The sequence below is a fragment of the Mucilaginibacter sp. OAE612 genome, assembly GCF_041806395.1.
Classification (GTDB): Bacteria; Bacteroidota; Bacteroidia; order Sphingobacteriales; family Sphingobacteriaceae; genus Mucilaginibacter; species Mucilaginibacter rubeus.
In genome coordinates this window covers 1,787,236-2,017,921 of the sequence record NZ_JBGMUW010000001.1, presented here as the reverse complement: position 1 = coordinate 2,017,921, position 230,686 = coordinate 1,787,236, and the positions used below count along the sequence as shown (strand labels likewise).

192 protein-coding genes and 1 other RNA gene (2 of these 193 running past the window's edge) are annotated in these 230,686 nt (G+C 42.5%); 100 read left to right on the top strand and 93 right to left on the bottom strand.

Annotated features, from left to right (window positions below; translation table 11 throughout):
- The 4 genes from ABID99_RS08565 to ABID99_RS08550 form a co-directional block, all read left to right on the top strand.
- Positions 1-2,785: the 3' portion of an efflux RND transporter permease subunit gene (locus ABID99_RS08565; protein ID WP_091162712.1), read on the top strand. 380 nt of this gene lie to the left of the window's left edge; the window shows 2,785 of its 3,165 coding nt (coding positions 381-3,165); its start codon lies off the left edge, out of view; the stop codon is at positions 2,783-2,785.
- A 12-nt stretch (positions 2,786-2,797) separates the two neighbouring features.
- Positions 2,798-4,243 (top strand): TolC family protein, encoded by a 1,446-nt coding sequence (locus ABID99_RS08560; RefSeq protein ID WP_373613438.1) that lies wholly within the window; start codon positions 2,798-2,800, stop codon positions 4,241-4,243.
- A 360-nt stretch (positions 4,244-4,603) separates the two neighbouring features.
- A complete protein-coding gene (locus ABID99_RS08555) occupies positions 4,604-7,462 on the top strand; it encodes a M16 family metallopeptidase (RefSeq protein ID WP_373613437.1) in 2,859 nt (952 codons plus the stop codon).
- Positions 7,463-7,901: 439 nt separating this feature from the next.
- Positions 7,902-9,344, top strand: coding sequence for a DNA/RNA non-specific endonuclease (locus tag ABID99_RS08550; protein ID WP_373613436.1), 1,443 nt, complete (start codon positions 7,902-7,904; stop codon positions 9,342-9,344).
- 305 nt (positions 9,345-9,649) lie between these two features.
- Here the strand turns inward: ABID99_RS08550 and ABID99_RS08545 are convergent, their stop codons facing one another.
- Entirely contained in the window at positions 9,650-10,543 is an 894-nt protein-coding gene (locus ABID99_RS08545; protein WP_373613435.1) for an SMP-30/gluconolactonase/LRE family protein, read from the bottom strand.
- Between the two features lie 205 nt (positions 10,544-10,748).
- On the opposite strand from ABID99_RS08545, the gene lysS reads away from it, so the two are divergent.
- Both lysS and ABID99_RS08535 read left to right on the top strand, forming a co-directional pair.
- Entirely contained in the window at positions 10,749-12,470 is a 1,722-nt protein-coding gene (gene lysS / locus ABID99_RS08540; RefSeq protein ID WP_188832554.1) for a lysine--tRNA ligase, read from the top strand.
- Between the two features lie 234 nt (positions 12,471-12,704).
- The gene (locus tag ABID99_RS08535) at positions 12,705-12,923 is read left to right on the top strand and encodes a hypothetical protein (protein ID WP_090527160.1); all 219 of its coding nucleotides are present in this window, start codon (positions 12,705-12,707) and stop codon (positions 12,921-12,923) included.
- A gap of 60 nt (positions 12,924-12,983) precedes the next feature.
- On the opposite strand, the gene ABID99_RS08530 is transcribed toward ABID99_RS08535, so the two are convergent.
- Positions 12,984-13,532, bottom strand: a complete 549-nt coding sequence (locus tag ABID99_RS08530) for a hypothetical protein (RefSeq protein WP_090527157.1) — start codon at positions 13,530-13,532, stop codon at positions 12,984-12,986.
- A 72-nt stretch (positions 13,533-13,604) separates the two neighbouring features.
- Between ABID99_RS08530 and ung the strand changes: the two genes are divergently transcribed.
- A complete protein-coding gene (ung, locus tag ABID99_RS08525; RefSeq protein ID WP_373613434.1) occupies positions 13,605-14,282 on the top strand; it encodes a uracil-DNA glycosylase in 678 nt (225 codons plus the stop codon).
- Between the two features lie 128 nt (positions 14,283-14,410).
- Here ung and ABID99_RS08520 read toward each other — a convergent pair whose 3' ends face one another.
- On the bottom strand, positions 14,411-14,881 hold the full coding sequence (locus ABID99_RS08520) for an Lrp/AsnC family transcriptional regulator (protein WP_022832833.1): 471 nt from the start codon (positions 14,879-14,881) through the stop codon (positions 14,411-14,413).
- 130 nt (positions 14,882-15,011) lie between these two features.
- On the opposite strand from ABID99_RS08520, the gene ABID99_RS08515 reads away from it, so the two are divergent.
- Genes ABID99_RS08515 through smpB form a run of 3 tightly spaced genes read left to right on the top strand, consistent with a single transcriptional unit; the run spans position 15,012 to position 18,045 of the window.
- On the top strand, positions 15,012-15,668 hold the full coding sequence (locus tag ABID99_RS08515) for a metal-dependent transcriptional regulator (RefSeq protein WP_373613433.1): 657 nt from the start codon (positions 15,012-15,014) through the stop codon (positions 15,666-15,668).
- Positions 15,665-17,566 carry an Nramp family divalent metal transporter gene (locus ABID99_RS08510; protein WP_188832555.1) on the top strand — a complete coding sequence of 634 codons (1,902 nt, stop codon included), beginning with the start codon at positions 15,665-15,667 and terminating at the stop codon, positions 17,564-17,566. Before ABID99_RS08515 ends, ABID99_RS08510 begins: the two co-directional genes overlap by 4 nt.
- A 26-nt stretch (positions 17,567-17,592) precedes the next feature.
- The gene (gene smpB, locus ABID99_RS08505; RefSeq protein ID WP_090527145.1) at positions 17,593-18,045 is read left to right on the top strand and encodes an SsrA-binding protein SmpB; all 453 of its coding nucleotides are present in this window, start codon (positions 17,593-17,595) and stop codon (positions 18,043-18,045) included.
- A 147-nt stretch (positions 18,046-18,192) separates the two neighbouring features.
- On the opposite strand, the gene ABID99_RS08500 is transcribed toward smpB, so the two are convergent.
- From ABID99_RS08500 to ABID99_RS08485, 4 genes are all read right to left on the bottom strand, one after another.
- Positions 18,193-18,852, bottom strand: a complete 660-nt coding sequence (locus tag ABID99_RS08500) for a protein-L-isoaspartate(D-aspartate) O-methyltransferase (protein WP_373613432.1) — start codon at positions 18,850-18,852, stop codon at positions 18,193-18,195.
- Positions 18,853-19,054: 202 nt separating this feature from the next.
- Positions 19,055-20,575, bottom strand: coding sequence for a 2-oxo acid dehydrogenase subunit E2 (locus ABID99_RS08495; RefSeq protein WP_373613430.1), 1,521 nt, complete (start codon positions 20,573-20,575; stop codon positions 19,055-19,057).
- Positions 20,576-20,618: 43 nt separating this feature from the next.
- The gene (locus ABID99_RS08490) at positions 20,619-21,866 is read right to left on the bottom strand and encodes a competence/damage-inducible protein A (RefSeq protein WP_373613429.1); all 1,248 of its coding nucleotides are present in this window, start codon (positions 21,864-21,866) and stop codon (positions 20,619-20,621) included.
- A gap of 7 nt (positions 21,867-21,873) precedes the next feature.
- Positions 21,874-24,615, bottom strand: a complete 2,742-nt coding sequence (locus ABID99_RS08485; RefSeq protein WP_090527137.1) for a putative LPS assembly protein LptD — start codon at positions 24,613-24,615, stop codon at positions 21,874-21,876.
- A 52-nt stretch (positions 24,616-24,667) separates the two neighbouring features.
- Here ABID99_RS08485 and ABID99_RS08480 point away from each other — a divergent pair, with 52 nt between their 5' ends.
- Both ABID99_RS08480 and ABID99_RS08475 read left to right on the top strand, forming a co-directional pair.
- On the top strand, positions 24,668-25,600 hold the full coding sequence (locus tag ABID99_RS08480; protein WP_090527135.1) for an N-acetylmuramoyl-L-alanine amidase: 933 nt from the start codon (positions 24,668-24,670) through the stop codon (positions 25,598-25,600).
- 112 nt (positions 25,601-25,712) lie between these two features.
- Positions 25,713-26,657, top strand: coding sequence for an MlaD family protein (locus ABID99_RS08475; RefSeq protein ID WP_373613428.1), 945 nt, complete (start codon positions 25,713-25,715; stop codon positions 26,655-26,657).
- Positions 26,658-26,776: 119 nt separating this feature from the next.
- On the opposite strand, the gene ABID99_RS08470 is transcribed toward ABID99_RS08475, so the two are convergent.
- The 4 genes from ABID99_RS08470 to ABID99_RS08455 all read right to left on the bottom strand — a co-directional run bounded on the left by ABID99_RS08470 (position 26,777) and on the right by ABID99_RS08455 (position 30,205).
- Positions 26,777-27,691 (bottom strand): ribonuclease Z, encoded by a 915-nt coding sequence (locus tag ABID99_RS08470; RefSeq protein WP_373613427.1) that lies wholly within the window; start codon positions 27,689-27,691, stop codon positions 26,777-26,779.
- Between the two features lie 22 nt (positions 27,692-27,713).
- Complete coding sequence (locus ABID99_RS08465) at positions 27,714-28,091, bottom strand: STAS domain-containing protein (RefSeq protein WP_090527130.1); 378 nt, start codon at positions 28,089-28,091, stop codon at positions 27,714-27,716.
- A 50-nt stretch (positions 28,092-28,141) separates the two neighbouring features.
- Positions 28,142-29,086 (bottom strand): phosphoribosylaminoimidazolesuccinocarboxamide synthase, encoded by a 945-nt coding sequence (locus ABID99_RS08460; protein WP_373613426.1) that lies wholly within the window; start codon positions 29,084-29,086, stop codon positions 28,142-28,144.
- Positions 29,087-29,242: 156 nt separating this feature from the next.
- Positions 29,243-30,205, bottom strand: coding sequence for a PhoH family protein (locus ABID99_RS08455; protein WP_090527126.1), 963 nt, complete (start codon positions 30,203-30,205; stop codon positions 29,243-29,245).
- A gap of 102 nt (positions 30,206-30,307) precedes the next feature.
- On the opposite strand from ABID99_RS08455, the gene ABID99_RS08450 reads away from it, so the two are divergent.
- The 4 genes from ABID99_RS08450 (at position 30,308) to ABID99_RS08435 (ending at position 35,054) form a co-directional block, all read left to right on the top strand.
- Entirely contained in the window at positions 30,308-31,084 is a 777-nt protein-coding gene (locus ABID99_RS08450; protein WP_090527124.1) for an S-adenosyl-l-methionine hydroxide adenosyltransferase family protein, read from the top strand.
- 14 nt (positions 31,085-31,098) lie between these two features.
- The gene (locus ABID99_RS08445; RefSeq protein ID WP_254780094.1) at positions 31,099-31,626 is read left to right on the top strand and encodes a hypothetical protein; all 528 of its coding nucleotides are present in this window, start codon (positions 31,099-31,101) and stop codon (positions 31,624-31,626) included.
- A gap of 30 nt (positions 31,627-31,656) precedes the next feature.
- Positions 31,657-33,489 carry an ABC transporter ATP-binding protein gene (locus tag ABID99_RS08440; protein WP_373613425.1) on the top strand — a complete coding sequence of 611 codons (1,833 nt, stop codon included), beginning with the start codon at positions 31,657-31,659 and terminating at the stop codon, positions 33,487-33,489.
- Positions 33,490-33,653: 164 nt separating this feature from the next.
- The gene (locus tag ABID99_RS08435; RefSeq protein WP_373613424.1) at positions 33,654-35,054 is read left to right on the top strand and encodes an MBL fold metallo-hydrolase; all 1,401 of its coding nucleotides are present in this window, start codon (positions 33,654-33,656) and stop codon (positions 35,052-35,054) included.
- 139 nt (positions 35,055-35,193) lie between these two features.
- Here the strand turns inward: ABID99_RS08435 and ABID99_RS08430 are convergent, their stop codons facing one another.
- From ABID99_RS08430 to dinB, 8 genes are all read right to left on the bottom strand, one after another.
- A complete protein-coding gene (locus ABID99_RS08430; protein WP_373615899.1) occupies positions 35,194-36,147 on the bottom strand; it encodes a D-2-hydroxyacid dehydrogenase in 954 nt (317 codons plus the stop codon).
- Positions 36,148-36,246: 99 nt separating this feature from the next.
- On the bottom strand, positions 36,247-37,314 hold the full coding sequence (gene serC, locus ABID99_RS08425; RefSeq protein WP_188832563.1) for a 3-phosphoserine/phosphohydroxythreonine transaminase: 1,068 nt from the start codon (positions 37,312-37,314) through the stop codon (positions 36,247-36,249).
- A gap of 202 nt (positions 37,315-37,516) precedes the next feature.
- Positions 37,517-38,167: a ribulose-phosphate 3-epimerase gene (rpe, locus tag ABID99_RS08420; protein ID WP_373613423.1), complete on the bottom strand. Its 651-nt coding sequence runs from the start codon at positions 38,165-38,167 to the stop codon at positions 37,517-37,519.
- A 478-nt stretch (positions 38,168-38,645) separates the two neighbouring features.
- The gene (locus ABID99_RS08415) at positions 38,646-41,231 is read right to left on the bottom strand and encodes a hypothetical protein (RefSeq protein WP_373613422.1); all 2,586 of its coding nucleotides are present in this window, start codon (positions 41,229-41,231) and stop codon (positions 38,646-38,648) included.
- A gap of 463 nt (positions 41,232-41,694) precedes the next feature.
- The gene (locus tag ABID99_RS08410) at positions 41,695-42,393 is read right to left on the bottom strand and encodes a LytTR family DNA-binding domain-containing protein (RefSeq protein ID WP_090527111.1); all 699 of its coding nucleotides are present in this window, start codon (positions 42,391-42,393) and stop codon (positions 41,695-41,697) included.
- 3 nt (positions 42,394-42,396) lie between these two features.
- On the bottom strand, positions 42,397-43,440 hold the full coding sequence (locus ABID99_RS08405) for a sensor histidine kinase (RefSeq protein WP_373613421.1): 1,044 nt from the start codon (positions 43,438-43,440) through the stop codon (positions 42,397-42,399).
- Between the two features lie 9 nt (positions 43,441-43,449).
- On the bottom strand, positions 43,450-44,673 hold the full coding sequence (locus ABID99_RS08400) for an acyltransferase family protein (RefSeq protein ID WP_176627434.1): 1,224 nt from the start codon (positions 44,671-44,673) through the stop codon (positions 43,450-43,452).
- Positions 44,674-45,019: 346 nt separating this feature from the next.
- Complete coding sequence (gene dinB / locus ABID99_RS08395) at positions 45,020-46,204, bottom strand: DNA polymerase IV (RefSeq protein ID WP_373613420.1); 1,185 nt, start codon at positions 46,202-46,204, stop codon at positions 45,020-45,022.
- A 75-nt stretch (positions 46,205-46,279) separates the two neighbouring features.
- On the opposite strand from dinB, the gene ABID99_RS08390 reads away from it, so the two are divergent.
- The 12 genes from ABID99_RS08390 to ABID99_RS08335 all read left to right on the top strand — a co-directional run bounded on the left by ABID99_RS08390 (position 46,280) and on the right by ABID99_RS08335 (position 55,884).
- Entirely contained in the window at positions 46,280-46,900 is a 621-nt protein-coding gene (locus tag ABID99_RS08390; RefSeq protein ID WP_373613419.1) for a 2'-5' RNA ligase family protein, read from the top strand.
- Positions 46,901-46,912: 12 nt separating this feature from the next.
- Positions 46,913-47,542: a hypothetical protein gene (locus ABID99_RS08385; protein WP_373613418.1), complete on the top strand. Its 630-nt coding sequence runs from the start codon at positions 46,913-46,915 to the stop codon at positions 47,540-47,542.
- A 44-nt stretch (positions 47,543-47,586) separates the two neighbouring features.
- Positions 47,587-47,685, top strand: an RNA gene (gene ffs, locus ABID99_RS08380) — signal recognition particle sRNA small type.
- A gap of 86 nt (positions 47,686-47,771) precedes the next feature.
- On the top strand, positions 47,772-48,728 hold the full coding sequence (locus ABID99_RS08375) for a YpdA family putative bacillithiol disulfide reductase (protein WP_373613417.1): 957 nt from the start codon (positions 47,772-47,774) through the stop codon (positions 48,726-48,728).
- A gap of 432 nt (positions 48,729-49,160) precedes the next feature.
- Positions 49,161-49,805, top strand: a complete 645-nt coding sequence (locus ABID99_RS08370; protein WP_090527097.1) for an N-acetyltransferase — start codon at positions 49,161-49,163, stop codon at positions 49,803-49,805.
- 42 nt (positions 49,806-49,847) lie between these two features.
- Positions 49,848-50,210 (top strand): four helix bundle protein, encoded by a 363-nt coding sequence (locus ABID99_RS08365; RefSeq protein ID WP_090527095.1) that lies wholly within the window; start codon positions 49,848-49,850, stop codon positions 50,208-50,210.
- Positions 50,211-50,268: 58 nt separating this feature from the next.
- Positions 50,269-51,489: an argininosuccinate synthase gene (gene argG, locus ABID99_RS08360; RefSeq protein ID WP_176627440.1), complete on the top strand. Its 1,221-nt coding sequence runs from the start codon at positions 50,269-50,271 to the stop codon at positions 51,487-51,489.
- A gap of 7 nt (positions 51,490-51,496) precedes the next feature.
- A complete protein-coding gene (locus ABID99_RS08355) occupies positions 51,497-51,901 on the top strand; it encodes a cupin domain-containing protein (protein WP_090527651.1) in 405 nt (134 codons plus the stop codon).
- A 29-nt stretch (positions 51,902-51,930) separates the two neighbouring features.
- A complete protein-coding gene (gene argC, locus ABID99_RS08350; protein WP_373613416.1) occupies positions 51,931-52,968 on the top strand; it encodes an N-acetyl-gamma-glutamyl-phosphate reductase in 1,038 nt (345 codons plus the stop codon).
- Between the two features lie 69 nt (positions 52,969-53,037).
- Positions 53,038-54,165, top strand: coding sequence for an aspartate aminotransferase family protein (locus ABID99_RS08345; protein WP_373613415.1), 1,128 nt, complete (start codon positions 53,038-53,040; stop codon positions 54,163-54,165).
- A 79-nt stretch (positions 54,166-54,244) separates the two neighbouring features.
- Positions 54,245-55,192 (top strand): N-acetylornithine carbamoyltransferase, encoded by a 948-nt coding sequence (locus ABID99_RS08340; protein ID WP_373613414.1) that lies wholly within the window; start codon positions 54,245-54,247, stop codon positions 55,190-55,192.
- 83 nt (positions 55,193-55,275) lie between these two features.
- Positions 55,276-55,884: an FMN-binding negative transcriptional regulator gene (locus ABID99_RS08335; RefSeq protein ID WP_373613413.1), complete on the top strand. Its 609-nt coding sequence runs from the start codon at positions 55,276-55,278 to the stop codon at positions 55,882-55,884.
- 45 nt (positions 55,885-55,929) lie between these two features.
- On the opposite strand, the gene ABID99_RS08330 is transcribed toward ABID99_RS08335, so the two are convergent.
- Both ABID99_RS08330 and ABID99_RS08325 read right to left on the bottom strand, forming a co-directional pair.
- The gene (locus tag ABID99_RS08330) at positions 55,930-57,177 is read right to left on the bottom strand and encodes a cation:proton antiporter (protein ID WP_373613412.1); all 1,248 of its coding nucleotides are present in this window, start codon (positions 57,175-57,177) and stop codon (positions 55,930-55,932) included.
- A gap of 42 nt (positions 57,178-57,219) precedes the next feature.
- Complete coding sequence (locus tag ABID99_RS08325) at positions 57,220-58,518, bottom strand: NAD(P)/FAD-dependent oxidoreductase (protein ID WP_373613411.1); 1,299 nt, start codon at positions 58,516-58,518, stop codon at positions 57,220-57,222.
- Between the two features lie 204 nt (positions 58,519-58,722).
- On the opposite strand from ABID99_RS08325, the gene argB reads away from it, so the two are divergent.
- From argB to ABID99_RS08305, 4 genes are all read left to right on the top strand, one after another.
- The gene (gene argB, locus ABID99_RS08320; RefSeq protein ID WP_176627448.1) at positions 58,723-59,568 is read left to right on the top strand and encodes an acetylglutamate kinase; all 846 of its coding nucleotides are present in this window, start codon (positions 58,723-58,725) and stop codon (positions 59,566-59,568) included.
- Positions 59,565-60,383: a pyrroline-5-carboxylate reductase gene (gene proC, locus ABID99_RS08315; RefSeq protein ID WP_090527080.1), complete on the top strand. Its 819-nt coding sequence runs from the start codon at positions 59,565-59,567 to the stop codon at positions 60,381-60,383. Before argB ends, proC begins: the two co-directional genes overlap by 4 nt.
- Positions 60,384-60,576: 193 nt before the next feature.
- The gene (locus ABID99_RS08310) at positions 60,577-61,953 is read left to right on the top strand and encodes an aspartate kinase (RefSeq protein ID WP_090527078.1); all 1,377 of its coding nucleotides are present in this window, start codon (positions 60,577-60,579) and stop codon (positions 61,951-61,953) included.
- A 152-nt stretch (positions 61,954-62,105) separates the two neighbouring features.
- Complete coding sequence (locus ABID99_RS08305; protein WP_373613410.1) at positions 62,106-64,916, top strand: prolyl oligopeptidase family serine peptidase; 2,811 nt, start codon at positions 62,106-62,108, stop codon at positions 64,914-64,916.
- A gap of 47 nt (positions 64,917-64,963) precedes the next feature.
- On the opposite strand, the gene ABID99_RS08300 is transcribed toward ABID99_RS08305, so the two are convergent.
- Together ABID99_RS08300 and ABID99_RS08295 are read right to left on the bottom strand one after the other, a co-directional pair.
- Positions 64,964-65,680, bottom strand: a complete 717-nt coding sequence (locus tag ABID99_RS08300; protein WP_373613409.1) for a ZIP family metal transporter — start codon at positions 65,678-65,680, stop codon at positions 64,964-64,966.
- Positions 65,680-66,243 (bottom strand): phosphatase PAP2 family protein, encoded by a 564-nt coding sequence (locus ABID99_RS08295; RefSeq protein ID WP_373613408.1) that lies wholly within the window; start codon positions 66,241-66,243, stop codon positions 65,680-65,682. The genes ABID99_RS08300 and ABID99_RS08295 overlap by 1 nt, the downstream gene beginning before the upstream one ends.
- Before the next feature lie 265 nt (positions 66,244-66,508).
- Between ABID99_RS08295 and glmM the strand changes: the two genes are divergently transcribed.
- Both glmM and ABID99_RS08285 read left to right on the top strand, forming a co-directional pair.
- Positions 66,509-67,900, top strand: a complete 1,392-nt coding sequence (gene glmM / locus ABID99_RS08290; RefSeq protein WP_354483758.1) for a phosphoglucosamine mutase — start codon at positions 66,509-66,511, stop codon at positions 67,898-67,900.
- 122 nt (positions 67,901-68,022) lie between these two features.
- Positions 68,023-69,159 (top strand): cysteine desulfurase family protein, encoded by a 1,137-nt coding sequence (locus tag ABID99_RS08285; RefSeq protein WP_373613407.1) that lies wholly within the window; start codon positions 68,023-68,025, stop codon positions 69,157-69,159.
- A gap of 379 nt (positions 69,160-69,538) precedes the next feature.
- Here the strand turns inward: ABID99_RS08285 and rpoN are convergent, their stop codons facing one another.
- Positions 69,539-71,014 (bottom strand): RNA polymerase factor sigma-54, encoded by a 1,476-nt coding sequence (gene rpoN / locus ABID99_RS08280; RefSeq protein ID WP_090527066.1) that lies wholly within the window; start codon positions 71,012-71,014, stop codon positions 69,539-69,541.
- A gap of 176 nt (positions 71,015-71,190) precedes the next feature.
- Here rpoN and mscL point away from each other — a divergent pair, with 176 nt between their 5' ends.
- Positions 71,191-71,595 (top strand): large-conductance mechanosensitive channel protein MscL, encoded by a 405-nt coding sequence (gene mscL / locus ABID99_RS08275; RefSeq protein WP_229701561.1) that lies wholly within the window; start codon positions 71,191-71,193, stop codon positions 71,593-71,595.
- A 190-nt stretch (positions 71,596-71,785) separates the two neighbouring features.
- On the opposite strand, the gene ABID99_RS08270 is transcribed toward mscL, so the two are convergent.
- Positions 71,786-72,664, bottom strand: coding sequence for a ChaN family lipoprotein (locus ABID99_RS08270; RefSeq protein ID WP_373613406.1), 879 nt, complete (start codon positions 72,662-72,664; stop codon positions 71,786-71,788).
- Between the two features lie 389 nt (positions 72,665-73,053).
- Between ABID99_RS08270 and rpmH the strand changes: the two genes are divergently transcribed.
- The 4 genes from rpmH (at position 73,054) to tsaB (ending at position 74,651) form a co-directional block, all read left to right on the top strand.
- Positions 73,054-73,212: a 50S ribosomal protein L34 gene (gene rpmH / locus ABID99_RS08265; protein ID WP_083878950.1), complete on the top strand. Its 159-nt coding sequence runs from the start codon at positions 73,054-73,056 to the stop codon at positions 73,210-73,212.
- 76 nt (positions 73,213-73,288) lie between these two features.
- Complete coding sequence (locus ABID99_RS08260; RefSeq protein ID WP_373613405.1) at positions 73,289-73,693, top strand: ribonuclease P protein component; 405 nt, start codon at positions 73,289-73,291, stop codon at positions 73,691-73,693.
- Positions 73,694-73,706: 13 nt separating this feature from the next.
- Positions 73,707-73,949, top strand: coding sequence for a membrane protein insertion efficiency factor YidD (yidD, locus tag ABID99_RS08255; RefSeq protein WP_354483764.1), 243 nt, complete (start codon positions 73,707-73,709; stop codon positions 73,947-73,949).
- Between the two features lie 9 nt (positions 73,950-73,958).
- A complete protein-coding gene (gene tsaB, locus ABID99_RS08250) occupies positions 73,959-74,651 on the top strand; it encodes a tRNA (adenosine(37)-N6)-threonylcarbamoyltransferase complex dimerization subunit type 1 TsaB (RefSeq protein WP_354483766.1) in 693 nt (230 codons plus the stop codon).
- Here tsaB and ABID99_RS08245 read toward each other — a convergent pair.
- Both ABID99_RS08245 and ABID99_RS08240 read right to left on the bottom strand, forming a co-directional pair.
- Positions 74,648-76,099 carry a DUF5723 family protein gene (locus ABID99_RS08245; RefSeq protein ID WP_373613404.1) on the bottom strand — a complete coding sequence of 484 codons (1,452 nt, stop codon included), beginning with the start codon at positions 76,097-76,099 and terminating at the stop codon, positions 74,648-74,650. The genes tsaB and ABID99_RS08245 overlap by 4 nt on opposite strands.
- A gap of 133 nt (positions 76,100-76,232) precedes the next feature.
- Positions 76,233-77,822, bottom strand: coding sequence for a hypothetical protein (locus ABID99_RS08240; protein WP_373613403.1), 1,590 nt, complete (start codon positions 77,820-77,822; stop codon positions 76,233-76,235).
- Between the two features lie 85 nt (positions 77,823-77,907).
- Here ABID99_RS08240 and ABID99_RS08235 point away from each other — a divergent pair, with 85 nt between their 5' ends.
- From ABID99_RS08235 to ctlX, 4 genes are all read left to right on the top strand, one after another.
- On the top strand, positions 77,908-78,297 hold the full coding sequence (locus tag ABID99_RS08235; protein ID WP_090527050.1) for a DUF423 domain-containing protein: 390 nt from the start codon (positions 77,908-77,910) through the stop codon (positions 78,295-78,297).
- A gap of 6 nt (positions 78,298-78,303) precedes the next feature.
- Complete coding sequence (priA, locus tag ABID99_RS08230) at positions 78,304-80,790, top strand: primosomal protein N' (RefSeq protein ID WP_373613402.1); 2,487 nt, start codon at positions 78,304-78,306, stop codon at positions 80,788-80,790.
- 314 nt (positions 80,791-81,104) lie between these two features.
- Positions 81,105-82,550 (top strand): arginine deiminase family protein, encoded by a 1,446-nt coding sequence (locus tag ABID99_RS08225; protein WP_373613401.1) that lies wholly within the window; start codon positions 81,105-81,107, stop codon positions 82,548-82,550.
- A gap of 90 nt (positions 82,551-82,640) precedes the next feature.
- Positions 82,641-83,558, top strand: coding sequence for a citrulline utilization hydrolase CtlX (ctlX, locus tag ABID99_RS08220; RefSeq protein WP_090527648.1), 918 nt, complete (start codon positions 82,641-82,643; stop codon positions 83,556-83,558).
- A 174-nt stretch (positions 83,559-83,732) separates the two neighbouring features.
- On the opposite strand, the gene ABID99_RS08215 is transcribed toward ctlX, so the two are convergent.
- The 8 genes from ABID99_RS08215 to ABID99_RS08180 all read right to left on the bottom strand — a co-directional run bounded on the left by ABID99_RS08215 (position 83,733) and on the right by ABID99_RS08180 (position 89,494).
- The gene (locus ABID99_RS08215) at positions 83,733-84,254 is read right to left on the bottom strand and encodes a hypothetical protein (protein ID WP_090527040.1); all 522 of its coding nucleotides are present in this window, start codon (positions 84,252-84,254) and stop codon (positions 83,733-83,735) included.
- A 341-nt stretch (positions 84,255-84,595) separates the two neighbouring features.
- A complete protein-coding gene (locus tag ABID99_RS08210; protein ID WP_139159969.1) occupies positions 84,596-84,841 on the bottom strand; it encodes a hypothetical protein in 246 nt (81 codons plus the stop codon).
- A 34-nt stretch (positions 84,842-84,875) separates the two neighbouring features.
- Positions 84,876-85,625, bottom strand: coding sequence for an ABC transporter ATP-binding protein (locus ABID99_RS08205; protein WP_090527037.1), 750 nt, complete (start codon positions 85,623-85,625; stop codon positions 84,876-84,878).
- Positions 85,622-86,491: an ABC transporter permease gene (locus ABID99_RS08200; RefSeq protein WP_090527035.1), complete on the bottom strand. Its 870-nt coding sequence runs from the start codon at positions 86,489-86,491 to the stop codon at positions 85,622-85,624. The genes ABID99_RS08205 and ABID99_RS08200 overlap by 4 nt, the downstream gene beginning before the upstream one ends.
- Positions 86,492-87,466 carry an ABC transporter substrate-binding protein gene (locus tag ABID99_RS08195; protein ID WP_090527033.1) on the bottom strand — a complete coding sequence of 325 codons (975 nt, stop codon included), beginning with the start codon at positions 87,464-87,466 and terminating at the stop codon, positions 86,492-86,494. It lies immediately after the preceding gene.
- Between the two features lie 229 nt (positions 87,467-87,695).
- Positions 87,696-88,340, bottom strand: coding sequence for an HAD family hydrolase (locus ABID99_RS08190; protein ID WP_090527031.1), 645 nt, complete (start codon positions 88,338-88,340; stop codon positions 87,696-87,698).
- A gap of 79 nt (positions 88,341-88,419) precedes the next feature.
- A complete protein-coding gene (locus ABID99_RS08185; protein ID WP_373613400.1) occupies positions 88,420-88,764 on the bottom strand; it encodes a hypothetical protein in 345 nt (114 codons plus the stop codon).
- Between the two features lie 28 nt (positions 88,765-88,792).
- A complete protein-coding gene (locus ABID99_RS08180; protein WP_373613399.1) occupies positions 88,793-89,494 on the bottom strand; it encodes a hypothetical protein in 702 nt (233 codons plus the stop codon).
- Positions 89,495-89,878: 384 nt separating this feature from the next.
- On the opposite strand from ABID99_RS08180, the gene ABID99_RS08175 reads away from it, so the two are divergent.
- The gene (locus ABID99_RS08175; protein ID WP_139159968.1) at positions 89,879-90,181 is read left to right on the top strand and encodes a hypothetical protein; all 303 of its coding nucleotides are present in this window, start codon (positions 89,879-89,881) and stop codon (positions 90,179-90,181) included.
- A 78-nt stretch (positions 90,182-90,259) separates the two neighbouring features.
- On the opposite strand, the gene ABID99_RS08170 is transcribed toward ABID99_RS08175, so the two are convergent.
- From ABID99_RS08170 to ABID99_RS08150, 5 genes are all read right to left on the bottom strand, one after another.
- Complete coding sequence (locus tag ABID99_RS08170) at positions 90,260-90,412, bottom strand: hypothetical protein (protein WP_167516102.1); 153 nt, start codon at positions 90,410-90,412, stop codon at positions 90,260-90,262.
- Positions 90,413-90,577: 165 nt separating this feature from the next.
- Positions 90,578-90,985, bottom strand: coding sequence for a DUF983 domain-containing protein (locus ABID99_RS08165; protein ID WP_090527025.1), 408 nt, complete (start codon positions 90,983-90,985; stop codon positions 90,578-90,580).
- Between the two features lie 4 nt (positions 90,986-90,989).
- Positions 90,990-91,874 carry a helix-turn-helix domain-containing protein gene (locus ABID99_RS08160; RefSeq protein ID WP_090527023.1) on the bottom strand — a complete coding sequence of 295 codons (885 nt, stop codon included), beginning with the start codon at positions 91,872-91,874 and terminating at the stop codon, positions 90,990-90,992.
- A 90-nt stretch (positions 91,875-91,964) separates the two neighbouring features.
- Entirely contained in the window at positions 91,965-93,722 is a 1,758-nt protein-coding gene (locus tag ABID99_RS08155) for an ATP-binding protein (protein ID WP_090527021.1), read from the bottom strand.
- A 275-nt stretch (positions 93,723-93,997) separates the two neighbouring features.
- A complete protein-coding gene (locus tag ABID99_RS08150; RefSeq protein WP_090527019.1) occupies positions 93,998-94,948 on the bottom strand; it encodes an aldo/keto reductase in 951 nt (316 codons plus the stop codon).
- Positions 94,949-95,131: 183 nt separating this feature from the next.
- Here ABID99_RS08150 and hscA point away from each other — a divergent pair, with 183 nt between their 5' ends.
- From hscA to ABID99_RS08135, 3 genes are all read left to right on the top strand, one after another.
- Positions 95,132-96,988 (top strand): Fe-S protein assembly chaperone HscA, encoded by a 1,857-nt coding sequence (gene hscA / locus ABID99_RS08145; protein WP_090527017.1) that lies wholly within the window; start codon positions 95,132-95,134, stop codon positions 96,986-96,988.
- 37 nt (positions 96,989-97,025) lie between these two features.
- Positions 97,026-98,018, top strand: coding sequence for a hypothetical protein (locus tag ABID99_RS08140; RefSeq protein ID WP_090527015.1), 993 nt, complete (start codon positions 97,026-97,028; stop codon positions 98,016-98,018).
- Between the two features lie 122 nt (positions 98,019-98,140).
- Complete coding sequence (locus ABID99_RS08135) at positions 98,141-98,842, top strand: hypothetical protein (RefSeq protein WP_373613398.1); 702 nt, start codon at positions 98,141-98,143, stop codon at positions 98,840-98,842.
- 67 nt (positions 98,843-98,909) lie between these two features.
- Here ABID99_RS08135 and ABID99_RS08130 read toward each other — a convergent pair whose 3' ends face one another.
- Entirely contained in the window at positions 98,910-99,197 is a 288-nt protein-coding gene (locus tag ABID99_RS08130; protein WP_090527010.1) for a hypothetical protein, read from the bottom strand.
- A 111-nt stretch (positions 99,198-99,308) separates the two neighbouring features.
- On the opposite strand from ABID99_RS08130, the gene ABID99_RS08125 reads away from it, so the two are divergent.
- Positions 99,309-100,451 (top strand): tetratricopeptide repeat protein, encoded by a 1,143-nt coding sequence (locus ABID99_RS08125; protein ID WP_373613397.1) that lies wholly within the window; start codon positions 99,309-99,311, stop codon positions 100,449-100,451.
- Here the strand turns inward: ABID99_RS08125 and ABID99_RS08120 are convergent.
- Both ABID99_RS08120 and ABID99_RS08115 read right to left on the bottom strand, forming a co-directional pair.
- Entirely contained in the window at positions 100,448-101,032 is a 585-nt protein-coding gene (locus ABID99_RS08120; protein ID WP_373613396.1) for a riboflavin synthase, read from the bottom strand. The two genes, ABID99_RS08125 and ABID99_RS08120, sit on opposite strands and share 4 nt — an antisense overlap.
- Before the next feature lie 86 nt (positions 101,033-101,118).
- Entirely contained in the window at positions 101,119-101,616 is a 498-nt protein-coding gene (locus tag ABID99_RS08115; RefSeq protein ID WP_175489979.1) for an SRPBCC domain-containing protein, read from the bottom strand.
- A gap of 86 nt (positions 101,617-101,702) precedes the next feature.
- On the opposite strand from ABID99_RS08115, the gene ABID99_RS08110 reads away from it, so the two are divergent.
- A complete protein-coding gene (locus ABID99_RS08110; protein WP_176627477.1) occupies positions 101,703-102,164 on the top strand; it encodes an NUDIX domain-containing protein in 462 nt (153 codons plus the stop codon).
- On the opposite strand, the gene accC is transcribed toward ABID99_RS08110, so the two are convergent.
- The 5 genes from accC to ABID99_RS08085 form a co-directional block, all read right to left on the bottom strand.
- Positions 102,161-103,645 (bottom strand): acetyl-CoA carboxylase biotin carboxylase subunit, encoded by a 1,485-nt coding sequence (gene accC, locus ABID99_RS08105; RefSeq protein WP_373613395.1) that lies wholly within the window; start codon positions 103,643-103,645, stop codon positions 102,161-102,163. The genes ABID99_RS08110 and accC overlap by 4 nt on opposite strands.
- Positions 103,646-104,240: 595 nt before the next feature.
- Positions 104,241-104,726, bottom strand: coding sequence for a c-type cytochrome (locus ABID99_RS08100; protein ID WP_090527645.1), 486 nt, complete (start codon positions 104,724-104,726; stop codon positions 104,241-104,243).
- Between the two features lie 422 nt (positions 104,727-105,148).
- Complete coding sequence (locus ABID99_RS08095) at positions 105,149-106,141, bottom strand: Hint domain-containing protein (RefSeq protein ID WP_373613394.1); 993 nt, start codon at positions 106,139-106,141, stop codon at positions 105,149-105,151.
- 120 nt (positions 106,142-106,261) lie between these two features.
- Positions 106,262-107,431: a histidinol-phosphate transaminase gene (locus tag ABID99_RS08090; RefSeq protein WP_112654333.1), complete on the bottom strand. Its 1,170-nt coding sequence runs from the start codon at positions 107,429-107,431 to the stop codon at positions 106,262-106,264.
- Between the two features lie 32 nt (positions 107,432-107,463).
- Positions 107,464-109,047, bottom strand: a complete 1,584-nt coding sequence (locus tag ABID99_RS08085; protein ID WP_354483800.1) for an FAD-dependent oxidoreductase — start codon at positions 109,045-109,047, stop codon at positions 107,464-107,466.
- A 681-nt stretch (positions 109,048-109,728) separates the two neighbouring features.
- Here ABID99_RS08085 and ABID99_RS08080 point away from each other — a divergent pair.
- Together ABID99_RS08080 and ABID99_RS08075 are read left to right on the top strand one after the other, a co-directional pair.
- Positions 109,729-110,085: a BlaI/MecI/CopY family transcriptional regulator gene (locus tag ABID99_RS08080; RefSeq protein ID WP_090526995.1), complete on the top strand. Its 357-nt coding sequence runs from the start codon at positions 109,729-109,731 to the stop codon at positions 110,083-110,085.
- A gap of 11 nt (positions 110,086-110,096) precedes the next feature.
- Positions 110,097-111,947 carry a M56 family metallopeptidase gene (locus tag ABID99_RS08075; protein WP_373613393.1) on the top strand — a complete coding sequence of 617 codons (1,851 nt, stop codon included), beginning with the start codon at positions 110,097-110,099 and terminating at the stop codon, positions 111,945-111,947.
- Positions 111,948-112,057: 110 nt separating this feature from the next.
- On the opposite strand, the gene ABID99_RS08070 is transcribed toward ABID99_RS08075, so the two are convergent.
- From ABID99_RS08070 to ABID99_RS08045, 6 genes are all read right to left on the bottom strand, one after another.
- A complete protein-coding gene (locus ABID99_RS08070; protein WP_373613392.1) occupies positions 112,058-113,143 on the bottom strand; it encodes a DNA topoisomerase IB in 1,086 nt (361 codons plus the stop codon).
- Between the two features lie 457 nt (positions 113,144-113,600).
- On the bottom strand, positions 113,601-115,877 hold the full coding sequence (locus ABID99_RS08065; protein ID WP_373613391.1) for a GH92 family glycosyl hydrolase: 2,277 nt from the start codon (positions 115,875-115,877) through the stop codon (positions 113,601-113,603).
- 67 nt (positions 115,878-115,944) lie between these two features.
- The gene (locus tag ABID99_RS08060) at positions 115,945-118,062 is read right to left on the bottom strand and encodes an alpha-L-fucosidase (RefSeq protein ID WP_373613390.1); all 2,118 of its coding nucleotides are present in this window, start codon (positions 118,060-118,062) and stop codon (positions 115,945-115,947) included.
- A gap of 16 nt (positions 118,063-118,078) precedes the next feature.
- Complete coding sequence (locus tag ABID99_RS08055; protein ID WP_373613389.1) at positions 118,079-120,373, bottom strand: family 20 glycosylhydrolase; 2,295 nt, start codon at positions 120,371-120,373, stop codon at positions 118,079-118,081.
- Between the two features lie 13 nt (positions 120,374-120,386).
- Complete coding sequence (locus ABID99_RS08050; protein WP_373613388.1) at positions 120,387-123,059, bottom strand: glycoside hydrolase family 2 TIM barrel-domain containing protein; 2,673 nt, start codon at positions 123,057-123,059, stop codon at positions 120,387-120,389.
- Between the two features lie 257 nt (positions 123,060-123,316).
- Positions 123,317-124,756 (bottom strand): alpha-L-fucosidase, encoded by a 1,440-nt coding sequence (locus tag ABID99_RS08045; RefSeq protein ID WP_373613387.1) that lies wholly within the window; start codon positions 124,754-124,756, stop codon positions 123,317-123,319.
- A 181-nt stretch (positions 124,757-124,937) separates the two neighbouring features.
- Between ABID99_RS08045 and ABID99_RS08040 the strand changes: the two genes are divergently transcribed.
- From ABID99_RS08040 to ABID99_RS08025, 4 genes are all read left to right on the top strand, one after another.
- Positions 124,938-125,537, top strand: a complete 600-nt coding sequence (locus ABID99_RS08040; RefSeq protein WP_176627486.1) for an RNA polymerase sigma-70 factor — start codon at positions 124,938-124,940, stop codon at positions 125,535-125,537.
- 94 nt (positions 125,538-125,631) lie between these two features.
- Positions 125,632-126,729, top strand: a complete 1,098-nt coding sequence (locus ABID99_RS08035; protein WP_373613386.1) for a FecR family protein — start codon at positions 125,632-125,634, stop codon at positions 126,727-126,729.
- 188 nt (positions 126,730-126,917) lie between these two features.
- Positions 126,918-130,238 carry a SusC/RagA family TonB-linked outer membrane protein gene (locus ABID99_RS08030; protein ID WP_373613385.1) on the top strand — a complete coding sequence of 1,107 codons (3,321 nt, stop codon included), beginning with the start codon at positions 126,918-126,920 and terminating at the stop codon, positions 130,236-130,238.
- Between the two features lie 11 nt (positions 130,239-130,249).
- The gene (locus ABID99_RS08025) at positions 130,250-132,427 is read left to right on the top strand and encodes a glycoside hydrolase family 3 N-terminal domain-containing protein (protein ID WP_373613384.1); all 2,178 of its coding nucleotides are present in this window, start codon (positions 130,250-130,252) and stop codon (positions 132,425-132,427) included.
- Positions 132,428-132,583: 156 nt separating this feature from the next.
- Here ABID99_RS08025 and ABID99_RS08020 read toward each other — a convergent pair whose 3' ends face one another.
- Together ABID99_RS08020 and ABID99_RS08015 are read right to left on the bottom strand one after the other, a co-directional pair.
- Positions 132,584-133,807, bottom strand: a complete 1,224-nt coding sequence (locus ABID99_RS08020) for an RNA polymerase sigma factor (RefSeq protein ID WP_373613383.1) — start codon at positions 133,805-133,807, stop codon at positions 132,584-132,586.
- A gap of 40 nt (positions 133,808-133,847) precedes the next feature.
- Positions 133,848-134,198: a YciI family protein gene (locus ABID99_RS08015; protein ID WP_091162621.1), complete on the bottom strand. Its 351-nt coding sequence runs from the start codon at positions 134,196-134,198 to the stop codon at positions 133,848-133,850.
- 191 nt (positions 134,199-134,389) lie between these two features.
- On the opposite strand from ABID99_RS08015, the gene ABID99_RS08010 reads away from it, so the two are divergent.
- Positions 134,390-135,376 (top strand): aldo/keto reductase, encoded by a 987-nt coding sequence (locus ABID99_RS08010; RefSeq protein ID WP_373613382.1) that lies wholly within the window; start codon positions 134,390-134,392, stop codon positions 135,374-135,376.
- Between the two features lie 83 nt (positions 135,377-135,459).
- Positions 135,460-135,813 (top strand): TfoX/Sxy family protein, encoded by a 354-nt coding sequence (locus ABID99_RS08005; protein WP_090526967.1) that lies wholly within the window; start codon positions 135,460-135,462, stop codon positions 135,811-135,813.
- Positions 135,814-136,061: 248 nt separating this feature from the next.
- Here ABID99_RS08005 and ABID99_RS08000 read toward each other — a convergent pair whose 3' ends face one another.
- The 3 genes from ABID99_RS08000 to fbaA all read right to left on the bottom strand — a co-directional run bounded on the left by ABID99_RS08000 (position 136,062) and on the right by fbaA (position 138,144).
- The gene (locus ABID99_RS08000) at positions 136,062-136,487 is read right to left on the bottom strand and encodes a GNAT family N-acetyltransferase (protein ID WP_090526965.1); all 426 of its coding nucleotides are present in this window, start codon (positions 136,485-136,487) and stop codon (positions 136,062-136,064) included.
- Positions 136,444-136,962 (bottom strand): low affinity iron permease family protein, encoded by a 519-nt coding sequence (locus tag ABID99_RS07995; RefSeq protein WP_373613381.1) that lies wholly within the window; start codon positions 136,960-136,962, stop codon positions 136,444-136,446. The genes ABID99_RS08000 and ABID99_RS07995 overlap by 44 nt, the downstream gene beginning before the upstream one ends.
- Positions 136,963-137,064: 102 nt before the next feature.
- Positions 137,065-138,144 carry a class II fructose-bisphosphate aldolase gene (gene fbaA, locus ABID99_RS07990; protein ID WP_090526963.1) on the bottom strand — a complete coding sequence of 360 codons (1,080 nt, stop codon included), beginning with the start codon at positions 138,142-138,144 and terminating at the stop codon, positions 137,065-137,067.
- A gap of 269 nt (positions 138,145-138,413) precedes the next feature.
- Here fbaA and accD point away from each other — a divergent pair, with 269 nt between their 5' ends.
- The gene (accD, locus tag ABID99_RS07985) at positions 138,414-139,259 is read left to right on the top strand and encodes an acetyl-CoA carboxylase, carboxyltransferase subunit beta (protein ID WP_112654351.1); all 846 of its coding nucleotides are present in this window, start codon (positions 138,414-138,416) and stop codon (positions 139,257-139,259) included.
- 312 nt (positions 139,260-139,571) lie between these two features.
- On the top strand, positions 139,572-141,455 hold the full coding sequence (gene htpG, locus ABID99_RS07980; protein ID WP_373613380.1) for a molecular chaperone HtpG: 1,884 nt from the start codon (positions 139,572-139,574) through the stop codon (positions 141,453-141,455).
- Positions 141,456-141,519: 64 nt separating this feature from the next.
- Here htpG and ABID99_RS07975 read toward each other — a convergent pair whose 3' ends face one another.
- Complete coding sequence (locus ABID99_RS07975; RefSeq protein ID WP_090526957.1) at positions 141,520-142,164, bottom strand: hypothetical protein; 645 nt, start codon at positions 142,162-142,164, stop codon at positions 141,520-141,522.
- Positions 142,165-142,296: 132 nt separating this feature from the next.
- On the opposite strand from ABID99_RS07975, the gene ABID99_RS07970 reads away from it, so the two are divergent.
- Positions 142,297-142,809 carry a DUF4251 domain-containing protein gene (locus ABID99_RS07970; RefSeq protein WP_373613379.1) on the top strand — a complete coding sequence of 171 codons (513 nt, stop codon included), beginning with the start codon at positions 142,297-142,299 and terminating at the stop codon, positions 142,807-142,809.
- Between the two features lie 106 nt (positions 142,810-142,915).
- Here ABID99_RS07970 and eutC read toward each other — a convergent pair whose 3' ends face one another.
- The 15 genes from eutC to ABID99_RS07895 all read right to left on the bottom strand — a co-directional run bounded on the left by eutC (position 142,916) and on the right by ABID99_RS07895 (position 160,564).
- Entirely contained in the window at positions 142,916-143,671 is a 756-nt protein-coding gene (gene eutC / locus ABID99_RS07965; protein ID WP_373613378.1) for an ethanolamine ammonia-lyase subunit EutC, read from the bottom strand.
- Between the two features lie 244 nt (positions 143,672-143,915).
- Positions 143,916-145,283, bottom strand: a complete 1,368-nt coding sequence (locus tag ABID99_RS07960) for an ethanolamine ammonia-lyase subunit EutB (RefSeq protein ID WP_373613377.1) — start codon at positions 145,281-145,283, stop codon at positions 143,916-143,918.
- A 97-nt stretch (positions 145,284-145,380) separates the two neighbouring features.
- Positions 145,381-146,733, bottom strand: a complete 1,353-nt coding sequence (eat, locus tag ABID99_RS07955) for an ethanolamine permease (RefSeq protein WP_373613376.1) — start codon at positions 146,731-146,733, stop codon at positions 145,381-145,383.
- A 271-nt stretch (positions 146,734-147,004) separates the two neighbouring features.
- Complete coding sequence (locus ABID99_RS07950) at positions 147,005-147,361, bottom strand: sugar phosphate isomerase/epimerase family protein (RefSeq protein WP_373613375.1); 357 nt, start codon at positions 147,359-147,361, stop codon at positions 147,005-147,007.
- 7 nt (positions 147,362-147,368) lie between these two features.
- Complete coding sequence (locus tag ABID99_RS07945) at positions 147,369-147,935, bottom strand: hypothetical protein (protein ID WP_373613374.1); 567 nt, start codon at positions 147,933-147,935, stop codon at positions 147,369-147,371.
- A gap of 588 nt (positions 147,936-148,523) precedes the next feature.
- Entirely contained in the window at positions 148,524-151,124 is a 2,601-nt protein-coding gene (locus ABID99_RS07940) for a glucosidase (protein ID WP_373613373.1), read from the bottom strand.
- A gap of 180 nt (positions 151,125-151,304) precedes the next feature.
- A complete protein-coding gene (locus ABID99_RS07935; protein WP_139159966.1) occupies positions 151,305-151,805 on the bottom strand; it encodes a hypothetical protein in 501 nt (166 codons plus the stop codon).
- Between the two features lie 61 nt (positions 151,806-151,866).
- A complete protein-coding gene (locus ABID99_RS07930) occupies positions 151,867-152,937 on the bottom strand; it encodes a dipeptidase (protein WP_176627500.1) in 1,071 nt (356 codons plus the stop codon).
- Between the two features lie 14 nt (positions 152,938-152,951).
- Complete coding sequence (locus ABID99_RS07925) at positions 152,952-154,064, bottom strand: D-TA family PLP-dependent enzyme (RefSeq protein ID WP_176627501.1); 1,113 nt, start codon at positions 154,062-154,064, stop codon at positions 152,952-152,954.
- Between the two features lie 124 nt (positions 154,065-154,188).
- The gene (locus ABID99_RS07920) at positions 154,189-154,692 is read right to left on the bottom strand and encodes a RidA family protein (RefSeq protein WP_223266270.1); all 504 of its coding nucleotides are present in this window, start codon (positions 154,690-154,692) and stop codon (positions 154,189-154,191) included.
- Between the two features lie 125 nt (positions 154,693-154,817).
- The gene (locus ABID99_RS07915) at positions 154,818-155,894 is read right to left on the bottom strand and encodes a hypothetical protein (RefSeq protein WP_188832624.1); all 1,077 of its coding nucleotides are present in this window, start codon (positions 155,892-155,894) and stop codon (positions 154,818-154,820) included.
- Between the two features lie 91 nt (positions 155,895-155,985).
- Positions 155,986-157,092, bottom strand: a complete 1,107-nt coding sequence (locus ABID99_RS07910; protein ID WP_188832625.1) for a hypothetical protein — start codon at positions 157,090-157,092, stop codon at positions 155,986-155,988.
- A gap of 107 nt (positions 157,093-157,199) precedes the next feature.
- On the bottom strand, positions 157,200-158,015 hold the full coding sequence (locus tag ABID99_RS07905) for a hypothetical protein (RefSeq protein ID WP_373613372.1): 816 nt from the start codon (positions 158,013-158,015) through the stop codon (positions 157,200-157,202).
- Between the two features lie 29 nt (positions 158,016-158,044).
- Complete coding sequence (locus tag ABID99_RS07900) at positions 158,045-159,601, bottom strand: phosphatase PAP2 family protein (RefSeq protein WP_188832627.1); 1,557 nt, start codon at positions 159,599-159,601, stop codon at positions 158,045-158,047.
- Between the two features lie 30 nt (positions 159,602-159,631).
- Positions 159,632-160,564: a transporter gene (locus ABID99_RS07895; protein WP_373613371.1), complete on the bottom strand. Its 933-nt coding sequence runs from the start codon at positions 160,562-160,564 to the stop codon at positions 159,632-159,634.
- 26 nt (positions 160,565-160,590) lie between these two features.
- Here ABID99_RS07895 and ABID99_RS07890 point away from each other — a divergent pair, with 26 nt between their 5' ends.
- Positions 160,591-160,752, top strand: a complete 162-nt coding sequence (locus ABID99_RS07890) for a hypothetical protein (RefSeq protein ID WP_373613370.1) — start codon at positions 160,591-160,593, stop codon at positions 160,750-160,752.
- Positions 160,753-160,820: 68 nt separating this feature from the next.
- Here ABID99_RS07890 and ABID99_RS07885 read toward each other — a convergent pair whose 3' ends face one another.
- Entirely contained in the window at positions 160,821-161,372 is a 552-nt protein-coding gene (locus ABID99_RS07885) for a hypothetical protein (protein WP_373613369.1), read from the bottom strand.
- A gap of 162 nt (positions 161,373-161,534) precedes the next feature.
- Here ABID99_RS07885 and ABID99_RS07880 point away from each other — a divergent pair, with 162 nt between their 5' ends.
- The 4 genes from ABID99_RS07880 to ABID99_RS07865 all read left to right on the top strand — a co-directional run bounded on the left by ABID99_RS07880 (position 161,535) and on the right by ABID99_RS07865 (position 164,889).
- The gene (locus ABID99_RS07880) at positions 161,535-162,095 is read left to right on the top strand and encodes a YeeE/YedE family protein (protein ID WP_373613368.1); all 561 of its coding nucleotides are present in this window, start codon (positions 161,535-161,537) and stop codon (positions 162,093-162,095) included.
- Between the two features lies 1 nt (position 162,096).
- Positions 162,097-162,507 carry a DUF6691 family protein gene (locus ABID99_RS07875; protein ID WP_373613367.1) on the top strand — a complete coding sequence of 137 codons (411 nt, stop codon included), beginning with the start codon at positions 162,097-162,099 and terminating at the stop codon, positions 162,505-162,507.
- A gap of 60 nt (positions 162,508-162,567) precedes the next feature.
- Positions 162,568-163,152: a TlpA family protein disulfide reductase gene (locus ABID99_RS07870; protein ID WP_373613366.1), complete on the top strand. Its 585-nt coding sequence runs from the start codon at positions 162,568-162,570 to the stop codon at positions 163,150-163,152.
- A gap of 189 nt (positions 163,153-163,341) precedes the next feature.
- A complete protein-coding gene (locus tag ABID99_RS07865) occupies positions 163,342-164,889 on the top strand; it encodes an alpha-N-arabinofuranosidase (RefSeq protein ID WP_373613365.1) in 1,548 nt (515 codons plus the stop codon).
- Positions 164,890-165,199: 310 nt separating this feature from the next.
- On the opposite strand, the gene ABID99_RS07860 is transcribed toward ABID99_RS07865, so the two are convergent.
- Positions 165,200-167,776, bottom strand: a complete 2,577-nt coding sequence (locus tag ABID99_RS07860; RefSeq protein ID WP_373613364.1) for a phosphoenolpyruvate carboxylase — start codon at positions 167,774-167,776, stop codon at positions 165,200-165,202.
- Between the two features lie 273 nt (positions 167,777-168,049).
- Between ABID99_RS07860 and ABID99_RS07855 the strand changes: the two genes are divergently transcribed.
- The 8 genes from ABID99_RS07855 (at position 168,050) to ABID99_RS07820 (ending at position 182,076) form a co-directional block, all read left to right on the top strand.
- Entirely contained in the window at positions 168,050-170,206 is a 2,157-nt protein-coding gene (locus ABID99_RS07855) for an FUSC family membrane protein (protein ID WP_373613363.1), read from the top strand.
- Between the two features lie 207 nt (positions 170,207-170,413).
- On the top strand, positions 170,414-171,559 hold the full coding sequence (locus tag ABID99_RS07850) for a methionine aminotransferase (RefSeq protein ID WP_373613362.1): 1,146 nt from the start codon (positions 170,414-170,416) through the stop codon (positions 171,557-171,559).
- 176 nt (positions 171,560-171,735) lie between these two features.
- A complete protein-coding gene (locus ABID99_RS07845; RefSeq protein ID WP_354483842.1) occupies positions 171,736-172,521 on the top strand; it encodes an amidohydrolase in 786 nt (261 codons plus the stop codon).
- 216 nt (positions 172,522-172,737) lie between these two features.
- Positions 172,738-174,012, top strand: a complete 1,275-nt coding sequence (locus tag ABID99_RS07840; protein ID WP_373613361.1) for a TolC family protein — start codon at positions 172,738-172,740, stop codon at positions 174,010-174,012.
- Between the two features lie 20 nt (positions 174,013-174,032).
- On the top strand, positions 174,033-175,136 hold the full coding sequence (locus ABID99_RS07835; RefSeq protein ID WP_229701564.1) for an efflux RND transporter periplasmic adaptor subunit: 1,104 nt from the start codon (positions 174,033-174,035) through the stop codon (positions 175,134-175,136).
- A 70-nt stretch (positions 175,137-175,206) separates the two neighbouring features.
- The gene (locus ABID99_RS07830) at positions 175,207-178,344 is read left to right on the top strand and encodes an efflux RND transporter permease subunit (protein ID WP_188832634.1); all 3,138 of its coding nucleotides are present in this window, start codon (positions 175,207-175,209) and stop codon (positions 178,342-178,344) included.
- Positions 178,345-178,552: 208 nt separating this feature from the next.
- A complete protein-coding gene (locus ABID99_RS07825) occupies positions 178,553-181,600 on the top strand; it encodes a GH92 family glycosyl hydrolase (RefSeq protein WP_373613360.1) in 3,048 nt (1,015 codons plus the stop codon).
- Between the two features lie 107 nt (positions 181,601-181,707).
- Positions 181,708-182,076, top strand: coding sequence for a DUF4870 domain-containing protein (locus ABID99_RS07820; RefSeq protein ID WP_373613359.1), 369 nt, complete (start codon positions 181,708-181,710; stop codon positions 182,074-182,076).
- A 62-nt stretch (positions 182,077-182,138) separates the two neighbouring features.
- Here ABID99_RS07820 and ABID99_RS07815 read toward each other — a convergent pair whose 3' ends face one another.
- Complete coding sequence (locus tag ABID99_RS07815) at positions 182,139-183,017, bottom strand: polyphosphate kinase 2 family protein (protein ID WP_373613358.1); 879 nt, start codon at positions 183,015-183,017, stop codon at positions 182,139-182,141.
- Between the two features lie 251 nt (positions 183,018-183,268).
- On the opposite strand from ABID99_RS07815, the gene ABID99_RS07810 reads away from it, so the two are divergent.
- Together ABID99_RS07810 and ABID99_RS07805 are read left to right on the top strand one after the other, a co-directional pair.
- Positions 183,269-185,599 carry a penicillin-binding protein 1A gene (locus tag ABID99_RS07810; RefSeq protein ID WP_373613357.1) on the top strand — a complete coding sequence of 777 codons (2,331 nt, stop codon included), beginning with the start codon at positions 183,269-183,271 and terminating at the stop codon, positions 185,597-185,599.
- Positions 185,600-185,713: 114 nt separating this feature from the next.
- On the top strand, positions 185,714-188,929 hold the full coding sequence (locus tag ABID99_RS07805) for a DPP IV N-terminal domain-containing protein (RefSeq protein ID WP_373613356.1): 3,216 nt from the start codon (positions 185,714-185,716) through the stop codon (positions 188,927-188,929).
- Between the two features lie 82 nt (positions 188,930-189,011).
- Here the strand turns inward: ABID99_RS07805 and ABID99_RS07800 are convergent, their stop codons facing one another.
- Entirely contained in the window at positions 189,012-190,013 is a 1,002-nt protein-coding gene (locus tag ABID99_RS07800; RefSeq protein ID WP_373613355.1) for a phosphotransferase enzyme family protein, read from the bottom strand.
- A 91-nt stretch (positions 190,014-190,104) separates the two neighbouring features.
- Here ABID99_RS07800 and ABID99_RS07795 point away from each other — a divergent pair, with 91 nt between their 5' ends.
- Both ABID99_RS07795 and msrB read left to right on the top strand, forming a co-directional pair.
- Positions 190,105-190,665 (top strand): fasciclin domain-containing protein, encoded by a 561-nt coding sequence (locus ABID99_RS07795; RefSeq protein ID WP_354483856.1) that lies wholly within the window; start codon positions 190,105-190,107, stop codon positions 190,663-190,665.
- Between the two features lie 122 nt (positions 190,666-190,787).
- Positions 190,788-191,267, top strand: a complete 480-nt coding sequence (gene msrB / locus ABID99_RS07790) for a peptide-methionine (R)-S-oxide reductase MsrB (protein WP_373613354.1) — start codon at positions 190,788-190,790, stop codon at positions 191,265-191,267.
- Here the strand turns inward: msrB and ABID99_RS07785 are convergent.
- Positions 191,254-191,610: a nuclease gene (locus ABID99_RS07785; RefSeq protein ID WP_090526890.1), complete on the bottom strand. Its 357-nt coding sequence runs from the start codon at positions 191,608-191,610 to the stop codon at positions 191,254-191,256. The two genes, msrB and ABID99_RS07785, sit on opposite strands and share 14 nt — an antisense overlap.
- An 86-nt stretch (positions 191,611-191,696) precedes the next feature.
- Here ABID99_RS07785 and ABID99_RS07780 point away from each other — a divergent pair, with 86 nt between their 5' ends.
- From ABID99_RS07780 to ABID99_RS07755, 6 genes are all read left to right on the top strand, one after another.
- Positions 191,697-192,473 carry an XRE family transcriptional regulator gene (locus ABID99_RS07780; protein WP_090527624.1) on the top strand — a complete coding sequence of 259 codons (777 nt, stop codon included), beginning with the start codon at positions 191,697-191,699 and terminating at the stop codon, positions 192,471-192,473.
- Positions 192,474-192,548: 75 nt separating this feature from the next.
- Entirely contained in the window at positions 192,549-192,908 is a 360-nt protein-coding gene (locus ABID99_RS07775; protein ID WP_188832639.1) for a hypothetical protein, read from the top strand.
- Between the two features lie 65 nt (positions 192,909-192,973).
- A complete protein-coding gene (locus ABID99_RS07770; protein ID WP_188832640.1) occupies positions 192,974-194,107 on the top strand; it encodes a pyridoxal phosphate-dependent aminotransferase family protein in 1,134 nt (377 codons plus the stop codon).
- Positions 194,100-194,717 carry a dethiobiotin synthase gene (gene bioD, locus ABID99_RS07765; protein ID WP_188832641.1) on the top strand — a complete coding sequence of 206 codons (618 nt, stop codon included), beginning with the start codon at positions 194,100-194,102 and terminating at the stop codon, positions 194,715-194,717. Before ABID99_RS07770 ends, bioD begins: the two co-directional genes overlap by 8 nt.
- 51 nt (positions 194,718-194,768) lie before the next feature.
- A complete protein-coding gene (locus ABID99_RS07760; RefSeq protein WP_373613353.1) occupies positions 194,769-195,659 on the top strand; it encodes a 3-hydroxybutyryl-CoA dehydrogenase in 891 nt (296 codons plus the stop codon).
- 68 nt (positions 195,660-195,727) lie between these two features.
- On the top strand, positions 195,728-196,018 hold the full coding sequence (locus tag ABID99_RS07755) for a YXWGXW repeat-containing protein (RefSeq protein WP_175489978.1): 291 nt from the start codon (positions 195,728-195,730) through the stop codon (positions 196,016-196,018).
- Between the two features lie 113 nt (positions 196,019-196,131).
- Here ABID99_RS07755 and argS read toward each other — a convergent pair whose 3' ends face one another.
- From argS to ABID99_RS07740, 3 genes are all read right to left on the bottom strand, one after another.
- Positions 196,132-198,060 (bottom strand): arginine--tRNA ligase, encoded by a 1,929-nt coding sequence (gene argS, locus ABID99_RS07750; RefSeq protein ID WP_373613352.1) that lies wholly within the window; start codon positions 198,058-198,060, stop codon positions 196,132-196,134.
- Between the two features lie 261 nt (positions 198,061-198,321).
- Positions 198,322-199,017 (bottom strand): ankyrin repeat domain-containing protein, encoded by a 696-nt coding sequence (locus tag ABID99_RS07745; protein WP_373613351.1) that lies wholly within the window; start codon positions 199,015-199,017, stop codon positions 198,322-198,324.
- 12 nt (positions 199,018-199,029) lie between these two features.
- A complete protein-coding gene (locus ABID99_RS07740) occupies positions 199,030-199,458 on the bottom strand; it encodes a DUF1801 domain-containing protein (protein ID WP_373613350.1) in 429 nt (142 codons plus the stop codon).
- A gap of 141 nt (positions 199,459-199,599) precedes the next feature.
- Here ABID99_RS07740 and ABID99_RS07735 point away from each other — a divergent pair, with 141 nt between their 5' ends.
- Positions 199,600-200,010: a nuclear transport factor 2 family protein gene (locus ABID99_RS07735; protein ID WP_090526872.1), complete on the top strand. Its 411-nt coding sequence runs from the start codon at positions 199,600-199,602 to the stop codon at positions 200,008-200,010.
- A gap of 356 nt (positions 200,011-200,366) precedes the next feature.
- Positions 200,367-201,032 carry a response regulator transcription factor gene (locus tag ABID99_RS07730; protein WP_090526870.1) on the top strand — a complete coding sequence of 222 codons (666 nt, stop codon included), beginning with the start codon at positions 200,367-200,369 and terminating at the stop codon, positions 201,030-201,032.
- 26 nt (positions 201,033-201,058) lie between these two features.
- Here ABID99_RS07730 and ABID99_RS07725 read toward each other — a convergent pair whose 3' ends face one another.
- Positions 201,059-201,481: a hypothetical protein gene (locus ABID99_RS07725; RefSeq protein ID WP_354483872.1), complete on the bottom strand. Its 423-nt coding sequence runs from the start codon at positions 201,479-201,481 to the stop codon at positions 201,059-201,061.
- A gap of 239 nt (positions 201,482-201,720) precedes the next feature.
- Between ABID99_RS07725 and ABID99_RS07720 the strand changes: the two genes are divergently transcribed.
- A complete protein-coding gene (locus ABID99_RS07720; protein ID WP_354483874.1) occupies positions 201,721-202,227 on the top strand; it encodes a hypothetical protein in 507 nt (168 codons plus the stop codon).
- 141 nt (positions 202,228-202,368) lie between these two features.
- On the opposite strand, the gene ABID99_RS07715 is transcribed toward ABID99_RS07720, so the two are convergent.
- The 3 genes from ABID99_RS07715 to ABID99_RS07705 form a co-directional block, all read right to left on the bottom strand.
- Positions 202,369-202,842, bottom strand: coding sequence for a hypothetical protein (locus ABID99_RS07715; RefSeq protein ID WP_129567630.1), 474 nt, complete (start codon positions 202,840-202,842; stop codon positions 202,369-202,371).
- A gap of 112 nt (positions 202,843-202,954) precedes the next feature.
- Entirely contained in the window at positions 202,955-203,653 is a 699-nt protein-coding gene (locus tag ABID99_RS07710; RefSeq protein ID WP_090526860.1) for a head GIN domain-containing protein, read from the bottom strand.
- 90 nt (positions 203,654-203,743) lie between these two features.
- A complete protein-coding gene (locus ABID99_RS07705) occupies positions 203,744-206,317 on the bottom strand; it encodes a BamA/TamA family outer membrane protein (RefSeq protein ID WP_354483876.1) in 2,574 nt (857 codons plus the stop codon).
- Positions 206,318-206,660: 343 nt separating this feature from the next.
- Here ABID99_RS07705 and ABID99_RS07700 point away from each other — a divergent pair, with 343 nt between their 5' ends.
- The 10 genes from ABID99_RS07700 to ABID99_RS07655 all read left to right on the top strand — a co-directional run bounded on the left by ABID99_RS07700 (position 206,661) and on the right by ABID99_RS07655 (position 216,260).
- Entirely contained in the window at positions 206,661-206,816 is a 156-nt protein-coding gene (locus ABID99_RS07700; protein ID WP_373613349.1) for a hypothetical protein, read from the top strand.
- A 767-nt stretch (positions 206,817-207,583) separates the two neighbouring features.
- Entirely contained in the window at positions 207,584-208,648 is a 1,065-nt protein-coding gene (locus ABID99_RS07695) for a hypothetical protein (protein ID WP_188832644.1), read from the top strand.
- Positions 208,649-208,657: 9 nt separating this feature from the next.
- Entirely contained in the window at positions 208,658-209,485 is an 828-nt protein-coding gene (locus ABID99_RS07690) for a cytidylyltransferase domain-containing protein (RefSeq protein ID WP_229701565.1), read from the top strand.
- A gap of 7 nt (positions 209,486-209,492) precedes the next feature.
- Positions 209,493-210,359 carry a transketolase gene (locus tag ABID99_RS07685; RefSeq protein ID WP_188832645.1) on the top strand — a complete coding sequence of 289 codons (867 nt, stop codon included), beginning with the start codon at positions 209,493-209,495 and terminating at the stop codon, positions 210,357-210,359.
- Position 210,360: 1 nt separating this feature from the next.
- On the top strand, positions 210,361-211,299 hold the full coding sequence (locus tag ABID99_RS07680; RefSeq protein WP_090526851.1) for a transketolase family protein: 939 nt from the start codon (positions 210,361-210,363) through the stop codon (positions 211,297-211,299).
- An 11-nt stretch (positions 211,300-211,310) separates the two neighbouring features.
- Entirely contained in the window at positions 211,311-212,651 is a 1,341-nt protein-coding gene (locus tag ABID99_RS07675) for an aminotransferase class III-fold pyridoxal phosphate-dependent enzyme (protein ID WP_373613348.1), read from the top strand.
- Positions 212,652-212,654: 3 nt separating this feature from the next.
- On the top strand, positions 212,655-213,458 hold the full coding sequence (locus tag ABID99_RS07670; RefSeq protein ID WP_090526847.1) for an SDR family oxidoreductase: 804 nt from the start codon (positions 212,655-212,657) through the stop codon (positions 213,456-213,458).
- Positions 213,459-213,473: 15 nt separating this feature from the next.
- A complete protein-coding gene (locus ABID99_RS07665) occupies positions 213,474-214,916 on the top strand; it encodes an N-acetylneuraminate synthase family protein (protein WP_373613347.1) in 1,443 nt (480 codons plus the stop codon).
- A complete protein-coding gene (locus ABID99_RS07660) occupies positions 214,916-215,875 on the top strand; it encodes a sterol desaturase family protein (protein ID WP_373613346.1) in 960 nt (319 codons plus the stop codon). Before ABID99_RS07665 ends, ABID99_RS07660 begins: the two co-directional genes overlap by 1 nt.
- Positions 215,876-215,882: 7 nt before the next feature.
- Complete coding sequence (locus ABID99_RS07655) at positions 215,883-216,260, top strand: multidrug efflux SMR transporter (protein ID WP_208102497.1); 378 nt, start codon at positions 215,883-215,885, stop codon at positions 216,258-216,260.
- Positions 216,261-216,270: 10 nt separating this feature from the next.
- Here the strand turns inward: ABID99_RS07655 and ABID99_RS07650 are convergent, their stop codons facing one another.
- Positions 216,271-217,188 (bottom strand): hypothetical protein, encoded by a 918-nt coding sequence (locus tag ABID99_RS07650; RefSeq protein ID WP_373613345.1) that lies wholly within the window; start codon positions 217,186-217,188, stop codon positions 216,271-216,273.
- Between the two features lie 183 nt (positions 217,189-217,371).
- On the opposite strand from ABID99_RS07650, the gene ABID99_RS07645 reads away from it, so the two are divergent.
- Both ABID99_RS07645 and ABID99_RS07640 read left to right on the top strand, forming a co-directional pair.
- On the top strand, positions 217,372-217,800 hold the full coding sequence (locus ABID99_RS07645) for a PepSY-like domain-containing protein (RefSeq protein WP_373613344.1): 429 nt from the start codon (positions 217,372-217,374) through the stop codon (positions 217,798-217,800).
- A 246-nt stretch (positions 217,801-218,046) separates the two neighbouring features.
- A complete protein-coding gene (locus ABID99_RS07640; protein ID WP_090526837.1) occupies positions 218,047-220,587 on the top strand; it encodes a DUF5686 and carboxypeptidase-like regulatory domain-containing protein in 2,541 nt (846 codons plus the stop codon).
- Positions 220,588-220,660: 73 nt separating this feature from the next.
- On the opposite strand, the gene ABID99_RS07635 is transcribed toward ABID99_RS07640, so the two are convergent.
- The 3 genes from ABID99_RS07635 to ABID99_RS07625 form a co-directional block, all read right to left on the bottom strand.
- Positions 220,661-221,215: a histidine phosphatase family protein gene (locus ABID99_RS07635; RefSeq protein ID WP_188832652.1), complete on the bottom strand. Its 555-nt coding sequence runs from the start codon at positions 221,213-221,215 to the stop codon at positions 220,661-220,663.
- A gap of 402 nt (positions 221,216-221,617) precedes the next feature.
- Entirely contained in the window at positions 221,618-223,045 is a 1,428-nt protein-coding gene (locus ABID99_RS07630) for a hypothetical protein (protein WP_188832653.1), read from the bottom strand.
- An 11-nt stretch (positions 223,046-223,056) separates the two neighbouring features.
- The gene (locus ABID99_RS07625; RefSeq protein WP_373613343.1) at positions 223,057-225,885 is read right to left on the bottom strand and encodes a TonB-dependent receptor domain-containing protein; all 2,829 of its coding nucleotides are present in this window, start codon (positions 225,883-225,885) and stop codon (positions 223,057-223,059) included.
- A gap of 501 nt (positions 225,886-226,386) precedes the next feature.
- Here ABID99_RS07625 and fbp point away from each other — a divergent pair.
- On the top strand, positions 226,387-227,439 hold the full coding sequence (gene fbp / locus ABID99_RS07620; RefSeq protein WP_090526829.1) for a class 1 fructose-bisphosphatase: 1,053 nt from the start codon (positions 226,387-226,389) through the stop codon (positions 227,437-227,439).
- 359 nt (positions 227,440-227,798) lie between these two features.
- Positions 227,799-229,211, top strand: coding sequence for a pectate lyase (locus ABID99_RS07615; protein WP_354483896.1), 1,413 nt, complete (start codon positions 227,799-227,801; stop codon positions 229,209-229,211).
- 97 nt (positions 229,212-229,308) lie between these two features.
- Here ABID99_RS07615 and ABID99_RS07610 read toward each other — a convergent pair whose 3' ends face one another.
- The gene (locus tag ABID99_RS07610) at positions 229,309-230,292 is read right to left on the bottom strand and encodes a hypothetical protein (RefSeq protein WP_373613342.1); all 984 of its coding nucleotides are present in this window, start codon (positions 230,290-230,292) and stop codon (positions 229,309-229,311) included.
- A gap of 3 nt (positions 230,293-230,295) precedes the next feature.
- Positions 230,296-230,686, bottom strand: the 3' portion of a protein-coding gene (locus ABID99_RS07605) for an MBOAT family protein (RefSeq protein ID WP_373613341.1). The gene runs 1,040 nt beyond the window's last position; the window shows 391 of its 1,431 coding nt (coding positions 1,041-1,431); the start codon falls outside the window, past its right edge — the gene reads right to left on this strand; the stop codon is at positions 230,296-230,298.

Below are 230,686 nucleotides of genomic sequence, written 5' to 3'. Positions count from 1 at the left end.
TACTACAGAAAAAGAAGTAAACAGTATGCTGATGTACCTGAACATCATGAGCCAGGACACCAGCATGGACGAAAAATTTATTTATAACTTCACCGATATCAACGTTTTACAGGAACTTAAACGAATTGATGGTGTAGGCCGTGCCGAGATCATGGGCGCTAAAGAATACTCTATGCGCGTATGGCTTAAACCCGACAGAATGATGGCCTACAAGGTATCAACCGATGAGGTGATAGATGCCATCCGTGCCCAGAACGTAGAGGCCGCGCCGGGCAAAACCGGCCAAAGCTCGGATAAAACCCCGCAAATGCTGCAATATGTATTGCGCTACCCGGGCAAATTTTTTGAGCCTAAACAATATGAAAATATTGTGATCCGCGCCGAGGAAGACGGTTCGGTATTAAGATTGAAAGAAATTGCTGATGTTGAATTCGGTTCCCTAACCTACAGTATGGTTTCCAATACTGACGGCAAGCCTTCGGCATCAATCATGATAAAACAACGCCCCGGTTCTAATGCCCGCGAGGTGATCAATAACATTAAAACCCGCATGGCCGAGCTTAAGGAAAGCTCATTTCCGGCCGGGATGACCTTCAACGTAAACTATGATGTATCGCGCTTTTTGGATGCATCAATACATGAAGTATTACGTACGCTGGTTGAGGCTTTCATCCTGGTTTTCATTGTAGTATTCATTTTCCTGCAGGATTTCCGGTCGACACTGATCCCGGCTTTGGCGGTCCCGGTAGCCCTCATCGGTTCGCTGTTTTTTATGCAGATGCTGGGGTTCTCCATCAACCTGCTCACGCTCTTCGCATTGGTGTTAGCCATCGGTATTGTGGTGGATAACGCAATTGTAGTAGTGGAAGCCGTACACGTAAAAATGACCGAAAACCACATGAACGCCATGGATGCCACCGTAAGCGCCATGCGCGAGATCAGCGGTGCTATTGTGGCTATTACGCTGGTCATGTCGGCGGTGTTTGTGCCGGTTGCCTTTATGTCGGGGCCTGTTGGGGTATTTTACCGGCAGTTTTCGCTTACGCTGGCTATTTCCATTGTGATATCGGGCGTCAATGCTTTGACGCTTACCCCCGCCCTTTGTGCTATCATGCTGAAACATAGCCCTGCTTCAAAAAAGAAAAGTTTGATGCAGCGCTTTTTTGGCGGTTTCAATAAACGGTATGATGGATTACAGAACAGGTATTCAACCTTCATGACCTATCTGTCGCCGCGCAAGGGTATTACTTTGATATTGCTGGCGGGTTTCTTTATCCTCACCTGGGGAACCAGCGCTATTTTGCCAACGGGCTTTATCCCAACTGAAGACCAGGGTATGCTTTACGTGAACGTAACCACCCCGGCAGGTGCTACAGTTGAGCGTACCGAACAGGTGCTGAAAGAGATCGAAGCCAAAACCAAATCGATGAAATCTATAGAATCGGTTTCAACCCTTTCGGGTTACAGTTTGGTGAATGAGATTGCCGGTGCGTCGTACGGCATGGCCATGATCAACCTAAAACCATGGGATGAGCGCAGTGAATCATTGGATGATATTATTGCCGAGCTGACCGCAAAAACCAAGAATATCGGCGATGCTTCTATCCAGTTCTTCCCCCCGCCTACCGTGCCGGGCTTTGGTAACGCCAGCGGTTTCGAGATAAGGGTACTTGATAAAAGCGGCCAGGGCGATTTGCAGAAAGCTGCCGATGTAACCAAAAACTTTGTAAATGCGCTTAACGCTTCGCCGGAGATTGCCGGAGCATTCACCAGCTTTGACCCCAACTTCCCGCAGTATATGATCTCTGTCGATCAGCAAACAGCGGCCCAAAAGGGCATTACGATTGATAAAGCCATGTCGACCCTGCAAACATTGATGGGGAGTTTCTATGCTTCCAATTTTATCCGTTTCGGGCAGATGTATAAAGTGATGGTACAGGCCTCGCCCGAATACAGGTCGCGCCCCGAGGATGTTTTAAACCTGCAGGTTAAGAACGATAAAGGCGAAATGGTGCCGTTCTCCACATTCATTAAAATGGAGAAGGTTTTCGGCCCCGAACAGCTCACCCGCTATAATATGTATACATCGGCCATGGTTACCGGCGATGCAGACAAAGGCTTCAGCAGCGGCGATGCCATTAAAGCCATTGAACGTATTGCTGCCGAAAAACTGCCGAAAGGCTATGCCTTTGAATGGTCGGGTATGACGCGTGAGCAGATCCTATCCGGTAACCAGGCTATTTACATTTTTGTGATCTGTTTGATCTTTGTTTACCTGTTGCTGGCTGCCCAGTATGAAAGCTTTTTGCTGCCGCTTCCGGTTATCCTTTCATTGCCTACCGGTATTTTCGGCGCGTTTTTCTTTCTGAAAATCACGGGACTCGAAAACAACATTTATGCCCAGGTGGCACTGGTAATGCTTATCGGCTTGTTAGGTAAAAACGCCATCCTGATAGTTGAGTTTGCTATCCAGCGGCAAAAAGAAGGATTGAGCGTGCTAAAAGCCGCTATTGAAGGTGCAGTATCCCGTTTACGGCCAATCCTCATGACCTCGCTGGCATTCATTGCCGGTTTGATACCGCTTTGCGTAGCAAGTGGCGCCGGTGCAATGGGTAACCGGTCGATAGGTACCGCTGCTGCCGGAGGTATGCTGATGGGAACTATTTTCGGATTGATCCTTATTCCGGGTTTATATGTCATCTTCGCGGGTTTGGCCGAACGCAATAAAAAGCAAAAACCAGCCACAGAAGTAGCTCACCATGAGCTCGATATCGTTAATAATTAATCAAGATTTGCAATGCTAAAAAAAGCAATTTTCTATATACTCCATACAGCACTTTTGATGGTAATCATGACCGGCTGTAAAAGCTACAAACCGGTCACGGGACAGGAAGTGGCCGCTAATTTGCCATTATCATTCAATAACAGTACTGATACGGCAACAATTGCAGCCTTACCAATAGGCCAGTTTTTTGCCGATCAGAGGCTCGTTAACCTGATTGACACAGCCCTTAAAGCAAACCCTGATTTGTTAAGCGCCCTGCAAAGGGTTGAAGCCGCGCGGGCCAATCTACGGTTCAACGCCTCAAAGCTTTTACCTACCATAAACCTGGCCGCCAACGCAGGGGTTGAAAAATATGGTGATTATACCCAAAACGGCGTAGGTAATTACGACACCAATTTTTCAAATAACATCAATAGCGATCAGCATATCCCCAATCCTGTACCTAACTATTTCATGGGTTTTCAAAGCTCATGGGAGGTTGACCTTTGGGGTAAGCTAAACAACCAAAAAAAGGCCGCTTTTGCCCGTTTCATGGCCAGTCAAAGCGGATATCGCCTGGTAACAACCGCACTTACAGCCCAAATTGCAGGGCTCTATTACCAGTTACTGGCTTACGATACCGAATTAGGCATCATCAAAAAAAATATCAGGTTACAGGAACACGCCCTGGAGATCGTTAAAATCCAAAAACTGGGTGGCCGCGCTACGGAGTTGGCTGTTCAACAATTTGAGGCGCAGTTGGCCCGAACCAAAGGTTTGGAGTTTACCACCCGCCAGCAGATCACCGAAACCGAAAATCAGCTCCGCTTTTTAACCGGAAGTTATACCGGAACGGTAACACGGGATACTTCTATCATGAAAACGAAACTACCAGTGGTTGTTGGTACAGGAGTTCCATCGCAAATGCTGTTAAACAGGCCGGATATCCGCTCTGCCGAACTGGAGCTTACCGCCATGAACGCGGATATCAAAGCGGCAAGGGCAAACTTTTTCCCCACTTTAACTTTAACTCCGTATGTTGGCTATAATAGCTTCAGAGCAAACCTGTTATTCGATCCCGCTTCATTTACTTATGGTATTTTAGGAGGTATCACCGCCCCTATTTTTAACCGCAAGGCTATCAAAGCAGAATATGAGCGGACTATAGCCGAGCAGAAAATAGCGGTTTACAATTATCAAAAAAGTATCCTGTCCGGTTTCCAGGAAGTGAAAAATAATTTGAGCGGGATAGAGAATTTTAACCGCGCTTTTGAATTTAAACAACAGGAGCTGCAATCGCTAAACAATGCCTTGTCTGTAGCCAACGATCTATACCTTGTTGGCCGGGCCAATTATTTAGAGATCATCACAGCCCAGCGCAGCGTACTTGACGCCGAGCTTGAACTGGCCGGTATTAAGCGGGATATTTTCTTAAGCTCGGTTAATTTATACCAGGCTGTGGGCGGTGGTTGGAGATAAATAGATTTTTATCAAACAAAAACAGGCGCTTGCAAGCGCCTGTTTTTGTTTGGAAGGAACTTTCTGAAACTTTTTAAAGCGAGAGAATGCGCGATTCCCCTCTTGAGAGGGGTGTATGGGTGTGTTTCGCCATGCGTAAAAATAAACGCTGCATAAACACACCCCTGCCAACGCTCTTTTCTTCGCGCCCCCTCTCAAGAGGGGAATTTTAAACACACCACACCCGTCACAAATCCGTTACACAAGTCAAATTACATCGCAATAATATTAACCAGTAGTATAAATTGCTTAATATAGTGGTTCCGGTGTTTACCAAACGAAGCACCGGTTGACTGACTAATACTTAAACAATTAACACAAATGATCAAACTTTTAAAGCATGCATTGATCACTCCATCAATTGCTGTACTGGCGTTTAACGCGGTTGCCCAAACCGCCGCGCAACCAAAGCTTATTGAAAAGGTTACCCGTAAGGGAACCGAGCTGGTGATCCCCTATGAAAAATATGTATTACCTAATGGCCTTACGGTTATTTTGGCCGAAGACCACTCCGATCCGCTGGTTCATGTGGATATCACCTATCACGTAGGTTCGGCACGTGAGGAGATCGGTAAATCGGGCTTCGCCCACTTTTTTGAGCACATGATGTTTCAGGGGTCAGATCATGTAGCCAATGGCGATCATTTTAAGATCATCACCGAAGCCGGCGGTACCCTAAACGGTTCAACTAACCGCGACCGTACCAACTATTATGAAACCGTACCCGCCAATCAGCTGGAAAAAATGCTTTGGCTGGAGTCGGACAGGATGGGCTTCCTGCTCGATGCTGTCACCCAACAAAAATTTGAGGTGCAGCGCGCAACCGTAAAAAACGAACGCGGGCAAAACTACGATAACCGCCCATATGGTTTAGTTAGCCAGTATGCATCAAAAACACTTTATCCATACGGCCACCCCTATTCATGGCTTACCATTGGCTATATTGAGGAGTTGAATAAAGTAGGCGTAAACGATCTTAAAAACTTTTTCCTGAGATGGTACGGCCCTAATAATGCCACGCTAACCATTGGCGGCGATCTTAACCCAAAACAAACCTTAGCCTGGGTGAGCAAATATTTCGGCGGGATCCCAAGAGGGCCTCTGGTAAAGAATATGTCTTTACCCGCACCTGTGTTAAAGGCCGACAGGTATGTATCCTACACGGATAATTACGCCAAGTTCCCCTTGTTATCTGTAAGCTATCCGGGCGTAAAGATCTATGATAAAGACATGTCGCCTCTTGATGCTTTATCAGCCATCATCGGCCAGGGCCGTAACTCTATCTTTTACAAAAACTTTGTAAAAACCCGTAAGGCGGCACAGGCCACCATGAGTTCATCCAATACCGAACTGGCCGGTGAGATCAGCATGCGGGTTATACCTTTTCCGGGGCAAACTTTAGCTGACGCCAAGAAACTGATAGATGAATCCTTAGCCGAGTTTGAGAAAAAAGGCGTAAGTGACGATGACCTGGCCCGCTTTAAAGCCACTGCCGAAGCCGATTATATAAACAGTTTATCGAGCGTAAGCGGTAAAGTATCAGAACTGGCACAGGCGCAAACTTTCACCGGTAACCCTAACCAGATCGGCCGCGAACTGGCTGCTATCCGGGCGGTAACCAAAGAGGATGTGATGCGCGTTTATAACCAGTACATTAAAGGTAAACTGGCGGTAATATTAAGCGTGTTGCCTAAAGGCGGTAACCTGCAACCTGTAGCACCCGATAATTTTACTGTTGATACCACAGGTTACAAAGCACCGGATTATGGCTATAATGGTTTAACCTATCACAAGCCTAAAGATAGTTTTGATCGTGCTGCAAAACCGGGCGTTGGCCCTAACCCGGCCATTAAAGTTCCGGCTATATGGTCGGCCAATACACCAAATGGCATCAATATCATCGGTACTCAAAATAACGAGATCCCATCGGTATCTATGTCGATCTCTATTAAAGGCGGTGGTTTGTTTGCCATCAACAACCCATCAAAAGCGGGTTTGGCAGGTATTGTCGGCCGTATGATGAATGAAGAAACCCAGAAATACACTGCCGAAGATTTCAACTCCGAACTGGATAAACTGGGCAGCAGTATCACTTTTTATGCCAGTTTAGATCAGATTGATGCTGAGGTATCGTCGCTTACCAAAAACCTGGGCAAGACAATGTCCCTGCTCGAAGAAAGGTTATATCACCCGAAATTTACCCAGGACGCGCTCGACAGGATCAAGAAGCAAACTTTGGAAGGCTTTAAACAAGCTAAAACCCAACCTGCAGGCGTAGCCAGCACAGTTTACAGCAAAATCCTTTATGGTACCGATAACGTACGCACTTACGCCGCGGGCGGTAATGAAGAAACTGTTGCAGGTATAACATTGCAGGATGTTCAGGACTATTACGATAAAAACTTTTCGCCATCGTTAACCAAAATTGTTGTGGTAGGCGATGTTAGCGAGGCATCTGCAAAAAGCGCGCTCGCTTTCCTCAATACCTGGAAGGATAAAAAGGTGACCATCCCGGCTCCTGCTGAGGGTAAAACATTTGATAAAACCACTTTATACCTGGTTGATATCCCGGGCGCGGCACAATCTGAAATCCGTATCGGATATTTGGATAAACTAAACTATGATGCAACAGGCGATTATTATAAGCTGAACATAGCCAACTACATTTTAGGAGGCGCTTTCAATAGTCACATCAATCTTAACCTGCGTGAGAAAAAAGGCTGGACATATGGTGCCCGTTCATCTTTCAGTTCGGGTAAATATGGCGGCGACTTCACCGCTTCGGCCGGCGTATTGGCTACGGCTACCGATAGCTCGGTGGTTGAGTTTATGAAGGAGATCACCAACTACCAAAAAACCGGGATTACACCCGAAGAATTGAAGTTCACCCAAACTTCTATCGGCCAGAGTGATGCCCGTCGTTATGAAACCAACGCGCAAAAAGCGGCGTTTTTATCGCGCATCCAGGAGTACAGCCTTAAACCTACTTTTGTTGACGAGCAAAGCAAGATACTATCGACCATTACTCCCGCCGAGATCAATGGGCTTGCTTCCAAATACCTCAATCCCGACAACATGATCATTTTGGTTGTTGGGGATAAGGCAAGGATCTATCCGGGCCTGCAAAAACTGGGCTACCCGATTGTTGAACTTGATGCCGATGGCAAGCCAAAACAATAAATTAACATAACAACTGGCGGATAAAACCCTTATACCTTAACCGGTATAAGGGTTTTTATTTTAAAAATCAATCATTTATAATAAAGCTACAACCCTACGGGTGTTGTTTACACCATTGCTTTGCAACTGAAAAGTTACTATTCAAAACCTATTTACTAACATTGATTTAACCTAAATTGAATACATAAAGTTCAATTTTGAAAGGTTGATATGGTGCTTATGGCAACTGCCAAAGCCGGTGGTGTTAATATTTTAAGTTTTAACTATTTGAGTGCAAGCAGTGCACCGGCCTTGTAATGGCACAATAATATCCCAACAGGAGCATGTGAATGCGTATTCCTGTTTCTTTTAGTTCCCCTAAATCTTTCCGGTTTTAAAATTTAAGCAGCGTAAACGCATTTGCTATGCATTGTATCTATCTATCATAAAAAACAACATTATGAAAATTAACAACTTACTTATCGGCCTGGGCTTAGCTTTAACCTTTGCCGGATGTTCCAAAGACCTTAAAAACTCGCCTACTCCACCAAAAACCGGCGATACTACAGCAAGCCCACCTGCCCCGGTTCCTTATTCCATTACCGAAGGTTTTGAACAGGGAAGCAAAACCGCCTATGCAGCAGCCGATGTAACCCTAAGCACCGGAAGCTGGAATTTTAGCGACGCCCTGATAGGCAATCTCGCTGCCGACCTTAAAGATGGCAGTAAATCTGTACGGCTCCGTACCGGGGATATCGCGATGAATTTTGATATCAAAGGTCTTACTACTTTATACATTAAACACGGTAAATATGGCAGCGATGCCACATCGACCTGGCAGTTGCTAATGTCGACAGACGGCGGGGCGAATTACACGCAGGTAGGTACCGATATTACTGAAACCAATACCACCCTGGTAACCGACTCATTTAAAGTGAGCGTTACGGGTAAAGTTAGGTTTGAGATCAAAAAAGCAGGCACAACCCGCATCAATATTGATGATATTACCTTTAAGGGTACCGGCGATCCGGGCATTACCGTTGGCATACCAGATACGGGCGGCAGCGATACTACCGGCACATCAAATTCAGCAACACCGAGGGATGTTACTGCCGGCGCCGATGCGCCTCCTGTAAGCGGCGATAACAGCAACCTGCTTTTCGGTAACCCATCAAATGCCCTTTCAACACTGGCATCTAAGGATAACTACCTGATAGACCAGAAGTATTATGTAGAATCATACAACGCTACCAAAGGCGAACCAAACTGGGTAAGCTGGCACCTTGACGCGACCAATACCACCAATGCGACTGGCCGTTTGGATAATTTTGCCGGCTGGAGCGGGATCCCTGCCGGCTGGTACCAGGTTGAGAGCAACAGCTATTCGGGCAGCGGGTTCGACAGGGGGCATAACTGTCCCTCGGCCGATCGCGCCAGTTCAACCAACGCTAACTCATCAACCTTCCTGATGACCAATATGATACCGCAGGCGCCTCAAAATAACCAGCAAACCTGGGCCAATCTTGAAAATTACCTGCGCGAACAAGTGGCGGCCGGTAACGAGGTTTACATAATTATGGGCAGCTATGGTACAGGGGGTACGGGTTCAAACGGAACTGCCAGTACCATCAATAATGGCCACGTGAATGTACCGAGTAATGTCTGGAAAGTCGCCCTGATCATCCCCAAAGGTGACGGCGACGTTGCGAGGGTTACCGCTTCAACCAGGGTTATCGCGATAAACACCCCTAATGTTAACACCATCAACTCCGACTGGACCAAGTACATAACAACTATCAAGGATATTGAAACAGCAACAGGTTATACCCTGCTCTCAAGCCTGCCAACTGCGGTTAGAACAGCGCTTGAAGTTAAGGTAGATACCGGAGCCTCGGGAACATAAGAAATTGGTAATTGAAAAAGGAAGCCGGGGGTATATAATATTTCCGGCTTTTTTATTGGCTTTTTCGCGGGTGTTCAATTTTTGAAAAAAGGGGTGTTCAACTTTTTGCTATCAATTTTCACAACTAACTGATTATCAATATAAAGATGTTCAATTTATGCTATTAGGGATTTCTCGACATTTATAACACATTGATTATCAATGGATAAAATTTAGACAAAAACAACAAGTGTTCACACTTTTAAAAATTGAACACCTGGTGTTTGTGTGAGTTTTGTTAATTCTGAAGCTATCGGGAAACAGGATCAATCCACTCCTTTTACATTCATTTTAAAGGTGTAAACTGCCTTTGATGCTGTTATAAATAATACATCCTTGTTTTTTCCGCCAAAACAGATGTTGGCAGTCCACGGTTCATCGATATCTATGTGCCCAATCTTTTCGCCTTTAGGGTTAACTATGGTAACTCCTTTACCGCACATATAAATATTGCCATGCTCGTCAATCGTCATGCCATCGCAACCCATAGCGATAAACAGGGTGCGGTTGGTTAATGTACCATCCTTATTAATATCATAACGATAGGTTTTGTTATCGCCGATATCAGCCACATACAAAGTCTTACCATCAGGCGTACCGATGATACCGTTAGGCCGTACAAACTTATCATCAACCATTACCGCAGGTGCTTTTCCTTTGGCCAGGAAGTATAATTTTTGTCCGTCGAGGTCGGGTTGCTTGCGGGTCCAGTAATCACGCTGATAGTATGGATCGGTTATATAGATGCCTCCGTCCGGGCGTACCCAAACATCATTAGGGCCGTTAAACTTATGCCCCTCATAGTCTTTCAGCAAAACGGTAACCTTTCCTTTGGGGCTGATAGACCAAAGCTGATCATTGGCATCGGCACAGCTAATGAGGTTGCCTTTCTTATCAAAATACATTCCGTTTGAGCGGCCCGCGCTATCCAGGAAAACAGAAAGCTTACCATCGGTATCATACTTCCAGATCTTGTTGTTGGGCTGATCGGTAAAAAACACATTGCCTTTTTTGTCAACAGCTGGCCCCTCGGTAAATGAGAATTGTTTGGCAACCAATTGGGCTTTGGTATTGGGATCGTAAAGGCTTGCATCCGTTTGGGCAAATGCCTTAACCGACAGGGCCGATATCAACAGAATAAGAGCAGGTAGTTTCTTCATCGCTTTTGGAGTGTTATAATGGTTTTGCTAAAGTAACACGTTTTTAAGACCGATTATTTTAAAGGGGTAAAATATTTGATACAAGTAGCGGTTTTGTAGGATTGAAGAGTTGACTTAACTTTCATTTACCACTATTCAAAATCTCTTTAAAAAGAACTCATTAAAAACCTTACTTTTGCACCTTTATTAAAATACCGTACATCACATGAGTATTGCATTATCCGAACAGGAGATCATTCGCCGCAAATCTTTACAGGAGCTACGTGCACTGGGAATTAACCCTTACCCTGCCGAAGCTTTTAATGTTAACGCCTGGGCACAGGATATAGCCGATAATTTTAAGGATAAACCCGAGGCCTACCAGGATGTTGTAATTGCCGGCCGCATCATGACCCGTCGTATTATGGGCAGCGCTTCTTTTGCCGAACTGCAGGATTCAACCGGTCGTGTGCAGATCTACCTGAAACGCGATGATATTTGCCCTGGCGAGGATAAGACCTTATATAATACTGTATTCAAAAAACTGCTGGACATTGGTGACTACGTTGGCGTAAAAGGCTATGTGTTCCTCACTCAAACGGGCGAGATCTCGGTTCACGTACGTGAGCTCGTTGTGCTTTCAAAATCTCTGAAACCGCTGCCAGTTGTTAAGCGCGAAGAGGACGGAACTATCCATGATGGTTTTACCGACCCTGAACTGCGTTACCGCCAGCGTTACGTGGATTTAACCGTTAACCCGGATTACAAACAGATCTTTATCAATCGCTCGAAAGTGATCAGCGCTATGCGCGGTTACTTTAATACCCAGGGATGGATGGAAGTGGAAACCCCTATTCTGCAGCCTGTGCATGGTGGTGCAGCGGCCCGTCCGTTTGCTACGCACCATAACACGCTGGATATGCCCTTGTTTTTACGTATTGCCAACGAGCTTTACTTAAAAAGGCTTATCGTTGCCGGCTTTGACGGTGTTTATGAGTTTGGCAAAATGTTCCGCAATGAGGGCATGGACCGCACCCACAACCCGGAGTTTACTGCCATGGAAATTTATGTAGCTTATAAAGACTATATATGGATGATGGCTATGGTTGAGGAATGCCTGGAAACTGTTGCCAAAGCAGTTCACGGAATCCCGGTTGTGCAGGTTGGCAGCAATGAGATCAACTTTGCAGGCCCGTACGAAAAATTATCGATGTATGACTCGATCCTGAAATACACCGGTATTGACGTATCTGCAATGGACGAAGCAGGCTTACGCGAGGTTTGCGAAGAACTAAAAATAGAAGTAAACCCAAGCATGGGCAAAGGCAAACTGATCGACGAGATTTTCAGCGCTAAAGTTGAGCATCACCTGATCCAGCCTACTTATATTACCGACTACCCTATCGAAATGACCCCTCTTGCCAAAAAGCACCGTACTAAAGAAGGTTTGGTTGAGCGTTTTGAGTTATTCGTAAATGGTAAAGAGATAGCAAATGCTTACTCGGAGCTGAATGACCCTATCGACCAGCGTGAGCGTTTGGAAGAGCAGCTGATCCTGGCCGGTCGCGGTGATGACGAAGCTATGGCCATGGATGACGATTTTTTACGTGCGCTTGAATATGGCATGCCGCCAACATCTGGTTTAGGTATCGGTATCGACAGGCTGGTAATGCTGATGACCAATCAAAGCACCATCCAGGAAGTATTGTTCTTCCCGCAAATGCGCCCGGAGAAAAAAGCTAAAGTAGCTACCGCCGATGATTTTATAAATATTGGCGTACGAGCCGAATGGGTACCGGTATTGAATAAAATGGGCTTTAATACCGTTGAAGAATTAAAAGCAGCTAACCCCAACAAGGTATTTAATGATCTTGGCGGGATGCGTAAAAAACTAAAACTCGATATTACCATGCCAACCAAAGAAGAGGTAATGGCTTGGTTTGAATAATTGAACCTTGATTTGTAGGATTTTCGGATTACCCTGATATTTAATAATGGCCTGCTTCGTGCAGGCCATTTTAGTTTATAATCAATCGTAAAATCTTTCAATCAAGAAAATCAACGCAATCAGCGTAATCCCTCCATTCAGCGGTTATAATTTCTTAACAAAAGCTTAAAAAAAATAATACTTTCATTTAAAAAGAGTTAGCTATTATTGTAATAAACATATATTACAAATATCATGACCAACTCAATATTAGAGATCACCGAAAACGAATACCTGATCAAACTTAACAGGAGCAATTTTAACCTGTCGTTCATCAGGAGTTTATTGAAACTTGTTGAAGTGGCCAATCCGTCTGAAGAATCTGAATATTCATCATACACAGACAGCTACGTTCAGCCTTATCAAAACCATTCAGCAACGCCTGATTATTTCAGCGCCATTGAAGAAAAATAAAAGGGACGCGGTTTTCGCGTCCCTTTTATTTTTATCCCTTTTTCTTACCTGTTCTTTTTCTTAGAACTGACGATATCCACCTCTTACTACTTGCTTATCCATTTGAGCTAATTGGCCTTTCATCATTTTAATTTGTTCGGTAAGCAATTTGTTCTTATCATCTTTTGAAGCTTCTGACAAATACATTTGCGCCTCGCGCTTGTTACGCTTAGCCATTGAAATGCCGGCCAGGCTCAACTTCGCCAAAGCTATATTGTGCGACATTTTCATACCCAGCGACAGAGCTTTCTTAAAGTATTTCTCTGATTTCATTGGCGCCTTGCGTGATTCGATCAAACCGATCAGCAAGTTGTAGTAACCGTGCTGGTTTTTGTGAAGCTGTTTTTCGTAATCGGTAATTTTCAACAACCATACTTCCGACTTTTCAGAATTTTCCTTACGTAAAAAATACTGGGCGATGATCATATTCTCGTTAAAGAAGAAGCTAAGCAGTATAACACCGCCCATTAACAGAACAAAAATACCCCATCCCCAAAAACCGAATGCACATAGCGCAACCGCCGCACCCATCACTACACAAGCAATAACTAACCGAACAATATTTGACATAATTTTGTGATACTAATATTAGCGCAAATATCTGTTTATTTGTACGCTTAATCAACTTCTATCTAAATATTTATGGCGATTGCATTACCACCATCATGGCTTGAGGTTTTACAACAGGAATTTGACAAACCTTACATGATAAAACTTAAACAATTTTTAAAAGAAGAGCAGCAATCAGGGCAAGTTGTTTATCCCAAAAACGGCGAAATTTTCAATGCTTTCAATACTACACCTTTTGATGATGTTAAAGTTGTTATATTAGGGCAGGACCCTTATCATGGCGCTCACCAGGCCCATGGTCTTTCCTTTTCAGTACAAAAGGGCATTGCTATTCCCCGATCATTGATAAACATTTACAAAGAGCTGCAAAACGATATTCCCGGATTTAAAATCCCCGCACATGGCAACCTTGAAGAGTGGGCCCAACAGGGTGTATTACTGCTTAATGCCACCCTTACTGTTAGAGCAAGCAGCCCTGGTTCGCACCAAAAAAGGGGCTGGGAAGAATTTACAGACGAAGTGATCAAAACCATCTCAGATAAAAAAGAAGGCATCGTATTTATATTGTGGGGAGCCTTCGCCCAATCAAAAGCAGTTTTGATAGACGAAAAGAAACATTTTATTATCCGCTCCCCACACCCTTCACCATTCTCCGCTGACCGCGGTTTTTTCGGCAGCAAACCGTTTTCAAAAACTAACGAGATATTGAGAAAAGAAGGTAAAAAAGAGATTGACTGGCAAATACATTGAGCGAGAGACAAGACGCCAAGAGTCAAGAAACAAGGTTTAAAAAAGTCTGAAAATAAAAAGAGTCAAGAAATAAAAGATATTTAACCCTTCTTCTTGACTCTTGATTCTTATAGTCTTACCTCTTATGTCTAATACTCCAGCGGCACTATAGGCTCTTTTTTACTGGTAGACATGATCATCATTGTTTGGAAGGTTTTCACCACGGTAATGCGGCTGATCTTTTCCATAATGAGTTGCTCATATGATTTGATATCACGAACGTATACCTTCAGCAAAAAATCACACTGGCCGGTTACGTGATGGCACTCGGTTACCTCTTTAATGTTCTTGATCTCATCTAAAAAAGTTTGAATGGTATTTTTCTGATGAAAATCAAGCGAGATCTGGATAAAGGTTTTGATACCTAATCCTAATTTCTCTTCATCTACCAGGGCATGGTAGCTTTTAATGTATTCGGCGTTCTCAAGTTTACGCACGCGTTCAAGAGTAGGTGCAGGTGAAAGCCCTATCTCGTTAGACAGCTGGAGGTTGGTTATCCTTCCGTTTTCCTGTAAAATCTTGAGTATCTGTAGGTCTATTTTATCTAATTCGGCGGCCATAGTTGTATGCAAATATAGTATTTTCCTCGCTTCGCAAAATTTAATTTTTCTTTAAAGTACTTCAACGAAAACATATTTCCTAACGTTTATTTTTTTAGATTAATCTAAATTTTTTATTAGATTTGTTTAAATGAATACTTTAGCCGAGGAAAATTACTTGAAATCCATCTATCATCTTACTGAAAATGATGGAAATGGGAATGCAAGTACAAATCAAATCGCATCCTCCCTAAATACCAAAGCATCTTCAGTTACCGACATGCTAAAAAAGCTTGCCGAAAAAGCGCTCATCAACTACGTCCCTTATCAGGGCGTAAGCCTAACCCCCTCCGGCGAAAAAATAGCCATAGGCATTATTCGCAAACACCGGCTGTGGGAGTATTTTTTGGTTGAGAAGCTTAATTTTAAATGGGACCAGGTACACGACCTTGCCGAGGAGATGGAACATATTTCATCCCAGGAGCTTATTGACCGCCTTGACCAGTTTATGGGTTATCCCAAACATGACCCGCACGGCGACCCGATACCGGATTGTAATGGCCGTTTTGACACACACGAGTTAAAACCGGTTTCGGCCGTAACAGTAAACCAATGTGGTATAATCTCAGGCGTTCGTGACCATAGTTCATCTTTTTTACAATACCTCGATAAAAAACAGCTTACCATCGGCTGCAAAATAATGATCACTGATATTATTGAATATGACCATTCGGTAGTGGTACAAACCGGCAATAAAGAAGTGCATATCAGCCGCGAAGTAGCCAACAACTTGCTTATAGCCCTATGAACAATACACACAACGAATCTTTAGGCAATGTACACGGATCAGTAACCACCGAAAACAAAAACGGCTGGCGTAAGCTGATGGCTTTCCTGGGCCCGGCTTACCTGGTGAGCGTAGGGTATATGGATCCTGGAAATTGGGCAACGGATATCGCAGGCGGCAGTGCTTTTGGATATAAGCTGATCTGGGTATTGTTTATATCCAACATGATTGCCCTTCTGCTGCAGTCACTGGCAGCCCGGTTGGGGATAGTGCGCGGGCTCGACCTTGCACAGGCTTCCAAAAATGCCTATCCTCGTTTTGTAAACCTTTGCCTGTATATACTGGCACAAATAGCCATTATAGCATGTGACCTGGCCGAAATTATCGGCATGGCGATTGGGTTAAAGCTGCTGTTTCACCTGCCGTTAATCTGGGGTGTATCGCTTACCATTACCGATACCGTGCTAATGCTCTACCTCATGAATAAGGGTATGCGCAAACTCGAGGGCTTTATCATTTCGATGATCTTTATAGTCGGTCTCTCCTTTTTAGTCGAAATGTTTATCGTTAAACCCGATGTAATAGAGGTAGCAAAAGGTTTCATTCCCGGCAACCTATTTAAAGGTGATAAAATAAGCCAGCAAATGCTTTATATAGCTATAGGCATTATTGGCGCTACGGTAATGCCACACAACCTGTATCTGCATTCATCACTGGTGCAAACCCGCCAAATAACACGTACCGAAGAAGGCTTCAGGGCGGCGATTAAGTTTAACCTTTTTGATACGGTTATAGCCCTTAACCTTGCTTTTTTTGTAAATGCGGCTATTTTGATATTAGCAGCAAGCGCCTTTTTCAGGAATGGTTATTTTGAAGTAGCGGAGATCCAGGATGCATTCAAGCTGCTGGAGCATATTTTCGGTGCAATAGCGCCTACTTTATTTGCAATAGCGCTCATTGCCTCGGGGCAAAGCTCAACCATTACCGGTACACTTGCCGGGCAAATCATTATGGAAGGGCATATTAACCTGCGAATAGAGCCCTGGTTACGCCGCCTGCTTACCCGTGTATTGGCTATTGTACCAGCAGTGTTCACCATACTTTTTTATGGCGAGGAAGGTTTAGGAAAACTCCTGATCTTAAGCCAGGTTGTATTAAGCCTTCAGTTGGGTTTTGCGGTAATCCCACTCATCCATTTCACCTCCGACCGGAAAAGAATGGGCAAGTTTACTATCAATTTCCAAACAAGGGCATTGGCCTGGGCAAGCGCCGTGTTAATCGTTGCCTTAAACGCCAAACTGGTATACGAACAAATTGGCGATTGGGTAAATACCACATCCTCACCGGTTTGGATCTATGCTATTGTGGTTCCGAGTGTTATCGGAATTGGAATTTTGTTAATCTATGTTTTTATACGTCCGTTGCTGTTTAAACATTATGACCGACCTACTTTTGTACCACATGGTATAGCGAATGCCATCACCGAGCTGGATGCCATAACTTACAGCCGCATCGCCGTAACAATTGACTTTTCAAAAAATGACACCGAATGCCTGCGCCATGCCATTATGCAGGGTGGAAAAAAGGCAGGTTATACATTGATACACGTTGTTGAAACTGCCGGCGCCCGTTACTATGGCGGCCAGGTGCTGGATAATGAAACCCAGATTGACTTTGATAATCTTGACAAATACGTGTGCACCCTAAAAAACCTTGGCTACAGCGCACAAGGCCAGATTGGCTACGGCAACCCGGCCAGTGCTATTGCCGAAATTGTGAAAGACGAGAATGTTGATTTCATTGTCATGGGCTCGCATGGGCACAAAGCTTTGAAAGACCTCATATTTGGCACCACTGTAAACTCTGTAAGGCACAAGGTTAATGTGCCAGTACTGGTGGTAAAGCCACAGTCAAACTAATTTTGTAAGTTTGCGGCTGAATAATTATGAGCCAGGATAACATCTATATAAAAAATAAAAAAGCCTACTTTGAGTATCATATACTTGATAAGTATGTGGCAGGCATACAGTTGCTCGGTACCGAGATCAAGTCGATAAGGCAGGGGAAGGCTAACATTAATGACGCTTTTTGTACATTTATTAATAATCAGTTATATGTACGCAACCTGCATATCTCTGAATATTCATTCGGCTCGTTCTATAACCATGAAGCCAAGCGCGACCGTATCCTGCTGCTAAATAAAAAAGAACTCAAGAAACTCCAGACCCGTGGCGAAGAACGTGGATTAACTATAGTTCCGCTGGCACTATTTATCAGCGAGCGCGGCTTTGCCAAACTTGAAATTGGCCTTGCACAAGGCAAAAAGACATATGATAAACGCGAAACCATGAAGGAGCGCGATACCAAAATTGAACTGGACAGGGTGATGAAAAGATAGTCGCCCCCCCAGCCCCCTAAAGGGGGAGGTTAAGTGCATAATTGATCAAATATTGAAATAATAACAAGGCCCGGGTTTAAAAATCCGGGCCTTGTTGCTAACATGCTGCTAATCAAAAGTTCCCCCTTTAGGGGGTTAGGGGGCGATTTACCAGGCTTTATCCCCTACCAAAGGCACAAACCTGAAGGTATCCAGCACAATCTTTTCATAATCGTTTTCACCTACCTTTAAAATTGTAACCATTTTTTGGGTTTCCTCATCACCAACCGGGATAACCAGGATACCGCCTATTTTTAATTGCTTTAACAGCACGTCGGGTACGGTAGGCGCTCCGGCAGTTACAATGATCTTATCATAAGGTGCGTGTTCGGATATCCCAACAGAGCCATCTCCCAGGAAAAAACGGGCATTGTAACCCATTTCATTGGGCAGCACATATTTGGTGCGGTGATAGAGCTTTTCCTGGCGTTCAATAGTGTAAACATTAGCTCCCAGTTCAAGCAGGATACAGGTTTGATACCCCGAGCCTGTGCCTATTTCAAGAACTTTATCCCCTTTACGGATATGCAGTAATTCGGTTTGATAGGCCACAGTATAGGGTTGCGATATCGTTTGCCCTTCGCCTATCGGGAACGCAATATCCCTGTAAGCCTGGTTCCAGAAAGTTTCATCAAAAAAACAATGACGTTTTACCTTACCAATAGCCTCTAAAACGTGTTCGTCGCCAATTCCCTTCTTTCTCAAAACATCCACCAGCCTTTTACGGGCACCCTGTTCGCGGTAATTATCAGTATACTTGTAAGCCATTTTCAAAGGCAAAGTTAATACGAATTTTCACACAATTTACCCAACAAGCATCATTTACGGGGTTTTGGACCCTGGTAGTTATTTATGTGCTTCATTAGTACAAATTTAAAATTCAATTTTATCAATAATGAAACGCATGGTCTAAAAACACGACACGCCGAACAGTTTGCCCGGCGTGTCATGTTTTTATGTAATTAAGAATTTATACCTCCCTGTTACTATCCCACTTCTCTAAATAATCGGCCACACGCCTTACAAACGAGCCACCCAAAGCTCCATCTACTACGCGGTGATCATATGATAATGAAAGGAACATCATGTGGCGTATAGCGATCATATCGCCTTCTTTTGTTTCAATAACAGCCGGTTTTTTCTTGATAGCGCCAACAGCTAAAATGGCAACCTGTGGCTGGTTGATTATCGGTGTACCCATTACGTTACCAAATGAGCCAACGTTGGTAATGGTAAATGTGCCGTCTTTTACATCATCGGGCAATAACTTGCCGCTGCGTGCACGGTTCGCGAGGTCATTAACGGCTTTTGTTAAACCAACAAGGTTAAGCTCATCTGCTTTTTTAATTACCGGTACAATCAGGTTACCGTTTGGTAAAGCCGTAGCCATGCTGATGTTGATAGCCGCTTTTTTAATGATCTGAGTACCGTTAACAGATACATTGATCATTGGAAAATCCTTGATCGCTTTCGCTACTGCCTCAATAAATATAGGCGTAAAGGTTATTTTTTCGCCTTCACGTTTTTCAAAGCTGTTCTTTACTTTTTCGCGCCATAACACCAGGTTAGTGACATCGGCTTCGACAAATGAGGTAACATGCGGCGATGTTTGTTTGCTCATCACCATGTGATCGGCAATCAAACGGCGCATCCTATCCATCTCTATGATCTCATCACTGCCGGATACAGAAACAGCCGGAGCAGGCTGCTGCTCAACAGGGGCAGCTTTTGGCGTTTCCGTTTTTGCAGGTTCTGGAGCCGCAGTAATTATTGGTTGCGGCGCCGGTTCATCAGCCGGTCGTGCTTCTTTAGCAGGCTCAGCAGTTTTTATAGGTTGCCCGGCAGTTTGAGTAGTAAACGACTCAACATGAGCTGACGGATGCGTATTTGGAACTGATGAAGTTTTTGCCTGCAGATAGTTCAGCAGGTCGTCTTTGGTTAAACGGCCATCCGACCCCGTCCCGGGGATGCTGTCCAACTCCCCGATACTGATACCTTCCTGTGTGGCAATATTTCTTACAAGGGGCGAATAAAAACGCCCTTCGGATTTAAATACCGGAGCAGCAGGCGAACTTTTTTTCTCAAGCTGATCAATACCAGGGATATTGGATAAATTTTCGGGCTCAGGAGCTTTTACAGTTTCGGTAAACGGAACGGTTTCGTGATAAGTTGAGTTTGCTATTTTCGGTTCTTCGGGAGGTTGTGGCGCAACCTCTTCAGACTGGGCAACTATCGGTGCAGTTTCAGGCTCATCAGTTTCAATTATAGCTATAACCGCGCCTACCTGTACAACATCATTTTCTTTATACAGTTGTTCAACTAACTTACCTGCTACAGGCGAAGGTACATCAGAATCGACTTTATCGGTAGCGATTTCCATTACCGCGTCATCGGCATTTACCTTATCACCCGGATTTTTAACCCATTTGATAACGGTTGCCTCAGCAACGCTCTCCCCCATTTTTGGCAATAACAGCTGGTATCTGGCCATACAGTAGAATATAGTTTAACCCCAAAATTATGTATTTAAATCTTTACTTTTTAATTTCAGTAAGCAAAGTATTCAACATTGACAGCGCTATCACAGCACTTCGCTCAATATTTTGCCTGCGTTTACTGCCAAATGTATATTTCTTTATGATTGATTTCTCCTTTGCGGCAACTGCAATCCACACAGTACCAACGGGTTTATCCTCTGTGCCGCCGCCCGGACCAGCTACACCGGTAATAGCGACAGCCAAATCCGACTTGAAATTTAACAGTGCGCCTTCTACCATTTCCGTTACCGTTTCTTCACTAACGGCTCCGTGTTGCCACAAAGTTTCGTTCTTTACTCCTAAAATACTCTCCTTTAACTCATATGAGTAGGATACAGCGCCTCCTAAAAACACCTGTGATGAACCAGGATGCTGGGTAAACAAATGGGACAGATAGCCTCCGGTACAGCTCTCGGCTACTGATAAAGTGAGGCCGTTTGCTTCCATCCTGTCAAGTATGGCCTTTTCAAGCGGGATGTCCTGATCAATAACAAACGGTGAACCTATGCGTTCAATTAAACGGGAGGCAAATGCATCCACCTCTTTTTGCAAAGCAGTTTCATCATTGCCAAAAGCGCTTAAGCGTAAACGCACCTGGCCTAACTTGGGCAGATAGGCCAGTTTAATATGTGATGGCAAATCATCTTCGATATCCGCAATGCGTTCGGCCAAAAATGATTCACCTTCGCCAACGGTAAGCAGTGTTTTATGTATAATTGACGGAAGGTTGAAGGTAGCCTTAATTTTAGGCAATACCTGCTCTTCCATCATATACATCATTTCAAAGGGAACACCCGGCATAGACATATAGATGACACCGTTGTGGTCAAACCACATACCCGGGGCAGTGCCATTTTCATTCAATACAACCTCGCAATTAGCCGGAACAAGCGCCTGCTGTTTGTTGATCTCCAATAACGGGCGGTTATATTTGGCAAAAATGCGTTCTACATTAGCAAATGCATCCTCGTTTTCAACAAGTTCAACCCTAAAGTATTCAGCTAATGTTTTTTTAGTGATATCATCTTTGGTAGGGCCAAGTCCACCGGTAATAAAAATGATACTGGCCCGGCTTGCTGCTTCGGCTAATGCCTTCAGGATATGTTCTTTATCGTCGCTTATTGATGAGATCTGCTTTACCCTTATCCCTATCTTGTTAAGTTCGGTAGCCATCCAGGCCGAATTGGTATCAACAATTTGTCCGATAAGTATCTCGTCGCCGATGGTAATTATTTCTGCCAGCATTATTATATTAATAAAAAGATGATTGTGGATTGTAATCGCTTTTCTTGCTTAGTTTCAAATCCTGCAAAATGGAAGCTTTAACCTTTAAAGTTACGTTATACATTTTGTATACACCGAAAGGAATCCATTGAAAGGCCAAATCCCAGCAATGCAAATCGCGGTATATTGAAAACGAGGTAGCACTTGCAAATTTCGCCGCCTTGATATCATACGTAGTAGAATATTGGATCTTCCACTTTTGCGTAAGGTTCACATCGCCCGAGATCTGGAGTGTATTACTGGTTGTTTTGTTGTTTAAGTAGTTTTGATAGCTAAAACTGTAATTGAGCGAGATATTCCACGGCACGTTAAAGTCAACGTATGCATTCGGATCGCTATTTACCAGGGCCAGTCTCTGAGCTTGGGTGGGATTCATGGTTGCGATAGTATTCAGGGCGGCATTTCCCGGAGTTGCTTTAGTTGAATTCAAACTCCCACCCATAGAGATGTTTAAACCTGATAAAGTTGGGAATTTGCCGTCCTGCCAGGCATACCTGTTTATATAACGGCTTGTTCTTACAATCTGATTATTAGAGATTGAATCGCTTACCTTGGTTACGTATGGGCTAAACACTCCCGAAAAACTGATACTTAATTTTTGATTGAAAATAGCGGTATGTCCCGAAAATGAAATATCAGAAAGTTTCATTGAGTCGGCTGCAAAATTATAAAAGGTGGAGAACGACAAACCTTGTAAAATCATGATTTTTCGGTCGGTGCCGGATGTGTCCGTGCTTTTAGCTTTTACCTTAGCTTCTATCGTGTTATCTACCGAAAAGTTTAAACCCGCCTGCTTACCTGCTGAGGGGCCGCCGTAAACTCCGTTCTGGAAAATAGAATATTTTTGATAGGTATACGGATAAGGAACCGTGGCTGTACTAACAGCTGTTTTGTAATAGCCAAAGCTTGGGTCGCTGAAGTCGGGACGATAGCTAAAACTTATTGACGGAGTTGCCACGTGCCTAATTGCTTTCAGGTTACCATGTTTAAAGTTTATGGTACCGTACAATTTAGTTGATATACCTGTACTGATGCTATACTCCCCGGCACGCTTAAACCCAGGTATAGTATCAATAATTAACTGATTTGAACCGGCAATGCTTCCCCTTTCAAATCTTTCATTAATGCTTTGAAAATACCAGCGTTCGGTATAGTTAACACTGTTATTAAACTGAAAGTACTTTAATACGTTTAAGCCCAAACTAACCGGGATGGTATGCTGAAAACCATTTTGTAACCGTTTTGATAAAGTTTCGCCTTTAAATAATTGGGACTCGGGTATATCGTTAAGCTTGTTGGTACCTACTAAATTATAGCTCACGGTAATTTTCTGATACCATTTTTGTTCGCCAACCCTGTTTTTAGAGTCGAATGGGTTTATCGACGACATACCGAAGGCAATAGTGGGCAACTCGATATTCACCGTTTTACGGGCTATATCCTGGCTATGCGAAATGCCTACACTTAAGTTAAACGGTGTACCTGCCCAGGTTTTACCATAAGCGATACTTGAGCGTAAACTACTTTGAGCAATGGAGTTAACATTATAGTTACTTGCCGATGGCGTGTTCCTAAAAAAACCGGAAGTACCTGCATCAACCGAAGCACTGAAAGTTGAACCGGGATTAGCATTGGCATCCTGCACGTGCGACCAATAAATATGCGCGTCTTTAGTGGCCGGGTCGCCCTCAAGGCCATAGTTATGCGAGCCGAAGCTTAGCGTAACGTTGCCTGTATATTTATAACGTTTAAGATATCGTGCCGTGCTGCTTAGTTCATACGAGCCTTTTGAGTAGATAGACCCGGTTGTAGTCAAATCTACATAATCACTTATGCCAATATAGTATCCAAGCCCTTTTAAATAGAAACCCAGGGTGTTGTCCTCACCAAAAGTTGGCAAAATAACACCTGATGTCCTGGTGTCCGGCTTAGGGAAAAAACCAAAAGGAATGGCAAGCGGTAAGGGGACCCCTTCAATCTCAAGGTAGGCGGGCCCGGATATAATGCGTTTCTTTTCGCCGATGCCACGTGTAATCACTATACCAAAGTGTGTATCTGGGTAAGGCAAATCGCAGGTACTGAAAATAACGTTACGGTATGCAACCTCATCGTCATTGAGTTTTTTTGCCTGCCCGCCCGAAATAAAGTTGCCTTCCTGCTCGGATGCAGGATTATATATCTTTACTTTTTTTGTTTGATAATTAAAAATCAGCGAATCGGATGCTACGGGCTTATCCGTTTTTTGCTTCATAATAGGCCTGCGGACATATTGGTGTGTACGCGGGTCAATGCTTCCCCGTGCAAATATGAGGTGGTTTTTATCATCAACCCTGATATAGTCTGCGTCAAGCTCAAAATCTTCATAGGTTACACGGGCCTTGCCGTAAAAATAGGTAACCTGGTGCTCCCGGTCTGAGTGGGTCGAGTCCTCGGCAGTTGCCTTTACTTCTGATTGCAGACCGCCTTTATTCTTTTTAGTGGTATCATTTGCAGGTAAAGAATTTACCGGCTTACCGTTTCTCAACGGCGTTATTGAGCCGGATTGTTTACCTTTAAGAAGTTTCTTATCACGAAGCGAATCAAGTTTGATAATAGTATCAGTTAAAGGCCTCCTGCCATGGCTGTTATTTAAAACAGTGCCGGCATTAGCAGCAAGTCCGTTTACTATTAATATAATTGCAAGCAGAAAAAAAAAGGTTATGAATTTCAAAATTGATTATGAATAGTATTTTTGCAGATATAGTTAACAGCGTTCAAAAATAATGAAAAATAAGGCATTGAAAAGATTGATTTATAGTTTGTGGGTGTTGCTGGTTCTCCTTTCATTTTTTCCCTTTAAATCATACAGTTCTATTTTAACCAATAGTCGTCCTCGTCAAACAGACACTGTTGTCAACAGTACCGGTTTTAAGATTAAAACCATTATTATCGACCCCGGGCATGGTGGTAAACCATCAGCCTCTACAGGTCATTATTCACACGGTGCATCGGGCTCTTATTCGTCAGAAAGGAATGTAACGCTGGCTATCGGCTTTAAATTGCAAGCCGCTATAGAAAAAGAATTAAGCGGTGTTAAAGCTGTAATGACCCGTACTACCGAAGATGATGTTTCGTTTGAACGCAGGGCTGAAATAGCCAATGAAAACAAAGGGCAGCTCTTCATTTCCCTGCATTGCAATTCGCTATCCGACAGAACAATTCGCGAAAAAGTTGGCACCAAACGTCATAAAGCGGTATACCGTACCGTTAGGGTTCCGGACAGGTCGGGCAAAGGCGTACTGATTTTAGTTTATGGTTTACATCGTACCCGCGAAGAGGAAAACGCCATTCAAAAAAATCAGGTTGGCGAAGAGACCGAACTTGACGGCGGCGCACTGGACCCGAACGACCCCATGACCATTATTTTAACAAACGAGTATAAGAGAAAGTTCAGACAGCAGAGTATCAAGCTGGCTACTTTAATTAACGGCGAGTTTGTTGATACCGATGGAAGGCGTAGCGAAGGGATCAGGGAGCAGGGCATTTACGTACTTTGCCACAGCGCAATGCCATCAGTATTGGTTGAAACCGGCTATATCAATAACCCCGACGATGAAAAGTACCTTAATTCAGAAGAAGGACAAAATGAGATTGTAGCTTCAATTATCCGTGCATTAACAACCTATAAAAAAGAGATGGAACAGATTTCGCAATAATTATAAAAGGCAAACTGTTACCTTCCTTGTAAATAAAACGTACATCATAAAACATATAAGCCTGGTTGCAGGTTTATAGCCTTAAACACAATTAACGCATAAACTCTACTTAATGAAAATCTCTAACGAAACCAAAATTGGTGCACTTACGGCAATAGCAATTACCATACTCATATTAGGTTACAGTTATTTACGCGGTAATGATGTTTTTTCAGGATCAAATAAATACTATGCTATTTATAACAGCGTTGAAGGTTTAACCGTTTCAAAACCAGTATTGGTAAACGGTTACCAGATAGGCCGCATCTCTAAAATGAAGCTTCAGCCAGACGGGCGTACCGTGGTTGAATTTAAAATTGAGCCAGATGTGGTTGTGCCTAAAAACACCCTCGCCAAGCTTGAAAGTACCGATCTGCTGGGCAGTAAAGCCATTGTTTTTGAGTTAGGTAACAGCAATGTGCCCGCCGAAGACCAGGATACACTTAAAGCCGATATCCAGGGCAGCCTTGCGGAAAGCCTGCAGCCCATACAAAAAAAGGCAGAGATGCTGATGTCTAAACTCGATTCGTCACTGAGCGCTGTTAACAAGATCCTGAATCCTAACTTTCAGAAAAACATTGACCGCAGTTTCATGAGCATTGCGAACTCATTGCAAACGCTTGAAGGCACTACCAAAAAAATAGACCACCTGGTAGGTTCACAAACCAGACATATCGACGCCATACTTACCAATGCCGAGGAAGTATCAGGCAGCTTAAAGACAAGCACAGCACACCTAAACGGAATGACAGCTAACTTTGAAAAAGTAAGTAATGACGTTGCTGCTGCTAACCTGAAACAAACACTTGATAATGCAAATAAAGCTATGGCCGATTTGCAGGCAACTATTGCCAAAATCAACTCCGGTCAGGGTTCTTTGGGCCTTTTGCTTAATGACGATAAAATGTACAAAAACCTTACAGATGCATCAAACAACCTCAATAACCTGTTTATTGATCTGAAGGCACATCCAAAACGTTATGTGAGCTTCTCGGTATTTGGCGGTAAAAAGGATTAAGGAAAAGCCGAAAGCAAAACGCATAAAGCCTAAAGCTATATGCTGGAGTTACTGGAGTTAATCAATAAACTTTAGATAATTTAGAAGCTTTCAGCCTTCGGCTTTAAGCTTTAAGCTCCCTACTCTATAAAAAAGGTTTTCCCCTCAATTGCAAGTTCAGTTGAGGGGAAATTTATTTTAGCCTCATCCAGTAACTCATTCAGGGTTTTATAACGGGCCGAAAAATGGCCTATGAGCAGTTTTTTAGCATTGGTTTTCAGGGCTATCTCTCCGGCTTGCAACGCGGTAGTGTGATGGGTTATAACTGCCCTGTCAAGCATATCATTTAAAAAAGTAGCCTCGTGATAAAGCAATGTGGCGTTGGCGATTTGGCCGAAATAGTTTTCATTATACATCGTATCGGAGCAGTAAGCATAGGTTTTAGGCTCGGCCGAATCGGTAGTTAGCTCTTCATTTTTGTAAACTTTGCCTTTTTCATCAGTATAATCCCCCCCTTTTTTCAATACCGAATAATAAGCAACCGGGATGTCGAGACTTTCTATTTTCTCCTTAATAAGTTTACGAAGTCTTTTCTTTTCCTTAAACAAAAAGCCGGTACAGGCAATGCGGTGATCAAGTGGTATCGTTTCAACTACAACATCACTATTATTGATCACCACTTCACTTTGTTGGGCATTGGTAAATATATATTCAACAGGGAATTGCAGTTCGGTATCTGAATATCTTAATTGCAGATCAATTATTTCTTTCAACTGCACAGGGCATACCAGTTTAAGCGCCTTTTTACGACCGTTAAGGTGCATGGATGATAATAAACCAACCAGGCCTAAATAATGATCGCCGTGAAGATGACTTATAAAAATATGATCAATGCGACTGGCTTTGATATCAAAACGGAGCATTTGTTGCTGAGTGCCTTCGCCGCAGTCTATTAAATACAGGCGCTCATTGATATTGAGCACCTGTGAAGTAGGATTTCTGTTAAAGATGGGGGTTGCGGAGCTGCTGCCAAGTATTGTTACCTCAAATTTCATAATAGGTAAACAATCAAATGGTTTATCTTGCTTCCTTTTTTAATTCCTTTTCAATCTCTTCCATAAAAATAAGATCGACACCCTCTTCGGCGGTTGGGACAATGGTTAATACGTTATCCAATTGTGATATGGTTATTAAACGCGCAACTGCGTCATTTAAACCCGCCAAAATAAATGAACCCGTAGCATTTTTACACAAGCGGTGACCAACCAACAAACTGCTTAAGCCTGATGAATCGGCATATTTCACCTGCGACAAGTCGAGAATGATGTTGCGCTGCCCCTCTGTATTGATCAAAATCAGTTCTGATTTTAACTGAGGCGTTACTATTGAATTTAATTTTGATTCATTAAGTTTCAATAATATATATTTCTCATGTTTATCTACAGTAAATTTCATTCTTATTAAATTTAATAAGCTAAGATAAATATTTTATGGATATTTTAAAATTACATAACGCTCAATGCGTTATTAATTGCCGCTTCAACGCGGGCTAATACATTCCCTTCGGCAGGCTTAACAAATGGCTCGCCGATAATCTTTTCGTAAAGCTCTATATAACGCTCAGATATCGAATTAACAATATCTTCGGTCATAACCGGCACTACTTGCCCCTCTTTACCCTGGAAGCCATTTTCGATAAGCCATTTGCGTACAAACTCTTTAGAAAGCTGTTTCTGCGGCTCACCTTTTTGCTGACGTTCCTCGTACCCTTCTTTATAAAAATATCTTGAAGAATCAGGCGTGTGGATCTCGTCGATCAGGTAAATCTGACCATCAACTTTACCAAACTCATATTTGGTATCTACCAATATTAAGCCTTGTTTCGCTGCAATCTCGGTACCACGTTTAAATAGCGCCTGGGTATAGGCCTCAAGCTTTACATAATCTTCTTCCGATACAATGCCTCTTGACAGGATCTCCTCGCGTGAAATATCTTCGTCATGCCCTACTGATGCTTTAGTGGTAGGCGTAATGATAGGTTGAGGCAGTATGTCATTCTCCTTTAAGCCTTCAGGCAAAGCCACTCCACATACATGATGCCTGCCTGCAGCGTACTCGCGGGCAGCATGACCGGCCAGGTAACCACGGATCACCATCTCTACCTTAAACGGCTCGCAAATACGACCAATGGTAACACTTGGGTCCGGAACAGAAATAACCCAGTTCGGAACAATATCGGCTGTAGCCTTTAAAAAACGGGCTGCTATTTGGTTAAGCACCTGTCCTTTAAACGGAATAGCTTCAGGTAATACAACATCAAAGGCCGAAATCCGGTCGGTAACAACCATGGCCAGGTATTTATTATCTATCGTATAAACATCGCGTACTTTCCCTTTGTAAAAAGCCGTTTGCCCCGGAAAGCTGAAATGTGTTTCTTTTATTGAGTTCATTGTTTTTAGTGATTAGAGATTGGAGGTTAGAGATTAGGATTTGCAAGTTTGCTTCCCTTTCAATAGCCTCAAATCACTTTATATTGAAGACTAAAGGTTGTTAGTTAGAAATGAGCTTTGCAACTAATCTCTAACCACCAACCTCTAATCAACTAATTACTGTATATCCCCGTAAGCTTCTAATATCTTACGTACTAATTTATGCCTTACTACGTCTTCGCCGCTCAAGTATACTATCTCGATACCTTTGATATCGGTCAGGATCCTTAAAGCAGTGTGCAGGCCGGATTGTTGTTTTTTTGGCAAATCAATCTGTGTTACGTCGCCGGTTACAATAAATTTAGCTGATGGCCCCATACGTGTCAGGAACATCTTAAGCTGCATATCGGTGGCATTCTGGGCTTCGTCCAAAATAACAAAACAGTTATCAAGGGTACGGCCGCGCATAAAGGCCAGCGGTGCAATCTCAATGGTGCGGTTCTCCAGGTAAACCTTCAGTTTTTCGGCCGGGATCATATCATCAAGCGCATCATATAAAGGCCTCAGGTATGGGTCTATCTTTTCTTTAAGGTCGCCCGGTAAAAAACCAAGGTTCTCCCCTGCTTCAACCGCCGGGCGGGTTAGTATAATGCGTTTAATCTCTTTGTTTTTAAGTGCCCTTACGGCCAATGCCACCGCAGTATACGTTTTACCGGTACCCGCAGGCCCGATTGCAAAAAGGATATCGCTTTTGTTAATACTATCAACCATGCGGCGCTGATTGGTGGTACGCGCCTTAACCATTACGCCGTTAGGCCCAAACACAATCACTTCGCCACTCGCAAATTTATCGGCAGTAACAGGTTCAGATGTAGCTGCATTATTAACCTTCGAACCAAGGATCCGCTCGAGATCAGTTATGTTGAGATTTTCAAATTTCTCAACGTGATTTATCAGATGGGAAAATTTTTCCTGGAAAATATTCAGTTCGTTATCATCGCCCAAAACCTTCACTTCACTGCCGCGAGCAACTATTTTAAGCTTGGGGTATTGTTTCTTAATGATCTCAAAATGATCATTATTAGGCCCCCACAGTACTGCAGGGTTTACGTTTTCAATTGATAGCTTAAGTTCGTTCAATACTAATTTGATTTTTTAGTTACGGATTTTTATGAATTAAAAATTGAATATTTGTAGCTTCAAATGCTACTACAAGATTAGCAATAAATATTTATAAAATTAATGGCAATTATAACATTAACTACTGATTTAGGCGATAAAGATATTTACCAGGCTGCGTTAAAAGGCAGTATCTACAAATTGTTGCCTACAGTAAATATTGTTGATATTACCAACAGTGTTGCGGCCTTTAATGTACAGCAGGCCGCTTTTATACTTAAAAACAGCTTTCATTATTTCCCGGAAGATACCGTACACCTTATCGGTATTGATACCGTTTATAATGACCATACCAAATACCTCGCTGTCCGCTACAAAAAGCACTACTTTGTGGGGGCTGATAACGGTATTTTTTCGCTGATGTTTGACCAGGAACCCGAAGAGATAGTTGAGATCAACATTATGCAGGACCTTAAATTTCTTCACTTCCCCCTGGCCGATATCTTTGTTAAAACGGCCTGCCATTTAGCAAAAGGCGGCAAACTGGATGAAATAGGCCTGCCGGTGAGCGATATTGAAAACAAAATGAATTTGCAGCCTGTTATCGAAAAAAACATGATCAAAGGTGTTGTAATTTATATCGATTCATTTCAGAATGTGATAACCAATATAACTAAGGAGTTTTTTAACAGTGTGCAGCAAGGCAGGCGTTTTGTGCTCAATTTTAAGCGCAACGAAACCATAAACCATTTAAGCTGGCATTATAATGAAGTACCCGTTGGCGAAAAACTTTGTTTGTTTGGTATCAGCGACCATTTGGAAATTGCCATAAATAAAGGCAATGCAAGTGGCCTTCTAGGCCTGAACCTGAATGATAAGGTGATTATTGAATTTCAATAAGGCAATTTATATAAATGAAAAAAAAAGTACTGCTTTTTTTATTTTGCTTGATAACAACCGGTTGGGCATCGGCCCAAAGCCCTGTTAACTCCGATTCGGTAGCTTACCAGCTTCAGCGTAAAAAAATAAATAATATGCTGGCTGCCCGTAAACAAAAATTCGGGCAATATGAACAAAGCCTGGGTCAGCATACCGGCATTTTCGGCTTTCAAACCAAAGGTGATGTCCGACGTTCGGCCGGCATCCTGATGGATATCGCCAAAACAGACGATGCTATTTTTAAAGAGCTCAAGATCCTGCTTGAATATCGTGATTTTCAGCAACGGCAGATCCAAAGTCACAGCAAGGAGGCAGAAACTACAGCTGCCGGTTATATACAGGTAATTAACAGGTTAAGGCAACAAAATGCGCGTCTTAAACAACAGTTAAACAATTCAGAAGAACACTTCAAAACCCGGCAAAACATATTTGTATTAGTGATACTTTTCATGATTGCGTCAATTTTATTTCTGCTTGTTAAAAAGAACCGTGTTAAAGCGTAAATTCGCGGCTTATAACATTCAAACGCATACATGGCAAGAGGACGACTGAACAGTGGCAGCAAGGCCGAAGCAGAATTACCTAAAGCAAAAATAAACCGGAGCAGCCTGCGCAACGTAGCTAAACTGCTCACTTACTTAAAACCTTACCGGGTTAAATTCATAGCCGGATTAGTTTTCCTGTTTTTGTCAAGCCTGGTAGGCCTGGCATTCCCCGCCATTCTGGGCGCATTGATTGATGCAGCACAAGGCATTTATAAATACAAGTACCTGCCGCATGGCTTAAATGCCATTGCCATCATGGGTTTTATTATATTATTTGCACAGGCTTTTGTGTCGTTTTTTAGGGTGGTTTGGTTTGTGCAGGTGGCCGAAAAATCTTTAGCCGACATCAGGCGTGATACCTATTTTAAGCTCATTACCCTACCCATGAACTTTTTTGCCAACCGCAGGGTTGGTGAATTGAACAGCCGTATCTCTGCCGATCTTTCCCAAATCCAGGATACGTTGACCACCACTTTTGCCGAAATGATCCGCCAGTTGGTGATCATGATAGGCAGCACTACCTTACTGGCAATAGTGTCTATCAAACTTACACTTGCGCTATTAGCTATATTGCCATTCCTGGTTGCATTCGCTGTATTCTTCGGAAGGTATATCCGTAAGCTGTCTCGCGAGGCTCAGGACAAATTAGCCGAATCAAATACCATAGTTGAAGAAACGCTGCAAGGTATTGCTAATGTAAAGGCATTTGTTAACGAGGCCTACGAAGCTAATCGGTACGACAAGATTTTACGCAAAGTGGTGAACATCGCCGTTCGCGGTGCAAAGTTCAGGGGTACCTTTGCTTCGTTTATCGTATTTTGCTTGTTTGGCACATTTGTAGGCGTAATTTGGTATGGCTCGGTGCTGGTAGCTAATCATGAAATATATGTAGGCGACCTAACTACTTTTATCATGTACTCGATATTTGTAGGCGCCGCCATGGGTAGCTTTCCTGATCTGTATGCCAATCTGCAAAAAGCGGTTGGCGCAAGTGAGCGTGTACTTGAGATCCTTCACGAACAGGGTGAAGATATTTCCATTATTGAAAGTAAAAACGGCATTAAACAGCCTATTAAAGGTGATCTTGCTTTTGATAATGTATTGTTCGCATATCCCTCTCGCCCTGAAATCACCGTATTAAAAGGTATTTCTTTTAATGCTGATGCAGGGCAGCGTGTTGCTATTGTTGGGCCAAGCGGTTCGGGAAAATCAACCATGGCTTCATTAATCCTGCAGTTTTATCACCCACAAAACGGCAACATCTTATTTGATGGCAAGCCAGCAGATAACTATTCTCTTACCGATATCCGTAACCAGGTAGCCATTGTTCCGCAGGATGTATTGTTGTTTGGGGGCACCATTATGGAAAACATTGCCTACGGTCGTTTAAATGCCTCAAAAGAAGATATCATCCAGGCTGCCAAACGCGCTAACGCTCATCAATTTATATCTTCCTTCCCAGAAGGCTATGAAACCGTTGTGGGTGAGCGTGGTGTTAAACTTTCAGGCGGACAAAGGCAACGGATTGCCATTGCGAGAGCATTGCTAAAAAACCCTTCGATATTGATACTTGACGAAGCTACATCATCGTTAGACTCTGAGTCGGAACGCCTTGTACAGGAGGCGCTTGAGGAATTAATGAAAGATCGTACGTCGATCATCATAGCTCACCGTCTGTCAACTATTCGCGAAGCAGATAAGATCATCGTACTTGAAAAAGGCCATATAGTAGAAAGCGGCAGCCACGTCGAACTCATTGGCAATGAACAAGGTCTTTATAAATACTTAAGCCAGCTTCAGTTTGAAAGCAACCAGGCTTAGTAACACTCCTTAAAACTTATTGGTTTCTAACTAAACTTATAAAGCATTAATACGTTTACACTCGCAATAAAGCGGGTGTAAACCGTTATATTCACAAACTGAAGATTACTTACAACGTAATATAATTATCGATACCCGCTTTAGCACAGGTATCACTTATAAAAATGAAACTAACTATACACGGGGCGGCCCGGCAGGTAACCGGGAGCATGCATTTGCTTGAGGTTGGCCAATATAAAATTTTAGTGGATTGCGGACTGGACTATGAAAAGGACCGCAGCATTATATCTAACGAAAACTTTCCTTTTCGCCCGGAAGATATTGATGTGGTAGTGCTCACCCATGCCCATATTGACCATTCGGGCAACCTCCCTACCCTGATCCGTTTAGGTTTTGAGGGGCAGATCCTTTGCACCCCTCCTACGGCAGATTTAACGGAATTACTTCTACTCGATTCTGTAAACATTTTTATGCGTAAAGCCGCCACTAAAGGAGGCCATCACAAACGCGGCAGGGGCAAATTTAACACCCACGCACAGCCGCTGTACATGCAAAAGCATGTTATGGACACAGTGGAGCGCTTTGTTACTATAGGTTTCAACAAACCGTTTAGGATCACCGGCGACATCGAGCTAACTTTTGTACCGGTGGGCCACCTGTTAGGTGCTGCTGCAGCCGTATTTAAACTAAATGATAAAGGCGAAGAAAAATCAATAGCCTTTACCGGCGATATCGGCAGGAAGAATTACCCCGTACTAAATGACCCGCAGCCCCTCCCTCCTGTTGATTTCCTGGTTTCGGAAGCAACTTATGGCGGCCGCTATCATAGTAAGGACAAAACAGTTGAACAAACCCTGATAGAGGTTATTGAAAAGGCCTGTATTAAAGAGCAAGGCCGTTTGATCATCCCTGCGTTCAGTATAGGGCGTACACAATCACTGGTATATACATTAAACAAGATCTTCAGCACCCGCTTACTACCGCCTGTTAAGGTTTTTGTTGACAGCCCGATGGCTACGCAGGCTACCGAGGTATTCCGGAAATACCATAACCACGTTAACCAGGAAGCCCAGGAATTTTACCAAAAACGTGGCGACGAATTTGAGTTTGATAACCTCACCTATGTAGAAACACTGAAAGATAGCAGGCAGATCTCCAATTATTGGGAGCCTTGCATCATTATCTCATCTGCAGGGATGCTTGAAGGCGGCCGCATCCAGGACCACCTTTTTTATAACATCCAAAATTACTACGCCACTATCCTGTTCATAGGCTATTGCGCCAAGGGCACATTAGGCCATCGTTTGTTGCGGGGAGATTCCATAGTCCACATCAAAGATCGCGAACTGTCCGTTTATGCGACTATCAAACAAACCGATGTACTCAGCGCCCACGGTGATCATGACGACCTTATGAATACGGTAAAAGCCATTGATAAGGAAAAATTAAAACACGTATTCCTGGTACATGGCGAAGGTGAAAGCATGCAACTATTAGCCGATGATCTTGAGAAAGAAGGTTATGGCGTAACTTTGCCGGAGAAGGGTGTTTCGTATATAATCTAACACGAATATTCTCGAATTAAGTCTAATTACACAAATTCGCTTGTATACAACAAGAGGCACTAATCTTACCGATTAGTGCCTCTTATAATATAATATGATTTGTATTCGTGTAATTCGCCCTAATTAGAGCAAATCAGTGTTAAGCGTTTTTAAAATGCTCAATGATCAAGCTTGCAAGTTCAACACCAATTCTTTCCTGCGCCTCGTTGGTAGCAGCACCAATATGTGGGGTCAGAGAAATTTTTGGATGGGTTAAGATCTCGGCACGTGGGGTTGGCTCATTGTCGAATACGTCAAGTGCTGCAAATGAAACCTGACCGCTGTTTAGAGCGTCAACTAAAGCAAGCTCATCAATTAAACCACCGCGTGAGATGTTTACCAGGCCAACGCCTTTTTTAGTTTTAGCCAATTCCTCGGCACCAAAAAGGGCTTTGTCGATAAATGGAGTATGCAGGGTAATGAAATCAGCAGTGGTGATGATCTCGTCAAGTGTAGATTTTTTAACAGATGCTTTAACGGTGATACCACCGCCTAAAACAAGATCCAACTCAGGGTTGAAATCAAAAAGATCGTAAGCTAAAACATCCATGCCAACACCAATAGCTATTTTAGCTACTTCCCTGCCGATACGGCCAAAACCTACAATACCTAAAGTTTTACCACGAAGCTCAACACCTTTAGCATAAGCTTTTTTCAGGTCGTTAAATTTGGTACCGCCTTCAACAGGCATTTTACGGTTACTATCCGGTAAAAAGCGTACAGCGCCAAATAAGCTGGCGAATACAAGCTCAGCTACTGATAATGAAGATGAAGCCGGAGTGTTGTAAACACCAATACCTTTTTCTTTGGCATAATCAACATCTATATTATCAACACCTACACCACCGCGACCGATCAATTTCAGGTTAGGAGTAGCGTCAATTAATGCCTTACGTACTTTAGTTGCACTGCGCACAGTGATGGCATCATAGTTTTTCAATTTTTCAGGAAGCTCTTCCTGCGGAATATTGTTGGTATCTACAAAAAAGCCGGCATCTTCCAGCATTTTTTTTCCTATCGGGTCGATACCGTCATTAGCTAATATTTTGATCATCTTATTTATGTTCATTGGTTCATTAGTTCAATGGTTCATTGGTCTGCTTCATTAAATACTAATGAACTAATGAACCAGTAAACTAATGATACTTACAAATTATTTATTCTTTTCAGCAAATTCCTGCATTACGTCAATCAGCACGTAGATGCTGCTTATTGGCAATGCGTTGTAAATAGAGGCGCGGAAACCACCTACGCTCCTATGGCCTTTAATACCTACTATACCGCGTTCTTCGGCAAGTTTCAGGAATGGTTTCTCCAACTCTGGATTTTCCATTACGAAGCAAACGTTCATTTTTGAACGGTCTTCAACAGCGGCCACTGCTTTAAACAACGGGTTGCGGTCAATTTCTTCGTAAAGCACACGTGCTTTGGTAATGTTTTCCTGCTCAATTGCCGGTACACCGCCTTTTGCTTTTAACCATTTAAGGGTAAGCATTGATACGTAGATAGCAAATACCGGCGGGGTATTGTACATTGAACCACCTTCAATTTGAGTTTGGTAGTTGAACATCGCAGGAATTTTGCGACCGGTTTTACCCAGCAGATCGTCCTTAACAATAACCAAAGTAACACCTGCAGGGCCCATATTTTTCTGAGCACCGGCATAGATCAAACCAAAATCGGCAACATTAACCACGCGGCTGAAAATATCTGACGACATATCGCAAACCACTGGAATTGGCGATTTAAAGAACTCCTGTAACTGCGTACCGTAAATGGTATTGTTAGAAGTAATGTGGATATAAGCGGCATCGGCCGGAATTTCGAAATCCTTAGGGATGTAAGTAAAGTTGGCCTCTTTTGATGAAGCTACAATTTGTACTTCGCCAAAATATTTGGCTTCTTTCAAAGCTTTATTGGCCCAAACACCGGTTTCAACATAAGCAGCTTTGCCGCCTTCCGGTAACAGGTTGTAAGGAGCTAAAGCAAACTGAGTGCTGGCGCCACCTTGCAGAAACAATACCGAATAACCTTCAGGAACGTTGAACAATTCTTTTACCAGGCTTACAGCTTCGTCTAAAACGGCTTCAAACTCTTTTGATCGGTGCGAAATTTCAAGCAAAGAGAGTCCAGTACCATTAAAATCAATAACTGCTTCTGAAGCTTGCTTTAAAACTTCATGTGGTAGAATGCCAGGTCCGGCACCAAAATTATGTTTCATAATATTAACGAATTGTAGGTTCTAAATACACTATTAGGAAGTTTGTATTTTGCTGGGCCGAAGTTAATTAATTTGACAAAATATATAGACATTATTTACATTTTTTGAAAAAATATACAATTAATCAACAAACGGGCCTTTGATTGCAAATAATTAAACTAACCCTACAGGGCTGGTTTAATTATTATCATTATAATAACTTTTAGGGATGTTTGAGTTTTGAAATTGCGGCCGCCTGGTTGGCCGACGAGAACACTGAAGTGCCCGCAACAAACACATTTGCTCCGGCTTCTATCAGTTTTGCGATATTGTTAGCATCTACCCCACCGTCAATCTCAATTAACAGACCGGGATTTATTTCGGCGCTTAGTGTCCTGAGTTCTTTGATCTTTTTATAGGTATTTTCAATAAAATGCTGTCCGCCAAAACCGGGGTTAACCGACATGATCAAAACCATATCCAGATCGGCAACAATATCCTCCAATAAAAAAACAGGCGTTGCCGGGTTAATAGCAACTGCGGCTTTGCAACCCAATTGTTTAATTACCTGAACAGTACGGTGCAAATGCGGACAAGCTTCCTGGTGAACAGTGATACTATCAGCACCCGCGTCTTTAAACGCTTTCAGGTAACGATCCGGGTCGACTATCATCAGGTGAACATCGAGTGGTTTAGTTGCGTGTTTTTTTACCGCACTAATAACCGGGAAGCCAAAAGAGATATTTGGAACAAACATGCCATCCATAATATCAACGTGGATCCAGTCGGCTTCGCTGTTATTGATCATTTCAATATCGCGTTGCAGGTTGGCAAAATCGGCCGCTAAGATAGATGGTGCTATGAGGTGATTCATATGCAAATATATAAAAGCAGGTAATCTATGGGACTGATAGTGTAATTATTTTTATGGGAGAATTGTAAAAAAGAGCCTGTCCCAAAATCGCCGTTCTCCATAAAAAAATGAAATCATGCAGACACCGTTTTTTAACTGTTCCATTTTTTGAGTGTAAAAACACGAAACGCCTTAAAAATGAAACAAACTGAAAATCAATGATTTAATATATCGCCCGAAACGACACTAATAACTGATAATCAATGAATAAAACTCTTAAGAATAAAAATATGCGTTTCCAAAAGCACTTTATTTACCCTTGTTTTTTGGTGATTTTTGGGTTGTTTTTTTGATTTTTTCGCTCAAATCTAAAATTGACAGGAAGGTACTGACAGAACAGAGCCACCAAAAAATGCGGTTAATTTAGTTAAAGCCGAAAACTTTAACCATGCTTACCACGGTTATGCTGCGCTAAACCCGCGGCTATTATGCAGCTATTTTAAAATCTAAACCCAATAGATATATAAGGCAACGATCCTTCTTTTGAAAAGCCCATTACGGCTTCAATCAGCACCAATTGCGCTGGAATAATATACAAACCGCCGCCATATCCATCGTGCCACCTGTCAGATAATTCGCCGGGGACCCATACCCTGCCTACATCATTAAAACCGATTAAACCCAATGAGCCCGGCAACAGGTATGAAGTAAAATCCAATACTTTTAACCGCATCTCCAGGTTGTTATAGGCTACCGTACGTCCGGTAAACCTGTTGGTATGAAAGCCCCGGAAATTTTGTGCCCCGCCTAATTTCATCTGTTGAAAATATGCTGCATTACCTATCGTAGTACCTAATCCCGTGCGGTTAGCTATTACCAATATCGAGTCCCTGTCGGGATTTAGATAGAAACTAAACTCAGATAATACCTGTCCGTAAGTATTATGACTACCTGAACCACCGCCGCTAAAGCCGCTCACGGTGGTTGTCCATAAAATGCCTTGTGTAGGGATGATCAGTTTATTCCGTGTATCAACCGTTGCGTTGGCTGTTAAGCCGCCGTAGACCTTAGTGCCAAATACCTTCTCATCCGGAAACGTCGCATTGTAGCCATTCAAAAATCTTTCAGTATTGTTTGATGCCTTGCTGTTATAAAACTGCCCTGTAACGCCGGCGCTTACGTGCAGGTTTCCAAAACTGCGGTGCAGGGAAACGTCGCCGGTAACATAATCATAGCGGTTACGATAGTACGAGATCTTCCTGTCGTCCTTATTTTCAAAAATGGTGTTATTCCCAATTCCGAAAAAATTGCTCAGGTTACTTGGCCCGCGCGAAAGCAGGTTGATCTTCAGGTCGTTTTCACCGATGGCTTTTTTCCAGTCGGCGGTATAGGTAAACAAAAATGATTTACGCCCCAGTGAATAATTGGTCAAAAATTCTTCGCGGAAAGCATATGGTTCCTTACGAAACCCGTGCCGCTCGTATGAGAAACCTCCAATCAACAAAATGCCAATATCATTACTGTAATTAGCCAGGATAATAGGCTCAAACCTGTCGAACTTAAAGGCAGTTTTATCATAACTATTTACCGCCGTGTCTGTTGATGTACGGTTTTTAGCCAGCGATGAGGAAGGCAGTACATTTTTCTCATCCGAACGGTCGTATATATAAGTTCTGCCCCTGTTATTTAAACTGCTGTCAACCGCAAAGGTGTCCATCCCCTCCCCACCTATCATCCGCACGGTTATGGGCGATGGCGTTGAACCTGTTACAGCAAAAAAGTCATCACCAGCAAAACCATACATCCTGATCTCTTTGGTTACATCAGGTTTAAAAGTACGCTGGTAGGTAACCTTATCAACGTTGCCGTCTTTCTTTATCTTATTTATAGTAAGGGTGATATCGCCATTACTTTCGTGGGCAACAGTAAACTTATCCGTTTTATCGCTCGCCGGTACATCTACGTATATGGAGATAAATTTATAATACTCAAGCGCCTGTTTCTGCAGGATGTTACGCCTCGCTATCATTTTGCTGATGATCTCAGGTCCCGAAAGTTTGTAGATGGTATCGGGCATTAAATGCACCGCTTTTTTGATCAGGTCATCGGTAAGCTTGCTTTGCACATAGGCTATCTGCTCTTTCCAGTCACCTTCACTCAACTGGTTCAGGAAATAGCGGTCGAAATAGCGGGCATTGAAATTCCATCCATTGATATCCCTGATCTCGTCGCTGTAACCCTGAAATTTTGATTTAAGCCATTGGTGCGCTACTATCCAGGGCAATACACCCGAAGTTTTATAATACACCTGGTCACGATCGCGCGGAACGGGTTCGTAAACAGTTTCATGTTTGCCGTCGATCTTTTCCCAGCGCCATTGGTCTTCATGCCTGTCCCAATCGCCTAAAAGCATATCCAACAGACGGGCGCGCAGCACAGTCTTCTGATCAACCCGGTTATCGTTGTCATCCTGTAGTTTGCGCTGTACCTTTTCGGTATTATCCGTTTTTTCGGCATCAAGCGGCTCACGCTCTTCAAATAAAAATACCTGGTTAGCAAAATCCTTTTGATACTCGCCAAAAGCAGGATCATCAGGAATATAAACAATTTTAGGGTTTGAATGCGGAACGCCTAATGCTTCGGCCAGCGGGGGTACCGTAAGCGCCGAAAAGGGATGAGCGGCCGATACCTGGTCTTGCAGAATATCTTTAGCCACCGTAGGCCTTAAATCAACAGACAGACCTTTTTCGGGATATTTTTGAATAGTACGCAATACCCATTGCTGCCCCGTAGGATCCTGCAATCGCAATGATTTGGTTTGCTTGCCCCCGCCCCTTTGCAATATTTTCAGACCGCCTTTTTCTGTAGTAAGATGAAATATAGGCAGTGTGACAGGTGTAGCCCAAAGTTTACGGTAATTATCGCCCAGAAAAAACTGGTGGGTACCGCTTACCTTATTATAAGAGGGCTCGATGGCCAGTTTAATACTATCGGCATGGGTTTGAGCATATGAAATATTGCCGGCTAAACACAAGCCAGCCGTTAAAAAAAGAGATAAAGCATTGAACAGTTTTTTGCCGCTCATGAGGTTTTGTAAGTAATGCAACGTAGAATAAATGCATATTACAAAATAGTTTTAATTATACACAGGGAAATTACTTTAAAAAGCATGGTGAGCGGCTGTTTAAAAAACAGAATATTCATTGCCGTTGGTTTTAACCAACGGAATAAAAAGCTAAAAAGTCTTGGCTTTAGCCTAATTATGCAAGCGAATTTGGGCTGAAGCCCTCATATTGCTGCTCATTATTCCGTTGGTTAAAACCAACGGCAATGAAGTTTTATCTATCTGTAAACGATATTCTTCAGGCTTTGATAGTTTCTAAGAAGAATCGAACAAATAAAAATTTCCGCACTATTTTTCCGAATTAACCTAATAACACCAATTTCAAATTTACGCTATTGAAAAATCCGTGTAATTCGATTAATTGGGACAGGTATGAAAAGCAATTCGCATAGAAATTTCTGATCCTACTATTAAAACTTGATTACTATCTGCCCTGATTAATCAACGCATGCATTACCTGGTCTTTGAGCTGCCTGCTGATCGGCACCTCAAATGTGCCTATATGCAGCATATTTCCTTCTATCGATGTGATCTTATTATTTGCAACTATGTATGATTTATGCGTTTGCATGAATTTACGCGGAGGTAGTTTTTCGGCAAAGGCCCGCAGGGTACTGTGGGTTATGATCTTACGCGCCGGGGTATAAACCTCTACATAGTTTTCCATGCCTTTAATGAACAACACTTCGTCAAAAATTATCTTTTCGAGCTTACCATTACTTTTAACAAACAGATAATCAGAAACTTCCGAGCTACTTCTTAAATCAAAATAATCTTTAGCCTTAAAAGCTGCCTTCATAAAACGCTCAAACGAGATAGGTTTAAGGAGATAGTCGAGCACATCCAGGTCAAAACCATCTGTAGCATATTCTTTAAAAGCAGTAGTGAAAATCACTTTTGGCGGATTGGGCAGCGAACGAATAAATTCAACGCCGGTTAAATGCGGCATCTGGATATCCAGGAACAGCAGGTCTATAGGTTGCTGCGCTAACAAGGCGCCTAATTCCATAGCATCCTCACATTGAGCTTTCAAGTCGAAAAAGCCTGCTTTGGTAACATAGCCTTCCAGCCCCTTGCGCGCAAAGGGTTCATCATCGGTAATAATGCAGCTAATTAATGCCATCTTTTATATATTCAATTCAAGTATTGCTGTATAATGATCTTCTACGCGGCCAGCGGTTAGTGTATGTTTATCCGGATAAAGCAATTGTAATCTGCGGCTTAAGTTTTCCAAACCAATACCGCTGTAATTATCGGGGGCTTTCATATTTGCGGGTACATCGTTATAAACTTTAAAAACAAATTTATGGTCAATAATGCGCCCTTCAATGGCTATTTTATATTCACCGCCTATATACTTAAAAGCGTTTTCAACCAGTGGCAGCAAAAGCAGCGGATAGATGAGCTGATCCGTTAAACATCCTTCAAAATTAACATTGAGCTGCATTTTGCTGCTCGCCCTGATCTGCTGCAGCCGGATATAATTTTCAAGATACTCCAGCTCCTGCTTAACGGGCACTTGCTGGTGTTGGTCATAAAGCTGATAGCGCAACAGGCTCGATAATAACTCGGTACTCCTTTTGGCACCGGGCACATCTTCATCCATCTGGAAATAAATAGTATTCAGGGCATTAAATAAAAAATGCGGATGGTATTGGGCTTTTAGAAACTTCAGCTCAGTTTCCAGCTGATCGTTGGTGAGCTTTTCCAGTTGCATCTTATTATTTACATAAGCCTTCAGCCAGGTACTGCTGCGGGCGATGCCATAATAAACAATAGCGTACAAAGTGGGGATCATATTAATATCGGCCACGTCTGCCCAGGGCATCAGCTCATCTATGCCCTGGCTTACGTGCAGGGCCATGACCATCGGAACAAATACAACGTTCACTAATATCAAATTTGCTCCCACCAATATGGCCAACTCGCGCACTACGGCCCGGTAGGATAACTGTACAGTCTGGTGCCTGTCATAGTAAGTAAAAAGCCGTTCAAAAATATAGATTGCCAAATAGCCCACCAATATTGAACAGGCCATTTCAATGCCATTAACATAAAAATCCCTTTCCCAAAAATGCTGACCAATGTCAGTATCATGTAACAGCCTTATGGTAAAATATACCAATAAGCCATACAATGCCGGAAAAATGTACTTCCTGAAAAATTTCATATCAGCAAATTACAAATTTAAGGCAGAAAGGACAGGTTCGGGTTTTGTCTCTACTATCTCCGGGATCGGCACAGTTTTGAGTTTTTCCTTTGGTTTCATACCAAATAAAAACCGGGTTAAAGCGTAAGGGCGTACTAACAAATGATAGGTAAGCACCGTTACAAAAAAGGTAATGCCTACAGTATAAATATATTTTGATAGGATGCTTTCATTTTGCGTTTGCACAATATAATAGGCAATTAATACAATAACGGTTTGGTGCAATATGTAAAACGGATATACCGCCTGGTTTAAATAATTAAGCGCGTTATGAGGCTTATTTAAATAATGTTTGCCATAGCCAACCAGCGCCAACACCCATCCCCAGGCAATGATTGGGCGCAATGCGGTAAAAGCATAGGAGAATGCGATATTTTGAAAAGGCCAGTGAGGATGCAAAGGTTCGATGCCGTTCCAGCGCATTACCTCCCACATCATCAGGCTTAAAAAACCGATGGTTAAGGCAAAACGGCGATTGCGCTCAAGGCTGTCCATCAGTTTAGGCTGCAGGATGCAGATAAAACCTGCCAGGAGGAACAATAGCCAGTAAACAAAGTAACTGCCATCATGGATCAGGTCATTGGTTTCGGGGAGGTCCCAGCTGGTGAAGGTAAACCACAGGATTCCGGGCAGCATCAATAAATAAACCCATTTTCCCCGGGCCAAAATAGCAAGCTTTTGTTTAAAACCATTGCTTTTGGGCGAGATCATCCAGGCAAATAAAGGCGCGAAGATGAGGTCATAAAGAAACAGATAGGCAATAAACCAAAGATGGTGCCAGCTGAAATTGCCTTTGGGATATGGCTGAAAGTTAAATGTACTGGGATAAAAATCCAGGAATGAGCCTTTGTAACCATTGGCCAATCGTTCCATGTAGATCTGCGGCGGCACTATGATGAACATCCCCACCAACAGCGGAATAAAAAGACGGCGGAAACGCAAACCGATGAAATTGAGTGTAGAACGCCGCTGCATCATGTAGTAACTCACGGTACCTGAAATAAAAAAGAGCAGCGGCATGCGAAAAAGGTGCAAAAAATGATTCGATTCCATCATCAGGTTGCTGGTTTCGTGGTTTTTGATGTGCCAGCCATCCTCGGCAACAAAAGGCATTGCCGAATGAAAAAATAACACCCCCAATATGGATAAGATCCTCAGCCAATCGAGGTAGGTTTGACGTTGTGTGGTTTCCATGATTTCTTTTTTTATCAAAAGAAGTCACAACCCATCGCCCCATAAAATTACTTTGACCAATGGTAAAAAACCTTTGACCATTGGTAGAAAACAAGAACATTCCCCACGGCGGCCAGAGGCCGTTTGATAGTTGCCACCCGGCTGGAGCCGAGCGGCGTTCGGAAGATTTTTAATTCCCTCCCTTGGGAGGGGTGTGGCTGGAATGTGTAGTGGCAGGGAGGGGTTTATCCGCCATTTCAAAGGAATAGGCAAAACGATGAAACCCCTCCCTACACCCTCCCAGGGGAGGGAATCGCACAATCCTGCGCTTTTTTAAACAATTAACTCGTCACAAAACAATCAACGGTCAGCCGCGCATAAACGGATTAAAATTCCTTGTACCAATTTCCATTCCGGCAGCCCGGCAGATGGTTTTATCGCCGAACTTGAAATTGATCTGATCCATGGCCTGGTAAAGTTTGATGCGTTCTTCATTATCCTCAAACAGGTTGATCTGGTAACTTCCTGTGCAAAGATCACTCAGCCGTACCCCTATCAACCTGATGGGCCGGTGCTGGTCCCAGGCCATTTTAAGCAGGTTCTTTACACCGGGGATCAGGATATGTTCTGCCGCGGTAAGTGCTATCTTTTGCTGTTGGGTATGGGTTTCAAAATTACCGTATCGCAACTTAATAGCCAGGCATGATGAAAGCTTGTTTTCCCGACGTAATTTGGACGATAGCTCTTCCGTCATGGATACTAAAATAGTTTCAAGTGTGCGGTGATCAGACACATTAGTATGGAAAGTATGCTCGGTGCTGATGGATTTTCTGTCGGAATGCGGAACGATTTCGCTATGATCGATACCATTGGCTTTTTCCCAAAGCGAATGCCCGTATTTACCAAAAACAGTTTCCAGGAAACGGATATTGGTACGTTGCAGATCACCTATTTTTTCGATGCCGTATTGATATAACTTATTGCGGGTACTTTCGCCCAGGCCGGGTATCTTACCAATGTTAAGCGGCGCCAGGAACTTAAGTTCATCTCCATGCTTTACAAACATTTGTCCGTTAGGCTTGGCCTGGTTAGTGGCCATTTTGGCTATCGTTTTGCCCGATGCCATACCGAAGGATATAGGCAGGCCCGTTTCTTTAATCACCTTCTGCCTAAGCTTGGTGGCTTCATGGTAGCAATCAAAAAAGCGGTCCATACCGGTGTAATCAATGTAAAACTCATCAACCGATGTTTTTTGATACAGGGGCACTGTGTCGTGAATGATCTGCGTAACCTCGCGTGAGGCCTCCCCATAGCGTCCGTGCGAACCGCGAATAAGAATGGCATGCGGACAAAGCTTTAAAGCTTGCCGGGTAGGCATAGCCGAATGCACACCAAAAGCCCTCGCCTCATAACTGCAGGAAGCCACAACTCCTCTTTCGGCCGAGCCCCCTATGATCACAGGCTTACCGATCAGTTCAGGATGAAACTTCCGCTCTACCGAAACGAAAAACGAATCAAGATCAATGTGTACAATATGACGTTTAGCTTCCACATAACAAAAATGCTAATATTTTTTGTATTTTGCTAATTTTATTAGCATATTTGACATGTAGAAATTGTGAAGCAAATGAGTATATATGAAGACTACCTGCTGTTATTATCGCCTCCCGACACGGTGAAGCATGAGATTGCGCGTTACAAAAAGGCATCGGCGAGGCTTATTGGCAGTTACAAAAGCATGGATTCGCCTGCTCATATCTCTATACAACACCTGGAGAGACAAAAGCCCTTTATGGCCGATAAAAACCTGGAATTGATGGAACAGGCCCTGAATACCATGCCACCGGTGTTGCTGCATATGGATGGTTTTTATCATTTTACCCACTTGCACAGCCGCATGACCATTTATGCCAACATCCGCGCAACACCCGCTACCGACGAATGGTTTAACACCTTAAAAAAGAAGCTGCGCATTAAAAAGAATCTTATCCCACATATAACGGTTGTGCGTGATATTGCCGAAAAAGATTTCGATACACTTTGGCCGCATTTTAAGCATAAAAAATTGGTGGAGCCATTTTGGGTTAAAGAACTTACCATATTAAAACGGGATACCCTTGATACCTTTGCCAAATGGGATAAGTTTAAGGTTTTTGAATTTAAAAACATGACCGGCCCGGGTTATACCCGTGATGAACTGGAGCTGCTCAAAACCGGCGATCCCGATCAGATCAATTTATTCATTTAAAAAATAATAATCATGGACTACGCATTTTATCATTTTATCCTCCCGATACCTGATCATGTAGATGTTATGATCCGGAAATTAAAAAACGAGGCAAAACGCGTTATCGGCAATTATCCCAGCATGCATGCACGGGCACATATTACTATAAACAATTATCCGCGCAAACCGCTTGATGTGGACGTTCAGGGCTTCTCGTTTTTGAGCCGTAAACTTAGTTTGCTGCCTCCCGTTGTTTTTGAAACAGATGGATTTGATTGCTTTAATGAGAGTAATGACTATAACAAAACCATTTTTGCCAGGCTTAAGCTCACCGAACAAAATAAATATTGGATTAAACTATTGAAGGGTATTGTTGGCGATAGCAGTACCATACCTCATATTACCATAGCAAGGGCCATAACGCCCGAACAATTTAACCTGCTTTGGCCCTATTTTCAAAAAAGGGAAATGAAGGTAAAATTTGTTGTGAACCGGCTTACTATTTTGAAAAATCTGCTGCTGGATCTTGATCAACATGCCAAAACTTATCGCGAATTTGAATTTCGGGGAGATGAAAACGTGTTAACGAAGTACGATAACCTGGCTATAGCAAGGCAAATTAAAAATTATCCATCTAGAAATCAACAGATAAGCCTTTTTTAACATTTTCTTAACCATAAACGCTACCTTTTTCTATATTTGCGCCGGGGTAAGTCTTTTACGGCCAGCTCCTCTTGAACTCCCCCAGGGTGGGAACGCAGCAAGGGTAGAGAGTTGAGCGGCGCGATAAAAGTAGCTTACCCTTTTTTATTTTCTTATTTTTGCCGTACCGGCAAACATGCCCCGAACCTGCGCAGGTTCACAATTTCTTTAATTTCTTAACTGTATATAAATGCTCGATATATTCATTATTGGTGGTGGCCCGATAGGTTTAGCTTGCGGACTTGCCGCACAAAAAGCTGGTTTAAGTTTTGTAATTGTTGAAAAAGGCACACTTGTAAATTCATTATACAACTACCCTGCTACCATGACTTTCTTTTCTACATCCGAGAAGCTGGAAATTGGTGGCGTTCCCTTTGTTACCGTACATAACAAACCTACCCGCAATGATGCTTTGGAGTATTATCGCCGGGTAGCACTTTCAAATAACCTGCCTATTCACCTTTTTGAAGAGGTTACCGAAGTAAAGCCTGAAGATGGCTTCTATACTATCACCACAAAAAAGGCGACATACCAGGCTAAAAAAGTGATCCTTTCAACCGGGTTTTATGATATCGCGGTTAACCTCAATATCCCCGGCGAAAACCTCCCCAAAGTAAAACACTACTACCAGGACCCTCATTATTATACCCTGCAAAAAGTAGTGGTAGTTGGCTCAAGCAATTCGGCTATTGATGTGGCCTTGGAAACCTACCGTAAAGGGGCCGAGGTAACACTGGTGATCCGCGGCAGCGAAGTGAGCAACCGGGTTAAATACTGGGTACGGCCCGACATTATTAACCGAATTAAAGAAGGCAGCATTAAAGCTTACTTTAATTCTAATCTCGAGGCCATTCGTGAAAACGAAGTGGATATCCAGACGCCCGATGGACTGATAACTATCCCTAATGATTTTGTAATGGCAATGACAGGCTATAAACCCAATTTTGAGTTCCTGAAAAGGCTCGGGATTATCCTTTCCGAAGATAAATTCATCCCCCAATACAATCCCGAAACCATGGAAACAAACATGCCAGGTTTATACCTTGCAGGCGTGGTTTGCGGCGGCCTTGATACCCATCTTTGGTTCATCGAAAACTCGCGCATTCACGCTGATATGATCATCAATGATATTGTTGAAAAGAAGTGAATGGTTGATTGGGTTGATTAGGTGAATAGTTATTGCTGTAAATCTGCGAGTTACAACAACAAACCAAACACTCACTCAATAAACTTAATCAACCATTCACCAACCAACAAATAATCACATTTTTTTCTTGTATAAATAAAATTTTATAGCCTAATTTGCAGCAAATTAAAAACACAGTAATTCAACAAAAAAATGAATACACCAAGCTTAAATAAGCCCGCTACAAGAGCAAGTTTTGCTCCGGTTGCTGCTGTCTTGGGTTCAACTGTTTTTTTAAATTGCCCTCTCCGACGAAGGACCTACATGCCACGGGTTTGAATTAATTTTTCTCCTGTCCACACAAAAAGAGTTTTTTAAACGTCTTTTTAAAAAAACCATCTAATTATTTAAGGCTTATAAAGCCAATTAATTTCACGGTAATTATCTATTTAAATGACAATACAAGATTTTGATATTCAGGTTGCTACTGCACAGCATGTAGATTATGCCACTATGATTTGCGATGAGATGGCCGAATCGGCCAAGGCGCGCGGAACTGGTATAGCTACACGCTCGCCCGAATACGTTGCTAATAAAATGCTGGAAGGCAAGGCTGTTATAGCCCTGCATAAAGACGGTACCTGGGCCGGTTTTTGCTATATTGAAACCTGGAGCCATGGCGACTTTGTTGCTAACTCGGGACTTATTGTTAATCCGCAATTCCGCAAGGCGGGATTGGCAAAAGCTATTAAACACCGCATTTTCCAGTTATCGCGTACCAAATACCCTAATGCCAAAATATTTGGGTTAACAACAGGTTTGGCGGTAATGAAGATCAACTCGGAGCTTGGTTACGAGCCGGTTACCTATTCAGAACTAACCCAGGACGAAAACTTTTGGGCCGGCTGCAAAAGCTGCGTAAACTTTGACATTTTAACCAGCAAAAACCGCAAAAACTGCATGTGCACAGCGATGCTGTTCGATCCTGCCGAAAAACAAAAGGAATACGAGGAGAAAATGCAGCGCATTACGCACAAAGCGACTTTGCTTGAGCGTATCGAGAACGCCATAAAGAAACGTATAAAACATGATGTTTAAGGATTAGGTTAAAGGCGAAAGGTTAAAGGTAGCTGCAACATAATGAGAGATTACAAAAAACTTGATGTTTGGAAAAAGGCGCATTTGCTTACAAAGCAAGTGTATGCGGATATACTGCCCATAATGCCCCGTGAAGAACAATTTGCCTTAACTAATCAACTACGTAGATCCACTTATTCTATCCCGTTAAATATAGTTGAGGGATGTGGTAAAAATACAGATAAAGATTTCACTCATTATCTGGATAACGCGTTAGGATCTGCGCATGAAGTAGAATATACCGTTTATCTGATTTATGATCTGGGATTTATTCCAACTGAAATTTACGACAAAACAAACACCTCGATTAACGAAGTGAAAGCGATGTTAATTGGGTTTATTAAATTTTTGAGAAGCGATAATTAATATAAAACGTACAAGGCGAAACCTTTTAGCTTTAACCTTTCGCCTTTAACCTTAAAAAATGAAAAAAGTAGTATTAGCTTATAGCGGAGGTTTAGATACCTCTTTTTGCTGTATTTATTTAACACAGGACCTTGGTTATGAGGTTCACTCGGTTATTGTAAATACCGGCGGTTTTAGCGAGGAAGAGTTAAAAGGCGTCGAGGAACGCGCTTATAAAATGGGCGTTACATCACACCATGTGGTTGATGAAACCGAAAACTTTTACAACACCTGCGTACGCTTTTTAATTTATGGTAACGTATTAAAAAACAACACCTACCCGCTATCTGTAAGCGCCGAGCGCGTAAGCCAGGCTACTGCTATTGCTAACTACGCTAAAGAAATTGGTGCCGAGTTTGTTGCTCACGGCAGCACCGGCGCCGGTAACGACCAGGTGCGTTTTGATATGATCTTCAACATCCTTGTACCTGAAGTAAAGATCATCACCCCTATCCGCGACCTGAAACTAAGCCGCGAAGAAGAGATCGAATACCTGAAAAAACATGGTGTTGATATGAACTTCGAGAAAGCCAAATACTCTATCAACAAAGGGATCTGGGGTACATCAGTAGGTGGTAAAGAAACTTTGACTTCAAATCTTGGCCTGCCAGAAGAAGCATGGCCTACACAGGTAACTGCATCTGAAGTAAAAGACCTTGTACTTACTTTTGAAAAAGGTGAATTGGTAGCTATAGGTGATGAAAAATATGATCACCCAACCAAGGCTATCCAGGCATTACAGGCTATTGCTCAGCCTTATGGCATTGGCAGGGATATTCACGTTGGTGATACCATTATCGGCATTAAAGGCCGTGTAGGTTTTGAGGCCGCCGCTCCTATGGTGATTATCAAAGCTCACCATACTTTAGAGAAACATGTGCTAACCAAATGGCAGCTTTCATGGAAAGATCAGTTATCATCTTTCTATGGCAACTGGCTGCATGAAGGTCAGTTCCATGACCCTATCATGCGCAATATCGAGGCCTTTTTAACCGATACTCAGAAAAACGTTACAGGTAAAGTATTTGTTCAGTTGCACCCATATCGTTTCCAGGTAGTAGGCATTGAATCACCATACGATCTGATGTCGAACAAGTTTGGCAGCTATGGAGAAATGAACAACGCCTGGAGCGGCGAAGACGTTAAAGGGTTCTCCAAAATATTTGGTAACCAGGTAATGATCTATCATAAAGTAAATGCCGCCCCCCAGCCCCCTGAAGGGGGAGCAAATGCTCAATAAAGAAAGAATGGCTAATCCAATCAATGAATCCAACGTTCCGGTTCCCCCTTTAGGGGGCGGAGGGGGCGTATTTTCAAAAGGTGACTGCATAAAGCATTATAACTGGGGCGATGATTGCCACGGATGGACCTTCATTGATACTGAAGCCCTGTCCGTTAAGCAGGAGCTGATGCCGCCAGATACTGCAGAGCAATTGCATTACCACGAAAAAGCCACACAGGTGTTTTTTATTTTGAAAGGAAGGGCTACATTTTCGATAGACGGCGAGGTTACGGTATTGAAGCCCGAACAGGGTATCGAGATCCATCCGGGTCAAAAGCATTTCATCAGCAATAACGACCGGAGCGACCTCGAGTTTATTTTATATTCATATCCATCTACAAATAATGATCGGATAAATTTAGCCCCCTAACCCCCTAAAGGGGAATAATTGTTAAAATTATGACTGAATTTAAAGATAATAATGACGCTACTCTTGCTCCCCCTTCAGGGGGCCGGGGGGCGATACGTGCAGGCATAATTGGCGGAGCAGGGTACACCGGTGGCGAAATGCTCCGAATCCTGATCAACCATCCTAACGTGGAGATTGCTTTTGTTCATAGCAACAGCAACGCGGGTAACTATGTTTACCAGGTACATACCGACCTGTTTGGTGATACCGATCTGAAATTTGCGGCCGAATTATCTACAGATATTGATGTGTTATTCCTTTGCGTTGGTCACGGTGATGCCAAAAAGTTCCTGGAAGCAAACGCTATTCCTGATTCGGTTAAGATCATTGATTTAAGCCAGGATTTCAGGCTTAATCAAAACTCAACTTTAAACGGCAAAAGCTTTGTTTATGGCTTACCAGAATTAAATCGTGAAGCCATAAAAACAGCCTCTAATATTGCTAACCCCGGATGCTTTGCTACCTGTTTGCAATTGGGCCTGCTTCCCTTGGCTTCAAAAGGTTTGCTAAACAACGAAGTACACGTTACTGCTACAACAGGTTCAACTGGTGCAGGTCAAAGCTTGTCACCTACCTCGCATTTTACATGGCGTAATGATAACCTTTCTGTTTACAAAGCATTTAGTCACCAGCATTTAAACGAGATCGGTCAGTCATTGAGGCAGCTACAAGCCGGTTTTGATAAGGCTATCAACTTTATTCCTTACCGTGGCGATTTTACCCGTGGCATTATCGCTTCAATTTATACTGAGAGCGATCTGAGCGAGGAAGAAGCATTAGCACTTTACCAAAGCTACTACGATGGTCATCCGTTTACGCATGTAACCAATCGAAATATTGATTTAAAGCAGATTGTGAATACTAATAAATGCTTTGTGCAGGTAAAAAAACACGACAACAAAATATTCATTATCAGCATAATGGACAATTTACTTAAGGGCGCTTCCGGTCAGGCAGTACAGAACATGAACTTATTGTTCGGGCTGGACGAGCGCGCAGGCTTACGACTTAAGGCGATCGGCTTTTAACGGAGCTGCTCGCCGAATTCTGAAAGTTCTGTTACTAATTAAGTACTAAATTTTTATACCATTTAAGAAATGAAATTATTTGACGTTTATCCTATAAACCCTATTAATATAGTTAGAGGTCAGGGCAGTTTAGTTTATGACGCTCACGATACTGAATACCTTGACATGTATGGTGGCCACGCTGTAATCTCAATTGGTCATACCCATCCGCATTACGTAAAACGTTTAGAAGATCAATTGCATAAACTTGGCTTTTACTCTAACTCTATCGAGATCCCTATTCAAAAAGAGTTAGCGCAAAAGTTAGGTAAAGTTTCGGGTAAGGAAGATTACCAATTATTTCTGTGCAACTCCGGTGCCGAGGCTAATGAGAATGCTTTAAAACTGGCTTCTTTTTATAATGGTAAAAAGAAGGTTATCGCGTTCCGCAAAGCGTTTCACGGCCGCACCTCATTGGCGGTTGCCGTTACGGATAATCCTAAGATCGTTGCGCCTATCAATGAAACTGATAACGTGATCTTTTTGCCATGGGCCGATGAGGCAGCGCTGGAAGAAGCATTCAAAAACAACGAAATCTCTTCAGTAATTATCGAAGGTATTCAGGGTGTTGGTGGTATCCAGGTTGCTCCTGAGGGCTTCCTGCAAAAGATCCGTTCATTGTGCGATGAATATAATGCCGTATTCATTGCCGATTCTGTACAATGCGGTTACGGCCGTACAGGTAAATTCTTCTCGCATGATTTTGCCGGTGTTAATGCTGATATCTACAGCATGGCTAAAGGCATGGGTAATGGTTTCCCTGTGGGAGGTATCATTATTTCGCCTAAAATACAGCCGGCATATGGCATGTTAGGTACTACTTTTGGCGGCAACCACTTAGCTTGCGCCGCAGGTTTAGCCGTTCTTGAAACTATCGAACAGGATAATCTTTTGCAAAATGCCGCCGAGGTTGGCGGCTACTTAATAAAGGAGCTTAACAAGCTGGAGCAGGTTAAGGAGGTTCGTGGTCGTGGTTTAATGATCGGCATTGAATTGCCTGAGGAATTGGCCCATGCGCGTAAAGAATTGCTGAACAAGCACCATATATTTACCGGTGAAGCTAAACCAAATGTGATCAGGTTATTACCTGCTTTGAACTTAACTAAAGCTCATGCCGATAGGTTCCTGGAAGCTTTTGTAAATGTATTGAATCAATAGACGCCCCTCTAAATCTCCCCTAAAGGGGAGACTTAAAAAAAATAGATAACAGAAAACACACCAATTAATTGTAAAGTTCATGAAACTATTCTCTTCTGTTAATGATGTTGCTGATGTTAACGCACTTGTAAAAGAGGCATTGGCGCTTAAGCAGGATCCCTTTGCCCATCAGCAACTTGGTAAAAATAAAACGCTTGCCCTGGTGTTTTTAAACCCAAGTCTGCGTACCCGCATGAGTACGCAAAAAGCTGCTATCAATCTGGGCATGAATGTAATGGTGCTTAATATCGATAAAGAAGGCTGGGCACTTGAACTGCGCGACGGCGTGATCATGGACGGCACCACTGTTGAGCATATCCGTGAAGCCGCAGGCGTTATGGGCCAATACGCTGATATTATTGGCGTTCGTTCGTTCCCTGGCTTAAGGAACCGTGAGGAAGATTATAGTGAGATGATTTTCAACAAGTTTGTTGAATTTTGCAAAGTGCCGGTTGTGAGCCTGGAATCAGCTACCCGCCACCCGCTGCAAAGTTTGGCCGACTTGATCACTATTGAAGAGCTGAAAACAACAGTACGCCCAAAAGTGGTTTTAACCTGGGCGCCGCATATCAAACCTTTGCCGCAGGCTGTTCCTAACTCATTCTCGGAGTGGATGTGCAAGGCGGATGTCGACTTTACTATCGTGCAGCCTAAAGGATATGAGCTTTGTACCGATTTTACCCAGGGTGCAAATATCTCTTATGATCAGGATGAGGCTTTAGCCGGCGCGGATTTCATCTACGTAAAAAACTGGTCGGCGTATGAGCCTTATGGCAATATATTAGGTAAACACGAAGAGTGGATGCTTACTAACAAAAAGCTGGAGCAAACCAACAATGCCAAAGTAATGCATTGCTTACCGGTACGCCGTAACCTGGAGCTCTCTGACGAAATATTAGACGGGCCAAACTCAATTGTGGTACACGAAGCCGGCAACCGTGTTTGGGCCGCGCAAGCTGTGCTCAAACAGATGCTGGAACGTATGTAAGTAATTGTTGTTCATATAAAAGCAAGAATCAAAGCAAATCTGTCTTGGTTCTTGCTTCTTCTCGTCTTAAATCTTTCCTTCCCATGTATACGCCAAAACATTTTCAGTTAACGAATGAGCAGGAAGCAATCAGCTTTATGCAGCGCTATAGCTTTGCAACGATTATAACAGCTACTGATAACGTTCCGTTTGCTACCCATCTTCCCTTCCTGGTAAGCAAACGCGATGACAAAATTGTTTTGTCATCTCATTTCGCTAAAGCAAACCCACAAGCTACGGAGATCATCGGGAAAGATATATTGGTGATATTTACCGAACCACATGCCTATATCTCGCCCAAACATTACGAAAAGGAAACCAACGTACCTACCTGGAATTATATCGCCATACATGCATACGGTAAAGCTACAATCTTACCTGAACGTGGACAAACTGCCGGTTTGTTAGCACAGATGATCAGTAACTACGAGGCTGACTATCTCACGCAATGGAATAACCTGCCTGATGAATACAAGCAACGAATGATGAAAGGGATTGTGGCTTTTGAGATCATCGTTGATGATTTACAGGGCAAACAAAAGCTTAGTCAAAACCGTAGCGAAACGGAGCGGGAAAACATCATCACAGCCTTAAGTGATAGTGGAGATACTATTGAAGCTGAGATTGGTAAATATATGTCGCGCCTAAAATAATCGTTTACCAGGGGTTACGCTACGCTAAACCCCGCGGCAGGGTATTTATTCTTCTATCTTTTTAGAAGCGCTATTAATCATCCTGTTCAATGTTAAACCCTGAACTATTACCGAAAATATTACAATAAAATAGCTTCCCGACAAAATAAGGTGCCTGTATGGCGTATTAGGTAACGACAAAGCCAAAGCTATGGAAATCCCCCCGCGTAAGCCCGCCCAGGTCATGACATTGATATTGTTATAATTTATCTTGAGCGTATGTCTCAAAAACGTAAGTGGCAACATGATACTCAACCAGCGGGCTATTAAAACAGTAACGATAGAGATGCTCCCGGTTATCCAGTAATTATTTACAAAGGGCAGATTGACCAGCTGCAGGCCTATCATCACAAACAAAATCGTATTCAGGATCTCATCAACCAGCTTCCAAAACTTTTCCAGTGCCTCATGCGATTTTTCTTTGTTATCCTGGTTGATGGATTGTCCCCCTGCAAATAAGCCGGCAATGACAACCGATAACGGAAGGGAGAAACCAAGTAATACGGCCAAAACTGATAAGCCCATCACCAGGGCCAGAGAGATCAGCACAATGGTCTGAAAATCTTTAACTGAATGCATCAACCTGTGGGCTATGTAACCCAAAACAGCACCGGCCGCCATCCCGCCGATAATCTCCTTGATGATGAGCATCACCACTTTCGCAAGTTCAATTTTCTCTTCGCCTACCCGGGCTATTTCTAAAATAATCACAAACAGGATCAGCCCAATTCCATCATTAAAAAGGGATTCGCCCGAAATAATGGTTTCAAGATTGGCAGGTAACTTTGAATTACGGATAATGGCTGCAACCGCCACCGGATCGGTGGGTGAAATCAAAGCGCCGAACAACAGACAATAGATCAGCGGCATATGGATATGAAAAAATGGGGCTACATAAAACAACAGGCATCCAAACACCGCAGTCGAAATGATAACCCCCAATGTGCTCAACACAAATACCGGTCGCATTTCTCTCTTCAACTTCCGGCCATCCAGGTTAAATGAGCTTGAAAAAAGCAGAAAACCAAGCAGCACATTCAATACCGCTTTTGAAAAGTTGATATTTTTGGCAAGTGTACCCAGGTAATCCGCTATCGACGAATCAATCTTATCTACAATAAGTATGGTGATAGAAGTAATGGTTGCCAGCAGCACAATGCCGATAGTGCCCGGCAATTTAATAAACCGCGCATTAAGGTACGAGAAAACCGCGCTGACAATAACCAATAAAGCAATTACAACAAACAGATCCATAAATACTTACAAGTAAGGATTCAAAAGGATTATTGTTTGTTTTTATCTCGATTCGGGATCCGTCATTCGGGTTTCGGTATCAAAATAGCGTACGATGAGTCGGTTGTCGCTATTTTTGGTAAAATAGTTGATGGCCCAGCTAAAAAATATGATACCCTTATTGGTAAAGCCTGCCAGCGACATGATGTGTACAAATCCCCACACCAGCCAGGCAAAAAATCCCTGGAAATGAATTTCCCCCAAGTCGGCCACCGCTTTATTTCGGCCTATGGTTGCAAGCGAACCTTTATCCCTGTATTTAAAGGGGACCAACGGTTTACGGTCGAACATTCGGTAAACGTTCTCACCCAGATTTTGTCCCTGCTGGATAGCTACCGGGGCAACACCCGGATGCCCGTTTGGATATTCATCGGTGATCATAGCGGCAACATCACCTATAGCATAAATATTTTCGTAGCCCTTTACCTTGTTAAATTCATCAACCAGGATGCGGTTACCCCGGGCTATATTATCGGCAGAAATACCTTCAGGAAATTCCCCCTTTACTCCTGCCGCCCAAAGTACATTACGGGTTAACAGCGATGTGCCATTATCTATCTTCAGTTCATAGCCATTATAGCTTTCCACGTGTGCGCTGTTATAAATGGTTACGTCCATATCCTGCAAAAACTTTTTGGCCTTGGCCCTCGCCCCCGACGAAAACGCGGCCAGCAGCTCCGCTTTACCCTCAACAAGGTAAACACTCATGCTGTGTTTACGCAAACCATGATAATCCTTCATTAATATCAACTCGCGCATTTCGGCAAGTGCACCGGATAGTTCCACACCGGTTGGCCCTCCTCCTACAACCACAAAGGTCATTAGCGCCGCTTTTTCTTCCGGGTCTTTAGATACGAGCGACATTTCGAGGTTTTGCAGGATCAGGCTTCTTAAATTTAAGGCCTCCGGGATATTCTTCATCGGCATAGCAAAATGCTCTATCTCTTTGTTACCAAAAAAGTTGGTATTGGAGCCGGTAGCTATAGCAAGGTAATCGTAATAAATGGTACCGATGTCAGTATCAAGCGTATTAGTTTCGGGATTGATCTTTTGCACCTCAGCAAGCGCGAAGCGAAAATTCTTTTGCCGCGTAAAGATCCGTCGCAATGGAAAGCCAATTGAATCGGCAGCTATGGAGCCCCCTGCCACCTGGTACAACAAAGGCTGAAACGTGTGATAATTATGCTTATCAATCATCAGTACATCAACGGGCGCATCTTTTAGTTTTTTAGCTAAATGGATCCCGCCAAATCCTCCTCCTATTATTGCCACCCGCGGCCTGGTATTCTTTTTTTGCTCCATAGATAGTTATAAGCAAGGATAATGCCTTAAAGTTTTCCAATATTACTAATTCTTTCATAATCAAATTGTAAACTTAAACTGCAGATCCAATTATTCATTTTTAAATCAATTTTTGAAAAAACACACTATATTTTCGTAATTTTAACAGTTTTCCGCTTAAAAAAGTGGAAATTTGGCACTAAAAGAGTTATATTAACAGCTGGAATGAATAAAATTGATACAGATCATATCAAAACGGGTAAATTACCATCAAATAAGAGCCTTTATATAATCAAAATAGGTGGAAACGTTATTGATAACTCTGAAAACCTATATCATTTTTTAAAGGACTTTGAAGCGCTCGACGGCCTGAAGATCCTGGTACATGGCGGTGGAAAAGTGGCCACACAAATGGCCGAAGATTTAGGTATTGAATCGAAAATGGTTGATGGCAGGCGCATCACCGATATTGAAACGCTGAGAGTGGTCACCATGGTTTACGGAGGCCTCATCAATAAAAATATTGTAGCCCAGTTGCAGCGTTTTGGCAACAACGCCATAGGCCTCACCGGTGCCGATGGCAACTTTATTAAAGCGGTTAAACGGCCGGTAAAAACTATTGACTATGGTTTTGTGGGCGATATTGTTGAAGACTCTATCAACCCCGAAAATATAAGCCGGTTGATGGAAGCAGGCTTTACCCCCGTTTTCTGTGCTATAACGCATGATGGCGAAGGGCAGCTGCTAAATACCAATGCAGATACCATTGCTTCGGCACTGGCGGTATCGTTATCGGGATTATATGAAACCACCCTCATATATTGCTTTGAAAAAAAGGGCGTGCTAAAGGATATTAATGACGAAGAATCGCTGATTAGGGAAATTAACCCGCAGCACTACGAGGAACTAAAAGTGGAAAGGATAATACACAGTGGTATGCTACCTAAACTTGACAACGCTTTTACCGCAATTGCTTGTGGTGTAAAGGCAGTAATTATTGGCAAATCAGATGATTTGGGCCAATTGAAAGATAACAAACCATTTGGAACACGTTTAACAAAAAGCGCATGAACGCACAACAGCACATTTCAATATTAGGCTCCGGTAACATAGGGCTGTCATTAGCCAAAGGTTTAGTTAAAAAGGGTATTTGCAAACCCCAGCAAATATCATTAACCCGTCGTAACGTAGCTGCGCTGGCCCAATATGCCGAGCAGGGGTACCATGTGTCAGACAATAACCTGCGTGCCGTGCGCAAAGCCGATATTATTGTGCTGGCCGTACTGCCGCAACAACTCAATAAACTGTTAGACGAGATCAAACCTTCGTTAAAGCCGGATAAGCAATTATTGATCTCAGTTATCTCGGGCGTTAGCTGTGCCGATATCCGCCAGCACCTTGACCTCAATGTACAGGTGATCAGGGCAATGCCGAACACCGCGATTGCGATAGGCCACTCCATGACCTGTATCGCTACAGATAACGGCACCAATAAAAATATCAACATGACCAAATCATTGTTTGATACGGTTGGTGTAACTATCCAGATCAATGAAGAATTGATGACCTCAGCCACAGCGCTTTGTGCCTGTGGTATCGCTTTCTTTTTAAGGTCGATCCGCGCTGCTTCACAAGGCGGAACGGAGATTGGTTTTCACGCGCATGACGCTTTAAAGATGGCAGCCCAAACCGCTAAAGGTGCGGCCGACCTGCTATTACAACTGGCATCGCACCCTGAACAGGAAATAGATAAGGTAACTTCGCCAAGCGGCTGTACCATTGCCGGCTTAAATGAAATGGAGCACCACGGTTTCAGCTCAGCCATGATCAAGGGCATTCGTTTATCTGCCGAAAAAGCAGGTGATTTGTATAAAAAGGATAGTTAATTAAGCGAAAAGCTTAAGGCCGAAGGCTCAAAGCTTTTAATCATTATATTTCAATCGTTTTGATAGCGTATATCAAAATGAGTTATTTTTAAAAAAGCAGTTCAGATACAAGCTATTTACATTCAACCAATTAATAAATAGCTACAACAATTGGTATGGTTATGGTATTTGACTGTCGATCTTTCAATATAAAATGTTAACAGTAGAAAAAATTGGCGGTACATCCATGACCGCTTTGGGTGATGTTATTAAAAACATTATCCTGTTTGAACGCAGCGGGGAACAACTTTACAACCGCATATTTGTAGTATCGGCATTTTCAGGGGTAACCAACCTCCTGCTCGAAAACAAAAAGACAGGCGCGCCGGGCGTATATCACAAGCTTGCCAATTATAAGGACTTCCATACGCCGTTAAAACAATTAATTACGCGTTTAAAGCAGATCAATAAAACTTATGAAGGCCTTGGTTTGAACATAGCCGAAGCCGATAGGTACATTGAAACAAGGATCAACGATGCTCAAACCTATCTGGAGAACCTGGCTAATATTCTGGCATCAGGGTATGTAGGTAAAGAAGGCATTTTACAGGCCGCGAGAGAGATCCTGGCCTCAATAGGTGAAAGCCACTCGGCTTTTAACTTTACCAATATCCTGCAAAATATGGGTATCAATGCTACTTTGGTGGACCTGAGCGGTTTTCATGACCACCGTGCATTAACCATTGATCAACGCATTAAGAAAGACCTTGCCCATATTGATTTTTCAAAAACCATTACCGTTGTTACCGGCTACGCCAAAGGCACGGAAGGTATTATGCGCGAGTTCGACCGCGGCTATTCGGAAGTTACCTTCAGTAAAATTGCCGTTGCTGTACAGCCACAGGAAGCCATCATCCACAAAGAATACCACCTTTGTACCGCCGATCCTCAATTGGTTGGCGTTGAAAACTGTTTCCCGGTGGGTAATACCAACTATGATGTTGCCGATCAGTTAGCCGACGTGGGCATGGAAGCTATCCACCCAAAAGCATCAAAACCGCTGGAAATAAATGATATCGACCTGCGGATCAAAAACACCTTTCAACCGGAACACCCGGGTACGCTTATCACCCGCGAATATATTTGCGATAAAAAGCGTGTTGAGGTTATCACCGGCACCGATAAGGTGATCATGATCGATATTTATGACCCATCAATGGTTGGTAATGTAGGTACCGATTTTCATATCATGCAGTTGTTTTACAAGTTTGGCGTTAGCTATAGCTTCAAGGCCACCAGCGCTAACAGCATTTCTATAGTGATATGGGAGAAGGACTACAATAAAAAACTGATTGGCGAACTGGAAGACAATTACGAAAAAGTTGCTGTTGAAAAAATGGCGATGGTTTGCCTGATAGGTTCCAACATGGATCAGCCGGGCTTACTGGCCAAATCCGCAACAGCACTGGCCCAAAAAGGGATCAATATCAAAAGCTGTGGCTTTGCACTAAGAATGGTCAATATCCAGTTTTTGATAGCCCGCGAAGATTTCGATGAGGCGATCCGCGCTTTGAATAAAGCAATGTGCTAAGGGAGGCAAAAGGCGAAAGGTAAAAGGATAAAGGTTTTTTGTTTTCTACTTAACCTAATGCCTTTCACCTTTTACATCAATTGTAACTTTACAGTAACTAATTTCTTTTAACCATAAGTTTTCAGCATATTTAGGTTTGACATCTTTCCTGTATGCGTAAACTTTTACTATCAGCCTGCCTGTTATTAGCTATTGGGTTTCATGTATCTGCTCAAAAAAAAGCTAAAAAACCTTTAGATCATACTGTGTTTGATGGATGGCAAAGTATAACAGGCCAACGCATCAGCAATGATGGTAAATGGATAGGTTACGTCATAAAGCCGCAGCAGGGCGATGCCGAACTGATTATAAAAGACGCCAAGAACGCTACTTTGGTAAAAATTCCAAGAGCTGACACAATTAAGATAAGCAGCGATTCAAAATTTGCTGTATGCCTTATCCGGCCGTTTTATAAGGATACCAGGCAGGCCAAAATAAAGAAGAAAAAGCAGGCGGATTTCCCTAAAGATACTTTAGGCATAATTACTTTAGGATCATCATCCGTAAGCAAAGTCCCGGCCATCCGTTCATTTAAAATAGCCGAAGATGCAGCTGTTATAGCCTACCTGGCAACAGCCGATACGCTTAAAAAACCAGCATCAAACGATACCTCAAAAAAAGCGGTAGCTGCAACTGTTGCCCCGCCTACGCATGAAGGTGCAGACTTAACAGTTAGAAAGTTAAAAACCGCCGCCGAACGCTCTTTTAAATATGTTACAGAATACCAGGTCAGTAAAAATGGAAAATGGATTGCGTTTGCTGTAACAGCGCCGGCCAAACAAAAAGAGACTGTATCTGGTCTATATCTATTTGATTTGGAAAAAAACGCGGTTAAACAATTAAGCACCGGCAGGGGTAATTACCGTAACATCAGCATTGATGATGCCGGACGTCAGGTAGCTTTTACTGCCGAAAAAAATCCGGAAAAGGCATTGGTAAAACCATTTAAGCTTTATTACTACAACACTGCAAAAGATAGCGCGGAAGTTATTGCCGCTGTCGGATCTGCAGGCATACCCAATAACTGGGCGGTAAGCGGCGATGGCAAAGTAAGCTTTAGCAAAAGCGGCAATAGCCTTTTCTTTGGCACTGCACCTATCCCCAAACCTGCCGATACCACCCTTGCTGATTTTGAGGTAGCCAAGCTGGATATCTGGAACTACAAAGATGATTACCTGCAGCCCCAGCAGCTCAAAAACCTGCAAACCGAGTTGAAGCGTAGCTATCCTGCAGTGATAAAACCTGAAGAAACGAATGCCAAAATTATTCAATTAGGTAGCAAGGCCATTCCCGAAATATTAACTGCCGAAAATAGAGATGCCCGCTATGTTTTAGGGCTTACAGATACCGGCGCCCGCGTATCGGCCCAGTGGGAAGGCAGTACCAGGCAACAAGCCATTTTAATTGATACCCGGAGCGGCAATCACAGGTTTATTAATGCCTCTTTGGGCCGTTATTATATCTCTCCGCAGGGCAATTATGTACTATGGTTTGATGCTAAAGATCAGGCATGGTACTGCTATACCATAGCAACGGGGCAAAAAATAAACCTGAGCAAAGCAACCGGCACCAAAACGGGCGACGAACTGAACGATGTGCCCGGCTATCCTTCAGCTTACGGTGTGGCAGGCTGGACGGCTGGCGACAAGGCCGTATTTATTTACGACAGGTATGATATTTGGCGTTTTGACCCGGCAACGGGCGACGCGTTTAACTTCACCAAAGGCATCGGGCGCAAAAACAAACTGATCATGAGGTATGATCAAACCGATCCGGAGCAAAAATTCATCCCCCTGAAAGAGCCAATGTGGCTGTTAACTCAAAACGAAGACACCAGGCAATGGGGATATTTCAGGAAGTTTCCTGAGACTAACAATCTGCCCGAAAAAGTGGTCATGGCCCCCATGAGTTATGATAACCTGCTGAAAGCTAAAAATGCCGATGCTTACATCTACACCAAGGCAAGCTATAAACAGTCGCCTGATTTGTACTTTTCATCTGATTTGAAGAAAGAGATCAAGCTGAGCAACATCAACATACAACAAAATGAATATAACTGGGGCACTGCCGAGCTTGTGAGGTGGACGACACCTAAAGGCTATCAGTCGCAAGGGATCCTGTATAAACCGGAAGATTTTGACCCGGCCAAAAAGTACCCGATGATAGTTTATTTTTATGAGAAACTTTCTGACGGGCTTTATAATTACATTGCTCCGGCTCCCACTCCTTCCCGCCTGCCTATCTCATTTTTTGCGAGCAACGGCTATCTTGTGTTCGCACCTGATATCAGCTATCAAACCGGTCATCCGGGGGCATCAGCGGTCGAGTTTGTAAATTCGGGTGTTGAAGCCTTAAAGAAAAACACATGGGTTGATGCTGCACATATTGGCTTACAGGGCCAAAGCTGGGGCGGTTACCAGGTGGCTTACCTCATTACCCAAACCAATATGTACGCGGCAGCCTGGGCGGGGGCGCCGGTAGCTAACATGACTTCCGCCTATGGCGGTATCCGCTGGGAATCTGGCCTGAACAGGCAATTTCAATACGAAAAATCACAAAGCCGCATTGGTGCCACGCTTTGGGAAAAGCCCGAGCTGTATATCGAAAACTCGCCCTTGTTCCAGTTGCCCAAAGTAAAAACACCGGTAACGATCATGAGCAATGACGCCGACGGCGCTGTGCCATGGTACCAGGGGATTGAAATGTTTACAGCTTTACGCCGTTTAGGTAAACCTGTTTGGTTACTGCAATACAATGGCGAGGCTCATAACCTGGTACTGCGCCAAAACCGCAAAGATATTACTATACGTGAGCAGCAATTCTTCGATCACTTTTTAAAAGGCGCGCCAATGCCGGTTTGGATGGATAAGGGAGTACCTGCGGTTGATAAAGGGAAAGACTGGGGCCTGGAGCTGGAAAAATAAAAGTTTATATAGAAATTAATTTCACATAAAGTAACAGCATGAATAATCTATAGCTCTTTCAAAAAGCCCAGCAGCGCAATGGCCACACCGGCTAATATCGCCATCATTTTACGCATATTGAAACGGTGATCAGCACTCGATTCAAAGAGGATGGTAGTGGAGATATGCAGGAAGATGCCGATGACAACGCCCATGATCCTGTTAAAATAATGCTGCAGGTTACCGATGTTTCCGCTGCTTAACGCATCGCTGAAAAAATAACCTGCCGGTGCCATTACCGCGAATACAGCCACAAAAAGTATGGTTTTGTTTTTGCCTTGTTTGTTTGTGAGCAACACTGTAGCCAGTGCGAAGGCCGCCGGGATATGGTGCAAGGCAATCCCGTAAACTAATTGATCCTGGTTGCCCTGGGCAAGCGGCATCCCCTCCAAAAAAGCATGCAGGCAAAGGCTTGCCATGATGCCAATCGGGAAAACTGCCATATCATGCGGGTGTTTGTGCATGTGGCCGTGCTCAATCCCGTCCGAAAATTGTTCAAGCACAATCTGGAACAGGAAACCGACCAATATGAATACGCCAACGTAGTTATCATTACCGTGGTAAGCATCGGGAATCAGGTGCAAAACGGTAATACCAAACAGGTAAGCCCCACTGAACGACAGTACCAGCTTCAGCGTTTTGTGGTTATCGCCCTTAAATAAAAACACAGAAGTACCGCCAAAAAAGGCAGCAAAAAAAAGCAGCAGAATTTTCCAATATCCCATTAAAAGGCAGGTTGTAATTTTTTAAATAATAATGAAAACAGCCATCCAACAAAGGCCCCATATAAAGCGCCGCACAATACATCTACCGGGAAATGCACCCCCACATATACCTGTGCAAAGCAAATGCTGCCTGCCCAAAGTATCGCCCAAAGCCATACCCACCTCCATTTTCTGAAAAACATAAAGCTAAGGAATATCGCCATGGCAAAATGATCGGTGGCGTGGGTTGATGGAAAACTATACCCGCTACCACAGGGCACGCGGCTGATATCGGTTGCAGATACAACCGGATCACGGCAAGGGCGAAGCCGCTGAATATTGTGCTTAATAATAACTCCACTGGTGAAATCAGCAACGCCTGCCGATGCCGCCAGCAGCATTATAATAATAGCGCCTGTTTTTTTATATCGCCATAAACAAAAAATAATGATGAAAATATACAGCGGGATCCAGAATTTGGGGTTACGCAACAAGGGCATGATCCAGTCGAAAAACGAATTGGACAGGTCATGATTAATGAAATAAAATAAATGCCGGTCGAGGTTTAAAAGATAGTCGGGCATTGTTTTTTACTATAGGTGTTTGTTTGCTGTAATTTCCAAAGTTATCAAATAGCTTAAAAAATCCTTTAAATTTTAATACTTAGCAGCAGCATTATCCCGTTAAGCATAAAATAATGCGCAGGGATGACAATTGAAACCACCCTGCACCGTATTAAAAAACAGTAAATTAGCCGTAACCTTATATGCAAGCGTTTGCGTAAATCCTTAAAACAATATCATTTGTAGCTTATATTTTTTACTTTTACCACACCAAAAACTTCGCATTTTGACATTAATAAAATCTATTTCAGGAATACGCGGCACCATAGGCGGTGCTGTTGGCGATGGTTTAACACCGCTTGATATTGTAAAATTCACTTCGGCCTACGGATCATGGGCTGTAAAAAAATCAGGGATTAAAAAGATTGTGGTAGGCCGTGATGCCCGTTTATCGGGTGCTATGGTGAACAATCTTGTTATTGGCACACTGCAGGGTTTGGGGATTGATGTTATTGATCTTGGTTTGTCAACTACACCGACTGTTGAGGTTGCCGTTACCGGTGAGCAGGCAGCGGGTGGTATTATCCTTACCGCAAGCCATAACCCAAAACAATGGAACGCCCTTAAACTGCTCAATGCAAATGGCGAGTTCATCAGTGATGCCGATGGCAAGGAAGTGCTAACAATTGCCGAATACAGCGACTTTAATTATGCTGATGTAAACGATCTGGGTAAAGTTACTCATGATGATACCTGGCTTCAAAAACACATCGACCTTGTATTGGCCTTGCCGCTGGTTGATGTTGAGGCTATAAAAAAAGCCAACTTTAAAGTAGTAATAGATTGTGTTAACTCAACAGGCGGTATTTTTGTACCGGCCTTGCTGAAAGCTTTAGGCGTTGAAACCGTTCACGAACTGTATTGTGAGCCGGATGGCAATTTTCCGCATAATCCTGAGCCGCTTCCCGAAAACCTGATAGCTTTATCAAAAGAGGTTGTGGGTAAACGTGCCGATTTGGGTATTGCTGTTGATCCGGATGTAGACCGCCTTTGCTTTGTTTGCGAAGATGGTAACATGTTTGGCGAAGAATATACGCTGGTTGCCGTAGCCGACTATGTTTTGAAAAACAATGTGGGCAACACGGTATCTAACCTGTCATCAACCCGTGCGCTGCGCGACGTAACTGAAAAAGTAGGCGGCGAATACCATGCGGCTGCGGTTGGGGAGGTTAACGTGGTTAACAAAATGAAAGAAGTTAACGCTGTTATTGGCGGCGAAGGTAATGGCGGGGTTATCTACCCTGAGTTACATTACGGCCGTGACGCTTTAGTTGGTATCGCGTTGTTTTTAACTCATCTGGCTAAATATGGTAAGTCGGTTTCAAGTTTGCGTGCGTCATATCCGGGTTATTTTATTTCAAAAAACAAGATCACTTTAACACCCGAAATGGACATAGACGCCCTTTTGGCGAAAGTTGAAGAAAAATACATCAAGCAGCCCCACTCAACAATTGATGGCCTGAAAATAGAATTTGATAAAGAATGGGTACATTTGCGGAGGTCAAACACCGAGCCCATTATCAGGATTTACTCTGAAGGCAATTCTGAAACCGTGGCAAACGGTTTGGCCAATAAGATCATCATCGATATTAAGGAGATCTTACAACTGAAAGGTTAATTTTACTGGTATTAAAAATAGCAGGCAACCGGCGGTAAATACCGTTGGTTGCTTGCTTATATATAATTACCGGGCATGTGTTTTTGAAGTTACTGATCCATTAATTTATAATTTTTAAAAAAATGCGCGTTTATTTTGATAATGCCGCCACTACGCCGCTTGATCCGGATGTGATGAAGGAGATGTATAAGGTGATGGAAAGCCAGTTTGGTAATCCGTCGTCAATACATGCCCACGGCAGGGAAGCCCGTACTTTAATTGAGCGTTCGCGGAAAACGATTGCCGGTTTACTGCACACCTCGCCCGCCGAAATCTTTTTTACATCAAGCGGTACGGAGGCCGATAATACGGCTATCAGGTGCGGTATCATTGATCACAAAATTACCCATGCTATCACCAGCCCCACCGAGCATCACGCAGTGCTCCACACGCTGGAAGCAATGGAAAAATCGGGCATTATTAAATTGAGCCTGGTAAATATAGACAGTAAGGGTGTTATTGATTATGATCACCTGGAAACATTATTGAAAGAAAATGAACGCAGTTTTGTTTCATTAATGCATGCCAATAACGAAATAGGCACCCTATCGGACATGGAACGTATTGGTGACCTGTGCGAAGCATACAATGCCATTTATCATTGCGATACTGTGCAAACTATGGGCCATTACCAGCATGATTTGAGCAAGCTTAAAGCTCACTTTGTGGTATGTGCCGGTCATAAATTGCATGGCCCTAAGGGAGTGGGTTTCCTGCATATCAATCATAAAATTAAAATAAAACCATTTATTTACGGTGGCGCCCAAGAACGCAACATGCGCGGCGGTACCGAAAATATTTATGGTATAGTTGGCTTGGCCAAAGCGCTTGAACTTGCTTACGGCGAAATGGAACAGCACCAAAACCACATTCAGGGCTTAAAATCATACATGATGGAGCAACTGGTTGCAAACGTACCCGGTGTAAGCTTTAACGGCGAAACCGACCCCGAAAAAAGTTTATATACAGTATTGAACGTGGCTTTCCCCGAGATGGAAATGAGCGATATGCTGCTGTTTAATCTTGATATTGCCGGTATTTCTGCTTCGGGCGGCAGTGCCTGCAGTTCGGGCAGCGACATTGGTTCTCACGTGTTAACTGCTATCGGGGCCAGCTCTTCAAGGCCATCGGTTAGGTTCTCGTTCTCAAAGTATAATACAAAAGAAGAAGTTGATTTTGTAGTAGCTAAAGTTCGTGAGCTTTGTGCTGTGAATGTGTAAACTTTGAAAAGTACTGATATTATAAACGCCTTAAGGACTGGTTCTTAAGGCGTTTTACTTTGATAGGGGCATGCTGAGTAAATTAAATCCGGGGCCTCTGAAGGTGAAATGACAAAGAGGGCTTGTCAGTCTGAGCCCGTCGAAGACTCGTGCGCAGAGGCCTGCCCGCCATACTTCGACGGGCTCAGTATGACACCTCTCTTTTTAAGTTGTCATGGGTAACTTGTTTCAGCACCTCATATGCTAAGCACACTGCCAAGCAAATCGCCCACCCGTCCAGTGGGGTGCTGAAACAAGTTCAGCATGACGGTATGGGGGATTTTTCGTTAAGGATCGTGATTTGCAACTAATCTCTAATCTCCGGCCTCTAATCTCTAATCTACAGTTCCTTCCTTAACCTTGCCACCGGGATGTTCATTTGTTCGCGGTATTTGGCTACGGTACGGCGGGCTATGTTGTAGCCGGCATCTTTAAGAATCTCGGTCAATTTTTCATCAGCAAGCGGATGACGCTTATCTTCTTTGCCGATATGCTCTTCCAAAATCTTTTTAACCTCTTTATTGGATACTTCCTCACCGCTCTCGGTTTGGATGGCTTCAGAGAAGAAAGATTTCAGCAGGAAGGTACCAAACTCGGTTTGTACATACTTGGAGTTGGCTACACGGGATACCGTTGAAATATCCATGCCAATCCTGTCGGCAATGTCTTTCAGGATCATCGGCTTCAGATTTTTATCATCACCGGTAAGGAAAAACTCATACTGGTACTGCATAATGGCATTCATGGTTTTGAGCAGCGTTTGCTGGCGCTGTTTAATGGCATCAATAAACCATTTGGCCGAATCAAGCTTTTGCTTTACAAATTGCACTGCTTCCTTCAGTTTTTTATCCTTTTGGGAAGCCTTGTCATAATGCTGAAACATTTCCTGGTATGAGCGGCTTACTCTAAGTTCGGGGGCGTTTTTTGAATTGAGGGTAAGGATGAGCACACCATCATTGTTAGTGATATGAAAATCAGGGATCACCTGCATTTGCTTGGTGTTGATCTCGTTTGAATCGCCGGGTTTGGGATTGAGTTTCAAGATCTCATTGACCACCGCACGCAACTCAACGGAGTTCATATTCAATGATTTTTCAAGCTTATCGTAATGTTTGCGGGTAAACTCATCCAAATAATGTTCAACAACCTGTATCGCTTTTTTGATGATAGGGTCGTTTGCATCTTTTTTGCGAAGCTGGATCAGCAGGCATTCCTGTAAGCTGCGCGCGCCCACACCGGGAGGGTCAAAGCCCTGGATCACCCTGAGCATCTCTTCTACTTCGTCATCCTCAGCCAATACATTTTGTGAAAATGCAAGGTCGTCGGTTAGCGACATGATGGGGCGGCGCAGATAGCCGTCGTCATCAAGGCTGCCTATGATCTGCTTGCCGATCATGAAATCTTTATCACTCAAAGGAAGCAGGTCTAACTGGGCTTGCAGGCTTTCAAAAAATGAGCTTTGCACAGCAATGGGGATCTCTTTACGCTCATCCTCATCGTCACCATTTTGATCATAGCGCGATCCGTAATCATTTACGTTGTCTTCCTGCAGATAGTCGTCAATATTAAATTCATCCATCTCGCCCTTTTCCTCGTCATTGTTATAATTATCTTCGTCGGGGTCGCGGTCAGGATATTGTTCTTCGGGTTCGTTTAGGTTGGTAAGGCTCAGATCTTCAAGTGCGGGGTTTTCTTCCAGTTCTTCTTTTATCCGGGTATCAAGCGAAACAGTAGGCACCTGCAGCAATTTTATAAATTGTATTTGCTGGGGCGAAAGTTTTTGTAAAAGTTTTTGTTGAAGGTTCTGTTTAAGCATAATTAAGATGTAGCCAAAAATACATCAAATTAATATTAACTAAAAATTACTTGAGGTATCTGCTTTAAAGTTGTTAAATGTTTTAGGCATGCCAATTGTTTTAGCACTATCAAAAAAACTATATGAATTGATAGTTTATGTAATATTATTAACTTTAAGTAACCAAACTTTAATTTATGGCAATAGTAAAAGAGTTCAAAGAATTTGCAATGCGGGGCAACGTGGTTGACCTTGCTGTAGGTGTTATCATTGGCGCTGCTTTTGGTAAAATTGTTACCTCGCTGGTTGCAGATATTATTATGCCGCCTATTGGCATGGCAACCGGGGGTATTGATTTTAAAGATTTAAAGTATGTACTTAAGCCAGCTGTTGATAAAACACCGGAAACAGCCATCAATTATGGCTTGTTCATCAACAACGTGATCGACTTTCTTATAGTTGCTTTTTGTATCTTTTTAATTGTTAAGGCAATCAACTCGCTGAAGAAAAAAGAAGAAGTCGCTCCAGCAGCAGCGCCAGAACCAACTAAAGAAGAAGTTTTACTTACAGAAATCCGCGATTTACTGGCTAAGAAAGCTTAATGGAATTTAGTTCATAGTCGATGGTTCATAGTTGATGGTTCATAGTTCATAGCTATAAGAAAAACCGCGAACCATAAAATTTGGTAACCATGATTGATAGTTAGGAAATAGTTAATGGTTCATACATAGCCATATAGCACAAAAACCATGAACTATGGTCCATCGACTATGAACTATCAACCATGAACTATCAAAAAGTTTTGGGCAGCTTAGGATCAGTTAAAATGATATAGTCGGCCATGCCGACTAATTTGCTCCAGTCGGGCTTGTCAAAACTATCATCCATATAGGTTGCTATGTTAAGCACACGTAATTTGGGTGCGTATTTTTTAAGCTGAGCTACCGCGCCCAGTTTTTCTTCACTGTGAAAGCCGCCGTTAAGCTGCAATACTTTAAAACCGGAATGGTTTTTCAGGAATTTCGCTATCGACCAGCCCATCGTAGCATCCCAAAGGTTTTGCGATTGGTAAATCTGCATGCCCGGCATTGAGGCATGACCTCCCATTATTTTAGCAAATTTATCATAATAAGCTCCGGTAGCGGTATCAATTGGCAGTGGTGCAAGATAGCTTTTAGCCTGGGCATCAAGCTGCTTTAAAGCGTCAAGTCCACCGCGTGTAACCATGTTAGTATAGCGGGTTGGGGCGTTGGCTGCTATTACCGGCAGATGATTGGATTTGGCAAGTTCAATAAGCGGTTTGTAATCCTTATAATTTGGCCAGGTACGCGCATCTGTTACCAGATTTTTTTCGCGAATAAGCCCCGCGAGATATTCATTCAGCACCAGCTGACAGTCAGTTTGAAACATCTCCATGGAAAGCGCTGTTTTCTGCGGATATTTTTCCGAAAGCTTTTTGAACAAGCTAAATTCCAGGTAGTGCGCTGTTGAATCATTATGCTCTTCGCCAAAGAAAATCACGTCGGCATTGGCCATATCATTAACAATATCGTCGGGCGTGATAGTCTTTTGCGCGGATGTGCCGTAAATTTTATAATGTGTTGCAGGTAGCTCCTGCGCTATGGTAACGGCCGATAGAAATATGAATATTACGGAAAGGATTAATTTCATTTGTTAGGATAAGCTGTTGAATTTACACTTTGTTAAGTTAATGATTCGGACCTGTTTATTCAGCTTTTTTTAATAAATGCACACTTCGCGAGTGCACATTGTTGCAAAATCTGAATCTGTAACAAATAATTAATGTTAAATTTAACTTTTTATTTAATTTGATTTGGAATGATAGCTTGCCGCTGTTATTTAGTTCAGATAATGAACAGGATTTCGAATTTAATTATTGCGCGTACAATTAGTTTTCCGAAAAAAGAGCCGCTGATTTACAGCCGCCGGGCGGCGGTACACATGTTATTATAAATAAGAAAAATAGTGTTTGAATTATTAAATAAAATAACTACATTTGCGCTCTTGTTTTAAAAAGACGAATAGAATAAAATATAGCCATGAAAAGAACGTTTCAGCCTTCTCAAAGAAAAAGAAGAAATAAACACGGTTTCCGTGAACGCATGTCAACTGCTAACGGTAGGAGAGTATTAGCAGCCAGAAGAGCTAAAGGCAGAAAAAGGTTAACTGTTTCTGACGAAGGCAGGCACAAAGCATAATTGAGGTTGCCCTACCCTATTTATAAGGGTTTGGAACCGCTTATCTGCTTTATCCTTCGGTTCAAAAATGGCAACTATGTATACTTTTAAAAAAGAAGAACGGTTATGTAACAAGAGGCTTATTGACAAGCTTTTTCATAACGGTTCTTCTTTTTTATGTTATCCCTTCCGGGTATCCTGGCTTGTCAATCCCGAGCCACAGCCCTATCCTGCGCAAATTCTTTTTTCCGTTCCTAAAAAGCGTTATAAGCACGCTGTCGACCGTAATTTGGTAAAACGTCTGATGCGCGAAGCGTACAGGCTCCACAAACAGCAGCATCTTTATGATATTCTGCAGCAAGCGGATAAAAAGGTAATTGTTTCGGTAGGCTATGTAGGCAAAGAAATTGAACCATACCTTTTCATCGAAAAAAAAATGCTGAGGATGCTCGCCCAGCTTTCCGGTGAGTTAACTGCTGCAATACCCGTCACAGCTAATTAACATGAATGGGCTTATGGATACAATCGCCAGGTTTTTAAAAGCATTAGTTGGGGGAGTTTTCATCATCCTGATCAAATTTTACCAATATTTTATATCGCCGCTTTCGGCTGCATCATGCCGGTATACACCCACCTGCTCGCAGTACGGTGTTGAAGCTATCAGGAAGTATGGTGCTTTTAAAGGTGGTTGGTTAACCATAAAGCGCATTGCCAGCTGTAATCCCTGGGGTGGCCATGGGCATGATCCGGTACCATAAATTTATAATATGAGCCTCATACTTCAAATAGAAACAGCAACAACATCCTGCTCGGTAGCACTTGCCCGCGATGGCAAGGTTTTGGGCTTTAAGCAAATAAATATCCGTAATATCCATGCTGAAGTTATTACTTTATATATCGATGATTTGCTGAATAACTCGGGATTAACTTATAACGAGCTTGATGCTATTGCTGTAAGCAGCGGTCCGGGGTCATACACCGGTTTACGGATAGGTGTATCTACCGCCAAAGGATTGTGCTTCGCCCTTGATAAACCTTTGATAGCGGTTGAAACACTTGAGGCTATGGCTTATGGCGTTATTAACAGCCTGGGGGATGCTACTGATGGTAATATGCTGTTATGCCCGATGATAGATGCCCGCCGAATGGAGGTTTATACAGCATTATTTGATGCTGCCGGCAACAGGGTGCGTGAAACAGCTGCTGATATTATAGAAGGAAACAGCTTTGCCAACTATTTGAAAGACCATCAGATCCTGTTTTTTGGTGATGGTGCCGAAAAATGCAAAGCTGTTTTAAGTGAAAGCCCAAATGCTTTGTTTTTGGATGATTTTGTAAATTCGGCAACATATCTTACTCAAAAAGCAGCTCAAAAATTTGCTGATGGCGCATTTGAAGATGTAGCTTATTACGAACCTTACTACCTTAAAGATTTTATAGCCGGGAAAAAAGCGCTTTAATTATTGGTTTTAAAAATACGGCCAAACAAACGGCCAAAAAACCCTTTTTCGCCCATAGGGATATAGCTGGAATTCATGGGATGTTCAATTACCCGTCCAAATTTCAGTGAAAAGCCCAAGAAGATATCCGCCCCGCTATAATTGCCTACCCTATTTATTTGATTGGTATTATTTAAAGCGGCCAGAGTAAGGCGGCCCGTATTTAGTAAGCGTTCGGAACCTATAAAAAATTCGACATTAGGGGATTTTACCATAATTTGTGCGCCGAGATTAAATAATTTATAATCGTCATAAGTGGCCGTTAAGGTAGCTATCAGGTTGTTTTTCTGTACCGAGTTAACCATTGCTCCGGTGAAACCGGAAAAGAACATTTCTTTTTGGGCTACAACTGTTGGGAAATATCTGTATGTTTTTTCATCATCAAGCCAATAGCTTTTGGATACGCTCAATTCGGCTTTGGCATTGGTTTTTGTGTTAAATGAAGTAACCATTCCGTTGCCCCTGACCAATTCATATACAGCGTTATATATATTCTCATCACGATGCTGGGATGTAATATCTGTTATATTTGTTGTGTTATTAAAATCAGTAATGGTTGAGCGCTTGTTCCAGTGAATAAAGCCAAGATCTTTTATATTACCTTGTATCAGGATCCCATCCTCTGTTCGGTAAGTTGCACCCATTGATATCGCCGCACCTGGGTTGCGAAACGTTGGTAAAAAGTCACGCCCATCCAGTCTGCCGGGCACATAGCTCCTGTAATACCGTCCCCTCATATAAACGTCGGCATTGTCATTGTCAGGATTTGCCGGGTCCCGGTTAATCCGCAGGCTCGACTCCTCCACATCTATTTTGTTATATTGAACACCAGACAGGTAGCTCAGCTTAAAGCCTAAGGAGAGTTGTTTATTAACCTGCTCCCGGTAGATATAACTTAACTGGTCATACATCTGCATCCTATAATGGTTGTTGAATATATTATCATAATTATCACGCGCAAAATTTGACGGTCCATCAAGAAAAGCTATAGACTCATCGGTGACCAGGCCTTTACCTTCTACTTTGGTTTGGGCCGAAAAGCCCATTTCAACATTGCCGTTTAAACTGGTGAAAAGTTTAACCATTACCGCATATGCATTGGCATTTACATTGAAATGATTTAAAGCATTTTGGCCGATGCGCAGTGATGAGGTATTATAATAAGAAGGGCTTGCAAATGCGCGGCTTTTTAGCGGCCGTTGTATATCGCCGGTTATATAGAAATTAGCATTAAAATTCGGGATTAAAAAATTGAAAGCTATTTCCCGGCTCGAATCGGGGATAAAGGCTCTTTGTGAAGGATTTTCAAATGAATCATAAAGGGTGCCGGTGTTATATTGCGAAAACTGTTGAGCCGATACACATAAAGAAGAAAAGATTAAAAAAAGAATAATAAAGATCTTGTTCATATTATAGCTCACATACCTTTACTCTGAAACTATCTGAAAGATAACACAAAGTGATACAGGTAAATTTATTACAAATTTCTGATTGTATTGTTTTACGAAATTGATTGGGTATTGTTTGTAACACACAATAAATTTATTTTTTCACAGTACTTGTATCCGGCATATTCAGGCGCATACAAAAATTGGTATAAAAGTTTTTGTCGGATGCGGTGAGCTGGAAGGCAGCACCATAATAATTTTTCCAACCGGGGTCGCTGTTTTCAAAAGCATCGTAAAAAGGCCTTTTTAAATCGCGCTTTAATACAGGCTGCATGTTTTTAAAGTTAATAAAAAAGGCCACATTGCTCCTTTCGGCCAGCAAATTATCAAACTGGGTATACTGATCGGTTTTGCCGATGAATTTGCGATTGAAGTAAGTATCGTTATAACTTTCTAACTCGGATACCGACGTGGCAAGTATGAGATAATTATCAATGATCATAAAGTAGGGCTTCCGGAAAACGCTGAATGCATCCCCCAATAAAAAGAAAGGCAGTTTTTCATAATTAAACTGGCCTACTTTATCAGTAACCATATTACTGATGTTCATCATCACCGGAAAAAGCTTTGAGCCATCCCTAACAGAAATGATGGCAAATTTTTCAAAGTACCGCGTGGTAACTATCGCGAACTCGTTACCGAGCAGCTTTTCAAACTCAGGTTTTACAAACAGCCCTGCTTCTGATTTTACCTTGTTCAAAAGTTCATTCTTTTCTCTGCCCACTCCCGCTTTATCATGCCATTGTGAAAGGTCGGCCTCAAACTTTTTAGGATCTGAAACGGCGAAGCTTGTGCTGTAGGCAGTTGTAGCCGGGAAAATATCTTTTAAATGATTCTCGACAGGTTGCTGGGCTGAAAAAATGTTTAAATAACTGGTTGCATTATTTCGTTTAGTGGTGAACCCGTTAAACATCAAAGCATCGCTTTTATAATTTAAGTTTAATGCCGCATAGGCCGGCAGCATTCTAAAGCTCTTAAAAAGATCGGTAGTTTTATTAAGGAACAGCTGATCAAAAAACGGGTTTAGCTGGTTGTAATTAATATAAAGATTGGCAAGCGAATTGGCGTTTTGCTGCTCAGGCAACGGTACAAAGCCATTATGGCCTTTATCCTGCTGGTAGATGGCGCTATGATCAACCAAATCTTTTGAAAAACTGCCCGAAAATATATTGTCGCCGGTTTTAATGAGGTAAAAATGTTTGTCGAGCGGCTTGACATATATATTATAACCCTGGCTTGCTGCTATTTGCATTGGCGCTATTTGTAAAGCGCTTTTGGCATTGCCTGTTAAATGATTAAACATAGTTGCCGAAAAAGCTTTTGATGCCGAAGTAGTTACAAGCAAGTCTATATTATCATTATTTGTAGGATGAAGGGAAACGAAAATGTTTTGGCCTGCAAAAAATTGATCAAGCTGCGGAGAGGCAATGAGCAACTTGCGTAAAGTATCAAGTTCATGTAATTTGGCGGGGCCAACAAAAGTGCTCAGGAGCTGGTTGCCGGCAAAAATATCATAAAATCCCTTTTCATTACCAAACTCAAATACGGCCACCGCATTATCAGGAATAGCGCGCATAACCTGCCCGGTACGCACTCCCGGCGGACTTAAATTTTTAAAATATAACACCGTTACCAGCACGGTAGCTATAATCAAAAATATAGTGGTTACTATCAGTCGTTTCATAGCAGGGGCGTGCAGCAAATATAGAATTTTACCCCACGGCGTTAAAGTAATACTTTCAATTGGTTAACTTAGCTTTTTATATCGCATGAACAAACAAATAATTATTACCGCTTCGTTTTTAGGTATGCTGGCCGTTATCACCGGCGCTTTTGGAGCCCACGGTTTAAAAGCATTGCTTGCCCCCGCCCAGCTTGAGGTTTGGCATACTGCTGTACAATACAACTTCTACCATGTATTTGCTTTGCTTTTTTTAGCAGTTTTTGCGCGGGAAAAGAGCGGTGGCTTAATATCAGCAGCTTACTACCTGTTCACTTTCGGCATTATATTCTTTTCAGGTTCGCTGTACCTGTTATCATGTCGCGATCTGCTTGGCTGGAACTGGCTTATAGCCATGGGGCCAATTACACCCATTGGTGGTTTGTTGTTCATTTTGGGCTGGCTGATGCTGGCATTAGCTGCTATCCGCAACAAATAAGAAACAATGTTAGAGTTTGCCGAAATTGAACATACCGACCGTGAAACACTTTTTGCCGAAGTGATTTTGCCATTGGCTATTTCAAAAAACTATACATACCGGGTTCCTTATGATCAAAATGATGCTGTTGCCATTGGCAAAAGAGTGGTAGTGCAGTTCGGCAAAAGCAAACTTTATACAGCTATTGTTAAAGAGATAGGTAAACTGGCCCCCGAAAAGTACGAAGCAAAATATATCGTCGAGATCCTGGATGACCGCCCGGTTGTAACTCCTAAGCAGCTCGAATTTTGGCAGTGGCTGGCAGATTACTATATGTGCAACATAGGCGAAGTTATGAACGCCGCGCTGCCATCGGCATTGAAGCTGGCCAGCGAAACCCGCATCATGCTTAACCGGGAATATGAGATAGATAAAGCCACGCTTCACGATAAAGAGTTTTTAATTGTTGAAGCCCTCGAAATTCAGCCGGAGCTTACCATAAGCGATATTACCAAGCTTTTGGGACAGAAAACTGTAATGCCGATATTGAAGCTGATGTTTGAAAAAAACATCATCAACATATCCGAAGAAGTAAACGAACGTTATAAGCCCCGCAAACGCACTTTTATTACACTTAACCCGGTTTATAACAATCAGGATAATCTGCGGGAGCTATTCCCGATATTGGAAAAGCGCGCGCCTAAACAGGCCGATGCCCTATTAGCTTACATCAAGCTTTCCCGTCATCAAAAAAACATCACCAAAAACGAACTTATTGAAGAAAGCGGTGCAGGTGAATCAAGCATTAAATCGCTCATTGAAAAAGAGATCTTCTTTTCGGAAGACAGGAGCGTTAGCCGCCTGCATTTTGAAGAGGGAGAAGAAGGCAACAACTTTGAATTGAGCGAACAGCAAACGGAGGTACTTCAAAGTATCCGCGGGCAGTTTAAAGAAAAAGATGTAACGCTGTTGCATGGCGTAACCTCGTCAGGCAAAACACAATTATATGTAAGGCTGATAGAAGAGATTGTACGCAGCGGCAGACAGGTACTTTACCTTTTGCCTGAAATAGCCCTAACAACACATATTATTGAAAGGTTGCGGATGTATTTTGGTGCTGATATCGGCGTTTATCATTCGCGTTTTAATGACAATGAGCGGGTTGAGGTTTGGCAGAAAGTTTTAAGCGGAGAGTATAAGATTGTGCTCGGCGCGCGGTCCTCCGTGTTTTTACCTTTTGCCGATCTGGGATTGATCATCGTTGATGAAGAACACGAAACATCATATAAGCAATTTGATCCGGCGCCGCGCTACAACGCACGCGACACCTCGATTTTTTTGGCTAACATGCACCAGGGTAAAGTGCTTTTGGGTTCGGCCACGCCATCCTTTGAAAGCTACTATAATGCCCGCACTCACAAATACGGTTTTGCAGAGCTCACCGAACGCTTTGGCGGCGTTGAGCTGCCCGATGTGCAGGTGGTGAGCATCGCTCACGAAACCAAACAAAAAACTATCCAGTCGCACTTTACCAGCGTACTGATTGAAGGCATCAAGCAGGCGCTTGAAAATAAAGAGCAGGTGATTTTATTCCAAAACCGCCGCGGATATGCCCCCATCCTGATGTGCAAAGTATGTGCTTATACTCCAAAATGTATCAACTGCGATGTAAGCCTTACTTATCATAAAAGCAGCGGCAAACTGCATTGCCACTACTGCGGTTACAAGGAAGATACGCCATCCATTTGCCCCGCCTGCGGATCTACCCATTTAGAATATAAAGGCTTCGGTACCGAAAAAATCGAAGACGAACTGAGCGTTTTATTGCCCGAAGCCCGGATTGCCCGGATGGACCTGGATACTACACGGTCACGGAACTCCCTGCAAACTATCCTCAACGATCTGGAAGAAAAAAGGATAGATATCCTGGTTGGTACCCAGATGGTGGCCAAAGGGCTTGATTTTTCAGATGTAACACTAATCGGTATTATTAATGCTGATAGCCTGCTGAAATTCCCTGACTATAGAGCAAACGAGCGTGGTTATCAGCTACTTGCACAGGTAAGCGGCAGGGCAGGCCGCCGGGGCAAGCAAGGCAAAGTAGTAGTGCAAACTTATGATATTTATCACCGGGTGTTAAAGCAGGTGATTGATAACAACTACGCCGATCTTTATTTTACCGAGATGGAAGAGCGGAAAAGCTTTAAATACCCTCCCTTCTACCGGATCATTAACCTCGATATCAAGCATAAAAATCCCGATGTGCTCCATAACCAGGCCGAATATCTTGGCGCACGGCTCCGGGAGCATTTTGGCGAGCGGGTGATTGGCCCGGAGCAGCCGCTCATCAGCAGGATCCGCAATTATTACATTAAAAGCATTATGCTCAAATTTGAGAAGGATGGGATTTCTATCATAAAAGCAAAAACTGTTTTAAGGGATGTGATCACTCAGTATTATACAACCAAACTTAGCACGGGCAGTATTGTACAGCCCGACGTTGATCCGTATTGATACAATCTTGAGTCGTGCCGGGCGGGAATTTTCTGATTAACAAATTCTGTATCTTAGTTAAATGCATATTGAACGCTTTACGCCCGGCGAAATACTAAAGCCTTTTATACGGCAATACGTTTTTGTTGAAACTAAGAATGATCTGTACCATCCACCAGGACTTTGATATCAAAGTGATGCTGCGGAGGCTAAACACCCGGATAGAAACATACTAGGAGGTCATCCAGTCAAATATCACTCAACCTTAATTTTGCCGGGTAAGCCCGTTTTGTAATTTAATTTCTGATAGATTTGTGTTACGATTATAGTGTTTTATGACAATAACCAACTCCGATTTTAAAATAGATGTAACCTCCGAAATTGGCACACTCCGCACTTTGCTTATTCATAGTCCGGATAGCGGTTTGGGCAAAGTTGTGCCTTCAAAGGCGCAGGACTGGCTTTTTGAAGATATAATTCACCTGGATACGGTACGCAGGAATGAATACGACTACTACGTAAAGCTGTTGCTCTATTTTCTTGACCCGGATAAAATAAAAGGCAAGCTGCATCAAATTGATGATGAAGCAACGCGCCGTTCGTTTTTTAAACCCGATAATGCAAGCTTCCATTCATCAGATAAGGTTATCGAGATCCAAACCCTGTTAGCCGATATTTTACAGCAGTCGGATATCCGTAAAAAACTTGTAGCTTCTGTATGCGCGGTTGAAAGCTGCAATTACCGTTTACAACAGCAGCTTACCGACACCGACCCGGTTGAGCTGGCCAAGATCTTTATTTCGGGCTCGTTAACAACCGAAGAAATGATCTTTGCCCCTATCCCCAACCTTATTTTTTCGAGGGATCTGGGTATAGCAGTGAATAATCATATGCTGCTCAATAAGCCGGCAAAGAAAGCCCGTTTCCGCGAAACTTTGCTGATGCGTTACATATTTTTCAATCATCCGCTGTTTGAGGCTTATCGCGATAATATTTTGGAGATTCCTGAAACCGCGCAGCATTTTTTACGCCCGGGCGAAGACGCAGAAGGCCGCACAACTTTAGAAGGCGGCGATGTGATGATGGTAAGTCCTAATCATTTAGTGATCGGCTGCAGTGAGCGGACATCTGTCAGCGGTGCTAATGAAGCTATCAGGCTGTTGTTTGAACACGATGTACTGAAGAAGGTAACCATCGTAAAAATTCCAAACAAGCGTGATTATATGCATATCGATACTGTTTTTACGCAGGTAAAGCGCGATACCTGGGTACTACTCCGCTCGCTTGCGGTGGCCGAAGCCCCCATTGAGGAACGGGAGCCGATATCATGGTTTGCTGATAAAAAACAAAAAGAACGGGCAGAAATTGTACAGTTTGAAAAAGATAAAAAACCAAGGCTATTTGGTTGTATTGAGGACCTGCTTTCCGACATCAGCGAGAACGATCTCAAAAGCGGTGTAAAAACCAAGTTTATTTACTCGGGCAACAACACCTTCCCCTTTGATGCCCGTGAACAATGGACAGACTCCTGCAACCTGCTTGCCCTAAAAGAAGGCGTTGTTGTTGGATATGATCGGAATGATAAAACTGTAGAGGCTTTTAAAGAAGGCGGTTTTAATGTGATCCGGGTAGCCGAACTGCTTCAAAAATTTGAGAATAATGAACTTGATCCGCAAAGTTTGACTGATACGCTGATATTAATGCCTTCAGCCGAACTTTCCCGTGCCCGCGGTGGTTTCCATTGCATGAGCATGCCGGTATTCAGGGACACTGTAATTTAATTTATCATTGAGTCATCTGGTCATTAAGTCATTGCTTTGCATGATTTAAAAAAAATGACTCAATGACTCAATGAAATAATGACAAAAATCATGAGTCAATCAACATCACATATATTAATGATCCGCCCGGTTAATTTCGGGTTTAACGAAGAAACCGCTGCAAGCAATGCTTTCCAAAACCCTGATGCCGAAAAAAATGGCGTACAGGAAAGAGCCTTGAGTGAGTTTAATAGTATGGTTAACATTTTGCGCCATAATGGCGTAGATGTTAGCGTTGTAGATGACACCCCACAGCCCTATACACCCGATTCAATATTTCCTAACAACTGGGTATCTTTTCACAACGATGGCGGCATTTTCCTTTACCCCATGCAGGCCGAAAACCGCCGGCTTGAGCGCAGGGAAGATATCATAACTGACCTGGAGGATAAATTTAAAGTAGCCCATGTAATTGACCTGAGCCGTTTTGAGCACGAGCACCGCTTTCTGGAAGGCACCGGCAGCATGGTACTTGACAGGGAGAATAAAATAGCATACGCCTGTTTGTCTCCCCGAACAGATAAAGATGTGCTTAATTATTTCTGTGAGCAATCGGGTTATCAGCCCATTAGTTTTGAAGCTGTAGATGAAAAAGGCAAGGCTATTTATCATACCAATGTATTGATGTGCATCGGCAGCCGGTTCGCGGTGATCTGCCTAAACAGTATTCCTAACCCGCATGAAAGAATAACGGTTATCGAATCGTTAAAATCATCGCACAAAGAAATTATTGAAATCACTTTTGAGCAGATGAGCCAGTTTGCAGGCAATATGCTGGAGGTGCAGAACAAAGCCGGTGATACTTTGATCGTGATGTCGCAAAATGCTTTTAGCGCTTTAACTGAGGCGCAGCGTTCCGCTTTACAACAGTATGGCAAATTGGTTCATGCTGATATCAATACAATTGAAACAAACGGCGGCGGCAGCGCAAGGTGTATGATGGCAGAGGTGCATTTACCGACTATTTAACTTAGCAGCTATCGAGCGAAGGCACTGCAGAGATAAAGAATTATCATTATGACGATATGCATAAGCAGGTACTTATCCTTAAACATACGTTATTAATTAGGATTTTTTACTAACGAATAAGCCCCTTCGTCAGGGGCCTATTCGTTAAGTATCCAATTAAACAGCTATTTAAGTTTATTCTGTAATGAAATAGAGGTAAGCCTGTTTTTGCTTCATTTTTGAGCGTACGCGTTTAAAACTATCTTCAATGTCTTTACGCTCGTCTTTTTCGGTCACTTCCATAAAGGCTTCCTGGTAATAGCCTAAGGATTTATTCCAGTCCTTTTGCTTTTCATAAAATAAACCAAGCAGCTCAAAGGTGCGGGCCTTGTTCACTCCCGGTGTGGTTAAAGCCTGGGCCGAAATTGTTGAAACCAGCTTATCCATTCCCAGGAATACTACCAGGTCAAGATAATGGGTGTAATTATCCGGAAAAGATGGCTCCAGCTCCATACAGGTTTTAAAATGATAACCTGCGGTTTGGTAATCCTGGATCTTGTAATAGTAGATCATCCCTAACTGGTAATGCGCCCTTGCAAAAAATGGCTCATCTGTAATGATCTGGTTTAATATGTTTAAGCCCTTAGGTGTCTCTCCGAACGATAGTTCATCAACAGCCTGGAGGTACTTTTCTTCTATTGAATAATAATTGTCCATATAAATTTCAAATTCAGTTAGGCTTACGTTTATGTAAGGCTTAATGTTATACTAATGTGGTAAATGCAGGATCGGTTTGGATGCTTCGAAAGCACTACACCGGAGTAGAGAAGAGAATTATCGACACAAAACCCTTCTGCTGTGACACCATGGGCCACATTATTGTTGAGCAGATTGATTTATTAAACAGCATCGGTTTGTACTTTATGAATACAAACTTACAATTATTGAACGAGAAAAGCAAGAGAAGAAGTGTTCATGCACAGCCCAATACTCTGTGCATGAGGTTTATTGACTTTATATGACTTGAAAAAGCAATGTGAAAAAATAGCAGCCTAAAATCAAGCTGCTATTGCGTTTTGTTTAACTGCCTCAATCAGGAAGTTGTTTTTTAATTCTTTTTCAGAGATCATGACGCTGAAATCATCAAACTTAACGCCGTGTTCAAGCGGGTAAAGTACATAGCCGCGTTTAAGGGCATCATATGCGCCAAGTTCAAATATTTCGTCGTGCTTTTTGCCTTTTATTTTCGCACCGTTTACTAACTGGTAAGCGTCGGATATGGTTTCAAAATTATTATTTTTCATAGTACGGGTAGCTATACAATTACTTTGCCAATTTTTATGCAAACCAGTCGAACAAGTCGCTTTGTTTTAAAGAAGCTTTGCCCGCGCCAGATAAGTCGTTAATAATCAACCCCTCGCCCATTTGTATTATTCGTGTGCCATAATTAAAAGCATCCTTCAAATTATGCGTAATGAATACTGCCGTTAAATTAAAATCGCGGATCAGTGTATCAGCTGTCCGCATAACCACGTCGGCCGAGCGTGGATCGAGGGCCGCGGTAGGTTCGTCCAGCAATAAAACTTTACAACTATCCATTACACTCATCAGCAGGGTAAGCGCCTGCCGCTGCCCGCCCGATAAAGTACCCATCGGCTGTTCTATCTTATCCTGCAAACCCATGCCAAGGACGGCTACTTTTTCCTGCACCTGTTTTTTAAAAGCGTCATTTACCCCAACGGATAAACCTTTTCTTTTTGTGCGGATAGATGCCAGCCGGAAATTATCTAAAATACTAAGATCTGGCGCAGTACCACTCAAAGGGTTTTGGAATACCCTCGCGATCCATTGGCTGCGTTTATAATCAGGCATGTTGGTTACATCGTTACCATCGATGCTTATAGTGCCGTTATCGGGCGATACGCTGCCGGCAATTAAATTAAGCATCGTGGTCTTGCCTGAGCCATTAGAACCAACTATCACCAAAAACTCACCGCTTTGTATCTCCAGCGTAACGCCATTAACCGCGTTTACCTGGTTAGCCTTACCTTTATTAAATATTTTATGTACGTCGGTTATCGTTATCATGATGATCTTAATAAGGATAAACGCGGCAAGCTTACAATTACCAGCACAAAACCGGCGGTAACTATTTTAAGTAATTTAGGGTCGACACCAACTGAGAGTGTAAATGCCAAAACCAGCTGAAATATCACTGCCCCTGCTAATACCAATACCAGACTTAACCATACTGAGGTAAGCTTAAACCAATTAATTAATGTTTCGGCAATGATCACCGATCCTAACCCTACTATCACAATCCCAATACCCATGCTGATATCTGTAAAACCCTGGAACTGGGCTACCAGGTAACCGCTCAAAGCCGTGAGCGCATTGGCCAGTGCCAGCCCGGTAATTTTCATCCTGTCGGTATTTACGCCTAATGAACGGATCATGGATTCACTGTTACCTGTAGCCCGCATGGCTATGCCAAAATCGGTTTTGAGCAGGTAGCCGATCAGAAAAGTGATCACGATAACAAAAATGGCAAGGATCCAGAATGTATTTTGATTAGGGTCGCTCACAACACTTACTATAGTAAATAACGAAGGCAAATTGATAAGCGGTAAATTTGAGCGGCCTAAAATAGTAAGGTTAACTGAGTAAAGCGCCGTCATAACCAGGATGCCGGCCAGCAGTGCATTGATCTTTAATTTGGTATGAATAATGCCGGTAAGTGCCCCCGCTGCTGCGCCTGCCAAAAGCACAGCAGGTAAAATAACATAGGCAGGCTGATGATTGGTCAGCAATACTGCCGTAACCACGCCACCCAGTGTATAACTGCCATCGGTTGTGATATCCGGAATATTGAAGATTTTCATGGATATATAAATCCCCAGCGCTATGGCCGAAAAGCATAGGCCCTGCAGTAAAGCGGTAAGGTAAAAATCCATTTATTTTACAGGCTCAAAATTTGGCGGAATGGTAATATTGTATTTTTTAGCAGCAGCCGGGTTATATACCCTCTTTCTGACCTTTACCATTTCGGGTTGCAGGCCATCGGTTTTATGAGTTTTAAGAAATTGGGCTGCCTGCTCGCCGGCTTGGTACCCCCATTGATAAATATCAGCCCCAAAAGCAGCGACGGCTCCACGCTGTACCAAACCTGCTTCGCTTGTAAAAATCGGGATGTTTTTTTGATTACAATTTTTAAGGATAGTTTCAAAAGATGCAAAAACGGTATTGTCCGGATTAGCAAAAAAGGCGTCGATGTTTTTACTTAGCAGCGACTGCGTAACCAACTGCGCATCGGCAGATGTATTTAACGGAAGCGCAACAATATCAACGTTTAGTCCTGCGGCCAATGATTTAATACGGTTTAAGGCATCGGCCGATTGCGGCTCCGACTGATTATAGATCATCCCGATAACCAGTTTTGCGCCTTTAGGCTTAAGTAGTTTGGGAATAATGCTAAACGAAGTATCGATATAATTTAGCTCTTCTACCGCACCGAAAAGGTTGGCGGGCGCTTTCCCGTTGGCATCAGTTACCTTCATGCGTTCGGCAGTTGGGGATACCATGGCAAAAACCGGGATATATTTTGTTTTTTGAAGCGCTGTTACCGTTGATAGCGTTGTACACGTTGCCAGCAGGTTAACACTATCAGTAACAAAGTGGTTAACTATCTGTGTAAGCGTTGGGATATCGCCCTGGGCATTGCTGTACTCAATCTGCACGGTCTTTTTTTCTTCGCTGAAACCATTTTTGTTCAAGGCATCAGTAAAGCCTTTGCGGGCCTGTGATATGGTGGCATCTTCAAAAGCATCAACAAAACCAACTACAGGCACCTGCATTGATTTGGTTTTGGGCTTACAGGATACAAAAAAAACAAGTAATATAGCTACCGGCAGATATTTGATAAACTTCATTTTACTAAATTAACTTTTTAGCCGTAAAGCTGAAAGTACAATGGCAAAAGCCGAAAATTGTTTTACAATAAGATTATCATTATACGAAAGCTTAAAGCAGAACACACAAAGCCAAGCCGGCAAGCCGATTGTGAAAGTCGGTTAATTATATATAATAATTTACTGCATTACCTTTCCGGGTAATGAGCTAACAACTATTCAACCCTAATATGATTAAAACACAATAATTTTAAAGCAGCTCTTTAAGGCCGGCAAAATTACTGATAGTTGCTACCATGCCATCAGGCACAACGCCAAAACCATAATTTGCAAAAATAAAAGGTACACCGGCTTGTTTGGCGGCATTATAATCGCCCATGGTGTCACCTACGTAAACCGGAGCTTTCAATTGGTGGTCGTTTACTACATCTTTGATATTATCGGCCTTAGGGTTTCCTTTTGTGCCAAAACACTGATGCCCAAGAAAATGGCCATGCAATTGGTTCAGATCCAAAAACAGTTCGATATAACCGTTTTGGCAATTACTCACGATATAAAGTTTATAATTTGCAGCAAGGTATTTAAGCGTTTCTACCAATTGCGGATAAAGCTCCCCTCCTTTGGTATGTAATATTTCCAGTTCGCTGACAGCACAAAGCGATTGTACTTCTTTACGTTGCTCAATATTTAGTTCCGGGAATAATTTATCAAAAATGGCATCGTAGGTCATTCCGGTGATGGAACGCACACGTTCCTGCGTCATTTCCTCTTTAATGTAATCAACCTTGCTTATAGCTGCCTGCCAAGCAAGAGCTACGTTTGCAGTGCTATCCCAAAGTGTACCGTCAAGGTCAAAAATTATGCTGTCGTATTTATTTTTAAGCGAATCATTCATATCGCCGGCAAAAGTAAAGGTTTTTTATTCCTGCCGGCTATCAGATTGATGTTAATTTAGGAAGTAAAGAGATATGAGGTTATTGAGCTGTAAGTACCCTTATCATATTATTAAAAGTATCAGCCACATAAACCTTCCCTACTCCTACAGACAGGCCATAAGGAACTGAGAAACTTGCCTTAGAACCCTCTCCATCGGCCAATCCCGAAAAACCTGTACCCGCAACTGTGGTAACCTGTCCAAAAGTATCAACAGCCCTGATAAAATGGTCTGAATCCCCTACATAAATGTTACCCTGATTGTCGGCGGTTATACTTACAGGTGCGTTAAAAGTAGCAGTATTACCAGCACCATCTGCCGAGCCTTTGATTCCGTTACCGGCCAATGTCGAAACAACGCCATCAGAAGTAATCTTCCTAATCATGTTATTGCCCAAATCTGTTACGTAGAGGTTACCCGACAAACCAATTACAATACCTGTAACCTGTGAAAAACTTGCTGCAGTTCCTGTTCCATTTGCTGAGCCACTTACACCCGAACCTGCAAACGTAGTCACAAACACCGGCCGGAGTTATTTTACGGATCTTATAAACATCGGCAACAAATAAATTTCCACTTCCATCTACCGCTATTCCGGTTGGCGCACTGAAGCCTGCAGCTGTGCCTGCACCATCAACCCCGTTCGCCCCTCCCCCCGCCAATGTAGTAACAGCACCTGCCGAAGTTATTTTCCTGACCACTTTACCTGTACTTTCGGCTACATATAAGTTACCGTTCCCATCCAGTGTTATATCCTGAGGATTGTTAAAACTGGCAGCGGTACCAATACCGTCAGTGTCTCCCTGCGCACCACTCCCGGCAAAAGTAGTAACTACACCAGCCGGGGTTATTTTACGGATCAGGTTATTGCCAGCATCAGCTACATAGATATTGCCTGCTGCATCTGTGATCATACCGCTGGGCCTGTTAAAAGACGCTGTCGTTCCGGTGCCATCAGCTTTGCCCGGATTTATATTGCCTGCAAATGTGCTTACTACAACCTTTAGCGCCTGGGGAGCATTGTCATTATTTTTTTTTGAGCATGCGGAAACAGCAAGTAAAACTATTAGGCATGATATGGTCACTTTAAAAAAGGCTAATTGAGTTTTTTTCATAATGTAGTTTTAGATCGATGACCTCTTAATTGGTTTTATTGTAGATAAATGTAGTGAGCCAAATTAATTAAAATCAGGAAAGGCTAACCTGATTAAACACTAATATCACAACTGAAAATTTATTCATCTTTTAAACAAGATTACGAAGATAAACTGCTGTTTGTAACAGTGTAAAAAGTTTAATTTTTTTTATCGATCTTATAACGTTATATCAAATTTTCTTTCTACATTTAACTATTCATCTGTATCTATTAAAAAATGCGTAAAACTACGTACGCAAAACGGTGAAATCCCTGATTATTTTTTATAAAGCGTTGGTTATTTTTGGAGCATAATATGTTTCTGAACATCCGGAGGCATCTTTTAAAAACTTATACCTTGCTTATGAAATTATTCTACCATTTTCTTGTTTTGGTTGCGGCGTCTCTCATTTTGGTAGCTTGTGCCAATATGTTTTCCTCAACACCCGAAAAAAAAATCGATAAACCTGCGCAACGCAGCGGCATCTACTTAGGCAAAGATTCATTGTATAATTCAGAAATAAACACCCGGCTCACATTCTCGGATTCTTATTACTATGATGTTTTAAACCGGTATACAATCGGCAACCACCAGGCCTGGCACAAAATCAATAACAATTTATTTATTGCTGCAAATTACCTGGGCCTTAATCCAATCGAAAAATAATTTAGTTTAATAGTTAGTTAATTAGTTAGGAACAGTTGTAAACAGTCGCCGCAGAACGCTCCGACTGTTTTTTTATGATCAGAATTTGGGAAATGAACCCAGCCCGAAAAATATGGCGAATAAAGGGATAGCCAGCAAAAAGTATGCTTTTGCCAATTGCCTGTCATCGGCATTCCCTACTACAAATACATTATATAGATCGGCTTTCAGTGATTTAAGTTTCGCTTTCATGATAATAGATTTTAAGTAATTATAAACAGCTTAATTTCAAATACTTATTTAATTTACATAAATTAAGCTTGTTATTATTATGACTGTAGCTGCAGGTTTTGGTTTAAATGAAAATGCCCTTGATTTTTCAATCAAGGGCATCTGCGTGTATCTCAGTCAATTAAATTATTCCGGTTTATCCTCGCTCATCTCCGGATGATAATGCAAGCCCGGTGTAAGCCAGTGCAAAAGCATCACTCTTGAATACCTGAAATTAAACGGCGCTAAAATTACCGCTACCCCTAAAATAATAGTTACATACAACCAGGGGTTACTGCTACCTGTTAAAACGCTGATAGCAACTGCCAGTGTAACCATCTCGGCAACGTTAAGCGCATAACTGGCAAACATTGCTACATAAAAATAACCGGGTTCACGCTCATACACCAGGCCGCAGTGTGAACAGGTTTTATACATCTCCTGTCCTTTAAATTCATACATACCGGTGATAAATAAGTCTCCCCTCCTGCAACGCGGACATTTGGCGTTTACAAAGGCAGACCAGGCGGATAATTTATATTTAGGGGTTTCCATAACGTTATGATTTATTGTTTAAGGTTTTTTTTCTGAACTCTTCGGGGGTAATGCCCTCAATTTTTTTAAAGAACTTGGTAAAATAGGAGTTATCGCTAAAATTAAGGTTAAAAGCTATTTCACTTATATTAAGTCGCGGATTAGTTAATAGCCTTTTTGCTTCAAGCAAAGTACGGTTACGGATCACCTCTCCTGCCGATAGGCCAAGCACATCTTTACATACCGCATTTAAATGATTGGGGGTGATATAAAGCAGTTCTGCATAATCTTTAGGAAGCTTTACATCGATATAATGCTGTTCAATCAGCTTCTGAAAGTTACGGATCAGTGTTTGATTATAGCCCTGTTTGCCAAAGCTATCGCCTTTGCCCTGGCAACGATTTATCAGAATGAAAAGCTGAAGCATAAGCACCCTTACCATATCGCTGCCCAAAACTGCAGGCTTTTCAACTTCAGATACAATCCTTTCAAAAAGGGCAATGATTTCGGGTAACTGGTTGGCAGGTAAGTCAACTACTTCATCCTTTGGATTGCCGTTCAAAAAGTTAAAATTGTCAAAGTAGCCTGAGCGTAATAAAAACGACTGGATAAACGAGCTTGAGAAATTGATGATATAACCGTCAGTAAAACCTTCAAAAGCCCATGAATGCACCTGCCCGGGAATCATAAAGTAAATCTGCCCCGGCCTTACCTCAAAGCTTTCAAAGTCAATGGTATGTGATCCTCCGCCATCAGTAAACAATACCAGGTGGTAAAACGAGTGGCGGTGCGGGAAGAAAAGGTTTTTATGAGCATCCAAATAAGACGCAAACCTGCTGATCAGGATGTCATCCTGTTTAATATCATCGGCAAGTGTGCAAATATCAATTGTTGGAATACTTTGTAACATGACACAAAACTACACACAATAGCTTTGCCCTTAATGGTACTATTTTTATTTTGTATGGTACTAATCAACGATTGACATTTTTTTGATAAATCACGTCCATTTTTGGATGATATCTTCCAGCCGTTCAAAAGTAAAAGGTTTACTTACAAAATCTTTCATACCGGCCTGGGTGCATTCACGCTCATTTTCGCTAAGCACGTTGGCTGTCATGGCAATAATAGGCGGAGCGCCTTTACCATGCTTTGTTAATATATGGCGGGTAGCCTGTAAACCATCCATTTCGGGCATTTGAATGTCCATAAATATCAGATCGTAGTTACACTGCTCAACCATATTTACCGCGGCCAGTCCATTTTCGGCAATATCAATATTATAACCAACCTTTTTAAAAATCTTACTGGCTATTAACTGGTTCATTTTATTATCCTCGGCCAATAAAATGCGTAAAGGCCGGTACTGAAAAGCTTCCTTTTCATCCGGTTGCATCTCCGGTTCAATAATACCATAGGTAACATGTAAAGGCAAGGTAAAGCTAAACAATGAGCCCTGGGCTTCCTTACTTTCTACCCAGATTCTGCCGTGCATCATCTCCACAAGTTTTTTGCAAATGGATAAGCCCAGCCCCGTACCGCCATATTTGCGCAAAGCGGTAGTATTTACCTGTGAAAATGGTTTAAATAACTGTGCTAATGCCTCTTCACTTATGCCAATCCCGTCATCTTTGATGCTAAAGGTTATGTCCTGGACGTTGTTCCTGATCTCAGATGCCGTGACGCGTAAACTTACCGAACCTTCGTCGGTAAACTTAATGGCATTTCCGATCAAATTAACCAGGATTTGCTGAAGCCTGCCCTCATCTGCTATTACATAGTTTGCTACATTAGCATCAACATCATAAGTTAAGCTTAGGGGTTTGTGAAGAGATGTAATGGCCGGTTCGGTAATCTCAATAACTGTTTTTATACAGTTACGCAAATGCGTTGAAACCGGGTGAAGGACCAGTTTATCTGCTTCGATTTTTGAAATATCAAGAATATCACTGATGATGTTAATCAATAAATTACTGCTCGATTGTAAAGTTTGAAGCAGTTCCTGTTGCTCGGGCTGTAAATTGGTGCGGGATAGCAATTGAGCGGTACCGATGATACCATTAAGTGGTGTGCGAATTTCGTGGCTCATATTGGCCAGAAAATTCGATTTGGCAAACGTGGCCGCCTCAGCCTGGTCACGTGAGGCCGAAAGTTCAATTTGAGAAGCTTGTAACTCTTCACTCTTATGAATCAGGTCGCGCTTATCGGTTTCGTGGCTTTTTTTAATAAAACCTACCAGTAGCCCAACAGTCAATATGTTTACTACAGCCGAAGTGATGAGGTCAGATTCTTTTGATGCCGTGCTATCATAAGGCTGTACTAAACCAGGAAAATGTTTTTCAATAAAGTAGCATCCTAAAAATATAGCTATCAGCGCGCCAATAAAAATATAATGATATCGTTTTTTTACAAGCAGGGTTATAAGTACAATAAAAAAGACTCCCGAAAGCGTTGTTGATCCGGAGATACCGCCATTGTAAAACCAGCCCGGAATAATTGCAAACAGCCCTAAGCAAATGTAAATGAGGGTTGCATCCTCTTTATACTTTACGAACCTGCTCCTGTAAAAAGCCCAGCCCGACATCAGTATCACAAAAAGCTCAACAAGCTCAAGCTTATAACTTAAGCCTAAAAACAAATTGCAGATTAGCGAAAAAACGCTGCTGGCACAAATGAATAATGAGAGCGCATTAAACAGCTTATTCTCCAGCGACAAATCAGGCATCCCGTAGCCAATAATCCGCTTCAGCTTTTCCATTTAAAATAAAAAATTAATTAGAGAGAACTCTTTATACTCAAAAACAGGGAGTTCGGTTTAGTAAATAAACTATTTTTTAGGAAATATTTAAAACTTTAGTGTTTAAAAAAGTAAAAAACAGGATATTATTGTTTAATAATTAATTTAAAAAATCAATGTAATTATTAAGTAATCCAAAGTCAGTGATTGAAATGTTAATCAGGCAACTAAAAACAAACAGCGCAGCTTTCATTTAAAAAGCGCGCTGTTATATATAGTGAAATATAAATTAATATTTAATAAACACTGGCGATATTCAGCATTTCAATAGCTTCATTATCTAATTTCAAAGCGGCTGATTCAAAAAGATCAGTAAGTTGCTCCAAACTGGTGGCACTAACAATGGGTGCTGTAATACCAGGCCTTGCAATTAACCAGGCCAGTGCAATTGCCGACTGACTGGTTTGATACTGCCCGGCAAGGTCGTCCAGGACTTTTAATATTCTGTAGCCTCTTGGGTTAAGATATTTTTTGACCATACCGGCGCGGCTGCTTCCCTTCAGGTCGGCTTCCGAACGGTATTTGCCGCTTAAAAAACCGCTGGCCAACGAAAAATAACTGATCACCCCAAGGTTTTGCTCTTTAATGAAAGGCTCGTAAGTAGTTTCATATTTTTCCCTGTCGAACAGGTTATATTCGGGCTGAAGCGTTTGATAAGCTACCAGGCCTTTTTCAATACTCGTTTTGAGCGACTCATGCAACCGTTCGACAGACATATTGGAAGTTCCTATAGCCCTCACCTTACCGTCCTGCATAAGTTGATCATAAGCACGCAGGGTTTCTTCAACCGGGGTTGAGGGGTCATCGTAATGGGTTTGATACAAATCAATATAATCGGTTTGCAAGCGCTTTAATGAAGCCTCGGCCGATTTAATAATGTAATCCTTTTTAAGCCCTTTACTGCCCGAATCCATTTCGGCGCCTACTTTAGTGGCTATAACTACTTTATCGCGTTTGCCGCTTTGCTTAAGCCAGTTACCAATTTCGGTTTCCGATTCGCCGCCTTTATTGCCCTCGACCCAGCGCGAATAAACATCAGCGGTATCGATAGTGTTAAAACCGGCATCTACAAATGCATCCAATAAAAGGGCTGTATCTTTACCTTTAACAGTCCACCCAAACACATTTCCGCCAAAAACCAATGGCGCTGTTGATATGCCGGATGCTCCTAATTCACGATTTTTCATAATAATTTATTTAGGGTATTACAGGGATAAAGCGGCGTTAAGCGTATTTGTTTGTCAGTATAATGAAATAAAGGCTCAACCTGCGATGATGTTACAAAACGCACAAAACTTAACAAATTAGAGATTGAGAAGACATATCCTCAGCCAAAACTAAGTACATTTGCGCTTTGTTAACTTAATATAATGGCTAAAGTTTCTATCAACCTGGCAACAGGCTCATTGCAAAAAGAAGAAATCATTGTAGGAATTGATCTGGGTACCACTAACTCGCTGGTAGCGTTCATCAACCCTGATAAAAACCCGCAGGTAATTAATGATGCAGGCAAAGGTGTATTGGTGCCCTCTGTAGTTCATTTTGGTGATGCAGGCGATGTGCTGGTAGGTAATGAGGCAAAAGAATTCCTGATAACCGATCCGCAAAACACCATATTTTCGGTTAAACGCTTGCTTGGCCGCAGTTACCACGATATTGAAAACTACAAAGACTTTTTTAGCTATAAAGTAATTGACGACGATACCGAAAGCCTGGTTAAGATCAAAGTAGGCGATAAATTTTACACCCCTATCGAGCTATCGGCCCAGATATTGAAAGAACTTAAGGCACGCGCCGAACATGCCCTTAAAACCCCGGTTAACCGTGCTGTGATCACTGTTCCGGCATATTTTAATGATTCGCAGCGCCAGGCCACCCGTGATGCTGGTAAACTTGCAGGGCTTGATGTATTGCGGATAGTTAACGAACCTACCGCGGCAAGTTTGGCTTATGGGATAGGCCTCAACCCCGAAGAAACTAAAACTATAGCGGTTTATGACCTTGGAGGCGGTACGTTTGATGTATCCATACTGCAAATTCAAAACGGCATTTTTGAGGTATTATCTACCAATGGCGATACCTTTTTAGGTGGTGATGATTTTGACCGCATTATAGTTGATTACTGGATTGAGAAAAACCAGCTTAATAAAGCCGAAGTCCTTGCAAATAATGAGCTGGCCCAGCAACTACGCTTAAAGGCCGAAGAAGCTAAAAAAGCCTTCGCGCACCAAAGCCTGGTTAATGATAAAATCGGCGAGATCTGGTGTACGCTTGACCGCACTACTTTTGAAGAACTGATATTACCAAAAGTACAGCAAACCATCACCAGTTGCCGAAACGCACTTAAGGATGCTAAACTAACTATCGATCAGATTGATGAAGTGGTTATGGTTGGCGGCTCAACCCGTACAGCATTAGTTAAACGTATGGTTGCTGAGTTTTTTGGTCGCCCGGTGCATGATGATGTGAACCCTGATGAAGTAGTTGCTTTAGGCGCCGCCATACAGGCCGATATTTTAGCAGGCAACCGTAAAGATATTTTACTATTAGATGTTACCCCCTTATCCTTAGGTATTGAAACTATGGGCGGCCTGATGGATGTGATCATCCCCCGAAATTCTAAAGTGCCAACCAAAGGCGGCAGGCAATATACGACATCAATAGACGGACAGGTAAACATGAAAATTGCCGTTTACCAGGGTGAGCGCGATCTGATCAAAGAAAACCGTAAACTCGCCGAGTTTGATTTAAAAGGCATCCCTTCCATGCCTGCAGGTTTCCCTAAAGTTGATATTAACTTTTTATTAAATGCCGACGGTATCCTAACCATACAGGCCATCGAACTACGTTCGGGCGTAAAGCAGGAGGTTGAAGTAAAACCAACCTATGGCATTACCGACGAACAGGTGGAACAAATGCTGATGGACAGCATTACCCACGCCAAAGATGATGTAAATCAGCGGATGCTTATTGAGGCGCGCACTGAAGGCGAACAAATGGTTTATACCGTTGAACGCTTCCTGCAAAAAAATGCTGATTATGTTTCGGTTACAGAAATTGCCGATACTACCAAACTTGTTCAGAAACTGAAAGAGGCCCTCACCAGCGGCGATAAAGACCTGATTTTAAAAACGATTGATGAGGTTAACGAGTTCACTCGTCCGTTTGCCGAACGCTTAATGGATCAGGCAATAAGTACAGCTATGAAGGGCAAAAGTATAGAATAGGCACAGATATTGCTCATTAAGTCAAAAATCTTAAAATTTGAAAAGGACAATTTCTGCTTTAGCCCTGTTTATTTTTATTGCCGTTGCTAATACGGCCTGTTCTACAACCCGCAAACATTTCCGCGATACGTCGGCAAGGTCATCCATGCTGGATACTTTAAAGTACGATTCGCTGATGAAAAAACTGGCCAATGGCGATAAAAGTGGTCGCTGGCCGGTAAAAACCAAAGAATATCCGCTTCCCGGAGCTATTTTACCATTTAACCGCATTGTAGCGTTTTATGGTAACCTCTATTCAAAAAACATGGGCGTGCTGGGCCAATACCCACGCAAAACCATGCTCAATAAATTAAAGGAAGAGGTAAAGAACTGGGAAAAGGCTGATACAGCTACTAACGTGGTACCGGCCTTACATTATATCTGCGTAACGGCCCAGGCTGATGCCGGCCGTAATGGTCTGCATAACTTACGGATGCCCTTTAGCCAGATTGATACCGTGATTAGCTGGGCAAAAAGCATCAATGCACTTGTGTTTTTAGATATCCAGGTTGGCTTCAGCACAGTACAAACCGAATTGCCTTTATTAGAGAAATACATGAAGATGCCAAACGTTCATTTAGGCATCGACCCGGAATTTTCTATGAAGGAAGGCAGTGTGCCCGGCAAACGCATAGGTACCTTTGATGCCGATGATATTAACTACGTAACCGGCTACCTGGCCAAACTGGCAAAAAAGAATGACCTCCCACCTAAAATATTTGTTGTACACCGCTTTACCAAACGCATGGTAACCAACTACAAGGATATTAAATTACGTCCCGAAGTACAGGTAGTGATGGATATGGATGGCTGGGGTGGTCCGGAACTTAAAAAAGGCACTTACAAATATTTTATTTCAGAAGAGCCTGTACAGTTCACCGGCTTTAAACTTTTTTATAAAAACGACTTAAAAAACGAACCACACAGGATGCTTACGCCTAAGGAAGTGTTAAGTCTGAAGCCTGCCCCTATTTATATTCAGTACCAGTAGTGATGAACTATAAGACTTACGAAGCTTTAAAAGCTTCGTAAGTTATAAGTTATTTAGTATTGGTAAAAGTTAACATTTCGGTTAAACTGGTTTCATATATTTAACCCATCTAAGCTTTATATATGAAACTTTTATTAAAGTATGTTTCTCTTTTTTCCTTTGTTATTTTAGGAAAATGTGCCTCTGCTCAAAACGGATTGCCCGCTGTTAACAATACATTTAACACGCAAAACATGGACTCACAAATGGATCGACAGACGCCTCTCGCTATGTGGGACTTTTGGAGTGATCACAACAAGAGTACCAACAACCCAGAGTATACTTTCCTGGTAACGATGCGCAACGGTTCTAAAAAAGAAGTAAAATCCAGAATTTATGTAGATGCCTATGCACACAAAAGTTATCTGCTGTTTGTTGACCAGTCACTATCTAAAGCGGATACAAACAGGGAACAAGTGATATATCCGGAACAAACTATTGAAATAGCCCGAAACCTTACACCTCCATCAGCTGAAAAAAATGCCAATACTTTGGCCCCCAATTATTATGCAGGTATTGCTAAAGATAGCTGCTGGATGTTCAAGTTTATAAGCGGTCATATCAGTGCATACTCGCTTTTAAGCGAGCCTGAAGGAAAAATGTTCAATCCCAAATCCATCGTTGCCATTCAGCTCAACAATGGGCCAATTGTGCAATACAGCGAAGAAAATCTTAGGGCAATGGTTGGCGACGATCTTGATGCCATTGAAAGCATCCAATGGAAAAATTATCTTCAGGCCATAAAAAGGTATAACCGGAATAGTGGAAAAATCAACAAAAAATAATAGTGCTTTAGTATTAACACAACTATAAAAAGAAAGGCCCCGGTTTCCCGGGGATTTTCTTTTTAACTTATTTTCCTAATGCTTCCTGTTCTTTCAGGGCTGCGATATTATTGCTATTGCTGAAGTTTTCAGTCTGATTAGCAAAATCCTCAAGGATAGCTGCAATAGTATCCAGGTTTTCGGATACGCGCTGGTGCATATCGGGCAGGTCCTTTTCAAGGCGTTTATCACCAAGTTCGATATTATCAACTTCTATTTTAGTTAACTTAGCAATAATAGCCTGCTGGCTGTTTTTCAAGTCTTCCAGTTCATGGACAATTTTTTCCATCAGTCCAAATTTCTTTAACTTATCCATAATGTGTGGTTTTAAGTATCACTTTACATTTTAACCACACCAATAAAAAATTGTTTCAGATTTGGATTTAACACCCATAACTAATAACTTAGTTTAACTAAATAATTAGTTATGAAAAATCTATTTATAACCCTATTCCTTATCCTATCAGTATCGCAATTATGCGCTCAGCAAGCCGCTAATGATTCGCTCCTGCTTGATTATTATCAAAACCAGCGTTTTGCCGACGCAGCAGATTACCTCAAAAAAATATATCCCGAGCCTGTTACCGACATAAAAGTATTGGCTAAACTGGCCTACACCTCCAAAATGGCCTCCCGCCTGCCCGATGCTGAAAACTATTATCAACGTATTTACGCTACTGATACCACCAGCCTAACTAACTTGTATAACATGAGTGAGATCATTAAAAGGCGCGGTAATAATAAAAAAGCGATCGTGTTTGTAAAGAAGATCCTGTTGAAAGATACCACCAACTTTGATGTGTATAAGCAACTGGCAGACCTGTCGCAAAATTTAGGCGATATAGAGGGGAGCATTGTATATCTGCAAAAAGCCAATAAGATCAATCCGCTTAACCCTGATGTAGCATATGACCTGTCGTCCTTCTTCATCAACCTTAAACTATATGGCAATGCTGAAAATATTATCGACAAAGCACTTGTTGCCGATACTGCCAATTTGCTGCTCCTGAAAGGCAAGGCCCAGGCCTCGTACGCATTAAAAAGGTATCCGGTAACTATTGCTATTACTAAAAAACTGATGGATGCAGGTGAGCAGGCCGGCAGCATTGTATCCATGCTGGGCACCTCCTATTACATGACTGCCAATTATCCGGATTGCATCAAAACATTCAAAACACTGGAGGACAACCAAACCGGTACCGAAGCTTCATTTTACTACACGGCAATGAGTTTTAAGGCTTTACATTATAACACTAAAGCTATTGTATATTTAGATAAAGCCATTGAGGAGGCAATATCTACCGGGGTAGGCTCTTACTACAGCGAAAAAGGGGATTCATACGATCGCCTGCATCAGCTTAAAAGCGCGGTTGAAGCATATCAGAAAAGTTTGTTGTATAAACCGGATCCAATCACTTATTACGCGCTTGCCACTTTGTATGATACCGAACTGAAGAATAAGGCAACAGCTATTAAGTACTATAAAAAGTACCTGGCAAGCAAGCCAAAAGAGTCACAAAAAACTTATATCGCTTACTCCAAACAGCGCATTAAATCATTAGGGATTTAGCGTTGCATCAAACGGGCAACGTATTTGCCTATGATATCGAACTCAAGGTTAACCTGGCTGCCAACTTGCACATTATGCAGGTTGGTATGCTCAAATGTATATGGAATAATTGCTACAGAAAAGCTGTTGGCGTGCGAATTAACCACGGTTAGGCTGATACCGTTTACACAAATGGATCCTTTCTCTACGGTTACGTTGCCGCTTGCTGCATCATATTCAAAAGTGTATTCCCAACTGCCGTCAAGTTCTTTAAATGCGGTACAAACAGCCACCTGGTCAACATGGCCCTGAACAATGTGGCCATCGAGCCGGGCATTCATTTGCATGCAGCGTTCCAGGTTTATCGGGTCGCCAACTTTGAGCTGGGAAAGATTGGTTTTATTTAAGGTTTCCTCAATCGCGGTTACCACGTGCAAGCCATCGGCTAAAGCCACCACAGTAAGGCATACACCATTGTGCGCTACCGATTGATCGATCTTGAGCTCGTGCGATATAGCCGATTCTACTGTAATATTAAGGTTGCCTTTTTCCTGCTGCAGATCGGTGATCTTCCCTAAAGTTTCTATAATTCCTGTAAACATATGCTTCCCGGCCCGTTGAAAGGGGCTATTTTGATTGGCTCAAAGCTAAAATATTTTGCACTATGGTTTGTCAGCAGTAAATGAAATTATTTGAAACTTGAGAACAGGTCTTTACGCTTATTGCGAAGATCTTTGCCACCCTCCAATACCGATTTCAGATTGGCCAGATAAAATGTCCAGCCAAGTTGGCATTGCACATAAAGGTTTTTTTCGGGGTCTGCTTCCTCGGGGATGTTTTCCTGCACCAGTTCAACAATAACAACGCCCAGTTTAGCAGTGATAGATACACTCACTATACTACCGCCTGTAAAAGTAAATTTTATGAAATCGGCACCGTTGGCTTCCAGCACCTGCCCGTTTTCGGAAATGGTATCATCAAACCCATGCCAATGCCAGGTATAAGTATCCTCTTTTTTTATAAATTCCTGCGGTTCACGCTGACGGCCTGCTATGGCAAAAAAATCGGCTTTACGCAAAAACCAGGTTTCCAGGCCTTCGGGAGTAGCCCAGGCTTCATACATACTGCGTACGTCCGTATCAACATCAGCAGTTACTTTAAATTTGCTCCATCTGTTGTCTGCCATAATAATTGTATATCGGTTTGGGGCGTTTGTATCAAAAATAACAATTATAATTAAGCCTTTCATTAACTTGCCTTTAAATCTTAAACATGCCAAAGCAAAGCGCAGGGATCTTATTATACCGTAAAGCAGCTCATGGTTTGCAGGTATTTCTTGTACATCCGGGCGGGCCGTTCTTTAAAAACAAAGATGAAGGCTCGTGGTCGGTACCCAAAGGTGAATATCTTCCCGATGAAGATCCCCTCATGGCGGCAAAGCGTGAATTTCAGGAAGAAACCGGGCATGAAATAACCGGGGATTTTATTGCGTTGAACGCTATCAAACAAAAAGGGGGTAAAACGGTACTGGCCTGGGCTGTTGAAGGCAGTATTGATCCGGGAAATATCAAAAGCAATACATTTGAAATAGAATGGCCGCCTCGCTCAGGAAAAAAACAAACTTTTGATGAAATTGATCGTGCCGAATGGTTTGATATGGCGACAGCAAAAATAAAGATCAACCCTGCTCAGGCAGCTTTGATAGATGAACTGGCCGCGATCAACAATTATTAAATCTGCTTCCTGTTCTTGATCCAGTTGCTTGAGTTAGCTACCTCCACCGGGGCTGCAATTGAAACCCTTTTTTTGCTCAAGAGCTGTTCCATTACTATTGCTGCTACTATAGCTTCATCCTCGCGACTTTCGCGCAGCACCTCGGGCGAAAAATATTTTTTTACAAAATGGGTATCAAAATTACCAGAGGTAAAAGCTTCGTGCTGCATTACAAAACGGCCGAAACCGAGGGTGGTAGTAATACCGGTGATCTGATATTCATCTATAGCCCTTATCATCCGCTCAATTGCTTCAGCGCGGGTATCCGCAAAGGTTATCAGCTTGGCTATCATCGGGTCGTAATAAATGGGAATCTCCATGCCTTGCTCAAACCCATCGTCTACCCGTACACCGGGCCCTTTGGGCGTCATATAAGTTTGCAGCGTACCAATATCTGGCAGGAAATTATTAGCCGGATCTTCGGCATAAACACGCAGTTCGACGGCATGACCATGAATTTTCAGATCTTCCTGTTTAAAACAGATAGCCTCCCCCCTTGCAATTTTAATTTGCTCCTTTACCAGGTCAATACCGGTTATCAGTTCCGTAACAGGGTGCTCAACCTGTAAACGGGTATTCATTTCCAGGAAATAAAAATTCAACCCTTCATCCATAATAAACTCAACCGTACCCGCACCTGTATAATTTACAGACCGGGCTACATCAACCGCACAACGCCCCATCTTTTCCCTGATTTCAGGCGTTAATATTGCCGATGGAGCCTCTTCAACTACTTTTTGATGGCGGCGCTGTACCGAGCAGTCACGCTCAAACAGGTGCACGATATTACCATGCGTATCGCCAAGTACCTGAATCTCGATGTGTTTGGGGGATGATACATAGCGCTCAATGAAAACAGAGCCGTCGCCAAAAGCTGATGTAGCTTCAGATACCGCTAACTGCATCTGCTCTTCAAAGTCTGCCGGGCTTTCAACAATGCGCATCCCTTTACCCCCGCCCCCCGCAGCCGCTTTGATCAATATTGGAAAACCTACCTTAATAGCCCGTTTCTTAGCTTCGTTAACATCAGTAATGGCTTCCTCCGTTCCGGGGACCATCGGGATATTATACCTGAGTGCCGCAGCTTTGGCCGATAACTTGTTACCCATTACTTCCATGGCCGCGGGAGAAGGGCCAATAAGAATAAGTCCCGAATCCTTAACCAGCCTGGCAAAACCGGCATTTTCGCTCAAAAAACCATATCCCGGGTGGATACCTTCGGCCCCGGTTTGCTTACATGCAGCTATGATCTTTTCTCCAATAAGATAGGATTGACTGGATGGAGCTTCCCCGATATTTACAGCCTCATCGGCATAGCGCACGTGCAGGGCGTCCCGATCAGCATGTGAGTAAACCGCAACGGTTTTAATACCCATTTCGCGCGCCGAGCGCATAATTCGTAAAGCTATTTCACCACGGTTGGCAACCAGTATTTTCTGCATAAAACAAATGTAATTGATTTACACAAAAAGATACTACATACCCAATGCTTATAAAACGATTGAAATATTATTTGGGTGCCCACCTGTAGGTTTTACGGGAGCACTTATAACAGATATATTTTTTAAAGGGTAAACCCAACAATAAAAATTTGGCAAGGCTGCTCCGTTTGATACGGCTCAACCGGCTTTTGCAATTCCGGCAAAATAAATCGCTGGAATTTGTTGAGACATTAGCTTGCTCCTGTGGCTTAATCCGAAACTCAGCAGTCATTTATTAATTATGATAATATTAAAGGTTACAATAATCAGTCCCCGGTTTCATAAATCAACATTGCAAATTTGATCATAAATCAACCAGCAATTCCTAAATAAAACCAACGAATCTTTATCGTGTATAAAGATCGTTACCAAGCATGAATTTTTCATGAATACAGTTTGAAGCTATCTGTCAAAAAGGATAAATATTCAATAGTTAAATACAAAATCCTTAACCTAATTTTTACTTGCAGGTAAACACAGCTGATAATAACCCCTATAAAACAAAAATGCCCCTGGGATCACCAAAGGCATTTAATTATACTAATACGCTTGTTAATTATGGCTTAGTTGGCGCAGGGTTGCCCGGGGCAGGACCAGCAGGCGGCGGACCAGGCTGACCACCCGGACCTTTTCCGTCAGGTACCATAACCTCAGGATGAGCTGTACCACGGTGACAGGTATTGCAGTTAACACCACTTTGCATAATCATGCCTAAAGAATCCTTTTTGGCATGAAAATACTTCTGATTAATTTTGTTCATCATTTTATACATATCGCGCGCCATTGCTTTTTCAGGCTTGGCATCGCTTGCCCAATCCATCTTTTTAGTTTCTTCATTACGGGCATGGCAAAAGTTGCAATGTACACCTAATGAATGTTCCCAATCTTCCATAACCTTGTGCAGGTTCTCGCCCGAAATGTTTTTAGGCAAAACCTTAAGATTTTTAAAACCTTCGTCCTGTGGTTTAATGTTGGTCATGGCGCCAAACACTACTATGGATAGCAGACCGAGTGTAACTAATAATTTTTTGTTAACAGGCATAATTGTCATGTTTAAGTCATCTAAATTAAATCATTGGTTTTAATGTTGCAACATTTTTAAGCAAATGATTGAATTATTCACGGTAACTTCATTATTACAGAAGCATGTTTCCCGATAGTTAACCTGGCCGGACTACGCATTGCTGCCGACATTGTTAAGAAACTAAGTATTTTAGGAATAACTCAAGGTTCCTCCACGAGTTTAAGTTTGCTCACAAAATTGCTTGTCGTTTAAACAGCAAGTCGTCGTGTTTCGCCCCTCTGGGGGCAAAGGGCATTCTATAACTTTACGAGCTACAAGCCTTTTGCACCTTTGGTGCATCTGTCCTTGGGCAATTAATACATGTTTAATAAATTGTAAAATCCCCCAGAGGGGGAACAGGTTTGTAGAAATTGATTAAAGCAGAGAAAGGGAACACTAAATTACTTTTGCATTACCATTACACCATTCATGAGCAGGGTGCTACCGCCATCGGCAACAATGTTATATACTCTTTGTACACCGCCCGCGTGTTCTGTTTTTTGCAGTACGGTGAAAGTTTCATATTTGCCGGTTAGCTCGTTCAGGCAAAGTACTTCCTGGCCGGTAGCTACCTCTCCTATTTTTATATTGCCCTGTTTGGTTAACATAGGGTGATTAGGTGTTGCCTGTAACACTTTACTATTCAGTTTTACCTGCCTGCCTTCGGCCGTGTTTTTTGTTTGGGCCGATACCAGTACCAGTTGCGTTAAAGCGTAGTTTTTGGCCTCATGTATGGTAAGCTCTTTTACTTTTACAGCTGCACTTTTTTTAGTCAACGGATCAACCGTTATTACCTCATCGCCACTTTTCACAGCTTTCAACATTTTTTTATCGCCATTGGCCATGGTAACCAGTTCTTCGCCAGGGAAACAGATATCATTGCCATAGGTAGCTGCCTCTTCCTTCAGATCCTTACCCGCGTTAAGTGCCTTATATTGTTGAAAGCTAACTTCCTTTGACAGCACGTACGACAGCTTCAGGATAAAGTTCTGCTCCACTTTGTTGATATTATCAATATCCTGAAAATACTGCTCCCAAACTTTAGCATCGGCAGTAAAATCGGGCACGAGGGCTTTGTAAAGCTTGCCTTTTTCGTTGGTATAAAACACCATCAGACCTATTTCCTGCATACCTTCTTTGGCAACCAGTTTATACAGGTCGATACGTTTTTTCAAGCCGTCGGCCCCGGTTATAAAATAAGGCTTACGGTTTTCATAACGGTCAAGTACGTAGGTATTTTCAAATTTAACGTAGGTGTCATTATCCAAATTAGCAATCGCGAATGATTGCGCCTTTTTATACTCATCCATAGTAAGCGGACGAGGGTTTACTGTTTGCCCCTTGGCAAAATAAAGTGATGAGCTTAGTAGTATTGTTAATGTTAGTTTGTGCATTTTAGAAAAGATTCAAGATATCAGGATTCAAGAGCCAAGAAGTTTGCTGTAATTTTCAGAGCCGGGAGCAAGAAACTTTTCTTCTTGTCTCCTGACTCTTGATTTCATGCTTCTTAAAACTCAGGACAATTGTTTAAACGCATCGGCAAAGGCTTCCATTTCGTCCATGCGGCCAATGCTTACGCGGCACCAGTCTTTGCCGTTAAATTGCCAGTTACGAATGCCTACGCCGCGCTTCATCATTTCGCCGACAAATTTTTTGCCGTCCATTTTCAGCGGGAACATGACAAAGTTTGCCGATGAAGGGATGTATTCATATCCCTCTTTTTTAAGTACTGAGTACAGATACTCCTTAGAAGCATTTGTTTTTTCCAGGGTTTCTTTCAGAAATGCTTCTTCGCGGTAACCCGCTATGGCAGCGGCGAGTGTAGTTGCGCTAATACTCCAGGCCTGGGTAGTGTATTTTTCAAATGTTTTGATGGTATCCGGCTGTGATATAATATACCCGAGCCTTAAGCCGGCAAAGCCATAAAGTTTTGAAAAGGTGCGTGCAACTATCACATTATTACCCGCTTTAACAGAACTGATCATACTTGCAGCCTTCGGATCAGGCAGGTAATCTATGTAAGCTTCGTCAACAAAAACAGTTGTTTTTTTTGATACCCGCTCGCAAAAGGCCTTTAACTTTTCGGTATCAACCACAGTAGCGGTTGGGTTATTGGGATTGCATATATAAACCAAACCGGTATTGTCATCAACCTTTGCTTCCATGGCGTCCAGGTCGAGTTTATAATCGGCGGTCAGGGGCACTTTTACCCATTTTCCCTCAAGCGCCTGTGCCCTGCCTGGCAGGTCATCATATGAAGGGTCGCCGGTGATTACGCTTTTACCACCTTTGGTAAAATGCATAGCAGCGGCAAGTAAAAGCGGAGTTGAACCCGCATCCATCAGTATATTATTTGAGTTTACGCCTTCGTACGCAGCAATTTTCCCATAAATCTGGGACAGCTGCATAAAAGGGTACTGATAACTTTTATCAATAGCATCCTGAATGGCTTTTTTAACAGTAGCCGATGGGCCAAACGGATTCTCGTTAGCAAGGAGCCTTGCTTTTAATTCAAAGCCTGCATTGGTAATAGCTTCCTGGTCGGTTAGGCCGCGGGTTAAGGGTTTAAATACACGGGCCGGCATGGCTGCCAGCTTACCAATTGTTCCTGAAAAAAGGGCCAGTCCCCCGGCCATAAATGCACTGGATTTGATCCAGTTTCTGCGGTTAATTGTACTTGACATGGTGGTGGTATTTAATGTTTTTTAACGTCGTTTTATTTTTGAACCGGGTATTGGGTACGCTGGTTGGTAACCCTTGCATGTACAGCGGCAACCGTGCTCCTGGCCGATTCAAAGGCACCGGCCATCCAGGCATTCAGGTATGTCAAATGCTCACCTGCAAAATATACCTGCTTATCGGGCTTTAACAGTACCGGGTATTGTGTTTTGCGGGTTTCTGTGGTATAAACCGCCCATCCGCCTAAATTATATTTTGTTTTATGCCAGCTTACCGAAAACGAGCTTTCAAACTCCTTGTCATATTGCGGGTGAATCAGCCTGCCTTTTTCCAGCGCGAACTTCTCCCTTTCGGCGTAGCCTAAAGCGCCGATCTTTTGCGCTTTTTCGTTAAAGTTGTAATATCCAATCAAGATACCCTTTTTTCCTAAATAATCATAGGATGGATAAAAAATCTGCGTTAAATCATTGTTAGTGTGCGTTATACCCCCGTATATATGTTCATCCTCCTCCCAAAACCTGCGTTTAAACTGCAGGCCAATCTTCCCGGTTTGGTTATAGCTGATATAATCAATAGCACGGCTAACATCACCGCTGAAATTATTGCTGATATTGCTTAGTACCGGCAGCGGAATAGTGCAAATACACAGGTCGCCGTTTAAGGTATGCTCTCCTGTAGCGTCTTTATAAGTTATCTTAACACCATCAGGTACATTATTAATGGCAGTAACCTCCGCACCCGTTTTTATTGACGGCGCCACTTTCTTTTCCAATGCTTTAGCTATCTGATCCATACCCCCCACGGCCTGAAACATGGTCATCTGCAGTTCGTAGGTATATTCGGCCACATTATAAAAATCGGGATCCATCAAACCGGAATGCAGCAGATCGGCCAATTTATGCGGATCAGCAACTTTACCGGGCTTGTCGCCGGCTCCCGGCGTTTCGGCATAACCCCGGCGTGCCGAAGCTTTGTACAGTTTATCAACATCCAATCCACCTTCGGCTTGCAGGTATTCGATGATCTTTTCGCCGTCCTCTTTGGTAAAGCTGCTATCGAGACTACCGTGGTCAATGCTTTTAGCCAGCATTTCGGTCATGTATCCACGGATATCATTATGCACCTCCCTAACCTTTATCTTTTTGTTGGATAAAGGGCCTTTGCCTTCGGCAAAGTAATAAGCGCCTTCATTTACATTGTTATAAACCTGAATAGGCACCCCCAGCTCTTTACAGTAATGCAGCGTAAGCTCATGGTTGTGTGGTATGCGCGATGGGCCGGCATTGAAATATTGGCCGGCATCAAAACGGGCTGTAGCCGCAGGCTTATCAATTTCGGTATTGGTACTGCCGTTACGAATACTAAAGCAGCGACCGCCGGTGCGTTGCCGCGCCTCCAAAATGGTACATTGATAGCCGAGCTTACCAAGCTCATAGGCACAGGTCATGCCGGCTAACCCGGCCCCTAAAATAATAATGTGTTTGCCTTTGCCGCTGCCCTCAAGATTGAAAGCATGTGCTGGCGATGGTTTCAATAAACCAAGGGCAAGCATAGCGGGATAAGCACCGCCAGCCAACATGGCACCTTTACTTAAAAAGTCCCTGCGGGTAATAGTTTTCAATAAGCGCGTATTTATGTTTTACAATCAACTCTGGTTTAAATATAGTTTTTTGTTTGCTTTTATGTTAAGCGTAAAACAACTTTTGTTACAGCTTTTATAAAATTAACAACGTTGTTTTGATGACCGGGGAATTTATGTTAAGATATGGTTGATGTTTTTGTCTGAACTCGAATTTTAGTCTGAATCAGAATTTTCAGAATTAATGAATTAACAAAATAACAGGCAAATTCAATAAATTATAACAATTGGTCTAACTCGGGTTCAGACAATTTCAAAGTAACATCCTGCCAATCCATTAATCCTAAAAATCATGGTTCAGATTAAGGGCGTTGCCTGCGGCCGGGCTTTCCGCTCATACGCCTGCAGGCCTTACGCTCATTGGCTGGTATCCGCTCCTCTCCCTAACGCATTTGTCTGAATCAGAATTTTCAGAATTATAAAATTTTCAGAATTGGTAATTTTCATGGAAGTAGCATTCAGTTAATTCTTAAATCTGTTAATTCTGATTAAGACAAGATTCTGTAAATTCTAAAATCCTGTTAATTCTGATTCGGACAACCTCCTAATCACTGATCTCCAATCACTAACCTCTCCTCCCAAACGTTAAATTCTGTTAAAAAGTTAAAATAAATTTGCATTACTACGAATAGTTCGTAGATTTACGAAACAATCGTAAAAACAATGGAAAAACTATCGCAACAAGAGGAAGAAGCAATGCAAGCGGTGTGGCAATCGGGCCCGGGATTTATCAAGGATTTTTTAGATCAGCTGGCCGAACCTAAGCCACCCTACACCACCCTTGCCTCAACCATAAAAAACCTGGAACGCAAAGGATTTTTGAAAAGCGAAAAATTAGGCAACTCGTTCCGCTACCTGCCCCTGATACAAGAAGAGGAATATAAAAAGCGCTTTATGAGCGGTTTTGTAAGCGACTATTTTCAAAACTCCTATAAAGACCTGGTGACGTTTTTTGCCAACGAAAAAAAGATCAGCGCTACCGACCTGAAAGAGATCATTAAACTCATTGAAAAACAATAAACCTTACAACCATGCCGGCAACATTTGTTTTTTTACTGAAAGTGAACATAGCCCTGCTATTGTTTTGCGCGGGCTATTACCTGGTGCTAAGGCCCCTTACCTTTTATACACTTAACCGGATCTATTTACTTGCGGCAATCCTGTTTGCCAGTATTTATCCACAGATCAATTTTTCGGCTTTTGTGCAGCGGCACGAAGAACTGGCCAAACCTATGGAGCAAATAGCCCTTAACTGGCAGTCGCCGGCTCAACTGGTGAACCAGCCGGTTCAAACATTTGATTACTGGTACTGGCTGAGCATTATTTTCTGGACGGGTGCCGGTTTGCTGCTCATCCGCCTGGCCTTGCAGCTTTTTTCCCTTTTACGATTGTATAAAAACTCCAAACCTCAATACATAGGCGGCCATTTGGTAAGGGTAATGGATAAAGACGCGGCGCCATTTTCATTTTGGCGAAGCATTTATGTAAACCCCGCCAAACATGAACCCGCCGATCTGAAATCAATCCTGCTGCATGAGCAGGTACACGTAAACCAGTGGCATACTGCCGATATTTTGTTAGCCGAGCTCAGCAGCATTTTCTACTGGTTTAACCCGGGCATCTGGCTTATTAAGCGGGCGGTAAGGGAAAACATCGAGTTTATTACTGATCGAAAGATCCTCAAAAACGGTATCGACAGTAAAGCATACCAATACAGTTTGGTTAATGTAAGCTTTAACAACAACCAACCCGGCATTGTAAACCATTTCAATATTTCAACTATAAAAAAACGGATAATCATGATGAACGCGAAAAGATCGTCGAAACTTAACCTCACCCGCTACGCTTTTGTAGTGCCGGCCGTTATGGCCCTGTTGCTGGTATTCAGCATTTCAAAAGCTGACTTTGCCAAACCGGTGAGGATCACCCTTGCCGCCGCGGTACAACCACTGGCCAGGATCATTAACATCAATGCAGAGGAAATTCCATCTGCAAAACCGGTAAAAGCAGGTAAACCAATCCACAAAACACCTGCTGCAAAACCAATGGTTACACCCGCGGCCGTGCCTCAACCCTCACTTACACCATTAATAGCTATCGCGCCAATGGCCGTCAAACCGGATACTAATAAAGAGCTAAAGATATCTTTTGCATTCATTAAAAAAGATTCTTTGGTATTTGTGATAAATGGCGTGGTATCTACCAGTAAAACCCTCGATCCGACAAAAATCGAGAACATGTATATACTTACCGGCGATAACGCCCGGAAGTTTGTAAAAATTGATGATGACAAACCTGTTAAAGTTGCTTACATAATTACTAAAGACGCTCCTAATAAGGACGAGCTCGAAAAAGATGTACCCAACATTACTTTTAAAAAGGTTAACACCAACCTAAGCGGCTATACTGTGCTAAATGACAATGACAATATTAACGTAGTTGGTCCGGTTAGTAAAAGTGGTGGTAAAACTTACAGCAATGTAAAAACTTACATTTCAAAAAACACTACCAGCTCATCAAGCGGAACTGGCAGTAGCAGCATAACCATAAACGGCGTAAAAGCTAAACCAACGGCCCTTTCATACAGCATAAAATCCGATGATGACGCGATAGTGGCAAATGGAGGCGATGTGGTTGTTACCGGCTACGGCAAAAAAGCAAACGTTAAGGCGTTAAACGTTAACGGAATGAGCATTATGACTAATGGCGATAAAGACCCATTAATTGTAATAGACGGTAAAACCAGTTCCATAGAAGCCTTTAAAAAACTTAATCCCGACAAAATAGAAAGCATTTCGATATTGAAAGGCGATGACAGTACGAAAAAATACGGCGATAAAGCCAAAGACGGTGTAGTAGTGATTACCACCCGTAAAAAGTAAAATAATTGGTTGATTAAGTTGGATTAGGTGAGTAGTTTTATTTCGATAAAATCAGTTAATAGTTAATAGAAATAACCACTCTCTTAAGCAACTTTAAACATAATCAACCTTCAACTGGCCTCGGCCAGTTTTTCCGTTTCCAGCAGGTTGAGTAAGGCTTTCTCAGCAATATTAAGTTCGGCGGCTTTTACCTCTTCGCGTTCATCAAGCTGGCTGATATACTTAAAAATGGTGCCTTCTTCATAACTTTTAATAACCGATGGGTGCACGTAGTACTTTTTACAAACAGTACGCGTGTTCCCAAGGTTTATCGCTACTTCATCCAAAACACTCACAATCTTCTTTTTACATTCTGTTACGCTATTGAACTCCCCGGCTTCTTTAAAGGCGTATAGCGCACTCACACTGCCGGCCCAGGTACGGAAATCCTTGGCTGTAAAATCCTCGCCGGTTATTTCGTGCAGGTAATTATTGATATCGCCTGAACCAACACTGCAACGGGTTCCATCCTCATTATAGTATTGAAAAAGCTCTTTTCCCGGAATATCCCGGCATTGCTTTACTAAACGGGCCAGCTTACGGCTCTGGAGCGATACTTTGTGAAACACCCCTTTTTTACCTTTAAACTCAAATCGTAAATTAGAACCTTCAACCTTTACATGCCTGTTTTGCAAAGTTGTTAAACCAAATGATCCATACAACTTTTTGTACGACTCATTCCCTACCCTGATACTTGTCAATTCCATTAACCTTACCACAAGTGCCACTACCTTTTCATGACCAAGATCACGTCTTGCCAGATCTTTATCTACCTGCTCACGAATAGCAGGCAAATGCGCCGCGAAAGTTTGCATGCGATGATATTTGGATTGGTTGCGGATCTGGTTCCAGTGAGCATGGTAACGATATTGCTTGCGCCCGGCTGCATCGGTACCCGTAAATTGCAGGTGACTGTTATCATACGGCGAGATCCAAACATTAGTGTATGCCGGCGGAATCACCAGCTTATTGAACCTTGTTATCAGCTCTTTGTCTTTTACCAGATTACCATCCGCATCATAATAGCTCCAACCCTTGCCCGATTTTTTGCGGGTATAACCTGGTGATGAATCAGAAACATAACGCAGGCCGACTGCCTTTGCAGTGATCTTAGGATCGCGGCCAATTCTTTCGAGCTTTTTGAGGAGACGGTTCATGCTGGGATAACATACCGAACGGGGATTAAGTTTTAATTAGGAATTTATCATATGGAGATATTTCTGCAAGTTCAAGCGTGCTAACACCGGCCACAAGCTGAATTATTGCAAATCTTTCGCGTAACCCCTACGTCAAATCAAACAACTGATAATCAGTTATTTAATTTAATAATTTTCAAATTATGTTAACCCTGTCAACCCCCTCCTGCTGTCTGTGTTATCATGCTATCGCATAATTTGGTAAATCCTGTTTCATTGGAAAAGGTAAGCAGCCTGTTGGTGCGATGATAACATCGACCATGCGCAAAAATTAAAAAAGGATGCCCGCCGGGCATCCCTTTTTAATTCAATAAACTCATCTCATTGCTGTATGGTACGAAGCAATCGCATGCTGTACATGGCGGCTCTGCTTCCGTGCGATTGCCGCGCTGCGCTCGCAATGACGTATCGATAGGATCTACTTCAACACCGAAACCGCCTTGTTAGCTTCCCCAACGCCCCAAACAGTGCCAGGTTTATCGCCCATAGTAATTACCAGTTCGCCGCCCTGCATAACATCTGTATGTTTGATATAAGCTTTGGTATAATCGGCACCGTTCAATGTCATAGCCTGGATGTACTTGTTTTTAGGGCCGTTATTTTTAACAACTACATGGAATTTCTTATTGCCTTGTAATTGTAGCGTAGCTTCATTTACTACCGGACTGCCGAATACATATAGGCCATTAGCCGGGTTAACCGGGTAAAAACCAACTGCGGATAACACGTACCATGCCGACATCTGGCCAACATCTTCATTACCGATAATACCATCTGGTTTATCAGTATAAAAATCATCAAGGATAAACCTCACTTTTTCGGCTGTTTTCCATGGCTTGCCCGAGTAAGCGTAGTAATAGCTCATCGGGTGGCTCGGCTCGTTACCGTGGGCATATTGACCGATCAAACCAGATACATCCGGCGACTTAAATTTACCCATATCGCCCTGGGCAATAAATAATGAATCCAATTTAGTATTGAACTTATCAACGCCACCCAGCATATCAATCAAACCTTCCACATCCTGCGGAACAAGGAAGGTATATTGCCAGCCGTTGCCTTCGGTAAAGTCGCCGGTTTCATGGATAGAAATGAACGGGCTGTAAGGTGTACGCCATGCATCCTGCGATAAACGCCCACGCATAAAACCAGCTTTGGCATCATAATAGTTTTTGTAGTAGGCACCGCGTTTGCTGAAGTAAGCATAGTCTTCTGTTTTGCCTAATTTTTTGGCTACCTGTGCCAGGCTCCAATCGTCAATGGCATATTCAAGACCCATTGAAACTGATTCCCGGCTGCTATCTGCCGGGATATAGCCATATTTTTTCACATATTTGATACCACGGTCATCGCCCATAGCGGTGGTTTTCATGGCCTCGTAAGCTAAATTGGCATCAAAGCCTTTATAACCTTTTAAGAGAGCATCGGCTACAACAGGTACTGCGCTGTAGCCCACCATACAATTGGTTTCATTAGCCATCAAATGCCAAACCGGCAAACTGCCCTGTTGCTGGTAGATAGCCAGCATAGAGTTGATCATATCATTCACATGCTCCGGGTGGATAATGGTTGACAACGGGTTGTTGGATCGATACGTATCCCATAATGAAAAGGTGGTTACATTATTGAAACCTTCGTTTTTGTGCACCTTTTTATCGGTTCCCCAGTATTCGCCATTTACATCGTTAAAAATAGACGGCGCTATCATAGTGTGATAAAAAGCTGTATAAAACTTCTTCATCTGAGACAATGAATCAGCTTTGATCACAATTTTCTGGAATTGCTTATTCCAGGCTGCATCGGCATCTGTAACAACTTTATTGAAATCCCAGCCCGGGATCTCCGCCTTAATATTAAGTATGGCATTTTCTGCGCTTACCGGCGAGATTCCCACTTTAGCGTAAACCACTTCACCTTTGGTGGTAGTAAAACTGATTACGCCTTTTACCTTTTCCCCTTTTAGCTCAGTACCTTTAACGTTGGCCGTACTGTCATAAACCGCGAAAGTTTTAATGGGCTTTGAAAACACGGCAGTAAAGTAAATACGCTGATCATCTGCCCAGCCTTTGGAAAAGCGGTAGCCGCAAATGGTATTCTTGTCAACCTGTTTAATATAGGTTTCCATTGGCCTGTCCCAGCCGATGCCTTCCTGCAAATCGATGAGGATGTGCGCATCTTTTGACGCCGGGAAAGTGTACTTATGCATACCAACACGGGTACTGGCAGTAAGCTCAACGCCGATATCATATTTTTTAAGCTTTACTTTATAATATCCGGGTTTTACAACCTCATCCTTGTGACTGAACAACGACACATAACCACTTTTTAAATCTTTGTTACTGCCCTTGCATACGTTGATTGGCCCGGTTGTTGGCATAAAAGAAATATCGCCTAAATCACCTATGCCGGTACCGCTCAGGTGGGTATGCTGGAAGCCGATGATGGTAGAATCAGAAATGTGATAACCGGAGCACCAGTCCCAGCCTTCAGAAATGTTGGTTGGGCCTAACTGCACGGCACCAAAGGGAACGTTTGCGCCCACAAAAACGTGACCGTGGAAACCGGTACCGATGTACGGATCGACATATTGCGTTAAACCGCCTGCTTTTTTCATAGGCTGCGATTGATGCCTTTGTGCCTGGGAGCTTAAATTAACCAGGGCCAGTAAACTGGCCAAAACGAGTTGTTTTTTCATTCTTTACTTAAATGATAGTATTGAGGTTTATATTGCTGCCAATTAAACCCCAATACTTAATAGATTATTAATAAACGCTTAATTCGGCTACGGTAATACCATTGCCTGCAATTACATGCGTAGCTTCAAATTTAATATAACGCGCGCTAACCTCCTGCTTTAATGCGACAGGCTGCTCAATTGGGTTCGATTTGATATTAGAAAACTCGCCCGACGCCACCTTTTCCCAGGTTTTGCCGTCGTTGCTGACATAAAACACGTAGCTATCAACAATGCCCTGGGCCTGTTTATCCTGCCTTGGCAAATAGCCAAATGCTTTTATCTTTTGTTCTTTACCCAAATCAACGCATATCTGCTGCGGGAATTGCGCATCTTCTTTTTTCAGTGTGCTGTAAAGACTACCGGTATTTTCATCAAAGGCATTTTCGGCCTTGTTCCATTGGTCATTAGCCGCAGTAGCATCCACTAATTTCCAATCGGTTTTAGCAAAGCCGAATGATGCATAAGCGCTTTCACTTTGTTGATTTTTACCTTCAAAGCTCCGGGCTTTTACTACTCCGCCCTCATTAAGCACAAACGGCTTGGTATAAACCGGAGAGCTCGATGTTGGCTCATGCCCGTCAAGCGTATAGCGTATCGCGCTTACCGGCGCTTCGGTGGTAATACTAATCTCTCCTTTTTTATTGCGTGATACTTTTGGTGCTGTTAAATGCACCGGCTCTTTATATATTCCGAAATCGCTCAAGGCAATAGCCACCGGCGAAGCAGTAACCCTCAGCCGTAATTTACTTGCAGTGATATTTTGCGTTAAACGGATCAGCCTGTTACCTCCAATACTGGTAGCCGAGCCAATCTGCTCCCATTTGCCATTTAAATAAGCATCTACGGCAACGGCTTCAATACGCTGTCCAAGCTTGATATTTTCGCGCAGGCGGATCACATTAAATGTTTTAGGTGAATGCAGATCGATAGTTAATTCAGGAGTAGTCACTTTATCGTCAGTTGCCCAATAGCTGTAACGGTTGTCATCTAACAAAAACTGCGGACCGAATTTGGCTTTGTTGCCACCACGCACATTACTGGCTGTTAGTGTTGCGCCTTTTGCCAAGTTTATCGCGAAGGTTTGTTTAACCAGGTTACCAAACTCGGTTAATGATTTAACATCGATCTCGTTAATAATACCACGCGGATCAGGAGATAAACCCAAATCAAGCGCCGCACCACGGCCTACACTTTTGTAATACAGATCGAGCAAGGTATAAGGCGATTTCACACCTTCATCCTGTGTTTTATGGTAAAACCATCCGGGGCGTAATGAAACATCGCACTCGGCAGGCATCCAGTATTTACCGTTACGGGTGCCTTCGGTGCCTTCGTAATCTTTCACATAACCATTAGCCGGGGTTTTGCCTTCATCAGGAGCATGTGGTGTATAAGTTGCCCAGCAGGTTTCGCCCGCATGACCTTCCTCATTACCTACCCAACGCACATCCGGGCCAACATCGCCAAATAAAACAGCATTCGGTTGTAGTTTGCGGGTTATAGCCCAGGTAGTATCCCAGCCATAATAAGTTGAACGGTCAATTTTTCGCACTTCTCGTTTGCCGCCATAGTAGCCATCGCCCCCGTTAGCACCATCGTGCCATGAAATAAACAGCGGGCCATAATTGGTATACAATTCCTTCAGTTGTTCACGATAGATCTTCACATATTCGGCGGTGCCGTAGTTGGGGTTGTTCCTGTCCCATGGCGAGCAGTATACACCCAGTTTCATGCCGAGTTTATCGCAAGCTTCGCGATATTCTTTCAGCATATCGCCCTTACCATTTTTATATGGGCTTTTGGTGATATTGTGCTCCGTAGTTTTAGTTGGCCAAATACAAAAACCATCGTGGTGTTTGGCAACCACAACTACACCCTTAAAACCGCCGGCTTTTGCGGCTGCCACAATCTGCAGTGCACTAAACTGCGATGGGTTGAAAATCTTTGGGTCTTCATCGCCAAAGCCCCACTCCTTGTTGGTATAAGTATCAACGCCGTAATGGATAATGCAATACATCCCGGTTTCCTGCCAGTTAAGCTGCCCTTGTGTAGGCAATACGCCATAAGGTTTAGGAGCAGTTTGGCCGAAACCGTTTAAACCGGCCGTAAGTAATAATAAGGCAATGCCTGTAAACTTCTTCATAATTGGTATCAGATAATTAGTTTTTGAACCATGATGACGGCACATCCTGTGGGGCCGAGCCATTAACACTATATTTCAGCAACAGCTTAAAGCCGCCACCGCCTTCAATAAAATCAAGCTTAAACGGATGCGCACCCATTTTAAGGGCAACCTGCCCGCTCCGTTCCTGTGCCGAGTGATTGCCATCGTTATCTACAACCGTTTTATCGCCAATGTAAAGTACGCCACCATCATCGCAGGTTAAATAAAAGCTGTAAATACCATCAGCTGGCACATCGATGTAACCTTTGTAAGTGATACCAAATGACGGAGCTTTAACCGTAGCAGGTACTTCTATTTTATCAGTACTAAACGTGCTGTCAACCTTTGCATTTTGCATTAACGCAGTCTTTTTAAAGAAAGCCTTATAATAAGTAGCTGTAAGCCCGGGTTTTGGCGGGGCAATTTTTACCGGGCCAAGCATTTGCTGTTGTGTGTAGTTCAAATTATAAACATCACCACGTGTCCCGGTTGGTGTAAACGCGGCAACCCTTACCAATTCCGACTTTGAAATAGTTAATGGAGATGGCAATACAGGTGATTTAGCATCTGGCAAAGTACCATCGGTAGTATAGCGGATAGTCAAGCTTGGTAATGGAGATGCTATGCTTAGCTTGCCTTCATCTGTGAAAACATATTGGTTAAGCAAATTTGGCAGATCGGGCAAACGATAATTGATCTTCATCGCGTCCATTCTTTTATATTGTTGAGTTAAACGCTGCAGGTATGAATCGTATTCACTTTCCTTATGTGTCCACAGCATTTCGGACAATGCGGTTAAACGTGGCATATACATATAATCGGCACGTTTTTCTGAAGGAATCATTTCTGACCAGAGATTAGCCTGTGCGCCGATAATTGATTTTGCTTCTTCTGCATTCAGCACTTTTGGTACCGGATTAAAATGATATACTTTACTGACGGAATACTGATCTGGCTGATTGTCGAAATAAAGTGGTTCGCCGGGCGTCATGATCACGGTATTGCCATTCTTCACAGCTTTAACCGGTGCATCAGGTACCCAGGTACGCCAGTACATGATAATAGCTGTAGGGCTAATACCACCTTCAATAACCTCATCCCAACCAATCAACTTACGACCTTTGGAATTGAAGAATTTCTCCATACGGTTAATAAAATAACTGTGCAAGCCGGCCAGGTCTTTAATACCTTCTTTAGCCATCAGGGCTTTACAAGCATCTGATTTGCCCCAATTGGTGCGATCAACCTCATCGCCGCCAATGTGGATATATTTTGACGGGAAGATCTGCATGATCTCGGTAAACACATTCTCGGCAAACTCAAAGGTGCTTTCGTTACACGGGCAGATAGGCTTGGTGAACAGCTCGCCCCATTTATTTTCGCCATCACAGGTTAAAAACGGGTATGAGTTAATGGCAGCCATCATGTGACCCGGCATGTCAATTTCCGGAACGATATCAATATGCCTTGCAGCAGCATAAGCAACAACGCCTTTCATTTCCTCCTGCGTATAAAAACCACCGTACATGGTTTTGCCATTTTTTTGAACGATGTGCTCTTTATCGATCACAAAATCGGGATTGTCCTTAGCCTTTTTCATGCAGGCCGAATCCTGGTTATTGAACGTACGCCATGCGCCAGCTTCGGTAAGCAGCGGGTATTTTTTTATTTCGATACGCCAGCCTTGATCATCCGTTAAATGCAGGTGCAGCTTATTCATTTTGTACAAAGCCATCCGGTCGATAAACTTTTTCAGGTAACTTACCGAGAAGAAGTGCCTCGATACATCCACATGCATACCACGCCATTCGTAAACAGGTGCATCCTCTATAGCCACAACCGGCAATGACAATTGCCTTTGCACAACACCAGCTTCTATACCAACGGGCAATAACTGACGAATGGTTTCTATCGCATGAAATACGCCGGCCGGATCTTTCGCGCGGATAACCACCTGCTCTTTAGTAACACTCATGCGATAAGCTTCGGGAGTAGTTATGCTTGCATCATAAACAAGATTTATGGCGTGGGCCTTCTTTATCTTGCTCACTTCAACAGGCGTGCCTAAACCTTTGCGCAACAAATCCTTCAAGGCATAAGCTTCGGTATTAAAAGCGCCGGCATTTACAATAGCCGTTTTAGAGGTGATAGTAAATGAGCCCTCTCCCGCAGTTAATTGGGCAGGATAAGGTATCAACGGAAATTTCGACGCCGTTTCCTGGGCATTAACACCACTTGTACAGGCAAGCAATAATGCTGCAGCCGACAAATATTTTGAAATAGTCTTCATTGTCTTCTTTTTGTTATTTGTCGATAGATATAGTACGTTCTGTTATGTTCCAGCCTCCAATAGTTACTGCAAGGTTTTTATCTGCACCTGGATTATGGTCGATAACAACTTTTTTAGTTTGTCCCGGCAATACCGTTACATAATTATCACTGTAAAAGGCCGGGAGGACGCGTTGTTTCGTATCAGCATTAACTAAAGACAGGCGGTTGAAAAATGCAAGCGCGCCATTACCTTCGTTGGTCAGCGTTACTTCTACTTTGCCATTTTTCAAATACCTGGCTGTAGCTCCTAAAGTACCTTTCGGCATTTTTTGTAAGCCGGAAAAATCGCCGTTACCATCGGGTAACCAATAAATATTTTCGCTGATCACTTCTTTATCTGACTTAAGCAGTTGCAGGCAAAGGAAAACGCCTTTGTCTTTTGCTTCTTTTTCAATCTCTCTTTTAAGCGACAAATAGCGTTTGGTAGTAGTTGGGGTTACATCAGCAAAAACCTTTGTTAACACTTTCTCCTTGCCATCCATATCATAAGTTTTGACTACCAGCAGCATATTACTATGCGTTTTAAATGTATTGTTAGCCACCATTACCATACCATCTGTTTGGTTGTACATGATATGTAAAGGTTCACTGCCATTATGCAAGCCGTAAAGACAAGCATTAGGATCAAGGTAATAATCATACATCTGGCCGCGCATGGCTGTCCATGGGTTTTGGGTTTTCCAGATGATTGTACCGGTATACCAATCCCACATATGAGAGCTGAAGCCCTCCATCAAAGCACGGTATTGATCATAGTTTACCAACTGTGCTTTGGTTGCAAAGTCTTCAACGTTTTTAGCCTTGCCGTATTTATCAATAAAACCGTCGTAGCCGATATATTTATGATACTCCCACACCGGGTCTGTTTTAGTTTTTCCGGTAGATGCATCAAACTCAGGCACAACCATATTTTCGGCAGGAATAAAGCGTTTTAATGATTCATAATCGCTAACACCAACCGACCCTACTTCCGAATTGAACGGATAAGTTTGATGATCCCAGAAAGTTGTAAGGCTTTGGATACCATAAGGGCCATCGCCATTACCGCCCTGTACATTGCGCGACATTTCTTCGGAATTTGAATATGGAATAAACCAGCGCGTATTATCCAGCTTTGGCATAATGGTATCGCGCAGGGCTGCAAAAATGTCTTCAGGCGGAGTGATCTCGTTGCCACCGCACCAGATAGCCAGCGACGGGAAGTTACGTACCAGTTTAACCTGGTCGGCAACTGATTTTAAATATAGGTCATGATCATCAGGATATTTACGCCGGGTCCATTGATCATCAGCCTTCATTGGATCTATCCAGCGGCCGTTACAATCGCCCGATCCCCACATATCCTGAAAAACCAGCATACCGTATTTATCGCAAGCCTCATAAAACTCCGGGCGTTCAATCAGCGCACCACCCCAAACACGGATCAGGTTCAGGTTCATATCACGGTGAAAACGAACTTCGGCATCATAACGGGCATCGCTGAAACGCAACATCTGATCAGAGATGATCCAGTTACCGCCTTTAATAAATACCTTTTGGCCGTTCACATTAACCTGGCGACTTTCGGTTTTATTGTTCCACTCGGTAGTGATCTGGCGTACGCCAACTTCAATGCGTTTTTGGTCGGATAGCTTGCCACCCGCTACAAACTGCAAATTAAGCTTATACAAATTTTGCGGACCGTAGCCATTAGGCCACCAAAGCTTAGGGTTTTTAAGGCTGTAATCCGCCAGTTTAACTTCCTGTTTTGAATTGGCTTTTAGTGTAACCGACTGCAATACCAGCTTGCCATCTAAATTATATTGTAAAGTACCGCTAACTGCAGCACCTGTAGCGTTTTCAACCTCAGCCGAAACTTGGACAATAGCAGGCTGTTGTGCACCTTCCGGCTGACGAACACCCGGAACAAGCGTAACCACATGCGGATCTTTAATAACCACAGCACCCGTATGCTCAATGGTTACTTTATCCCAAATGCCGGTATTGCGGTCGCGGATGGGCTGGATCCAGTCCCAGCCTGCCGTATATTGAATGCCTACGCCACGCGCTATAGTGCCATCACCGCCCTGACCGCCGTTGGGGTTACCAACAACATCAGGAGGGTATACTACAACAGCTAAACGATTATTGCCGTTTTTGCTCAGCCATTTGGTAACATTATAGCTTTGGCGTAAAAACATGCCTTTATGCAGCTTGCTATTAAGTTTATGCCCGTTAAGGAAAACATCGCAGCTATAGTTTACCCCACGAAAATTAAGATAGGTTTGATTACTGCCGGTTGGCGCGGCCTCTTTAAAATCTTTGGCGAACCAGTAGGTATAATAATCGCGGCCAACTTTATAGATATCAGGGATTTTCTCATTATTCATCCCGTAAAATGGATCAGGTACCTGTTTGTTGGCTACCTGGGTTGTAAGCACCGTTCCAGGTACTACTGCAGGATTCCATGCAGCCAGATCATAATTGGCTTGAGATATAATAGTGCCATTATCTTTAACACTATTCATTGACGTACATTTCCAGCCGCTGTTAAGCTCATAACTGGTTTGTGCCCCCGCGTTTTGATAAACGCCAGAAGCGAGGACGGATAACACTAATGAAAATTTAAACAATGCAGATCTGCCTGCCGAACGGGTTGTTGTCATTTATTTGGGTTGGATGGATAATCAAAATTAAAAACTGCAAAATCATTTTAGCTGTAAAAACTTGGCTATATAATATGGGATTTTGTCGGTATAATTGTCATTTAGACGAGTATACAGGGCATTTTTGGTAGTAATCAGGAGAAATCTTGTACCCCCCTGTAAATTTGCCCATCGCTTGTACAAGATTTCGCCTCACCTTTCTTAGCCCTATCCTATTCGTCGAAATGACATTGTGGTTATTTGGTTGTTATGAATTATTAATAAACTATTTTAAAACCAGCCGCTTCATTAAGCCCGCTCGCTTGTTGTAATTTTGCAGGGATACTGATATCAATACCATCAGTCACCTGTTTCCATTTAAGGCTTTGAGTGCTTCCAAGCAGGGTAACTTTCTTTACCTTTTTAATGTCTTTTAATTTTACTGATACGGTAGCAGGCAAAACCACTCTTTCCCGATCGCTCAAAGCAAAGGCATAAATGGTGTTGCTGTTTTTGGCTTTAGTATAATATATATTACCTGTTGAATATGGCGCTACCGACTGGCTGGCATAAATACCTTCACCGTTAATCTTCATCCATTGGCTAATGCCCTGCAGGCGTTCGTACGCTACGGGGTCCCAATCGCCATCAGGACCTGGGCCTATATTCATAAGCAGGTTGCCGCCACGCGATACGATCTTTACCAATAACTGAACTATTTGTTGCACTGATTTATAATGGTCGCCCGGAACATAGCTCCACGAATTGCCCATAGTTATACAGCTCTCCCAGGGATGATCAAGAGGTGCTTCGGGTACCTCCTGCTCAGGGGTAGTGTAATTTTCGTATTTGCCTGCTACGGTACGGTCAACCACTATTAATCCGGGTTGCTTTTGCCTGCCCATAGCGGCTATTCTTGGCATGTCAATATCCTGGTCAAACTTAATTCCTCGCTGCCATTCTATGGTAGTATCAACACTGCTTTTCGGGCGTACCCATCCCCCATCAAGCCATAAAATATCAACCTTGCCATAATCGCTCATGAGCTCGCTGATCTGGTTATAGGTAAAATCTTTAAACTTTTGCCAGCGTTCAGGATATTTTTTCGGATCGTAATTTACGTTACGATCTTTAGGCGGGAAGTATGGCCACCAGTAATTTTCGGTGTGCCAGTCGGGCTTTGAAAAGTAAGCGCCAATCATAAAGTTATCTTTACGGAAAGCGTCGAAGATCTCCTTAGTTACATTGCTCCTTGGATTGCTTGAAAAAGGTGTTTTGCTGCTGGTGATCTTATAATCGGTTTCTTTGGTATCAAACATGCAAAAGCCATCGTGGTGCTTGGTAGTGAAAATCACATATTTCATTCCGGCATCTTTGGCCGCCTTTACCCATTTTTCGGGATTGAATTTGGTTGGGTTAAAAGTTGTTTGGAGATTTTCGTATGCCGCCTTATAACCATTATAGGTAGCGCCGTACGGACCGCGGCGTTGTGTCCAGCCTTCATCCTCGGGGCAAATGCTCCAGCTTTCAACTACCCCCCACTGGCTGTAGGTACCCCAGTGCATAAACAAACCGAACTTAAGATCCTGCCAATTTGCAATTTTTTGCTCAACTGCAGGGTCGCCTGCAGGAACATATTGCTTTGACATATTGTGCTGTTGTCCAAACACTTCAAAGCAGCCGAAAACCAAAAGAAATACTGTAAATAATCGTTTCATCAAGCTATTATTTTATTAATTACTGACAATTTTATATGGTGTATTGCTTACACACTTTTTAAAATTTTTTAAAAAACATTGCAACTTACATCAATTAATTTCATTTTTCGATTTTAATATGTTATTATTGTTACACCATTATTAAGTTTAAATTTAGTTGATTAATTAAAAAATCTTCGGTTTGAGAGACAGAAAAGTTGATACGCTAAAATTATGGAAACTCATTTGCAACAATGATGACGAGAACGCTTTTGAGTTGTTTTTCCATGTCCTTAACAACTCGCTCATTAAATTTTGTGTACTCTACGTACATCAACGGGAGATTGCCGAAGAAATAGTTTCGGACGTGTTTGTAAAATGCTGGCTTAACCGTAAAAACCTTACCGAAATTCAAAACCCTGAAACCTATTTATTTGTAGCGGTAAAAAACCAATCGCTAAACCACATCAAAAAATACTCAACTATTCACGTTGTACAAATTGAAGAAACCAATACGGTAGAATTTGTAAACACCTATAACCCTCAAAAGGAAATTGAAAACAAAGAGCTTATTTTTAGGATGGACCAGGCCATAGCCGGTTTACCCCAACAATGCCGAATTGTTTTCAGACTGATAAAAGAGGATGGTATGAAGTATAAGGAAGTGGCCGAAATTCTTAATATTTCGCCCCGCACGGTACAAACGCAACTTTTCAGAGCGATCAAGAAGCTTAGTGTCGTTTTGACACAATACAATAAACACCACGAAGCTGTGTTAAAACCAATGCAATCAACATTTTAGGGAGCACAATTGTAATTTTCAATTATTTTTTTTAACCTTGTAAGTAATTAACCTAAATAAGTTGTCCTATCATAAATAAGGATGCAATTATACGATGGGCAATGATAAATTTATAGAGTTGGTGGGCAAAAAATTGTCGAATGAAATCAGCTCTGATGAAAATAATGAATTTCAGCGTTGCTTAGCTAATGATGCTTCCCTTCGTGAACAATACGAAGCCCTTTCTGCTTACTGGAAACATAGCGATGCCCAATATGCCGACAATGCCCTCGCCTTTCAAAAAATAAAGTCAAAAATTAAAGCACAGGAAGTTATTGAACCTGCAGCGGCCATTAACCCCGTTAAAAAGGGCACGATGCATTATCTTTGGCGTGCTGCGGCCGCTGTTGTTTTAATAGCAGGTTGCGCGTACCTTTTTTATTCAAAAACAGTTACTTTGGGCCACGGAATTGCAAGCACAACATCCGCCGCCTGGCAAAATAAAAATACGTCTGCCCGCGATAAATCAACCATTGTATTAACCGACGGTACACGTATCACTCTTAATTCGCAAAGTTCGTTAAGATATCCAACAAACTTCACAGGCAAAACCCGCGAAGTTTATTTAAGCGGCGAAGCCTTTTTTGATGTACATAAAGATCATGAACACCCGTTCATTATCCATACCGAAAAAATGAACATTAAGGTGCTGGGTACCGCTTTTAACGTTAAATCATACCCCGATGATCCGTCAAGTGAAACAACCCTGATCAGGGGCGCCATTGAAGTTACCCTTGACGACCGGCCATCGGACAGGATCATTTTAAAACCAAGCGAAAAACTGATTGTTAAAAAGGGCTCGTTTACTACTGTACGTAAAAACCAGGCCAAGCTTTCACCAGCTACCGACAGCAGTGCCGGTACGCAATATGTCTTAACCAGCTTTACCCGCCTTCACCAGGACGACAGTGCCATTTTAGAAACCTCCTGGACACAGAATAAACTCATTTTCAGGGACGAAAGCTTTGCCGACCTCGCCATGCGCATGGAACGCTGGTATGGTGTTGAGATCAAATTTAAAAATGATGAAATGAAAAAGTACCGTTTCAGCGGCACTTATGAAAAAGAATCCATCACCCAGGCTCTTGACGCATTACGCATTACCGAAGATTTTCATTACAAAATTAAAAACGCTGCCATTTATATCTACTAACTAATAATTCTACAGTTAGTTATCAGTACATTTGTTCCCATCAGTTGGCTTGGCTGTGCTTTACAATATTCGTAATTGTTACCTACCAATTCGGTCATTTTACACTATTACCTGTGCTAATTATAAAATTTATGTAAATTTAGGCATCCCCAATGGATGTTGGCGACAGGTTTAGGTTATCAGTATAAATGAAAATACGGTTTAGGTTAATATTATTCTTCAATTTACTGGCTATATTAACTGTATATTCACAAACCCGCGTCACTATCAATTTAAAATCGGCCGATTTTAAAAAGGTGATCTCAGCCATCGAACGTCAAAGCATTTATCATTTTGTTTACAGCGAAAGAAAAATCCCCACTTTAAACAAAGTTGACGTAGACGTTGATAATGAAGATGTTAAAAGCATTTTAGATAAAATTTTGGCCAATTCGGGCTTCGCTTATACCGAGCTTGCCAATCACCTAATAGTAATTGCCCCAATTGATGAAATAGTTAATGTAGTTAAGGTAACGGGCATTGTTGTTGATGAAAATGGCGCACAGCTTGCCGGCGCTACAGTTAGGGTAAGAGGGTCAACCATGGGCTCGCTCACTGACGCGAAGGGCGCGTTTTCGCTTGAAGTACCCTCTGGGTCAACGTTGATAGTGAGTTTTGTAGGTTACATTACAAAAGAGGTAAAACTTAATAACGTTGCAACATTAACTATTCCGCTTACAGTAAGTAATGTGCTAAACGAGGTAGTTGTAACGGCGCTTGGCATTAACAAGGAACAAAAAAGGGTGGGTTATTCAGTAACAACTATTAGTGGTGAAGTACTTGATAAAGCCAAGGAATCAAATGTAGCATACTCATTAGAAGGGCGCGTAGCAGGTTTAAGTATCAATGGCATAAACGGCGGACCAGGATCTTCTGCGCGTATTTTACTAAGAGGCGTTACAAGTTTTGGTGCAAGCGCGCCACTCTTTATTATTAATGGTGTGCCCATGGATAATACTCAAAGGGGCTCAGCCAATGAATGGGGCGGGGCCGACTTTGGCGATGGCATCAGCAATATAAATCCCGACGATGTTGAAAATATGACCGTATTAAAAGGCCAGGCGGCATCGGCACTTTATGGAGCACGCGCGGCCAATGGCGTAATTTTAATAACTACCAAAACAGGAAAAAAAAACACTCCATTTGGTGTTGAGTTTAATACCAATTATCAAACTGATAAAGCAATTAATACCTTTGATTATCAAACGCAATACGGCCAGGGTTTGTATGGGATAAGGCCGACTACCGTAACCAATGCAATATCCTCAGGCAACTATGGCTGGGGCGAAAAACTGGACGGTAAACCCACAATTCAATTTGATGGCGAATATTACCCCTACTCGGCTGTAACAGATAATATCAGTAAATTTTACCGTCGGGGTTATACTTTTACCAACACTGCTGCATTTAGCGGCGGTAACGACAATGGTAATTTCCGGTTGTCATTATCAAACCTTAGCAACGGCTCAATAGTACGAAACAGTGATCTCAACCGCAAAACGTTCAACTTATCGGCAAGTCAAAATGTTACCAAAAAACTGAATATTAATATTGTAGCTAATTTCATCAACGAAACTTCTAACTTAAAACCCAACCTGAGCGATGGGCCTTTTAATGTAAATAACATTCAATATCTGGCAGCCAACGAAGATCAGGCTATCCTTGCGCCTGGTTATGCTTCAGATGGCAGTGAAATAAGATGGAATAGCGACACCTTTACTACAAACCCTTATTTTACCGTTAACCGGTTTATTAATGATGTAAACCGTAACCGCTTAATAGCTGCATTATCAGGCAAATATAATTTCAATAATTGGATGTATGCTCAGTTGAGGTTGGGCAACGACATCCTTTACGATAAACGAAAAACGGTTACCCCAACCGGAACCGCTTATTACGCCGGCGGAACGGGGGGACTTGATGAACAGTCAAACACCCAACGATCTGAACTAAACAGTGACCTGTTAATAGGTGCCAAACATGACATCATTCCTAAGGTGTTGAGTTTTGACATATCTGCCGGGACTAACCTACGCAAAAACACATACGAGTACACGAAGCTTTTTGGAGGCCCATTCATTGTACCATATTTTTATAGCTATAATAATTTGAGCATCAAGAGCAGCAACTACAACTATAAAAGTACCGAAACGCATTCGAGCTATTACGCTGTTGATTTTTCATTCAGAGACTATTTAACCATAACTACTACCGGCCGCTACGATGCCTACTCCACGTTGCCGAGCGATAACCGGAGTATCTTTACGCCTTCGGTATCGGCAAGTCTTTTATTTTCCGATCTTGTTCATATTCCCAGCCTTGATTTCGGAAAATTGAGGTTATCGTATGCGCAAACGAGCGGCGAGCCAACTGATGCATATGTAACAACCCAATATTACACAACAAATTATTCGATAAACGGTATTGCCATCGGCAGTTTCAGCGACAGCCTGCCCAATTTATTTCTTAAGCCTTACACGCTTACCGAAATGGAAGCCGGTACCGAGCTTAAATTTCTAAACGGCAGGCTTGGAATTGATGTAGCCTATTTTCACCGTAAAACAAAAAATGAGATCATTAAAGGCGACCTTGATCTGGCAACCGGTTTTGCACGGCGGTTTATTCCTACGGGCTCAACCCAAAACAACGGCATTGAAATTGAGCTAAGCGGCACTCCAGTTAAAACAACAAGTTTTAACTGGTCGCCATCGTTTAATTTTACCTATGTACAAAACAAGATCCTTCAAACAGACGGCACTCCCGAGTCGGCTAACATAAGCTTCGGTACTTACCGCCCGCTAAATGCTGCTACGGCACTGGTTAAAGGCTTGCCAGGGCCCCAGATTATGGCCAACGATTACCTTAGAAATGATAAAGGACAGATCATTTTTGACGGAAATGGTTTACCCATGGCCGGCCCGCGTGTACCTATGGGCAGCGCGGTGCCTAATATATACGGTGGATTAAACAACAATTTTGCATTTGGCAAACTAAGCCTCTCATTTTTGATCGATTACCGTTTTGGTAATAAGATATTATCGGCTACAAATTATAATAGCATTTACAGGGGCTTTAACCAGCTTACCCTTTCAGGCAGGGAAAACGGCGTTATTGGCAATGGCGTAAACAGCAATGGTGAAAAGAACACGATTGCTGTACCTGCCCAAAACTATTACCAGGCGCTAGCCCAAAATGTATCTGCATTAAATGTGCTTGACGGCAGGTTTATCAAATTACGGCAAGTTACTTTTGGCTATACTTTTTCAAAGGGCTTTCTTAATAAAACACCATTTGAAGGCATAACCTTTTCACTGGTAGGCAGAAACCTCTGGACCATCATGAAGCGCTCGGCCAATATCGATCCGGAATCTGGATTTTCGCCGGATATAAAATATGCCGGAATCGAGGGAGCAAGCCTTCCGCCAACCCATACTTATGGAATAAATATTAACTTTAAACTCAAAAAATAAATCATCTAAAAATGGCTTCCACCATAAAACACAAACTCCTATGTTGTTTGGTAATGCTTACGGCATTACTAAAATTTTCTACCGCAAATGCACAAGCTCCTTTTTATAAAGACGGTTCGCAATCGATTGATTCACGCGTAAAAGATCTTTTATCGAAATTAACCATCGAAGAAAAAATCTCCTTATTAGGCTACCGCAGCCAGGCCGTGCCACGTTTAGGCATCCCTGCCTATAACTGGTGGAACGAGGCTTTGCATGGCGTAGCCCGTGCCGGTGAAGCTACCATATTCCCACAGGCTATCGGGATGTCGGCTACATTTAATGAAGATCTGTTAAAACAGGTATCAACGGCAATATCAACTGAAGCCCGTGCAAAATATAACCTGGCCATTGCACAAGACAGGCACCTGCAATACATGGGACTTACCTTTTGGACGCCCAACATCAATATTTTCCGCGATCCGCGCTGGGGACGCGGGCAGGAAACTTATGGCGAAGACCCTTTCCTGACCGGCCGTATGGGCTCAGCTTTTGTTAAAGGTTTGCAGGGCGATGATCCTAAATACCTGAAAACATCTGCCACGGCCAAACACTTTGCCGTACACAGCGGCCCCGAAGCCACCCGCGATAAATTTGACGCTAAGGTTGATGAAAAAGACCTTCGCGAAACCTACCTGTATGCTTTTCACGAACTGGTTAAAAACCACGTTGAATCGGTAATGAGCGCCTACAACCGTGTTAACGGTGTACCAAACTCTATCAATAAAATGCTACTTACCGACATTCTGCGGAAAGAATGGGGCTTTAACGGCCATGTAGTAACCGACTGTGGTGCCCTGGATGATGTGTACCTTACCCACAAAACACTACCAACTGCGGTTGAAGTAGCTGCTGCTGCCATCAAGGCTGGTGTTGACCTGGATTGCTCATCCATTTTGCAGAACGATGGTATCAAGGCCATTAAACAAGGTTTACTTACCGAAAAAGATGTTGACCAGGCCTTGAGCGCTATCTTACGCACCGAATTTAAACTGGGTTTTTATGACGATCCGGCCGCTAATCCTTATCATGGTTACGGGGCCGACAGTGTTCACAATGAACAACATTTGGCTTTGGCCCGTAAAGTGGCCCAGCAAAGTATGGTATTGTTAAAGAACAACAACAATGTTTTGCCATTCAAAAAAAGCAGCTACTCCAGCATTATGGTGGTTGGGCCAAACGCGGCCTCGCTCGACGCCATGATAGCTAATTACCACGGCACCAGCAGCAAGGTGATCAATTTTGTTGAGGGCATTACCGGCGCTGTTGATAAGGCAACCCGTGTTGAGTATGATTTAGGGTGCGACTATAAAGATACCACCCATTTTGGCGGCACCTGGGCTGCGGGTAATGCTGATGCTACCATTGCTGTGATAGGCCTCTCCCCCGTTTTGGAAGGCGAAGCAGGCGATGCTTTCCTATCTGAAAGCGGCGGCGATAAAAAAAACCTGAGCCTGCCTGCCAGCGAAATTGCATTTATGAAAGAACTGCGCAAAAGTGTAAAAAACAAGCCCCTTGTAGCAGTAATTACCGCAGGCAGCGATGTTGATATATCCGCTATTGAGCCTTATGCCGATGCCATTATATTTGCCTGGTACCCCGGCGAGCAAGGCGGTAACGCTTTAGCTGATATTATTTTTGGCGAAGTTTCGCCATCTGGTCACCTGCCGCTTACTTTTTATAAAGATATGAGCGACCTGCCTGATTACAGCGATTACAATATGAAAAACCGCACCTACCGTTACTATACCGGCCCGGTACAATATCCTTTTGGTTTCGGTTTAAGTTATACGTCGTTCAGCTACACCCTGGGCAGTAAATTAAAAAACACCTACAAAAAAGCCGATACCCTTGCAGTAACAGTAAACGTTAAAAACATCGGTAAATTTAATGGCGATGAAGTAGTGCAGGCGTATATTAAATATCCCAACATCGACAGGATGCCTGTTAAAGAATTAAAAAGCTTTAAACGCATCAGTCTGGAGCAGGATAAAGAAGGTACCGTTACTTTGAAAATCCCTGTTCAGGATTTACAGAAATGGGACCTTGCCACACACAAATGGAAGCTTTATCCCGGCAGCTACAAATTAGTACTGGGCAGCAGCTCGGCCGATGAAAAGTTGGTAGCTGATTTCAAGATATCTAATTAAAAACTAATAAAGACTTACGAAGTTTTAAAAACTTCGTAAGTCTGGTAATACTTAAAGGTGTCATTGCGTGGAACGAAGCAATCCCAAGCTATACAGGGCGAACCTGCTTATCGGGGATTGCTTCGTTCCTCGCAATGACGTTTTTTTATAACTAACTCACAATAAAGCCTCTAAATCCTTCATAATTCTACTTTTATCTGTAGCGGTCTTAGCCAGTTTCAGGGCAGTTTGCAAATGCGATACTGCCTTTTTACGATCTACCCCTGTATACAAGTAACCAAGCAGCACATGGTACAAATGATTAGTATCCAATTTTAACTTTTCGGCCTCAATAATGGCATTCTCCTTCCCTTTTACCTTTGCCAGGGCATAAGCCCGGTTCAACGCAGCCGCGGGCGAATAAGCAGCGATAAGTAACCTATTGTAGAGCATTAATATATTTTCCCACTTTTCGGTAGTATCAGTTTTAACGGTATGCCAATAAGCTATAGCAGCTTCAATATGATATTTACCGGCGCCGTTTCCTTTAGAGGCAAGGTTTAGGTAGTATCGCCCCTTTACTATCAGTTCATCATTCCAAAGCATTCTGTCCTGGTCATCATAGCGGATCATTTCGCCATGTTCATCTACCCGGGCATCAAACCTTGAAGCATGAAAACACATCAATGATAACAAGGCATTCACCTCGGGCAGGTTGGTTTGTTTGTTTTCTATAAGGAGATAGTTAAGCCGCATGGCTTCTAAACACAAATCTTTTCGCAATGTAGTGCTCTGGCAGCTGGAGTAATAGCCCTCATTAAACAGCAGGTATAAAGTTTTCAGTACGATGCCCAGCCGGTTAACAATATCAGCCGGTTCAGGAAAAACGATCTTTACTTTTTGCTCCCTGAGCTTTTCCTTAGCCCTGAACAGACGTTTGTTAATGGTTTCTTTATTTGATAAGAAAGCCTCCGCAATTTCATCAATTCCGAAACCGCAAAGGATACGTAACGCCAGGGCAATCTGCGCCTCGGCCGGCAATACCGGGTGACAAATAGCAAACATCATTTGCAGCTGGCTGTCGCTAATATTTTGGTCAGAAAGATCGATCTCCGCCTCGTAATTATCCTCTGCAACAATCCCTTCAGCTATTTTTTGCTTAAGCCTGGAGCCACGCCTTAAATAATCAGTTGCTTTATTGCGGGCCACAGTATATAACCATGCCTTAGGGTTATCCGGCAACCCCTTGATCCCCCATGTTTCGGCAGCTGTGAGAAAAGTATCACTGGCAATATCTTCGGCGGCTTCTATATGTTCAAAGCCGAAATAATGGCATAATACCGCGATTATCTTTTGATATTCGGAGCGGAACAAATGTGGTAGAAGCTGATCTTGCTGCATAAAACAAGCAGCCTCCCGTATATGGGAGGCTGCAAATCAATTATACTTCCATTGGGATGATAGGACGCACCTCGACACTTCCCCCTACCGACAGGATCGGGCAGCCCTTTGATAACTCCGCGGCTTCCTCCAGCGACGACGCTTTGATAATGCTGTAACCGCCTATAGCTTCCTTAACTTCAACATAAGGGCCGTCTGTTACCACATTGTCGGGTTTTACTACGCTGCCGGAGGTATCCAACCTATTGCCTACGGCCACCAGTTTGTTTTGTGCGGCAATCCCGCCAATCCATTCGCGCCAGTAATTCATCATGGTTTGCATCTGTTCGGGCGACCGCTGCGCTGCAGTGGCTTCTGCGTCTCTTCTGAAGATCAATAAGAACTCGTTCATGTTTTTTGAATTTAATGGTTAAAAACCAAAAGACGATCAGGTTTGGCTGAATTGGACAACCACTCGATTTTTTTTCAAATTAACCAGAAAAAGTTAATCTGCAATGTATAACCTTACATAATACTTATAAATTGAGGTTGATATGCTTTTGTTATTTCACGTACTTTGATAATAAACAATACTACCACATTATGAAATACAGAAAATTAGGAAACACCGGAGTTGAACTTTCGGCCATTGGACTGGGATGTATGGGCATGAATCATGCTTACGGCCAGCCGGATGACGATGAATCAATAGCTACGCTTGAAAAATCAATAGAAATAGGTATTAACTTTTGGGATACGGCCGATGTTTATGCCAATGGCCGAAATGAAGAACTGGTATCAAAGGTATTGGTACCCAATCGTGATAAGATCTTCATCGCCACCAAATTTGGTTTCAGGGCCGGTGCCGATGGCAGATTGACCGAGTTTGACGGCTCGCCGGCTTATCTTAAAACCGCGGTTGAGCAGAGCTTAAAACGCTTAAAAACGGATGTGATTGACTTGTACTACGCCCACCGGATCGACCCAAATGTGCCTGTTGAGGACATGGTTGGCGCCATGGCCGACCTGGTAAAAGAAGGTAAGGTAAAATACCTGGGCCTGTCTGAAGCTTCGGCAAATTCTGTCCGTCGTGCACATGCGGTGCATTCAATCAGCGCATTACAAAGTGAATATTCCTTGCTAACGCGCGATGTAGAGGCTGAGGTATTACCAGTTTGCAAAGAGCTTGGGATTTCATTTGTGCCATTCAGTCCGCTGGTGCGCGGTTTGGTAACAAACACGTTGGATGTAACCAAACTGGCTGATAACGATTTCAGGAAAAGCCTGCCCCGTTATCAGGATGCCAACGCCGAAAATAACATGGGGCTGGCTCATGAGTTTGCAAAGCTTGCCACTCAAAAAAATTGCACACCTGCCCAGTTGGCGCTTGCCTGGGTGCTGGCACAAGGCGATAACATTATCCCTATTCCAGGAACAAAGAGGAGAAAATACCTTTTGGACAATGCAGGTTCGGTTGATGTGGAATTAACAGCCAATGATTTACAGGATATTGAAACCGTTTTAGCTAAATACCCGGATACCGGCGACAGGTATAATGAGGCTAATTACAAATTTGTTGATAAGAATTAATTGTAATTTTATTTCACTAAGGCGCTAAGACGCCGGATTCCGTTGCCGTCTTGGCGCCTCTGCGTGAAAAAATATAAACCCTTATGGCATATAACGAACAAATGGCCGATCGTATTCGCGAAGAATTAATGGACCTTCCGGTGGTGGAAGAAAAGAAAATGTTCCAGGGAGTTTGTTTTATGGTAGATGATAAGTTATGTGTTTGCGTACGCGACAATAGCATTTTGTGCCGCATTGGCGAACAACAAGCCGCTATTGAACTTGAGAAAGGAAACTGTAACCAAATGGTAAGCGGCGAAAGAGTAATGAAAGGCTATGTTTATGTTGAAGACTTCAACCTGCAAACCAACGACCAGCTGAATTACTGGATTAATTTGTGCCTTGAATTTAATCCGCTGGCAGAAGCATCTAAAAAGAGGAAATCCAAAAAGAAATAACCCTCATTTATTCACCGTTGGTTTATCGACCATAGTAGTCAGTCTGAGTGATTAAATCCGATGGCCCCTGAAGGTGTAATGACAAACTTTGAACTGTCAGTCTAAGCCCATCGAAGACTCGCGCGCAGAGGCCCCGCCCACCATGTTTCGAGAGCCTCAACATGACATCCTTTTTAACTTGTCATGGGCAGGTAGGAAGCAACAACGCTTTCTTTACTTTTAAATAGTCGCTGCAAAACGACAACGTTTTACTTCTTCACCATTTTATAATGTTTGATCCCGGCTTCTTCAAACTCCGGCCCTGATGCTTCAAAACCCAGTTTTTCATAAAAAGGTACCGCGTGGGTTTGCGAATTAAGATAAACATAATCCGCATCGGCCGGCAAATCAGTTAACACCGCTTTCACCAGCTCTCCTCCTATCCCAAATCCTCTGAACGTTTTCAATACGGCAAACCGCTCAAGCTTATAACCATTTTCGGTTTTACGCCAGCGGCAGGCACCGGCCGGTTCTCCATCAACGGTAGCTAAAAAATGATGAGATACATCTTCATGTTCATATTCCAGCTCGGGAGGGCAATTTTGTTCAACTACAAATACTTCCCTCCTTATGGCATGCACGATATCAAGATCAGCTTGCTCCGTTACTTTTTTTACTATGATTTTTGCGGGCATTGATGTAATGCGGTTTTGTTTTGAAATGATTGAGTTTTGTGGTGTGGTTTTCTCTTGCCGCATCAATAGAGTGCGTACAGGTGATATCATCTTCCTCTTCGGCAAGTCCGGCCAGTTCCACATAAAATTTATGCAATTGATCGAGCTCCTTTTCGGTAATATCTTCAATATCAACCATCCGGTTACTTGCCCCCTGGTACGAGGCAAGCAGCTCATTCAGTTTCAAATGTATAGCCTTCGAATCTTTATTTTGCGATTTTTGGATCAAAAAAACCATCAGAAAAGTAACCACAGTAGTACCGGTATTGATAACCAACTGCCAGGTATCTGAATAATGGAATAATGGTCCGGTTATTCCCCAAACAATGATGATACCAAAAGCCGTGATAAATGCGCCCGAACTGCCCGTGGCTATAGTGGCCCAATTGGCAAAGCGTTCAAACAAATTCTTTTTCTTTTTATTAATTTCAACCATATAGCAGACTTTATCTTTTTTTAATGGAATCGCCAGCTGCCTGTAAACAACAAAGCGCCTGTACAACAAATGTACAGGCGCTTTGTTAATTTCTGATGAATATTATAATTTGCTGTAAACGTCGATACAGTTAAGGTCTTCAAAGGCAACAGAAAGCCTTTTTACAAAGTTTTCCTCACCTTTGCGTAACCAAACGCGCGGGTCATAATATTTCTTGTTTGGAGAATCCTCACCATCCGGGCTACCGATCTGGCTTTGCAGGTATCCTTCTTTTGATTTATAGTAATCTTTAATGCCTTCCCAGTAAGCCCATTGCATATCGGTATCAATATTCATTTTGATAGCACCATATGAAATAGCTTCGCGGATTTCTTCCTGGCTTGAACCAGAACCACCATGGAATACAAAGTTGATCGGTTTTTCGGCAGTTAAACCAAATTTTTGTTTAACATACTCCTGTGAGTTATGCAGGATAACCGGTTGTAACTTAACATTACCTGGTTTGTACACACCATGAACGTTACCAAAAGCAGCAGCTACAGTAAAACGGGGGCTTACTTTTAAAAGGTGCTCATATGAATAAGAAACCTCTTCTGGCTGGGTATATAAACGAGAGCTGTCAACATCAGAATTGTCAACACCATCTTCTTCACCGCCGGTTACACCCAACTCAATTTCAAGGGTCATGCCCATTTTAGCCATACGCTCAAGATATTTAGCCGAAATTTCGATATTCTCTTCAATAGGCTCTTCTGAAAGGTCGAGCATGTGCGATGAAAATAGAGGCTTGCCTGTTTCGGCAAAAAATTTCTCGCCATGATCCAGGAGGCCATCAATCCACGGTAACAATTTCTTGGCAGCATGGTCTGTATGCAGGATAACCGCAACGCCGTAATGCTCAGCCAACAGGTGAACATGCTTTGCAGCAGATACACCACCTAAAATACAGGCCTGAAGTTTTGAATTATCCAATGATTTGCCGGCGTAAAACTGTGCACCGCCATTTGACAGCTGAATAATAACCGGAGAGTTAACAGCTTTAGCTGTTTCCATAACTGCATTGATAGTATTAGTACCAATAACGTTTACTGCCGGTAAAGCAAACTGGTGCTTTTTTGCTGCTTCAAATAGTTCCTGCACCTGATCGCCGTGCAGAACACCTCTATAATTTTTTAAATCCATTAGCGTTTATTTGGGGCTCGAAGTTATAAAATTTATTGAATTCGGATAAGCAATCTTAAAAGTATATTAAAACGGTAGTAAAAATAGGGTTAATTTAAAAATATGATATAATTAATTAACAATCCGATCCTTTTATTACAAAAATAGCATTAAATAAGTAATTAAACTTTCAAGCAAACAATTTGCCCCCTATAACTTTTTATATACCGGCACCACATGTTTAATATTTTTTGTTTCTTTGTACCCAATTGAAAGAGTTAGACACAGATATGGCATGGTTTAAACGAGAGTTGAAAGGGATAATTACGACTACTGAGGAAAAGAAGGAAGCCCCCGATGGCATCTGGAATAAATGCCCTAATTGTAAGAAACCTTTACACTATTCTGAGCAGGTAGAAAATCAATATGTGTGCCATTACTGTGGCTTCCACCTGCGCATAGGTTCAAAAGAATATTTTTCGGTACTATTTGATAATAATGAGTTTACAGAGCTTTTTCCTGAGCTTACATCCGGTGATCCGCTTCATTTTGAGGACACCAAAAAATACACCGACCGGCTTAAGGAAACTCAGCACAAAACAGGTTTAAAAGATGCAATAAGGGCAGGCGCCGGTAAAATTGACGGTCAGGACCTGGTTATCGCCTGTATGGACTTTAACTTTATTGGGGGCTCAATGGGATCGGTAGTTGGTGAAAAGATAGCCCGCTCTATTGATTACTGTATCCAACATAAAGTTCCGTTCCTGATGATTTCAAAATCGGGTGGTGCGCGCATGATGGAAGCGGCATTTTCACTGATGCAAATGGCTAAAACATCGGCTAAGCTTGCGTTGCTTTCACAGGCAAAAATCCCTTATATATCTTTACTTACCGATCCAACCACCGGTGGCGTAACAGCATCATATGCTATGTTAGGCGATATCAACATTGCCGAACCGGGCGCGCTGATAGGCTTTGCAGGGCCAAGGGTAATTAAGGAAACTATTAAAAAAGATCTCCCGAAGGGTTTCCAGACTGCCGAATTTGTGCAGGAACATGGCTTCCTTGATTTCATTGTTGACAGAAGAGAAATGAAAGAAAAATTAGCCTCGTTTATCAAAATGATGGCCGATTAACGATATAAGCAATCTTTATTATATGGTAAGGGATAAGCTTAAATGTTTATCCCTTATTTTTTTGCTATAGCTTTTGGAAAATCGTCATTGCGAGGAGGAACGACGAAGCAATCGCGAACTCTGCAGGGGCACATAGCCGTCTGTAAAGTTGGGGATTGCTTCGTATCTTGCAATGACGGGTGAATAAGCCTTATCTCCACGACCTATCTGCCCCCCCCTCATCCTGCCATTTTGACAATATAATAACAATTGGAACACACATTGATGTTGCATTGGCGACAATCATTAAATCAATCCTATTAAAATATAGTTATGCAAGAAAAAGGCAGCATTTCGATCCACACCGAGAACATTTTCCCGATCATTAAGAAGTTCTTATACTCTGATAATGAGATATTTTTGCGCGAGCTGGTATCAAACGCGGTAGATGCTACCCAAAAAATTAAACGTTTAGCTTCATTAGGCCAGTACACCGGCGAACTTGGCGACCTCCGTGTTGAGGTTGCTTTTGATGCAGACAAAAAGACCATCACCATTAGCGATAATGGTATCGGTATGACCGCCGAAGAGATTAAAAAGTACATCAACCAGATCGCTTTCTCAGGCGCCACCGAATTCATGGAGAAATTCAAGGAAGCAAAAGATGCCAACGAGATCATCGGTCGCTTTGGTTTAGGTTTTTATTCGGCTTTCATGGTAGCTGATAAAGTAGAGATCCAAACCCTATCCTACCAGGAAGGCGCAGAGCCTGCTTTCTGGGTATGCGACGGTAGCACCGAATTTGAAATTGGCGAAGGTATTTTAGAAGAGCGTGGTACCGAGATCACTTTGTATATCAATGATGAATCGGCCGAGTTTTTAAGCCAGTACAAATTGCAGGAGATCCTGGATAAATATTGCAAATTTTTACCTGTGCCTATTAAATTCGGCACTAAGACCGAATCTGTTGAAGATGGTGTTGACGAAGAAGGTAAATCAAAATACACTTCAGTTGAAGTTGATAATATCATCAACACCACCAACCCTATCTGGACAAAAGCACCATCTGAATTAAAAGATGAGGATTATCTTGACTTTTACAAACAGCTTTATCCTTTCAGCGAAGACCCATTATTCTGGATCCACCTTAATGTTGATTATCCTTTCAACTTAACAGGTGTACTATATTTCCCTAAGCTGAAAAATGATTTCGAGTTCCAGAAAAACAAGATCAAACTATTCAGCCGCCAGGTATTTATTACCGACGAGGTAAAAGATATTGTTCCTGAATTTTTGATGCTATTACATGGCGTTATCGATTCACCGGATATTCCGCTTAACGTATCAAGAAGCTTTTTACAGGCAGATAGTAACGTTAAAAAGATTAACAGCTATATCACCAAAAAAGTAGCTGATAAATTGTCAGACCTTTTTAAAGCCGACCGCAAAGCTTACGAAGAAAAATGGACCGACATTGGCCTGTTTGTAAAGTATGGTATGGTGAGCGAAGACAAGTTTTATGACAAAGCCAAAGACTTTGTTTTGGTTACCAACACCGAAAAACAAAACTTTACGCTGCCCGAGTATAAAGACAAAGTTGAAGCTAACCAAACAGATAAAGACGGTCAATTGGTTTACATCTACACCAATGACCCTGCGAAACAGGATTCGTTTATCCAGTCTGCCAATAAAAAAGGCTATGATGTATTGGTGATGAATTCACCTATTGACAATCACTTCATCAGCCAGTTGGAGCAAAAATTAGAGAAAACATCATTAAAACGTGTTGATGCTGATGTTGCTGATAAACTGATTAAAAAGGATGACGCGCTTGAAACGGTACTTACCGAAGAACAAAGCACGCAGGTAAAAAGCATTTTTGATAAAGCCATTAACAGGCCAGCTTACAACGTTCAAATAGAAAGCCTTAACCCAGACGAGTTACCGGTTACCGTAACTATGGACGAGTTTATGCGCCGCATGAAAGATATGGCAGCTATGGGCGGTGGCATGAGTTTTTACGGAAACATGCCTGATAACTACAAAGTAATTGTAAATGGCAACCACAAACTGGTAAGCCGTATTTTGCAGGAAGAAGACGAAACTGTACAGGCACAACTTTCAAAACAAGCTTTTGATTTGGCATTGTTATCACAAGGCTTATTAACCGGTGCCGATTTAACCGAGTTTGTTAAACGCAGTGTTAGCTTGATATAATACATTGCTTTAATAAAGCAGCAAATCCTTTACTTTAAAGGCCATCTGAAAAACAGGTGGCCTTTTACATTGAAAGGATCTCTGCTAAGTTTTCTTTAAGAAGAATAATTTCAAAAGGATCATGTGTTATTTTGCAGATTTGGCCATTACTTTCAATCCCTATAAAATCACCGTCTTCAAGATCTTCTATATGATAAAACACCCGGCCTTTCAGGTTTAGTTTATAAACATTCTCCGGCTTAATCAACTTCAGGTCATCTTTACTTATTATCCTTTTCAGGCTTTCATAATCCTCATTGTCATCCGCATAAAACTCCTTGACATAAGCATCTGTATCAGCACTAATAACATCAATAATCTGTTTTTTTAAACCGTGTATAGAATATCCTGTGATAACTCCGTTATGTACGTATATTACATACATAAATGTTTTACTCCCGCCAATATCCCGCACTTTTATATTGGTAATTTTATAGCCATGCTCGCGCTTGCGTTCAAAAGCACTAATCCCGTCGGCATAAGAAAATGCCACATAATCAGGATAAGAGGCACTATAACCAACAAGAGATGAGGCAAATATATCTGCTTCTATCTGGCGTTTCAGATATTCAAACTCCGTTGGCAGTTTTTCAAGCGTTTTATACATCAGCACCAATTCCCAATCCTGTACAGGGCGCTTTGACTTTTTTCTATTAAATAGCCGAAACATAATTTCAATATCTTTTTAGTGCCTAAATCTACTGAATTACCAGTGGGCTTTTTTGTTTAAAAGATTGCTTAAATTTGAATGTACTTAAACCTAAATAACTCTTTACTGTCTAACCACTTAAACATTTATATCATGAAAATCTTAAACAAAATAGCCCTTTTGGCTGCTTTCATATTTATTGGCGTTAACGTAAGCTTTGCTCAAACCAAGGCTGAAAAAAAGGTAGCCAAACAGGCTGAAATCAAAAAGATGGTAGAGGACCAAAACTTTGTATTTAAGGCAAATTATGCTTTACCGATGCGGGGCGGTACCAGGCCGCTTACCTCTGATTATGACATGACGATAAGCAAAGATACCATTGTATCATTTTTACCTTACTTTGGCCGGGCCTATGTAGCGCCTCCTCCGGGAACAACAGATGGCGGCATCAAAGTTAATACTACCAAATTCACATATTCGTCAGTAAAAAAGGGAAGCGGATGGAATATCACGATCAAACCCAAAGAAAAAAACATAGCCGACTGGCGCGATGTACAAACATTTAACCTAAGTATTTCGCAGGATGGATACGGCTCCCTGCAAGTGATCAGCAGTAACCGCGACCCAATATCATTCAATGGTTATGTGGAAGCGAGGAGGAAGTGAGTCTTAAGTACGAAGTTCTAAGTATTAAGTCCGAAATTTGCTATATGGAGCTTTCGGACTTTTCTATTATATCGAGCTTTATAACTTATGACTTCCGACTTAGTACTTAAGACTCTATCAATCCCGCATTATCCTTCAGCTCCACTCCCGACAGTTTCCGTTTGAACGCTTCATTAATTAAATAAAAAATTTTCTTTGCTGCTTTTTTATAGGTTAAACCTTTGGGACGGATATTAGAAACGCAGTTTCGTGATTCGTCTGTCAAACCGGGTTTGGGATTATAGGTAAGATATGCACCAAGACTATCCGCGGCACTTAGACCAGGGCGTTCACCTATCAGGATCAGCGAAAGTTTAGCCTTCAGGCCATACCCAATATCGTCGCCAATGGCTACCCTCCCCTGTTCAACCAGACTTATTGGCGCAAGCTTTAAACCATCGGCAACCAACAAAGGAATTAGTGCATCAAGCAGGCCTACAGCGTTTTCATTTACAGCGGTTGCCGAAAGGCCGTCAACTATCATGATAGCTATATCACTTTTAGCGCTATAGGCGTTTAATTCGTTCAGCGAGGCGTCGTTCAGCCTTCGTCCAAGGTCGGGTCGTTGCAGGTACTGCCGACGGTCGGTTATCCGGCTATGCAAGTGTAAAACCGGCAGTTCAAAGTGCATCAGCGAGTTTGTTAGCTTAGCAAGATCAAGCTCAGAATATACGGCATCACGTGCATGTGCATGTGCCAGTTTAAACTCAAGCGACTGTTTTAAGGGGATACTCGTTCCCACCCGGCCAATAGCTATCCGCGCGGAAGTAAATTCCTGCAAAGCTTTTAGTGGCTCAATTTCCTGTGGGATATTTCGTTTCATTTAATGGTTTACTTATGTCCTTGATATAGCAGCAACCTGTCACTCTGCCTTCGCTCGGCTCCAGCTGAATGACCATTATTCATAGGCCTCCGGCCTGTGTGCCATAAGAGCTACGTCGGCCAGAGGCCGTGAGATAGCTGACACTCGGCTGGAGCCGGGCGACGGCAGAGGATGACGCCGTATTTTTTATTTTTCGTCAGTTCAAAAAACCTTTTACCTTTCGCCTTTACCCTTTCGCCTTCAATCAAAAACCTCTCAACAACCCGTGTTCCGTAACAGGCAGCATATAACCTTTATCATCAACAATCCTCTGCTTTATCAACCAACCCTCAAACTCGGGAGCGGGTTTCAACCCCAATACTTTACGCAGGTAAAGGGCATCATGAAACGAAGTTGACTGGTAATTAAGCATAATATCATCCGAGCCCGGAATACCCATCACGAAGTTACAACCCGCTACACCAAGCAACGTAAGCAGGTTATCCATATCGTCCTGATCGGCTTCCGCATGATTGGTATAGCAAACGTCAACTCCCATGGGCAAGCCAAGCAGTTTTCCACAAAAATGATCTTCGAGCGCGGCACGGATGATCTGCTTGCCATCATATAAATATTCGGGGCCAATAAAACCAACTACAGTATTCACCAGCAAAGGATTAAACTTACGGGCGACGGCATAGGCCCTCACTTCGCAGGTTTGCTGATCTACCCCGAAATTGGCATTGGCCGATAGGGCGCTACCCTGTCCGGTTTCAAAATACATTACATTATTACCAACAGTACCCCGCTTTAACGATAATGTGGCCTGGTAAGCTTCCTCAATCAAGCTTAAATTAACCCCGAAACTGGCATTTGCTTTTTCCGTGCCTGCAATGGATTGAAAACATAGGTCGACAGGGGCGCCTTCGTTAACCAATTGTAATGTGGTAGTTATGTGGCTTAGCACGCAGGTTTGTGTAGGGATATCGAAACGGTGCCGTAACTCATCCATCAACGTCAATAAACTGCTCACCGCCGCCGGACTGTCAGTCGCCGGGTTGATGCCTATAACAGCATCGCCGCTACCAAATAATAAGCCGTCGATGATGCTGGCCGCTACTCCCCGCGGATCATCAGTTGGGTGATTGGGCTGTAAACGGGTACTAAAATGTCCCTTTAACCCTATGGTATTACGAAAGCGGGTAACTACCTGGCATTTATTGGCCATAGCAATCAGGTCCTGATTGCGCATCAGTTTGGATACTGCAGCAACCATTTCGGGTGTTAAGCCGGGAGCTATAGTTGTTAAAGTAGCACAGTCAGTTTCATCACTTAATAACCAATCGCGCAGTTCACCAACCGTTAAATGACTGATGTGGCCAAAGGCTGTCTCATCATGATCATCAATAATAAGGCGGGTAATTTCATCATCCTCATAAGGGATCACCACTTCGTTTAAAAAATTTTTAAGCGGCACATCGGCCAGGGTAATTTGTGCAGCCACACGTTCCTCATACCCGGCGGCACAAAGCCCGGCCAGTTCATCGCCCGAGCGATAAGGCGACGCCTTCCCCAGTAACGTTTTAAGGTTGGGAAATTTATAAACCCGGTGATGTATGTTGTGGCGGTACATATTTATATCATTATGTCATTGATCATTGGGTCATTTTTTTCAATCATTATGTCATTGGTTCATTATTCAAAAAGCGAACAAACAAATGACTTATGACTCAATGATTAATGACCTCATCATCCATCGGTGCGCTCATCATGTCTTCTGTTAATGCAACTTTATGTTTACCCATCACTATAAAAATCAGCAATACAATTACTAATCCTCCTGCAAAAATGAGGCTCATATCGGGGTTAAAATATATAGTAGCAAATAAGCATACTACACAAATAACCAAAGCTATTGCCGGGAAAACCGGGTATACCGGGGCCAGGAAGGGCCGGTTTAAGCGCGGCTCCTTTTTGCGTAGTATAAACAGGCTCAGCATACTCATGATATACATAACCACTGCACCCAGTACCGAGAGCATGATGATCTGATCTGTTTTAAATTTATAAATGAAGATGGAACTTACTATACCGCTTATCACAAGGGCCCAATGCGGCGTTTTGAACCTGCGGTTAATATCAGATAGCATCCGGGGTAAATATCCACTGCGCGCCATGGCAAATACCTGCCTTGACGAAGCAAGGATGATCCCGTGCAGCGAGGCAATCAAACCAAACAAACCTATACTGGCAAATACTTTGGTTAAGCCATTACCTTTGCCCAATACTATCCCGATAGCCTCGGGCAAGGGGTAGTCTAAATGGCTTAGTTCGCGCCAGTCGGTAAGCCCGCCGGTTATGACCATTACACCCAGCGCTAACACTACCAGCGTTATAATAGCCGATATATAGCCGCGGGGAATATTCCTTTTCGGGTTCTCCACTTCTTCGGCCACCATCGCAACCCCTTCAATGGCCAGGTAAAACCAAACTGCAAAAGGCAGGGCTGCAAACACACCAGCCCAGCCAAAGGGCATAGGATTGGTGAGGTAGTTTACCATTTTAAAATGTGGCGATACAATACCAAGGTAAAGCAGCAGCTCAATTACGGCAAGTATAGTAATGAACACCGAAAACGTAGCCGATTCCTTTACCCCAAGCATATTTAAAAGGATAAAAAGAACATTAAAGCCCATAGCGGCCTCTGCTATAGGGATAGCCGGGTATAAAAAATGCAGATAACTCCCTAAAGAAACTGCTACAGCAGGCGTAGCCACCAGGAAATCAACAAGGGTAGCGTAACCGGCAATTAACCCGCCAAACGGTCCCATAGCCCGATACGCATAAGCAAAAGCGCCTCCCGCATGAGGTATGGAGGCGGTGAGTTCGGTATAGCTAAAAATAAATGTAATATACATCAAGGTGATAACCAGGGTGGCTATGAGCAAACCTATAGTGCCGGATACAGCCCATCCCAAATTCCACCCGAAATATTCGCCCGAAATAACCAAACCTACGGCTATGGCCCATAAATGGATAGGTTTCAAAACCCTTTTTAAATGTTCTGTAGATGTTTCTGCCATGCGCCGCCGTTATAAATAATATTTTATCGCCTTAAATTACTCAACAGGCAGGTTAAATCAAAATTACGGTACATTATGGAATTGTTAAGCCATACTTTTCCGAAAAATACAACAAGTTCCGGCGTCTTCTTTTACAAAAAAAGCTCATAAACTAAAATAAGAGGCAAACAACAATCGTTAGCAAACAAAACAGCCGATAAAACTTAATTTATCGGCTGCAATTCTATTATAAAACAATTAATAGTTAACGATTAGGATATCACTCCCCTATTTACACCATCAGCTTATCCTTCAAATATCCCATACTGGCTGTAATACTTGCAAAGGCATCTTTAGGCATATCATGCTCTACAAAAAAGTGTTGCATACCTGCTGATTTAGCCGCTGCAAAAATTGGTTTAAAATCAATAGTGCCGCCTCCTACAGGTTGTATATTCTGCCTGCCTGCATCCAAATCTTTCACATGCCAAAGCGGGAAACGACCGGGATGTTCCTTAAACATTTCTACCGGATTTTTACCTGCCTTAACGGCCCAGGCCAAATCAAGCTCCATTTTTACATTACCTGCATCTGTTTCGCTTAATAATAAATCATAAGGCACTTTACCATCAACCGCGTGGAACTCCATATCGTGGTTATGATATGCAAACTGGATGCCGGCTTTTTTTAGCAGCTTCTCCCGTTTTGTTCAGCACCTCAATGGTCGATTTTATTTCATCAAGCGTAGCCGTAGGCGAATTGGCACAAACCAGGTATTGAACGCCGCCTTCAGCAACCTCGTCAATCACCTGCTGCATATTATCGCGCAGGTTCAATACAGGAGGCAATACCATCGGCTTACCATCTGCACCTGCAGGCATTTTTGCTCCCGGTGGCAGTTTAAACGGAGCGCCAAGAACATGGTGCGAGGTCCAGCTCATGCCCAGGTTATTCACCATGGCTTTAAATTCTTTAGGCTTCATACCATAATAGCCGCCTTTTTTACTAAAGGCCGATTCCAATTCCTTGTATCCTATAGCTGCAATTTTGCTCAATGTGCCCTTTACATCTTCGTCAATAACGCCGAAAAAAGTAAACAACTGCAGTCCTACAGGATGATGCTCCATGTTACTCAAAAAACTTGCTGCTTTACCCGATAAGGCCATGCCGCCAAGCACCAATGCACCGGTGCCTTTAATAAAATTTCTTCTGCTGTAAATCATGCTTGATAATGGTTAATAATTAACTGGTACAGTAAAGCTAATTAATTAATAATAAGCCAGGAAATTTATTGTGTCTTTTTTACACAATAGTTTTATATAAAAGCTAAAAGCGCAATACTGAAAGTTTAAAACCGATAAATAGGTGGAATCAATATTAGTTAATGTTATCTATAATCTTTGTTAATTAACTATCACATGGTATTATTTAGTTAACAAACTGACGGGCTGCTGCAGAGGTGCAAAAAGTTTGTAGAAATAAATAGATGAACGTTAAGTGTGCCAGAGGTACGCAACCATTATGAGGATTTAAGTCGTTAAGACTCTACTCACAAAATGATATTTTTAATACGATCTTTGGGCGTTGCCTTCGGCCGGGCTATCCGCTCATACGCCTGCAGGCATTACGCTCAGGGCCGGTATCCGCTCCTATCCCTAACGCATTCAAAATAAAAGCATTACCTGTTTAATTGATCCTGATCAAACAATTCCAGGTAATTGATTATACAACGCCGACAGTATAATGATTTTTATTTCTGTAAATTTAGGTTATCAGGTTAACATTTATAAAAAATACAGGGTTGTGAGCTTTTACTCCAGGTACAAACAATTGGCTATCAAGCCTGTCCAGCCGGTTTGATGTGCGGCACCTAAACCAAGACCTGTATCGCCATCAAAAAACTCATAAAACAAAATGTGATCTTTAAAATGCGGATCGGTTTGCAGTTTGGGATTTTTACCATACACCGGCCGCTCAGCATTTTCGTTTTTCATAAACAGTTTGGAAACCCGGGCATATAGTTCGTTCGCTACCTCTTTCAGGTTCATAAAATTTCCCGAACCGGTTGGGCATTCTATTTTAAACTCGTCGCCATAAAACATATGGAACCGGTGCAAACTATCAATAATCAGGTAATTGATGGGCATCCAGATAGGGCCGCGCCAGTTGCTGTTACCACCAAATAAACCGCTGTCACTTTCGCCCGGCACATAGGATATGCCAAATTCAACTCCATTTACCGAAACATGGTAAGGGTGTTTAAGGTGATACTTTGAAAGTGACCGGATCCCGTAGTCGCTTAAAAATTCATTTTCATCTAACATGTATTTGAGCAATGACTTCATCCTGTAACCACGCAGCAAACTTATCAGGTGTTTGCCGTTGCTTCCCTTCTCGTTCCAGCGTGAAACCAGCGATGCAAGATCGGGGCGATTTTCGGCAAACCATTTCATGCGGTCTTTAAACACCGGGCTTTCCGTAATATCTTTTTCATCCAATACCTCGGTAGCAAACAGTGGAATCAGCCCTACTATACTCCTAACCCGCATTTTAATAGAACCATCATCAGGGAAACGGATCTGATCATAAAAAAAGCCGTCGTCATCATCCCAAAGGCCTTCATTGTTTTCGCCCAGGTTTGACATGGCCCCAACAATATAAATGAAATGCTCAAAAAACTTAGAAGCGATATCAGCGTAGGCTTTGTCGGTTTCGGTAAGTTCGGTGGCAATGCGAAGCAGGTTAAGCGAATACATGGCCATCCAACTGGTGCCATCGGCCTGTTCCAAATGCTGCCCGGATGGTAAATGCATATTACGGTCAAAAACACCGATGTTATCCATGCCCAGGAAACCACCCTCAAAAATATTATTGCCCGATTGGTCCTTGCGGTTAACCCACCAGGTAAAATTGAGCATCAGTTTGTGAAAAACCCGCTCCAGGAAATAAGTATCCCCTTTTCCATTGTTATTTTCCTTATCGGTTTTATATACGTTCCATACAGCCATGGCATGTACCGGAGGGTTTACATCGCCAAAATCCCATTCATAGGCAGGCAACTGGCCGTTAGGGTGCATATACCAATCGCGGGTAAGCAAAATCAACTGATTTTTGGCAAAGGCCATATCAACGGTTGCCAGCGGCAGGCAGTGAAAAGCAAGGTCCCAGGCGGCAAACCAGGGATATTCCCACTTATCTGGCATTGAAACAATATCGCGGGTATTAAGATGCGTCCACTTACTGTTTCGGGCTTTTTGCCTTTGTGCAGGCGGGCGGGGCATCCCTTTATCACCGCTAAGCCAATGGCGGGTATCTGAATAGTAAAACTGCTTGTTCCATAACATGCCGGCAAAAGCCTGCCGCTGAATAAGGCGGCGATCGGGGTTCATGGTAGCGCCATGAATATCGTTATAAAACTGGTCGGACTCTGTTTGGCGAACAGCAAAAACCTCGTCAAAATCCTCAAAACTATAATTTGCATCTTCAGACAGTCGCAAGCGTATAGTTACGCTTCGCCGCGCCGGGATATTTAAATCGTAGTTTATAGCTGCTTTGGTACCCATGTTTTTAGGATTTACTGTATCAGCACCATGCACAATATAATCGTTTATACCATCCTTATAATACTTTCGGCCATCGTCATAATTATAAAGCCTGCGCGAGTTAGTTTCATTATCACAGAACAGGAGTTGAGCTTGCCCTTCGATGTGCAGCCACATTTGCCCAAGGTCTTTATGAAAAATGCTGATCACTTTATCCGAAGAAGCACAAAGATCTGGTTTGCGCGAATCATATCCCCAAGCCCAGGTATTGCGGAACCATAAAGTAGGCATTACATTAAGCGGAGCATCCTCTTCACTCCGGTTATGAATAGTTATTTTAATGAGGATATCTTCCTGGGCGCTTTTGGCATATTCGGTAAAAACATCAAAATATTCGTTACGATCAAAGATCCCCGTGTCCATCAGTTCAAATTCCGGATCCTGGCGGCCGCGGCGTTTGTTCTCATCAACCAGCCATTTGTACGGAAACTCGTTTTGCGGATATTTATACAACGTTTTCATGTACGAGTGTGTAGGTGTACTATCCAGATAGTAGTACATCTCTTTCACATCCTCGCCATGATTGCCTTCGGGGTTGCTTAAACCAAAGTATCGTTCTTTAATTATAGGATCTTTTTTATTCCATAAGGCGATAGCGAAGCAAAGGTATTGCTGCCTGTCGCAAATGCCGGCTATGCCTTCCTCACCCCAGCGGTAAGCCTTGCTGCGGCCCATATCATGGGTAATGTAGTTCCAGGCATCACCATTTGCACTGTAATCCTCCCTCACGGTACCCCACTGCCTGTCACTTACGTAAGGCCCCCACTTTTTCCAGCCTGTATCCTTTAACCTTGATTGTTCTGCATTCATAGTATAGATGACAATTTACACTATCCCTAATTTAAGGTAAGTGTTTCGCAAAGTAGATTTAATTAAGGAAAGTTACAGATATAAAAGGCAGGTTTTACTGTTTAATGAAGAAATGGAAGGATTTGGGGGTATCTCTTTCGACTAAAACTTATCGATGACTTAACCTTCTATCTTATAAATCTACCATTCGCCCCAAGAATGAAACATTGTCATCCGGTGCTTATTGGCATCTACCAATACATACCCTTTTGCTATCATAGCCTCTCCCTCAGTTACATAAGTCCAACCAGAATTAAATTCATACAGGGTACAGTAATCGTTAACGCAACCCGAAAAACTTAAATCAGCTTCGGTATTACCACCATAAACTGCTAAATCTGCTTTATCTGGTGTTTTATTGCCTTCGTTTCTGATGGAGATTTTTTTATTTCTAATGGTGTCGATAACCATGGTCTGTAGTAACCTCCAACCGTTGCCTTCTGCAAATCTGATTACATCCTGGCTATTATAATTACGTAACCGATTTTTCCAGGCAATCGTGCGTGTTCCGCCCCATGGTCCCTGATCGCTGGCAGATTTTATGATATGATCGCTGTCAAACCCTTTCCAAAACCCTGCCGGGCTCAATTTATTACAGCTAACCAATATCACAGCAAAAGCCATTATTGAAATCCGCTTCATCGATATCAAAGTAGATTAACATGCTGTACAGCCCACTGCAAACTAAAAACTGCCAACTGATTTACGCCCATGCATTCCTTAAAAACCTGAGCCAGTTGCCGTGCATCATATTTTGAATATCCTCATCAGTATAACCGCGTCTCTTTAACAGATCGGGCACTTTTTGCAGATCGGCAATGGTTTCAAGGTCATAAGGGCATTGCTCACGTCCGAAAGCGCCATCCAAATCAGTACCCATACCTACGTGCAGGGCATTACCGGCAATCTGGCAAATATGATCGATATGATCAACCATAACTTCCATATTACAGTTCATTCCTTTTGGGGTAGATACACCCCTTACCCATCCGGGCACCATCATCCAGGCATCAAGGGCGGCGCCGATCACTGCGCCGCGGTCGATAAGGGCTTTGATCATCTCATCGCTGTACTGGCGGTTATGATTTACCAGTGCCCGGCAATTGTTATGACTTGCCCAAACGTGCCCGTTAAAATGATCAAGTGCTTCCCAAAAACTGTCATCGCAGAGATGGGTAGCATCTAAAATGATATTCAGCCGCTCCATTTCTTTAAGCAACTCATGACCTTTAGGCCCCATATAGCCGGTAGCATCAGTACCCTGAGCATATCTGCCGGGGCCATAATGCGCCGGACCAACAGCCCGCAAGCCATAATTATAAGCCCGTTCCAAATGCTGAACCGTCACTATCGAATCGGCACCTTCCAAACTTAAAATATACCCCACCGGCTTTTTTTCTGCCGGGGTACCATCATTCCAAAGTTCCAGGTGTTTTTCAAGCGACGGCAGATCATTCACCTGCACCATTTCGCCTGCATCTTCCATAGCCCTGTACCAGGCTACTTGTCCCTGGGTTTGTGCCCAGGCCTGCTCGGGCGAATGCCAGCCGGGCAACGGATTATCCGGCGCTACATAACGCCCTATCTGGGTAGCTACTACCAGGCCAATATTCCCTTTACGCAATTCGGGCAAGGTAACAACAGCGTTGGCACGATCTGGCTTATCGGTTAAGCCTTCTTCGCGTTGGTTTACTTCAGCAAGCGGGCGCGTAAGGTCGCGGTTCCACTCCAGGGCGTTCATGCTTAAATCTAAATGGGCATCTATAACAAACATGGTATCAGGGGTATTTAGATGGTAATTTTGCGGTCGCGGGCCTTGTTAAGCCACTCACCGGTAACATTTTCGTTTTCGATAGTATAAACGCGCTCATACAACGCAACCGTAGGGCAAACATGGTGCGGAATGCCGTAAAGCACATCGCCTATTTGATATTGATGATTATCGCCTGCCTCAACCACCAAATGTTCTTCGCTTTGGCTCACCGGGTAAAGCTCCTGCGCATTTAAAAAATAAATACGTTTGCTTAATTCGTTTTCAGCCGATATCGACTTATGCCCCACATCCAGACAAAGCTTTGTTGGGCCGGGCAGGGAAATCACCCGGGTAACAATCAATGCTGCAGGTAAAAAGTCCTGCTCAGGCATTCCCACCTGGTAACCTTTATCCCAGTAAACAAACGTACCCGGGCTGCATTCAACATAATTACGTTTGGCATGGATAGGAAAAGTTGGTGAGCCTCCTGCTACGATAACCGGTTCGGGGTAACCTTTACTTTTTATAGTTTGCTGCAATTTAAGCACAGGATCAAACGCAAAATTACAGCGTTCGGCCCGTTTCTGCAGGTCTACATCATGGATGTGGCCATCATAGGCATGCAAACCCACGGGGTTAATGCCCGGCAGTACGCCGCAGTCCATATAAAGCTGAAGGGCTTCAAAACCAGGCGTTATACCGGTGCGGTTCATGCCTACGTTCAAATCCAGGTATACGTCGATATTGGCATTAAATCTTACCGCTTCGTCAGAAATCTCTTTTGCCGATGTGGAGTTATCAACCAAACACGAAAAACGCGTGTGCGGATAAGCATGGATCAGCCTGATGAAACGGTGCAGTTTAGGCCCCAGGGGTTGGTAAGCCAGCAAAACATCGGGGGCCTTGTTTATGGCCAGCAGTTCGGCCTCAGCAATGGTGGCGCATTTGAACTTACGGATGCCGGCTTCCAGCAGCAAACCAGTAACCTCAGCATTTTTATAGGTTTTAACATGTGGGCGCAAACGGGCAACATCACCGATCATGTCGGTGAGCCTAATAATGTTTGTTTTAACCCTGTCGGGATAAACAACCATTGCCGGGGTATCCAGCTTATCAACATCCTGTATATTATACCAGTTGGGCGTCATGGGTTTAATATTTTTTCATGTAAAGACGCATAATTGCGTCTTCGAACATCCAGAGCCGCCCTTATGGTGCCTCTGCAAGCGGGAGACGCAATTATGCGTCTCTCCAGAATGGAAATTGTAGATTTTATTCTAATTCAAACAGCGCTTCAATTTCAACGGGGATATTATCAGGTAATGAGCCCATACCCACCGCGCTGCGTACGCCTATGCCGTTCTCCTCGCCCCAAATTTTGGCAAAAAGTTCGCTTGCGCCATTTATGATGAATGGGTGCTTTTCAAATTCGGGTGTACAGTTAACCATACCCAGCACTTTTATAACACGTTTAATTTTATTAAAACTGCCGATGTTGGCTTTAATGGTAGCGAGCATAGTTAAACCAACCTGTTGTGCAGCAAGCTTGCCATCTTCCTGGCTTACTGTTTCACCAATGCGGCCAATAATCAGCGAAGCATCATCCTGTACCGGACCATGGCCCGACAGGTATAAATATTTACCATCAACTAAACATGGTTTATAAACGCCAAGCGGCTTTGGTGCAGGCGGCAGATTTAAACCCAGCGCTGCAAAGTTTTCTTCGGGAGTGTTCATGAACGTAAAACTATTGTTTTTAAGTAAAAAAGTATCCATAAAAAATAATTTTACACGAATGCTGTCTGCCGAAGAGAATTTAATTCGGAAAAATTAGTTTTAAATAAAAAAGCCGGGGATCTCACTCCCGGCTTCACCAAATCAACTAAGTAGTATATATAATCTCAAAATTTAAACGACACACCAAAATTGATAGCATAATCGGCAAATGCCGCGTCGCCGATAACGTATTTACCGGTGGCTATCGAGTTTTCTTTATCAGTAACACTTTGTGTGCGGTCGCGTTTCAGGGCGATGGGCACGCTGGCAAAGATATTTACCCTTTTAAATGCATAGCTCAGGGCAGGCTCTGCAGAAATGATATAACCCGGACGGCGGAAAGCATCGCTTTTACCTATCAGGTCATGAACAGGGATCCCTTCAATACGGCCACCTGCAGATATGGTAAACACATGCGCTATGGTATAATTAACACCTAAACGAGCCAGATACTGATCGGGCACACTTGAAATAGCTTCGTTGGCCAGTGATGAGCTCAAAGTTTCACGATAAGTGCGGGTGCCGTTGGTATTGCGCGGATTACTCATATAGTACAAGTTAGTATACCCGCTAAAGCCGCTGCCAAAACCCAGGTAACCGTTTGCTTCGGCAATGATGCCCAGGCCACCATCGCCTAACTGGATGGATTGATCAACAGGGCGCTCGGAAGGGATGACATTGTAAAAATGTGATTTATAATTAAAATCGCCGGTAGGCAACTTGATACCTAAACCAACCTGGATATTTCCCCTGGTTTTACGGCTATCAAACAACCACCTGTTAACAACGATGCGGGCATCGCCAATACCCTGCGAGTATGAATTATGGCGCTCTTTACCGCCGTGCTCATATAATGAAGAGCGGGTATTAACAAGATAAGGTACACCAACAGATACTGACCAATACTGGTTAAAATTACGGGTAAGATTTAGATCAAAAGTATGCTGATGGTTGATCACCTCGTTACCTATCACCAGGCGCTGCTTCTGCTCGTCGCTGCCCTTAAAGTGGCGAAACGATTTAAAATAGCGCCATGAAGCGGTGAGCTCCCAACCTTTGTATGAAGTGTCCTGCGTAGTATGTTCCATGTTACTGAACGGGCCATCTCCTTTAATGGCAACGCAGCCTTGCGCGTGTACACCGGTATAGGTAAGCAGCAGGCACGTCGCCGTGCAAAAAAGAAATTGTAAAGTATGTTTCATAATATGTTGTTTAAATGTAATTGCACCTTAAGCAGTGGTTAAATAAAGTCGGGGTCTCAATCCCGACTTTAAAATCAACAAAACCAATTTTCTATTTAATTCTAAAAGTTACCCCCACGTTAATGGCATAATCTGCAAATGCAGCATCACCCTGGGCATAAGTTCCTGTTAAGCGGGTTGTAATTTTATCCGGTACGCTTTGCGTACGGTCGCGTTTTAAGGCTACAGGTACAAAAGCATAAATTGAAAATGATTTAACACGATAGGTAACGCCAGGCTCGGCAGAGATGATATATCCAGGCCTGCGGAAGCCATTACTGCCCCCTACCAGGTCATGCACCGGCAGGCATTCGTAACGTATACCGGCTGAAAAATCAAACTTGCTGACGCCGTAGCTTGCACCGCCGCGGATCATTACCTGGTCGGGCACGCTCATAACATCGCTGCCGTTAGCAACCGCTTTGGCACTTGGTGTACCGCCACGGGCCGATGATACACCATTTTGCTCCCTTGGACTAATCAGGTAGTAAAAGCCGCCATACAGACCAAAGCTGTGTGTAAAATTGTAATAGGTATTGATCTCGGTGGTGATACCGGTTCCGCCGTCACCCAACTGAATGGATTGATCAACCGGTCCAAGCGTTTTGCCATCGTTGGCAGCTGTATGATAAAAATAATCCTGATAGTTGTAGTTTCCGGTTGGCAGTTTTAAACCCAAACCAACCTGGATATTTCCGCGGCGGGCCTTTGCTGGGTTTAGCAACCAGGCGTAAGCGGTTAAACGTACATCGCCCAAACCAAAGGAATGTGTTTCCAAACGCTCCTTACCTCCATGCTCATATAATGATGAGCGGCTGTTATCAACTATAGGTAAATCAACAGCAAACGACCAACGGTTATTAAATATGCGGGTTAAAGTAAGATCCTGTGTATATGAATGATTAATTACATTAGTTCCTTGTTGAATTCGTTGTTTTTGCTCTTTGGTACCAACGAAGTGTTTATATGAGCGAAAGTAACGGTTATTGCTGTTTAACAACCAGCTGCCATTGTTGGAAACACTATCAGGATGTTCATCCATAGTGCATAAGCCGCCTGTGCTCCTGATGGCAACGCAGCCTTGCGCATTTGCCTTTGCAAAAGTTGCAAATATGATGACCGTTGTAACGCCAATAAATTTCAGTACCAGTTTTTTCATAGTATTATTAAAAGTATTTGTGTGCATTTGCAATTGTTTAGTTAATATATTTACAAAGCAGGGCGATTTTTCAACCTGTTCAATAAACTTTTTTATGTTTTGATGATTTAGCTTACTCTTAAATATGATGTATGTTTAAAAGGCCAGAGAATATAACCAGCCGGTGCTTTTTTAACCGCAAACCATAAGGCCAGCAATACACCGTAGCTGCCGCCGCGTTCTATCCACTCAAACATTTCGTATTTTGGATAAAAGAGCTCGCTGGATATTTTCCATATAATAAAAACGAGGAGTATATTTTTAAAAGGACGAATAAGCACTGTTAACGCAGCCAGCACTTCAAACAAGCCAACAAACTGAGCCGTTTTAGCCGGTTCAGCAAAACCAAGCGTATGGTATTGACTTAATAAACCTTGCTTTTGGATAAGGTTGAGCCAGCCATGGCCTATTAGCAGCAAAAATGCAAATACCCTTAACCAGGTAATAACTTTAGCCAGGGTTTCGGCATTGATACTAACATTATCATCCATATGGGCAAACCATTGTTTTTTACCTAATGGGAACCCTCCCTGTACCAACAGTAAAGCAAACGGTGCACCATAGTTGCCGGCACGTTCAATGAACTCGGCAAAAGGTTCGCCCGACAGTGGGCGCATAGATGCAGTAGCCAGTCCCCAAACCACCAGCCATGCAGCTATGGCACGGGTTGGATAAACCAGCATAGAAATGCCCATTAATATATCCACGGTACCTACATAAGGCATCAGTGTATAGGCCATTTCTTTACCGATACCGAAAACACCAAAGTAGTTACACCAGATTTGTTTGGTAATAATACCAAAGCAACCGTGCCCTATAAAGCACATAACTACAGCCAGGCGAAGCGTGTGATATATTTTCTGATCGTTTGTTAAGCTGCGCATTGTTTATTCGTCCTCAATTCAACATCCTGTTATTTTGCGTCTGCCCTATCAGCCTTCCCTCTGTTAACTGCGTACTGGCCAACTTTATTTCCGGTTACCAAACCAACTTCGCAGTCGCTACGATAATGAATAGCCCCATACAACCTCGACATAGCCGCCGCATGCGCCATATCGGTAAATTTACTCCCCCTATCAGGCAGCAAATAGGTTAGCACAGTAGCAGCCGCACCGCTAAAGTTAGAGTGGCCTGATGTATAAGCCGGGAAGTTTGGCACCCCGGTTAAGGTTTTGATATTTGGATTGGCTTGCGACGGACGCTGGTTAAAGTAAAAATATTTGGTATCCCAGCATACAATAGCAGCATCCATTTCGGCCATGTTTAACAAGGCAAAGTTACGAGCCCAGCGTACTTCGCTGTAATTTTGTTTTACAAATTCATCAGCTGCAATAGCATTCCAGTGACCTGTAGGCGTATAAGTACCGGCACCATCGGCCCAGAAAGCAACCAGCTCTTCATGATCGCGGCTATGGTCTTTACTGAATGACAATACTTCTTCTGTTTCTTTTTTAAATTCGGCCGAATTTGTTGCGTACGGAGCCGGGGGCCTGATTGCAGCTACAGTAGTTGAATCGAACAAGAAAGGCGTAACTTTTGAAAACAACGGCAGCATTGGTGGCCTTTTGGGGGTTTCCAGGCTCACCCAAAATTGCTCGCCTTTTGCAGCGGTGATGGTTTCAAAGTTTTTCCAGATAGCAGGAGAACCGCCGGCCTTGCCTGCACCGTCATTACGGGCGCGGGTAGCAAATATGGCGGCTACCTGCCTGCCTAACGATTCGCCGGCAGCAAATTCGCCACGGGTATTAGCTCCTGATGCCATCCTGTATAATCTTTCTTCATCAACCTTTTGTTGTATATAGGCTACATCCGCAGGGAATAATAATTTCATGATCTCAGATGTCGCACCAGATACTACCGCGTCCTCGCTTGGGTACGAGGGCAGTTCGGATGCCGGGATCAGTGCTTTAACACCCGAGTCATTTTTATATGGTGCTGTACGTTTATAAACGTTTTTGAAATGCCATGCAGCTATCAGCGCATCATATTGTGCAGCACTTACATAAGCGTAGGCACGTGCAGCATAAGGCGGGTTTGAAAACGGAAATTCAGGGTAATTAAAAGGATTGGTAGAACTTGGAGCCGGATAAGTACCATCAGGGTTTTGGTATGGCGGTATATTATGTTTGGCTACCAGTTCGCGCAAAATCTCATTCCATCTTAATACAGAGCCCGCGCTCCAATATTGGATCTTTGACTGCTGATCACTGGTTAGATTTTTCTGTAATCCTTTGATCTCGTTCAGATCGGCTACATAGGCCGGTGATGTAACAGCATCAGGCGCGCCTACGTTCAACACACTAAAATCTTTAACAAGCACGGGGTTCCAGGTATCGGCAGTAAGGTCAAGATTTGAGGGTTTAAGTGCGGGATACAGCGAAGTACGGTCTAAAATATCCTTTCGGCATGAGCTAAAGGTTACCGCCGCCAAAGCTGTGATTGTAAATATATTAAGTATAGTTTTTTTCATTTCATTGATCATTGATTGTCCAACCTGTTATTACTTCTCCTTTTTGGTGCTAAACACATAGTACACACCTGCAAATCCCGACCGGGTTTGGCCTACATTACGTCCGTTTAAAACATAGTTACCGCCTGCAGTAAACTCAAGTCCGCTGACAGACTGGAAACTGTATTTCAATATTAGACCAACAGCTGTGCTATTCATGCGGTTACTTGGAAAAGGCATATCGTTTTTACGGATATCAAAGCCGCTTGTGCTTGTAATCTTTGTAAAAGTGGCCTCGGCATTAAATTTGAGGCTGCGGTAGCCGCTGCTAAACATAAAGTTGGTAGCGTTTGGTAACTGCACCTCATTGGTGTAATGCATTTCGGTAGTGTAGTATGAATTTCTATCGATAGTAATATTATCGCGGCGAATGTACTGACCTGAGCCTGCCACAAAGAATCTGCCTGTTTGATAGTTAAGCAACGCACGGAGCGCTACACTTTTACTATGTAAACCTACAGATAGGGGTAAATAATCGGCCTCATAATTGGCTAACGGCAAACTACCTGTAGCAATTGCATGAACGCTGAATAAACCGCGGCCTATCTCTTCTTTTACCGCCATCCATTTAAATGAAACCATAAGGTCCTGAAATGACTTTTCGCCCCTTAAAGTACCCGCAGAGGCGTTGGTGGTTACGTAAGGCACCATAAATAGCAGGTTGATCCGGTTTGAAAGACCATAATTTCCACCCAGACTGTAAACATTGGTACTTACAGTGCCCAAATTTGGATTATCCCTTTTAAAGGTACCCTCCCAGTAGTGGTCCCAACTCCCATGGGTGTATACTGCGGCAGCACAAAAATAATTTTTAGGGATCATCAATGCGTCAGCATCGGTTTGGGCTTTGGCACATTGTGCAACAGCCATTAAAAAAGAAACTACAATACAACATCTGTAAAAATACAGCGACATAAATTTCATTACGTTTAAATAAAGGGTATAAAAAAATGGTAAAACAAAAGCCGGATCAACATTATCAACTGAAATCGCTTAACCACCGATTTGTTGATAATACATCAGCATTAAGAAGCATGATCAAAGCTGTAAACGAAACTGTTGTACCTAAAATTAACAGCACAGTTGTTGTGCAGGTTCAAACAACAAAATGATAAAAAAAGCTTTGTGTCCTTAAGAGCAGGCACAAAAATCAATTTAACTCATAATTTACAGGCAATAATCAGCAGGCAGAGTTTGGCGGTTTGCCGGGCGACTCGATGAAGGGTGAATTTACATGGTAGGCTATAGGGCGTGGTTTTACCTTTAATGTCCTTCCGTAAGATAAGAATTGGTAATGCATAACCTGGAAGCTGTATTCGCCCCCGGCGTTTATCTTTTTTTGCGATGAATCATGCCCCTTTTTACTTAAAGGCACATCGCTTATTTCTTTAGCAATAATGAGGTTTGCATTAACCAAACGGGTTTTAACACTATTGGCTATACAAATAAATGACATGGTATCCTGCGTAACCTTATAACGCAGGTAATTGTAGTAAACACCTTTTAATTGCAGTTGCCCCTGATCATGGACATAGCCACTCCAACTGTGAATTTTGGGAAGATGTACAGGAATCTTGATCTCTACAAGTTTGGTAGCGTCAACCTTATTTTCATAGATCTGCTTAACAATTTGTACTTCGGACCGGTGAATAAAATACTCAAATACTAAACTGTATCCGCCCAAATTGAACAGATGTACGTTTAATAAAAGTATCGCTATAAGCTTCTTCACCAAAAGAAATTTTGTCAGGGTATATAATTGCCAGTAAATATATGTAACAATATTGTTAAAACAAATAAAAAGTAAAATTGTATCAATCACAATTAAACGCCAGCCTAATTAGGATTTTGCCAATCTACATTAGATATATTTGCGGGTATTAACCCGTAAACTATGGATCTGATAACCCAACCCTGGCCCTGGTATGTAGCCGGCCCGCTGATAGGCCTTGTTGTACCTGCCCTGCTTATTATCGGAAATAAAACTTTTGGTATCTCATCATCACTGAGGCATATCTGCGCGGCATGCATTCCGGCTAATATTTCCTTTTTTAAGTATGATTGGAAAAAGGAAAGCTGGAACGTGTTTTTTGTTGCCGGCATTGTTTTGGGCGGCTTTCTGGCTGCACAATATCTTTCTGCTAATCATCCGGTTAATATCAATCCGCAAACCCATGCATTGCTGCAACAACAGGGAGTTAAAGATTTTAATGGTTTATTACCAAAGGATATCTTCAGTTTTGGTGAACTGCTTACCTTAAGGGGTTTTATTTTTATGGTGACAGGCGGCTTTTTAGTGGGCTTTGGCACCAGGTATGCCAACGGCTGCACATCCGGCCACGCCATCATGGGAATCTCGAACCTGCAATGGCCATCGCTGGTGGCTACCTGCTGTTTTATGGCAGGCGGTTTCATCATGAGCTGGTTTATTTTACCCTACCTATTACATTTATAATATGCGCAATATCAAATACCTGTTTGCAGGCCTCCTTTTTGGCATAGTGCTGGTGAAATCAGAAGTGATATCGTGGTTCAGGATCCAGGAAATGTTCAGACTGCAATCGTTTCATATGTATGGTATCATTGGCAGTGCTATTATTGTAGGGATGATCTCTGTTATGATCATTAAACGTTTTAAGATCAAAACCCTTACCGGCGATGCTATTGTTATTCCCGACAAAAAATTTAGCTGGGGCAATGTATATGGCGGGCTGATATTTGGCTTAGGCTGGGCAATTACAGGTGCCTGCCCCGGCCCGCTGTTTGCGCAGATTGGAAGCGGCTTTTTGGTTACTTCAGTTACGCTTTTAAGCGCTATTGTGGGGACATGGGTTTATGGCTTGCTCAGAGAAAAATTACCACATTAAATTAATTTCATGCAAAGGTGCGAAGCAGCAAAGGATTTACAAGCACTTAAATATTACTTCATGATCCAACGAAAAAAGATCCCGGTTTCAAATATTTTCAGCATCCTCATTATGGCATTGGCGTTGTTGATAATTTTTAATCCAAATGCAAAAGGCTATCTGATCAGGGGATTGATGTCGCTGGGTTTTTTCCAGCCCGATCCCGGGGGGTACGCTAAGCATCACGAAAATATTGCCAATGTACCGGATATCCAGTTTAAAGATGCAGGCGGTAATACCATATCGTTAGGCACCTTAAAATCTAAAGTGGTATTTATAAACTATTGGGCTACCTGGTGCCCTCCCTGCATCGCAGAAATGCCTAAGGTAAATGAACTCTACAAAAAATTCAGGAACGATCCAAAAGTAGCCTTTCTTTTGGTTGATGTAGATAACGACCTGCCCAAAGCCAAAGCTTTTATGCTTAAAAACAACTACGACCTACCTTTATATATACAAATGAGCAATGTACCCGGCACTTTACTGGATGGCACTATCCCTACTACTCTCGTATTTGATAAAGAGGGCATGCTTATTTATAAGCACTCCGGCGCGGCAGATTATAGCAGCGAGGAATTTGAAAAATTTATGAGGAACCTTGATTAGCTTGATTAAAGGATTCCCTGATAATACTTTTCTTAAAGGCTAACCACCGGTTTTATTCAATTATGCTTATAATTCAAGGTAATCCTTTAATCAAGCTAATCATGGTTAATATTTTTTATTGTTCTTTTAACACTTATTCTCATTTTTTTTCTTTTCTTTACTGCACAATTAGTTAAATCCTAAGTTTCAATGAAAAAGAACCCGTTTTTACACCTCGGCGTTATCGCTTTGTCCTTATTGAGCTCGGCATCCTTCGGGCAAACAGGTACACTTAATATCAGTACCGATTCAAAAACAACCATTAGCAAGCACATTTACGGCCAGTTTGCCGAACACCTTGGCCGTGGCATTTATGGAGGCTTTTGGGTTGATAAAACCCTCCCTGTAAAAAAACAGGACCGCATCAGGCTTGATATTGTTGATGCCCTTAAAAAGATAAAGATTCCTAACCTGCGCTGGCCCGGCGGCTGCTTTGCCGACGAATATCACTGGCGCGATGGTATTGGTCCGGCTACCGCACGCCCACGCATGGTAAATACCAATTGGGGCGGTGTTACCGAAGATAATAGCTTTGGTACGCATGAGTTTTTGGAACTTTGTGATTTACTGGGTTGTGAGCCTTATATTGCCGGTAACGTGGGCAGCGGCACGGTTGACGAAATGTCGAAATGGATAGAATATCTTAATTCAAACAGCAGCAGCACGGTAGTACAGGAACGCAAAAAGAATGGGCATCCGGCTCCTTATAAAGTAACATTTTGGGGCGTAGGTAACGAAAGCTGGGGTTGCGGCGGCAATATGACACCTGAATATTACTCCGACCTTTTTAAACGATACGCTTCATTCGCTAAAGATTACCCCGGCGCCAAATTAAATAAAATAGCCAGCGGACCGAATGCAGATGATTACCGCTGGACGGAGGTTTGCATGAAAAACATCTCGAGCGGTATGATGGCAGGTTTATCGTTGCATTATTATACCATACCAACAGGTAATTGGGGCAAAAAAGGTTCGGCAACTAACTTTGACGAAAAAGAATACTTCAGCACTATGGTAAACTGCCTTAAAATGGAGGAACTGGTTACCAAACATTCGGCCATTATGGATAAATATGACCCGGATAAAAAAGTGGCCCTCGTTGTTGACGAATGGGGCATCTGGACCGATCCGGAACCCGGCAACTGGGGTGTTCTGTATCAACAAAATAGCTTGCGCGATGCTTTAATAGCAGGCACAACGCTTAATATATTCAATAACCATAGCGACCGTGTTAGAATGGCTGCACTTGCACAAGCCATCAACGTGCTGCAGGCGTTGATATTAACTGATAAAGAAAAAATGGTGCTTACGCCTACCTACCATGTATTTGATATGTATAAAGTACACCAGGATGCCAAATATCTGCCCATTAAGTTGAGCGTACCTGATTACGAAGTTGACGGCAAAAAAATTGAAGCTGTAAATGCATCTGCTTCGCAGGATGCGGCCGGCAAGGTACACATCTCATTAGTTAACCTTGATCCGCACAATACCATTACTATTACAACCAGCCTTAGCGATATAAAATGGCAAACCGTTAGCGGCCAGGTATTAACTTCGGCTAAATTAACAGATATTAATACATTTAAAGATGCCAACAAAATTCACCTTAACGCTTTTACCGGCGCTAAAAAAGACGGTGACAAACTGGTAGTAAGTCTGCCTGCAAAATCAATCGTAACACTCGAATTGAAATAAAATTCCTTTCCCCTAAATACAAATGAGGCTGCATCAAATACAAATGATGCGGTCTTTTTTTTTGCATATAAAGCAATTGAACAAACACGGATAACCAACCTGTTAGTTTTAAGCTTTACGTATTCTGCTTTTAATTTTATAATGGCTCCCGGTTTTTTCTTTAAGTTGAGGACAGAGGCTTTTCAGATCAAAAGTTAAAACCTTTGAAAAAGTTTTTAACACAGCCCATCATGATCATATAATTAAATCAAAAAAATCCACCTGCTATTGCTAACAGGTGGATGGGGATATAAATTAAAACAATAAACTCTTAAGCCAAATTGCGCCCGGCATTTACAATACCGTAAACCGTACGGATCACCAGCTTGTTATAAACATCATTAAGCTCGGTATCCTTTTCATAATTGATACATTGCAGGGCGTAATGCTGAATGATCACCAACGGTAACACTATTTTTTCGCGAATAGCGATAGAACGGCGCTCAACCGGGTATTCTTCCATCAGTACGGTGCTGCCGGTTAGTTCAAGAAGCATTTCGCGGGTAAGAATAAACTCATCGCGAAGCATTTTCCAGAAGGTGCCAAATTTTTCATCCTGTTCCAGGTACGCTGTAACCCTAAAGTCCGACTTCGACATCGACATCATACAGTTATCCAGCATAGTTTTAAAGAAGCCTGATGTTTGATAAAGCTCTTTAATCTCGTCCCAGCCGCCAGTTTCTTTAACCTGTTTAAGCGCAGTACCTACGCCGTAAAAGCCGGGGATGCTTTGCTTTAACTGGCTCCATGAAGTTACAAAGCTGATGGCCCTAAGATCTTCCAGTTTTAATTGGGCCCCAGCATTACGCTTGGTTGGACGACTGCTAATATTAATCCTCGACAATAATTTCAGCGGACTGAATTTTTCAAGGTATTCAACAAACAGCGGATGTGCGCGCAGATCGATAAACAGCTTGTAGCTCACGTCGGCCATTTGCTGAATGAGTTCCTTGTGACGGTTATCAAGCAGATCGTTACGGTTGGGGTGCAATGCTGAAATAATACCTGCATTGATCAGCTGTTCCATATTAAATTGGGCCGTTTCAACCGAACCATATTGCGAACTAACGGTTTGCCCCTGTATAGTTAACTGGATATGCTCGTTAGCAATCTCTTTACCCATCGATGCATAGAAACGGTGTGTTTTACCACCACCGCGTGCCGGCGGCCCTCCCCTGCCATCAAAAAACGCCAGTTGGATGCCGTATTTGCGGGCCATCGCGGTAAGCTCAACTTTAGCTTTATATATCGACCAGTTAGCCATCAGGTAACCGCCGTCCTTAGTACTATCCGAAAAGCCAAGCATAATAGTTTGCTGGCTACCCCTGTTTTTCAGGTGCTCGGCATAAAACGGATGGGTATATAATTGTTCCATGATGCCTGCAGCATGTTCCAGATCGTTCACGGTTTCAAACAGCGGCATAAAATCGATGCTTAAGCTGTCTTTTTTCCACCCGCTCCATAAAAACAGGTTAATCAACTGCAAAATATCCGAAGCGCGCTGACAGTTACTGATAATAAAGCGCTGGCACGCCCTTTCACCATTACCCTGTTGAATTTGCTTAACCAACCTGATCGTATCCAGTGTATCGTGGATCATAGCATCTTTTTCCTCTTTAGGGCAAACAAAATCGGCCTCTTTAAAGGTGATGCTCTTTATTTTATCTTCCTCGCTTAGTTCCGAATAACCTTCCGCTACACCTGTGTCAATATTTTTGGTTCCGTAATCAAACACCTTACGTAAAATACGGCTGTCCTGCCTGATATCAAGTGTTGCAAAATAGCATCCAAAAAGGCGTACCTTCTGGATCATATCCTCAACAATATTCACGAACAAACCATCGTGATCCCGAAGGATAACTTCTTTTATAGAAAGCAGCAACTCCAGTAGTTCGCCTTGAAGATCAACCGGGGTTAACTGTTCATTAGCGTTTTTGTAAAACAGCGTTTCCAGTTTAGTCATGGCCCCCTCAACACCGCGGAAAGTAATTCGGCGTTTAAGTACCCTGAAATCCCGGTAGTAACACCTGAACAGGCGCTGCCTTAAAAAGCTGGCAACTTCTTTAGTGGTTTGGGTAGTTACGTTGGGGTTACCGTCACGGTCGCCACCCGGCCAAAAACCAAGCTCCAGTATCTGACGGCTTGCAGCGTCAATATCAAACTCCTCTTCCAGTTTTGACTGGATCCCAGATACGGCATGATAAAATATATTTTCCAGGAACCAGGAAAGGCTGATAGCCTCATCAACCGGCGTTGGCGATGTTTTATTAAAGAATGGTGTTTTACCTAATTGCTGCAGCAATACATCAATATTATTGATGTCGTTGGTTTTTACAGCTTCAATTAAATCCGTCATGATGCCCAGCACCGTACCGGGATAAAACTGCGTAGGGTGAGCGGTAAGCACCAGGCGCAACGAAAAATCTTTTAATTTTTCACTGATATCCTGCCGGCTTTCATCACTGATGGCTGCTTGCTGCAACAGGCTTTGCAGGGTACCACTGTCATCAAACTTACCTATTTTATTAAATGACGAATCTTCAATGGCGTCAAATAAAACCACCTGCCGTTCAATGTACTGAATAAACCTGAACATGCGGTTAATCTGCTCGCGATGATCGATATCCGGTACATACTTTTCAAAAAACGACTCGATAATATCTGTCGGCGAATCATGGGTGATAGCGCCTTTCTCACAATGTGAACTAAAAAACGGTAATAAGATCCCTGTATCCTTTACCTGGTAAAACGGAAGTGTTTGAAACAAACTGTTATATAACTCAAATCGGGTAACAACCTCGTTATTGAAGGCTGCTTCTCTTTGGCTGAGTTTTAACGTTGGCGACATAGTAAAAAATTAAATTGAGGTAAAATTGATTGGTTTAGCTTTTGGCCTTTTCCGGGGGGTGAATTTACTGATCTTTAATTTAATTTCATCGAAAAGTAAATATTTATTAACACAAATCTTCAATTAATGCCATTTTTATCAAAAACAGATACATAAATTAAAATTATGTAAATTTGCAACGTCTTTTTGGGCCATTAAATTATATTTAATAAAACGGGCCGAACAAACAAAATTGCTTATAATAGTTCTGTTATTTACAAAGCTACTGCTATCATGTCTATAAACATCAGGGAGATAAAAAGTTTCTTTTACAGTCAATATTTTTCTGATGGGATCCGCATTTGTATAGGTATTTTACTGCCCTCCCTCCTGCTAATGCAGTTTGATAAATTTGATCTGGGCCTCACACTTTCACTGGGCGCATTGTGTATCTGCGTTATAGATACTCCCGGCCCGGTATCGCACAAGCGTAATGCTATGGCGGCCGGCAACCTGTGTTTATTTTTGGTTGCCGCTATTACCGGGTTTGCGCGGCTCAATGTATTTACCCTTGGCTTCGAGATCACCTTCTTCGCTTTTTTGTTTTCCATGTTTACGGTTTATGGCAACAGGGCAGCATCCGTAGGTACTTCATCATTATTGATCATGGTCTTTATGATGGATAAGGCATTGGCAGCTCCCGAGGTATTGGGTTACAGCGCGACTATCTTAGCAGGCGGTGTTTGGTATATGATCTTCAGCTTGTTGTTTTTCGGTATCCGCCCTTACCGCGCGGCACAGCAGGCCCTTGGCGAAAATGTGACCGATATAGCACGTTTTTTACGCATCAAAGCCGATTTTTATTTGTCGGATACCGATATTGACGAAAACTACCGCAAGCTGGTTTCCAAACAGATCCAGGTGAGCCAGCACCAGGATGCTGTGCGCGAACTGCTTTTTAAAAGCCGCATCATGGCCCGCGAATCAACGGCACCAAGCAGGATCCTGGTACTCACCTTTGTGGACCTTGTTGATATTTACGAACAGATCATGGCCACGCACTATGATTACAACCACATTCGCGAAAAATTTAAAGACACCGGCGTACTAACCGAAATAGCCCGTATTATCCATAATATGGCCGATGAGCTTGACGATATAGCCTATATTATATTATCCAACACACGCCGCCGCCATCTTACCGATTTTACAATTGAGTTGGAGAAGCTAAAAGTAAAGATCGACTCCATCGGAAAAAACAACCAGGAAACCAGCAATCTGGTGCTTAAAAAGGTGCTGGTAAACCTGCGTTCACTTAGCGAGGGGATCAACAATATTTACAAGTACTACAGCTCAAAAGCCGCCGAATCATTAAATGAGCCCAAAGGTGATGTGGAGTATTCGGCTTTTGTTACCCACCAGGATTTTGCACCGCATATTTTTTTCGACAACTTTACGCTGGCATCCGGCGCATTCAAACATGCCCTGCGTGTAGCATTGGTATGTTTGGTAGGCTTTATCACGGCTAAATTGGTTTCATTAGGCCATCACAGCTATTGGGTACTGCTTACCATCATTGTAATATTGAAGCCCGGGTTTAGTCTTTCAAAACAGCGTAACTACCAGCGTTTAATAGGCACCATTGGCGGTGGTGTTATAGGTATAGCCATACTTACCTTCATCCCTAATCTTACTGCGCAGTTTATTTTCCTGGTGATTTTTATGATGGGTGCCTACAGCTTTCAACGCCTTAATTATGTAGTGAGCGTAATTTTCATGACCCCGTATGTGCTTATCCTATTCAAGTTTTTAGGTGTGGGACTGTTAAATGTGGCGCAGGAAAGGATCATCGATACTATTATTGGCTCAACCATTGCCCTGGTAGCCAGCTACCTCATTTTCCCAACCTGGGAGTTTGAACAGATCCAGGAAACCCTTCGGGACGTCATTGTAGCCAACATCAATTACCTGGTTACCATCGCCGAAAGCATTTCGGGCAAAATGATCAGCATTACAACTTACAAGCTGGCGCGAAAAGAGGTTTATGTAAAATCGGCCAACCTTTCGGCCGCATTTGAGCGCATGACATCAGAACCTAAAAGCAAACAGCGCAAAATTAAGGATGTACATAAATTTGTGGTGCTTAATCATATCCTTTCCTCATACATCGCTACCATTGCATCAGCACAAAGCAAAAAGGAAATCCCGGTTGCACACCCTGAAGCCATGAAGCTCATCAAAAAAAGTATAACCGTTTTGAACGATACCGGTCAAAAACTGCATGCTGAAAATATTGAATTTAATATAGGTAAAATCCCCCCTGTTAACCCGGAAGCCCTGAAGCCGGTAGCCCAGGCCGAAGATGCTTTGTTGAAAGAGCAATTGGGCTTTATCAATAAGATCAGCTACGATATTGCAAAGATTACGGATAGTATATTGCTTGAACCATGATTTAGAGGATTTTAGGATTACGCTGATGCCACGTAATGTAGGGTAAAGACCTATAATCTCCTCTATATAGTATCAGAATAATCTTCTAATCCTAAAAATCATGGCACAGCAATATGTTTAAACCTTTAAATTAAAATATTTCCAAATACAAAAAATACCCGGTTATGGGGATACGTTCATAATGATTTTTCCCTACTTTAGCCATTGATGATACCTGTTGTTTCAAAATTACCCCAAACCGGAACTACCATATTCACCATTATGTCGGCCCTGGCCAACGAACTGGGTGCAATAAATCTGTCGCAGGGTTTTCCTGATTACGACTGTTCGCCCGACCTGATTGAGCTTGTAAATAAAGCCATGAAAGAAGGGCATAATCAATACGCGCCCATGGCTGGTGTCATGGCTTTAAGAGAGCGTATCGCCGAAAAAACCGAAAAGCTTTACGGCGCGGTTTATAACCCCGAAACAGAGATCACCATCACTGCCGGTGGTACACAGGCCATTTTTACAGCTATAAGTGCTGTAATTCACCCCAACGATGAGGTGATCATATTCGAGCCGGCTTTTGATTGCTATGCCCCTGCCATAAAACTGATGGGCGGTGTTGTAAAATCGCTTGCCCTTGAGCCGCCTAATTACCGCATTGCATGGGACATGGTTAAGCGGCTTATCAACCAAAAAACAAAAATGATCATCCTTAACTCGCCTCATAACCCTACGGCAACTATTTTGCATAAGGAGGATATTGACGAGTTGAGCGCACTGGTAAAAAACCAGGATATCCTGATCCTTAGCGATGAGGTATATGAACACCTGATCTATGATGGCGAAACCCACCACAGCATGGCCCGCTACCCTGATCTGCAGCAGCGCAGCTTCATCGTAGCATCATTTGGCAAGCCTTTTCATGCCACCGGCTGGAAGGTGGGTTATTGCATGGCGCCTGCTTATTTGATGAATGAATTCAGGAAAATCCACCAGTTTTTGGTATTCGCCGTAAACACTCCTATTCAGTATGCCATCGCCGAGCATTTAAAAAACGAAGAAACTTATCTTGGCCTGGCCGAATTTTTCAGGGAAAAACGCGACCACTTCAGAAAAGGCCTTGAACAAAGCCGTTTCAAGCTTTTGCCATGTTCAGGATCATACTTTCAGTCAGTAAGTTACCGCGCTATTACCGACGAAAAAGATGCCGACTTTTCTATCCGTGTGGCAAAGGAGTTTGGGGTAGCGTCCATACCTGTTTCGGCCTTTTACAGCAAGGGGATTGATCACCATGTGTTAAGGTTTTGTTTCGCCAAAAGGCAAGAAACTTTAGATAAAGCCGTTGATAGGTTAATTCGAGTTTAATTTTTGGTTAATGATCCATAGTTTATGGATAATAGCCAGATCATAAGTTTGATTTTGGATCATGGTCCATAGTTCATGGATCATAGCCAATTGTATAAGTTTTATCCGTATGGATCAATCAATCATCATGCGTTTTTTGCCGTGATCCATGATCCATCAACTATGAACCAAATATTATGGAGAATCTTAAAATTACTGTTTTTCAAGGCTACCTTTTTTGGGAAAATACCGATAAAAATCTTCAGAATATTACCCTCAGGTTATCGGGAGGGATCCGCGAAAAAACAGATCTCATCATACTGCCCGAGATGTTCAGTACGGGTTTTACCATGAACGCCGCCGAATTGGCTGAGCCTATGAATGGCAAAACCATGCAATGGATGGAAAAAACAGCCAAACAATATGATTGTGTGATAACCGGGACCATCATTATTAAAGAGGGCGGCAAGTACTACAACCGGTTAATCTGGATGCGCCCTGACGGCAGCCATGAACATTACGACAAACGCCACCTCTTTGCACTTGGCCAGGAACACAATACCTACACCGCCGGCACCAAAAAGCTTTTCGTTGAACTTAACGGCTGGAAAATTTGCCCGGTAATCTGTTATGACCTGCGTTTCCCGGTGTGGCTGCGTAATATAGAAGCTAATCCTTACGATCTGCTCATCGTGGTTGCTAACTGGCCCGAGCGCAGGGCTGCACACTGGCGTACCCTGATACCTGCCCGTGCGGTTGAAAACCAGTCGTACGTGATAGCAGTTAACCGAGTAGGCCACGATGGAAACGAGGTTTATCACAGCGGCGATTCCACCTGTATCGATCCTAACGGTAAGGTAGTTTATTATAAACGTGATGAAGAAGACCTTTACACTTTCAGTATCATAGGTGATGAGGTTGAAAAAGTGCGCCGTGCACTACCTTTTTTGAAAGATGCGGATGATTTTGAAATAAATATCTGAAAGAACCCTGATTCATAGGATTTGAAGATTTCTTGATTTTGTCTGAACCGGAATTTGAAGAATTTATTGAATTGCCAGAATATAGAGTTCAATAAATTCTTCAATTCGTTTAATTCGAGTTCAGACAGTTCCCCTCCCTACCATTAGTTTTCTTTCACTTCATACAAAATTCATAACCGTTTTGAAATTTTGTACTGTAGAATTGAAGAAGGAAACATGCGTACTATAAAATCCCTGCTATTTATATCACCGTTATTTTTTAGTTTATTAACACAAAAGGCCGAAGCACAAACAGATACGTTAAAGATCACTTTCCCTGATGCTGAAAAACAGTTCATTGAAAATAACCTGAGCCTGCTTGCCCAAAAGTATAATGTTGATGCCTCAAAGGCGCTCATTCAACAAGCTAAACTATGGGATAACCCAACCCTAAGCACCGATCAGAATATCCATGACGGCAGCACCAATAATTTTTTTAACCACTCAAACGGAGGCGGACAAATATTTGTCCAGTTAAACCAAGTGTTTGCCACTGCCGGCAAACGCGGCAAACAGGTAAAGGTAGCCGAAGACGATGCTAAAGTTCAGGAAGCCGCCTTTAATGACTTGATGCGTAACCTGCGTTATAATCTGCAGCTTGATTTTAGCCAGTTGGGCTCCTTGAATGCACAGCAATTAGTTTATCAAAACGAAATTAAATCAGCCACTGAACTGGTTAATGCTATTCAAAAATCATTTGATGTAGGTAATACCTCCATGAAGGACCTCATCCGCCTGAAAGCTCTATTGTTCGGTTTGCAAAATGACATGGTTGAAAATAACCGCCAGATCAATGATCTGCAAACAGAGCTTAAAACATTACTCCAAACCAAGGAAACCACATTTGTACAGCCTGTCATAAATGATAAGCCGGTTGAAACCGTTGATCTTGATGTGCAATCGCTCATTAGCCAAGCCATGACCAACAGGCCCGATTATTTATCGAACCAGTATCAATTAAATTCGGCTACCCATAATCTTGCTTATCAAAAAGCCCTTGCCGTGCCTGACGTAACTTTAGGTGTATCATACGATCAAAACAGTAGTTATGCCCGTCATTACTATGGCTTACAAGTTGGTTTTCCGATACCGTTGTTTAACCGCAACCAGGGCAATATCAAGTCGGCACAATACAATATCAAAAGCCAGGAGAGCACCCTGAAACAAAATGAATTCCAGCTTAAAAATGATGTAGTTGCTGCTGTTAATCAATATAAGCTAAACGTGCAGTTGTTCTCAACCCAGCAAATCGCCTTTAATGAGCAGTACGACAAACTGTTTGGCGCAATGCTCAAGAGCTTCCAGCAGCGCCAGATAAGCCTTGTGGAGTTTGTAGACTTTTTTGACACCTATAAGGACACCAAATTAAAAATATTGCAACAGCAATTCAACCTGCAAAAAGCAATTGCCGACCTCAATTTTGCCGTTGGCACAACCGTAATAAAATCCTGACTAAACTTTTAAGACTTACTATGATGAAAAGAGAAACGCTGTTTTCCGGCATCTCAGCTTTGCTACTACTTGCCGCTTGCAAAGGCAAGACACCTCCCGCTGTTGAAAACAAACAGGTAACTGTGAGTGATTCGATGGCTAAAATTATCACAATCGATACTGCCAAAATCGCTACCATAAAAAATGAGCTTACACTTTCGGGCGAGGTATCATATGATGACAACACTGTTGTTAAAGTATTCCCTTTTTCAAGCGGGCAGGTGTTAGATGTAAAAGTTTCGCTGGGCGATAAAGTGAGCAAAGGCCAAACCCTCGCCATTGTACGCAGCGCCGATGTTGCAGGTAATTATACCGACCTTAGCTCGTCAAAATCCGACCTTGCTATTTACAAACGCCAGCTTGAACAGGCCGAATACCTCTACAAAAACGGCATCTCAAGCGAGCGCGATTATACCGAGGCTAAAGAAAATTTCAACAAAGCCGAAGCCGCCTACAACAAAGTAAAAGAGCAGATTGCAATCAACGGCGGCGGTAATACCAGCCCCGGCGGTACATTGGTGATCAAAGCGCCTGAAAGTGGTTTCGTGGTCGAAAAAAATATTACGGCAGGCGGCTATATCCGTCCGGATAATAATAACAGCATGTTCACCATTTCCAACATGAAAGATGTTTGGATTTGGGCAAACGTGTTTGAATCAGACATTAGCCGTGTTAAAGTTGGTTATACCGCGAAGGTTACCACTATCGCTTATCCGGATAAGGTATTTACCGGCAAGGTTGATGCAGTGAGCTCTGTACTCGATCCGGACAACAAGGTATTGAAAATCAAAATAGTACTACCTAACGATGGCATGCTGCTTAAGCCGGAGATGTTCACCAGTGTGGTAATAGCCAACAGCGAAAAAGCGCAGTCGGTTGCTATACCAGCTAAAGCCGTTGTTTATGACAATAGCAAAAACTTTGTAGTGGTTTATAACAATAAAGACGATTTGAAGGTGCGCCAGGTAGCGGTTATCAAAACCGTTGAAGACACCACCTATATATCATCAGGTTTGCAAGCCGGTGATAAGATCATCTCAAAAAACCAGCTGCTTTTTTATGATGCCATTGCCGGCAACAACTAACAGGTGGATAAACCAAAAATTGCCTGGTTTTAAAACCAGGCATTTACGTTTTTAAAATACAAAGACAACAATGAACAAGTTCATCAAAAATATTATATACTTCTCGCTCAGGCACCGTTACTTTGTGTTTTTTATGACACTGGTATTGGTAGCTTTGGGTGTGTGGAGCTATACCAACACTCCTATCGAGACTTTTCCCGACGTTACCAATACACAAATCATTATTATAGCCCAATGGCCGGGCCGCAGTGCCGAAGAGATGGAAAAAATGGTTACCATCCCTATGGAAACCGTTTTAAACTCGGTACAAAAAAAGGCTAACCTTCGTACCACATCATCTTTTGGTTTATCATACATCCGTATTATTTTTGATGATGATGTTGATGATGCCTTTGCCCGCCAACAGGTATTAAGCCGACTTGGCAATGCCGATTTGCCCGATGGTGTTAAACCCGAGGTTGAACCGCCATACGGCCCAACAGGTGAAATTTTCCGTTACACCCTAAAAAGCCACACCAAATCTTTGCATGACCTTACCGCTATACAGGATTGGGTGCTTGACCGCCAGTTTAAATCAATCCCCGGTGTAGCTGATGTAAACAGCTTTGGTGGCGAGGAAAAAACTTATGAAGTGAGTGTAAACCCTTCGCTGTTACAAAAATACGGTCTTACTTCGCTTGATGTTTACACGGCCCTTAATCGTAGTAACATTAACGTAGGTGGTGATATCATCGAAAAAAACGACCAGGCTTATGTAGTGCGTGGTATTGGCTTAATTAATAATATCGAAGAAATTCAGAATATTATTATCAAAAACGTTAATAACGTTCCTATCCTGGCCCGTGATATTGCCGAGATTAAAGAGGGTGGTTTACCGCGTTTAGGCCAGGTGGGCCGGGATAAAAACAACGACGTTATTGAAGGTATTGTGGTAATGCGTAAAGGTGAAAACCCTGCTGAGGTATTAAAGCTCATTAACCAGAAAGTTGTCGACCTCAACAAAAGCGTGTTACCTGCCGATGTAAAGATCTCCACCTTTTATGATCGTACCAACCTGATGGATTTTTGTACCGAAACGGTGATCCATAATTTATGCGAGGGTATTATCCTGGTAACCGTTATCGTATTCCTGTTTATGGCCGATTGGCGCACAACGCTCATTGTTGCTATCATTATACCGCTGGCATTATTGTTTGCTTTCATCTGTTTACGATTAAAGGGAATGAGCGCCAACCTGCTCTCTATGGGTGCAGTCGATTTTGGTATTATTATAGATGGCGCGGTGGTGATGGTTGAGGGGATCTTCGTGGCGCTTGATCACCGGGCTAAGGAAGTAGGGATGCAAAAATTCAACGGGTTGGCTAAACTTGGCCTATTCAAAAATGTCGGCGCCGAGATGGGTAAAGCGATCTTCTTCTCCAAGCTTATCATCCTTACCTGTTTGGTACCAATTTTCGCTTTCCAAAAGGTTGAAGGTAAAATGTTCTCTCCGCTGGCTTACACTTTGGGTTTTGCTTTGCTTGGCGCGTTGATCTTTACCCTTACCCTGGTACCAGCTTTGTCAAGTATCTTACTTAACAAAAATGTAAGGGAGAAGCATAACCCGGTAGTGATATTCTTTGAAAACGGTATCCGCCGTATGTTTAGCTACACTTACCGTAACCAAAAACTGAGTCTCATTGTAGCAATAGCCTTTATGTCGGTTACCTTCTTTTCGGCTAAGTTTTTAGGTTCGGAATTCCTTCCGCAGCTTAACGAGGGCGCCCTGTGGGTAACCGCGCAGCTGCCAATGAGTACCTCGCTGGAAAGTTCGGTTAAGGTAACTGATAAAATGAGGCAGATCCTTTCAACCTTCCCCGAAGTGAAACAAACCCTGTCGCAGGTTGGCCGTACCAACGACGGTACCGACCCGAAAGGTTTCTTTAACGTTCAGATCCAGGTTGACCTTCTGCCTAAAAAAGAATGGAAACGAAGCATCAGCCAAGAAGAGCTGATAGCCGAAATGGATAAAAAACTGAGTCAGTTTCCGGGTATTGTATTTAACTATTCGCAGCCTATTATCGATAACGTAGCCGAAGCAGTTGCCGGCGTACCGGCATCTATGGCAGTAAAAATATTCGGGCCTGATTTCCAGGTGCTTGATCAGAAGGCCGACTCGGTAATGGCCGTGCTCAAGAAGATCCATGGTGTTGAAGACCTTGGTATTTTACGCAACCTCGGTCAGCCGGAGTTTCGTATTGAGCTTGACCAGCGCAAGATGGCGCTTTACGGTGTGTCTACTGCCGATGCCAACTCGGTTATTGAGATGGCGATAGGCGGTAAAGCGGCCTCGCAGCTTTATGAAGGCGAACGTAAATTTGATATCCGGATCCGTTATCAAAAACAATTCAGGGATACTCAAAGCAAAATTGAGAACCTGATGGTACCGACACTTAACGGTTCAAAAATTGCAATCAAAGAGATTTCCAAAATCACCACATTAACCGGCCCTGCATTTATTTACCGCGATAACAACATGCGTTACATCGCTGTGAAATTCTCGGTGCGTGGCCGCGACTTAGGTAGCACTATAGCCGAAGCGCAGGAAAAAGTAGGAGCCGCTGTAAAACTTGACCAGGGATATTCATTTACCTGGAACGGTGAGTTTGAAAACCAGATCAGGGCATCAAATACATTAGCGCACGTAGTGCCTGTGTGTTTACTGGTGATATTCCTGATCCTGTTCATCACCTTCGGTAACGCTAAAGATGCAGTGTTGGTTATCCTGAACGTGCCGTTTGCGTTGATAGGCGGTATTTTAGCATTACATATTACTAATACAAACTTTAGTATATCAGCTGGTATTGGTTTCATTGCCTTGTTTGGCGTATGTATTCAGAATGGTGTGATCCTGATCTCAGTGTTTAAGAAAAACATTGAAGAAAAAATGCACCTTGATGAGGCCATTATGCAAGGCGTGATATCACGTGTGCGCCCGGTAGTGATGACCGCGCTGATGGCTGCCATTGGTTTAATGCCGGCAGCTATCTCAACCGGTATTGGCTCGGAAACTCAGAAACCGCTGGCTATAGTAGTTATAGGTGGGCTTGTGACATCTACCATACTAACCTTATTGATATTACCTATTATTTACGCAATCGTGTACCGTTTAATACACCTTCGTGAAAACCGTAAGCTGCTGAAAAAAGTAGGTATGATAAAAGGATAAAACTGAATACTAATTATTTCGAATTAAATCGAATTTCACGAATTAGTTATTCTAAAACAAATAGCGATGTGGATATGCCCGTCGCTATTTGTTTTTAGTGACCATTTATTACACTAATAATAAAATAGGGAACTTTCCTGTTAGTAAATATTCGTGGTAATTAGTGTAATTTGTGCACACTCAAATCATATAATTGGTTTTAAATAATATGTCATTGATCAAACCCGTATTCCGCTCTGCTTTGCCGGTCGCCCTGTTGCTTGTTCTGCCCTTTTTATCATCGGCACAAAAGAAAAAGGAGAAGGAAAAAGACTACGCCCAACTGGTCGATCCATTTATAGGTACAGGCGGACATGGGCATACTTATCCCGGTGCGGTGACGCCTTTCGGCATGGTACAGCTTAGTCCGGATACCCGGTTGGAGGGTTGGGATGGCTGTTCCGGTTATCATTATACCGATAGCCTGGTATATGGTTTCTCGCACACGCATCTGAGCGGTACCGGTGTCCCTGATTACTGTGATGTATTGTTTATGCCAACCACCGGCGATCCTAAATTTAAAAACACCGATTATCGGTCGCACTTTAGCAAAAAAAATGAGAGTGCTACACCAGGTTATTATAAAACACTGCTCGATAAATATAATATTGGCGTTGAGCTAACTGCAACAACCCGTGTAGGTATGCATCGCTACACTTACCCATCAACCGATAAGGCAAATATTATTATCGATTTGCAGCACCGCGATGAGGTTTTGGATTCATGGATAGAAGTAGTAAATGATCATGAAGTACGTGGTTTCCGTATGTCGAAATCATGGGCCGATAAACAGCACGTATATTTTTACGCTAAGTTTTCAAAGCCTTTTAAAACTTACGGTATTGCTGTAAATAACGAGGTACAAAATGACCAAAGCAATGCACAGGGCAAGAATATAAAGTTGTTTTTGCAGTTTGATAATCCCGGCGAAGTGATCAGTAAGGTGGGTATCTCCTCGGTAAGCACCGAAGGTGCTTTAAAAAACCTGGATGCAGAAATACCTGATTTCGACTTTAAAAAAGTTCAGAAAGATGCCAAAATAGCCTGGAACCATGAATTGAATAAGATTCAGGTAGAGGGCGGCGCGCCGGCCCCGGCAACCCAAACCCAACCCTTAGGCGGAACAAGTCTATACAGTTATGCCCCCCCTGCTAAAAAAGTAGTGCAGCCCGATTATGCTAAAATCAAACAAACCATATTTTATACCGCCTTATACCACAGCATGGTTGCTCCCAATATTTACAGTGATGTGGATGGGCAATACCGTGGCATGGATCAACAGGTACATACAGCTCAGGGATTTGATTATTACACCGTGTTTTCCTTATGGGACACTTACCGGGCCGAGAACCCGCTGCTTACGCTGATAGACCGCAAGCGTACGCTCGATTTTATCAAGAGTTTTATGGCGATGTATGATCAGGGCGGCTTATTACCGATATGGCCGCTTGCAAGTACCGAAACCTATTGCATGATCGGCAATCATTCTATCCCGGTTATTGTGGATGCTTACGCGAAGGGCATTCGTGATTTTGATGCCGAGAAAGCTTTCACCGCAATGAAAGCCGCCGTAAACCGTAACCAGTTTGGGCTGGATAATTATCGCCAAAACGGGGCTGTTCAATCAGACGAAGAAGATGCGTCTGTGTCTAAAACATTGGAGTATGCTTATGACGATTGGTGTATAGCCCAGATGGCAAAAATGCTCAATAAAACCGACGATTATACCCAATACATTCAGCGGGCACAATACTGGAAAAACATCTTCAACAACCAGAATACTTTTATGCAAGCCCGTACCAACGGCGGCTGGCTGGAGCCTTTCGATCCTGCAGAGATCAACGGCAATTATACCGAAGGTAATTCCTGGCAATACTCGTTCCTGGTACCGCACGATGTAGAAACCCTGATTGATAAAATGGGCGGCAAACAGGCATTTGAAAATAAGCTCGATGAATTGTTTAGCACCCAATCAAAACTTAGCGGCAGTGATATTCCTGACGTAAGCGGATTGATAGGCCAATACGCCCATGGCAACGAACCAAGTCACCACATGGCATACTTGTACAATTTTACCGACTCGCCGGATAAAACCCAGTTTTACGTGAGCCGTATTTTGCGCGAAGAATACAGCAATAAACCTGATGGTTTAGCCGGTAATGAGGATTGCGGCCAAATGTCAGCCTGGTATGTGATGAGTTCGTTGGGAATTTACAATATTGCACCCGGTCAGCAGGATTTTCAGATCGGGATCCCGCAGTTTGATAAGGCAGTGATCAATTTGGAGAACGGCAAAAAATTCAGCATTATTAACCCCGGCGCCGGCATTACCCGCAGCAATATCTATCTGCAGGGCATGAACCTTGATAAAAAGGTGTACAGTAAGCTTTTTATCAACTACGATGATATTACCAAAGGCGGCGATTTTGAAGTATTCACCGGCAGGCTGGCTAATAAGATCTTTACCCAGGATTTGGAGAAGCCTGTTTCAAAGATCACCGATAACCTTATTGTACCTAATCCTTACATTATATCGCCCGCCAGGTCATTTAAACAACCTTTCAGCATTCAAATAAAGGATCAGGATACCGATGCAAAAATCTATTACACACTCGATGGCTCTGCTCCTACTTCATCGTCAACGCCTTATACACAGCCAATTACTATTAGCGATAATATCACGGTAAAAGCTATCGCGATAAAGGAGGGCAAAAGCAGCTTTGTTGATGAGGCAAGTTTCATCAAACTCCGCAACGATATTAAGCTAACTATACTGAATAAATACCTGCCTAATTACGCAGCGAAAGGCGATGAATCATTAATTGACGGGCAGCATGGCACTACCAACTGGCGTTTAGGCAATTGGCAGGGCTACCAGGGAAAGGATTGTATAGCCATCGTTGATATGAGCGCCGTTAAACCCATCAAACAAATCAGCGTCAGTACCCTACAGGATAGCCGCGCCTGGATTGTGTTCCCTAAGTATGTACAGTTCTGGACATCAAATGATGGCAAAACTTACAAACTGGCGACCACCGTTAACACCAAAGTCGATATTAAAGATACCAACGTGCAAACGCAGGAATTTACCGCGCCGTTAAACACCAGTGCCCGTTATATTAAACTGATAGCCAAGCAATACGGCCCGCTACCCGACTGGCATGAGAACAAAGGCAATCAATCCTACATTTTTGCCGATGAAATAACAATAGAGTAATGATTTGATGTGCGGATAAATAAAGTCTGCTATGAGATATCATTTAAAAATGAATAAAACTATTTCATTTTTAAACGGTTAGCTTTATACAAAAAACTTTACCACACATGGAAAATTACAAACCTACCTCTGACGACGGTAAGACCGCCGGCATCATCAGTTATTTTACGCTTATTGGATGGCTTATTGCCTACTTTGCGTTGTACACTAATAATAAAACACCGTTGGCTGCCTACCAGATGAGACAAACATTATTGTTTCATCTCGTTTCAATCGTAATTTCATGGATTGCCGGTTTTATTATAGGCATGGCCTTTGTAACATCAGGAATATTCATAGGTGCGTCAATCCTTTGGATTATACGCCTGGGCTTACTGGTTATTTGGATCATCGGTTTAATTGGCGCAATTAACGGCGAAAGAAAACCGATGCCGCTTATTGGAGAGCCCGCACAAAATATGTTTTCGGGTATTTAAGATTCAGAATGCTATCGCAGACTTACGAAATTTTGAAAATTTCGTAAGTCTTAATATTTCCGTTATTGTTTTTCTAACAAATGTTTAGCCTCCTGTAGTTTTTCCATTTCGTCTTTAGGCAAAACAGGGAACTCCAGCCTCAACTTTTTCAAGGTATCCCTGATTATAGTTGATATCGCGATGCGCGTAAACCATTTCTTATCAGCCGGGATAACATACCAGGGGCAATCATCTGTAGCGGTTTCGTTAATGGCTTTTTCATAAGCTTTCATATACTCATCCCAATGCTCCCGTTCCGCAATATCGCTGGCCTGGAACTTCCAATTTTTTTTGGGGTTATCTATTCGCTTTAAAAACCGCTTTTTTTGCTCCTGTTTTGAAACATTAAGGAAAAATTTGATCACAACAGTACCGCTGTTACAGATATGCTTTTCAAAATTGCGGATGCTCTCATACCGTTGTTCCCAAAACTGTTTATCAATATCTTCTACTTGTTTTATGGCCGGGTTATTTTCTTTTAAAACAAGCTCGGGATGGACTTTAACGACAAGCACATTTTCATAGTGCGACCTGTTATGGATACCAATACGCCCTCTTTCGGGCAGGGCTTTATAATGTCGCCATAAAAAATCATGGTCATAGTCTTCTGAACTGGGTTGTTTAAAGCTATAAACCTGGCAGCCCTGCGGGTTTATGCCCGACATGGTGTGCGCTATAGCGCTATCTTTTCCGGCAGCATCCATCGCTTGAAAAATAATAAGCAATGAATAACTGTTTGAGGCATAAAGTTGTGCCTCCAATTTAGAAGTTTCAGCTATCAGTTCATCCAAAACAGACCCGGCATCTTCTTTTTCGTAACCATCGCTAAATGCAGGGTCATGATCATTCAGCGAAAATATGCTATTACTTGGTACCTTAAATTGTTCTGTTAAACTTTTCATATAAAATAGATATCCATACAAAGTACAAAAACAACATTAAAGTTTTAGCAACTTGATTTCAAATATACGTTGCAACCTTCAACAGGCGATTTTTTTTATCCAAACAGCTTTTGATTTATTTATTGTGTACTTTGCACAATATAAATATGTATTATGCCAGTGTTAACCTAAAATTTACCTGTCTATTTTACGTTGTTTATATTTGTTAAACTGCACTATGATATAGTGTCATAATTTTACATCTTTACCCAATGTTCAGACGTATACGCAACCGATTTCTGAGATATTTTGTCATATTCATTTACTTCGTAATTATTTTCTTTTGTTCTATTGAACTTAACTTCCTTTGGCTTTTCGGATACTCACCTGACATGCAGGATATTAAAAGTCCCGTACTTTCTGTCGGCTCGGAAGTTTACACTGCCGATGGAAAGCTAATAGGCCAATATTATAAAGAAAACCGCTCACCAATTGAATTTAAAGAGATCTCCCCCAACCTCATAAACGCCCTTGTGGCAACTGAGGATGTACGGTTTTACAGTCATGGCGGAGTAGATTTTTACTCCTTTTTTACCAGTGTGCTCTCAACAGCCAAAGGCGACCGCCGCGGCGGCAGCACCATAACCCAACAGTTAGCCAAAAACCTTTTTGAAACACGTAAAAAGAAATCGCAGGGCGTCATTAAGCATATCCCGGTGCTGCGCACCATTGTTTATAAATGCAAGGAATGGCTTACCGCTTTTAAAATTGAGCACGTTTACAGCAAGCAACAAATATTGACGTTGTACTTCAATACCGTGCCCTTTGGCAACAATTCATACGGTATTAAAACAGCATCGTTAAAGTATTTTAATAAGCAGCCCGGCACCTTAAATCCTGCCGAATCAGCCTTACTTATCGGCATGCTGAAAGCCACATCGAGCTACAATCCCATTAAAAATCCGCAGCGTGCTACCGAAAGGCGCAATACTGTGTTGGGACAGATGGCGAAATATAAGTACCTCACTGCCGACCAGTATAAAAGTAACGTCGCGTCGCCACTCGGGCTCGACCTGAGTTATGTTGAAGACGACTCCCACGGCGATTCGTACCTGCGCCGCGCCGTTGAGAAATGGCTGGACAAATGGTGCAAGGAAAATGATTATAACCTTTACGAGGATGGTCTGAAGATCTACACCACCATCGACTCAAAGATGCAGCAATATGCCGAAGAAGCTGTTACAGAAAAAATGAAGATGCTGCAAAAACGCTTCTATAACCTTTGGGGGAACAAAAATCCGTGGCGCGATTCAAAAGGCGTTGAGATCAAAGATTTCATCCTCAAAAACGAACAAAGGCTCCCTATTTACAAGCTACTTGAAAAAAAATACGGCGGTGATACGATTAAGATCCAGGATTACTTTAAAACGAAAAAACGGATGACCGTGTTTACCTGGCATGGAGAACAGGACACTACTTTTTCTACTATAGATTCTATAAAATATTACGCTAAGATCCTGAACACCGGCATGATGACACTGGAGCCATCAACCGGTAAAATAAAAGTTTGGATTGGTGGTATCGATCATCGTTTCTTTAATTACGATCACGTAAACCAAAGCCGCAGACAGGCAGGCTCCACCTTTAAGCCATTTGCCTATTTAACAGCGCTTGATAATGGCTTTACCCCTTGCGATAAGTTTACCGACAAGCCGGTATCCATCAAGTACAAAGACAATGGCGAGGATAAAGTTTGGGAGCCTAACAATGCCGACTTCCATTTCTCCTATCGTGAAATGTCACTGCGCTGGGCTATGGGTAAATCTGTAAATTCCATTACAGCACAGCTAACCGAAAAAGTGGGCTGGGATAAAATTGTGGAATATGCTCACCGCTGCGGCATCGAAAGCCCTTTAAAGTCCGTTCCATCGGTATCATTGGGTTCAAATGATGTTTCTGTTTATGAAATGGTTAGGGCTTATAGCACCTTTCTTAACAAGGGTGAAAAATTGGATCCGTTACTGGTCACTAAAATCACTGATCAGCAAGGCAATGTGATACAGGAGTTTAAGCTTAAAACAGAGAAAGTACTAAGCGAGGAAACTGCCTGGCTGATGCTTTACATGTTCCGCGGGGGGATGGAAGAACCCGGCGGAACCTCACAAGCGCTGTGGGAATACAACGGCCTTTGGAAAAAAGACAACCAGATAGGCGGCAAAACCGGCACATCATCCGATTATGTGGATGGCTGGTATATGGGTATCACCAAAGATCTGGTGACAGGCATTTGGGTTGGTGCTGATGACCGCTCAGTGCACTTTACCACATCCGAAACTGGCGAAGGCTCACATACGGCGTTGCCTATCTTCGGCAGGTTTATGGAAAAAGTATATGCCGATCAGTCGTTAGGTTATACTTACGGACCATTCCCAAAACCATGGAGCAAGATCACCAAAACTTATAACTGTCCTTCGCCGCATATTGAAGAAGATACAACTTCAACAGATAGCATAAGCAACCCTATTGATACAACAGGCGTAACACCTGTACAGGAAAACAATCCGGAAAACCCGGAAAGCACACCGCCTAATAACCAGCGGTAAACAGGTGTAGGCGTTTTTTTCCATACTGTGAAGAGAAAATGAATAAGGTTGTTTTTTGAACTAAGAACAACCTTATTTTATTAAATTAGCCATATCTATTTAGTTAAATAATATATGAATAAAGTTTACTCACTTTTCAATAGAGTTAAAAAGCACACCATTATATTCATTTGTTTTGTTGGCTCGCTGTTGATAAGCATCAATGCCAGGGCACAATATTTTGGCCAAAACAAGGTAAGGTACAAAAACCTTAAGTTTAACGTTTATAAAACCCCTCACTTCGAGATTTACTATTACCTGAAAAACGATAGTATGGTAAAACGCTTTGCCCAGGAAAGTGAGCTTTGGTATACCTTGCACCAACAAGTTTTCAGAGATACCTTTAAACACGCCAACCCGATAATCCTATACGCCAACCATCCCGATTTTCAGCAAACAACCGCTATTGATGGTGAAATTAGCGTGGGCACCGGCGGTGTTACCGAAGGCCTTAAAAACCGTGTGGTAATGCCGGTGATGGAAACCAACCAAACCACAAGGCACGTTATCGGGCACGAGTTGGTACACGCTTTCCAGTACCGTTTATTGCTGGGGCATGATTCGTCCGAATATGAAAATATAAACAACATTCCGCTTTGGATGATTGAGGGTATGGCCGAGTACCTCTCCTTAGGTAAGAAGGACAGCTATACAGCCATGTGGATGCGTGACGCGTATTTGAACCATGATATCCCTACCGTTCGCGATCTTACCGAAAGCAGCAAATACTTCCCTTATCGTTATGGCGAAGCATTCTGGTCGTTCATAGGTTCAACTTATGGTGATACGGTTATAGTGCCCTTCTTTAAAAACGCGGCCAAATACGGTTTAGAGTATGGCATCAGGCGTACGTTTGGTTATGATGATCGCACCCTCTCCCGACTTTGGAAAAACTCTATCGAGGCTACTTATAAACCCTTTTTAAAGGATACCACTCAAACACCTAAAGGCATCAAACTGGTTGACAGTAAAAACGGTGGCGACCTTGTGGTTGCCCCGTCCGTTAGTCCCGATGGTAAATATGTCGCCTTTTTATCGGCCAAAAGTTTATTCAGCATTGATCTTTATTTGGCCGATGCTAAAACAGGGCGCATATTACGAAAGCTCACGAGTAAAGTATCCAACACCCATATTGATGAGTTTAACTTCATCGAATCGGCAGGTGCCTGGTCGCCAGACGGAAGCAAGTTTGCCTTTAGCGTGTTTAGCAAGGGGCGTAACAGACTTGACGTAGTTGACCTGAAAAGCGGCAATGTGATTGATGATATTTCGATGGAGCAGGTAGTCCAGTTTAGTAACCTGTCATGGTCGCCCAATGGCAAGGATATCGTTTTCCAGGGATTGGTTGAAGGGCAAAGCGATCTGTACTCTTATAACTTCGATACTAAAAAGATCACACAGCTTACCAACGATAAGTTTTCCGACTACCAGCCAAGCTATTCGCCGGACGGTAAAAAGATCATCTTTTCAAGCGACAGGACAACTTATGATCAGTCGTTGGAGCAGGATATCCCCTTTAATCTGGCCGAGCTTGATCTAACAACCGGAAAAGTAACCGACATTAAAATTTTTAACGGCGCAAACAATCTGAACCCGCAATATTCGGCTGATGGCAAGCAGATCTACTTCCTGTCAAACCGTGATGGCTTCCGTAACCTTTACCGCTATACTATCGCGTCGGGTCAGATAGAACAAATGACCAACCTGTTTACCGGCATCTCTGGCATTACGGAATATTCACCGGCATTGAGTATCTCCAACCATGACGATGTGGTTTATTCTTATTACCGCGCTCAAAAATATTCTATTTACAATGCTAAAGCATCCGATTTTACACCCGTTGTGGTACAACCGGGCGATGTAAATTTTGCAGCAGGTACCCTACCGCCCAATCGCTCTGTTGGTGTCGATCTGATCAACTCTAACCTGAACAACTTTTTGGCTTATCGTAAAATCCCGACTGATTCTGTTAAAGCAATCCCATTCCGTTCAAAATTCAAACTTGATTACCTTGCAGGCAGCGGCATTGGTGTTGGTGTAAGTAACTTCTATGGCACAAGTCTTTCAAGCGGGATCCAGGGTGTATTCAGTGATATATTGGGGCGCAACCAAATCTTTGCCGCTGCATCGGTAAACGGGCAGATCTATGATTCAGGCGCTGCTGTAACCTACGTAAACCAAACCGGCCGCTGGAACCTTGGTGTGGGCGTTTCTCACATCCCTTACCAGTTCGGCTTCAATACAACTACTTACCCGGTAAGAAATGTGGGCGGTAAAAATCAAACCGTTTATTCTGATAACATTGACATTATCCGCAATTTTGAGGATGCGGGCAGGGTGTTCACCTCATACCCTATTTCCAGGACAACCCGTTTTGAGGTGAGCGGGGCTGCTTCGCACAACTATTACCGCGTTGACCGCTACAGCGATTACTACCTTATTGATACTGCGGTAGTAAATGGCAAGCAGCAAATCGGCATAGGTAATTATATCACCTCCGACAGGAAAAAGATCCCTAATGAAGAAGAATCGGCAACGCTTAATCAAAACTACGGCTCAACCTATTTTTATAATCTAAAATCATATTCTATCCTAACGCTTTCAACCGCGTTAATTGGTGATAATTCGTTTTTTGGTGTAACAGCGCCGTTAAATGGTTTCAGGTACAGGCTGGAAGCCGGTTATAATTTTGGCACCTATAAGTTCTTTGCGCCAACAATTGATGTAAGAAAATATGTACGCACAGCACCGGTTACCTTTGCTGCCAGGTTTTTTGCAACCGGTCGTTTTGGTGACGATAAAGGGCTTTATCCATTATTTGTGGGCTATCCTTTTTACATCAGAGGGTATGAGGGACAAACATTTTATAACAACGGCAAGGCCACAACTAATGGCTTCACTATCGATCAATTATCAGGCAGTCGTTTGGCTGTGTTTAACTTTGAGGTACGCTTGCCGTTTACCGGTCCCGAAAAATTGGCTGCTATAAAATCGAAATTCCTGTTTACCGATCTTAACTTGTTTTTTGATGCCGGTTTAGCCTGGAATTCCGGCGATCATATCTATTTTCAGAAAGATCCGCCGGTGATTGGTCAACAGGATTTTATAAACTCTGACGGCACTACTACAACACAAAACGTTTACGGCCGCGTACCGGCCTTGAGCGCGGGTATTTCCCTGCGTATTAACATATTTGGTGCTTTTATTTTAGAGCCTTACCTGGCTGTTCCCTTTAACCGCAGCGATGTTAAAAAACCGTTGTTTGGTTTAGGTTTTACACCAGGTTGGTAATATGTAATATCACTTATATGATGATAAAACAGAAAAAGCGGCTGAATGGCCGCTTTTTCTGTTTTATATGCCTAACAATAAGCTATGACAATAAAAGATGAGCTGTCTCCATCCATTTCTTAATCAATGCGACGCGGTCTTTCATAAACTTAGGCCCCCAGAACAAATTCGACCAGTCATCAAAGTTTTCATACTGAAAGCCAAAATAAAACACCCAAAATCCAAAACCTAAATATGGTATGGCGGCTATTTCTTCATTTGATAAGGGCCGTACTTTACGGTAACTATTAACAAAAGTCCGGAAAGCATCACGCGCTTCTTGCTCAGTGATCTTTCCGTAGGTAAACTCTAAAAAATAGTGAATAAAAAATGATGTAACATCATAAGCCATCAAACCTTTACCTACGAAATCAAAATCAAAGAAAGTTATGTCACCCGCATCATCGAAATGAAAGTTTTTCGGAAGAAAATCAAAATGGCAATAGCCATAGCTAAAACCTTCATCAAATTGATTATACCTCTCCATTACTTCAGCGGCAGTTTGCTTTAAATAGGCATGGTCATCTTCAAGGCCTGCAAATGCAGGCTCAAGTATTTTAAGTGGATTAACGATAACAGTTTCTATTGAGTACGTATGACGGTGATAGCTAAGTTCAATTGCAGATGTAATATTATGTATCACAGCCATCTCCCTTCCAACGGTTTCAATCTGCCGATCATTCATAGTATAAACAACGTTACCTTGTGCCCATGCAAACAAAACACCATACCGGGTTCCTTCAGCAGCATTGAATACCTGTAACATTTCACCGCTTTTATCAGAGATAGGTCGGGACACTTTTGCACCTCTTTGAAATAGGATAGTTAATAACTCTACCTCGCCTTTGATCTCTTCCAGCTTTCGGTGCGCATCCCTGTAAATTTTAAAAATGTACTTTTCGGCTGCATTTTCTATAATATAAGTGTCGCTCACATTGCGGATCAATAACCGGCACGTTGTATGACTTAAACCATAACTTTCCTGAAGTTTTATATTCAGTGCTTTTGATGATAAGGTTGAGTATTGCGTAGGGAAGATTTCCATAGGTTAACAAAGGTAGCTTATAATCTACAACCCGGCTATCCATTTTAAAACCTATTTATATTTTGTATGTTTAACCTATAACCTACACACTATGAAAAAGTTACTGTTTTTAATATCCATTGTATTTTGCCCGGCATTATTGCTGGCCCAAACCGACAGCAAAAGCAGTAATACAACAACAATGCTTCCTGCCAATGATATTGTAAAAAACATATCTGTAGCGCCCAATACGCATACATTTTATATTTTCATTCAAAAAACAAACCTCGCACTCACTTACACAAGCCGCGGGCCTATCACCGTATTTGTACCGATTGATGGCGGGTTTAGCGACATGCCTACCGGTAAGTTCGACTCCCTTGCCAAACCTGCGCATATTTGGGAACTTACAGATTTAGTAGCTTATCATGCCATTGCAGGACAGCTAAAGGCAAGAGACATTCAGAAAAAGATCAATAAAGGAAAAGGCATAGCCACATTTACCACACTTTCGGGTGGTAAATTATTCGCTAAAATAGATAGCAACAGTAATATTGTTTTGATTGACGGCAATGGCGGTAAAAGTACAATCAGTCAGGTTGATATTAAACAAAACAACGGTATAGTACATCTGGTAAACAAAGTACTGGTACCCAAAAAGAAGCTCATATAAACAGACTGCCAAATGACAATCCCCATATAATAAAATTACGTATTTGAGTTAAAGCATATAGTAGTTTCCGGCAACGAAAAGGAAGCATCTATAATTAAGATAACATCAAAACATAATGGGTTATGAAAACACTCATCTTAACAGTGATAGCTTTAAGTATCCTGATAGCATTAGGATGCCAAAATACCAACGGGCAGGGTGCCAAACGTAAACTGAGCAAACCTGCCGATGAATGGAAAAAGACGCTTACACCCAATCAATACCATATTATGGTTGAAAGTGGCACCGAGCCTCCCTATCAGAACGAGTATTGGAACAATCATGAAAAAGGTGTTTTCGTAAGCGCCGCAACCGGCGACACATTATTCACCTCTGATGACAAATATGATAGTGGTACGGGCTGGCCAAGTTTTGTTAAACCTGTCGACCCGAAAAAAGTAGCAATAATTACGGATAACAGCTACGGCATGAGCCGCGACGACGTTATTGAAAAAAGTACAGGCTTACACCTTGGCCACGTATTTGATGACGGGCCTGCCGACCGCGGCGGCAAAAGGTACTGCATGAACTCAGGGGCTTTAAAATTTATTAAAAAGCCATAACCCTGCGGTTCACATTTAAGGACGGGCGTAGCTGCGGCCTTACACGTAAGCCCTGCTCATATTTTAACCCAATGGTCAAATCTATCCAGTCGGCATTAACAGATCTGATCATTTTTTCTTTTTGCGGGCGTGTAAAAGTGCTCACCACTTTAAAACGTTCCATTGCCTGCTCTTCGGTATTGATCTCCTCAAAGTAAACCAAACGGTTAAGCTGCTGCGCATTGTCGAAAAACAAAGTCGGCATTTCGCTGTAAAACTGGATGGTTTTCATCAGGTCTGAACATAAGCCTACATGCAGATTTTTACGGTTCCTGTCGGTAATGATATAAACAAAACGTTTCATTTTATGATAAAAAATTTGGTGAACAGATAATTATTACTAACTTTATGAGCATAAAATTACTAATAAATTTAGCAAATCCAAATTTTATGTCAATAATTTCACAAAATATTAAGTTTCTCCGCAAAAAGAAGGGTTTAACGCAACAGCAATTTGCGGATGAATTAGGTATAAAACGTTCATTAGTAGGCGCATACGAAGAAGACCGGGCCGATCCCAAATACGACTTACTAAAAACATTAGCAACCTATTTTGATGTTACTATTGATGACTTTATCAACGAAACCATCAACGAAAAATGGCAGCCAAAACCAAAAGGCAACCCCGCCAACCTGCGGATCCTGAGTATTTCTGTTGATAAGGAAGAAAATGAAAATATAGAAATGGTGCCCGTAAAAGCCAGCGCCGGATACCTTAATGGTTATGCCGATCCTGAATACGTGGCACAGCTTCCGAAGTTTTACCTGCCTATGTTTAAACAGGGCACTTACCGCGCTTTTGAGATCAAAGGCGACTCCATGCTCCCACTTGTATCAGGCACTATTATAATAGGTGAATATGTAGAAAACTGGGGCGATGTAAAAAGCGGCGAAACTTATGTGGTAATATCTAAAAATGACGGCGTGGTTTACAAACGCATTGGCAATAAATTTAAGGAGAACAAAAAGCTAAAGCTTATTTCTGACAACCCGGTTTACGAACCTTATGAAATATCGGGCGAGGATGTACTGGAACTGTGGAAAGCAAAAGGTTATATCTCCACCCAATTGCCATCGCCCTCACCGGAGCCAACCATGGAGAGCCTTACAGCAATGATGGCCCAGATGCAGCGCTCTATATCTAACTTACAGCAAGGCAACAATTAAGTTACATCGGCTTTTTTAAACTATTACGATATATCTTTATCATACTGATAAAACGTAAATTAAATTAAAAAAGCTATGAAAAAATTATTGTTAATGTGCTGCTTCCTTTTAGGAATTTCTGCAGCCAGCTACGCGCAGGGCGGCATGAGGAGAAGCCCCGAAGAAAGAGCAAAAGAATTGCAAACCCAGCTTAAATTAACAGACGATCAAACAACCAAGATCACTGCGGTTTATAAAGAGCAGGCAACCAAAATGGACAGCGTACGCACTGCGGCCAATGGCGACAGGGATGCAATGCGCTCTGCCATGCGCCCAATGATGGAAGCAACTAACGCCAAGATCAAAGCTATTTTAACAGCCGAACAAGCTGCGGCTTATGATAAGGCCATGAAAGAAAGAATGGACCGCATGCGCCAGGGCGGCGGTGGCCAGTAAACATTTATAACATACAAGAAAGCGACCAATGGTCGCTTTTTTTATTTTTGCACAAACGAAGCACATTGAAACCTGCCGAAGATTTTTTAAAAAACAAATTACACGAGCGGCGGCAATCGGGCACCTACCGTGAATTGAGACCCGAAAACGGCTTGACAGACTTTTGCTCAAACGATTACCTGGGCTTTGCGCGGTCGGCAGTTTTAAAACAAAGCATAATAAATGAGGTGAACACTCATCCGCTTAGCCTCAATGGTGCCGCCGGATCAAGATTGCTATCAGGAAACATACAATATGCCGAAGATCTGGAGCAGCAAATAGCCATTTATCATCAAAGTGAAGCCGGCCTGCTTTTTAACTCGGGCTATGATGCTAACCTTGGCCTGCTTTCATCCCTTGCCCAGCGCGGCGATACCGTTATTTTAGATGAGTTGGTACATGCCTCAATCATCGACGGAGCGAGACTAAGTTATGCCAATCGCTACAGTTTCAGGCACAACGATTTGGAAAGTTTAGAAACCAAGTTAAAATTATCCAAAGGTAATTGTTATGTGGTTGTTGAAAGTGTGTATTCCATGGATGGTGATGTTTCTCCCCTTGTTGAAATCCTCAGCCTCACTGAAAAATATAATGCCGCCCTCATAGTTGATGAAGCACATGCTGTAGGTCTTTATCCCAAAGGGTTGGTTTGCGAGCTTGGTTTACAGCACAGGATCTTTGCCCGTGTAATAACATTTGGCAAAGCACTGGGCAGCCACGGGGCTATAGTGCTTGGTAGTAATAACTTACGGAAATATTTAATCAATTTTGCACGCTCCTTTATTTATACAACAGCAGCACCTTTTCATCAGCTGGCAGCGATCAAAATGGCCTATCAGTTATTGGAAAATTCCCGCGAGGCCATCTTCTGCCTAAAGAAGAACATTGAACTGTTTAAACAGCAAGTAAGCACAGGCAAAAATTTCATTTTACTAAATAGTGATAGCGCTATTCAATGTATCGTACTCAAAAGCAATGAAATGGCAAGAGAAGCAGCTAAACAACTGCAAATGAACAACTTTGATGTGCGGCCTATCCTAAGCCCCACGGTGGCACAGGGTACCGAGCGGATCAGGATTTGCCTGCATAGCTTTAATACGGAAAATGAGTTAACTTTGCTGGCTGTAACTCTTAACAAATTTATATTACTACATGCCTGATACGCAACCGATATTTATTACCGGTATTGATACCGGAATAGGTAAAACCCTGGTTTCGGCTATTTTAACTGAAAAACTAAACGCAGACTATTGGAAGCCCATACAATCGGGCGACCTTGATAACAGCGATACACTGAAAGTTAAAAACCTTATCTCAAATAAGGTCAGCCATTTTTTCCCCGAGGCCTACGCACTCACGCAACCCTTTTCGCCTCATAAATCTGCGGCTCTTGATAAAGTGACCATAGAACTTGAAAATATCATTCTGCCAAAAACAGATAACCAGCTAATTATTGAGGGTGCCGGCGGCCTTATGGTACCATTGAATGATAACTTTCTTATTATCGACCTTATTAAACAGCTTAATGCCCGGGTAATACTGGTAAGCAAACACTATTTGGGCAGCATTAACCATACCCTGCTTTCCTTACACGCGTTAAAAAAATATGGCATCCCTGTTATGGGAGTGATTTTTAACGGTGATAAGGATATCTATTCAAAAAGTTATATTCTTGAATATTCAGAAGCTGCCGATCTCGGACAGATTCCTGAATTTAAAACTATCAACAAAAAAACTGTTAAAGAGGCCGGTAAGTTTATTACCTTGTAATACCGGCAGCTTATATAAACCGATATTTTGCCGGTTTCGTAAACATATACTATGAAGAACATTACCGTAATTGGCTCCGGAACGATGGGCAACGGCATTGCCCATACCTTTGCCCAGCATGGATTTAAGGTATCATTGGTTGATATCAGCGATGATGCATTGAGCAAAGCCCTGCAAACCATTAGCAACAACCTGGTGAGGCAGGTAAAAAAAGGCACTATAACAGAAGAGGGTAAAACCGAAACCCTAAGCCGCATACAAGTTTTTACTGATTTGGCTGAAGGAGCTAAAAATGCAGACCTGGTAATTGAAGCTGCTACCGAAAATCAGGAAATAAAACTAAAACTGTTTAAACAGCTCAGCGAAATTTGCAATGATAAAGTTATCCTTGCTTCCAATACCTCATCTATCTCCATTACTAAAATTGCTTCGGTTACCAGGCACCCCGGCAATGTAATAGGCATGCATTTCATGAATCCTGTACCGGTAATGAAACTGGTGGAGGTGATCAGAGGGTACGCCACAACCAATGCTGTTACCGAAGCCATTATGGAGCTTTCGCGTACATTAGGCAAAGATCCGGTTAAGGTAAACGACTATCCAGGCTTTGTAGCCAACCGCATTTTAATGCCCATGATAAACGAGGCTATTTATACCTTATATGAAGGCGTTGCTGGCGTACAGGAAATTGATATGGTGATGAAACTGGGTATGGCCCACCCGATGGGGCCGCTGCAATTAGCCGATTTCATTGGGCTGGATGTTTGCCTTGCTATTTTGAAGGTATTGCATGATGGCTTCGGAAACCCTAAATATGCCCCATGCCCGCTGCTGGTAAATATGGTTACGGCTGACCACTTAGGAGCCAAGACAGGCAGTGGATTTTATAAATACTCCGCGGGCAGCAAAGATTTGGTTGTGGCCGATAAATTCATAGCCTAAACGCCGTTAAACTTTCGATGTTGGATGTTGTCAAAAGTTATTATACTGAACAACTAAAAACATCTGAAATGAAAACCATTGCTAAATTAGGAATAGTACTCGCCCTAACAGGCTCATTATTTGCATCATGCTCAAGCCAGGCTTACGTAACCGAACGCCCGGTTGAACCGGTTTATGTTCGTCCGGTAGCTCCCTACCCTAATGCTGTTTGGGTACCCGGCGAATGGGTTTGGCGCGGTAACCATTACGTTTACCGCCAGGGCTTTTATGCAAGGCCAAGATATAACCGGGTATATGTTCAGGGACATTGGCAACCAACCAATCGGGGATATGTTTGGGTAAGGGGGTATTGGAGGTAGCCCCCCGGCCCCCTAAAGAGGGAGTTATAAAACAGAAAGCCTTTAGCAATTTTTTCTGCTAAAGGCTTTTCTTTTAACCGTGCTCGTTCCCCTTTCAGGGGGTTAGGGGGCAATTACATCCTCTCAGGCACTTCAATCCCCAAAAGTTTCATCCCTTTGCTGATCACCTTGGCTGATGATGCCGATAAGGCCAAACGGAATTGTTTTGAATCCTCATCTTCAGCCTGTAAGATCGACTTTTCATGATAGAACTTGTTATATGTTTTAGCAAGCTCATATACATAGTTGGCTATTACTGCCGGGCTATAACCGTTTGCAGCTTCTTTAACTGTTTCAGGGTATTTATCAAGTAATACAATTAAATCGCGTTCAACGCCTGCCAGTTCAGTTACAGTCGGTTTAATTCCAACCTGATAATCAGCCCTGCTTAATACCGACTTAATCCGGGCGTGTGTATATTGAATAAACGGCCCTGTATGTCCCTGAAAATCTACCGATTCGTTAGGATCAAACAGCAAACGTTTTTTTGGATCAACTTTTAACAGGAAGTATTTAAGTGCTCCCATGCCAATGGTATGATATAATGCAATCTTATCTTCTTCGCTAAACGCGTCAACTTTGCCCATGGCTTCGGTTTGCTCTTTAGCGGTTTTTTCCATCTCGGCCATCAGGTCATCAGCATCAACTACTGTACCTTCACGTGATTTCATTTTACCCGAAGGCAGGTCAACCATACCATATGATAGATGGAACAATCCATCCGCACCCGTTTTACCTAATTTTTGTAAGATCAGGAACAGCACCTTAAAGTGATAATCCTGTTCGTTGCCTACCACGTAGATGGATTTATCCATATGGTAATCATTATACTTCAATTGGGCGGTACCCATATCCTGGGTGATGTAAACAGATGTACCATCGCCACGGAGAACCAGCTTCTCGTCAAGACCGTCTGAAGTAAGGTCTATCCAAACCGAGTTATCCGCTTTTTTAAAGAATACGCCTTTTGCAAGCCCTTCTTCAATAATATCTTTACCTAAAAGATAGGTATTTGACTCGTAGTAGTATTTATCAAAGTCAACACCCAGTTGCTTGTAAGTTTCAGCAAAACCGGCGTATACCCAACCATTCATGGTTCTCCACAGGTTCATTACCTCTTCATCGCCTGCCTCCCATTTTTGCAGCATCTGCTGGGTTTCTATCATGATAGGAGTAGCATTTTTGGCTATCTCTTTGATCTTGTCTTCTTCGCCGGCAATTTTTTCGTCCAGTTCGCCAATAAGCTTTTGATTTGCTTCGTCGGTTTGAGCACGTTTTTCTTTTACCTTAGCTATGGTAGCTAACGATTCTTCAATCTTTGCTTTTTGGTTTTCTTTAAAGGCCGAAAGATCATGTTTTTCATAAACTTCGCTCAAAACCGGTTTAAGCTGCTCTCTCAGTTCCTTATCAAAAAGCACATAATATTTGCCTACCAGGTGATCGCCCTTCATGCCCGAAGATTCAGGCGTTTCGCCATTACCGAATTTTTGCCAGGCCAGCATGGATTTACAGATATGGATCCCACGATCATTCACCAGGTTGGTTTTGATCACCTCGTAACCATCAGCAGCCAAAATTTCAGCAACCGAATAACCCAACAGGTTGTTACGGATATGGCCAAGGTGCAGCGGTTTATTAGTATTGGGCGATGAATACTCAACCATCACCTTTTGTCCGTTAGGTTTTGCTGCCGCGAAGTCATCGGCTATAATATTGTTATATAAGCGGCCGATCCAATATTCATCGGTTATTGAAAGGTTCAAAAAGCCTTTGATTACATTAAAAGAAGCAACTTCCTTTAATTCGTTTTTGAGGTACTCCCCTATTTCGGTGCCGGTTTGCTCCGGGCCTTTGCGCGAAAATTTGGTAAACGGAAAAGTTACAATGGTTACTTGTCCTTCAAACTCTTTACGGGTTTCCTGTATGCTAACGGCAGCCGGTTCAATGTCAGTTTGGTATAATTGTTTAACTGCTTTTACGGCTGCTTCTATAATAAAATCCATTCGGCAAAATTAAATAAAATGGGCAGATTGCGAATACTAAAATGGCGATGTTTACATGTAGATTAGGAGGCACCTACAGAATCAACAGCAATTTATAATTGGCGCTACAAACAGGACACAGCTGTGGAGTACTGAGCTGCAAATATTGTTATGAGCTACATGCTTAAAGCATGCCCATAATCATTGCTTACCCGATTATATGCAAAAAAACACCCGGTCAACACTATTTTTAGAGATCCATTATAAGAATAATTATTTAATTCAAGAGGTAAACAACTTCAAAACTCCGGTCTGATTATTTTGCTCTGCCAATTTCCTGGCTGATATCCCCTGTTTATTCTCTATATTAAAGTCGGCGCCATATTTCAGCAACAACCTGATCTGATCCAGTTTATACTTTCGTTTCACCGCATAAAAAAGTGCAGTATTCCCGTCTTTATCGGTAAAATTTACATCGGCGCCATTGCTTAAAAACCATTCGGCCACTTCAAAGCGTTTCCAGTTGAATGCGGCCATAAACGGGCTGTCATCTCCAGCACCCGGGTCTGTTTGTGCACCATAGCTTTTAAACAGACCGGCGGCTTTCACATCATTATACCAGGTTATGGCATACATGCAATGCTCCGGATTGGCGCCATTAGCCAGCAAATATTCATATAACAGCTTATTTCTTCCCCGGGTATAAGCATACCAAAGCGGGGTGGCCGGAAAAAAGTCGCATTCCTCTTTTATCCGGTGGATTGAATTGATATCCATGCCTTTTGCCAGCAACAGCTTAAGCATGGTCAAACTTTCTTCGGCTTTTGCAGGGCGTTTGGCGATTTCAATGCCACACAGGTAATGAAGTGCGTTTTTACCGCTGTCTTCAGCCCAGGTAAGCCAGCCGTGGTCTTCTTCGATCATCACTTTAACAGCTCCAACGTTAAGTTCTTTTATGTGCTGAATAAATTTGATCATAGCTTTCTCCTTTTATTTATCCAGCAAAGTCAACCAGGTTTTCACAACGTTTCGCAAAGCTTCTTCTTTTGCCTTAACTTCTTCCATATTGTGAAAAAAAGCCAACCGGTGGCCGTCGGCATAATCGCCGGAAAGCAAACCGGATGTATCATTGATCTTTGCCCCTGAGGGGAATACCAGTCTGATACAATCTTTTTGGTACACGTTCGAAACGATAATATATCTTTTATACTCTTTAGGATCAAAGGGTTTCATTTCACCGATATATAAAAAGCTCGGTGCATTCCATTTGATATGCTCGCCAATTTCATCGTCAATAGCCAGGATAATTTTTCTCAGCGCTCCTAACACTCCCTTCAATGGGTGATCAAGCTTTTGCATATAACTGTCTACCCCTGCCGAGTCGGCAAGGACAACTGGTTTGGTACTTTTGGCTTTCATGATTAACAGGTAATAAACTGGTTAAGAGGGCCTATCTAAATTTAAAAAAAGAAAACATAATACCAAAGGAACGTTGAATAGTACCATTAAATAACCCTGCATCGTCTTAACTTTGATATATCAAATCAGATTATTACCATCATGGAACAAAAGCTGCCATTACCGCCATTTAACTTTGAAACAGCCACCCAAAAAGTGCAATTAGCCGAAGACGCCTGGAACAGCCAGGACCCGGCAAGGGTTTCTTTAGCTTACACCATTGACACCGAATGGCGCAACCGCTCGGAATTTGTAAACGGGCGCCAACAGGTAGTGGAATTTTTAACCCGCAAATGGGAAAAAGAATTCGATTATAAATTAAAAAAAGAACTGTGGGCCTTTACAGATAACCGTATTGCAGTACGTTTTGAGTACGAATATCATAATGCCGAAGGCCAATGGTTTCGTGCTTATGGCAACGAGAACTGGGAGTTTGACGAAAACGGCTTAATGCAAAAGCGCTATGCCAGCATCAATGACCTGCCCATCAAAGAAGAAGACAGGCGGCTGTAAAAAGAAATAGCCCATTACGAAAGCCGATGACTCTTATAATGGGCTAAACATCAATATTAAATAATTGAGCAAAAAGGTTTAGGGCTTCCTTAAATTCAGTTAATATCGTTTCGAGCTGTAATTTCAATATCCCGACGCCTCTTCGCAGCACTTGAATATTTATTTTATCAGGTGTGTAAATTAAAAGTTGGGTATATTTCTTTCAACAACCCAAATCTCGCTTAACAATTAAGAATTAAAAAGGGTGAAACCACCCTTTTTTGCTTTAAACTGCATGGTAAAATGAAATATAAGTTCATTATTTTTTTTACTTTGGCAATATGATTAACATCAGTTAACATATACACCTAATATTAATGCACACTTCAACATTTACCGGGCCTGTACAAATTGCCATAGTTGATAATCATACCTTATTTAGACAGGGAATGATCAGCTTACTGGGCGATTTTAAAGAGATCAATATCCTTTTTGACGCCGAAAATGGAGAGGATATGATCAGCAAGCTAAAAAAATCCTCCTTACCTGATATTATATTGATGGATATAACCATGCCGGTAATGGATGGTTACGCAGCTACGGCCTGGTTACGTGAAAATCACCCTACAGTAAAAGTGCTGGCGTTAAGCATGTCTGACGAAGATAAACCGATTATAAACATGCTTAAGAACGGGGCTGTTGGCTATATGCTTAAGGAATCGAAGATAAGAGACGTAGTTTATGCGATGCAAACTATCCAAAAGCACGGCTATTATCTAAATGAACTGGTAAGCGGCAAATTGCTTTATACCATGCAAAATAAAAATACACCCGCCGATAAATCCAAAGAGCTTAGCTCCAATGAACTTATATTTCTGAAACTAAGCTGCTCTGAGCTCACCTACAGGCAAATTGCCGACGAAATGAACCTGAGCCCGCATACTATTGATAATTATCGCGAATCGTTATTTCAAAAGTTTGGGCTTAAATCAAGAACAGGCATGGTACTTTTTGCCATCAAAAATCAGATCATAACCGTTTAAAAGATTTTATTAATACAATCCATTTGTTAAAAAATCAGCTTAAGCACAAAAGGGATCACTATTATACCCAAACTTATTAAAACATAATTACGATAGAGTTTACTATCCTTAGCGGGATATAAGTTCATCAACTTATTATAACGATTGTTGTAAAATATAAGCAGGTAATTCAATAGCACAAAGGGGATAAAAAATACAAGTAGCCCGGCTATGAATCCATTTATGGCTTTATCCCTGGTTAAGTCCAACGTAAAAAGGATAGGAATATCAGTAAAAAAACGAAGGAAAAACAATAATGTTAGCAGGTTAACCCCCTGAATCAAAGATATGGGGATAATTGTAAATGCCTTCCAATACTTGCCATCTTCGCCTTTCTTCGCCCTTTCCTGCGTAATGGCGTCAACCCAGATCTTATAATAAATGCTCAACATTTGTTTCAGATTTAGCATGCAACTATTTTAACTAACCTTAGCGCCGCAGATAAGTTTGTTTTACTATTTTATAACTCACAATTGCTATATTCCGTTAGTGATGGCAAATCGTGACGAGATTTCGTCATTTCAAAGTCAAACAGATTACAAATAACTCATTATCAATAATATAACAAAAAGGCATAAGTATTGATAAAACCTGTTTATTCTTAAGCAAATCACTTTTCAAAATATTATTAACCTTAAAAATCACTGTTATGCCAAATCATTTATCAACATTAGGAGTTATTCATACAGCCATAAGTCTTGTGGGAGTTGCCATCGGTTTTATTGCATTGTTTCAGGACGGGAAAATCGCCCCTAAAACAAAAAACGGCAGGCTTTACGGTGTTTTTACCGTGCTGGCCTGTTTATCCTCATTTTTGGTTATGAAAACCGGTCACCTGAGCAGTGCCCACAACCTTTCCTTTCTTATTTTAATATTATTGCCTGTTGTTTACTATGCCCCCTCCCTGCGCATTTTTGGCAGCAAGGCCGATTATGTACAAACTATAGGCATGACAGCCACCTTATTTTTCTCATTAGTACCTGCTGTAGTTGAAACGCTCACCAGACTTCCGGTTGAACAACCACTGGCTGAAGGACCTGACTCTCCCGTAGTAAAAATGGGACTTTTGATCATGCTGGTATTATTTATTCTGATTATGATATACCAGGCGATTAAACTAAAGGGCCAACGCAAAGGGTTTACTCCAGCTATGTGAATTGATATTTCGCCGGCACTTATGCCGATAATTTAAGCAAAGGGAATCATGTATTCGTTAGGCTCAACGTGTGGCCGGCGGAATTAATAAAGTATAAACAAAAAAGCACCCCGACCGGGGTGCTTAAAAAACAAAACTAAATCAAATAACTTTATCCTGAAGTACCATCGAAAAAATACTTTTCATAGCAGCCCCGGTATTGTCTTTATAGTTTATGGTCAATTTATAATTGTCGACAACAAACGCCGAATTGGTATAAAATTGAGCGTTAGAAGGGTCGGTACTGATAACATTACTACCTTCACTTACGATTTTTTTTGCGATAACAATGTTTAATCCATCTCCTTTAGTATGAAATTTCCCGGTGTACTGAACCGTTGTTGAATTACCATTTTTATAAGTTACATCAGCCAAAATAAAAGTACTATCCGACGAGAATACTAAATAACGCGCTTGTTCCCCCTCTTTAACCGGAATATACCACTGGCCAAAAAGGGATGTATTTTTTTTGACGGGTTGCTGCGCCTTGTCTTTTTTACAGGCGCCAAGAGAAAACAAAACCGATAGCAACAGGCAAACAGTTAAATTCTTAAATATCAATACAGGCTTAATCATAAAGTGAAGGTTTTACCTATCCGTACGATAGAAACTTTTAATTCGCTACACTAATAACAAAAAAAGACCGCTCGGAAGAAGCAGTCTTTCGATATAGTAAGTTAACCAGGTTTTAATCAGCTTTGCTAACCCTGCCTGATCCCGCGTAACGGGTTGTACCAATTGTTGCGGTACCGGAATATACAACACTTCCTGAACCAGAAATACGCGCAGAAACTGTTTTACTGGCAATCAAATTAATATTTCCTGAACCTGCAATTGAAGCTTCAACAGTTTCAGTTCTTAATGATTTACCGTTTATCTCTCCCGAACCTGAAATACGGCAGTCGGCCATACCTGTACTGCCATTAACATCAATTGAGCCCGATCCGCTGATTTTCAGGTCCAAAGTACCTGATTTAACGGCAGTTTTAATATTACCAGAACCGCTTAACGCAATTTTGGCATTTTCGGCGGTCATTGTACCATCAACAGTTGCATTTCCTGAACCGCTGTTAGCAAGGTATCCAAGGCTTTTGGCGGTGATATAAATGTTGGCGCGTTGCATATTGCGGTGGTTTTTCCAGTGATCTTTAAATTCAACTTTTAATATGCCGTTTTCTACTTCAGTTTTAATATCATCAACTACATTGGCATCAACATCAAGTTTCAGACTTTCGGTTCCATCAATTTTAATAAATACGTTAAACGGGCCACCACAGGCAATACCGTTATAACCCGATACGTTGCGGGTTACAGTTTGCGCGGAAGCATTAAAGGCTATCGAAACCGTTAGTAACGAAGCCATAAGTGAGAAGATTAGTTTTTTCATGATCGCGTGTTTAAGAATATGACGCTTTTTCAAAAAAAACGTTGCAATTTTTTTGATTTTTTTACCTCTACCAACTTCGGCAAAGATTCACTACAACCTGAAGTTAAGCGATATGTAAGGATACCAGCCCTCACTTGAATGACCGGCCAGCAATTGCAATACTGTTAAACTTGCCGGTGCAAAATATAACCCGCCGCCGGTACCGGTATGCCACTTATCCGAATGCTCATCTTCTATCCAAACACGCCCCGTATCATAAAAGCCTACCAAACCCAACTGGCCAGGTAAAATATAGCTGGCTATATCAGCAAGTTTAACCCTTGCCTGTAAATTATTGAACACGATATGCTTGCCTGCAAACCGGTTTTGCAGATACCCCAATAGGTTGCCTTGTCCGCCCAAAAACATTGATTGATAAAAGGCCGGCTTTCCAAAACTTACACCGCCACCAACACGATCAGATAATACAATAGCACCGCCAGGGGTTAGTTTTTGATAGAAAGTAAACTCTGGCTTAATCTGTACAAAAGATTTGGAATAACTGTTAAGTCCTTCATAACCTTGTACCGTTACAGTAAAATAGTAGCCCTTTGTAGGCAGGATGTTATTATCACGTTGATTTGTGATATAATTGATCAGTGCGCCAAGATGAGCTTTATTTTTCCCAACTGTTAAGCTATCGTAAGAATTGATGAGCGATGTTTGATTGATGAACCGCCCGGTATTGTCATTGAGATTGAGATGATAATATTGAAATGACGGACCAACACTGATATCGCTGTTCTTGCCCGTATGCCAGCGTAAAGCCGGATCAAACTGATAAATATCATACCGTGTACGGTAGTAAGTACGATAACCAGGAAATTTATTTAACGGGCTTTCATTACCCAGGCCAAAAAAGTTCACCGTATTATCAGGCGACTGGATGTTGGCCTGCATAGTAAAATCAGCTTTGCCAACGGCATCTATCCATTCCCCCCGGTATTTGATCCTGAAAGCATCCGTAGCAAACGAATGGGTGATCATTACCTGCTGTAATGTTGAATAAGGCAATTTCCTGAAACCATCATGACCGGTATATTGAAAACCCAGGCCAAGTAAAAAGCCATCATCCTTATTTAACGCTGCAGTGGCAAGCGGCATCCACACATTGTATAAATTGGTGGGTAAAAACTGAGTATTTGAGGTATCATTTGAAAGATGCTTATTTAATTGGCCGACGTTGCCGGTAAAATTGGTGCTATCCCGCCGACCATAAAATTTTATTGTTTGTGCCGACTGCTTAACCTCAACAGTTTTACTACCTACACTATCAATCAATCTTAACTTAATGGGCGAATTGGCATTATTAATAACTATGCGGTCATTTCCGGCAGAAACATACAATCTTATTTCTTTAGTGATTTCGGGCTTGTACACCATATCCATAAACTGATCTTTGGTTTCGCCATCTTTATTCAGTTTATTAATTGTTATACGCATAGCCTTGTCGGGCGCATCGGCAACGGTGATCAGTTCGCTTTTATCAGTAGCGCGGATATCCACTATCCTATTAGTGAATTTATAATACTCACTCATTGCTGCCGGTATATTATCTCGGCGTTGTTTTAATATGGCAAGCAACTCTTTATGCCTCAATTTATAGCTTTCTGCAGGCAGGCGTTTTAAACTTTCTTCGAGCACAGCATCAGTTTCGGCTTTAACAAATTCATTGGCAATCTGCATCCATCGTTCGTAGCCTATTTGTGCATCCGGATACTGCTTCATGAACCTTGTTTTAAAAAGAGAATATTTCACATGCGGAATATCCCCTGTAAAATCTTCAAGTAAGGGATCTATCCATGGCAGGGCTGCAATACTCGGAAACACACCTTGTGTAACGTGAAATACCTGATCACGGTCACGTGGTACAGCAACATAGGTTTTACCTTTACCATTTTTAGTATCAGCCCAGCGCCATTGATCTTCATGCCTGTCCCAATCACCCATTAAAAGATCAAGCATTCGGGCGCGTAAAAAGCCTTCTCCATCCAACCTGTTGTCATAGCTTTTAAGCAGTTGCCCTTCCATTTTAAGGGTATTATCTGATGAACCAATCGGCTCTCTTTCTTCTATCAAACAAACAGTGCCAACAAACAACTTGCTGTATTGCCCAAGCGCCGGGTCTTCGGCCACAACACCTATGATAGGGTTAGCATGTGCTACATGCGCAGCTTCGGCAAGCGGTGGCACAATCAAAGCGGAATATGGGTGCTGGCCGCTAAATTCATCACCAACCCAATCAACAGCAAAGGTACCCTGCAAATTTTCGGGCAACAGTTTATCCGGTGTTTTTTCAACACTACGCAATACCCACTCGCGGCCGGTTTTATCTTCCAAACGTAACGACTTTGATTCCATACCACCACCTTGTTTAATAGGTGATAGTCCGCCATTTATTTGCGATAGTTTTATAACGGGAAGCTTCACTTTCATGGCCCAGTCCTTACGATAGTTTTCGCCGAACAGCCAACGGTGAATCCCGCTTACATCATCATATGAGGCGTGAACACTTACAACAGTGCTATCCGGAAATTTTTGCCAGGCCGATGGCGCTATAGCCTGGGCATTAGCATACACTGCCGAGCCCGTAAGAAATAAAATAGTAAGTATCCTTTTTGTCATGAGGTGATGTGTTTAAGATGCAGGACTTAAAATACAATAAACTAAACTGTTAACAAGAGACATACCAAACACACAAGTATCTAAAATACAGATACTTAACATAAATCAACACAAAAACAAGTGGCGATATATCGTTATTTTAAAAGGCGATTCTGAATAACACAACAATATCGCTGTTATCTTAATAGTCTTTTAAACTCTTACACAGGTATAAAAATAATCAATCTGTAATCATTTTACACATCAGGCAGGCGGTTATGTTATTACCGTTCTGATATTGACCGAAAAAGATTTTGAAAGCAAACAGCCTCTACATACTAAATTTTATTAGTTTTATGATTGTATGACCCGCAACGATAAATCGCCACACATCCTTAACGCAGCATCAAATTTACTGGGCTTGTGCTTTGTGGTGCTTACCTCATTGAAATTCCTGAAAATGTCCGACCGGACCTATATTGACGAAACAGTAACCATAGCACTTGTTTTTTTATGCTAAGCTGTATACTGTCTTTTCTGTCCATCCGGGGAAATATAAAACCCGGCGGACGTTCGGAAGCCGTGGCAGATTACCTTTTCCTTGGTGGGATGATAGTGCTATTCATAACGGCTATACTGATCTTGTTTAAAATAATGGTTTAGCCATACTAAATATACCACTAAATTTTTCAAGATAACCTATTATAAAGAGACCTACAACATTAAAAGCATCTACCCCCCCGAGGGCAATATTTACTTTCCCCAACTGATATTCAAACTTCAAAAACCAGTTAAATTAGTCATTACATATATCAATTTATTGTTTGTAAAAAAAATTTTGCAATAGTGTAAATTGATTGTAACTTGTATTTCAATTAACCTTACTGCATTTTTTAATTTCTCTCTCCTGCACTATAATACTCTGTTTAAAGCAATTAACAGAGCGGCGCGTTTGTTAATAAATAATTTACTGAAAATTACGGCTTAACGATTTGATAACTTTGGGTTTTCATTATTTAAAAACTACCCTCCTACATTTATCAAATCATAAGTTTTAGCCGGATATGGCAACTTCTTATTTAAATTCTGAATCAGGAATTTGTAAAGAATTGGCCATGCAATATTTTGAAATTTGATATGACAACTACTCAACCTAACAATATTACTATGTCATCCGGCCAATTTCTTTTCACAACGGCTAACTACAGAATCTATACAAAATCGGTCTATACCTTAATGCCTTTCACAAACAAAATTTCGGGAATTAAAGCTAATTGAAATAAAAGGATGAAGAAAATATTATTCATTACAGGTTCAATTAACCAAACCACTCAAATGCACCAGATAGCTAATGAGCTGCCTGAGTTTGACTGCTGGTTTAGCCAGTTGTTTACTGATAATACTACCTTAAATACCATTATTAATAAAACTACCCTGCTTAGCGGCACAGTGCTTTCTACCAAATTCAGGCTTATTTCTGAAGAGTACCTTCAAAAACATGCTTTACAAATTGATTTCAGGGCACAAAAAAACAAATATGACCTTGTTGTATTCTGTACCGATTTGATTGTGCCTCCGCGCATGCGCAACATTAAAACCATTTGGGTGCAAGAGGGTATGATTGATCGTTACACTCCCTGGAGCAGTGTTGTTAAAGCCCTAAAGCTTCCTCCTACACTTTGCGGCAACACCTCGTTAAACGGTTCGTCAAACATATGTGATGTCTATTGTGCCGCATCAGAAGGTTACAAACAGTACTTTACAGGTAAAGGTACCAGCGAACGCAAAATTGTGGTAACCGGCATGCCAAACTATGATAACCTGGTTCAGCACGTTAATAATGATTTTCCGCACCACAACTATGTAATGGTAGCCACTACTGATATGCGCGAAACATTCCGCATTGAAAACAGGATTGCCTTTATTAAAAAAGCGGTAAAAATTGCCAATGGCCGTCCATTGCTCTTTAAACTTCATCCGAATGAGAATGTCGGGCGTGCAGAAAAAGAAATCTACGCCAATACGCCGGCCGGTACATTGGTATACAGTAAAGGCAATACTAACCATATGATAGCTAATTGCTGTGAGCTTATTACACAATACTCAACTGTAGTTTATACAGGTATTGCTTTAGGCAAAAAAGTTCATTCACTTTTTGATGTCGATGAGCTTAAAAGACTTGCACCGATACAAAACGATGGCGTATCAGCAAGAAATATCGCTGCCATTTGCCGCGGTTTTTTAAACCACGATGGCGATAAGAAAAGTTTTGACCCGCACACGGCTATGGATAAATACCAGGTTAATAAGCCGGAGACGCAATTAACCGAAGAACTAATAGCTAACTGGTAATCATTTACCGTGAAACAGAAAATATTAATTGTAGTACAGGCCCGCATGGCTTCGAGCCGTTTACCGGGTAAGGTAATGCTGCCTATATTGGGTAAAAGCCTGCTGGCAAGGATGATTGAGCGGCTTAAAATGATTAGCCATGAGGCTGAAGTGATCATTGCCACATCCGAAACGCCGGCTGATGATATCATCATCAATGAAGCTATCAACATAGGTGTCCCTTATTATCGCGGCAGTCTGAATAACCTGCTCGACAGGCATTACCAGGCAGCGAAATTGCATAATGCAGATGTTGTATTAAAGATCCCCTCTGATTGCCCGCTCATTGATCCGCGTATTGTGGACCATGTATTGGATTACTTTTTTGCCAACCAAAACAGCTTTGATTTTGTAAGCAACCTGCACCCGGCTACATATCCCGATGGCAACGATGTGGAGATCATGACCATGGATTGCCTCACCAAAGCTTGGGAACAAGCAAGCCGGGAGCTGGAACTGGAGCATACCACTCCTTATATATGGGAAAATCCTCAATTATTCAGGCTTGGTAACGTAACCTGGCCTGCCGGTTTGGATTATTCCATGTCGCACCGGTTTACGATTGACTATGCAGAAGACTATTATTTCATAGAACGGGTATTCCGCGAATTATATGCAGATAACAATAATTTCTCGTGCGATGATATTCTTAACCTGCTAACTCAAAAACCCGAGATCTATAATATCAATGCACAATATGCCGGGGTAAACTGGTACAGGCACCATGTAGATGAGCTAAAAACCATTACATCTGCCCAAACCAAACAGGCACCCTCAAAAAACTTACAGGAATTATAACAAGCGAATGATAACAGTGGAGAACAACAATTACCAGGAATTAACAGGCACCGCTCTGAAGGTACGGGAGCACATCATCCGCATGTCTACCGATGGCGGGTGTTTTACAGGTGCATCGCTATCGGCGGTGGACCTTATTGTTTATTTATATAGCCGCTTTTTAAACATTAACAAGGATAATCTTGATGATCCAAACCGCGATTACCTTTTTCTGTCAAAAGGCCACGATGTGCCCGCCCTGTACGGCACCTTTGCCGAGCTGGGTTTATTGGAGAAAGAACGTTTAAAAAACCACCTGCTACTTAATGATCATATTTACTGGCACCCAAACACCAAAATTCCAGGCATTGAGTTCCACTCAGGCTCATTAGGTCATTTACCTTCGGTAGCTATTGGCGTTGCTATGGATTTGAAGATCAGCGGCGGCACAAACAAAGTTGTTTGCATTTTGGGCGATGGCGAGTTGAACGAAGGCACCTGCTGGGAAGCCATGCTGGTAGCCAACGCTTATAAACTGGATAACCTGCTATTCGTGGTTGACCGTAACCACTTCCAGGCCAATGTGCGTACGGAAGACCTGATTCCGCTGGAACCGCTTGCCGATAAGTTTGAAGCCTTTGGCGCAGCCGTTAAAAGAATAAACGGACACAGTTTTGCTGAGCTTGACGAAGCTTTTGGCGCTTTCCCTTTTCAGGCCGAAAAACTTAATGTCATTATTGCCGATACAGTGCGCGGCAAAGGCCTGCCAAGCATACAGGAACGTGCAGATAGGTGGTTTTGTAATTTCAATGCAGACGAGATTCAGCAGCTTTTATTAGAGCTGCACGGCGAACATCAAACAACATTAACATCAGAAACTTTAGTGGTGCGATAAGATGAGTTACGAAGAACTTTTAACCCAAACAGCCCTTGCCAACGAGCAAGTGATTGTAATGACCGCCGAAAACCGCGCGCTGGTACGTAACCTGCCCGGTATATTAGGCAAACGTTTTATTGATACCGGTATTACCGAGCAAACCATGATTGGTGCGGCGGCGGGCCTTGCCCTGCGTGGTCGTACCCCGGTAGTACACGCGCTTGCCGCTTTTTTAACCATGCGTGCGTTTGAGTTTGTACGTACCGATGTTGGCATAGCCAATTTGCCGGTTAAGTTGAGCTCATTCATCCCCGGTTTTTTATCAGATGGTAACGGGCCAACCCACCAGGCTGTTGAAGATATCTCGATTATGCGTGGCATCCCTAATGTAACCGTATTTGCCCCGGCTGATGAAGATGACCTGGTAAAAATGCTGCCTCAGATCTGGGAAAGCAAAAGCCCGGCATACACCCGCATCAACACACGCAAAACCACTTACGTACACGAACCTTTTACCCCAGGCAAAGCCGAAGTGATAGCTGAGGGCAGCGATGTAACTATTTTAACCTACGGCTTGTTATTTGAGCAGGCGCTCATCGCTGTTGAAATGCTGAAAAGCGAAGGCCTTTCTGTGGGTTTGATCAACATGCGTAGCCTTAAACCTGTTGATGAGCAGGCTATATTGAAAGCATCGGCACAAAGCAAATTGGTAGTTACGCTTGAAGACCATTTTTTAACCGGCGGTCTTTACACCATTGTAGCCGAAGTTTTATTAAAACACCGTACCACAGCTAACGTACTGCCTATGGCGCTGAACGAAAAATGGTTCAGGCCGGCACTGCTTCCTTCTGTATTGGAGCATGAAGGTTTTACAGGCAAACAGATTGCCGAAAAAATACTGGGCTACCAAACTACCCACAACCAACCACAAATTTTAACACCTGAATTTTCAGAATAAAAATATTGACCATGGCTAATAAAATAGACCTTAACAACGATTATCCAAACATTACCGAGTCAGATAAATTATACGAACGCGCTTTAAAAGTTCAGAAACCGGTTACTCAAACCCTCGCTAAAGGCCCGGGTCAATTTACCAAAGGTGTAGCGCCAAAATATCTTGTAAAAGGTAAAGGATCGCATGTATGGGATGTAGACGGTAACGAATATATTGACCTGAACTCGGCTATCGGCCCTATTTCTTTGGGTTATGCCTACCCTGCTGTTGACGAGGCTATTCGTCAGCAATTGAATGATGGTATTACCTTTTCATTGATGCACCCACTTGAGGTTGAACTTTCAGAACTGGTACAACAGGTTGTACCTAATGCTGAAGCGGTAAAGATCTCTAAAACAGGAGCCGACGTTTGTTCAGCAGCTATCCGCGTAGCACGTGCATTTACTGGTCGCGATAAGGTATTTTGCTGTGGTTACCATGGCTGGCACGACTGGTATATTGGTATCACCAGTCGCAACTCGGGTGTGCCTGAAGCTATCCAGGATTTAACTTACACTTTTGAATATAATGACATTGAATCAGTAAAAGCAGCTTTGGATGAAACAGTTGCTGCCCTTATACTGGAGCCTTTCATTTTTGAGGCACCGAAACCGGGCTATCTGCAGGAACTGGCAGAAGTTTGCAAAGCTAATGGCACCCTGCTCATTTTTGACGAAATGTGGACAGGCTTCCGTGTAGCAGTTGGTGGCGCGCAGGAGTATTTCAATGTTAAAGCTGATTTGGCTGTGTTTTCAAAAGCATGTGCCAACGGTATGCCAATAGCATTGTTAACAGGCCGTGCCGATGTGATGGAGTTGTTCAACTCTGAAGTATTCAGCTATACAACCTTTGGCGGCGAAGCTTTATCATTAGCGGCTTGCATCGCTACGATCAATGAGCTTCGCGATAAAAAGGTACCACAATACCTTGACGAACATGGTGCACTTTTAAAAGATGGCTACAACAGCCTTGCCATTGAGTTGGGCGTTGATAAATACACCCATTGTGTAGGTTTTAACTGCCGCAGCATGGTAACCTTTACTCCTGATGCAGGTAACGGTCTGGAAGTAAAAACCTTCATGCAGCAGGAAATGATAAAACGCGGCGTGCTTTGGGCTGGCTTCCACAATATGTGCTACAGCCACACCACCGAGGATATCGACTACATCCTTGCTGCTTACCGTGATGTATTGCCATTGCTAAAAGCAGCCATCGAAAGCGGTAACATCAAAGGTCAACTAAAAGGTGAAGTGTTAGAGGCCGTTTTCCGTAAGGTGAGCAATTACAACATCAAACCTAAAAGTATAGCCTAAGTCATGGATCTGTTTTCATTAAAAGGGAAAACTGCAGTTGTAACGGGTGCTTTAGGGCTCATCGGTCGTAAACATTGCGAAGCCCTTGCAGCAGCAGGTGCAAACGTAATAGTGGCCGATATAAATGCTGAAGCAACCACGGCATTTGCCGCAGAACTGGGCGATAATCATTTAGGGCTGGGCGTTGACGTAACCAGCAAGGAATCATTAATTGATGCGCTCAATGCAGCACTTGATAAATATGATTCGGTTGATGTATTGGTAAACAACGCCGCCATTAACGATAAATTCGAGAACCCGGCCATGGCTAAGGAGCTATCTGCGTTTGAAAACTATCCGCTGGAAGCTTTTCAGCAATCGCTTAATGTAAATGTTACCGGCGTATTCTTATGCTCACAGGTATTTGGTACACACATGGCCTTGCAACGCAGCGGTAGTATCATCAACATAGCTTCAACATATGGCATGGTTGGGCCCGATCAAAGCATTTACCGCGATTCGCGCGGTCAGCAGACTTTTTACAAGTCGGCAGCATACCCGGTTACTAAGGGGGCTATCATCAATTTCACCCGCTTTTTAGCAGCCTATTGGGGCCATACCGGCGTGAGGGTAAATACCCTTTCTCCGGGCGGCGTTGAAGCCGGGCAAACCGAAGATTTCATTGGCAACTATTCAGCAAAAACTTTATTAGGGCGCATGGCCCAAGCGTCAGACTATCAGGGCGCGCTTATATTCCTGGCCAGCGAGGCATCGGCTTATATGACCGGCGCTAACCTGGTTGTGGACGGGGGGTGGACAGCTATTTAATTTAAACCAACTATTATGAACGAGATTTTAAAACAAAAAGCGGCCGGCATTAAATTATTGCTTACCGACAACGATGGGGTTTTAACAGATGCCGGAGTATACTACAATCACGACGGCGAGCTTTTAAAAAAATTCAGCATGCGCGATGGTATGGGGGTTGAACGCCTTCGCAAATTTGCTGATGTAAATACTGGTATTATTACCGGCGAAAACTCGCCGTCATTAATTAAAAGAGCAGAAAAATTACACATCACCGAACTGCATTTAGGTACAAAAGATAAAGTAGCTGCTTTTAAAGAAATTTGCGGCCGCTTAGAGCTGCAACCTACCGAAGTTGCTTTTATCGGCGATGATTACAACGACCTGGAAGTGATGAAACTGGCCGGCCTTACCGCGTCTCCTGCCGATGCTTTACCGCACGTTAAAGCACAGGTAGACTTCGTAAGTTCATTAAATGGTGGCGACGGGTGCTTCCGGGAGTTTGCCGAACTGATTATCGAAGCCAAAAACGAAAAATACTTATCGGGTAAAAGAAATGGCACCATCACTTTACAAAACGGCCGGATAATTGGCAAAGGCCAGCCAAGCTATATCATTGCCGAAATTGGCATCAACCACAATGGTTCACTTGATATTTGTAAGAAATTAATTGATGAGGCTGTAGCAGCCAAAGCCGATGCGGTTAAATTTCAAAAACGCACACCTGAAATTTGCGTGCCGCGCGATCAGTGGGAAATTATGCGTGACACCCCATGGGGCCGCATTACCTATATCGACTACAAACGTAAAACCGAATTTGGCATAGCCGAATATGCAACCATCGACCAATATTGCAAAAAAGTAGGTATCGACTGGTTTGTATCTGCCTGGGACGCACCATCTGTCGATTTTATGGAACAGTTTGATACCATCCTATACAAACTGGCGTCGGCGTCATTAACCGACTTTGCCCTGATCCAGCGTATCCTTGAAACCGGCAAACCGTTAATGCTTTCAACCGGTATGTCGACCATGAAAGAGATCGAAACAACTATGGATTATATCAATGCCTTTGATGAAAACTATCCACTGTTTATTGCTCATTCAACTTCAGCTTATCCATGCCCTCCGCATGAGCTTAACCTTAAAATGATCCAGACGCTGGAGAATAAATATCCGGGCATCCCTATCGGCTATTCGGGCCACGAAACAGGTTTGGCAACTACCGTGGGTGCAGTAGCTATGGGCGCAACTTTTGTTGAGCGCCACTTTACGCTCGACCGTGCCATGTGGGGGTCTGACCATGCTGCTTCTGTTGAGCCTCAGGGTTTACAACGTTTAGTGCGCGACATCAGGGATGTTGAAACGGCAACTGGTGACGGTGAAAAACGTGTTTACGAATCAGAACTTGCACCAATGAAACGTTTAAGGGTAAACATCAGCGACGAATATAAAGAGAAACCAACCGTTAAATCATAATGTCTCCGGAAAAACTAGCCACCATAATTACATCTATTATCCTTTTTTGCTGGATAGGATTCATCATTGCCTGGGAACGAATATCGCCTTACAGAAAAGGCTTGAAATTTTTCAGGGAGGGGTTTTGGATTGATTTAGTGTGGTATACACTGATACAAAGTTATTTTTTAAAAATCCTCATTTTCGATTATATCATTAAGCCTTTAGAGGCGCATTTTGATCTGTCGCATATGCATTTAATAAGTAACTGGCCTGTAGCATTACAAGTTTTGTTTTTCCTGCTTACGCATGACCTTTATATTTATTTGTTTCACCGCTTTCAGCACTCCAATAAATTTTTCTGGCGTATTCATGAGGCGCACCACTCGGGCAGGGAGGTTGACTTTTTAGCCGGTTCGCGTTCGCATATCATGGAGATCATCATTAATCAAACCATTGAGTTTGCACCTATCATTTTGTTAGGTGCCAACCCAATAGTTATACCGATAAAAGCTATGTTAGATGCCATGTTTGGCATGTTTATACACGGCAATATTAAGGTAAACATGGGCAAGCTTAAGTACATCATTAACTCGCCCCAATTGCATTTATGGCACCATGCCAATTACCAGGAAGTTTTTCACGCCAACTTCGCAACGAAGTTTTCATTTTGGGATTACCTTTTCGGTACCGTTTATGACCCGGGCCACACGCCTGGCAACAAGCCCGAAAACTGGGGCCTCTATTATGATTACCCCAAAGATTACTTTTTGCAGCATGCATTCAGCGTAAAACGCTTCGACGAAAAAACGCTGCTCAAATACCGCTGGTTTAACTGGTATTATCACCTGCGGCCACGGTTTATGAATTGGATGAAAACTTTACTTCCTGTTAAAATAAACAATGCACCTAAATTGGAGATTGAGCAGCAACCCGTTACCTTAGTATCCGAACAAGAAAACGTACTACAACAAAACTAAAAACATATTGGCCTGGCTATATATTTTAATCGCAGCCGCATTTGAAGCGGCCTGGACATTCTCGCTAAAATTCATGAAATTCAGCGATTTGAAGGCACTTCGTCTTAATTCTGTTTTAAGCCTGCAACATGGCCTGCCAGTATGGTTACCTTTTGTTGGCTATATTGTTTTTGGCATCGGCAATATCTACTTTTTTTCGCTGGCAATAAAACTGGTGCCAACAGCCGTAGCATATGCTGTTTGGACAGCGGTAACCCTCATCCTGATTAAATTAGTAGAAGTTTCGTTTTTAAATCAGCGCCTCTCCTACGTGGAAATATTTTTCATGCTACTGATCATGACAGGTGTTTTAGGTTTGAAATTTTATGGACCGGAAATAAAGTAAGCCTGGCGAGTTATTTACCCAACGCCTCCTTTTTTAGTTTTGCCTTCAAAGTATCAAACCGTACCCAATAAAGGCAACAATCCTTTTCACTGGTGCCTTTGGTATAAATCAGGTATTTACCATCAGGAGTAACATATTCACCCCAGCGGTGGGCATCACCATCATTAATCAGCGGACCAAGGTTTAACGGTGCTGTCCAGCTATGATCGGGCTTACGAAAAGTGATCCCCAGCTCACATTCGTAATCTGGCTTTTCCTTATAGCTGATGATCATGTATGACTCATCGGACGCTACATAGAAATCGCCGTCGAATGCCGGTGTATTGATAACCGGTCCTAAGCTTTTAATAACTGTATCTGTTTTGGAGATGGTAAGCGTGCAGAAATCGTAAGTACTATAGTCCCTTACGTTGCCCTTATCACCGTTACTACCTACATAAAAAGTTCCGCTGTTGGTCGGCATAAAATTGTAAAGGCCATAACCCTTTTTCAGAAATACATATGGATCTGTCCAACCATCTTTGTTGCGATGTGATATCCAAACATATGAATGTTTACCATCGCCTTTGCCTACAAAGTACATGCTCCTGCCATCAACAGAAAAAGTTGGTGTGCTATAATCATAGTTAAGTACAAAAGGGCCTTGCCATCTGTTATCATCATATTTAAAATAACGGATCTTATTACCTTTTGCATTAAACCAGTGTATGGAATTGCCGTAATAGAACTCCTTGCCATTTGCAGAAAAGGCCGACCGCCCCATGGCTATGCCACTATCGGGCACCAACATGTGTTGCGCAAAAACACGCGGTGTATCATTAGGGCGCTGCTGTCCAAGATAAGCGTCCTTGCTATTGAAAAAATTGCTTTGAGCGCTTACACAGCTATAAAAGCAGCACAACACAAGCAGGAAAATTAAAATTCTCATGGTAAAATGGTTATGTTTATTTTATTGGATTTACTATCTGCAAAACAAAGTTAGCGGTGGTTAATTACAAACACCGGTTCAAACCCATTCAAGTTTGTTTCAATTAAAATCAAGTTGTTTTGCCCGTACCATATTCCTCCAGATTGCTCTCTTAAATTAGTGTAAATCAAAATAAAAGCACTTATGAAAAAGGCCATTTTATTAATCATCACCGCCGCCCTGCTTGGTACCGGTGCCGTGGTAAAAGCAACCGGCAGTTTAGAAGTACCAGTCGCTGTAAAGCAAAGCCTCGCCAAAAAATATCCAAATGCCACAAAAGTTACCTGGGAAAAAGAAAAAGGAAATTATGAAGCCAATTGGGGAGGCAAATCGGGCGAGGATACTTCGGTAACTTTTACCCCCAAAGGCGAATTTGTAGAAGAGGGGGATGCCATACCGGTTACCCAACTACCTCCTGCTGTTTTTGAATATGTTAAAACTAATTATAAAGGCACAAAAATTAAAGAAGCCGGGCGTGTAACCAATGCGGCGGGCAAAAAGATGTTTGAGGCAGAAATAAAAGGGAAAGATCTGTTATTTGACCAAAAAGGAAAGTTCATTAAAATTGATTGAATATAGCCGTCACAATCCTGTTAATCTTAAAATAATACTATCTTTTGTAACAATTCAAATTTAATTTGTACGTTTAAAACAATTGAAAAGCATATTCCGGGCACACGCCCGAAATATGAATAAAACTGAACACTTTTTGTACCCTTAATCTACCACAATTTGCTATCCTCTTTTGAGATTTATTCCCGAACGTCAAACTCAACAAGACTGCTATTCTCTAATCTTTTAACTCCATTGCTTATCCTTATGTTGTTTCCGTTGTGCAGCACAGCACAACAACCAGACAGCGTTAAAAAACCATCAGCTCAGGTAATAACGAGCATTAAAGGACAAGTGGTAGATGACGCCTCGGGGCAGCCGCTTCCGGGTATTAATGTTAAAGTTGTTGGCGGCAGGTACGGAACCATTGCAGAACCGGACGGGAAATTTGAGTTAAACGCCCCGGGAGCTTTTACGCATGTTACCTTCTCTTATATTGGCTATCAAACCGTTACAAAAGTGATTAAACCCGGACAGGTAAACGTTCTGCACATCAGGTTACATGATAGTCAAACCCAGCTTAAAGAGGTTAAGGTTGTTTCCGGAAAGAAACAACGATACCGTAATAAAGGCAACCCTGCGGTTGAGCTTATCCAGCAGGTCATCGACCATAAAAAGCAAAACCGCATGGAAAGCGCCGATTACCTGCAATATGACCAATATGAGCGCATCAATCTGTCATTTATCGACGTTCCTTCTAAACTGATGAACAGCCGTTATTTTAAGATGTACCAGTTTATGCTTGATACTGTAAAAGATAACGGGCAAACCCAGGTGTTGCTTCCCGCGTATCTTAGCGAAAAGCAATATCAAAATTACTATCGCAAAGATCCGGCTAAATCCATCAGTGTGCTCAAAGCGCAAAAGGAAGCCAACATCCTTAAATTTATTGATACGGCAGGCCTTGATGTTTATATGAACCGCCTTTACGGTAATGTAATTGATATTTATGATAACAATGTTTTTATCATTACCAACCAGTTCCTGAGCCCTATTGCAGATCACTCTCCTAATTATTACAAATTTTTTATTACCGATACCATACAGACTGCTAAGGAAAAACTGATTGAACTAAGTTTTACACCACGTACCAAAGGCGACTTGCTTTTTGAAGGTAAATTGCTTGTAAGTATGACGGGCAACTATGCCGTACGGAGCTGTGAACTTAATGTGAACAAACAGATCAATATTAACTTCATGCGAACGCTCAAGATCACGCTTGATTTTGAGCAGAACCCTAACGGCCGGTATTTTTTAAGCAAAAGCGACGTTAAAGCCGATTTCGGCATCTTAAAAAACAAAGGCCTGGGGTTAATGGGCGAACGAACGGTAATTTTCTCTAACTATATAGCAGACAAACCGCTTCCCGCCGCATTTTATGAGGGCAAAGAATTGCAGATAGCTCCCGATGCAGACAAGCCCGACACCTCATACTGGGCTCGTAACCGGCCGGATACACTAACCGATCATCAGTCGAAGATGTACCCGCGCATCTCCCGGTTAGAAAAAATGCCGCAATTTAAACGGGCAACCTGGTTTGCAGCTACTTTTACCGGAGGTTATGCCAAGGCGGGCCCGGTGCTGATAGGCCCCATTGGCACATTTTATTCCCGGGACAGCCAGGAAGGCTCCCGCTTTCAGATTGGCGGACGTACCACCACCGATTTAAGCAAATCAATTTATTTTGAAGGATTTGGCGCCTATGGTACTCGCGATAAGGCTTATAAATACAATATCGCAACTTTTTACTCATTCAATAAAACACCTTTTTACCGCTACCCTAATGACTACCTTAAGGCAAGCTATTTAAATGATGTTAATGTACCGGGGAGGGACCTTTCTACTATCAATCAGCAAGCCGCGCTTGCATCGTTTTCAACAGGAAAAACAATATACTGGCTTTATAGTAAGATTGCCAAAATTGAATATGTAAAGGACTTTGAAAACCATTTTTCGTTCGATCTCGCGTTTAGAAACTGGAACCAGCGCCCCGCCGCGGCATTAGTATTTCAATATAATGATGATGCCAACACTATGGTTCATGACATTACTACCAGCGAGTTGAACCTCGCTTTCAGGTATGCACCGCATGAGCAAATTTTACAGGGAACGGTATACCGCCGCACCATCTACAGCAAATACCCGATCATAAATTTGCAGATCAATCATGGCTTTAAAGGCCTGTTCAATGGTGAATATGATTTCACCAGTGTTAAAGCAAGCATTTTCAAACGGTTTTACCTGTCTCAGCTTGGTTATACTGATATTACTGTACTTGGAAATTATTTAGTGGGTAAAGTGCCATTTCCACTCCTCAATCTGGCCCCGGCTAACCAGTCACTCGCCTATGATGAGGATGCCTATAACCAGCAAACCTACCTTGAGTTTGTAAGCGATCATTATGCGGGTATTAACTTAACCCATAGCTTCAGCGGCTTTTTGCTGAATAAATTCCCATTGATAAAACACCTGAAATGGAGGGAATTTCTATCAGCCAAAATACTATTCGGCGGCTTGCGCAACGAAAATAATCCACTTTATTCACCTAACTTGTTCCGGTTCCCGGTAGGTGGTAACGGGGCAAATGGTACTTATGCTTTAGGCACTAAACCTTATATAGAAGCCGGAGTAGGTATAGGTAATATCTTTAAGTTTTTGCGGATAGACGGGATCAAAAGGTTTAATTACCTTGACCATCCGGGGGCTGCGGAATATGGCGTTAAATTTAGTTTCGCCCCGGATTTTTAAGCAATTTGGCATTACAGGTAATCATAGCCATTGACTAAAGTCAACGGCTATGAAACTTTCATTTTCAAACAACTTAAAAATTACAATCTTTTCCTGGATCGATATTTTCCTTATCGCGGGTAAGAACAGCTTCGCCGTTTTCAAAGGAGACAACCCAAATGCTATCGTAATCATCATCCGGCCATTTCAGGTTATCCTGTTTTATGCCTAAGGAACGTACTATTGGTGCAATGCCGCCATGCTCCCATACCACTAATATTACACCGGTACGGCTTTTTAAATCGGCAGCCAAACCTAAAGAATCCTTCTCGGTACGTGAGCTGTTTACCGTTAAATTGTATTTGGCAGCAAGCGGCACAATGGTCTGAAACATTCTCGAGTGTTTGGTAGCCTCTCCCAGCCCCAGGCCGGGCACAAATATTTTGTCAGGCACTCCAAATCTGGCGGTTAGTATAGCCGGTAACTTTAACGATCTGTTTATTCCCTGGCAATTCAGATTATCGCCCTTCAATGCCTTTTCGGCATGACGGATAAAGACAATCTTTAAATCAGTTGATTGCGCCTTAACTGATAGTATAGCTAACAGGGATATGATAAATAAAAACAGGATACGAATGATCTTTTTCATTTTTGTAATTGAGTCTTTAAAAGGACGAGGCCGTATCATTAGTCGAATTGACTACCTTGGAGTTATGTTACCTGTGAATTGAAATTCAGCCGATAATATTTATACAAAACGGGGTTAACATGTTTTTTGAATAAAAAACTACCAACCAACTGATTATTAGACACATAATTAAATATTTACACAAAAAAGGGGGTTAACACTTTTTTGGATAAAAACAAATTCAATTAACTGATTATCAGATATATAATTAAATGTTAACCCTGAATTGTGTTAACCCTGTTACCTCCCCTTTTATTAGTAAATTCAACCCGGAATTATATATCGCTTAAGCATCTGAATAAGTCAAAAAATGAGGCCGATGATATATGATACAGCCTCATCCTTATATAAATAGTTAATAATTTAATGCTGATTTCCTGAGCCATTTAACTGGTATGCCCCAAGATCGGCACCAGGTAATGTTGCGTCAGATAAGCCATAAACCTTATCAAGCGGTACCGTAATTAACGGTTTAATGGTAGTGTTACCCTTACCGATAAGCGGCGAGCCGGCCAGCAAACGGAAGTTAAAGTTACCTATGGCGTTATATTGGTACAACGGATGACCTACAGTTGGCAGCGGAAAGTTCAGGAACATCGGGTTATTTTTTTGTACAACATCGCTGCCATCATAAATAGAACCTAAAGTATAATTTGAAGGCAGGTATTTTGCCGATGTTGTGATTGATGGAATATCCGTGCTTTGCGGCTGCGTGATGTAGCCTGTTGGATAAAACTGGTTGGCTACACTTAATGAATCGGCCCATTGATAGTTATTACCGTATGAAAGGTGGGCAACATCGGCAACCGGGCTGCCTACCACACGATAACCAAACTTGCAATTGATTGCCACGTTATTGTAATACATGCCCGCTGCACCTTCTTCAAAATTGATACAACCACCACGACCGCTTTGCACCTGGCGGTAACCACCACTAACAAATGTATTGTTATACATTACAATATTGGTTTGCGGTGCACCCGTAGCCTGACCTTTGTTTGATGCTTTTTGGCCATTAGTAGCCGTACCGATAAACATATTGTAGGCCATTGTACCTACAGTACCGCCTTTGGCATTTAAACAATCACCTCCGCTAACGCCATTTTTTTCAAAAGTGTTTCTGAAGATGGCTATTTTACCTGCCGAGATCCGGATAGGGTCATCTATCCCACCGTACAGCCAGGAATCTTCCATAATGAAATTGCCTTTATAATTGGCAAATAAAATACTGTATTGGTTGCCTGTGCCCGAGCCGGCAATAGTTGATGTGGCTTTTCCCTCGGTTAAGCCGGCATACTCCACGTGAGTCCATCTTAGCACTAATAAATTACAGGTTGGTCCGCCAATAATGCCTTTCCATTTACCAGCGTATGCAGGATCGACAGCAGCAGTAAAGCCACCGGGCGCATCATTTTTCACAATACCAGGAACGGTGATCCAGTTTGGCTGATTTTTTGACCCGTTACTCACCAGGGTACCAAGCGCAATAAGGCTGCTCCCGGCACCCATGTTTAATCTTACACCAGGCTGCAATAATAAAGTATCAGTTGGGTTGATCACCAAATCACAACCGTCTTCAACGGTGTATGTTTTGCCGGTAAGCATGGTACCTTTTACCGGGATTACTGTTGAACCGCTTGAGCTGCACGAAAGCGGAGCTTTATCACTTACCGGGTTTGCAGCCGGTGGTGTATAGCTGTAAATGTCCATGTGCTCACCTTTCCATTTCTGACAACCGGAAAACGCGGCCGCCATCAGGATACAAATAACTGGGATTATATATTTTTTCATCGTTGTTTTTATTATAATTTATACCTGAAACCACCAAGGAATAGTGTTTTGTAATAGTCGCTTTGTACAAGCGTTTGACCTGCAATGTCCTGTTTGCCTAAAAACTCCTGCTGCTTTGCATCAAGACTACCATGCGGGTATTTCAAATAGATTTTGCTGGCCGCGTTGGTGATATTATTAACCTTGCCATAGAAAGAAAATCTTTTGGCTATAGTTTTTTCGAAAGAAAAATCTAACTGGTTGTAGGCATGCTGGTAAAAATCGAGGTTATAATATGGTGATACTTGCGCCAAACGCTCGCCGGTGTAAACAAAAGCCAGTTGCATATCCAAACCTAACTTCGCGCTTTTGTACAATACAGATGCGTTACCCACATGGTCTGCCTGACCTTGCAGCGGACGCGTTTGATTCACATTGGTTTGCTGTAAACCCAATGTTGGGTCATTTGAGTAAAGCAATTTGTTGGTGGTTATCCTTGAGTGGGTATAAGTATAGTTGATTGAAAAGCCTATCACACCAAAGAATTTAGTAGCCAAAGCTTCAAAACCATAGTTGGTAGCATTACCAGGGTCATTTTGAGGTTTAATAACCTGATCGCTCGGACCGCCATTGCGCACAACAAAGTACTCAATTGGATTATAGATCTTTTTGTAGAAAGAACCTAACAATAACTGATCGGCACCGCCAGGGAAAAACTCATAACGTACGTCGTAATTATCGGCAGTGATATGCTTTAAATATGGGTTACCTACCTGGTCATAATATTCGCCGGTAACTTTATATGGCACCTGCTCACCAAAGCCCGGACGGCTTATTGCCGCAAAGTATGAAGCACGGATATTTTGATTATCTGTTAACTGGTATTTTAAGTGGATGCTTGGTAATACATCGGTGTATTTAATGTTACCGCTTCTTTGTGTAACCGTTTCGGGCGATTGGGTGTTGTAGGTCAAATCGGTATTTTCGATTCGCACGCCGCCTAATATCTGCAGTTTCGGGAACAGATCAAACTTAATCTGTAAATATTCGGCATTATCATTTTCCCTTACGTGGTAGTTGTTTTGCAGATCGGGGTTATTGGCACCGATACCATCAGCAGTCGAATTGAATGCAAAAGGGATAGCGTCGAAATTATTATTGAACAAGGTTGATTTACCACCGGTTAATGAATAAGTGATATAATCAGCATCCCTCACTTTATGGCGATATAAACCACCTGCAGAAAACCCAACATCTTTACCGGCAATTTTAGGAGTATAGATCAGATTAGCGTATCCCGAAATGTCTTTATCGCGGTTATTTTCCCAATGATGGTCTAACTGGGTATTGTTGTCAACCTCGGCAGTGACGGCTCCCGAGTTATTGAGGGTTTTATTGGCATCATAAAAAAACTCGGTTCTATCCGGCTGGTGCCTCGTAGCTTCAGAATATACCCCATCCCAGTTTAAGCGCCACTCGTTACCAAGCCAGTGATCACCATGCAAGGTTGAGTTATAGATATTTTGCTTGGCTAGCATACTCCTGTTTGAGATGGTGATCTGCTTGCTTAAGCCAGTTGAGTTTAAGCCCAAACCAAGGGTATCAGAAGTAAAACGCGATTCAAATTCGCTTTGATGAATGTATAGGTTGTATAACGAGATCTTGTTTTTGTCGTTAATCGCGTAATCTATTTTGTTGTGGATACCTACGCGTTCTGTTTGGGTTGAATAAGTACGGTCATAAGCATCAGAAAACTGCGGCGAGTTTGGTAGTGGGATAGCTGAAGGCTGCGCATTTGGCGTAAGCTGCTTTGAGTTAGAACCACGGTATATGTTCTGATAACTTGCAGATACAATAACGCCTAATTTTTTATTCAAAAACCTATCACCAATAGTGAGGCCGGCGGTTGAGCTAAAAGGAGTTGAAATATTTTTATCGCTTGTAAGCGCCTTATTGCTAAAATCGGCATAGGTAGCGGCATAGCTGTTACCATTGATTGCTGCCGGAGATTTTCTGTTAGGAGATGCGCTGAAACCAACAAATGGCCTGCTTGACGAAAACAGGGTAGAAAAGCCACCTGATACGTTAGCGCTGAAAGTAAACTGGCTTGGAGCACTTTTCATCACCAGGTTCATCACGCCGCCAATGGCATCGCCTTCCATACTTGGGGTAAGCGCTTTGATCACTTCAAGCCTTTCCAGCATTTCTGAAGGGAATATATCCATAGGCACAAACCGGTATTGAGCATCCGGGCTTGGTATTTTAATACCGTTTACCAATGTTGAGTTGTAACGCTGGTCCATACCCCTAATGATAGCGTAACGACCTTCGCCACTTGCCGAACGCTGAATGGTTACACCGCTAACACGCTGTAAAGCGTTAGCCACAGTAACGTCGGGCAATAACTTTATTGCATTTGCCGAAAGTACGTTGATAACCATCGGTGCATTTTTTTCAATGCTACGCACAGCGCCATCAGATTCTTTATTTGTCTGGGCTTTAACCTGTATTTCTGTCATCTGCATATCGGCGTCCTGCAAGGCCACGTTTACCGTAATGACTTCATTGACCGATGTAATATTGCCCTCCCTAACTTTAGAAGGGCCGTAACCAACATAATTTACCTGTATTTTGTATGGCCCATTCTTTAAATTTTTAAAGCTATAAGCGCCATTAAGGTTAACCGCAACAAATTTGCTAACCCCATCCTGGGTTAAGTGAACTGTTGCTCCGGTAAGGGGTTCGCCGGTTTTAGTATCGGTTACCTTTCCCCTTATGGTTTGGGCATTAGCCGAAACAGAAAATAACAGGCATATTGAAAACAAGAGCAATAGCCTGTAAAGAAAGTAGGTGTATTTCATGAACAACGGGTTTAATTTTCCGCAAAGAAACCCGCTGAAAACTGGAGAAAAATTGAATAAAAGAGCCTAAAACTATTAGATAACCCAAACTTAATAAATGCTTAACATAAAAGGCTGAATTGCATTAATTACCTCCAAATTAAGATGGGCAGCTTCTATAACAAGGCTGTCCTTTCAGCTTATTCGGCTTTTATTTTAGGTAGGATCAACTCCTAACCTGTTGATGCTACTATCCTCGAAAACAAGGTAGCTGATTATCCCCGATTAACACGATAGCTTAAAAATACACCATGCGAAGCTATGCTAACAGACTGTTTATCAATTAAAAATAACATTTCCATAAAATTGGTTAACCAAGCAAAAACGCAAACGTTTGCGTAAATAATTAACAGCATTGTGGGTGCAATATGTAAATACCATGTTATAATTGGTAATCGGTAAGTATTCTGTTAACCAATTTCTTTTAAGCTACCGGGTTAAACACATTAAACATCGAAAAATATGACGGCATTTAAAACTCTTGGACAATTTATTATTGAGCGGCAAAAAGATTTTCCTTATGCCAAAGGCGAGCTTTCTCGGCTACTTCGTGATATTGGGATCGCCGCCAAAATAGTAAACAGGGAAATTAACAAGGCCGGCCTTGTTGATATTTTAGGTGATGCCGGCTCCTCCAATATTCAGGGAGAGTCACAAAAAAAGCTGGACATTTATGCCAATGAGCAGTTTATAGCAGCATTAAGAAGCGGCGGGGAATGCTGTATAGTGGTTTCGGAAGAAAATGATGAATACCTGGTTATAGATTCGGATATTTCAAAAGAAGCAAACTACGTTGTTGCACTTGATCCTTTAGACGGATCATCCAATATCGATGTCAATGTAGGCGTAGGAACCATATTTTCTATTTACAGACGAAAATCAGACACAGGGAAACATTCCACAAACGAAGATGTATTACAGCTTGGTACCGAGCAGGTGGCTGCAGGATATGTCATTTATGGATCTTCAACGATGCTTGTATATACCACAGGCAAGGGTGTTAATGGCTTTACCCTTGATCCTTCAATCGGTGAGTTTTGTCTTTCGCACCCTAACATGACTGTTCCGGCAGCAGGAACAATTTACTCAATAAACGAAGGCAATTACATTCATTTTCCGGATGGGGTAAAAAAATATATCAAATATTGCCAGGTAGAAGATCCGGATACCAACCGACCATATACTTCCAGGTACACAGGATCGATGGTTGCGGATATACACCGGACCTTAATAAAAGGCGGAATTTTTATTTATCCCCCTACTACAGGCGCAAAAAAGGGAAAACTGCGGCTGATTTACGAGTGTAACCCTATGGCTTATATTATTGAGCAAGCCGGCGGCAAAGCATCAGACGGATACAAAAGAATTATGGAAATTGAAGTAAAGGAACTACACCAGCGATCCTCCATATTTATTGGCTCAATGGATATGGTACTCAAAGCCGAAGAATTTATGTCATCATTTTCTCCAAAATTATTTGTCAAATCGTTTGAAGGAGAAGTTAAAATTCAATAAGAATATTGAAAAACGCGATAGTGACCACGTTAAGCGCCAACTTTTTGTAAAGCTGCTTTCACAATTTAATGCTTTAATTGCAAGTTAAAAATACTGGGCAAAACTTGGTTTTAAAGTGACATAAGACAATAATCGACGAAAATTGTTTTTTCTTCTGAACTAAAATTGTCATCCAAATGTCATGAAGTGTAAAATACTTCACAACTATACGTGTCACAAATACACATAACTTTACACGTTTAAACAGCAGAATCAGCATTTTTGAACTATTTAAGCTTTTAGTCTATATCTTTAGGAAAAAATCAACGGTAATTTTTAATATAAGACCACGTTTCGAGGGCTTAATTAAAAATTATAACATGCAAAAAACAAAATCTTTAAAAAAAATGACTTTTGGCAGTTTGGCACTGAGCGCAATTATCCTCATCGGAAGTTGCTCCAAAAATGCAGACCAACCAGTAACCGTTCCAATTAATGATTTAAACGCCAGCAAAAGCCTGGCAACAACAGCCCCCACCGTCTACACGATGGCCACATCTTCAATCCGGTTAGATGAAGGTTACGCTTACAAATTCAGCCCCGTTCAGGTAAGCGGCGATTCAAACACGCAGCCAACAGCGTCAACACTCCAACTTTATGAAAATGGTGTTGCGTTAGGTCCGGCTCATTCTGTTCACAGTGACATCAGAAACCTTGGTAAAGGGCGTTACAGTCACTGGGATACCGGATTGTATTTCTCAACTTCCGACAACAGCAGCCCTCTGACAAACGGAAGAAAGTACACTTACACCCTTACCGGTACAACAACTACTACCACCACAACCGCTCCGGCTACAAGTACTTCAACAACAACCGCATCGGGCTCCGTTTTGAGTACAGTATTAACCGGTTACGCTGCTGTTAACGGTACAACAACCGGTGGTAAAGGCGGTACCACGGTAACTGTAAACACACTGGCTGCGTTCAAATCTGCGGTGTCAGGCAATTCGCCCAAGATTGTGTATGTTTCCGGAACAATTAGCGGATCAGGCGTAACTCCTGTGTATGTTGGTTCAAATACCACCATCATCGGTAAAACCGGCGCCGTTTTATCAAGCCTTAACCTTTACCTGTTCACTGTAAGCAATATCATTATCCAAAACGTTACGTTTAGAAACTACGTAACCGAATGCGGTGTTTACGTTAAATTCCAGTCGAACCACGTTTGGATTGACCATTGCGATTTTGCAACAGACCGCAGCCATGGCTGGGATTACTGGGGTAAAGATATCGGCGTTGCCGAAGGCTCTGACTACGTAACCATTTCATGGAACAAATTCCATGACACCTACTTGTCATTGCTTATTGGTTCGGTAACAAGCGATGCTGTTACAGCCAACACCGGCAAACTACACGTTACATTGCACCACAACTACTGGTACAATGTGTCTGAAAGGGAGCCAACTTTGGTATTCGGTACTATCCACATGTACAATAACTACCACTTAAACAACGATGGTTATTCCATCGGTGCAAGATACGGTGGTACAGTAAGGACAGATAATGAATATTTCTCAGGCTGCAGGAAGCCACTTACTACTAACTTAGATGGCGACCCTGTAGGTTACTTCAGCGGTATATCAACCAACATTTATTCTAATTGCGGTGCTAACGACATCACCTCATCTTTATCAAGTTGGGTGCCGTCATACGCTTACAGCACGTTGCTTGATGCTGCTGCAAACGTTCCGGCAGTGGTAACAGCAGGTGCCGGCGTTAAAACAGTTAATTAATTAAATTATTCATCCCCATGCTAAGTGAAAGGCCGCTTTATGAATTATCATAAAAGCGGCCTTTCACTTTTTATTGATCCCAGCTCCGATACAATAATCAATTTTCACGCAGGGGCTCCTGGTTTTTACTGAAGTATTGAACGTTAGCCGCAGGGCTTAATCTTTTTTTCATAAAAGCCACAATGGTATCGGTATACAGGTCGGCTCCTCTGCCGTTTAAATGCGCCCTGTCCGAATAGTATTCCGGGTTTTTAAAATATACATCGTTGGTAAAATCGTGAAAAACAACCTTGTTACTGTTACAAGTACTTTTCAATTTTAAATAGGAATTCTGTTGGGTATCATCGTTATACCTCGGCGATACAAATACAAACAATTGAATTTTTTGCCGCTTACATTCATTTATAAACAAATCCAGCGCATTTACATTATCGGCCGATATGCTGTCTGAATATGGTTTAAGCGATGTATGGGTTGAAACCCGGCTGACGTCCATTTTATTATCTAAAGGATTAAAGCCCATGACAGTGTTTCCTGATGATAAAAAGTAATGCTGAAATATAGAAACCAGCTGGCCATTGTAGCGGTATGTTTGAAGATGGCTTTTTATTAGCTCCAGCCGGTCTTTCTTTTCAATCATATTGCCGATAACATCCGATTGTTTTAAATAAGGCAGTAAAATGGAAAGCCTGTTCTTTTCATCTTCCTTTTCACTTAACACATCGCTCGTTACATCTAATACAACAACCTTAGGAACGTGGTGCTGTAATGCCAGTTCAAAAATTGCTGTACTATATAAAAGCCCTTCGCCATCCCGGCCGCCATTAAAACAACTTAGGTGTAAACCATCCTTTATAATCGATGAGTTATAATGATGAGAAGCTCTTGAGCTTCCCAAAACCAACACATCTTCATTTAAATTATACACAACGTGATTAGCGACAGCGTATTCGCCGGAAACCTGGTGTGTAAAAAAATAATAAAGGAACATACCGGCTGCCTGATCAACAGCCACAAAAGCCACAATCATCAATAACAACCTGATAAAAAACTTATTGCTGTTTTCTTTCAACTGCTTCATAATCTAAAACTGAAAGTAAATGAATTGTCCGCCATCAAAAACGCCAAACAACAGGATTATAAAAACCAATCCTAAATAGGAAGCCATGCGGATCCCCCAATTTTCATTGTGAAGAAACCGTAATGAATGATGGCCGTATTCCTGCTTTATTTCGTAAAAAAACAAGGCGGCTATAGCCATCAAGTCATACAGAAAATAAGAAGGTTCGCCTATGAAAAAGCCGGGTTTATAAATAAAAACACCTTTTAACAAACCCCAGGCCTGCTCTAATGATACAGCCCTGAAAAAGATCCAGCTTATAGTAACCAGGAATATTGTAAAAGATATATTTAAGAAATTGGCAAATACTCCGCTGCCTAACCCTAATTTACTTGCTGTTGCCGTCCTCCACTTC

Coding starts and splice junctions, on each gene's coding strand:
- ABID99_RS08560 (WP_373613438.1), top strand. CDS start 2,798: ATGCTAAAAAAAGCAATTTTCTATATACTCCATACAGCACTTTTGATG.
- ABID99_RS08555 (WP_373613437.1), top strand. CDS start 4,604: ATGATCAAACTTTTAAAGCATGCATTGATCACTCCATCAATTGCTGTA.
- ABID99_RS08550 (WP_373613436.1), top strand. CDS start 7,902: ATGAAAATTAACAACTTACTTATCGGCCTGGGCTTAGCTTTAACCTTT.
- ABID99_RS08545 (WP_373613435.1), bottom strand. CDS start 10,543: ATGAAGAAACTACCTGCTCTTATTCTGTTGATATCGGCCCTGTCGGTT.
- lysS (WP_188832554.1), top strand. CDS start 10,749: ATGAGTATTGCATTATCCGAACAGGAGATCATTCGCCGCAAATCTTTA.
- ABID99_RS08535 (WP_090527160.1), top strand. CDS start 12,705: ATGACCAACTCAATATTAGAGATCACCGAAAACGAATACCTGATCAAA.
- ABID99_RS08530 (WP_090527157.1), bottom strand. CDS start 13,532: ATGTCAAATATTGTTCGGTTAGTTATTGCTTGTGTAGTGATGGGTGCG.
- ung (WP_373613434.1), top strand. CDS start 13,605: ATGGCGATTGCATTACCACCATCATGGCTTGAGGTTTTACAACAGGAA.
- ABID99_RS08520 (WP_022832833.1), bottom strand. CDS start 14,881: ATGGCCGCCGAATTAGATAAAATAGACCTACAGATACTCAAGATTTTA.
- ABID99_RS08515 (WP_373613433.1), top strand. CDS start 15,012: ATGAATACTTTAGCCGAGGAAAATTACTTGAAATCCATCTATCATCTT.
- ABID99_RS08510 (WP_188832555.1), top strand. CDS start 15,665: ATGAACAATACACACAACGAATCTTTAGGCAATGTACACGGATCAGTA.
- smpB (WP_090527145.1), top strand. CDS start 17,593: ATGAGCCAGGATAACATCTATATAAAAAATAAAAAAGCCTACTTTGAG.
- ABID99_RS08500 (WP_373613432.1), bottom strand. CDS start 18,852: ATGGCTTACAAGTATACTGATAATTACCGCGAACAGGGTGCCCGTAAA.
- ABID99_RS08495 (WP_373613430.1), bottom strand. CDS start 20,575: ATGGCCAGATACCAGCTGTTATTGCCAAAAATGGGGGAGAGCGTTGCT.
- ABID99_RS08490 (WP_373613429.1), bottom strand. CDS start 21,866: ATGCTGGCAGAAATAATTACCATCGGCGACGAGATACTTATCGGACAA.
- ABID99_RS08480 (WP_090527135.1), top strand. CDS start 24,668: ATGAAAAATAAGGCATTGAAAAGATTGATTTATAGTTTGTGGGTGTTG.
- ABID99_RS08475 (WP_373613428.1), top strand. CDS start 25,713: ATGAAAATCTCTAACGAAACCAAAATTGGTGCACTTACGGCAATAGCA.
- ABID99_RS08470 (WP_373613427.1), bottom strand. CDS start 27,691: ATGAAATTTGAGGTAACAATACTTGGCAGCAGCTCCGCAACCCCCATC.
- ABID99_RS08465 (WP_090527130.1), bottom strand. CDS start 28,091: ATGAAATTTACTGTAGATAAACATGAGAAATATATATTATTGAAACTT.
- ABID99_RS08460 (WP_373613426.1), bottom strand. CDS start 29,086: ATGAACTCAATAAAAGAAACACATTTCAGCTTTCCGGGGCAAACGGCT.
- ABID99_RS08450 (WP_090527124.1), top strand. CDS start 30,308: ATGGCAATTATAACATTAACTACTGATTTAGGCGATAAAGATATTTAC.
- ABID99_RS08445 (WP_254780094.1), top strand. CDS start 31,099: ATGAAAAAAAAAGTACTGCTTTTTTTATTTTGCTTGATAACAACCGGT.
- ABID99_RS08440 (WP_373613425.1), top strand. CDS start 31,657: ATGGCAAGAGGACGACTGAACAGTGGCAGCAAGGCCGAAGCAGAATTA.
- ABID99_RS08435 (WP_373613424.1), top strand. CDS start 33,654: ATGAAACTAACTATACACGGGGCGGCCCGGCAGGTAACCGGGAGCATG.
- ABID99_RS08430 (WP_373615899.1), bottom strand. CDS start 36,147: ATGATCAAAATATTAGCTAATGACGGTATCGACCCGATAGGAAAAAAA.
- serC (WP_188832563.1), bottom strand. CDS start 37,314: ATGAAACATAATTTTGGTGCCGGACCTGGCATTCTACCACATGAAGTT.
- rpe (WP_373613423.1), bottom strand. CDS start 38,167: ATGAATCACCTCATAGCACCATCTATCTTAGCGGCCGATTTTGCCAAC.
- ABID99_RS08415 (WP_373613422.1), bottom strand. CDS start 41,231: ATGAGCGGCAAAAAACTGTTCAATGCTTTATCTCTTTTTTTAACGGCT.
- ABID99_RS08410 (WP_090527111.1), bottom strand. CDS start 42,393: ATGGCATTAATTAGCTGCATTATTACCGATGATGAACCCTTTGCGCGC.
- ABID99_RS08405 (WP_373613421.1), bottom strand. CDS start 43,440: ATGAAATTTTTCAGGAAGTACATTTTTCCGGCATTGTATGGCTTATTG.
- ABID99_RS08400 (WP_176627434.1), bottom strand. CDS start 44,673: ATGGAAACCACACAACGTCAAACCTACCTCGATTGGCTGAGGATCTTA.
- ABID99_RS08390 (WP_373613419.1), top strand. CDS start 46,280: ATGAGTATATATGAAGACTACCTGCTGTTATTATCGCCTCCCGACACG.
- ABID99_RS08385 (WP_373613418.1), top strand. CDS start 46,913: ATGGACTACGCATTTTATCATTTTATCCTCCCGATACCTGATCATGTA.
- ABID99_RS08375 (WP_373613417.1), top strand. CDS start 47,772: ATGCTCGATATATTCATTATTGGTGGTGGCCCGATAGGTTTAGCTTGC.
- ABID99_RS08370 (WP_090527097.1), top strand. CDS start 49,161: ATGACAATACAAGATTTTGATATTCAGGTTGCTACTGCACAGCATGTA.
- ABID99_RS08365 (WP_090527095.1), top strand. CDS start 49,848: ATGAGAGATTACAAAAAACTTGATGTTTGGAAAAAGGCGCATTTGCTT.
- argG (WP_176627440.1), top strand. CDS start 50,269: ATGAAAAAAGTAGTATTAGCTTATAGCGGAGGTTTAGATACCTCTTTT.
- ABID99_RS08355 (WP_090527651.1), top strand. CDS start 51,497: ATGGCTAATCCAATCAATGAATCCAACGTTCCGGTTCCCCCTTTAGGG.
- argC (WP_373613416.1), top strand. CDS start 51,931: ATGACTGAATTTAAAGATAATAATGACGCTACTCTTGCTCCCCCTTCA.
- ABID99_RS08345 (WP_373613415.1), top strand. CDS start 53,038: ATGAAATTATTTGACGTTTATCCTATAAACCCTATTAATATAGTTAGA.
- ABID99_RS08340 (WP_373613414.1), top strand. CDS start 54,245: ATGAAACTATTCTCTTCTGTTAATGATGTTGCTGATGTTAACGCACTT.
- ABID99_RS08335 (WP_373613413.1), top strand. CDS start 55,276: ATGTATACGCCAAAACATTTTCAGTTAACGAATGAGCAGGAAGCAATC.
- ABID99_RS08330 (WP_373613412.1), bottom strand. CDS start 57,177: ATGGATCTGTTTGTTGTAATTGCTTTATTGGTTATTGTCAGCGCGGTT.
- ABID99_RS08325 (WP_373613411.1), bottom strand. CDS start 58,518: ATGGAGCAAAAAAAGAATACCAGGCCGCGGGTGGCAATAATAGGAGGA.
- argB (WP_176627448.1), top strand. CDS start 58,723: ATGAATAAAATTGATACAGATCATATCAAAACGGGTAAATTACCATCA.
- proC (WP_090527080.1), top strand. CDS start 59,565: ATGAACGCACAACAGCACATTTCAATATTAGGCTCCGGTAACATAGGG.
- ABID99_RS08310 (WP_090527078.1), top strand. CDS start 60,577: ATGTTAACAGTAGAAAAAATTGGCGGTACATCCATGACCGCTTTGGGT.
- ABID99_RS08305 (WP_373613410.1), top strand. CDS start 62,106: ATGCGTAAACTTTTACTATCAGCCTGCCTGTTATTAGCTATTGGGTTT.
- ABID99_RS08300 (WP_373613409.1), bottom strand. CDS start 65,680: ATGGGATATTGGAAAATTCTGCTGCTTTTTTTTGCTGCCTTTTTTGGC.
- ABID99_RS08295 (WP_373613408.1), bottom strand. CDS start 66,243: ATGCCCGACTATCTTTTAAACCTCGACCGGCATTTATTTTATTTCATT.
- ABID99_RS08285 (WP_373613407.1), top strand. CDS start 68,023: ATGCGCGTTTATTTTGATAATGCCGCCACTACGCCGCTTGATCCGGAT.
- rpoN (WP_090527066.1), bottom strand. CDS start 71,014: ATGCTTAAACAGAACCTTCAACAAAAACTTTTACAAAAACTTTCGCCC.
- mscL (WP_229701561.1), top strand. CDS start 71,191: ATGGCAATAGTAAAAGAGTTCAAAGAATTTGCAATGCGGGGCAACGTG.
- ABID99_RS08270 (WP_373613406.1), bottom strand. CDS start 72,664: ATGAAATTAATCCTTTCCGTAATATTCATATTTCTATCGGCCGTTACC.
- rpmH (WP_083878950.1), top strand. CDS start 73,054: ATGAAAAGAACGTTTCAGCCTTCTCAAAGAAAAAGAAGAAATAAACAC.
- ABID99_RS08260 (WP_373613405.1), top strand. CDS start 73,289: ATGTATACTTTTAAAAAAGAAGAACGGTTATGTAACAAGAGGCTTATT.
- yidD (WP_354483764.1), top strand. CDS start 73,707: ATGGATACAATCGCCAGGTTTTTAAAAGCATTAGTTGGGGGAGTTTTC.
- tsaB (WP_354483766.1), top strand. CDS start 73,959: ATGAGCCTCATACTTCAAATAGAAACAGCAACAACATCCTGCTCGGTA.
- ABID99_RS08245 (WP_373613404.1), bottom strand. CDS start 76,099: ATGAACAAGATCTTTATTATTCTTTTTTTAATCTTTTCTTCTTTATGT.
- ABID99_RS08240 (WP_373613403.1), bottom strand. CDS start 77,822: ATGAAACGACTGATAGTAACCACTATATTTTTGATTATAGCTACCGTG.
- ABID99_RS08235 (WP_090527050.1), top strand. CDS start 77,908: ATGAACAAACAAATAATTATTACCGCTTCGTTTTTAGGTATGCTGGCC.
- priA (WP_373613402.1), top strand. CDS start 78,304: ATGTTAGAGTTTGCCGAAATTGAACATACCGACCGTGAAACACTTTTT.
- ABID99_RS08225 (WP_373613401.1), top strand. CDS start 81,105: ATGACAATAACCAACTCCGATTTTAAAATAGATGTAACCTCCGAAATT.
- ctlX (WP_090527648.1), top strand. CDS start 82,641: ATGAGTCAATCAACATCACATATATTAATGATCCGCCCGGTTAATTTC.
- ABID99_RS08215 (WP_090527040.1), bottom strand. CDS start 84,254: ATGGACAATTATTATTCAATAGAAGAAAAGTACCTCCAGGCTGTTGAT.
- ABID99_RS08210 (WP_139159969.1), bottom strand. CDS start 84,841: ATGAAAAATAATAATTTTGAAACCATATCCGACGCTTACCAGTTAGTA.
- ABID99_RS08205 (WP_090527037.1), bottom strand. CDS start 85,625: ATGATAACGATAACCGACGTACATAAAATATTTAATAAAGGTAAGGCT.
- ABID99_RS08200 (WP_090527035.1), bottom strand. CDS start 86,491: ATGGATTTTTACCTTACCGCTTTACTGCAGGGCCTATGCTTTTCGGCC.
- ABID99_RS08195 (WP_090527033.1), bottom strand. CDS start 87,466: ATGAAGTTTATCAAATATCTGCCGGTAGCTATATTACTTGTTTTTTTT.
- ABID99_RS08190 (WP_090527031.1), bottom strand. CDS start 88,340: ATGAATGATTCGCTTAAAAATAAATACGACAGCATAATTTTTGACCTT.
- ABID99_RS08185 (WP_373613400.1), bottom strand. CDS start 88,764: ATGATTAGGAAGATTACTTCTGATGGCGTTGTTTCGACATTGGCCGGT.
- ABID99_RS08180 (WP_373613399.1), bottom strand. CDS start 89,494: ATGAAAAAAACTCAATTAGCCTTTTTTAAAGTGACCATATCATGCCTA.
- ABID99_RS08175 (WP_139159968.1), top strand. CDS start 89,879: ATGAAATTATTCTACCATTTTCTTGTTTTGGTTGCGGCGTCTCTCATT.
- ABID99_RS08170 (WP_167516102.1), bottom strand. CDS start 90,412: ATGAAAGCGAAACTTAAATCACTGAAAGCCGATCTATATAATGTATTT.
- ABID99_RS08165 (WP_090527025.1), bottom strand. CDS start 90,985: ATGGAAACCCCTAAATATAAATTATCCGCCTGGTCTGCCTTTGTAAAC.
- ABID99_RS08160 (WP_090527023.1), bottom strand. CDS start 91,874: ATGTTACAAAGTATTCCAACAATTGATATTTGCACACTTGCCGATGAT.
- ABID99_RS08155 (WP_090527021.1), bottom strand. CDS start 93,722: ATGGAAAAGCTGAAGCGGATTATTGGCTACGGGATGCCTGATTTGTCG.
- ABID99_RS08150 (WP_090527019.1), bottom strand. CDS start 94,948: ATGAAAAATCGTGAATTAGGAGCATCCGGCATATCAACAGCGCCATTG.
- hscA (WP_090527017.1), top strand. CDS start 95,132: ATGGCTAAAGTTTCTATCAACCTGGCAACAGGCTCATTGCAAAAAGAA.
- ABID99_RS08135 (WP_373613398.1), top strand. CDS start 98,141: ATGAAACTTTTATTAAAGTATGTTTCTCTTTTTTCCTTTGTTATTTTA.
- ABID99_RS08130 (WP_090527010.1), bottom strand. CDS start 99,197: ATGGATAAGTTAAAGAAATTTGGACTGATGGAAAAAATTGTCCATGAA.
- ABID99_RS08125 (WP_373613397.1), top strand. CDS start 99,309: ATGAAAAATCTATTTATAACCCTATTCCTTATCCTATCAGTATCGCAA.
- ABID99_RS08120 (WP_373613396.1), bottom strand. CDS start 101,032: ATGTTTACAGGAATTATAGAAACTTTAGGGAAGATCACCGATCTGCAG.
- ABID99_RS08115 (WP_175489979.1), bottom strand. CDS start 101,616: ATGGCAGACAACAGATGGAGCAAATTTAAAGTAACTGCTGATGTTGAT.
- ABID99_RS08110 (WP_176627477.1), top strand. CDS start 101,703: ATGCCAAAGCAAAGCGCAGGGATCTTATTATACCGTAAAGCAGCTCAT.
- accC (WP_373613395.1), bottom strand. CDS start 103,645: ATGCAGAAAATACTGGTTGCCAACCGTGGTGAAATAGCTTTACGAATT.
- ABID99_RS08100 (WP_090527645.1), bottom strand. CDS start 104,726: ATGCCTGTTAACAAAAAATTATTAGTTACACTCGGTCTGCTATCCATA.
- ABID99_RS08095 (WP_373613394.1), bottom strand. CDS start 106,141: ATGCACAAACTAACATTAACAATACTACTAAGCTCATCACTTTATTTT.
- ABID99_RS08090 (WP_112654333.1), bottom strand. CDS start 107,431: ATGTCAAGTACAATTAACCGCAGAAACTGGATCAAATCCAGTGCATTT.
- ABID99_RS08080 (WP_090526995.1), top strand. CDS start 109,729: ATGGAAAAACTATCGCAACAAGAGGAAGAAGCAATGCAAGCGGTGTGG.
- ABID99_RS08075 (WP_373613393.1), top strand. CDS start 110,097: ATGCCGGCAACATTTGTTTTTTTACTGAAAGTGAACATAGCCCTGCTA.
- ABID99_RS08070 (WP_373613392.1), bottom strand. CDS start 113,143: ATGAACCGTCTCCTCAAAAAGCTCGAAAGAATTGGCCGCGATCCTAAG.
- ABID99_RS08065 (WP_373613391.1), bottom strand. CDS start 115,877: ATGAAAAAACAACTCGTTTTGGCCAGTTTACTGGCCCTGGTTAATTTA.
- ABID99_RS08060 (WP_373613390.1), bottom strand. CDS start 118,062: ATGAAGAAGTTTACAGGCATTGCCTTATTATTACTTACGGCCGGTTTA.
- ABID99_RS08055 (WP_373613389.1), bottom strand. CDS start 120,373: ATGAAGACTATTTCAAAATATTTGTCGGCTGCAGCATTATTGCTTGCC.
- ABID99_RS08050 (WP_373613388.1), bottom strand. CDS start 123,059: ATGACAACAACCCGTTCGGCAGGCAGATCTGCATTGTTTAAATTTTCA.
- ABID99_RS08045 (WP_373613387.1), bottom strand. CDS start 124,756: ATGAAACGATTATTTACAGTATTTCTTTTGGTTTTCGGCTGCTTTGAA.
- ABID99_RS08035 (WP_373613386.1), top strand. CDS start 125,632: ATGGGCAATGATAAATTTATAGAGTTGGTGGGCAAAAAATTGTCGAAT.
- ABID99_RS08030 (WP_373613385.1), top strand. CDS start 126,918: ATGAAAATACGGTTTAGGTTAATATTATTCTTCAATTTACTGGCTATA.
- ABID99_RS08025 (WP_373613384.1), top strand. CDS start 130,250: ATGGCTTCCACCATAAAACACAAACTCCTATGTTGTTTGGTAATGCTT.
- ABID99_RS08020 (WP_373613383.1), bottom strand. CDS start 133,807: ATGCAGCAAGATCAGCTTCTACCACATTTGTTCCGCTCCGAATATCAA.
- ABID99_RS08015 (WP_091162621.1), bottom strand. CDS start 134,198: ATGAACGAGTTCTTATTGATCTTCAGAAGAGACGCAGAAGCCACTGCA.
- ABID99_RS08010 (WP_373613382.1), top strand. CDS start 134,390: ATGAAATACAGAAAATTAGGAAACACCGGAGTTGAACTTTCGGCCATT.
- ABID99_RS08005 (WP_090526967.1), top strand. CDS start 135,460: ATGGCATATAACGAACAAATGGCCGATCGTATTCGCGAAGAATTAATG.
- ABID99_RS08000 (WP_090526965.1), bottom strand. CDS start 136,487: ATGCCCGCAAAAATCATAGTAAAAAAAGTAACGGAGCAAGCTGATCTT.
- ABID99_RS07995 (WP_373613381.1), bottom strand. CDS start 136,962: ATGGTTGAAATTAATAAAAAGAAAAAGAATTTGTTTGAACGCTTTGCC.
- fbaA (WP_090526963.1), bottom strand. CDS start 138,144: ATGGATTTAAAAAATTATAGAGGTGTTCTGCACGGCGATCAGGTGCAG.
- accD (WP_112654351.1), top strand. CDS start 138,414: ATGGCATGGTTTAAACGAGAGTTGAAAGGGATAATTACGACTACTGAG.
- htpG (WP_373613380.1), top strand. CDS start 139,572: ATGCAAGAAAAAGGCAGCATTTCGATCCACACCGAGAACATTTTCCCG.
- ABID99_RS07975 (WP_090526957.1), bottom strand. CDS start 142,164: ATGTTTCGGCTATTTAATAGAAAAAAGTCAAAGCGCCCTGTACAGGAT.
- ABID99_RS07970 (WP_373613379.1), top strand. CDS start 142,297: ATGAAAATCTTAAACAAAATAGCCCTTTTGGCTGCTTTCATATTTATT.
- eutC (WP_373613378.1), bottom strand. CDS start 143,671: ATGAAACGAAATATCCCACAGGAAATTGAGCCACTAAAAGCTTTGCAG.
- ABID99_RS07960 (WP_373613377.1), bottom strand. CDS start 145,283: ATGTACCGCCACAACATACATCACCGGGTTTATAAATTTCCCAACCTT.
- eat (WP_373613376.1), bottom strand. CDS start 146,733: ATGGCAGAAACATCTACAGAACATTTAAAAAGGGTTTTGAAACCTATC.
- ABID99_RS07950 (WP_373613375.1), bottom strand. CDS start 147,361: ATGGAGTTCCACGCGGTTGATGGTAAAGTGCCTTATGATTTATTATTA.
- ABID99_RS07945 (WP_373613374.1), bottom strand. CDS start 147,935: ATGATTTACAGCAGAAGAAATTTTATTAAAGGCACCGGTGCATTGGTG.
- ABID99_RS07940 (WP_373613373.1), bottom strand. CDS start 151,124: ATGAATGCAGAACAATCAAGGTTAAAGGATACAGGCTGGAAAAAGTGG.
- ABID99_RS07935 (WP_139159966.1), bottom strand. CDS start 151,805: ATGAAGCGGATTTCAATAATGGCTTTTGCTGTGATATTGGTTAGCTGT.
- ABID99_RS07930 (WP_176627500.1), bottom strand. CDS start 152,937: ATGTTTGTTATAGATGCCCATTTAGATTTAAGCATGAACGCCCTGGAG.
- ABID99_RS07925 (WP_176627501.1), bottom strand. CDS start 154,064: ATGACGCCCAACTGGTATAATATACAGGATGTTGATAAGCTGGATACC.
- ABID99_RS07920 (WP_223266270.1), bottom strand. CDS start 154,692: ATGGATACTTTTTTACTTAAAAACAATAGTTTTACGTTCATGAACACT.
- ABID99_RS07915 (WP_188832624.1), bottom strand. CDS start 155,894: ATGAAACATACTTTACAATTTCTTTTTTGCACGGCGACGTGCCTGCTG.
- ABID99_RS07910 (WP_188832625.1), bottom strand. CDS start 157,092: ATGAAAAAACTGGTACTGAAATTTATTGGCGTTACAACGGTCATCATA.
- ABID99_RS07905 (WP_373613372.1), bottom strand. CDS start 158,015: ATGCGCAGCTTAACAAACGATCAGAAAATATATCACACGCTTCGCCTG.
- ABID99_RS07900 (WP_188832627.1), bottom strand. CDS start 159,601: ATGAAAAAAACTATACTTAATATATTTACAATCACAGCTTTGGCGGCG.
- ABID99_RS07895 (WP_373613371.1), bottom strand. CDS start 160,564: ATGAAATTTATGTCGCTGTATTTTTACAGATGTTGTATTGTAGTTTCT.
- ABID99_RS07890 (WP_373613370.1), top strand. CDS start 160,591: ATGGTAAAACAAAAGCCGGATCAACATTATCAACTGAAATCGCTTAAC.
- ABID99_RS07880 (WP_373613368.1), top strand. CDS start 161,535: ATGGATCTGATAACCCAACCCTGGCCCTGGTATGTAGCCGGCCCGCTG.
- ABID99_RS07875 (WP_373613367.1), top strand. CDS start 162,097: ATGCGCAATATCAAATACCTGTTTGCAGGCCTCCTTTTTGGCATAGTG.
- ABID99_RS07870 (WP_373613366.1), top strand. CDS start 162,568: ATGATCCAACGAAAAAAGATCCCGGTTTCAAATATTTTCAGCATCCTC.
- ABID99_RS07865 (WP_373613365.1), top strand. CDS start 163,342: ATGAAAAAGAACCCGTTTTTACACCTCGGCGTTATCGCTTTGTCCTTA.
- ABID99_RS07860 (WP_373613364.1), bottom strand. CDS start 167,776: ATGTCGCCAACGTTAAAACTCAGCCAAAGAGAAGCAGCCTTCAATAAC.
- ABID99_RS07855 (WP_373613363.1), top strand. CDS start 168,050: ATGTCTATAAACATCAGGGAGATAAAAAGTTTCTTTTACAGTCAATAT.
- ABID99_RS07850 (WP_373613362.1), top strand. CDS start 170,414: ATGATACCTGTTGTTTCAAAATTACCCCAAACCGGAACTACCATATTC.
- ABID99_RS07845 (WP_354483842.1), top strand. CDS start 171,736: ATGGAGAATCTTAAAATTACTGTTTTTCAAGGCTACCTTTTTTGGGAA.
- ABID99_RS07840 (WP_373613361.1), top strand. CDS start 172,738: ATGCGTACTATAAAATCCCTGCTATTTATATCACCGTTATTTTTTAGT.
- ABID99_RS07835 (WP_229701564.1), top strand. CDS start 174,033: ATGATGAAAAGAGAAACGCTGTTTTCCGGCATCTCAGCTTTGCTACTA.
- ABID99_RS07830 (WP_188832634.1), top strand. CDS start 175,207: ATGAACAAGTTCATCAAAAATATTATATACTTCTCGCTCAGGCACCGT.
- ABID99_RS07825 (WP_373613360.1), top strand. CDS start 178,553: ATGTCATTGATCAAACCCGTATTCCGCTCTGCTTTGCCGGTCGCCCTG.
- ABID99_RS07820 (WP_373613359.1), top strand. CDS start 181,708: ATGGAAAATTACAAACCTACCTCTGACGACGGTAAGACCGCCGGCATC.
- ABID99_RS07815 (WP_373613358.1), bottom strand. CDS start 183,017: ATGAAAAGTTTAACAGAACAATTTAAGGTACCAAGTAATAGCATATTT.
- ABID99_RS07810 (WP_373613357.1), top strand. CDS start 183,269: ATGTTCAGACGTATACGCAACCGATTTCTGAGATATTTTGTCATATTC.
- ABID99_RS07805 (WP_373613356.1), top strand. CDS start 185,714: ATGAATAAAGTTTACTCACTTTTCAATAGAGTTAAAAAGCACACCATT.
- ABID99_RS07800 (WP_373613355.1), bottom strand. CDS start 190,013: ATGGAAATCTTCCCTACGCAATACTCAACCTTATCATCAAAAGCACTG.
- ABID99_RS07795 (WP_354483856.1), top strand. CDS start 190,105: ATGAAAAAGTTACTGTTTTTAATATCCATTGTATTTTGCCCGGCATTA.
- msrB (WP_373613354.1), top strand. CDS start 190,788: ATGAAAACACTCATCTTAACAGTGATAGCTTTAAGTATCCTGATAGCA.
- ABID99_RS07785 (WP_090526890.1), bottom strand. CDS start 191,610: ATGAAACGTTTTGTTTATATCATTACCGACAGGAACCGTAAAAATCTG.
- ABID99_RS07780 (WP_090527624.1), top strand. CDS start 191,697: ATGTCAATAATTTCACAAAATATTAAGTTTCTCCGCAAAAAGAAGGGT.
- ABID99_RS07775 (WP_188832639.1), top strand. CDS start 192,549: ATGAAAAAATTATTGTTAATGTGCTGCTTCCTTTTAGGAATTTCTGCA.
- bioD (WP_188832641.1), top strand. CDS start 194,100: ATGCCTGATACGCAACCGATATTTATTACCGGTATTGATACCGGAATA.
- ABID99_RS07760 (WP_373613353.1), top strand. CDS start 194,769: ATGAAGAACATTACCGTAATTGGCTCCGGAACGATGGGCAACGGCATT.
- ABID99_RS07755 (WP_175489978.1), top strand. CDS start 195,728: ATGAAAACCATTGCTAAATTAGGAATAGTACTCGCCCTAACAGGCTCA.
- argS (WP_373613352.1), bottom strand. CDS start 198,060: ATGGATTTTATTATAGAAGCAGCCGTAAAAGCAGTTAAACAATTATAC.
- ABID99_RS07745 (WP_373613351.1), bottom strand. CDS start 199,017: ATGATCAAATTTATTCAGCACATAAAAGAACTTAACGTTGGAGCTGTT.
- ABID99_RS07740 (WP_373613350.1), bottom strand. CDS start 199,458: ATGAAAGCCAAAAGTACCAAACCAGTTGTCCTTGCCGACTCGGCAGGG.
- ABID99_RS07735 (WP_090526872.1), top strand. CDS start 199,600: ATGGAACAAAAGCTGCCATTACCGCCATTTAACTTTGAAACAGCCACC.
- ABID99_RS07730 (WP_090526870.1), top strand. CDS start 200,367: ATGCACACTTCAACATTTACCGGGCCTGTACAAATTGCCATAGTTGAT.
- ABID99_RS07725 (WP_354483872.1), bottom strand. CDS start 201,481: ATGCTAAATCTGAAACAAATGTTGAGCATTTATTATAAGATCTGGGTT.
- ABID99_RS07720 (WP_354483874.1), top strand. CDS start 201,721: ATGCCAAATCATTTATCAACATTAGGAGTTATTCATACAGCCATAAGT.
- ABID99_RS07715 (WP_129567630.1), bottom strand. CDS start 202,842: ATGATTAAGCCTGTATTGATATTTAAGAATTTAACTGTTTGCCTGTTG.
- ABID99_RS07710 (WP_090526860.1), bottom strand. CDS start 203,653: ATGAAAAAACTAATCTTCTCACTTATGGCTTCGTTACTAACGGTTTCG.
- ABID99_RS07705 (WP_354483876.1), bottom strand. CDS start 206,317: ATGACAAAAAGGATACTTACTATTTTATTTCTTACGGGCTCGGCAGTG.
- ABID99_RS07700 (WP_373613349.1), top strand. CDS start 206,661: ATGACCCGCAACGATAAATCGCCACACATCCTTAACGCAGCATCAAAT.
- ABID99_RS07695 (WP_188832644.1), top strand. CDS start 207,584: ATGAAGAAAATATTATTCATTACAGGTTCAATTAACCAAACCACTCAA.
- ABID99_RS07685 (WP_188832645.1), top strand. CDS start 209,493: ATGATAACAGTGGAGAACAACAATTACCAGGAATTAACAGGCACCGCT.
- ABID99_RS07680 (WP_090526851.1), top strand. CDS start 210,361: ATGAGTTACGAAGAACTTTTAACCCAAACAGCCCTTGCCAACGAGCAA.
- ABID99_RS07675 (WP_373613348.1), top strand. CDS start 211,311: ATGGCTAATAAAATAGACCTTAACAACGATTATCCAAACATTACCGAG.
- ABID99_RS07670 (WP_090526847.1), top strand. CDS start 212,655: ATGGATCTGTTTTCATTAAAAGGGAAAACTGCAGTTGTAACGGGTGCT.
- ABID99_RS07665 (WP_373613347.1), top strand. CDS start 213,474: ATGAACGAGATTTTAAAACAAAAAGCGGCCGGCATTAAATTATTGCTT.
- ABID99_RS07660 (WP_373613346.1), top strand. CDS start 214,916: ATGTCTCCGGAAAAACTAGCCACCATAATTACATCTATTATCCTTTTT.
- ABID99_RS07650 (WP_373613345.1), bottom strand. CDS start 217,188: ATGAGAATTTTAATTTTCCTGCTTGTGTTGTGCTGCTTTTATAGCTGT.
- ABID99_RS07645 (WP_373613344.1), top strand. CDS start 217,372: ATGAAAAAGGCCATTTTATTAATCATCACCGCCGCCCTGCTTGGTACC.
- ABID99_RS07640 (WP_090526837.1), top strand. CDS start 218,047: ATGTTGTTTCCGTTGTGCAGCACAGCACAACAACCAGACAGCGTTAAA.
- ABID99_RS07635 (WP_188832652.1), bottom strand. CDS start 221,215: ATGAAAAAGATCATTCGTATCCTGTTTTTATTTATCATATCCCTGTTA.
- ABID99_RS07630 (WP_188832653.1), bottom strand. CDS start 223,045: ATGAAAAAATATATAATCCCAGTTATTTGTATCCTGATGGCGGCCGCG.
- ABID99_RS07625 (WP_373613343.1), bottom strand. CDS start 225,885: ATGAAATACACCTACTTTCTTTACAGGCTATTGCTCTTGTTTTCAATA.
- fbp (WP_090526829.1), top strand. CDS start 226,387: ATGACGGCATTTAAAACTCTTGGACAATTTATTATTGAGCGGCAAAAA.
- ABID99_RS07615 (WP_354483896.1), top strand. CDS start 227,799: ATGCAAAAAACAAAATCTTTAAAAAAAATGACTTTTGGCAGTTTGGCA.
- ABID99_RS07610 (WP_373613342.1), bottom strand. CDS start 230,292: ATGAAGCAGTTGAAAGAAAACAGCAATAAGTTTTTTATCAGGTTGTTA.